The organism is Bacillus sp. 11C, from assembly GCF_055486375.1.
The window spans coordinates 1-208051 of sequence record NZ_JBUPVZ010000008.1 but is presented as its reverse complement, the minus strand read 5'-3'; the positions used below and the strand labels follow the sequence as shown (position 1 = coordinate 208051).

Below are 208051 nucleotides of genomic sequence, written 5' to 3'. Positions count from 1 at the left end.
AATTAGCTGAACAACTAAAGAAACAGCAGAAAACAAAAAAGCTTGTAGAAAAAACGTCGTTTTCTCTACAAGCTGAGGCTGGAGTCATCCAAGCCTCTTTTTCTATTCTATGCCGCTGTTTGAACGCGTTTCGCTCTGGTTCTTTTTTTCTTGACCGGACTTAATGCCCGCTCCAGCCAGGCCATTATCAAATCTGCTCCTACCGCCATCACCGCAGTCGGGATCGCGCCGGCGAGAATAATCGCAGTTCCGTTTGTCGCGTTTGATCCGCGGACGATCATATCCCCGAGACCCCCGGCGCCGACAAATGTGCCGATCGCTGTAATCCCGATGGCAATGACGAGAGCCGTGCGCAAGCCTGCCATAATAACAGAAAGCGCCAGCGGGAGCTCAACCATCCGGAGAACCTGAAATTTCGTCATGCCCATCGCTTTTCCCGATTCTAAGTAGGCGTGTTCAATGCTGACAATGCCTGTGTACGTGTTTCGGATAATCGGCAGGAGGGAATACAGAAATAATGATACAATCACGGTGTTTGCGCCGAGCCCCATAACAAGCATCAAGACGGCCAGCATGGCAAGCGCCGGGATTGTCTGAATAACATTTGTTACGGCAAACACCCAAGCTGACAAGCGGCGAAAATGCGCAATAAGGATTCCGGCCGGAACTCCGACGGCAGCGGCAAACAAGACGCCGTAAGCCGACATGAGAAAGTGTCGGCCGAATTCTTCCATGACGTAGCTGCCGTTTTGCGCATAGTACGTCATTAACTGTTCAAGCACGTTCATTGTCTTCGTCCCCCTTTCACGATTCGAAGTAGTGATGCTTTTCTAAATATTCCTTGGCAACAACAGACGGTTCTTTTAGATTGCCGTCGACTTCGTAGTTAAGCTCCTGCATCGTGGCTGTGCCGATTTCCCCGATCATTTTCTGGATGATGCCTTCCAGTTCAGGATGTTCTTTCAGGACATGTTCCGGAACAACCGGAGAGCAGTCGTACGGAGGGAAAAATTGTTTATCATCCTTTAGCATTTTGAGCCCATAGGACTTGATTCTTCCGTCCGTGGAATATGCAAGCACAATGTCCATTTTTCCGTTTTTCACCGCATCATACACAAGCCCGATCTGCATTGGATACGTGCCGCCGAATGCCATGCCGTAGGTTTTTGTAAAATCCTCATAGCCGTTCCCCTTCAGCTTCATCCAATAGTTATCGACGCCCAGCTTTAATTGCGGCGCCCATTTTTTAACGTCTGATACGGTTTCTAAGTGATATTGATCCGCAAGCTGTTGGCTGACCGTAAAGACGTACGTATTATCAAACCCGTAGGAATCATACCATTTTAAATCGTATCTTTTTTTAAACTCCCGCTGTGTCAGCGCCAGCGCTTTGTCCGGATCTTTTTCCGGTTCCATTCTCAGCGTGCCTGTCAGCGCGTCTCCGGTATATCTTGTGGCCGCGATGTCAATTTCCCCGTTCATTAAGGCCTGCTGCTGCACCGCGTTGGAACCGAGATTTTTAATGGTTGTTGTTTTCAGATCAGTATAGTGTTCGATCATCTGGCTAAGCATGCTGGCGATGATTTCTGATTCGCTCATGCTTTGCGCGCCGATCTTAATGGTCTGGTCTGAAGCGGCGCTGAGGCCCGGAAGCGAACAGCCGCTCAACGTCATCATTGCTGCGAGCGTTAAACCGATCATCCATTTAAGATATTTTCTTTTCATGAGCCGCCTCCTTATGAAACTTCCTTCAATCTCTGCATGCCGGCAGGTGTCAGTTTTCGTTCAGCCACCGCCAGCACATAATCTATCACAATCGCCAATATCGTGACGGGCACCGCGCCGCCAATGATATATTCCGGCTGATATAAATTCAGGCCGATAAAAATGTAATCACCCAATCCGCCGCCTCCGATAAAGGAAGCAAGCGTGGCCCAGCCGATTAAGTAAATCGTCGATGTTCTGATTCCCGCCATGATGACAGGCGCGGCAAGCGGCAGTTCCACCAAACGGACTTGTTCAGCCGGCGTCATTCCGATGCCTTTACCAGACTCGAGCAGATTTTTGTTGACACCACGAATGCCGGTATACGTGTTGCGCAGAATCGGCAGAACGGAATAGAAAAATAAGGCCACAATAGCCGGAACTTTTCCGACACCTAAGAGCGGAATAAAAAAAGCGAGAATCGCCAGACTCGGCAGCGTCTGAATAATATTGACAATACCGATAATCGCGCCGGCCCCCTTCTTCATTCTGGTAAGCACAACCCCGAGGGGTACGGCAACGATTACGCCTAAGATGACAGCAATGAGCGATATCGTGATATGCTCATATGTTTTATAAAGGAGCTCTCCCCCGTTGGTTTGCAAAAATTGAACTATATGATGCATGACTTATCGCCTCCCTATGACAATACCGCGAGCTGCTTTTCTTCTCCCCAAAGGGAGTCATACACAATGTCGACCAGACTCGCTCTCGTCACAATTCCGATTAAGCGCCGGTCTTCATCCACAACAGGGACATATTTGACACCCCGTTTTAAAATTTTGCGGACCGTGTCGCGCAGCAATGTGCCGCCCAATACTGTGTATAGGTCTTCATGTAACACCTCTCCTACGAGATTGGCTTTTTTCCGGCATTGATCAATAATTTCAACATCCACATAGCCTTGGAGAACGTGCTCATGATCAACGACAAGCAACGAATCGACACGTTCCTGCCTCATCAGCTGAATCGCTTCAGAAAGCGTTTTATCCGCGGTGATCATCACGGGCTGCGTGTTCATAATCTGGTCAACCCGTTCAACATCCGGGCTGGATGACTGGATCAGCCGCTCCTTGCCGATAAATTCCTCAACAAATTCGTCAGCCGGATTTCTCAAAATGTCATCGGGCGTTCCAACTTGAACAATTTCTCCCGCTTTTAAAATCACAATCCGGTCTGCCAATTTAATCGCTTCATCCATATCGTGGGTAACAAATACGATGGTTTTATGTAAGGTTTTTTGCAGTTTTTTAAATTCTTCCTGAAGGGAATCCCTCGTAATCGGGTCGAGCGCCCCAAACGGTTCATCCATTAAGATAAGCGGCGGTTCCGCGGCAAGTGCCCGTAATACACCAATTCGCTGCTGCTGTCCCCCGCTTAATTCATGAGGGTAACGGTCCAAATATTCTGGTCCCATATCGACCAATTTTAGAAGCTCACGCGCCCGATCTTTCCGCTTGTGCTCAGGCCATTTCAGCAGTTTAGGAACAAGTGAGATGTTCTGCTGAATGGTCATATGCGGAAACAGGCCGATCTGCTGAATGACATAGCCGATCTTACGCCTAAGCTCGACAGGGTCCTGTTCCATGATGTTTTCGCCGTCAATGAAAATCTTGCCGGCGGAAGGCTCAATTAATCGGTTAATCATTTTCATTGTTGTCGTTTTTCCGCAGCCGCTCGGGCCGATAAAACAGATAAATTCGCCTTTTGCAATCTTAAGATTCACGTTATTCACGGCTTTTTTGCCGCCCTTGTATGTTTTCGAGACATTTTCTAATGTCAGCAAACATCGCACCTCCAAAATTAAATTTATTCAATTCGTTCAGTTTATATTTAATTTTTCAGACAATTGAATGCTTCCCATTATAGAATAAAGTTTATAAAATAAAAAGTTTACAATTTGTTCATATTGTTTATAAAGTATGTATAAATGCTGATTTACCCCCATTGACCTGCGATGATCTCCTTATTGCTCCAATTTCCTGCCAAATTCTCTTGTTACAGCATTTCCGCCGTATCAAAAATGTGGTATATTGGCATCTGAATTGTTAGCTGAAAGGATTGAAACCGTTGGAGAAAGATCCGTTAACGATCATTGAACAAGCTGAAGACCATTTAGTAGAAAGAATCGCGGAAAACATGCATGCATTTGGAATGCCCTCTACCGTCGGACGTGTGCTGGGCATTATTTATATGAATCGAAAACCGATGACGCTGGCCGAATTGTCTGAAGCGACCGGCATGAGCAAAACTCGCATGAGCCAGGTTGTGCGGGAAATGCTTGATGCCAACATTGCCGAGAAGGTATTTGAAAAGGGCGTGCGAAAAGATTTATATGAGGTGGAGCAGGATTACTACCAAACGTTTATCACGCTGTTTACAGCCACTTGGAGTAAAGTCGTCAGCAAAAACAAAATGATGCATAAAAAACTCAATCGGGAGCTGCTCAGCGTCTTGGATGAAGAGCTTGCCCCTGAAGCGGAAGAAAAAGTGAATGAGCTGCTGAAGGAATTAAAGGAATGGCTCGATTATTATCATTGGCTCGGCCGTTTGATTGAGTTTTTTGAGAGCGAAGAGATTTTTAAATATGTGCCGAAGCCGTAAAAAACGCCCTGTTTTCCACAAGGCGTTTTTTCTTATGCGGCGCCGGCCAGGTTTTTCTTCTTTTTAATCGGGCTTAACGCGCGTTCAAGCCAGCCCATGACCAAATCGGCAATCACCGCCATCAGAGCCGTGGGGATCGCGCCCGCCAATATAATCGCGGTACCGTTTGTTGCGTTTGATCCCCTGACGATGATGTCCCCGAGTCCGCCTGCACCGACAAATGTCCCGATGGCCGTAATGCCGATGGCGATGACAAGCGCGGTGCGGAGGCCGGCCATAATGACAGAAAGCGCAAGCGGAAGCTCGACCATCCGCAGCACTTGAAATTTCGTCATTCCCATCGCTTTTCCGGATTCAAGATAGGCGTGTTCAATGCTGATAATCCCTGTGTACGTATTTCTGATAATCGGCAGAAGAGAATACAGAAATAATGACAAAATCACCGTATTAGCGCCCAGCCCCATGACAAGCATCAGTACGGCGAGCATGGCGAGAGCCGGGATGGTCTGTATGACGTTCGTCACCGCAAAAACCCATCCGCTTAAAGTTCTGTATCTGGCGATCAGGATGCCAAGCGGAATTCCAACAATGGCGGCAAACAAAACGCCGTACACCGACATCAGAAAATGGCGGTAAAACTCCTGCATCACGTAACCGCCGTTTTGCGAATAGTAAGTGCCAAGCTGCTGTAGTACTTCCATATGATCCGCCTCTTTTCTTAGTCAAAATAATGATGTTTCTCTAAAAATTCCTTTGCTACGACAGACGGCTCCTTCAGCTTGCCATCCACCTCATAGTTAAGCTCCTGCATCGTTTCCGTATCGATTTGCCCAATCAGCTTATTGATCACACCTTCAAGCTCCGGATGCTCCTTAAGCACCTTTTCCGGAAGCACTGGTGAACAGTCATACGGCGGGAAAAAACGCTTATCGTCTGTTAAGATTTTCAGATCATAGGCTTTAATCCGTCCGTCTGTTGAATAAGCAAGAACAGCATCCATTTTTCCGTTTTTCACTGCATCATAGACAAGCCCGATTTGCATTGGATAGGTTGTGCCAAACTCAAAGCCATACGTGCTGACAAAGCCTTTATAACCGTCGCCTTTCCGTTTCAGCCAGGCATTGTCGACGCCCAATTTAAATTGGGAAGCGTTTTTCTTCAGGTCAGACAAGGTGTTGAGATGCTCCTTTTCCGCAAACGTTTTTGTCACGGTGAAGGCATATGTGTTATCAAATCCGTAGGAATCAAACCATTTATAAGAAAAGCGTTTTTCAAATTCGTTCTGCACGATGTTCAGTGCTTTTTCCGGGTCTTTCTCCGCTTCCTTACCGAGGGTGCTAGTTAAATCCGTCCCGGAATAGCGTGTGGCAGAAATATCAACATCACCGCCAAGCATCGCTTGGTGCTGAACATAGTTGGACCCGAGGTTTTTCACTAAAGCGGTATTCAAATCGGTATCATGTTCAATAAGCTGCGCGATCATATTCGCTAAAATTTCTGATTCTGTCATGCTTTGCGCCCCGATTTTGATTGTATCGTCTGAATCGCCGCCGAGTCCCGGCAGAGAGCAGCCGCTCATCAGCAGGACAAAGACGAGGGCGAACGCGCCAAGCCATTTGATTTTTTTCGTTTTCAACAGAGCCAACTCCTTACGAAACTTCCTTCATCCCTTGCAGTCCTTTCGGCGTCACCTTTCGTTCTGTCACACCCAGCACATAATCAATGATAATCGCCAGAATCGTAACCGGTACGGCACCGCCAATGATATATTCAGGCTGATACAGGTTCAGGCCGATAAAAATGTAATCACCGAGACCGCCGCCGCCGATAAACGACGCAAGTGTCGCCCAGCCGATTAAATAAATCGTTGATGTCCGGATTCCCGCCATGATGATCGGAATCGCCAGCGGGATTTCGACGAGCCGAATCTGCTCCCAGCCGGTCATGCCAATCCCTTTGCCCGATTCCAGCAGATTTTTGTTTACACCTTTGATGCCGGTATACGTATTACGCAGGATCGGCAGCACCGAATAGAAAAATAAAGCGACAATCGCAGGCACTTTCCCTACGCCGAGAAGCGGAATAAAAAAGGCTAAAATCGCCAGACTCGGCAGGGTTTGCACTATGTTGACAACACCTATAATTGCGCCTGCGCCTTTTTTCATTCTAGTAAGTGCAACGCCGAGCGGCACCGCAACGATAATGCCCAATACAACAGCAATGAGTGAAATATATATATGCTCTCCTGTTTTATACAGCAGCTCTCCGCCGTTCGTTTGCAAAAAAGTCATCATTTGATTCATCTTAAAAGAGCTCCTTCCCTGGTCAGATCGTCATAAGCTGGTCTTCCTCGCCCCATATGGAATCGTATACGATATCAACAAGGCTCGCTCTTGTCACAATGCCAGCTAAATGGTTCTGTTCATCCACCACCGGAACATATTTAATTCCCTGCTTCAGGATCTTACGGACCGTATCGCGCAGAAGCGCTCCTTTTTGTACGGTATACATATCCGAGCGGTATACTTCGCCAACGACGCTCGCTTTTTTGCGGTTTTGATCAATCATTTCCACATCAACATAGCCCTTCAGCACATTTTGTTTGTCTACAACGAGCAGCGAATCGACACGTTTTTCTCTCATCAGCTGAATCGCCTGAGAAAGCGTTTTGTCCGCTGATACTGTCACAGGCGTTCTGTTCATCATTTGCTCAACCCGCTCGATATCCGGTCTTGACTGGATCAGCCGTTCTTTCCCGATAAATTCTTCTACAAATTCATTTGCCGGGTTCCGGAGAATCTCATCAGGTGTGCCGACTTGAACGATTTCGCCCGCTTTTAAAATGACGATCCTGTCAGCAAGCTTAATCGCTTCATCCATATCGTGTGTGACAAACACAATCGTTTTGTTTAAGGTTCTCTGCAGTTTTTTGAATTCTTCCTGAAGGGAATCACGCGTAATCGGATCAAGCGCTCCGAACGGTTCATCCATTAAAATGAGAGGAGGTTCCGCAGCCAGCGCGCGCAGCACGCCGATTCTTTGCTGCTGTCCGCCGCTGAGCTCATGGGGATAACGGTCTAAATATTCCGGGCCCATATCCACAAGCTTTAACAGCTCTCTCGCCCGTTCTTTCCGTTTTTCTTCAGGCCATTTCAGCAGTTTCGGCACGAGTGAGATATTCTGCTGGATGGTCATGTGAGGGAACAAACCAATCTGCTGAATCACATAGCCGATTTTTCTCCTCAGTTCTACCGGGTCCTGTTCCATCATATTTTCTCCGTCGATAAAGATCTTTCCTGACGATGGTTCTATCAATCTGTTGATCATTTTCATCGTCGTCGTTTTTCCGCAGCCGCTCGGGCCGATAAAACAGATAAACTCACCTTTGGCAATATCTAAATCAACGCAGTTCACAGCTTTTTTGCCGCCCTTATATACTTTTGACACTTGTTCCAATTTCAGCAATCCGTGCACCTCCGCAGGTTCCTTTTTAATTTTCTGAAAAGTATAACCTTTATTATAGTTTGAACTTTATAAAATAAAAAGTTTATAATGTGTTGAAATTATATGTTATTTACAGATTATTTATTGTTATGACCAAGGCGTAAAGGGAGTTCTTACAATTACGCCGGATACCTCCCTCTTTCTCTGCATTCAGCTATTTTCAACAACTGGCAGAAATATGATATATTGACTCCATCAATTGCCATTTGAAGGGATGATCAGCTGTGGAAAAAACTGCTCTCGACATCATTGAACATGCTGAAGAGCATCTCATTGAGAAGATTGCCGAAAATATACAGACGTTTGGCATGCCTTCCACTGTCGGACGTGTGCTTGGGATTATTTATATGAATCGAAAACCGATGACGTTAAGCGAGCTGTCAGAGGCAACAGGCATGAGCAAAACACGGATGAGCCAAGTGGTCCGTGAAATGATTGATGCCAATATTGCCGAAAAGGTGTTTGAAAAAGGGGTAAGAAAAGATCTTTACGACGTTGAGCAGGATTATTATCAAACCTTCATTTCTTTATTTGCGGCGAACTGGACTAAGGTCGTGAGTAAAAACAAAGTACTGTATAAAAAATTAAACCGGGAGCTGACTGATCTTTTGCAAAGGGACGGGCTTACTCCTGAGACTGAGGAGAAAGTCAACCAGCTATTACATGAATTAAGAGAATGGCTCAATTACTATGACTGGGTGAGCCGCTTAATTGATTTTTTTGAAAGTGAAGAAGTGTTTCAATACGTGCCGAAAACAATAGAAAGCAGCTCCCGCAAGTAAGGGAACTGCTTTTTGAATGTATCGAAAACATGTCTTTCAGCCCGGCACCGATCATCACCTCCGCTAAGATGAATCCCATCAGCTGGTAATGACATTCATCTCTATTTTCCCGAGTTTGCTATTCAATGAAAGAAGAATAGTGAAAAAAGAGGCTATGCCGACCATCACAACGAGATCAAGAATAACGTTGCTAAGCCCGACGCTATGGATCATGACGCGCACTCGTGCCGGCATCTGCGATAATCGGTATAGATAGAGGCACGACTGACCTATCCGCTTTTTCCTGGCTTTCCTTATGTTTATCATGAGAAGACATTCAATAGATAATTAATGAAATATGCCGCCCGTTACGTATAAAACGTTTGTAGCCTGCCAGAAACACTCCATGCTACAATGAAGTGACAAATTGACTAGGAAGGACGTATACAGATGTTCAAAAAAATTGCAGCAGATGCACTGGGCTTATCTGATATCGGAAAAATTATCGAACCTCAGGATTATGACAAAACAGATGCTGATGACTATGTCATGCATGAAGACAATGAAAAAATATATCTCTTGATTAAAACGAAAGCAGACGAATACTGCTTTACGAATCTAGCTCTGATCCATGTAGACGGCGAACGCGCCACTTCCTCAAAACGAACGTTAAAACGCTATCCTTACTCTCAATTCAAAATGTCTGATGTTTTTCTGGAAACCGCGGGAAAAGTCGATCTAGATGTTGAGATTAAATTTAAACTGGGCGCGGAAAAATTCGACATCGATGTGCACAAAGACCAAATTGAAAAGTTAAAAGATCTATATAAAGCACTGCTTCGGATTGCTGAAACAACTTATGAAAATGATATTTTAATCAATCAGGCGGAACAAAGCTTGGATAAAGCCGTGACAATTCTTCACCACACCCGCCCCGAACACGTCAATCTTGAAACGCAATATAAAGAGCTGACCGAATTCGGATTCACTTGGCTGACATCCGTTCGCTCGCAGTATCATATTAAGGATTTTGGAGATGTATTTGAGAAATATATTAATAACTAGCATAAAAAAGACACGGCTTCTATTAGGCTCGTGTCTTTTTTGTGGCATTTTTGTATGAATACTGGTTACTTTACTACATTTTTCTTTTATAATAAAACTATTAGTCTATTTTCCCTATATTACAGGTAAAGGAGTTATTTTATGTATTGTCCTCAATGCGGCCATCAAACAGATGGCGGAAAGTTTTGTGAGAAATGCGGATCACCGCTCCCCGGTCAGTCAGGCCAGCATCAAGCCGCGCAAACCGGAGCCGCTGCAAAGCAAGCAGCAAAACAGTTCGGTTCATTTGTTTTGGCCGTCCTGAAACGCCCTTATCAGGAATGTAAAACAACGGGCGGCGAACAGCTGATCAGCGCGATTATTACGATGGTTCTGTTCAGTTTGCTGACCCCTTTGATGTTTTATATTCTTTTTTCAGACGGTCCCGGCAGCGTAAGCTTTACAGCAATCTTTTTAGAGCCAACCATTTATTTTGCCCTGTTTCTTTTCTTTTTGCATGCATTGATCTTTTTCGCCTTGAAAATCGCGGGAAACCAAGTATCTTTCAAAGATTCATTTTCCAGATTTGGCGCGTTTCTCATTCCGTTTACAGCTATTTTGGTTCTTGCCCTTTTATTCTTTTTATTACATACAGACATTTGCTTCACCGTGTTAGCCGTTGGTTTAATCGGTGCATTCTTTGCCATTCCTCCTGCGATGCTGAGCAGTTATCAGCATTCATATAAAGGAAAGATTGATATCATTTACTCAACGATTGTGATTTATCTGATCACCTGCGTTACATTTCAGCTTATGATCGAACACTATATTAAAGAGATTTTCCGTTATATGCTCTTTTAAAAAACAACCCCCATCACCTGCTGGTGATGGGGGTTGTTTTTATTGAATAGACGTTAAGTAAATTCTTCCGTTCTTCACTGTGCCTGTGTAGGTCCAGTTATAGGTTCTCAGTTTGGGACTGCCGCCTGATTTTGTGATATAGAATTCTTCATATGTCTTAATCGTGATAGCTGATCCATTTTGACTCCAGCTTTTCACTTCATAGTTATTAAAGTCTTCTGTTGTCCCCTCTTTATTTAATTTCGCCACGAGATGCTGCTGGTCGGAATAAAGAGAACTGCCTTTTTCAAGGCTGTCTTCCATCAGCGAGAAATGATTTTGATTTACGGCATCTGCCTGGCTTTGCAAATAACTGCCCATAAATAATGTCACTTGTTCATCTGTCACATTACCGCTTGCAGAGCTTTCACTGTCTTTGTTTTTCGAGCCTTCCCAGGCGGACGTGTACGTCTCCGGCTTATCATTTTTGATTTTCTTTATATTTGTTCCGGCCGATTCGAATGTTGATTCTGCTTCTTCAAAAATCCACTTTTTCTGTTTTTTATCATATGAAAGGAGATATTCGTAACTCGGGCTGTCATCAGTCATTTCTGGTTTTGAATAGTCGCTATACGAAGAAGACTGGTGCAGTTCTTTCCCAGTTACCGATACCTGCCACGTCCCGTCGTTTTTCTGAGAGAGAGCGAATGTATCCAGATCAAAATCAGTTTCTACATATTTATCTTTCAAGTAAGAATTCGTATATTTCATAGAATCAACGGTATCCTTCACCTGTGCCTTCAATTTGGCGCTTGCCTCTGTCATCTGGGCTGTATTCCCATCTGATAGCGCTTTGGAATACTGTTTAGTTGTTTTGACAATCGTTTTCATAATCGTTTCCTGTGTGTCTTGATCAGGAATTAACGTGATCTCCATTTCTTTATGGTCGATTGGCACGCCTGCTGTTTTTGTTTTTCCCCACGGAAACTCCGCTTCGACCGCAGCCGTCATGGACCCGTCTGTCAGAAGAGGGCCATATGTGACGGATTTGAACGGGTCTTTATGAATCGACTTGCCGTTAATCAGCAAATCACCCTTCCCGCTCTTGATGTCATCCGCTAAGCTGAATGTCACATCGTCTGCTTCCAATGAGAGATCAACACGAAAGCTGTTATCGCCAACAGCCTGAATGTCTTCCTTTTTCACGAGATCGACGACATCGTTTTTCAGTTTGGCTGAGACGGTATATTCACCGGGAATGTATGGCCCGAGGGTTTGTGCTTGATCGGCTTTCTTTACCTGTCCGGCATCCTCTTTATTCACATATAGATCACTATTTTTATAATTGCTGGTCACTTCAAAATAAACAGGTGCTATCTTTAAATCATAATGGTCAAATACGAGCAAACTTTTCCCGTCTTTCTCCGCGTATACAATATCCTTTTGAGCTGCGTCCGCACGCAGCGATGCAAAAAGCTCATCTTTTTTGTCAGGATGGTCCTTCAAATACGCAAGAAACGGTTTTACATTCTTTTTAGTCAGTTTAAGCTTGTCATTTACCGGTGTAAGAAGAGAAGCGATTTGGTCTTGATCTTCATCCTTTACAGCCTGTTCAAACTTGTCGACTAATCTATCCTTTGAAGTAAAGTACGCTCCGGTTTTATAGGCGGCGAATAATATGACGCACGCAGCGGCAATGCTGCTCCATAAAACGATGGTTTTCTTAGGGATTGGTTTTCGCGGAGCCTGTCTCGTTTCAGCAGCGCTTGCTGTTTCTTTATGCGCCTGTCTGCTGCTCCCTCCGATCGGGGTGCCGCATTCTTTACAAAACTTGGCTCCTTCTTTATTTTTTTGACCGCATTCCTTACAAAACATGTGACGTTCCTCCTATTTATGATCCACTATTTTGTACATATTTCCTATGTTACATATTTTATAATAGAATGGTATGAAATTGGAGGAAATCATGAAAATATCTCTATAAACATGTGAAAAGGTGGAATGATGATGCAACAGCTCACCATTCAAAAAGCGAAAAACTATGATCATGCGCTGTACGAGCTTCTGCTGCTCGCCGATCCGTCAAAAGAAATTGTTGATGAATACCTAGCCAGAGGAGAATGCTACACCGCTTATATATCGGGTAAATTAGCTGGTGTATACGTGATGATCACAACTAGACCGCAAACCGTAGAAATCGTTAACATCGCAGTAAAACAATCAATGCAAAAACAGGGCATTGGCAAGCAGCTTATCCGCGATGCCATCGAAAAAGCAAAACATATGGGGGCAAAGGTGATTGAGATTGGCACGGGAAATTCCAGCATCCATCAGCTTTCTCTTTATCAAAAATGCGGATTTCGCCTGCAGGCGATCGACCATGATTTTTTTATCAGACATTATGATGAGGAGATCTTTGAAAACGGCATTCAATGCCGTGATATGGTGAGGCTTTATTTGGATCTCTAAAAGCACAAAAAAGCCGCCGAGAGATATCTCGGCGGTCATTTTATTACTTGTTCAAGTTGTAGAAAGTGTTAATACCGTGATATTGAGCAGTTTCAGCCAACTGATCTTCGATGCGAAGAAGCTGGTTGTATTTCGCAACACGGTCCGTACGAGACGGAGCACCTGTTTTGATTTGTCCTGCATTTGTTGCCACAGCGATGTCAGCGATTGTGCTGTCTTCTGTTTCACCAGAACGGTGAGAGATAACAGCTGTGTAGCCTGCGCGTTTCGCCATTTCGATCGCATCGAATGTTTCAGTCAATGTACCGATTTGGTTTACTTTGATCAGGATAGAGTTGCCTACGCCGTTTTTGATGCCTTCAGCCAATTTTTTCGTGTTTGTAACGAAGAGATCGTCACCAACAAGCTGAACTTTTTTGCCAAGACGCTCAGTAAGAAGCTTGTGGCCTTCCCAGTCGTTTTCGTCAAGTCCGTCTTCGATAGAGATGATTGGGTATTTAGAAACCATTTCTTCGTACCAGTCAACCATTTCAGCAGATGTTTTCACAACGCCTTCGCCAGACAGATGGTATTTGCCGTCTTCTTTGTTGTAGAACTCAGAAGATGCAGCATCCATTGCAAGTTTCACTTCTTCGCCAGGTTTGAAGCCGGCTTTTTCGATTGCTTCAACGATTGTTTGAAGCGCTTCTTCGTTAGAACCAAGGTTTGGAGCAAATCCGCCTTCATCACCTACAGCTGTGTTCATTCCTTTAGCAGAAAGAACTGATTTCAGGCTGTGGAAGATTTGAGCGCCCATGCGAAGTGCTTCACGGAAGTTAGGAGCACCTACAGGCATGATCATGAATTCTTGAATATCAACGTTGTTGTCAGCATGCTCTCCGCCGTTGACGATGTTCATCATCGGTACAGGAAGCGTTTTTGAGTTGAATCCTCCAAGGTATTGGTAAAGAGGAATCTGCAAGAAATCAGCAGCTGCGCGCGCACAAGCCATAGATACGCCAAGGATTGCGTTCGCACCAAGTTTGCCTTTGTTTTCAGTACCGTCAAGCTCGATTAAAAGCTGATCGATTGCGTTTTGTTCAGTTACATCAAAGCCAAGAAGCTCTGGAGAAATGATTTCGTTTACGTTGTTAACAGCTGTTAACACGCCTTTTCCAAGGTAACGGTCTTTGTCGCCGTCACGAAGCTCAACTGCTTCGTATTCACCTGTAGAAGCTCCGCTTGGCACTAATGCGCGGCCGAAAGCTCCTGTTTCTGTATATACTTCAACTTCAACTGTTGGGTTGCCGCGAGAGTCTAATACTTCGCGTGCATAAACATCAACAATGTATGGCATGAGTTTTGTCTCTCCTTTTGATTTCAAATTATTTTTGAATTAACGATGTTCCTGTCATTTCTGTCGGTTTTTCAACATTGAGAAGGTCTAATAACGTTGGTGCAAGGTCGCCTAGGATTCCGCCTTCACGCAGCGTGATGCCTTCTTTCGTCACAATGACAGGGACTGGGTTTGTCGTATGCGCAGTGTGCGGATCGCCTGATTCTGTAATCAGAATGTCAGCATTACCGTGATCAGCGGTAATGATCGCGTGTCCGCCTTTAGCGATAATCGCGTCAACGACTTCGCCTAAGCATTCGTCCACTGCTTCAATTGCTTTAATTGTTGGTTCAACCATTCCGGAGTGGCCGACCATATCAGGGTTTGCGAAGTTAAGGATAATCGCGTCATGCTTGTCATCTTCAATTTCTTTGACAAGCGCGTCCTTCACTTCATACGCACTCATTTCTGGCTTTAAGTCATATGTGGCAACTTTCGGCGAGTTGATGAGAATGCGCTCTTCACCCGGGAATTCAGCTTCACGGCCGCCGCTCATAAAGAACGTGACATGCGGATACTTTTCAGTCTCTGCAATTCGAAGCTGTTTTAATCCATGTTGAGATAATACTTCTCCGACTGTGTTATCAAGATTTATCGGTTTAAACGCTACATATCCGTCAACTGTTTCACTGAAGTGAGTCAGGCAGACGAAATGCAGGTTCTTCGGATAATTCTCGCCGCGATCGAAGTCACGGAAGTCTTTGTTTGTGAACGTGTTGGAAATCTGGATGGCGCGGTCCGGTCTGAAATTATAGAAAATCACAGAATCGCCGTCTTGGATTGTCGCAACAGGCTCACCGTTTTCTTTTGTGATAACGGATGGAATCACGAATTCATCATAGATTCCGTTCGCATATGAATCATCAACAACATCCATTGCACTGCGGTAGGTCGGGCCTTCGCCGTACGCCATTACGCGGTACGCTTTTTCTACACGGTCCCAGCGTTTGTCGCGGTCCATTGAGTAGTAGCGCCCGGAAATGCTGGCGATTTCTCCGACACCGATTTCCTCGATTTGTTCGTTCAGCTGCTTAATGTACGTCTTCGCTGTTTGCGGACCAACATCACGGCCGTCAAGGAAACCATGGATGTAAACCTTTGTCAGCCCTTCATTTTTCGCAAGCTTTAACAATGCGAACAAATGATTAATGTGGCTGTGCACGCCGCCGTCTGATAAAAGGCCGAACAGGTGCAGGGCTTTGTTGTTTTCTTTCGCGTTGTTAATCGCGTCAAGGAATGTTTGGTTGCGTTCGAACTCTCCCTCACGAATGGCAACATTTACGCGTGTTAAGCTTTGATACACAATACGGCCCGCGCCGATATTTAAGTGACCCACTTCGGAGTTCCCCATCTGTCCTTCAGGAAGGCCTACAGCCTCGCCTGAAGCAGTCAATGTTTGATGAGGATACTGATTCCAGTAGCGGTCAAAATTCGGTTTTTTCGCTAAAGCGACTGCGTTCCCTACTGTTTCGTTTCGTAATCCGAACCCATCAAGAATGATGAGTGCAGCTGGTTTTTTACTCATATTGACCTTCCTCCAATAATTGAACGAATGACTGTGGCTCAAGGCTCGCGCCGCCGACCAAAGCACCGTCAATATCGGACTCTGCCATATATTCTTTAATGTTTGCAGGCTTTACGCTTCCGCCATATTGGATGCGAAGCTGGTCTGCAATTTCTTGGCTGAAGCTTTCAGCGATGGTTTTACGGATGTGCGCACACACGTCGTTCGCATCTTTCGCTGTAGAAGATTTGCCTGTTCCGATTGCCCAGATTGGCTCATACGCAATAACAGAAGCAGCAACTTGTTCTTCAGAAAGACCAGCAAGGCCTTTTTTCACTTGGTCAGCAACAAGATCATTTGTTTTGCCGGCTTCGCGCTCTTCAAGCGTTTCACCCACACAGATGATCGGCACAATACCGTGTTTGAAAGCAGCGTGTGCTTTTTTGTTAACTGTTTCATCAGTTTCAGCGAACATTTCACGGCGCTCAGAGTGGCCGATGACGCAGTAGTCAACGCCAAGGTCTTTTAGAGCAACCGGGCTGATTTCGCCTGTGAACGCACCGCTTTCCTCGAAGTGCATGTTTTGAGCGCCGACTTTAAGGTCAGTGCCTTTAACAGCAGAAGTAAGCTTTTCTAAGAAAAGAGCTGGCGCGCAAACAACAGCTTCCGCTTTGTCTGCTGCTGGAATGGAAGATTTTACTTCTTCAACGAAGCTGACAGCTTCGCCGAGTGTTTTGTTCATTTTCCAGTTACCGGCGATAATTGGTTTTCTCATCTGTTCCACTTCCTTATAGCAGTTTTAAGATTATTTATCGTTCAGTGCAGCTACCCCTGGAAGCTCTTTGCCTTCCATAAACTCAAGGGACGCGCCGCCGCCTGTTGAGATGTGGCTCATTTTGTCAGCAAGGCCGAATTTTTCAACCGCTGCCGCTGAGTCTCCTCCGCCGATGACAGAGTATGTATCTTTCGCCTCTGCCAATGCTTCCGCAACCGCTTTTGTTCCTTGTGCGAACAAGTCGATTTCGAATACGCCCATCGGTCCGTTCCACACGACAAGTTTGCTGTTTTTAATGACGTCAGCATACGTTTCGCGTGTTTTCGTACCGATGTCGATTGCTTCTAAATCACTAGGGATTTCAGAGATCGGCACCATTTTCACGTTTGCATCGTTAGAGAAATCATCTGCAACGAGTACATCTTCAGGCATGTAGAAGTTCACGCCTTTTTCTTTCGCGCGGTCCATAAATGACTTCGCAAGCTCGATTTTATCCTCTTCAAGAAGAGAATTACCGACTTCATAGCCAAGCGCTTTTACGAATGTATAAGCAAGACCTCCGCCGATGATCAGGTTGTCCACTTTATCAAGAAGACTTTCGATCACTCCGATTTTGTCTTTTACTTTCGCTCCGCCGATGATCGCCGTGAACGGGCGGTCAGGGTTAGAAACCGCTTTTCCGAGGACATCAAGCTCTTTTTCCATTAAGAAACCTGCAACTGCTGGCAGATGCTCGGCAATTCCAGCTGTAGATGCGTGAGCACGGTGGGCAGCACCAAATGCGTCATTTACATATACATCTGCAAGCTCAGCAAATGCTTTTGCAAGCTCAGGATCATTTTTCTCTTCACCAGGGTAGAAGCGTACGTTTTCCAATACAAGAACGTCTCCGTCCGTCATGTCGGAAACTTGTGCTTTTACAGCATCGCCGTAAGCTTCATCCGCTTTTTTCACTTCTTTGCCAAGCAGTTCGCCGAGACGTGCAGCGACAGGAGTTAAACGAAGCTCCTCAACCACTTCGCCTTTCGGGCGGCCTAAGTGGCTCGCGAGAAGGACTTTCGCGCCTTGGTCTGCAAGGTGTTTGATTGTTGGAAGCGCAGCACGGATACGTGTATCGTCTGTTACTTCCCCGTCTTTCATTGGAACGTTAAAGTCAACGCGGCAGAATACAACTTTGCCTTTTACGTCGATGTCTTTGAGAGTTTTCTTATTCATGCCTAGGAGATCCTCCTTCAAAGTGGTTTGCATACAGCACGAAAAACGTGAAACCGTCTGGTCAAGCGATAACGCCGCTAGGGCAGATCACAGTCTTTTTCGGCACAGGGCAGTTCGTCTAAAAGCCAGGGCAGCGGCCTTAGGCGAAAGCGCCGGCAAAGCTGCAAAAAACGCGGCCGTTTCTCTGTCACAGAGCGTTTTCTGAAAGCCGGTCTTCATGGAAAAAGGGAAAGGGAGTCCGTCCCCTTCCCTTGTCCGCTTTCATTATAGCGCTTCTATTCAAAAGAACCAAGTCAGGTCCTTTTTTCAGCTATAAATTAAAGACCTTTTTTTGCGATGTAAGCTGCAAGGTCAACAACGCGGTTAGAGTAGCCGCTTTCGTTATCGTACCAAGAGATTACTTTTACCATGCTGCCTTCCATAACCATTGTAGAAAGGGCATCGATTGTAGAAGAGTTTTTGTTTCCGTTGTAGTCGCCAGAAACTAATGGCTCTTCGCTGTAGCCAAGGATTCCTTTAAGATCTCCTTCAGCCGCTTCTTTAAGAGCTGCGTTTACATCTTCAGCTGTTACTTCTTGGTTCAGTTCAGCAACCAAGTCAACTAGAGAAACGTTTGGAGTTGGAACACGCATTGCTCCACCGTTCAGTTTGCCTTTTAGTTCAGGAAGAACTAGAGAAACTGCTTTAGCAGCACCAGTTGATGTTGGGATGATGTTTTCAGCTGCTGCACGCGCACGACGGTAGTCTTTGTGCGGAAGATCAAGGATTTGCTGATCGTTCGTGTAAGAGTGAACAGTTGTCATCATACCGCGTTTGATGCCGAATTTATCGTTAAGTACTTTTGCAAACGGCGCTAGGCAGTTTGTTGTGCAAGATGCGTTAGAGATAACATCGTGGTTAGCCGCATCGTATTTATCTTCGTTAACACCCATAACGATTGTGATATCTTCTTCGTTAGCAGGAGCAGAGATGATTACTTTTTTCGCTCCAGCTTCTAAGTGTTTCGCAGCGTCTGCGCGTTTTGTGAAGAAACCAGTAGATTCAACTACGATTTCAACGCCTTGTTTGCCCCAGCTAAGTTTAGCAGGATCGCGTTCTGCAGAAACTTCAATTGTTTTGCCGTTAACAACAAGGTTGTTACCGTCAACTGAAACTTCAGCGTCTAATTTTCCGTGTACAGAATCATATTGTAAAAGGTGAGCCAGCATGTTAGCATCTGTTAAATCGTTAACCGCTACTACCTCAACTTCAGGATTTTTTAATGCTGCGCGGAATACGTTACGTCCAATACGACCAAAACCGTTAATACCGACTTTTACTGCCATGATTTGTTTCCTCCTTTAAATAAGTGAGAGATATTTATATTGAGGGATTATTCATCCCTTAATAACTTCTTTGCGGCCCCTTCGTCTGTGACGAGAACCGTGTCGCGGGGCTTTTTAAAGTAAGCCTCGATCGCCCCGGCTTTTGATGATCCGCCCGCTACCGCAATAATATCGGGGATGGCGTCTATGTCATCCAGCTGCATTCCGACAGAATGCACTTTGTGGACCACTTCTCCGTCCGCGTTAAAATAGTAGCCAAACGCTTCTGTGACAGCGTCATTATCATCTATTTTCTTTAAGTCTTCTAAAGGTGTGTTTCTCCGCTGAGCCATCGTTTTAGCTTCACCGATTCCGTGAACCAGCATACTCGCCGATTTGATCGTGTTCAGCACCTCTTTGACAGAAGGCTCTTCAATAATAGATGAATAGGCGCCTTGTGACAGCTGTCCCGGAACAAACAAAAGCCGGTAAGTGCCTGAAGCCTTTTCCGCCATATGCGCGCATATGGTGTTCGCCTGATTTTTCACGTCTTCGCCTAAACCGCCTCTTGCAGGCACAAACAAAAGCTCGCGGTTTTTAGAATCCGGCGTCATCATTTCAGCCACAGCTTCAATTGTCGTACCGCCAGTTACAGCGACGATATTTTTGCCTGAAAATCTTTTTTTCATACATGCGACAGCTGCTCTTCCCATTTCTTTTTTGACCCATGGGGATTGATCACTGTCTCCGGACACGATAATGGCATCCTTTAGATTTAAACGTTCTTTTAATGTCTTTTCCAAAAGAGTCAAACCTAAAACATCTTTCATCGTATCTTCCAAAACCGAAAGCAGTTCATAGCCCTCTTCTGTCAAGGTCATGCCGTTTGTTTTAATATCGACCAGGTTCTGTTCCTTTAAAAACTGAACCTCGCCCCTCAACACACGCTCGCTGATCTCGAGACTGGCAGACAGGCTTCTTCGCCCGATGGGTTCCGTCAGCCTGATATACTGCAAGATTTCAAACCTCTTTTGCATAACGAGCAGAAGATCAGGCAATAATTTTTTTTGAGCTTGTATTAACTGGTTCATGACTCAAACGTTCCTTCCTTTTTTTGCTGGACATTATATGTCCCGCTATGACAAAAAACGTCCCATCATAGCCAAAAAAAATTACTTCTGCTTTCTTTAATTATTTTAACAGGGTGAAATTGTTTATTCAACTGTTAAGAGCTAATTCATCGACAATATTCGCAGAGTTTTCATGCAGCGGTGTTTATCCAGCTATATTTTTTCCTATATATCTTTATCTTATACAGAAAACGCCAAAAGGTGCATCCCAACATAAACAGCCCTTCCAATCGAAAGGGCCTGATCCTTTAAAGCGTTTTCATTTTATCCAGAGCTTTTCAATTTCTTCGAGCGATTTGTTCTTCGTTTCCGGGCAGATCGTAACGACAAACAGGAAGCAAAGGATGTTAATCACCGCAAAAATCCAGAATGTATAGGCGAGTCCGAATGAGTCGATCATCATCGGTACAAACTGTCCGATCGCCCAGTTTGCTCCCCATAAAAAGATGGTCGCAATGCCTGCGGCCCGCGCACGCAGATGGTTCGGGAAGATTTCAGAAATCATAATCCATGTGATCGGCCCTACAGATACACAAAATGCCGCCACAAAACCTAAAATAAAGAAGATCAGCATAAGTCCGCTTGTTAACTGAAAGTAGAACGACGTTCCGATTAAGATCATAAAAATAGCCATAAAAGCAGATCCGATGGACATCAATTTTTTTCGTCCGACTTTATCAATCAACAACACCGCAATAACGGTAAAAATAACTTCTACAACACCGACGATACAGGTTGCCACAAATCCGGCGTTTTGACCGTATCCCATCATTTTAAAGATTTCCGGCCCGTAGTAAGTAATCGCGTTCATGCCGATGACTTGGTTAAACAACGCCAGCAGGATTCCAATGACAAGCGCCTTTCTGAGACCCGGCTTGAACAGCTGGGACAGCGACCCCATTTGTTCTATTTTTAAAGAGTTCTCAATGTTCTTTAATTCTTCTTTTGCGACTGTTTCTCCATTAATACGTGTCAGTATCTTTAACGCTTCTGTTGTTTTGCCCGCTTTCGCCAGCCATCTCGGGCTTTCCGGCACGACGAGCAATACGAGGAAAAAGATCACGGACGGCACCATTCCATAAGCGAGCATCCATCTCCAACCGGTGTGCACGCCCCATTCGTATGTTCCGGACCGCTGCACAGCGAGATTAATAAAGTACGTAGCGGATATACCCAATATCGTAAAGAGCTGATATAAGGAAGAAAGGCTTCCGCGTATGGCAGGCGGCGCCGCTTCTGTAATATACGTAACAGAGAGTGATGAGCCCATCCCTATTCCGAGGCCTCCGATAACCCTTGCAATGATTAAGGTCGATACGTCTTGTGATAACGCTGAAACGATGGCTGATATCGCAAATAACAAAGCAGCTGTCATTAAAATTTTTCTTCGGCCGAACCTGTCGCTTAAAAATCCGGATATCCCGACGCCCGCAACTCCTCCGATCATAATGCTGGAAATCACGAGTCCTTCCATAAACGGAGTGAGGCTGTATAAATCTTTCAGAAAACCGATGGCGCCTGAAATCACTGCCGTGTCATAGCCGTACAGTAAGCCGCCAAGTCCCGCCGCGCATGAGATTAAAATGACAAATCCCATTGAATGGCCTCTTGTTACAGGAGCATTTGGTTCTAATTGAGTTGGAGTATTCTTCATTTCCCTGCCCTCCCGAATGTTAAGTAAAGCGTTTACATTTACTTCTGTAATTGTACGTACTTATATTAAAATTTAACGAAAATTTCATTTAATTAGTACGTACAAATATAGAATAATCCTGTTTGTATTTTCTGTCAATGTTTTATTACAAAGAACGCTGTGATATACTAAAATTTGTCCGTATACATTTTGGAGGAATAGATATGTTACCAAAATACGCCCAAGTAAAAGAAGAAATCAGTTCATGGATTAATCAAGGCAAAATTCTGCCCGATGAAAAGATCCCTACCGAAAACGAATTAATGCAGCAATTCGGCGTCAGCCGGCACACCATTCGCAAAGCGATCGGAGACCTCGTATCACAAGGTCTGCTGTACAGCGTGCAAGGCGGAGGAACCTTTGTCGCTTCACGCTCTGCTAAGTCAGCGCTGCATTCCAATAAAACGATTGGCGTTCTGACAACCTACATATCAGACTATATTTTCCCGAGCATCATTAGAGGAATCGAGTCTTATTTAAGCGAGCAAGGATATTCTATGCTTTTGACAAGCACAAACAACAATCCGGACAATGAACGAAGAGGATTAGAAAATCTGCTGTCACAGCATATTGACGGACTTATTGTGGAACCGACAAAAAGCGCCCTGCAAACCCCCAATATCGGCTACTATCTGAATTTAGAGAAAAACGGCATTCCTTTTGCGATGATTAACGCATCATACGCCGAGCTTGCCGCACCGAGTTTTACCTTGGATGATGTGAAAGGCGGCATGATGGCGGCGGAGCACTTGCTTTCTCTCGGCCACACGCATATGATGGGTATTTTCAAAGCTGATGACACACAAGGTGTGAAGCGGATGAACGGGTTTATACAGGCGCACCGGGAGCGTGAGTTATTCCCTTCACCGGATATGATCGTGACATTTACGACCGAGGAAAAGGAATCGAAGCTGCTGGAGAAAGTAAAAGAGACGCTGGAGAAAAACAGCAAAAACATGCCGACTGCTATTCTTTGCTATAATGATGAAATTGCACTGAAAGTGATTGATATGCTTCGGGAAATGGATATCAAGGTGCCGGAGGACATGTCCATCGTCGGATATGATGATTCCCATTTCGCGCAAATCTCCGAGGTGAAATTAACCTCTGTGAAGCATCCAAAATCCGTGCTAGGAAAAGCGGCTGCGAAATATGTCATTGACTGCTTAGAGCATAAAAAGCCGAAGCAAGAGGATGTCATATTTAAGCCTGAGCTGGTCATTCGCCAGTCGGCCAGAAAACGGAATGAATAAAAAAGCAATGTACGGGTCTCCCCGCTGCATTGCTTTTTTTATGGCTGTTATCTGTTTTTCCAAACGTCTGCAATGATTTCAAACGAACGCATTCTGTCTGCGTGTTCATAGGTTTCTGAGTTGACCATTATTTCGTCCGCCTGTGTCGTTCTGACAAAGTCTTCAAGCTTCGCCTTCACTTCTTCCGGACCGCCGACAATCGTCGAGCTCAGCTGTTCATTGACCATCGCTTTTTCATACGGACTCCAGATTTGATCCATGTCTTCTACAGGCGGCTTCAACTGGTTCGGCGTGCCGCGGACGAGATCAAGAAATCTTTGATAATGTGAAGTCGCAAGGTGCTGCGCTTTCTCGTTTGTATCTGCCGCGATAATGGTGACGCCTACCATTGCATACGGTTCATCAAGCACTTCTGACGGCGTAAACGAATTGCGGTACAGCTCTAAAGCTGGAACTGTATTCGCCGGCGAAAAATGAGCGGCGAATGCAAATGGAAGGCCTAGTTCGCCTGCGAGACGGGCGCTGAAGCCGCTTGAGCCTAGCAGCCAAATCGGCACATCTATGCCCTCTCCCGGAATGGCGCGGACTTGATTCCGCACATTTCCTGATGGTTTAAAGTAATTGCGCAGTTCCTCTAATTGTTCTGGAAAATCTTCACCGCTGTTAATGTTTCTGCGAAGCGCTCTTGCTGTCAATTGGTCAGTTCCCGGAGCACGTCCGAGCCCCAGATCAATCCGCCCGGGATACAGCGTTTCCAGTGTGCCGAATTGCTCGGCAATCACTAGAGAAGAGTGGTTCGGCAGCATAATGCCGCCGGAACCGACACGGATTTTCTTTGTGCCGCCGGCAATATGGCCGATCAGAACCGCGGTGGCAGAGCTTGCGACACCTTCTATATTATGATGCTCAGCGAGCCAGTAGCGTTGATAGCCCCATTCCTCCGCACGGCGCGCCAAGTCCATGCTGTTTCGGAATGATTCAGCAACCGTTCCTCCCTGAACAACCGGAGATAAATTCAAGACAGAAAGCAAGGTATCTTTGCGTTGGTTGTTAGACATATTGTTCTCCTTTGCAAATGTGTTATCAGTAAACAGCCTCAAGCTGTCAAGTATGAATGAAAGGACTTCTCTCACACCATAACACAACTGCTTTCAGGAATAAAAGAATTTGATTCGATGAAATTCGAACAATTTAAAACGAACGGTTTGCCCCGTTATTCTGCCCCAAACAGGTTCTGGGCCATATCAATGAATAGTTTAGCCGCTAGAGAAGCGTCCTTTAGCGACGGAACAGCTAGCTGCACATCACGGTACACCTGCGGGTCCAGATCCCGCGTCACCACATGCTCCGGCAGCGGCATGCCCGACATGGACATTTCTGATAAAATCGCCAGGCCCAGTCCCTCTCTGACCATACTGATCGAGGTGTTCATGTTATAGACTGTGAAAGCGGCGTTCAGCGTAGCACCCGCCTGCCTGAACATATGGTTAAAAGGCGATTCATAGCCGCCGTCACAGACGATCATCGGTGCATGATCAAGATCTTTCAGCGTAATGGCTAGACGGCTGCAAAGCGGGTGATCATCCCTGAGCACGACGGCCATTTTGTCTTTTTTCAGATGAATGTACTCCATCTCCTCCGTTGGATACAGAAGAATGCCGACATCTATCATTCGCGTGTGAAGCCACTCCTTGACTTCATTTACAGTTCCTTCGTGCAGCACGAGTTCCAGTTTCGGGTATTTTTGTTTAAACTCACTGATCAGCTTCGGCATAAAATAAGCCGAGGCAGTTGAGAATGTGCCGATATGGACCGTTCCCAGTTCTAGCCCTTTTTCCGCGGCTGCGACTTGCTCAACTTTTTCAACGCCTTTCAAGACTTCTCTGATGTGGACTAAGATCTTTTTACCTGTCTCGGTCAGCATCAGGCCATTCCGGCGGTCACGGATGATCAGCTTTACGTCAAGTTCAGCTTCAATCGCAGAAATCGCATGGCTGACAGCCGGCTGTGTCATGTTCAGCGCCTGCCCCGCTTTTGTAAAGCTTCCCGTTTCAGCTATTTTCACGAAAACCCTTAATTGTGTAATAGTCATAACAATTTACTTATGCTCCTTATAAAAAAGATTCATTTTATTTATCTTATATTCTACAGTATCATAATGGAAAAGTTCTACAAGGAGTGATTGAAATAGTGAAACAGCTCTCAAAAACGCGGACAGCGCTCCTGCTCGCCTTTCTCGTCATCATGTGGGGCATCAATTGGCCGCTGTCCAAAGCAGCGCTCGCCTATTCGCCGCCGCTATTGTTCGCGGGCATCCGGACGCTGATTGGCGGGATTTTATTAGTCATTGTCGCACTGCCGCGTATTCATAAATTGCGTTTTAAAGAAACGTGGCCGATTTATCTTGTTTCTGCACTTTTAAATATTACGTTATTCTATGGGCTGCAAACGATCGGGCTGAATTACCTTCCGGCCGGCCTGTTTTCCGCAATCGTCTTCTTTCAGCCGGTGCTGATGGGCGTGTTTTCTTGGCTGTGGCTCGGTGAATCGATGTTTGCAATGAAAGTGATCGGGCTGATCCTCGGTTTTGCGGGAGTAGCTGTCATCAGCGCCGCGGGTTTTGGCGGGCATATTTCTGTCATTGGGGTTCTGCTGGCCCTCGGCTCCGCACTCAGCTGGGCGTTAGGAACAGTATTTATGAAAAAAACAGGCAGCCGCGTCGATTCCATCTGGATGGTCGCTTTGCAGCTGACGATCGGAAGCGTGTTTCTGCTTTTATCCGGATTTTCGACAGAAAGCTTTTCGGCGATACAATGGACAGTTCCGTTTATCACCAGCCTGCTGTTCATCTCTGTCTTCGTTATCGCACTCGGCTGGCTTGTCTTTTTTACGCTTGTCGGTTCAGGGGAAGCAAGCAAGGTCGCTTCCTACACTTTTTTGATTCCGCTCATTTCGATCGTGGCCAGCTCCATTTTCCTGCATGAACCGCTGACCTTAAGCCTCTTGGCAGGGCTGCTGCTGATTGTAACGAGTATCTGCCTCGTGAATTCAAAATCAAAAGCACAGAAAGCGGCGGCGATTGGTGTAAAAGAGAAGGCTGCACAATAGTAAAAACCTCTTGTCGGATGTGACAAGAGGTTTCTTATTTACTGATGCTTACGTCCTTTGATCAAATACACAATCGTAATCAAAAGATAGATCGCCGCAGTAATGCTGGTCATCACAATTGACGTTGTCATAATGACTCCAATCAGAATAGCGAGTAATGCCAGAATCGCAAACCATGTCGTGTATGGGAACAACTTTACATAATAAGCCGGTGTTTCTGTTTGGTATTTTCTTGATTTCAAATGGGCGAATCCGATGATCAGCCAGATGAATAATACGGTATATCCCAATGACCCCATTAAGTAATTAAACGTTTGGCTTCCCGCGAACAGAGAAATCAATACGCCAATATATAGGGAGGAAGTGCACATCAGAATCGCAAACATCGGTACGTTTTTCGATGAAAGTTTCGAAAAGATTTTCGGGAGCCTTCCGTCACTTGCCTGTGTATACAAAATGCGGGACGACCCGTATAAACCTGAATTCATTGAAGAAATGATCGCAAGCAGGATGACTGCGTTCATGATATGATCCGCACCCGGAATGCCTACCATTTTAAAGACCATGACGAAAGGACTTTCCGGAACGGAGTTGACTTGATTCCATGGAATCAGGCTGACAATGATAAAAAACGGCAGCAGATAGAACGTGACAATCCGTGTTAGAGTGCTGCGGACAGCTTTCGGGACAACCTTTTCAGGATTTTTTGTCTCAGCAAGCGTTACACCAATAATTTCTGTACCGCCGTAAGAGTAGATCACGACTAGCATCGCCGTAATCAGCCCTGTGCCTCCGTTCGGGAAAAATCCGCCGTGCTCTGTCAGGTTTGAGAACCCGGCAGCTGTATGATCACCGAATGATACAAATAAGAGCAACAATCCTAATATAATAAAAATAATAATAACGGTAATCTTGATCATCGCCAGCCAATATTCGGTTTCGGCGAAGATTTTAACAGAAAGCAAATTCACAACCGTGACAATAAGAGATATCCCTAATGCCAGGACCCAAATCGGGCAGCCCGGCAGCCAATATTGAATAAAGATCGCAGCGACAACAGCTTCAGCCGCAATGTTGAGCACCCACATTTTCCAGTATATCCAGTCCAAGAAATAAGCAGCGTAATTTCCTAATACCTGCTGGACAAGATCCCGGAAGGTTCTTGCGTTTCGGTTGCGCACAGCCATTTCCGCGAGCCCCTGCATAATAAACAGCAAAATAATACCGCCGAGCAGGTATGCGATAATGACAGATGGCCCCGCCACATCGATCGCCGAACTGCTCCCTTTAAATAAACCTGCGCCGATTGCTCCGCCCAGCGCCATCATCATAATATGGCGGGACGTCATCGTGCGCTTTAACGTCTGATTGTCCTTTTTCATCCTCTACTACCTCTCCTTCTCGTTTTCAAAAACAAAAAAGCCCGCCGCCTCTTATCCAATAGATAAAGAGACGACGAGCCTTAGGCTGACCGCGGTACCACTCTTGTTGATTCTTCATGAAGAATCCAGCTTTTGACCTGTAACGAAGGTTAGCCGTTAAAACATGAGGAATATTCAATCTATTCCGTTTCGTCTTACCACTCCCGGGCGAGTTCAAAGAAAAATCAGGCTGCGTCACACCGCCCCGCAGCTCTCTTTTCTGATTAATTCTTTTACTGCTCCCAATCTATGTGTTTTCGTTTTCTGAAAAACTGAAATTTTATGTTCTGAATATACTAACATAATATACGTGCTTCTTTTTTCCCTGTCAATAACCTCAGAGAAAAAAGAAATTGTTATTTTACCCCTTTTTGAATGGCTTTCCAAAAGGATTCTGACTCGTTTCCTAATGCATAGACTGAGACACCTGCTATTTTGTATTGCTTTGCCAGATGGCTTTTCGTTTGGACGGTTTTTTCATTTTCATACCACACGACATGTTTATGCTTCTTTTTGTCAATGTAAGAAAACGTCATCGAACCTGATTTTTTGTTGAATATCGGCTTTGCTTTCTGCTTTTTGATCAGGGGCTTGAGTTCATTCCATGCTCTCATTGTGCTGCCGCTTCCGTCTTTCACATCCCAGTCATAGCCGTACGCAGGGATTCCCATGATGACTTTATTGGCTTTGATCTTTTTGGCTGAAAACTGCAGAGAGCTTTTGATCCAGCCTGTGCTCGCCACCGATCCCGGCTCGCCCCAAATGCCGTGTTCGTCGTAAGTCATGACTTGCACATAATCGGCATATTGACCGATTTTCGCATAATCATACGGCCAGCTCCAGTCATCATTTTGATCATCGGCGCTTTTGGCCGGAACGGAAACCATTGTTTTGATCTGTTTCTTTTTCAGCGCCTGTGAGACATCTTGTATGAAGCGTGAATATGTGGACCGGTCTTCTGGATTCACCGCTTCAAAATCGATATTGATACCGTAGTATGAGTGCTTTTTAGCCAGTGCTATCAGCTGATCTGTGAATCGTTTTTTCGCTGTTTTATTACCCATGACCCGGCTCGCTAAGTCTCCGTCAAAATCGTAAATCGTGTCATTATAGTTTGAGATGACCGCCCATGTCTTGATTTTTTTCTTTTTCGCATATGTCAGCTGCTTGCTTGGGGCATCGCCAATGATGTGTCCGTTTTTTTCAAACGCAAACGTATCTGTGGCGATCGAATTCATGTATGTATGATATTTCACAAGAGAATTGTATGAGTCCGTATCCCCAGTTGTGTAGCCTAATGTCATGCCAGCGGCTTTCGCTTCTGCGTTTGAATACATAAACAGAATGATCGCAATCGCCAGTGAAACAGCTGCGATCAGCCATTTTTTCATCGCATTTCCTCCTTTTTCAATTCATACTCTTCTCATCGGCCAAACAATTGGAAGTTGAAGTTTTTTCAGCGTGATTGAAAACCTTTGAAGTCTAGGAAGGATGAGCATTGGAGCAGACTTCCGCAGGTTGCGGTGACAGGGGCGTTTGAGCAGGACGCTGCCTGACAACGAATGCGAGGGTTTGTCGACACGCTGAAAGCCCGGCATATGGCCGGGCTTTCTCAGGTTAGCGGTCAGAGACGAGAATGTATGCTGCTTTTACAGGTCCGTGCACCCCGACGACCAAATCCATTTCGATATCGGCTGAGTTGCTCGGTCCGGTAATGTAGTTGACGCAGGAGGGGACAGTGGCGCCGTCCGCAATGTTTTGGCGGATGATATCACTGGCTTGCGTCATTCTCGGCACAATGCTTGATTTTGGCACAATCGCAATGTAGGTCGTCGGCAGAAGGCTGACAGACCGGCCGATATCTTTTGAGGAGAAGAGGACAACCGTCCCCGACTCGGCCAGTGTGATTTCACTGAATGTAATTCCTACATTGGCTTGCTCCGCTTTTTTGATATTTTCTTCGCCTTTGTCAGCATCCCACTCCCAGACCGGCGTTCCATCGCTCGGCCAGTCTTTGGTGAGCAAGCCTTTTAGCCCGTATGCTTCAAAGCGGGGGTCCTTTGGAATGATAACAGGGCCTCCGGAAAACCGGCTGACTTGCTCGCGCAGGGCATCGCAGAGACCGGTTGAATCCGTTTCAATCAGCTCTGTATGGATTTTGACGCAATGGTTTTTGAGCACTGTGACCAAGTCATCCGCCGAGTATCCTTCAAGTGTTTGATATTGCGGCTGATGCGCCCACTCTGGGACTGCCACGCCTCCTGTTCTTCTTTCACGGCCAAGGCGTGATGCGATCCGGTTTAAAAAGCTCTCCTGATTCTGAACGGTCCCCTTCGTCATGACTCCTCCCCCTTCGCGCGTTCACTTGTTTCTCTATCTGTAAACCAGTCTCTGAATCTCGATTTATGCGGCGCCGGGAAATCGCGGATCTGTGTCCAGCTTTTGAGCGGGCCGGGCCCTTTCGACATTTTTTCACCCTCTGTAAAAGGCGTCATCGCGGCCGGTGCCCATTTTGAGCCCATTTTATAAAGCGGCAAAGAGGACGCGCCGAGTCCAAATGCTTTCATCGCAAGCTTTTCACTGATCGGCGCCCTGCCTTCTTTTTCGACGATGTTCTGGCGATGCTTGAGGAGCAGCTCATGTAGCGGAATTTTGACCGGGCAGGCTTCTGAACAAGCCGCGCACAGTGTAGATGCGTACGGCAGCTCCTTATAATCGTCATAACCGCCAAGCAGCGGCGATAAAACCGCTCCGATCGGCCCCGAATAGATTGAGCCGTAAGAGTGTCCGCCGACATGGCGGTACACTGGGCAGACATTGATACAGGCGGCACAGCGGATACATTGCAACACAGACTGGAATTCCGTTCCGAGAATGTTGGACCGCCCATTATCAACAATGACAAGGTGGAATTCCTCCGGCCCGTCCACTTCCCCTTCCAGCTTCGGGCCTGTCAGTGCTGTAATATAACTTGTCAGCCGCTGCCCGACAGCACTTCTTGTCAGCATGCTGACAAGCACTTCAAATTCAGAAAATGACGGGACAATCCGCTCCATTCCCATCACGGTGATTTGTGTTTTCGGCAAGGTGCTCACAAGCCGTCCATTTCCTTCATTGGTCACAAGGCTGACAGAACCCGTATCAGCGATGGCGAAGTTGCAGCCGGTAATGCCGATATCCGCTTCGAGAAACTTTTCCCGGAGGATGGCGCGCGCATGCATCACTAGCTCTTCCGGTTTTTCTGTATGTTGATAGTCCAGCCTTTCTTTAAAGACATCGCGTATCTGCTCTTTATTTTTATGAAGGGCGGGCGCTACGATATGTGACGGCGGATCGTGATCATCAATCTGCAAAATATATTCGCCGAGGTCGGTTTCAACGACTTCACAGCCTTCCTGTTCCAGCACCTCATTCAGATTGATTTCCTCTGTAACCATTGATTTTGATTTTACGATTTTCTTTCCATTCTTCTTTTGAATGACGTTGCGAATATAAGAAGACGCCTCTTCCGATGTTTCCGCGAAATAAACATGCCCGCCTCGTTTCGCCACATTTTCGGCAAGCTGGCCGAGATAGAAATCGAGATTTTCAAGGACATGCTGCCTGATTTCCTCTGATAAGGAGCGCCAGTCTTCCCAGTTTCCCAGCTCTTCGGCCGCTTCAAGGCGCCGTGTCCGCAGACGTTCCTGCGCACCAGAAACAGCGCCTCTCATAAATTCATTATCAATCCCCTGTGATACCCGCTCTTTAAAAGCGTCAGTACCGATTTTCATCGCCATGATCCTTCCCCCTCTGAATCCAGTTTTATCTGCTGTTTAGCACTTCGGCGATGTGCATCACTTTGACATTCTTGTCTTTTCGGTCAAGCCGGCCCCCGATATTCATCAAACAGCCGCAGTCAGCGCCGATCAGCACCTCCGCACCCGTATCCTCCACGCATGCGACTTTTTCATCGACCATCTGCTCAGAAATCTGTGCCATTTTGACGGAGAATGTTCCTCCGAATCCGCAGCAGTTATGTTTGCCCGGAAGCGCTGTGAACTCTAAGCCCTTCACTTGGCTCAAGAGCTTCATCGGCTCCTCCCGAACTCCGAGCAGTCGCGTCATATGGCACGACGTATGTAAGGTCGCTTTTGTATGAAGGGTCGCGCCGACATCCTCCACGCCAAGGACGTTCACGATAAAATCCGTCAGTTCATACGTTTTATCCGCGAGCTTTTGCGCTTTGTCCGCCCATTTCGGATCATTCTGAAACAGGTGCGGATACTCCCTGAACATCGTCGTGCAGGAACCGGAAGGGCTGACGACATATTCGGAATCCTGAAACGTTTCGATCATCCGTTTCATTGCTTTTTTGGCGTCATTCACATAGCCGCTGTTATAAGCCGGCTGCCCGCAGCAGATCTGCCCCTCCGGAAAATCCACCTCACATCCAAGGCGCTCTAGCAGTTCCACCGTTGCTTTTCCGACATTTGTTTGAAACATATCAACAAGACAAGTGACAAAAAGTGAGACTTTCATGATGAACCCCTCTTTCATCCCCAATATATGATCAGGTCATCTGATGACCTGAGTTAAAATAACTATATGAATATCGTACACTATTCTGACAAAGGAAGGAAAGGGTTTTCTAAACATCTCGGCAATAAAAAACGCCTGTTCCACTGGACAGACGTTCATAGCAATATACATTTTTTAATGACCATACAGGCACTTTCTGTATTTTTTATATGTTTTCACAAATAAATAAAAGAAGCTAAGAGCGCTAAGGAGAACAATCCAGCCCGCTCCCCCTCTCATCAGTGCAAAAGGTGTTTCAAACAAAAAGGCTCTGATAAAAGCTGCTCCCGTCTTATCCCACAGGCCCGGCGTATAATACAAACTCTGGGGACGGATAAATAAATCAGCAGTCAAACCATTGGTAGAAAAGAGGATCAGGATGAAGGATAAGAATATAAAAGAAAGTGCAAAGTACGATTGCAATAGGCGTTTATATCTTCCGGCTCTGGATTCTGTATCAGAAAAAATATCGTCTGATGCACTGGCTTTCTCTTTTCTAAAATAATGCAGGCCTTGTGAACTGAAAAGATGCTTCCATCCGCTGTCTTCAAAGAGAGTTCGATAATCAGTAAAATCTCCCGGATGTTTAAAGGTGCGATAGTCTATTTTGACGGTAGAGTTGTCAGACGATGCTTCATCTGAAAAACGATAGGATAAAAAACCTTTCCCTTTTAATTCGCACCCCTTATCTGCCATCTTATTCAGCCATTGTTCCTCACTGTCTATGTCCATAAAATATCTGTATTTCTTCATATGGTCTCCCCCTTTTTATTTACTTCCTGCCTCGTTATGTCAACCAGCCGCTCCATTCTCTCCATATCCTTCCACAACACATTTCTTCCGAGTTCAGTGATGATATATGTTTTTCTGCGGCGGTCTTCACTTGGATAAGGCTCGATCAATTGATGCTTCAATAAGTTTTCAATTGCTCCATAAAGAGTTCCAGGCGCCATTTTTACTCTTCCGCCGCTAAGATCTTCAATATTTTTCATAATGATGTAGCCGTGAGCAGGATGTAACAAAGATAAAAGAACATAGTAAACAGTCTCAGTCAGCGGCAAATGCTTATTTTCTTTCATATAACGGCCTCCAATATTCAGTGTAACTGTATAATTCCATCATATACAGTTATACTGAATATTGCAACCATAAATAACCAGATGAACACAAAAAAACCTGGCTATAAATAACCAGGTTTCCATTAAATCCAGCCTTTATCCTCAGCGATGCTGGCGGCTTCTGTCCGATTTTTCGCATTGAGCTTTTGGATGATTTCTGAAATATAGTTTCGGACTGTACCTTGAGATAAATAGAGTTCAAGCGTAATATCTTTTGTTGTCTTGCCTAAAGCCGCCAGTCGCAGAATTTCTTGTTCTCTTACGGTGAGCGGATTTTCGTCTCGCATCATATTAAACGTCAGCTCGGGGCTGAACACCCGTTTTCCCTTTACACACTTTCGGATGGCGTCGGCCAGATCGTCAATTTCGCCGTCTTTCAGCAGATAGCCATGTACGCCGGCTTTGACAGCGCGTTCAAAATATCCGGGACGGGCAAAAGTGGTTAAAATAATGACCTTGCTGCCGCAGCCTTTTAGCATTAATTCCTCTGCCACATCCAGCCCGCTTCGAACCGGCATTTCAATGTCCATGATGCATACATCCGGCTCCAGCTTCAGAATGGCTTTTAACGCTTCTTCCCCGTTGAGTGCTTGTCCGATGACTTCCATTTCCTCTTCTAAATCCAGCAGAGATCCCAGAGCGCCTAAAAGCATTCGCTGGTCCTCAGCAATAAACAGACGAATCATTCTTTTCGTCCTCCTATCAATCTGCTTTTTTAATAAGCGGAATCGTCAGTGTCAAAACCGTTCCGTTATGAGCTGAAAGCGTTAATCCTCCTTCAATGAGCATCAGCCGTTCTTCCATTCCCCGCAGGCCATTCCCAAACGTATTCTCCTTTGCCGCTCCCTTTCCGTCATCCCGTATCACAACTCTCATTTTGTCAGCAAACCGAGAAATGGTGATGGCGCAGTGGGTTGCTTTGCTGTGCTTGATGATATTGGTCACGGCTTCCCGCATACACATGCTGATAATATTTTGCGTGACGGGAGATATTGCTGAAAAGTCTTCGTCACCTATATATTGAAAGGTAATGTTCCCCGTTCTTAATATGTGCTGAATGTTGGCAAGCTCCTCCGCCATCGTAGCCGTTCTCATATCAGAAACAAGCTCACGAACCTGCTTGAGTGCGGCGCGTGAACTGATTTCCATTTCTTTTGCTTCCAGCCGGGTCCGTTCTGGATCAGATGTTGCCAGCCGCTGAATAAGCTGGCTTTTTAATGTAAGAAGGGACAGCGTATGTCCGAGCGTATCGTGGAGATCACGGGCGATTCGAACACGCTCCTCCCTTTTGGAGAGTTCTTTTATCTGTTCGTTGGCTTGGGCAAGTTGGGTTTCAAGTTCAATTCTCCGAAACATCGAACGGATGCCGAATGGAGAAATGAGCATGATGACGAGAAACGGGAGAACAGAAAAAAGCTCCCGGAGCGAAACCGAATTCGCGAGAAATTGATAAAAACACGGAAAAAGCAACATAAAGATTAAACCGCAGAACGCACGGTTAAACTTTGTTTTCTCTTTGTAATAACCAACAAAGTTTGCCGGAAAAAACCCTAAATAGATATAGGTGATATTGTAAAACACACTATAGATGAAAATAACCGCCATTTGCACGATAAGCCAATACGTAAACGAAGCTCTGCCCACATTGCAAAACAACTGGCGATAGGCTATGACAAAAAAGAGCAGCATGCCATATCCAATCACCTGTTTGACGCCTGTTTCTCTCAATAAAGAAAGAAACGGCATGATGGTATACACCAGAAAGATATAAGGGAAAAACCCGAATTGCTTAGGGAATATGGATCTTAAGATTTTCATGTATTACACCGCTTCTTGTTTTCTTCTTATATACTTAGATAGTAGCATGAAGAGCATCAAATAAGCGATTAGTATCAGAATATTTTCCCATGACGGACCCCCGCCCCGGACAAGTTCCCACGCTCCGTTCCCGAAATGATAAGACGGAAGCCACCGGCCAATGTTCTGCATCATGTCAGGCATAACCTCAAACGGCATCCACATGCCTCCGCCTAAAGCCAGCAGCATGTAAAGCACATTACTGATTCCAGCTGCTGTTTCTACTTTTCTCATAAGGCCGATTAGTGTGCCTAATGCTAAAAACGGCAATGCGCCAAACAAAATCCACAGTCCGCTCATGATCCATTCAAACGGGGACAAGTCGATGTCATTGATAATTGCGCCGCAAAGAAAAATGACGGTAATAGATAAGATGTGAATCACACTTTGACCGATCATCTGAGCTGATAAATAGATATGATCCGGAAGAGGCGTAATGCGGATAAAGGCAGTCCAGCCTTGCGACCGTTCTTGAACCATACGGATTCCAAGCGTCATGATAGAGGATCCCATTACGCTGAAGACTGTCATTGACATTAAGTAATGAGCGTCCCATGCACGTTGATCAGGGGCGTCCGTATTCACTACATTAGTAAAGAGATAATAAAAGGCAATCGGCATCATCAGAGACCAAAACACAAAATACTTATTCCGAAGCACCCTTTTCATTTCGGCTGCGCTTTGCTTTTGCAGCATATTCACTCACATCGCCCCCCTATTTCCGTCAGCCAGCTGGCGAAATGCCTCATCGAGCGTTCCTTGCTCAATTCGAATATCGCATGCTTGTATGTTTTCTTGAAAAATCAGTGCTAACACTTTGTCTGTATTTGATGTTTGGATGATGGTTCTCTGTTGCTTTTGGATCACTCGCTCTACGATCGGATGACGAGACAGCTTTTCCAATGATTCATCTGAATGCAGCGTAAAGGAAACAGACTGTTTTTGGATCCTTGAGCGGATTTGCATTGGCGAGTCGTCCGCCACAAGCCGTCCGTCAGCAAAAAATAAGATTCGCTGCGCGGCATCATCTGCTTCCTGTAAATAATGGGTTGAAAAAATAATTGTTTTTCCTTGGTCCGCGAGCCCATGTATGGTCTGCCAGAATCGATGTCTTGATGATGTGTCCATTCCGACTGTCGGTTCATCGAATATGAGCAGCTCCGGGTTCCCGACAAGTGCCAAAGCAAAGCTCAAACGGCGTTTTTGTCCGCCGGATAATTTTTCTGCCCTCGTTTTCAAGTCTTCTTTTGTGAGTGCTGTTAACGAAACGAGTTCTTTCATAGACAATGGATTTGGATAATAGCTTCGGAAGAGCTCGAGGATTTCATACACCTTCAGACCAGGCATGACGCTCACTTCCTGCAGCATCACCCCTATTTTTTCCCGCACCTGTTGATCATCGGGAACCCGGTTAAATAGCTTGATGTCTCCCTCGCTTGGTTTCAGCAATCCTAATATCATGGAGATAACGGTCGTCTTCCCTGCCCCATTCGGCCCGAGAATAGCTGCAATTTCTCCTTTTTTAATGCTGAAGCTGATGTTGTTTACAGCTGTTTTTTGCTGGAATTGTTTTGTCACATTGCTTACTGATACTGCCTCATTCATCACATGAACACCTCCTGATAGCTTATAATGATTGTAAAATGACGGAGAAGATGATGTTAGTATGAGGTGTCATGATGGTGGGTGACAAATGTCATATTCTTTCTCAAGTCTAGGCAATCCCTCCTCTACATCTTCCAATTCTTCCAGCTCGCCTATGCCGGATGTCCTCTTTCTTTTAAACTGCTATATACTTTCATAGAAAGACACACTCTTCAAACCGTGAGTGTTATGATATACATATTGAACTTTATTTTACTTTCCGGCTGAAAGGAGCCAATCATGAACGATGCGATTTTGTCTCGAAATGATGTGAAGGTGAAGGGAAGCGGCAAAACATCTATCATTTTCGCACCTGGTTTTGGATGTGATCAAAGTGTGTGGAATGCCGTGGCCCCGGCCTTCGAAGAAGATCATCGGGTCATTTTATTTGATTACGTCGGTTCGGGACATTCAGACTTGCACGCATATGACCCGGATCGTTACCGGACACTTGAAGGCTATGCCCAAGATGTTCTTGATGTTTGTGAAGCTTTAGATCTGGAAGACACCGTGTTTGTGGGGCACTCTGTCGGGGCTGTGATTGGGATGCTTGCTTCCATCCGCCGTCCGGCGCTTTTTTCCCATCTGGTGATGGTGGGGCCTTCTCCTTACTATTTGAATGATCCGCCTGAGTATTACGGAGGATTTGAGGAGGAACAGCTCCGTGGTTTGCTGGAGATGATGGAGAAAAATTACATAGGCTGGGCTACTGTATTCGCAGCAACCGTTCTGAATCAGTCAGATCGGCCTGAAATCAGGGAAGAGCTTGAAAACCGTTTTTGTTCTACTGACCCTGTAATTGCCCGCCAATTCGCGAAAGCCGCGTTTTTTTCTGATCACCGGGAGAATCTTTCGAAGGTAACGGTTCCCTCTCTGATTCTCCAATGCGCGGACGATATCATCGCACCGGCCGCAGTAGGCGAGTATATGCATAAGCATCTTCCTTATAGTACACTGAAACAAATGGAGGCTCGCGGGCATTGCCCCCACATGAGCCATCCTGAAGAGACGATCCAGCTGATCAGCGATTATTTGAAAGCGCTCTTGATATAGGAACGAAAGAGATAGAGGTGACCCTCTTAATGGACAAACAATTGAATGATGCACCATGCGGTTTCCTCACTTTGTCAGAAGAGGGTTCAATCATAGCTGTCAACCGCACCCTGCTCATGATTCTGAAATATGAGCCGAAAGAGATTGTCGGCCAGCATATGAATACGATCCTGACAATTCCCGCACAGCTTTTCTGCCAGCTCTATTTTGAGCCGCTTTTAAAACTGGAGCAGCACATTGAAGAAATGTACATTTCTCTGCAAACTAGAGATGGAGAAGAAATTCCCGTCCTTGTCAATGCTGTTGCAAGAGCTGATGGCGGATTATCTGTCACCGAGTGTGTTCTGATACCGATGCGAAAGCGAAACGAATATGAAAATGAGCTGCTGATGGCCAGAAACACGGCTCAGGAAGCTTTGCTTGCCAAACAGAAAGCCAATGCGGAGTTAGAAATGGCCTTGGAAGAGCTGAAGGCAAAACAAGAAGAACTTCTTGAGATCAACAAACAAAATCAACAATTTAAACTAAACACTAAAAGAGAGCTCGAGCTTGCCAGAAAAACACAGGAAAACTCGTTGACTGAACCGATTGTAAACGACCAGATCCAGATTGACGCTTATTACAAAGCATCCAGTGAATTATCGGGTGATCTATACGGATTTTATCAAATCGATGAACATCGATACGGCATTATTATTCTTGATGTGATGGGGCATGGGATTTCATCTGCATTGATTACGATGTCTCTGCATCCTTTGTTCCAGCGCCAGATCACGCAAGGTCTCAGTCCCGTCAAAGTCATGAAGGAATTAGACCGCCACCTTCACAGCTTGTTTCAAAATGATGAGGAAGCAAGACATTATTGCACGGCCATTTATCTCGAGATTGATACAGCCCGGCAAAAAATTGATTATGTCAACGCAGGGCATCCGCCGGCATTATGGCAGGGCGCCGGCGGAACCCAAAATCCGCTGCCCGCTACCGCGCCTCCGATCGGGATGTTTGAAGATACAGTGTTTCAGTCAAGCAGTCTTTCATACACGGAAGGCGGAAGGCTCCTGCTGTATACGGATGGCGTGATGGACCCTACGGCTTCATGTTATTTATTTGATTTGTTAAAGGACCATCCCGATTTGCCTATCGCTGACTTGAAAGAGCAAATTCTTACATCCCTGCATGATCATAAGGAAGCCCATCATAAAAGTGATGACGAATGTTTTATATTAGTTGATTTGAAATAAAATGATCCACGAGACGTAACAATGTTTGTTACATCTCATGGATTTTCTGTTTCAGCGATTCTTCAGGATATGTCCTGACTCCGCATATTGAAACACCTGCAGGGAAGGCAGCGGGTGTCCGTTAAAATCAAACAAAGCTTGGTTATCCACAGCACTTCCCCCATACCACTTTCCGGCATCTTCTGGGTCATATTCGGCGGCATAGCTGGAGGCCCAGCCTGAACCGTATGTATCCCACAACACTTTGTTTTTCTCTACCTGTGTTTTCGGCCCGACTGGAATCCACGCAGGCTCCCAATAGAACACACCAAGCCCCGCCGTTCCTGTATTCGCTACGGCCTGCATCACATCTCTTATCGCATTTGCCTGGCCTTGAACGGAAATAGGATATGGCAGCGTCTGTCCGCTTTTTGGCGCTGTATTTTCATGCCCATCGCCATCCTTCGCGGTATAGGTGTACGATGTCTCCGCCACCATGACTTTTTTGCCGTACTTCCCGGCAACTGCCTTCAGCATAGAGGTCAAATTCTGCAATGTGCCGTGCCAGAAAGGATAATAAGAACTGGCAAACACATCATAATCCACTTTGTTTTTGCGGAGTGTTTCTGCAATAAATGAATACCTTCCAGTTGTTTCAGGATTGGTAAAATGCAGCGCGACCAAGATGCCTGGGTCTGCTTCTCTGACCGCCCGGCTTCCTTCATTAAATAATTGGCTTATCTTCGCCCAATCGGTTTCGCCCGCAAATGCCCCTGTTGTTTCATTTCCGACCTGAACCATGCCGATGTCGACGCCTTCCTTGATCATTTTTTGCAGGCTTTGTTTCGTATACTCATAGAGCTCTGCTTTTTTAGCATCAAAGCTGAGATTCGCCCAAGCTTTGGGCACCTTCTGTTTCGCAGGATCAGCCCAGAAATCAGAATAATGAAAGTCGGCCAGCACCTTCATTCCGTTCGCTGTCGCTCTTTTTCCGATCTCAATGGCTTTTTGAACATCATTGTTTCCCCCTCCATATCCACTGCCATGTGAATCATACGGATCATTCCAAATGCGGACTCGAACATAGTTGACGCCGGCTTGTTTTAGGGTTGTAAAGATGTCCTGGCGTTTTCCGCTTGTATTGTAAAAGGTGACTCCGCTGTTTTCTAAAGCAATAACACTGGACACATCTGCCCCTTTGATAAAGTCCTTGTTCATGCCCTCTACTTTTTTAACGAAAAGATCCTCTGTCCGAGGGTTCTGCACATGTTTCTCCTCCCCAATGGCAGCGGCATATCCCGTAGAACTGAATACACTCCACACGATGGCAGCTGCAAAGAACATTTTCACTCTGCATTTCATGACACTTCTCACTCCTCGGTAAACACTTTCGAAATACAAGAAAAAAGAATCCGCCCATATCGAGCGGAGGCATCAGCCTAATGTGTGTTTACGACGATTCTCACTTCATATTTTTCCATCATCAGGTCGCCAGATACTATCTCTCCGGTCATCATATCTTTCACACTCTGATTAAACGTGACCAGCTGTTTTTCTTCCGTGAAATTCATGACAAAAATGTAATCATTGCCCTGATCCTGCCTCGCTTGTACGGAGACGCCTTTTCCGTGCCGAACCGGAAAAACAGGAGAAAGAGACAGGTCTGTGATCAGCCCTTCATAGAAATCCCGATGAAATTGATCCTCCAAACGCGCACCGATAAAATACGCCTTGCCCCGCTGATATTGATGGCTTGTCACCGCTGGCGTACGCGCATAAAAATCTTCTTGATACAAAGCTTCTGCAGACGCCGTCTTTACATTAATCACCGTTGCATAATCCTTCATTTCATATGATTGGCTGCGATAACTGACAGCATTTCGATCCTTCGGATACAGCGTATCGGTTTCAAGAGGCTCCATTCCGAAAATGGCTTGCAAATCCGGATGCCATCCGCCTGTGTACGTTAAGTCATGTTCATTTACAATTCCGCTGATATATGTCATGACTAAGGTGCCGCCGTTAGCCGTAAACGCTTTTAAACGGGAAATGGTGTCTTCGCTGATTAAATAAAGCATCGGGACGATCAGCAGTTTATATGATAGAAAATCTTGTTCTTTTGTGATGACGTCGACAGGGATATCGTGTTCCCAGAACGTGCGGTAATGCTGCTGAAGTGTTTGCGCATAACGTTTAGTCGCCTTTGCAAAACCCTGAGCATCCTCGAGCGCCCAATGATTTTCCCAGTCATATAAAATAGCAGTTTCAGCGGGCCGGTTCGTTCCGACAACTGCGGACAACTGTTCTAATGTCTCGCCGACTTTGGCCACTTCTTGAAAGACCCGATTTTTCGGGCTATTGTCATGATCCACTATTGCCCCGTGCAATTTTTCTGATGACCCGCGCGATTTACGGTATTGGAAATAGAGTACACTGTCCGAACCGTGGGCAATCATTTGCATAGACGACAGCAGATTCATGCCCGGGCGCTTCGCCTTGTTGACGTTATGCCAATTGACCGCGCTTGGCGTACACTCCATTAATAAGAAAGGCTGCTGCTTTAGGCTGCGGTACATGTCATTGATAAAGCCCGCCTTCATCGCCAAATCAGCTGTGCTTTCCCAGTCATTGTGCCAGACCGGATAAGCGTCCCAGCTGATGACATCGACATGCTTCGCAAATTTGCTGTAGTCGAGGCCCTGATACGGAATCAAATCCGGTGTGTCAGCCATAAAGTTCGTTGTGATAGGGATATCAGGCGTCAGTTCTTTAAGCGGGATGATTTCATTTTCATAAAACGAAATCGTTTGATCAGTGACGAACCGGCGCCAGTCTAAGTTCAAACCGTGCAAGCCATTTTCACCGATCGGCGAAGGGCTTTCAATTTGTGACCAGTCATTAAATGTATGGCTCCAAAAAGGAGTCCACCACGCATGGTTCAATGCCTTGAGGCTGTTGTCATATTTCGATTTCAGCCACACCCTGAAAGCATGCTGGCATTGGTCGCAGTGGCACTCTCCTCCGTATTCGTTGGAAATATGCCACATTAACAGCGCCGGATGATTGCCGTATCGTTCTGCTAATAACCGGTTGATGTGACGTGTTTTTTCACGGTAGACTTTAGATGTAAGGCAGTGGTTGTGCCTTCCGCCGTGCAGCTGTTTGACGCGGGAGGCATTGACCCGCAGCACTTCAGGATAGGTTTGTGACAGCCAGGCAGGACGGGCTCCGCTTGGCGTTGCTAATATGACCCGGCCGCCTATGCTGTGAATCCGTTCAAAAATATCATCAAGCCATTCAAATTGATATACGCCCTCTTCCGGCTCAAGCGCGCTCCATGCAAAAATGCCGACAGAAAACGTATTCGTATGAGAAAGCTTCATCAGCTTAATATCATCGGCTAAAATATCAGGCCGATCCAGCCACTGATCAGGATTGTAGTCTCCTCCGTGGAGCATGAACTTCGCTTTTGTAACGTACGTTTTTTCAAGCTTTGCCATTATTTTCTCCCCCTTATTCTCTTACCCTTTTGTTCCCCCAGCGGTTAATCCGGACACAAAATGCTTTTGCAGCATGATAAAGATGACGGCAACCGGTATGCTGATAAGCAGGGCTCCGGCAGCAAATGTCGTATAGCTGGCTCCCATGACATCATTCACTAAATTGAATAGACCTACGGGCAATGTATATGATTCAGGCGTTCTCAATATCGTTGAGGACAGCACAAAATCTCCGAGCGGGCCGGTAAAGCCGTTCATGGCGACTACTGCCGCCATCGGTTTTGATAATGGCAGAATGATCTGGAAGAAGATTCTTGTGCTGCCGGCCCCGTCAATCTTGGCGCTTTCGTCTAAATCCATCGGAATTGAATCCATGTATCCTTTCATCAAATACGTATTCATCGGGATCAGGCCGCCGATATAAAGCAAGATTAACAGCCAGTGGCTATTGATCATCCCCATGATTTGCGCCAGCACAAACAAGGCGATTAAAGCCGAAAACTGAGGAATCATTTGCAGCAATAAAAAGAGGGTTAAAGCGTATTTCCTTCCTTTAAATCGAAAGCGCGAAAACGCATAGGCGGTAAACGTCACACAGATCAAAGATCCGGCCATCGTAAACAGGCTGATCTTCATGGAGTTGTGATACCACTGCACATATTGAAGGCTTTCTTCGCCCGCAAATAACTCCTTGTAATGATCGAATGTCGGATGCTTAGGAATGATGGATGTACTGATTAAGCTGTTGCCGGGGTTAAAGCTTGCGCCTGCCGTCCAAAGGAGAGGATAAACAATGATGGCCGCCATACAGGCTAACAACAAGTAAGAAAAAAGGAGACGAATACATTTTCTGACCTTCATATCTGCCAGCATGCCTCATGCCTCCTCTTTAAAAGACTTCGTCCGTCTGAACTGCCACAATGCGATAGAGATGACAAACACAGATAATAAAATCGTTAAAGCCGCGGCGAGTGAATATTGACTGGACTGCATTGTCAATTTGTAAATCCACGACACAAGGATATCTGTCCCGCCGGCTGTTGATCCGGTTACCGCCGGACCGCCGCCGTTGAATAGATAGATAATATTAAAGTTATTAAAGTTAAACGTAAACTGGGTAATGATAATCGGAGCCATAGCAATGAACACCATCGGAAGCGTGATGTATCTCAGCTTCGAGAAAACAGAAGCGCCATCAATCGTGGCTGCTTCATACAGATCGTCCGGGATGGACTGCAAGACGCCTGTTGAGACGAGAAAGATGTACGGAAATCCGAGCCAGCCCTGCATAAGAATCAGTGCAAGCCTCGACCAATTGGCATCTGTCATCCATGGAAGAGGCTCTATGCCGAAAAAAGCCAAGATGTCGTGATTCATCGCACCGAAGCTATCATTAAACAGCCCTGCAAAAATTAAAATCGTCACAAAACCGGGAACAGCCCATGGCAAAATCAAAATCGTCCGGAAAAAACGTTTAAAACGAATGTCTTTCTGATTGACAATAATCGCGAGAAAAATCCCCAAACTGACTTGCAGTGTGGATGCTGCAAGTGTCCAAACCACTGTCCAAGCCAGTACATCAAAAAAAGTCGACCTCCAAATATCAACTGTGAAAATGTTTGAGAAGGTTTGAAAACCGACCCAATCAATTAATTTAGCAGGAGGCGAATGATATAAATCATAGTTTGTAAAGGCTAGTGCAAAGCTGAATAAGATGGGGAAGATGACGGCGAAAATTAAAATAAACAAAGATGGGCCGCTGACGACATAAGGGTAGCCATGAGAAATGATATGTTGGTATTGTTCCTTGAGGGAGCTCAATGGCTTGTTTTCATCGCGCTGTTTTCCGCTTTGAAACGCATCGCGAAGATTCACATAATACACCGCAAGGCCAAAGCAGGTCACGATTACAGCGATAATCCCTTCCGCCAGCAGAAACACGGAATGATCCCGCGGCACCTCTGTTCCCAACGTGAAAATTCCCCAAAACCCCATATTGAGCAGATCTCCAAAGACTGCAAAAAACGATGCGCCTAGGAAAAGAAAGACCAAACCTTTTATCCATTGCTTGTTATAAAATTGCCCCAGCCCCGGAATGATTGACAGGAATAAAGCGATTTGACGATTCTGCACCGTTTTCACCTCTCTTACAATACAAATCTAGCTTTCTTTTTATTTTCCGCTGTGCTTTGCCTTGATTTGTCCTTTAGCCGTTTCAGCGGCTTGATCCAATGCTTGTTTCGGATCTGCTTTTCCTGTTGCAATCGTCTGTAATGCTGAATCAGCCGGTGTCCATATTTCATTCATTTCCGGAATATTTGGTGTCAGCTCTGCGAAGCGGGTTTGTTCCGTAACAGCCCGTGCCGCCTCGCTTTTCATAATAGCCGGATCATTGGCTAAGGATTTCACAGCAGGAACTTCTTTCGTTTTTTCATAGCGTGTTTTAGCATTTTTTTCGTTTGCAAGAAAAACGGCTAATTCCTGCGCCAGCTCCGCATTCTTTGAAAACGCACTGACGTTGTAGCTTTTGACGCCGATAAAGGAGCTCATGTTTTTCCCCTTTTCCAGTTCCGGCAGTTTCGTTATGCCATAATTGATTCCTGCTTTCGAAAAGGCGTCTACATTCCATGGGCCCGAGATAATCGCTGCGGCTTTTCCTTCTGTGAACAGTGATTCCAGCACGTTTATCCCTTGTTCTCCAATAATGCCTGCCGGGAATAAACCATCCTTGTAAAACTTTTGAATCTGCGCCGCACCTTTGACAGCGCCTTTATTATTGATCCCGATGTCTGACGGGTTATAGCTGCCGTCTTTGTCCTTTCCGAAAATATATCCGCCGTAACCGCTCATCACACTTTCCGCGTAATAAATTTGATCAAATAACGCTAAAAAGCCAAATTTGCTGCCGTGAGCAGTCTTTTTGGAATAGTCGTACCACTCCCCCAGCGTTTGCGGCAATTCCTTCTCTGAAATAAGATCTTTGTTGTAAAAAAGCACTGTCGTTTCGACCGCTTTAGGCAGCCCATAAAGCTTTTGATCTACCATTTGAGATTGGATGGAAGTGTCAGTGTAAAGCGATTGCACGTCCTTTTCAACATGTAATTCCTTGAGTAATCCCTCCGTGACAGCCGTTCCGATTTGGTCACCGGGCATTGTTAACACGTCAGGCCCTGTGCCGGCCGGACCGTCCATCCGCAAATCTTCAATCTGCTGGGCATACGGTTTTTCAACGACTTTGACCTTCACTTCATACTCTTTTTCAAAGGCGGCAACGGCACCTTTCATGCCGATGCTCTTTTCTTTATCCTCCCACACGACAAGCTTTGACCCTTTTGAGCTTGGTTTGGTGCTGCCGCTTTCCTTTGGGCCGCAAGCCGCCAAGGATAAACTGACAGCCGCGCAGAGCATGAGTGCGGAACACTTTTTCGCCATTTTCATTGTTTGTCACCCTTTCGCTAGTAATGAAAGCGCTTCAAAAAATAATATAGCGCGACTGAGAAAATATGTAAACAAACTATTTACTTCTATCAGTAAATCTTTTTACCAAATAAAAAAACAGCTTAGTGTCCTAAGCCATTCTTAATTCATACTCTTTCTGACGATTAATTCCGCGCCCACATATAATGTTTTTACCGTTCTTCTCTTGTCCTGCACTTGTTCAAGCAGCATCTCAACAGCATTTTTGCATAATTCATGTATATCAATATGAAACGTCGTCAGAGGGGGTGAGACATACTTTGCAAAGCTGATGTTGTTGATGCTCACAATGCTTACCCTGTTCGGTATGGCAATTCCTTTTTCGTTCAGGGCTTGCAGACAGCCAACTGCAATCGGGTCCGCCGCGATCAAAAAAGCCGTTGGAAGCTGATCGCCTAATGTGTCGATCGCTGCTGTCATCAGGCGATAGCCATTTTCTACAGAGAACCCGCGATGACAGAAGATATAGCACTCGTCCAGCAAGCCTTTTTCCCTCATATAAGATCTAAAGGTTTGTTCACGGATGTCCATTTCATCCTGATTGGTGTTCGGATTTTTGTATGTGCCGCCGATAAAACCGATGCTCTGATGCCCTTTCCCGCTCAGGATATTTACCGTCTTCCTTGTCATTTGAGCTAAATCGGGCCTTACCGAGTCAAAATGATCGGGATCAGGAGTTGAATCGATAAACACGCCGTTTTCAGTGAGATTTCTGAGAAAAGCCAGCTCTTCATCAGAAAATGTTCCGACGGCAATAAATCCTTCTGTATGTGCAGGAATGCTTTCGATTCCATCCGATATTTTATAAGTGGTCATGTCGACATTGAATGCTCTCGCCAGTTTCTCTACTTCTAATCTCATCGTTTTAAAATAGACATCTTCTAATTCTTCTTTATCTGTCAGCCAATATAAAAACGCAATATGTTTCACTAGCGGCCTTACTGTTTTCTTGCGGTAATTGAGTTTTTCCGCCGCTTCATAGATTTTCTCCCGTGTTTCATCAGGAACAGAAAGGCTTTCATCGTTATTTAAAACGCGGGAAACAGTTGAAATCGAAAATCCCGCTTCCTGTGCGATATCTTTAATTGTCGCCATTGCATCTGCCTCCATTATTCAGCTCGTATTCGTTTTAGTAAAATATTTTACTTTGTTTTTCACAAATGTCAAGTGCTGCTGCAAGCAAAAAGACTGAGCCATTTGTGGCTCAGTCTCGGTTTTTCATTCGGCACCGGCAGAATTGCCCGGGAAATGAGTTGGTTATTGCACATTTTCCTCGAAATATCCCGAAAGCACATCTTCCACATTCGTTAAATGCGCCAGCATAGCAGCCTCCGCCTGCCCTCCATCCTGTGCAGCCACGGCATTGTAAATCCGTTCATGCTCCTCATAAAGCCGCTGAACTGAGGTCTTCTTGGAAAACAGCCAGATTTTCCGTGTTTCTCTCATCGTTTCCAGCAGCAATGATGAAACGTGGTTCATCAGATGTTTGAGAAGATCGTTTTGGGAAGCGTCAGCCAGCGCCAGATGAAACGCGAAGTCTGCTTTCTCTCCAAGCTCTCCGTCGGCTTCAATGCTGCCCATTTCCTTTAACGCGGCATGAATTCTTTCGAGATCCTCTTCTGTTCTTTTTTCAGCAGCTAATGAAGCCACGCCGATTTCAAGCAGTTTTCTGACCTCGAGCAGCTGCTTGACGTCCTCTTTTTTCATAAGAAGGGCGGCTGAGAGCGGCTGAGAAATTTGATTGAGCTCAAATTCCTTTAGGTATGTGCCTTCTCCCTGTTTCATTTCGACAAGCCCCATCGCTTTTAGCGCGGAAAGTGCTTCGCGAACCGCTGAGCGGCTGACTTGAAAGCTTTCGGAAAGCGCTTGAACGGAGTCCAGTTTATCTCCCGGCTTCAATTCGCCATTTTTGATCATGTCTAATAGTGCGTCCGCCACTTCTTCATATATTTTCTTTGTTTTAATTTGTTTGTATTTCAATGCAATTCACCCCGTAACTTGTAGGTCTGGCTGTTTACGATCTATTATACTCTGTTTTTGGGGGAGCCAAAAGATTTTGACAATTTTGTCAAAAAGTCTTGTACTTTGATTTTTTTCAAAATATAATGCTAGGTAACTGGTCTTATTACCCAGTCATCAGATGATCATACCACCATCTATAGAAAACGCTTACACACAACGCCAGTTTATGTTTCAAGGAGGGGTTTGGGATGCAATGGACACAGGCATATACGCCTATAGGGGGAAATTTGCTTTTATCAGCGCTTGCGGCACTTGTACCGATTATTTTCTTTTTTTGGGCACTCGCGATTAAACGGATGAAGGGGTATACAGCGGGCTTGTCCACATTGGGGATCGCACTTTTCATCGCTGTATTGGTTTATCGGATGCCGGCGGAAAAAGCGCTGATGTCCGCGACACAAGGAGCCGTATACGGGATTTTGCCGATCGGCTGGATCATTGTGACGTCTGTTTTTTTGTATAAAATCACTGTGAAAACGGGACAATTTGATATCATTCGCAGTTCTGTTCTCTCGATTACGGATGATCGCCGGCTTCAGGCGCTCCTGATCGCTTTCTCATTCGGGGCTTTTTTAGAAGGAGCGGCGGGCTTCGGAGCGCCGGTCGCCATTTCAGCCGCGCTGCTGGTCGGCCTCGGCTTTAACCCTCTTTATGCGGCGGGAATCTGTTTGATCGCCAATACGGCACCGGTCGCCTTTGGCGCGATTGGGATTCCGATTACAGCCGTAGAAGGGCCGACAGGAATTCCGGCGATGGAGATTTCGCAAATGGTCGGGCGGCAGCTACCGTTTTTATCCGTATTTATTCCTCTTTATTTACTCATCATCATGAGCGGGTTCAGAAAAGCCTTTGAGGTCTGGCCGGCCATTCTCGTTTCCGGTGTTTCCTTTGCTGTCGTTCAATATCTTAGCTCCAATTTTTTAGGGCCTGAGCTGCCGGATGTTTTGTCAGCGCTTGTTTCGATGGCAGCGCTTGCTGTGTTTTTGAAATGGTGGAAACCGAAAACAACATTCCGGTTTGCCGGTGAACAGGAATCGGCCGCCGCGATTGAAACGGTGAAAACGAGTCAGGCAGCGCCTGTATACAGCGGGGGACAGATTTTTAAGGCCTGGTCGCCATTTTTGCTGCTGACGGTGATGATTTCTGTATGGGGCATTCCCTCTGTCAAATCCGCGCTGACCGGGCATTATGAAGGCGCTTCTGTTTTCTTGAAGTGGCTGAATGGTATTGGAGAAAAACTGACTTTCGCCCCTGGTGTGCCTTTTTTGAACAATCAAATTGTCAATGCTGACGGTACGCCGATTGAAGCACTTTACAAGCTTGAGGTGCTTGGTTCGGCCGGCACAGCGATATTGATTGCGGCCGTGCTGTCAAAGTTCATCACGGCGATTGCGTGGAAAGACTGGGGAGCTGTTTTTAAAGAAACGATCCAAGAGTTGAAGTTTCCGATTTTGACCATTGCTTCTGTCGTTGGTTTTGCTTATGTCACCAACTCTTCGGGGATGAGCACGACCCTCGGGATGACACTCGCGCTGACAGGTTCGATGTTCACCTTCTTTTCGCCTGTTCTCGGCTGGCTCGGCGTCTTCATTACCGGCTCGGATACGTCTGCCAACCTGCTGTTCGGCAACCTGCAGAAAGTCACCGCGTTATCAGTCGGCATGGACCCTGTTCTGTCTGTCGCCGCCAATTCATCAGGCGGTGTCACAGGAAAAATGATCTCGCCGCAGTCGATCGCGGTTGCGTGCGCCGCGGTAGGGCTCGCCGGGAAGGAGTCGGATCTTTTCCGCTTTACGATTAAGCACAGCTTGTTTTTACTGCTACTTGTTTGTATCATCACTTTTTTACAGCATCACGTTTTCAGCTGGATGATTCCAGCAGGATGATGCAGTATGAACAGTCAAGATTATCAAGAAATAAAAACAAAACTGGCAGATTGATGTTCTGCCAGTTTTATTTCTTAATATTTTTTTGATAATATCACCCACGAAGTGAAGGTCGTAATGATTGTTAAGGATATTAAAATCCTCATGATTTCAACTGCCGATAACGCCACTGCGCTGAACTGAATACTGAACAAGATCATTACGCAATAAATCAATACAGAATAAAGTGCGTACTGCATTCCTTTTTGCTTAATCAAGTTTGCTCTTTCATCTTTTTCTTTGAAATGCGGATAAATATAGCCCGCAGCAAAACTTAAATAAGACAGAGCTCCCCACATTAATAATTCAGTAAAGGAAACAGAATAAGTCACAATTTGAAAAAAAGCTTTCGTCAGTAAAATCATTGTGAATAAAGCGCCAATTATGAAGTAAACTTTTCGTAATGCCATGATTTTCACCTCTCGTTCTCATCTTCATAAAACATGTTTTCGACAGTTGTATGAAACGTTTTCGCGATTGCTAATGCCAGCGGCAAAGAAGGATTATATTTTCCTTTCTCAATTGATATAACCGTTTGTCTGCTGACGTTTAGCAGCTCAGCTAATGTATCTTGGGAATATCCATATTTCTTTCTGTATTCTATTAACCTATTTTTCAAAAGGATTACCTCTTTTTCCATTAATTGTACAATGAATTTATTATAACGTAAAGCTTGCTTTACAATTTGTGAATGCAGCACCGCAATTACGTAATAAAAATCCTCCCTTTTCGGGAGGATTTTATTTATACCGTTTTCTCGCTGCCGATGACGGAATGCTCATTTGATCGCGGTACTTTGCCACGGTGCGTCTGGAAATTTGAATGCCGTGCTGTTCATATAGCAAATCGGCAATCTTTTGATCTGAGAGCGGTTTTGTTTTGTCCTCTTGATTGATCAGGTCTTCAAGATGTGTTTTGACTGCATAGTTAGACGCATCTCCATCTCCTGAAGACTCGGCCTTTGCTGAGAAAAAGAGTTTCATCTCAAATAGTCCGTACGGCGTTTGCAGCGTTTTTCCTTTGATTGCCCGGCTTACAGTTGATTCATGAAGACTTAGGCAGTCTGCTACCTCTCTGAGAGTCAGCGGCTTCATTGCGCTTCTCCCTTTCAGAAAGAACTCCCTTTGCCGTGTGATCAGCTCATTGACAATTCTCGTGATCGTCTGTTTACGCTGTCGCAGCGCGCGGCTCAGCCAGCGCCATTCCTGATATTTCGCAGATAAATAAGAGGCGGTATCCTGACAGGAGCCCGACGATAAAAGCGGTCTGTACTGCGAATGCAGTTCTATTTCCGGAAACGAGCGGGTATTCAGCTCCGCTGCGATGTGCCCGTTTTTCACAGAGATAAAAATGTCAGGCTCGATATACATATCTTGCTCTGGCCGGGCAAACAGAAGGCCTGGTCTCGGATGAAGAGCCGCGATGTCATCAGAGATATCTTGAATGGTATGAAGCGGAATCCCGGTCTCTTTTGAAAGCGCTTTCCAGTTTTTTTGCGCAAAAGCATCAAAATGAGCTGAAACAAGCATTTCCGCTTGCTCATTTCTGTCCGGCAGCCGCTGTAATTGAAGAAGGATACATTCCTGCAGAGATCTTGCGCCGATTCCAGCTGGCTCTAACGACTGGAGTTTTGCCAAAACAGCTTCCGCTTCCTTGGCCGAAACAGATAGGCGCCGGGCTGCCTCCTCCACCTCTTCTTCCAAGTACCCGTTCGAATCAAGCGAATGAATCAGATAATTGAAAATCTTTTTTTCGGAGTTTGTCAGATTCATATCGAGTGACTGCTGTTTTAACACATCCTGCAATGTTTTTTGCGGATCACTTAATTGAAGGCCGGCTTCCTGTGGATTCATCCTGTTTTTATTTGTTTTATGGTAAGATAGTGGCGGTGTGTCTGTTTCCTTTCGTTCAATAAGAGGGTTTTCCAGTGAGAGCTCATCAATGTATTCGGCGAGTTCTGCCGAATGATAGCCAAGCAGCGTGATGGCCTGCCTGAGCTCCTGTGTCAGTTGAGGCTTTAATACTTGTACTTGCTGAAGTTTCATATCCATCTTGCTCACTCCCCTTTCTTCATTGTACATGATTGAGATCACACCGTATACATTTATGAAAAAGGAGCTGCCAAAAGAATGTCTGAACTTTTTTCCGTCCCTTATTTTATTGAGAATTTAAAACAGCATATTGAAATGAATCCGTCTGAGGATAAAATCCATGCGATGAACAGCTACTACCGTTCCGTCGTCTCAACGCTTGTTCAGGACCAGCTGACGAAAAACGCGGTTGTCTTGAAACGGATTCAGCATTTAGATGAAGCGTACAATAAAGTCAAACGGGGAGAATCAAAATAAACCTTCCGCTCACATGTGAGCAGGAAGGTTTTCCTTCTTTGAGGCGTTCTGGATGAGTCGGGTGTTCGGTACTTCTTCCATCCAGGTGTGATAGTAATTGGCGTTTTTCCCGTAGGAATTATCAATAACCGTGTTTTCTTTTTGAAGAAGAGACGACAAGATGTGGCCGTGCAGCCTTGACGTTTCCACCGATTCGTAACGGCTGAAAAACCGAATCGCTTTTTTGACGATATAATCCGAGTATTTTTCCCATATATACGCGATGGGCAGAAGATCGCCCGCTTTATTATTCAGGACGTTCAGCGTTTGCAGAAAAGCGATTGTCCGGCGGTCTGAAGCTGACAGCACCGTACGCCAGTCGTAGCTTTCCGCTTTTGCGTGTCCCTGAAGCTCCTTATCCGCTTCGTGATCTGTTCTGATAAATCTCAGCTTTTGATTGAACGGCTGCTGCGTGGGAACGACGGGAAACAGCTGATGGGCCATATCAGGCAGAAGCTTAATGTGATTGCTTGTAAAATAAGCCTGCGCCGTAGCATAGGAGGCTTTTTCCCTTGTGATGATATGGAGATTCGCATGTGCAGAAAATATCTCCGCCGTCCGTTTAAGATTGTCTTCGTTTTGAAAATAAATCGACTGCGGCAGAATCACGATTTTATGATTCGGATAGGTTTGGACGATTTTCTCTCTAAAGCCTTGATAATACGGATACAAATCCCCGAAGTTGCCGCCTCCCTGGCAGACGATGATGAGATTCGGATCCAGCTTTCGACCGACTGGAAAGTTGTCGGGATTCCAGCGTTTTCTGACCTGAATCCCATGTTCTTTAAAGAAGGCTTCTGTTCCCTTCATAATAAATAAATCCCCTACATTTCCGTATAGAGGATAATCGGCATAGATGATCTCGGATTGTTTCGGAATGACGTCGAGCAGCCCGGACAGTTTCTGTTTCAGGCTGATCATCGAATGCTTGCTGTCCATTTCTTCACCTCGCCAGTTTGGAATAAGTGTACGAGTACATCAATAACCCGGTCTTGCTCTTCTTCCGTCAGATTTGACCCTGATGGGAGACAGATTCCCCGCTTGAAAAGATCTTCGCATATGCTTCCTGTATCTTCATGAGCATAAAATAAAGACGGCTCAAACAGCGGCTGGGTATGGAGCGGCTTCCACAGCGGGCGCGCTTCAATGTTCTCTTCCGCAAGACGCTGAACCGCGTCATATGGGCTCAGCCCGTTATCAAGTGTAAGTGTGGTGAGCCAGCGATTGGATACACCTGCTGCATGTTCTGGCATAAAGCAGACTCCGTTTATGTCACCGAGTGCATTCTTGTATCTCGTGAAAATGGCCCTTCTTTTCTCCACCCGTTCATCCAGCACCTCAAGCTGGGCAATGCCCACGCCGGCCAAGATATTGCTCAGCCTGTAATTGTGCCCGATTTCGCTGTGCTGATAATGAACAGCCGGCTCACGTGCCTGTGAAGCGAGAAATCTTGCTTTTTCAATAGCTGCTTCATCATCTGAAACGAGCATCCCGCCACCTGATGTCGTGATGATTTTGTTCCCGTTAAACGAAAAAATGCCGAAGCGCCCAAATGTCCCGCTCTGCTTCCCTTTATAGACTGTGCCGAGAGATTCGGCTGCGTCCTCAATGACAGGAACTCCATATGCATCACACAGACTTACGATTTCATCCATTTTCGCGCTTTGCCCATATAGATTGACGGCAATGACCGCTTTTGGCAGCTTTCCGTTTCTTTTCGCTTCCTCCAGCGCTCTTTCTAGGGCTTGCGGCGACATGTTCCACGTATCAGGCTCAGAATCAATAAAGACGGGCACCGCTTTTTCATATAAAATCGGATTGGCGGTCGCCACAAATGTGAAGGACTGGCAAAACACGCTGTCCCCTTCTTTTATCTCAAGCAAACGCAGCGCCAGATGAATCGCCGCTGTTCCTGAGCTGACCGCCGCTGCCCCTTTTACGCCGACACGATCAGCCAATTGCTCTTCAAATGAATTCACGAGAGGCCCAAGCGGCGCAATCCAATTTGAGCGAAAGGCTTCTGAAATATAGTGCTGCTCTCTGCCGCTCATGTGAGGGGGAGATAAATAGATTCTTTTATGCATATAATCATCCTTTGTTTTATGTTTGAATGGGAGAAATAATGCGCGCCGGGGCACCGGCCGCCGTTACCCTGTCCGGTACGGAACGGATCACCGCCGAGCCGGCGCCGACAATGCTCCAAGATCCGATTGTGAGCTGCGGTATGACATTTGCGCCGGTTCCGATGTGAGCGCCTTCCTGAACGGCAACCGCTCCTGACAGCGTGACACGCGGGGAAAGATGAACATAATCGCTGAGTTGATTGTCGTGCTCTGCCACTGCGCCCGTATTGATGATGCAGTGGGCGCCGATCCGCGCATCCGCCTGAATGATCGCGCCCGCCATAATGACCGTCCCTTCCCCGATGACAGCGGACTTGCTGACGATGGCTGACGGGTGAATCAATGTAATAAAATCTTCTTTTTTCAGTCCCAGCCGCTCCGCCAGGTGTTTTCTGACACTGTTGTTTCCAATGGCGATCAGAAACATCACGTCGGGAACCAGCCTGCGCACGTCAGTAATGGCTTCCGGCGGGCCTGTGTACCACTCTTTTCCGGCTTCAAATGTTGGGAATTTATCATCCAGCAACGCGGCTAAGCGCGTATCTGACCGGGCGTTTATCAGCTCTCTGATCACCTTTCCGTGCCCGCCGTCACCCACAATGGCAACGTTTCTCATGAGGACACATCTCCTCTTCCTGTAAACCGTTCAGCGGTCACATGATTGGTTTGCTGAACCCCTTCTGAAACAAGCACTTTTCGCACCGTCAAACATAAAATTTTCAAATCGAGAAAAAATGACCGGTTGTCAACGTACCAAACATCTAATTCAAATTTCTTTTCCCAGGAAATCGCGTTCCTGCCGTTGATTTGCGCCCAGCCTGTGATGCCCGGCTTCACCTCATGGCGCCGGGCCTGCTTTTCTGTATAAAGAGGCAGATAGTCCATCAAAAGCGGGCGCGGGCCGACAAGGCTCAGATCGCCTTTTAAGACATTCAGCAGCTGTGGAAGCTCATCGATGCTCAGCTTTCTGATCAGCCTGCCCGTTTTCGTCAGCCGAACTTCATCAGGCAGCAGATTTCCTTCACTGTCCCGTTGATCGGTCATCGTCCGGAATTTATAAAGGGTGAACGGCTTGCCGTGCAGGCCCGGCCTTACTTGCTTAAAGAAGACAGGTGATCCTATTTTCAGCCTGACCACGGCGATGGTGAATAGAATGATGACACTTGTACAGCACAATAAAAAAATGGCGGCCGTCAGATCAAAAAGTCGTTTCAGGATCAAAGATTCACAGCCCCTTTCGTTTTTCGAAATCGTTTCAGTACCAACTGTCTTTCCTCTTTCGTACAAACAAGCGCAAACGCGAATATGGCGTAGCAGCAGCTGACTGTGATTCCCGCCGCAATCAGTGATGTCCAGCCGTCAATCTTCACAGCGAACCTGATTGCCTCACAGACCGCCCAGGCAAACACAGCCGCTGAAAGAGGCCCGATTATGCCTTTAAAAAACATGTGCTTTTTGTAGCCGGTCATGCGGGATACGTAAAGCGGCGTAAAAATGGCGTTTTTCAAAATAAGGGAAATCGCTCCGGCCAATGTAATGCCGTACAGGCCGAGATGAGCCGGCCCGCTCAGTGTGACGGCCAGCACCACATTTAACACGCCTAACAGCAGGGTAATGATCGCCGGGGTTTTTTGTTTATTAAAGGCGGTCCAGATATAAAACAGCGGCATAAAGGCGAGACTGACCACCAAGTATCCGGCATGAATATATAAAATCGGCGCGATAGACGAAAAGGACGGTCCGAGCCAGATCGTCAGAAAAGGCCCCGCCAGCCCGCCCAATAAGGCAGCAGGAAGCGCAAGCAGAAGACCGTTCAGCCTCACTGCCTTGTTGGCGTAATTCACCAATCCGTCCATATCGCCTTTTGAATAATACGACGTCATGAGAGGCGCAAACAGAGATGCGACCGTTCCAGCCAAGCTGCGCAGCAGCAGCGGAAACTGGATAATCGCCGCGTATTTTCCGGCTTCAGACGCTCCCAGCACCAAATTGGCGGTTAATAGATCAATCTGCAAAAAAAGCAGGACGCCGATTTGATTGACTGAGCTCCATGTGCCCGCCTGAAACAGCTCTTTGCTTATGCGGAATGAAAGATCCTTCACCCGAAACGTAAACCACGGAATCAGCTTTTTAAAGAAATAGAAAGACAGCACAGCCGCGATGACAGCACCAGCTAAAGCGGCAAGCTGGATCTGCCAGATTTTCGGTGTGAAGCATACAAACAAGAGCAGTACAGACAGCACGCGTACAAGCATTTGCACCGCCTGAATGGAGCTGGTGATGTAAAGACGGTTGGCATAAAATGGGGCAGCACCGAAACCCGCCATCAGAAACGTTAAAATAAACAGCAGACTGCCGATCAAAATCGACAAACGCACATCAGCCAAAAGCGCCTGCGGCACGTTCATGACCCGGTCAATAAAAAAAGCTGAACCCGCAAGAGGCAGCAAAAGAAGCAATGATATCAGAACAGACGCCGCCAAATAATTGCTGATATACGCATTTGCTTTATCCCGCTCCCCCCGATGTGCGGCGACAGAAAAAAACCGCACGACAACCGAGCTGAGCGCGACGGTGATGATCGAAAAGTAATTAATCACGTTTTGGGTCAAATGAACAAAACCGAACGCTTCCACACCAAGCGTTTTGACAATAAAAGGCGTCATCCAGACCGACAAGAAAACGGACAAGAGAAAAGCCGTGAGATTTGCGCTGAAATTGATCGTGAATTTCATGCCTGCTTCGCACTGCCTTTCATCGTTCCCCGCTGCTCGAAAAACAGCTTGATGAGAAAAATGAGCCGCAATTTGCACAATCCTAATACCAAACGCTCGCCTCTTAGTAATTTCTCATGCTGAAACGGTGTATGTCTGACAGCTTGCCGCACCATATCATAGGATAAGATGTGTTTGATCTGCTTTTTAATGTCTTTCGGCGAATTTGGAGAAGCACAGGCGTTTGCCAGAAGCATCGGAAGCTGGTGCTTGCAAATGTACACATTCAAATCTTCTTTGCATGCTCCTGCTATACCGTAATGATTGTAGAATGCGATTTTCGCCTGATATTGCTTTTGTATATGTTCATCCATCGCCGGCTTATAAGGGATTTCTGTCAGGCTGTTCGGGTTTTCACGATAGATGTACAAGCCTTCATCCAGCATTTTCACCCGCTCCGCTTCGCAAAAAGCGGACAAATTGAAGGGAGAGTCTTCAGCAAAACGGATGTCTTCATCGAACATCAGATGGGCTCTCTCCAAAAGCTCACGGCGATAAACATAACGCCATACATACCAGATAAATCTCGTTTCGTGAGCATATTTGAGCCATTCAGCCATTTCAGGTTTTGTCAGCACGCGGTTTGTGACAAGCTGCGGCGGCACATAAGTCCGCCTGTCCGCTGACTGCTTGTAAAAACCGCATCCAGCGATGTCGAGCCGGTGCTGTTCCGCTTCTTCAATCAACCTTTGGAACATGGCGGAAGATACATAATCGTCACCGTCCACAAAGCCGATGTACGTCCCCCGGGCGGCCTTTATTCCCGTATTACGCGCTGAACTCAACCCGCCGTTTTTCTGATGAATGACCCGGATTCTCGCATCCCGTTTTGCATAATCCTCTGCAATCTCGCCTGAACGATCCGGCGAGCCGTCATTCACGAGGATGATTTCAATATCAGAGATCGTTTGACGAAGGAGAGAGTCAATGCACTCTTCTATAAATGGTTCAACGTTATACATCGGGACAATAATGCTGACGAGCGGGGTCATTGCGCTTCACCGCTGATTTTGTCACGCAGCCCTTTAAAATACACGTCTCTCGGAAAGCCGGAACGGATTGTTTCTTTTGTTAACAGCTCTTTTACTGCGACTGTCACACGCTCCGGGTCCGGATGTTCAATCAGCTTCATGTATGGGATGTCTTTGAGCCATTGATAGCCTTCCATCACCTTGTGGTCAAAGGAGCGGATGACGACACACGGCGTTCCTGTCAGCGCGCAAAAAATCATGCCATGAAGCCTGTCAGTGACAACAGCTTCTGCACTTTGCAGCTTAGACCACAGCGCTTCAAGCTCCCGCTCCCGGGAATCACGGCTGACCCGGCGCCCGATTGTTGTCGTAAAGGCTTTAATGTCGCCGAATTCTTCAAATAGCGCAACCTTCACATTGTTTCTCTCATCTTCTTGAAGCACGCTTTCCTGATCCTCGCGCAAACACATATAAACCCCTTCGCGCTCTGCGGGGGTCTTGCTTCTGTCTAAGTACAGCACCATATCCGGCTGCTTCAAAATCATTTTTTCTTGAAAATGCTGTTTCATAAATTGATACGTTGTTTCATCCCTGGCCATCAGCAATAGGCCGGGGTGCGCATTATAAATTTTTTGCGCCCGTTTCAGCTCTTTGCGTCCCTTTTTCGTGTCAGAAAAATGAGCCGTTGCGGGAAGCTGGACAACTGGATAGTCATGAAATGTTTTAATGATGAAGCGGCGCGTCCACTCCTCATAGCGGTATAAGTCCCCCATGTTTCCGCCGCCGATGATAAAGACCATGTCCGCCGGATGGCGCGAGCGGAGCAGCGCTTTTGCTGATTTATAAATGTCCTTCATATCAACCTCGACGATGTTAAAATCGGGGTATTCCTGCTCAAGAAATGCCTTGCTGGCATAAGCAATCGCGTGATCCCCCAAATTGTCATGGGACGGCAGCAGGGTCAGTATGATTTTTTTCTGATGTGCTGCGGCCTTGACCGACTGATCGGCCGCACCCAGCCAATATTGGGACGGGTATTTGACCTTAAGCAGCAGCCATTCTGCAAGATTGATTTTCAACGATTGTAACGACATGTCCTCACCCTCTGTTTCTCATTTTGTACTCAATTACCCGCTGATACACGGCCGACGCCATAGCGACGAACGGGATCATTCTGTATTTCGCCATCAGAAGCAGGCATGACCGTTTTGCGTCAAAAGGTGCGGTACCCGTTTTTGAGAGGCTCTCTTGAAATACGGGATCCCCGCAAATCACGCCGACATTTCTAAACTTGTCAAACAGCCGGCCGCTGCCGCTTGTTTTCCATTCATTCAGCATACAGATGCTGCTGTGAAGCACGATAAAGGTATCAAGTTCCTTACCGTACTCCTCCAGTTTGTTGTTCTCCTGTAAAAACGCCGCATTCGCCTCATACAGCGCAAGCCCCGATTCAAACAGTTTTTTCTGATAGCGCTGGACGATGGATGATAGGTGAATACGGTAATGATAGAGCGGTGCCTTGACATAGGATACTGTACAGGCGAAAAAATGAGCCCTGAAGCTGAAAAACTGATCCTCGACATGTTCCAGCTCGCCTCGGAGCGGAAACGACAGCCGGTGTGCTTTAATCATGCTTCTTCTGTACAGTTTGTTCCATGAAAACCCTCTGACCTTCCCTTCGAATAACGCCTTAATATAGTGCTCCTTCGGCTGATCCCGGTAGTTTTCGGCAATGTCAGAGATCATGGTTTTTCCAGTGTCCTCAAACTCCGCGGCGTAATTGCAAATGATCAGATCAGTTTCATCGCCCGCTGCTTGGAGCATCCGCTCGCAATAATCAGGCTCAATCCAATCGTCTGAATCAATAAACGCGATAAACTCGCCGCGGGCCGCCTCGATCCCTTTATTCCGAACCGCGCCGAGGCCCTTGTTCTCCTGATGAATCACCCTGAACCTGTGATCCTTTTTGGCGTATTCCTCCGCGATATCCGGGCTGGCGTCTGCCGAACCGTCATTGACGATGATGATTTCAATATTGTCCACCGTCTGGTTCCGCAGTGACTCGAGACACATTTTGATATATGTTTCTGTGTTATAAACAGCGACTAGCAGACTAACCGCAGGTATTTCCATAATGACCGGCTCCTCTTGCGTAAATTACCGGGAAAAAATCGTTCTGTAAGGCAGAACGGACGAATCAACCGGCATAAGCAAATAACTGTAAAGAAAATAACAAACAACGATCGCGATATAGATAAGGGCATTCGATTTTTCATCAAATATCCTGACGAAATAAGGGACTAGGATCAATTGATACAGGCCGAAATAAATATTGAATCTGGCAAAGATCACGTCTTTTGTGGCCAAAAGCCCGAATAAAAAACCGAGCAGGCACAAATTGACGACGATGTCGATTTGCGGCCACAGCTTCCGCAGACGCGCCCTGTAGCAAAAGGCGAGAAACAGCGGCAGAACCAAGACAGCGATTTTGATCACATTCATTCCATTTGTGTTCGTCATAAGCCATTTTTCATAATGGCTGTATGAGCTGTTTTCAAGCACAACAACAAACACAGAAATGAATTTTTGATATAAAAACGTCATGCCGAGAAATAAAGCGGATAGCCCGAATATCGCCGGTGACCAGGCTTTTCTTCTGACAATAAAGTATACTGGAATCATAATCAGCGCCGAGGAATGAAAGAGCGAGCTGATCAGCACGATCAGAAAATATCGCTTCCAGTTCCCGCTAATGATGTAACGAATCGCCCAAAACAAACCGGCTGCCACCATGTATTGCCTGATGCCGTTAAAAGACGCGTAATAATGAAAGGTTCCTAAAAATAAAAAGACACTCAGCTCAAACGGCCTTCCGTAATCAGCGAGTGTCTTCATAACCAAACTGTAGGTCACGGCCGCAACCGTTATATACATGATTTGCGGATCTGCCGTGATGACATTCATCAGCCAAAGGAGTGCGGTAAAGCCCGGATCCGTCGCCATTTTCGCTGTGCCGAAACCGAATATCTGCCACACATTTTGATAATCGCCCGCCAATTCATAAAGCAGCGTGTACGTCTGAAAATCCGTGCCGACTCTGTAACGGAGACCCGACACAAGCACAAGTGACACTAGCGGAATCCAGATTAACAGCTTATTCGGCCGATATCCCGTAGCGAGCGAATCATCACGGCCGCCGCACATTTTGGCAAACCAAGACCAAATATATACAATTCCCATATTGACGGCATATACAATCATCGTTTATTGTCCTTTTCCGCTGCTAATGTTATATACATTCAGCAGCGCTCCTACATTTTGCTGTGCATCGTAGCCAAGTTCGGCGAGTGTTTCTTTGATAAGCTCCCGCTTCGGCCTGCCTGCGGCGGCCGCCCTTGCAATGGTTTCAGCCCAGATGCCGATCGGCTCAGAAAGATTCAATCTTGTCACAAGTCCTAGACCGACATCGACTTTTTCTGTGATGGTGTCTGAAATGATGCATGGAAGCCCCGATGCCTGCGCTTCCACCAGCACAACCGGCAAGCCTTCATACAGAGACGGCATGACAAACACATCAAATGTGCGCATCAATTCATGAATGTTGTTTTCAGTGCCTAAAAAGAGGACATCTGAAAGCAAGTTCTGCCGCCGCGCCTCCTCTTCCATTTTCTCGCGCAGCGGCCCGTCTCCTGCGAGCACGAGCTGAAAGCGAACCCCGCGGTCTTTAAGGTGTGCGGCAAGCTTCAGCAGAAACGCGTGGTTTTTCACTTCATGAAACCGGGCCACATGGCCAATAATGAGACGGTCAACTGCAATGCCGCGTGCTGTTTTTTCTTCATCATCCCACTGCACATTTGGGGCGAACAAATCAAGATCAATCCCGTTTGGAAGGAGATGAACACGCTCCATGTTGGAGTGCCCGAATAAAAACTTGCCCGCATCCTCTCCGCAGGCACACAGTGCTGTTGCGTTCGCCAAAATCAGCCGCCTGAACACCATCAGCTGCAGGCGATCCTTCCAATTGAAGCCGGTCTTCCACGACGTATTATGGGAATGACATACCCTGACCGGCACTCCGGCTAGCCTTGCCGCAAGGGCGATAAAGCCCGTTTGAAAATCCGTGTGCGCATGAACCGCGCTGAACGGTCCGTTTTCTGTTATCGTATGTCTTACATTCCTCACAAATGTAAGAGGATTGCTTTGCCCGATGCTCGGGACATAAAAAAGCCGCCCGCCTAAAGATAAAATTTCTTCATCAAAAGCGCACGGATCATTTCGATACGTTAAAAAATCAAATTGTACTTTGCTTCTGTCCATTTTCCGATATAAATTCATCACCATGGTCTCCGCGCCGCCCCTGTTCATGCCGCTGAGAACATGGAGCACGCGTTTTTGGCTGCTATTCATGTTTGACAAGCCCTTCCTTTTGATTCATCACTCTTTTTTTGTGGTAGCGATTCATCACGGCTGGAGGCATAAGCGCGCGGATTAACGGTTTTGCGATATATAGGTAATCAGATAATGGAAGCTTCAAGCGTCTGCATGCCTGATAGACAAGGATGGCATTGTCAATGGAATACGTAAATGACCGCCGTTTGAAAGCATCGCTGTCTTCCCTTACTTTATACAAGGCTTCCTGGAGATTGTAGCCCCTGAAGCCCTCTTCAAAAAAGCGAAGCCATAAATCAATATCCTCCATCCGTCTCGTCCGCCGCACCGAACGGTAGCCTTTCAGCGTGCGGTAGGCGCTGGCTCTCATCATAATCGTTCCGTGGCAAAACGGGGTCCCTTTTGCCATGATGCCCGGCTCCGGAACAGAAGGCAGGATGCGTGTGCCCCTTACGCCACATTCATCAAATACAAGCATGCCGGTGCCAACCACCTGATAGTGGCGGTGCTTTTCTAAAAATGCGACCTGCTTTTCCAGACGGCGCGGAAACGAAAGATCGTCTCCGTCCTGGCGGGCAATATACTCGCCTGTGGCATGTGAAAGACAATGATTTAATGAAGCGGCAAGCCGCTTGTTTGTTTTGTTCTGAATCACCTTGATGCGGTCGCTGTAATGAGCGGCATACTGCTTCGCGATGCGGAGCGTGCCGTCTGTTGACGCATCATCGCACATAATCAGCTCCCAATTTTTATAAGATTGGCTGAGTATGGATTCAATACTCTCCGCCAAAGTGCGTTCACAATTATAAATGCCCATAATGACAGAAACTTTCGGTCCTGAGTTCATACGCTTTTCTCCTTTGTATCCAAATCCATGTACGCGGAATAAATATCTGCCATTTCTTCTACCGTGCGCGCCTCCGAAAAGCGCAAGGCTGTTTTTCGGCCTTCCTGCCCCAAATTTCCGCAGAGTTCCGGTTTACTGTAAAGCTGTTCAATCCGGCGGGCAAACGCGGCACTATCACCGATTTTGATCAGAAAACCATTTTCTCCGTCCCGGATGATTTCCCGGTGCCCGCGGTTATCCGTGGCAATCGCCGGTTTTTCCGCGGCCATCCCCTCAAGAACGTTCATGCCGAGGCCTTCTCTCATGCTGGATGCGACAGATACATCTGCAAGCTGAATCAGCTCGTGAATGTCCCGGCAAAAGCCGTAAAAGCGGACGTTGCCGGAAGCGCCAAGCTTTTCAGCTAACGTTCGATACGTTTGTTCCATCGCCCCTTCTCCGGCAAAAACAAGGCGAAGCGACGGTATTTTTTCTTTCAGCAAGGCTGCGGCTTCAATTAACAGCTTCTGATTTTTGTTGAAATTAAGCTCAGCCGGATAAACCAATATAAAATCGTCTTCGCTGAATCCGTGTTTTTCTCTGAGGCTTCGCTTCTCTTGCAGGCTGACAGGCCGAAACCGCTCTGTATTCACCCCGATGCCGTGAATTTTCCGCGTCATGCCGCCCGGCCTTTGAATTCCTTTCCCCCGTATGTAATCCTCTTCATTGATCGTAATCAGACAGTCTGTATAAGCCGAGAGCCATTTCTCAACCGGATAGTAAAGAAGCCAATTTTTGATCGGCGCTCCGCTGCAGAAGTGAAATCCGTGCGCGGTGTACAGCACCTTTGTTCCATGCCGCCTCGCTTGCCTCGCCGCTAGTCTGGCAAGCACGCCGCCAACCGGCGTATGGCAATGGACAATGTCGTATTGATTGGTGTCAATCACTTCCTTCAGCTGTCTGTAAACGGCCAGATTCTGAGGATGAAAGGGTGACCTGCGAATCGCAATGGAGAATTTCACGTCTACATACGGCAGTTTGGTTTGTCCGCTCGCCGCGACATGAACCTCCCAGCCCATTCGTTTAAACCATTTAAAGTAAGGAAGATGAAAGGCCTTAAAATGATAATCAACAGTCGCACAAAACAAGATCTTTTTCGTCATCTTCACTCCCCCTATTGAACACTGGCAGCCGTCATTTTGTCTGATGTATCAATCGCCGCAAACAGCCTCGCTCTCAGATCGTCTTCCGGCATCTCATGAAAATCCTCGATAAAGCGCATCAGCAATGGCCAATCGCCGTCAACCGCTTTGCCGATATGAATTTTCGGAAAGATTTGTTCAGCGTGTACTTCATTTTGGTTCAGCAATTCCTCATACATTTTTTCACCGGGACGAATGCCTGTGAATTCGATTGGAATCTGCTCAGTCGTATAGCCGGACAGATGAATGAGATTTTTGGCAAGGTCCACAATCTTTACGGGCTCTCCCATGTCGAGAACGAAAATCTGGCGCCCTTTCGCAAGTGCCCCGGCCTGAATGACAAGCCTTGAGGCCTCGGGAATCGTCATGAAATAGCGGGTCATTGCCGGGTGTGTGACCGTCACCGGTCCGCCTTTTTCAATCTGCTTTTTAAAAATCGGAATGACGCTGCCGCGGCTCCCGAGCACATTGCCGAAGCGGACAGCGACAAATTTGGTTCTGCTCATTTTTCCAAGATTCATAATAATCATCTCGGCGAATCGTTTTGTCGCCCCCATTATATTGGCTGGGTTCACCGCTTTGTCCGATGAAATCAGCACAAACGTCTCTGTCCCCGACATATCGGCTGCTTCCGCGACATTTTTTGTTCCGATGATGTTATTTTTGACAGCCTCTTCGGGATTGTGCTCCATTAAAGGAACATGTTTATGGGCAGCTGCATGGTAGACCACGTGCGGCTCGTACTTTTTCATCAAGGTAAATATTTTATCGCGATCCTGCACATCCGCAATTTCCGTATGGAACACCATGTGTTTGCCGAATCGCCCGTTCAGCTCTGTATAAATCGAATGAATGCTGTTTTCTCCATGGCCGAGCAGAATGATTTCTTTAGGCTGAAACGCGCTGATCTGCCGGCAGATTTCCGAGCCGATTGATCCGCCCGCTCCCGTGACGAGAACTGTTTTTCCTTTGATGCGGTTCGAAATTTCGCTTGTGTCGAGGGTTACCGGCTTTCTGCCAAGCAAATCCTCAGCTTTTACATCTCTGATTTGCCCGGCAGTTCGTGTGCCGAGCAGCATTTCATCAAAGTGAGGCATAATTTTGATGTTGACTCCAGTCCGCACACATTCTTTATATAAAACCTGAAGCTCATGGGTGTGGAGTGAAGGAATCGCAATAATAATATAGTTAATTTTGAGCTTTTGCACCGCAGGCATGATACTTTCTTTTCCGCCGATCACGGGGAGCCCCATCATTTCTAATTTATGTTTTGTCTGGTCATCATCAATAAAAGCGACAGGCGTGATGTCAGGATCATCTTTTGAAAGCAGCTGCCTGACCATCAGAGTCCCTCCTGAGCCCGCCCCGATAATCAGCGCGCGGGACGAGGCACTGCGGTTTTTTCTGATGCTTTCTTTTAACACTCTCGACAAAACACGGGTTCCTCCGATGGACAAAAGTTGCAGCACCCAGCACGCGATTAACAGACGGAAGAACATCGTATGATACACAGCATACTGAATGAAGCCGGTCACAGCGGCCGAAAGCGTGATGCCCTTAAGCAGGACGATCAGCTCGCCGATTCCAGTGTATGTCCACACCTGTTTATACTGATGGAACAGGAAAGCACATACATGATAGCTGAGGAGCAAGCTGACAGCGGTAAGCAATAATGCTCCGGAGTCATAAAATTGATAGGAATCTTTTAAAAATTGATATCCTGCAATAACTGAATTTAAAACGAGATAAGTGTCCAGCGCAATAATCATTGACAGTCTTCTCCGGTAACTCAACCTTTTCCCCCCTAATTCTTTTATCGGTTTAGCTGCGGCGGCTTTCGTCCTCCAAAACATCGGCAGCAGCTAAACCGACAACACGACCTATGTATATATCAAATAAGTGGGCATTTAACCCATCCTCACGCCCCGCCAGTGACGACCAGCATCTAAGGCAGCAACACCAGCTGCCCACAGCAGAGCCGAGTGCCTCCATTGATACAGGTCAGGAGACATCACCTTTACCATCTATTTAGTAGGAATAGTGTTCCGATTTTTTCATTTTCTTTTTGTTTAAAAGAGCGCCTAACAGCTTCGCGTTGGATTGTTCCAGTGCATCCTTCGCTTTTAGGATGGTATCGGTTTTTGTTTTTCCGCTTAAAACGACGAGTACGCTGCCGTCTGTCTGGTTTGCTAAAATCTGAGCATCCGCAACAGCCAAAAGCGGAGGGGAATCAAAGATGACAAGGCTGTATTGTTTATAGATGTCAGATATTAAATCTCCCATCGCTTTTGAAGACAGCAGTTCAGCCGGATTCGGCGGGGTCGGTCCGCTTGTCAGCACATATAAGTTATCGATCGGCGTCTTTTGCACCGTCTCACTGAGTGAAGCATTACCGACCAGCACATTTGTCAGCCCGGTTACATTCCCAACCTGAAACGTCTGATTGATCGTCGGCTTTCTTAAATCGGCATCCACCAGCAGCACTTTCTTTTCCTGCTGCTGCGCAAAGACAGCCGCAAGATTCGCCGCACTGAACGATTTACCTTCTCCAGGCACAGAGGAGGTGACGAGGATAGACCGCAAGTTGGTCTGGACGGATGAAAACTCAATGTTTGTCCGAATGGTGCGATATTGTTCCGCAACAATTGATTTATTGTGTAAAACGGATATTTGAGCCAAACCACGCCTTGCTTTCTTTTTTCTAAAGATCACTCGCTTCACTCCCCGAAGTGTTTTATCCCGCGATTCCGCCCTTTTTGGACATCAGGGACGGAACCTAAGCATGGCAATCCGGTTCTCTCGCTGAGCTGCCGTGCGCTTTTGCACGTATCATCGAGAAAATGCAGAAAAAATGCCAGTGTAATGCCGCCCATGACAGCAGCGCCAAAAGCCATGACCATATTTCGCAGCCGGGCCGGCTTGATCATTGGGCTTTCAGAAGCATTCGCCTCTGATAAAATATGTACGCCTTGTATGTTCAATCTTTTATCTACTTCTTTTTCAAACTTGTTCACTAACGTGTTCGCAATCTCAGCCGCTTCCGCCGGATCGTGGTCCCGGACTGCAACGGTGATAATTTCTGATTCATTTTCACTGCTGGTCATTACTTTTCCTTTCAGCGAGGAAGCCGATTCAGAAAGATGCAATTCCTCCTTGACTTCTTCCATCAAGGCCGTGCTTTTCATGATCGCTTGGAACGTGCTGCTGTACTGAAGATTTCGCTGGATGTCACTGAGATTCGAGTTTTTTTCACCGTCTGATTCATGAATCAGCACTTGCGTCGTCGCCTGATAGGTCGGTGAAACGACCTTAAATTGCATAAAACCCGTCATAAGGGTGACGCCGAATGTGATGAGCAGAATCAGCACGAATCTGTGTCTGACAATCGCATATAATTCTTTAAAACTCATATTCTCATTCATGTATTCATAGCCTTCGGCCTTCCTGCGGCTGGCTTCCCGCGCCCCTTTCTGTTAATGATTGGATTATAAAAGAAAAAGATATTATTTAAAAATTGCAAAATAAGCCAATAAGTTCTCTTTAGAGAACAAATTCATGATTTTCCTCTTATTTACTGCACTTCCCTTATTATTTTAAATTTTATAAAGAACGAATAATTCCTTATAATGAACGAAATAACGACAGGAATAGAGGAGAATTTTAATTATGATTGGAAGAATTATCCGTTTATACCGTAAAAGAAAAGGCTATTCTATAAATCAGCTGGCCGTTGAGTCAGGTGTATCTAAATCCTATTTAAGCAAGATTGAAAGAGGCGTTCATACGAATCCGTCCGTTCAATTTTTAAAGAAAATTTCCGTTACACTGGAGGTAGAATTAACAGAATTGTTCGACGCGGAAACGATGATGTATGAGAAAATCAGCGGCGGTGAAGAAGAATGGCGCGTGCATCTTGTGCAAGCCGTACAAGCCGGAATGGAAAAGGAAGAGCTGTTCACTTTTACGAACATACTAAAGAAAGAACAGCCTGAAACCGCTTCCTACAGAAATCGTAAACTGACGGAATCCAATATAGAGGAATGGAAAACGCTGATGGAAGAAGCAAGAGAAATCGGCTTGACCGTGCAGGAAGTCAAATCCTTTTTCAAAACGATGGGAAGATGAATATCGGCTAAGGGCTGACGTTCGCATGATCAGGGGAAATCTGTTTATAATGGGGGAAAAAGGGAGAGAGAGCGATGTCACATACAACAGTAACAACTCCATACGGGAAAGTAAAAGGCACAACAGAAAACAGCGTACATATATGGAGAGGCATCCCCTATGCCAAGCCGCCTGTCGGACAGTTGCGTTTTAAAGCACCGGAGCCCCCGGAAGCGTGGAAGGACGAATTGGACACAACAGCGTACGGCCCGATTTGCCCGCAGCCGCCGGATTTAATGTCACTTTCGTATGCTGAGCCTCCCCGCCAGTCTGAGGATTGTCTGTATCTCAATGTTTTCGCGCCTGACACTGGGAATCAAAACCTGCCTGTCATGGTGTGGATTCACGGCGGCGCTTTTTATCTCGGAGCGGGCAGTGAGCCATTATACGATGGATCAAGCCTTGCGGCGCAGGGAGACGTCATTGTCGTTACATTGAATTACCGGCTGGGGCCGTTTGGATTTTTACATTTGTCTTCGTTTGATGAGGCGTATTCAGATAACCTTGGGCTTTTGGACCAAGCCGCCGCGCTGAAATGGGTGCGAGACAATATCTCAGCGTTTGGCGGTGATCCGGAGAACGTAACGGTATTTGGAGAATCCGCAGGCGGCATGAGCATTGCCGCGCTGCTCGCTATGCCTGCGGCAAAAGGCCTGTTCCAGAAAGCGATCATGGAAAGCGGCGCTTCCCGAACGATGACGAAAGAGAAAGCGGCAAGCACCGCGGCAGCCTTTTTACAGGTCCTTGGGATTGATGAGAGTCAATTGGACAGATTGCATACGATATCGGCGGAAGATTTGCTTAAAGCGGCCGATCAGCTTCGGAAAGCAGAAAATGAAAATATCTTTCAGCTGTTCTTCCAGCCCGCCCTTGATCCGAAAACGCTGCCTGCTGAACCAGAAAAAGCGATCGCAGAAGGTGCTGCGGCCGGCATTCCGCTGTTAATCGGAACAAATCGCGATGAAGGATATTTATTTTTCACCCCGGATTCAGACGTACATTCTCAGGAAACGCTTGATGCTGCGCTCGAGTACTTATTAGGACAGCCGCTGGCTGAGAAAGCCGCCGATCTGTATCCGCGTTCGCTTGAAAGCCAAATCCATATGATGACTGATTTATTATTTTGGCGCCCGGCCGTCGCCTATGCCGCCGCCCAGTCCCCTTACGCGCCTGTCTGGATGTACCGATTCGACTGGCACTCGAATAAGCCGCCGTACAATAAAGCGTTTCACGCATTAGAGCTTCCTTTTGTTTTCGGAAATCTGGGCGGCTTAGAACAAATGGCAAAAGCGGAGATTACGGATGAGGTGAAACAGCTTTCTCACACCATACAATCAGCATGGATCACGTTCGCCAAAACAGGAAACCCAAGCACTGAGGATGTAAAATGGCCGGCGTATCATGAAGAAACAAGAAAGACGCTGATTTTAGATTCAGAGATTACGATTGAAAACGATCCTGAATCTGATAAAAGGCAAAAACTATCCCTTCCTAAAGGAGAATAAACATGGGGAAAACAGGGTACATTGGTGCTGTCATCGTTGTGGCAGCTTGTATCATCATTTCGTCGGCAGTCGTATTATTGCGGGACACAGCCTATTACGATCCCATCCGCTGGACTGGAATCATACTGTTTTTTACGGGAATTGTGATGGTTCCGGCAGACGCAGCAAAAAGAAAACCCGGAAAAGAGAAGTAATTTCTCTCTTTCCCGGGTTTTTGTTTTTTACAATTTTCCCGCGCGAATATCGTCTGTCATTCCTTCATAAGGAGCTTTCGAAATCACTTCTTCATTGTCGGCTCCCTCATTTTTCAGAAATGTAATCTCCGCAAATTCAGGTACAACGTATTTCGGATACGTTTCATATTTTTCGCGGGATTCTTTCATGAGATCAATGTGGTCATTTTGATAGCAGACCGTAATTTCAGGGTGTTCATGCACCCATTTCGGGAAGAAAATAATGCCGTGCATGCGTTTTTCATTCGGCATAAAGTTTAATGAAACATCTGTGCCTGTCGGTTCTGTCCAAGACACTTTATATACGCCTTCTGTCAGTTTAACAATATTGACTTCCTGATCCCGAACCCAGCGTCCGGCAACCATTCCGCTATGAATTCTATAATCGATGGTATGATCGTTTTTTATATAGATCTCGTATTCCCATCCGTTTTCATAAGTATAAATCATATGGCTTCCGATAAAGTTTTCCATCTTTCACACTCTCCTTAGTCTTTACTGTACTTCATAAATGTCTAGTCGAACGCAATCAGGGGTTCTTTCTGCGGAACCGATAAACAAGCGGTCATGCAGCCATCGATAAGCTTCACTGCCTGTTTCAAATGTCGGCACCGTACGGAAATAAACATGTGCCGGATCAATGATGTCCCCGGCTGCGGCTTGTTTTCGAGACGGCTCGCTGACTTGCCGTATTCCATTGTTTTCAATGTAAATCAGTTCATGATCGGCTGTTTCGATGACATACCTGGCAGATAAATCTGTTCTGCCGTCAGCGCGAATGATTTGTGAATCGGCACCGCCCGGCAAATACGCCTTTTACTTTCCCGGTTATTGTTCCTGAACGAATCGGAATCCATCGTCTCATTCCCAGGCCTGTCTCACCAATGGTGATAGGCGGATCTACCTTGATTTCTAAAGAGGCGAATAATGTTAAAACCGGCTTCTTCAAAAGCGCCACCTCACATCCATAAAAATCATGTAACTATTTACATGTTAAATTTAACACCATTTCGTACAGCTGTCAAACAATAGGAACATAAAAAAAGGACTGGTGGAAGACAGTCCTTGTTTGAAGCTAGCTTTGATTGGCAAGATATGTGCTGACAGTGCTTTTCGCCAGACAGTCAGAGGAATCTATAATCGGAATCTCGCTTTGAAAATGATCTAACACCGCATTTAAATCCGTGCAGGCTGAAATGATGATGTCTGCATGCTGGCTGATTTCGGTATATAGCTTCTGCCACAATGCATGTGTATGCTGCATATGGTGCGGCTGTTTGATAGCGGCGATGAGCTGATTCACAGCCTGCTGCCAATGATCCTTGTGAACAACTTCTTGCCCGTTTGCCTTCAGCCCTTTTTGATAGATGCCAGATTGGATGGTTGAATCTGTTCCTAAAACAGCCGCTTTTTTTGCAGCATGCGGAATTTCTTTTTCCGTTTCCTTTATGATATGTAACAAAGGAACTGCCAACGCCTGCTGAATCTCTTTATAATACACATGTGCCGTATTACAAGGAAGAGCAATAAAATCAACGCCTGCCTTTTCAAGCTTTACCGCGCCATCAATAATCGCTCTTTTCATCTCGTCATGATCGATGGGACGATCTGCATAGAATGGGGTCGGGCACGAATAAATCATCATGTGTGGAAAGTCGATATCATTTGAAGCCCCATACAGCTTCTGACAGTAATCAATCACTTTATCAATAAACGGCGAGGTTGATTTCGGCCCCATTCCGGCTAATATTCCGATCATCACGTTCATTCCTTTCTCTTTCTAATACGTACGGACTACTACTTCTTCTGTGCCATCTTCATAGAGGATAAAGCTTTTCGCAACATCATCGCCTAACAAAAATTCGATTTCAACAGACAATGATCGCAAAAAGAAACGGGTTTCCGAGGAAGGAAATAATTCAAGCCTCATCTGTCCTGTGATCTGCAAATAAAGCTTTTCATTCTCGGCTGTCACCCGTGCAGCCGTCCCATCCTGAAACGAGTAGCTGCCAACATAGCGGCTGTATATCGCTGAATCAACTTCTTTTTTCTTTTTATCAGCAGGACGTTCCGGGATCTCATATGGCTGGCCAAATAAAATATGTTCCGCCGCCTTCAGAATCGCTTGTTCATATTCCGCATCCTCTTCCTTGTTACTCAAATAGATCAGCGTTTTACGCAGATCTATATACCGGATCATCATCGTCGAATAACCTGGCCACCCACCGCTGTGGCTGACAATCTTCCCTTTTTCAGGACTGTGTTGCAGCACCCAGCCAAAGCCGTAATCGAACGTTTCACCATTGTTCAGCCGCACCGGAGAAAATGCGGCCTCCTTAGAAGTGTTACTAATTAAATCGTCCTGATATAGAGCCTGATCAAATCGAAACAAATCGCTTGTGACAGAGTTCACCGTACCGTCTCCCTGTATGCCATCGAGATACACAACATAGTTCGTTTCCTCCAGATCATCAGGAAGGACGTACGTTTCGGAATGTACATCATACACGTATCCATATGCATATTGATCCATCTGCTCAGGCCGAAGCCTCCTATTATGCACTTTCGTTTCATTCATGCCGACCGGTGAAAAAATATGAGTTTTCATAAAATCCGAATAGCTCATGTCGGAGGCTTTTTCCATGATAACCGCCAATAGCACATACCCCGTATTGCTGTACTGCCAGCCTTCGTTCGGCTCAAAATAACCAGGCAGCCCCTCATTCATCAGCATATCCACAATATCCTGATTCACCGCAATCTTGTGTTTGTCCCAATTGGCAAGAAACCATTCAAAATAATCAGGCAGCCCTGACGTATGGTTCAATAAATGTCGAATCGTGACGCCCTGATATGGAAAACCCGGTAGCCAGCGCTCGACTTTGTCTTCATATCCAAGAATTCCTTTCTCCTCGAGCAATATGATCCCTAAAGCTGTAAAAGGCTTTGAGAGAGACGCTAACTCAAACAAAGAGCTGGTTTGCAAAGGGCGTTTTTCCGCCAGTTCTGCATAACCGAAAGAGTGATGATATAAAATATCGCCATCCTCCGCAGCTAGAACCGTCCCGTTGAACTGTTGTTTTTCCGCCAACACAGAGAATAATGTGCCAAGATGTTTCCTTTTTTCTTGCTTCATTTTTACACCTCCCATAATGTCTACGATATTTACCCTTCCATGTTTCAAAAATTTGAAAAATATGAGAGAAAGAGTGATAATGACCTGTATCCTGAATCCGTTTCACAATCGCTTCCGCAAATCCTGAAGCCGAAGCCCCCGAATTCAACCGTTGCGAAAAGACCCGTTGACATCTGACCCGTGCGACCAGTCTCTAAAACAGCCGATTTCTCAGAAAAGAAAAGAGCTTTCACCACATTGTTATAGAGAATCCCCCTGACTTTCCGTAACACCTATTAGTCTATTTGACTCATATCAGCGAAGGTCTTTTTTCATTTTCTATCAAACAAAAGAGGAAAATAGACCCGTTGTAATCTAAACGAGAGTTTAATAGAATGATGTCGAAAAGTAAATCACGCAGGTTTGTTACTGATAAAGCAGGCAAGACCTAAAATGTGTAAAGGGCAAAGTATATTCTTTGGCGTCACCCCTTACATATTTTAGGTCTTTTTTTATTGTGCGTAACTGACTTGCCATCTTCAAACAGGAGGGCCGGGAGAAGCAAACCGCTAACACAGTACATAAAAAAGGAGACATGAACGATGAACATCAAAAAGTTTGCAAAACAAGCGACAGCATTAACCTTTACAACCGCACTGCTGGCAGGAGGCGCGACTCAAGCGTTTGCGAAAGAAACGAACCATAAACCGCATAAGGAAACGTACGGCATTACCCATATTACACGCCATGATATGCTGAAAATCCCTGAACAGCAAAAAAATGAAAAATATCAAGTGCCTGAATTCGACCCATCCACAATTAAAAATATCTCTTCTGCAAAAGGCCTGGACGTTTGGGACAGCTGGCCATTGCAAAACGCTGACGGCACAGTCGCAAACTATCACGGCTACAACATCGTCTTTGCATTAGCCGGAGACCCTAAAAATGCGGATGACACATCCATTTACATGTTCTATCAAAAAGTCGGCGAAACGTCTATCGACAGCTGGAAAAACGCGGGCCGTGTCTTTAAAGACAGCGACAAATTCGATGCAAATGATTCTATCCTGAAAGACCAAACACAAGAATGGTCAGGTTCAGCGACATTCACATCTGACGGTCACATTCGTTTGTTCTACACTGATTTCTCCGGTAAACATTACGGCAAACAAACCCTGACAACGGCACAGGTTAACGTATCAACGTCAGACAGCTCTCTGAACATCGATGGTGTAGAGGATTATAAATCAATCTTTGACGGTGACGGCAAAACGTATCAAAATGTACAGCAGTTCATCGATGAAGGCAACTACAGCTCCGGCGATAACCACACGCTGAGAGATCCTCACTACGTAGAAGATAAAGGCCGCAAATACTTAGTATTTGAAGCGAACACTGGAACTGACAACGGTTACCAAGGCGAAGAATCTTTATTTAACAAAGCTTACTACGGCAAAAGCACATCATTCTTCCGTAAAGAAAGCAAAAAACTTCTGCAAAGCGATAAAAAACGCACGGCAGAATTAGCGAACGGCGCACTCGGCATGATCGAGCTAAACGATGACTACACACTGAAAAAAGTGATGAAACCACTGCTTGCATCTAACACAGTTACAGATGAAATTGAACGCGCGAATGTCTTTAAAATGAATGGCAAATGGTACCTGTTCACTGACTCCCGCGGATCAAAAATGACAATCGACGGCATTACATCTAATGACATTTACATGCTTGGTTATGTTTCTAATTCCTTAACCGGCCCATACAAGCCGCTGAACAAAACAGGCCTTGTGTTAAAAATGGATCTTGATCCTAACGATGTGACCTTTACTTACTCACACTTCGCTGTGCCTCAAGCTAAAGGAAACAATGTCGTCATTACAAGCTACATGACAAACAGAGGCTTCTTTGCAGACAAAAAAGCAACGTTTGCGCCAAGCTTCCTATTAAACATCAAAGGCAAGAAAACATCTGTTGTAAAAGACAGCATCCTTGAACAAGGGCAATTAACAGTTAACAAATAAAGACGCAAAAGAAAATGCCGATATTTTATTGGCATTTTCTTTTATTTCTTATCAACATCATAAAGGTGAATCCCAGATGAACTATAAAAAAACAGGCAAATGGCTAACAGTAATCCTGAGCTTTTTAGGAATATTGCTGTTTATCAACTTATTGCCAAACGAAGAACCTGTCAACAAAACAAAATCAACACAGAAGCCGGACTACCGGGCGGCCTATCATTTTACGACGCCGGATAAATGGAAAAATGATCCCCAAAAACCGGTCTATTTTGAGGGCAAGTATCATTATTTCTATCTTTATAACCGGGATTACCCAAACGGGAACGGTACAGAATGGCGCCATGCCGTATCAGAGGACTTGGTGCACTGGACCGATGAAGGCGTGGCGATCCCGAAATACACAAACCCAGACGGGGACATTTGGACCGGTTCTGTCGTGCTCGATAAAGAAAACACAGCCGGATTCGGGAAAAACGCGCTCGTCGCAATCGTGACACAGCCTTCAGCCAAAGATAAAAAGCAGGAGCAACATTTGTGGTACAGCACAGACAAAGGAAAATCATTTAAGTCCTATAGTGATAATCCCGTTATGCCTAATCCCGGCACAGACGATTTCAGAGACCCGAAAGTCATATGGGATGACCAGAATAACAAATGGGTCATAGCCATGGCTGAAGGAACAAAAATCGGCTTTTATGAATCCGATAATCTAAAGGACTGGCATTACACAAGCGGATTCTTAACGGAGCAGGCGGGAATTGTGGAATGTCCTGACCTCTACATGATGCGGGCAAGCGATGGAACGACTAAATGGGTTCTCGGCGCGAGCGCGAACGGCAAACCATGGGGCAAACCAAATACGTACGCATACTGGACCGGGAGCTTTGACGGAAAAGAATTTTCTGCGGATCAGCCCGAACCGCGATGGCTTGACCACGGCTTTGACTGGTACGGCGGCGTGACGTTCGAAGACGGCAAAAGCACAGATCCATTAGAAAAGCGGTATGCGCTTGCCTGGATGAACAATTGGGATTACGCCAACAACACACCGACAATGAAGAACGGCTTTAACGGCACAGATTCTGTCATACGCGAACTCCGGCTGCAGGAGCAGGACGGCACATACAGCCTCCTCTCACAGCCGATCGAAGCTTTGGAGCAGCTGACCGTTTCAACTGACGAAATAGAGGATCAGGATGTGAGCGGATCAAAAACACTGTCGATCACTGGTGATACGTACCAGCTTGATATGGATCTTTCTTGGTCAGAGCTAAAGAACGCAGGCGTCAGACTGAGAGAATCGAAAGACCAAAAACGCCATATTGATGTCGGCATTTTCGCCGAAGACGGCTATGCATATGTCAACAGAGCGGCTACAAATCAGCCTGACAAAAGCAACACCTATGTCGAAAGCAAGGCTCCCTATGATGTAAGCAAACAGAAGGCCCATTTGAAAATTCTCGCCGATAAAACAACGATAGAAGTATTTGTCGGCGACGGGAAAACCGTTTTTTCAAATCAAGTGTTTCCAAAACCCGAAGATAAAGGCATTACCCTTTATTCTGAAGGCGGCACAGCCTCATTTAAAAATATAACGGTGAAACACTTCGATACGATTCATGAATAAAAAACAGATGCAGCGCAGGCTGCATCTGTTTTTTTATTAGAGCGGTATTCTCTGTTGCATATTGGGCATTGTAAGGAATATAAGGCTGGTTGCTAAGGAGGAAGCGGATGTCTAAACAAGGAAATTTTCAAAAATCAATGTCGCTGTTTGATCTGATTTTGATTGGGATGGGAGCCATCTTTGGATCAGCGTGGCTGTTCGCTGTCAGTAATGTCGCATCTAAAGCGGGACCCTCCGGCGCTTTTTCCTGGATCATCGGCGGAGCCATCATTCTGTTAATCGGGCTCGTGTACGCGGAGCTTGGAGCCGCCCTGCCCCGTACCGGAGGCATCATTCGATACCCCGTTTATTCACATGGCCACCTTGTCGGCTATTTAATTTCATTTGTCACAATCGTCGCTTACACAAGCCTGATTTCGATTGAAGTCACGGCAGTCCGGCAATACGTGGCCTATTGGTTTCCCGGCCTGACCAAAGAAGGCTCTGATTCACCGACCATTGCCGGCTGGCTCTTACAGTTTGCCTTGCTATGCTTGTTTTTCCTGCTGAATTATTGGAGCGTCAAAACATTCGCTAAGGCAAATTTCATCATATCGATTTTTAAATATATTGTACCGATTACCATCATTATCGTGCTGATCTTTCATTTTAACCCACAGAATTTATCTGTTGAAGGATTTGCACCGTTCGGTTTTACAGGTATTCAGGCGGCGATATCGACAGGCGGCGTAATGTTTGCGTATCTTGGCCTGCACCCGATTGTGGCTGTTGCAGGCGAAGTGCGAAATCCAAAACGCAACATCCCGATCGCTTTAATCGTTTGCATCATTGTTTCCACCATCATTTACACTGTTTTGCAAGTCACCTTTATTGGTGCAATTCCGACAGAAACGCTTAAAAATGGCTGGCCCGCAATCGGACGGGAGTTCTCATTGCCGTTTAAAGATATTGCGGTCATGCTCGGTTTAGGCTGGCTTGCAACGCTTGTCATTTTAGACGCCATTCTGTCTCCGGGAGGAAACGGGAATATTTTTATGAATACGACATCTCGCCTCGTCTACGCCTGGGCGCGAAACGGCACATTATTTGGCGTATTTTCAAAGGTCAATAAAGAAACGGGAACCCCCCGTGCTTCACTCTGGCTTTCATTTGCCTTGTCCATTTTCTGGACGCTTCCCTTCCCTTCGTGGAACGCACTCGTCAATGTCTGTTCTGTAGCTCTCATCCTTTCTTATGCGATTGCACCCATCTGTTCAGCAGCGCTGAGGGTCAATGCGAAGGATTTAAACAGGCCGTTTTATTTAAAAGGGATGGGTATTATCGGGCCGCTTTCCTTTATTTTCACGGCGTTTATCGTATACTGGTCAGGATGGACGACCGTTTCCTGGCTGCTCGGTTCACAGCTCATCATGTTTTTGGTCTATCTCTGTTTCAGCAAATATGCGCCTCAAGAAGATGTCAGTCTGGCCCAGCAGCTGAAATCAGCGTGGTGGCTTATCGGGTTTTATATCATGATGCTGGTCTTTTCCTACATCGGTTCTTTCGGACATGGTTTAGGCATCATCAGCAATCCCGTCGATCTTATTTTGGTCGCCATCGGCTCACTTGCGATTTACTACTGGGCAAAGTATACCGGGCTCCCGAAAGCCGCTATTGATTATGATAAATAAAGAAGCAAGAGGTTTTCTTGCTTCTTTATCTTTACAAACGCACATACCCGAGATAAAATGAATGATAGTCAGTCATTACAGGAGGTGTTCCTTATGCCAAAACAAACTTCGGGCAAATATGAAAAAATTCTGCACGCTGCCATTGACGTTATATCTGAAAAAGGTCTCGACAAAGCCTCTATTTCTGATATTGTCAAAAAGGCCGGCACTGCACAAGGAACGTTCTATTTGTACTTCTCATCTAAAAACGCCCTCATTCCGGCAATTGCAGAAAATCTTCTCACCCTTACGCTGGATCAAATCAAAGGAAGACTGCATGGAGACGAGGATTTTTGGACCGTTTTAGACATATTAATTGATGAGACATTTCTCATTACAGAACGCCATAAGGATATTATCATCCTCTGTTACTCCGGGCTTGCGATCGACCACTCCATGGAAAAATGGGAGACGATCTATCAGCCTTATTATTCCTGGCTCGAAAACATCATTCATAAGGCGATTGAAAGCCGCGAGGTAACTGAAGAAATCAAAGCAAAATGGACGGCCAGAACGATTATTAACTTGGTCGAGAACACAGCAGAACGATTCTATATCGGGTTTGAACAAGATGAAAATGTTGAAGTGTATAAAAAAGAAATCTTTACTTTCTTAAAACGAAGCTTAGCTACAGCGTAAAAAATGACTGGGTAAAACCGCTCATTTTTTAATGCCTCAAAAATGACTGACGTTCATTCATAAAAATAGAGAGGTGTTTCATTTGAATTGGGTGCTTGTTTTCATTGCAGGGCTTTTAGAAGTTGTTTGGGCCTCTTCCCTCAAACATGCCGATTCGCTTTTGGATTGGATCATTATTTTTATTTTGATCGCGGTCAGCTTTATCCTGTTAATCCGCTCTTATCAAAAAATCCCGATGGCCGCGGCGTACACTGTATTTGTCGGAATCGGAACTGTCGGAACATATATCACCGGAATTGTTTTGGGCGAATCCTTCTCAGCAGCCCAAATGTTCTTTTTAGCTTTATTGCTGGCCGGCATTTTAGGAATGAAGCTATTCACGAAAGAAAGCAAAACGCAGTCGGAAGGTGACTCGTAATGGCATGGTTTTTATTAGTGATTGCCGGCATAGAAGAAATTATAGCTGCCGTTGCCATGAAATATGTAGACGGAACAAGAAAAAAATGGCCGATTATTGTGATGACTGTTGGATTTGGCTTATCCTTTTACTGCCTTTCACAAGCGATGCTGACCCTGCCTGCCGGAGTCGCTTATGCCGTCTGGACCGGCATTGGCAGCATTGGCGTTTCGGCGGTCGGCTTTGTCTGGTTTAAGGAGCGGTTTCAGCTTTCACAAGTGATTTCTCTTTGCCTTATCCTCGCTGGCGTCATCGGCCTGCGTCTTACGGCTTCATCATAAGATAAGGGCACATACAGCTGTATATGCCCTTGCCATTAAGCTTCGTCTTGATGGTTGTGAAGATGAAGCGGCGGCGGGATGAGCCAGCCTTTGTTTTTTAGCAGCCTTAAGTATTTTGCTCCCATTGCCGCTTTCGATAAATGGAATTGCCCAAACATCATGGCAATATCCTCACGAATTGACTCACCCATAATTTTGCTGCATGCCACAAGGCCTGCAGCATTTTGCGCTGCCGCAGAGACCGCCACATCCGGATCGAGAAACCGCGCACCCGTCGGAATATCTTTAAGATCCGCTGCCGGCGGTTCAGGAGAAGCCGGCGGGAGCGCCACACCGTTTTCCTTCAGGATGTTGCTGACTTGTTTCATTTCATCTTGGCACTTCTCAATGGCCTCATGAAGCAGCTTTTTCAAATCGTCATCACCGACATGATGCAATAACATCTGGTAATTGCCGACCATTTTATTGCCTGCCATTACATAACTCCACAAGCTGAAAACCTCACCGTAATGCATCGGTTCCTCTTGCGGATTTCCGCTTAAAATACCCATATTCATCCTCCTTGTAAATTCAATATCGCACATTTCATAACGTGCCCAACAGGAGGAAAATTTATGTTCCGATGAGAAAAGATTTTTAACATAAAACAAAAAAGACAAGAGCGGCAAAGTGCCAAACCCTTGTCTTTCCTGTTGTTCTATTGGACGCGCTCGGAGGGATTCGAACCCCCGACAGACGTGGTACCGGAAACCACCGCTCTATCCAACTGAGCTACGAGCGCATATTCACTGCGTGATGAGAACGTCAGCACAACTCATTATACGATAATTCCCTTCAAATAACAACCCTCTATTTCAAGAGGCCGTTTTTCACATCTAACACATCATCTTATTTGGCAATCTGACATACGATGGTTTGAACCCATATAAATTTGGGGAAAATGGGAAAAAGAGAAGACTTTGCGTGTCAAGCCAGCTTTTTGTTTGACCTTTATTGACCAAAAATGTATCATGTAACTACATACTTACCTAAAAGGTGAAGGAGGAGCATTATGAATTTAATACCTACAGTCATTGAACAAACGAACCGCGGGGAAAGAGCGTATGACATTTATTCTCGTCTATTAAAGGATCGTATCATCATGCTTGGATCTGCGATTGATGACAACGTTGCGAACTCCATCGTGTCACAGCTTTTATTCTTAGAAGCGGAAGACCCTGAAAAAGATATTTCTATTTACATCAACAGCCCGGGCGGCTCTATCACAGCCGGTATGGCGATCTATGATACCATGCAGTTTATTAAGCCGAAAGTATCTACCATTTGTATCGGTATGGCTGCATCAATGGGCGCGTTCCTGCTTGCTGCCGGCGAAAAAGGCAAACGCTATGCGCTTCCAAACAGTGAAGTCATGATTCACCAGCCGCTTGGAGGTGCGCAAGGTCAGGCGACAGAAATTGAAATTGCCGCGAAACGCATTCTCTTGCTTCGTGACAAATTAAACAAAGTTCTTGCTGAACGTACTGGCCAGCCGCTTGAAGTAATCGAACGCGACACAGACCGCGATAACTTCAAGTCTGCTGAAGAAGCGCTTGAATACGGCCTGATTGATAAAATTCTGACTCGCAACACAGATGAGCAAAAGTAATACTGTAACCTGCAAGAGCTATGTCTCTTGCAGGTTTTTTTATTTATGAATTCACTCTCTAATCTTCCTTATTCCATACTGCACCCATTCTTCGTTCAACAGCTCAAGCGTCAAATCACTGGTTTGTCTCACAATCAGATCAGCATCAAGCATTGACTGTTCATGACCGACTCCCACCGCAAACATCCCGGCAGATTTAATTGCGGAAATCCCTGCTTCAGCGTCTTCTATTGCCGCACAATCAGCAGGGGAAACGCCGAGCAGCGCTGCGGCTGTTAGAAAGATTTCGGGATCGGGTTTTCCCTTCGCGAGAGCTGTCGGGTCAACAATGGCATGAAAATCATCCATAATCTCCAAACGTTTTAAAATCGCGGGAGCATTACGGCTTGAAGACGCTAACCCGATTTTTATATTTTCACCTTTTAATTCACAAAGAAACCTGCCGATTCCCGGCAAAAGATCTTCCGGCGTCAATTTGCTGATCAACATTTGATAGTATTGGTTTTTTTGATCCATAAGTGCTTGTTTCTCCGCATTTGTATACTTTGTTTGCGCACCGCCAATGATAAGCATGCTTTCAAGTGACTCTGCTCTGCTGATTCCTTTTAGGCTTTCATTCACACTTCTGTTAAAGGGAATATCGATTTGTTCTGCGATATGCTTCCAAGCGAGATAATGATATTCAGCGGTATCTGTTATCACACCGTCTAAATCAAAAATGGCCGCTTTCATATGCGAACGCCCATCACAGCTTCATAAGGTTCGAGGCACATGCGTTTTAAGTCAGCCGGCTCCTGCGGATAGTTGGAAATCAGCACTTTCCAATGCTCACGGGCCAGTTCAGGAGGCGCTTCGAACAGAGCCTTGTCTTCCGACAAATTCACAACGACGAGAAGCTTTTCCCCTTGGTATTCACGGAGATAAGAAAAGACTTGCGGATCATTCTCCTTCAGCAGCTGATAATCTCCATATATGATGGTCTTGTATTGCTTTCGTAATTGAATGAGCTTCTGATAGTGATAGAAAATCGAATCTTGGTCTTCCAAGGACTCCTTCACATTTATCTCTTGATAGCGGGAATTTACTGCTATCCAAGGGTCTCCGGCTGTGAATCCCGCATGTTTTTCGGCATCCCATTGCATCGGTGTTCTGGCATGATCCCTTCCTTTTTTCGTCACGGCTTTTAGAAACTCTTTTTCTGACATCGTTTTGTTTTCGACGACTAGTTCACGATATGCATTTTTTATTTCAAGATCGTCATACATCTCCAGCGGCATATCACTGTTAACCATGCCGATTTCTTCTCCCTGGTAAATAAACGGTGTTCCTTTCATACCGTGGAGTACCGTTGCAAATGCTTTTGCACACTGCTTTCGCAGCTTACCGTCATTGCCCCAGCGGGACATAACCCTCGGCTGATCATGGTTCTCAAAATACAAGGTATTCCAGCCGACATTCATTAATCCGGTCTGCCACCTTGTCATCGTCTTTTTTAAAGCAATCAAATCGAACGGCTTGATTTGCCATTTCCCATTTGGCGAGTTTTGTTCTGTATCAATATCCATATGTTCAAATGTAAAGATCATATTCAGCTCTTGCCTGCTTGCGTCTGTGTACTTTTTCGCCTCTTCAATATCAGAGCCGTTTGCCTCTCCGACCGTCATGCAGTCGTAATGAGAAAGCACTTCCTTGTTCATCTCCTGAATAAATTCATGAAGGCGGGGGCCATTCGAATGATAACGGCCGACGATATAGCTGCGGATGTTATCTGTTTCGTAGTTCGGAAAATCGGTATACTTGGAAATAGAGCCGATCACATCCATCCGCCAGCCGTCAACGCCTTTATCCATCCAAAATCTCATCACATCATAAACTTCCCGGCGCACCGCTTCATTTTCCCAATTTAAATCAGGCTGCTTTTTTGAAAAGTAGTGCAAATAATACTGTCCTGTCCCTTCATCAATTGTCCACGCCGGGCCTGAGAAGATCGATCCCCAATTATTCGGCTCTGAGCCGTCGGGTTTCGGATCTTTCCAAAAATAGTAATCCCGGTATGGATTGTCCTTCGACTTGCGGCTTTCAGCAAACCAGGCATGCTCATTTGACGTGTGGTTCACAACCAAATCCATGATGATTTTCATTCCGCGTTGGTGCACTTCATCAATCAGCTGAAACATATCTTCATTTGTCCCAAATTTTTCGTACATGTTTCTGTAGTCGCTGATATCATAGCCGTTGTCATCCTGCGGGGAATCAAACACCGGGGAGAGCCAGATCACATCCGCTCCGAGATGTTTGATGTAATCCAGCTTTTGAATCACACCTTGCAAATCCCCGAATCCATCTCCATTGGCATCATAAAAACTGCGCGGGTAAATTTGATAAACGACAGCTTCTTTCCACCATTCATTCATCAGGCGTGCTCCTTTCACATCGTCCATTTAGGACAACTGGTTCCTCATACACTTTCATGTGCAGCGGCTCGCCTTTTACAAGCTCAAAGACGGCGCTCATTTCATCAACCGTAATATTGATTAACCTGTTTCGATAATTGATTTTGAACGAATATCTGTCCCATTCTTTCGGCAAAAACGGGGCAAATGACAGCGTCTCATTCGCGATGCGCATGCCTGCAAAGCCCTGAACGATCGCGAGCCAGCTTCCCGTCATTGATGTGATGTGCAGACCTTCCTCCGTGTCATGATTATAATTGTCAAGATCAAGCCTTGCTGTACGCTTATATAATTCAAGCGCTTTCTTTTCCATCTTAAGTTCGGCTGCGAGAACGGCATGGACAGAGGGTGACAGGCTTGATTCATGAACAGTCATCGGTTCATAAAATTCAAAATTTCGCCGTTTTTCTTCCATCGTAAAACGGTCATGAAACAGATAAATGCCTTGAAGCACATCTGCCTGTTTAATAAAATTGGAGCGGAGAATCTTGTCCCAGGACCAATTCTGATAAAGAGGCCGCTCAGCTGGATCTAATTCATCCGCTGATCGCAGGTCTTTGTCCAAGAATGTGTCATGCTGAATGAAAATTTGCAGTTCTTCACTATACGGATAGTACATGTGCTGGATGATTTTTCTCCAGACGTTCAGTTCTTCTTCCTGCACATCAAGCAGGCGGCGTTTTTCCGCTGAAACCCTTTCGAGATTTTCCAATGTATATTCCAACGTCCAAGCCGCAATGACATTTGTATACCAATTGTTGTTGACATTGTTTTCGTATTCATTCGGCCCTGTGACGCCGTGGATCATATACTTGTTTTTTCGTTTCGAGAAGTGAACGCGGTCTGCCCAAAACCTGCTGACTTCCACAAGAACGTCTATCCCGTATTCCTTTATATAGTCATGGTCACCTGTATATTGGACGTAATTGCAGATCGCATAGCAAATCGCGCCATTGCGGTGAATTTCTTCAAAGGTGATCTCCCATTCATTGTGACATTCATCGCCTGTAAAGGTCACCATCGGGTAAAGTGCCCCTTTCATCCCCAGTTTGGTAGCATTCCGTTTCGCTGCCTCCAAATGATGATAGCGGTACAAAAGCAGGTTTTTCGTGACCTCTGGTTCGGCTGTCGCCAAATACATCGGAACCGCGTACGCCTCCGTATCCCAGTAGGCGGCGCCTCCGTATTTTTCGCCAGTAAATCCTTTCGGCCCGATATTCAAACGGGCATCGCCTCCATAATATGTCGAGAATAACTGAAAGATATTGTAGCGGATTCCTTGCTGAAGTTCCTCATCCCCTTTAATCTCTATGTCCGCTTTTGCCCACCTTTCCTTCCATTGATCAATGTGCCTTCGTTTTGCTTCTTCATATCCGTCTTCAAGTACACCCGCCAAAAGCTCCTTGGCATTCGATAAAAGCTCTGCCTCCCGAAAATCACGGGAAGTCGTGACAATAATAAACTTTTTCAAAGAAGCCTTCGTTTGGTAACTGTAGCGGTTCTCGACATACATTTCAGCTGTTTGATAGCTTTCATTGATAAAATCCTCTGTCACGTTTGCCATTGCGGCTGAAACGGTAAAACGAGGTGCTCCAAACGGATTTTCAATCGTTTTTGCCGCTAAATGACCGCTGTGAGAATCAGCCCCTTTCGCTTCTTCCTGCCAAAATTGTTCTTGGTAGTTCGAATCTTCATTTGCGACATTTCCGTCCAAGTAAGGAACAAGTGTAATGACAGCATCTTCTGTCAGGCACTCCGCTTCATAATGAATCGCGCAAAGCTCTTTTACGGCAAGGCTAATAAATCGCTCCGCTCTGATTCTAACGGTTTTATCCTGAATACGGACAACAGCGCTTCTCCGCAGAATCCCCTCTTTCATATTAAGTTCTACCTCAAATGATTCGATTGGGTTTTGGTAAAGGTCAACTTTTTCACCATCAATATATAAACCTATGCCAATAAAATTCATCGCATTGATCACTTTTCCGAAATACTCCGGATACCCGTTTTTCCACCAGCCTACTCGCGTTTTGTCAGGGAACCACACGCCTGCAATATATGTGCCTTGGTGACTGTCGCCTGAATAGCCTTCTTCAAAATTCCCTCTGACTCCCATATAGCCGTTGGCAAGAGAAGTCAGGCTCTCCTGCAGCCGTATATGTTCCTTTTGAAATGTATTTGTTTTGACTTTCCATTCATCAATCTCGAATAACCGCTGATTTATCATAATTTCCTCCCGAATGTAAGTTTCCATGATCACGGCGGGTTTTCGTCAAATATCTAAACGCAAAAGTGATCATCAAAGTAACGCCGCACGAATGGATCATCAATACAGTGATCAAGTTAAAATGAATCATACCGATAACAGCTGCGGCAAATGCCGGCAGTGCGGATGCGCAAACCGCCGCAGATGCCGCTTCCTTGAATGACGCAATAGAGATCATGTTTGATATTTTTGTGATCCAGAGGCCCCCCGCAAGAACAGCCGTTACAAATAGCTGAATCACAAAAATCACCGCATATGCCAGCATCATGATCATCGGCTTATATTGTGACAGCCACAATGTATCGATCAAAGCCTCTATATCATGGACGTTCGGTTTCTTAAACTCAGCATCCATTTTCGCATAGCCAACAGAAAACCCCGTTCCGTTCTGATCGGTGATCACCAGTTGATCGGATTGAAAGACGATGGCGTTATCAAATCCAGTTACATTCAATCGCCCATTTTCACCGTTTACCTGATATTCATGCTTCATATCAATCGCCAGCAAACTCTCTCCCTCTTCAATTCGATCAGAGCTCTTCCCGCCCGTCAGTTTTCCGTTTCTGATTTGATAACCTTGTAATTGATCAGCAAATTGATTATTAAGCTTTTGAATCGCTGACGGCATGAAAGATGTAACACTGAAGCGATCCATTTTCATAAACGAAACCGTAATCGGCGCCATCAAGCAGGCCGTTAAAAACATAAAGAGAAAACAGAGCTGCAGCCAGCTGAATGTATTCCCGTAACGGCAAACACCTGATGGAGACGCAGCCCCTTTTAGGCAGCGGATCATAAACCTTTCTTTTTGCAGATTCTTCATCGAATTACCCCTTTGTTCCGCCGGCTGTCAGCCCGGACACAAAGTTCTTTTGGAGAAAAAAGAATAAGACGCATATCGGCAATGCGGCCAGTATAGCTCCGGCTGCAAACAGGGCGACTTTTTGCTGCTGCGGATTTGAAATAAAGGACTGCAATCCTACAGCGATGGTCAGCCTTTCCGGTGAGCGGAGCAAAAACTTCGCCAGCAAATAGTCGCCGAACGGCGCCATGAACGCCCAAAGCGCTTGTACTGCAAGCATCGGCTTAACAAGCGGGAGAACAATTGATGCGAAAATCCTCAGATGTCCCGCTCCATCAATTCGCGCCGCTTCATCAATTTCTCTCGGCACAGTATCAAAATAACCTTTCATCAGCCACGTGTTCATCGGAATTCCGCCGCCGATATAGATCGCTGTCAAAAACCAGTACTGATCGAGTGCGCCTATCAGCATCGCTAGGACATAAAAAGCAGTAAGCGCTGCCATCGTCGGCACCATTTGAATGATGAGAAAGAAGACCAGGCTCTTTTTTCGGCCTGCAAACCGATAGCGGCTGTACGTATATCCGGCAAGCGTCACGATCGTAACCTGCAAGACCATGACCGATAACGCGATGATAAGTGTATTACTGTACCAATGAAGGTAAAGCGTCTCGTCAAATAGCCGCCTAAAATGATCTAAAGTCCACGAACCCGAAAAATCAAGCTGAAAAGCCGCCGCATTTCCCACATGGAAAGCGGATGATGCCGTAATCAGCAATGGATATATAATGACTATACTTAACAGCGTCAAAAATAAATAAGTACAGATTCTATTCAGCATTCTGGCCGTTCCCGCGTTCACTTACATAACCTCCTCATTGCCAAAAGCATTCGATTTTTTGAAAGCAATCAGGGAAATTCCAATGACAATGAAAGAAATTAACAGTGTAACAGCCGCCGCAACGGAATATTGCGGTGATGTGCCTGTTGTCAGTTTATAAATCCACGAAATTAAGATATCGGTAGACCCGGCCCCGGCTCCCGCGCTGCCCGGTCCTCCCTCATTAAATAAGTAGATAATCGAGAAATTATTAAAATTAAACGTATACTGGGTAATCATCACGGGTGCTGTCGCAAATAAAATCATTGGCAATGTAATATGTTGAAAACGCTGGATAAAAGTGGACCCGTCAATCTTTGCCGCTTCATACAGTTCACCTGGAATCGCCTGAAGCACTCCCGTTACCATGACATAAATATAGGGAAAGCCAAGCCAGGTCTGAATCATAATGAGGGCTGTCTTTGTCCAGAAAGGATCAGTCTTCCACGCGATCGCAGGCAGCTCTACAAACGGCAGGTGATTTAATAAAGGAATCACCTGTGCATTCACCGCCCCTATGCTGTCGTTAAATATGTTGGAAAAACTCATGATTGTAATAAAAGCCGGAACAGCCCATGGCAATAAGAAAATCATTCGAAATATCCGCTTGCCTTTTATAAAATCCTGATTAACGAAAAGTGCCGTCACGATCCCCAAAATGATTTGCAGCGTTGTCGCACAGATTGTCCAGATGATCGTCCAGCCAAGTACATTCAGAAATGTTTCACGATAGGAGCCGAGGAAAAAAATATTCAAGAAATTTTTAAAACCGACCCAGTCAATCAGACTGTTAGGCGGGATATGATAAAAATCATAGTTTGTACATGCAATAAACAGAGTCACCAAAACCGGAAAAATAATCACAAACACCATCATGATATACGCCGGCAGTGTAAATAAATATGGAAACCCTTTATCACCCGCATGACAGATCATATCCTTGGCCGTTGTATTGACTTCCAAACCCGCCGCTTTCATAGCGGCGATCTTACGCGAATCATAAATAGTAAAGATATAGAATACGAGGAAAATCACTGTCACGATCAATTGCAGCGTGCCTTCAATCAGCATAAACAGTGAGTGGTCAACACCGGGAACACTTCCCAATGTAATCAATCCGGTGAGCGCCTGAATACCGAAAACGTGTAATTCAAAAGCAAACAAGCCTGTGACGGCAAGAAACAAGATCCCCTTTAAAAACTGCTGATTCGCAATCTGCCCAAGTCCAGGAATGATTGATAAAAGCCCTGCCTTTCGTTTTTGCTTTGCAAGTGTGTGGTGTTTATTCATTTTTTCGCCCTCTATTCTTCCGGACGCTGTCCCGCCGTTTATTTCAGATATTTTTCTTTGATATTTTCCTTTATGACGTTTACAGCATCATTCGCTGACGTTTGCGCCGCTTTTTTTCCTGAAGCTGCGTCAAAAATCAAACTTTCCGCTCCTGTCCATACCTCAGCCATTTCCGGAATATTCGGAGTCGGTGTCGCTGTTTCATATTGTTTAATCACAGCTGACGCCAGCTCATTTTTTTGCTCATCCGCCTTCTTTCTCGCAGCTGTGTTGGCCGGAACTTCGTTTGTATTCTCATAAAAAGCGTAAGCATTGGCATCATTTGCAGCATACTCAAGCCATTTTTCAGCCAGTTCGGGTTCTTTTGTATATTTTGACGCAACCCATCCCTTCCCGCCGGCAAAAGGGGCATATTCTTCTCCATTTGGCAATGTCGGAATGGGAGCCGCTCCGTAGTTTAATTCAGCCTCTTTATAGTTGGCAGCTGACCAAGGTCCGCCGATGATCGCAGCCGCTTTGCCATCTAAAAACATCTGCTGAATAAAATCGTCTGCGCTTGAATTGTCCTGCATGCCTTTTGGCCAATAGGTTTTAAACCATTTCTCCGCATATTTCACCGCTTCTACAGCCCCTTTATTGTTTAGGCCGATGTCCCCGGAATCTGTGCCGTTTTTTCCAAATACATATCCGCCGTAACCGGCCAACAAACCGTACGACATATAAAAGTCAGTCCATTTTGCCAAAAATCCGGTTGATCTCCCTTTTTCCGAAGCAAACGCAAACCGGGAATCCTCTGTTAATGTTTCAAGATCTTTAAATGTTTTTGGTGCTGTTTGTAAGAGATCTTTGTTGTAATACAAAACAAGGGTCTCAATGACTAACGGCATTCCATACACCTTGCCGTCAACCGTTACTTGCTGCATCTCTTTATCTCCAAAACTTTTTGTGTGAGATGGCTTAATATCAAGCAAATGTCCTTGCTGGCCCAAACCGCCTATCCGGTCGTAGGCAGCGAGCATCACATCAGGTGCATTCCCCGCCGGGCCATCAAGAGGAAGCGCTTCCAACTGCTCAAACATTTGCTTTTCAACCATTTTTATTGTGACATCATTCTCCTTTTCGAATGTTGCTTTGATGCTTTCAATGTACTCTTTATAAGTTTCTTCAACAGATACAGTCAGTACCTTTTTGCCGTCAGAGCTTGCCGGATCTTTTGAACTTGAGCAGGCGGCAAGGCCGAATGTCAGGACTGATGCCGCCAATAAGACGAACCCCTTTTTAACAAGTATCATCCCTTTTCCCCCTTTATTTATGAATCTACAACAATTGTATGGTTCTCCAGAAAGCGGTTACAACATATTTTAACTTGTTACCGATAACAGAATTTAAACAGGGACGGCAACACCCAAAATAAAAAATTCTCCCGGCTGAACGGCAAAGACATCGTGATGATGAAGCGGCTGATCTGTCCATACATCGTAGATTTTCTTATTCCTTTCAATATTCAAATCTCGCAAACTGACATGTCGAGCCGCGTCCCCCTGGTTAAAGAAATAAATCAGTGTTTTTTCCTCAAGAGTCCGCGAAAAACGAATAAAATGGTTTTGGTCATCCAGCAGATTCCACTCAAGATGTCCCTCAGTCAATAAAGTGTTTTCCTGTTTGCGCAAAGCAATTAACCGTTTCATAAATCGCAGCATGTCTTGGTTCTGCTTCTCTTTTTCCCAAACCATACATTTCCGGCATAATGGATCATTTTCGCCGTCCAGCCCGATTTCCGTTCCGTAATAGATGCATGGTGAACCTATCTGGGCAAACATAAAGGCCAGCAAAGCGCGTGCTTTTTTCTCGTCATTGCGGCATCTGGTCAAAAGGCGTTTTGTATCATGGCTATCCAGTACATTAAACATCACCTCATTGACCTGCTTCATTCCATTCATCAAATGGGCATTTACACGGTGGGCCATACGCGAGGCTGGAATCGTCCCGTCAGCAAAATATTCAATCATAGGCTCTGTAAAGGGATAGTTCATCACCGCATGAAATTCATCTCCTCTAAGCCAAGGTTCGGCGGAATGCCAAATCTCTCCTACAATATAAACATCCGGCTTTTCCGCTGATACAGCTTGCCTGAATGTCTTCCAAAAAACGTGATCCACTTCATTTGCCACATCCAAACGCCAGCCGTCAATGTCAAATTCGCGAATCCAGTACAATGCAATATCTAGCAAGTATCTCTGTACTTCGGAATTAGCCGTATTTAGCTTCGGCATATCGGGTGTAAACGCAAACCTATCATAATTGTCTTTTTTGACAGGAAAAGAGTGAATATGAAACCAGTCTTTATAGCGTGATTGAGCTCCGTTTTTCACGACATCCTGCCACTGCGGAGAAGCGCTTCCTATATGGTTAAAAACAGCATCAAGCATAATTCTCATCCCCCGCTGATGAAGCTGGCTGACCAATGTGCGAAAAAGCTCCGGATCTCCAAAATGCGGATCAATAGAATAGTAATCCAGCGTGTCGTATTTGTGATTAGAAGGCGCGGAAAAGATCGGCGTTAAATAAATCCCGTTCACCCCTAAATCCTCTAAATAATCAAGCTTGTCAATAATCCCCTGCAAATCTCCTCCAAAAAAATCATTGACGTCCGGATCCTTGCTTCCCCACGGCAATGCATTCTCCGGTGACAAGTCTTCTCTTCCATTCGCAAAACGCTCCGGAAAAATTTGATACCAAACCGTTGATTTTGCCCACTGAGGCGCTTGGAATGTATCAGTCTCGTGAACAAATGGAAATTTAAAATAATAATGGATCGTCTCCAGCGTTTTTTCGTTATAAGGGCATACACCTGAACTTCCGAAAAAGATGTCTTCATGACGGTCTGTAACAACAAACGCATATTGCAGACGCCTAAATGGCGGCACCACTTCAGCAAACCAATAATCATGCATGTCTGTTGCGGCAATTTTCCTCATCGGCTGCTCGTTTGCCGACCACCTGCCGCCGTTGTACTCATAAGGATCACCCCAAATGAATCGAATGTGATCTGCATCACCTTTTTTTGTCCGAATCTTGATATGCACCGTCCGCCCGTCATAACAATAAGCATCAGAACTGAACGGCTGATGATGAATCGCTGCATATTCCATCATGTCTCCCCCTTTGAATTCCGTTTTCATTAGGCCGGCTCTTAGCTTGAAAGTATCATGATGAAATATCAGGAACAATCCTTTTCACCTTGTTACCGATAACAGAATAATTCGCTTACAGTGTTGATTCCCGTACAATCAACTCCGGTTCAAAAAATAGATTTCCTTGAGCGGCCCCGCCTTCATTCATTTTTTTCAGTAACATTCTCGCACAGGCTTCCCCCATTTCAACAACAGGCTGTCTGACCGTAGTCAACCGGGGCGAGGAGATGCGATCAAGAAAAATACCGTCATTCCCGGTCACCGCGACGTCTTCCGGTATTCGTTTTCCAAGCGATTGCACGGCACGAATGACGCCGAGCGCGATCCGATCGGATGCACAGACAAACGCGGCCTGATGATCCAGAGATTTCAGCACTTCTCTTGCAAGGCATTCACTTTTCTTAGAACTGTTGTCGATCCGAAATATTTTCGTTTTTCTAAAGCTTTCATTCATTGCCCGAATGTATCCCTGTTCTCTTGAACGTTCAAAAGGCTCATCTAAATCAATACCAATAAAGACAATTTCCCGCTCCCCCAGCCCCATCACATGGCGGGTTGCCATAAAAGTGCCTTTCTCGTTATTTACATCGATAAAATCATAGCCCATTTCATTTTGTCCAAATACGACCAGCGGCTTCTCAAAAGCTTTGATCACACCTTCAAAATCGGTCTTCCTCAAGCCGGTGGCAATAATGCCGTCGCATTGGCCAATATTGAGAGAGTTTCTTGTCACAAGCTGCAGAGCATAATGATTGCGATCCAGCTCCCGGCTGATTCCGGTCAGCAGGTTCATGTAATATGGTTCTGTCGTATCCATTTCCTCAAGAATCAACAGTTTGACAACCTGTGTTCTGTTTTGCACGAGCGCTCTTGCCGCATAATTAGGGATGTAATTCAGCTCTTTCATCGCAGAATGAACAAGCTTTTTCAATTCATCTGTCACCGTCTCAGGATGATTTATCACTCGTGATACCGTCATTTTCGAAACATTTGCTTTTTTTGCCACATCTGACAATGTTGCCATTTTCATCCCCTCCTTACCTGTGCATATTATCCAAACTAGTGAAAAAGTCCTTTATTTACAACTGAATAGACTAGCAGCAAAAAGAATAGAAAAAAGGAGATTTCCTTCAGGAAACCTCCTTTGTTGAAAAAACTCGATTTTTAGTTCATTTTCCACCTGAAATACTCCCATAGAATAGAGGATCAAGGCCGTGGATGCACGGCCGGACTCATAACAAATACGGCAGGTGGCTCACTTGAAGGCTCTTTTTTTAAATTTCCGTCCACTTTTTCTCTAAAATCGGATACGAGTAGTTTTGCATTTGCTCAATTAACTCATCCGGCCGTGAAGAGCTGTGGATCAGTTTAAGGTGCGAGTCGTTAGAAAACCCTTCCTGAATGCTGTATTTGATCATTTTCATCATCGGTTCAAAATATCCATTCACATTGTACAGTCCGATCGGCTTTTGGTGAATGCCGATCTGCGCCCAGCAAAGCACTTCAAATAATTCTTCATATGTACCGAAGCCGCCCGGCATGGCGATAAAGCCGTCCGCCAGCTCGCTCATTTTAGCTTTTCGTTCATGCATGCCGTTTACTTCAATCAGCTCAGTCAGGTTTTGATGGACAACCTCCCCGCTGAACAAACCGCTCGGCATGACCCCGATCGCAGTTCCGCCGTTTTCCATTATCGCGTCGGCGATTGCGCCCATCAAACCTACGCGGGAGCCCCCATAGACAAGGCCGATTCCCTGCTCAGCCATGTACGCACCTAGCTCTTCCGCTTTTCTTTTATACGCTTCATTTCCCCCCGGGTTTGAGCCCGCAAATACACAAATTGTTTTCATTTTGTCATCTCCGCATCTATATATCGTATCAAATGTTCAAAAAACACACTATATATTGTCCCACCTTCATGTGATAATATCAATATGAAATACATAAAGAATGCAGGAGTGATAATGTTGCAGCTGACTGATGCAGAGAAATGGATGAAAGATTTTTACGAAAAAAGAGGCTGGACAGAGTACGGACCGTTTATTCGAGTGAGCTTTTTAATGGAGGAAGCAGGAGAGCTGGCCCGGGCTGTCAGAGCATATGAAATCGGCAGAGACCGGCCGGATGAGAAAGAATCGTCACGAGCTGAGCAAAAACAAGAATTGATTGAGGAAATGGGAGATGTCATCGGAAATATCGCCATTCTTGCTGACATGTACGGTGTATCCTTAGAAGAGGTGATGAAGGCACACCAAGAAAAGCTGACAAAACGATTTGAGCATGCATAAAAAAGCGGCCGCAACGGCCGCTTTTTTTAACCTCTGATTTCATCATGGTGATCAAAGAAATGCTGTTTCCCTATTTTGTGAAATAGGCCTGTTTTATGCAGCAGTTCCTTCGGCTGCGATTGCAGTCCTACAATCATCAGCTTTCCGTTGTGGCGTTTAATTCGGTTCATAATGTTCCCTAGCACTGCTTCGGCCGACGTATCCATGTAGTGCACCTTATTCATGAGCAGAATAAGGGTCTTTGGCTTTTTCTGTACATGCTCCAGCAGTGAAGATTCAAGCGAATCAATTGACCCGAAAAACAGCGGTCCTTCTATGGCATACATGCTGACAGATGAGTCTTCTCTCTTTGTTGTCTTCGCCAAAAAAGGATGCGATTCCTGATTGTGGATGCGGGTTGCTTCACTCATCCTTCTGATGAAGAACACAAATGCGAGCAGCAAGCCAATACCCACACCGACGATTAAGTCAAACAGAACGGTTAGCGCAAAGGTTGCTGCCAAAATAAAGGAATCAGCGGTTTTCAGTCTCAGCATGTTTGCGACTTCCTTGCGCTCACTCATATTCCATGCAACAACCATGAGGATCGGCGCCATACTGGCAAGCGGCACATGGGATGCATAAGGCGCGAATACGAGCAGGACAAGAAGAACGACTACACCGTGAACAACGCCTGAAACAGGCGACACCGCTCCGTTTTTAATATTGGTCGCCGTTCTGGCGATCGCTCCTGTTGCCGGGATTCCGCCGAACAGCGGCGCAGCCATATTCGCAATTCCCTGGCCGACAAGCTCCTTGTTGCTGTCATGCTTTGAGCCCTTCATATTATCAGCGACCATCGCGGACAAAATCGACTCAAGGCCGCCAAGAAGCGCGATGACAAGGGCTGCCGGAAACAGCATGACCATTTTATCGAATGTAAGCTCAGGAAACTGAAATTCAGGCAAATGGCGGGGAATTTCTCCATATGTTGACCCGATCGTTGCCATGCGGTCAGGGAAAAAGACAACCGCGACCAATGTCGAAATAAGAAGCGCCAATAAAGCGCCAGGTACTTTAGGCATCACCTTGGCGAATACAAGCAAAATGACGAGCCCGATCACCGCTGTCAAAATGGCATACACGTTGAATGTGCCGAGATTCTGTGCAATTTCAAACATGTTGTGATGAAAATTCTCATGTTTCTCAATATTACTCAAACCAAGAAAATTAGCGATTTGCTCTGTAAAGATCAGCACGGCAATCCCGGCTGTAAAACCGACGATAACAGGTTTCGGCACGAATTTCATGATCTTTCCGAGCTTAAACAGCCCGAACAGCACCAGCATTACTCCTGCCATAAACCCTGCAATCAACAGGTTCTCAAAGCCGTACTGCATCACAATGCCAAATAGAATCGGGACAAAGGCGCCTGTCGGACCGCCAATTTGATATTTGGAGCCCCCAAACAAAGAAATACAAATCCCCGCCACAACAACAGTGTACAGCCCGTATTCAGGCTGAACTCCCGAAGCAATGGCAAACGCCATCCCTAAAGGAATTGCCACGACACCTACTACGATACCTGCAATCAAGTCTTTCTGAAATTTCTGTAAATTATAGGACTTGAATCTCCCTGAGAATCGCATATTTTGCTATAACCTCCCTTATGATTGAGTGTTTATGAGCTCAGTTTCAAAACCGTTAATGACGACATCAAGTTTTCCTGTTTCAGGGTGAATGACAAGTCCGTGAACCGGCACCTTTTTCGGCAGCAGCGGATGATGCTTGATCAAATTCACACTATGGGAAACGCTTTCTTCTACGCTGTGAAAACCAGTCAGCCATGTTTTCAAATCAAGTCCGGCGCTAGCCAGCAAGTTCAGGCAGCTTTCTTCCACTCCGCGTTCCTTTGCTTTCTCGAGAATCGAGGACGCATTCAGTCCCGACATCCCGCATTCATGGTGGCCGACAATGCACACCTCTTCAGCCTGCAATTCATAAATCGCGACCAGTATGCTGCGCATCACGCTTCCAAATGGGTGGGAAACGATGGCTCCCGCGTTTTTAACAATTTTAGCATCGCCGTTTTTAAGCCCCATTGCTTGCGGAAGAAGTTCGGTGAGCCTTGTATCCATACAGGTGACAATGACGAGCTTTTTTGAAGGAAATTTTGTCGTTTTGTACGGTTCGTACTTCTTCTCTCTGACAAACCGCTGATTGTGTTCCAAAATTGATGTTAAAGAAACCATTTGATTCATCTCCCATCCATATGATTTCGCAAGCCTTCTTACCCAGCTTACAGTAAGGAATTATAGCATAGGAATACGCCTCGAAAAGGCTTTCACAAAAAGACACTATAATTGAACTGTAGAATAAAAACAGAAACATTTATATCTTTCAAAGATAATAAAATTTATATTTATTGATCCCTATAATCTGGCTTCAACTCGATATGGATGATTTGTCTGACAAAAAATATAGGTGAATTCAGATAATTAAAAAACTTATTTAAGCCAATTTAGCTGTTCAGCCGGTCTTCATATCCATTTTAAGTTCAAAAGAACCAGAAATCAAAATGAACATAGCTATATTTTTAACATCTATTTATTTCCGATATAATAAAAAAGACAACAGCCATAAAGGGGGAGCCTTGTTGAAACCATTTGTATTCATCACAAAACCGATTCCTGAAGAGATTGAATCATTCATCGATGAACATTGCCGTTATGAAATATGGCAGGAAGATACGCTTCCGAGTGACGTGCTATTTGAGAAATTAAAAGATGCTGAAGGGCTTTTAACTACAGGAACGTCCGGACCGTCCATCAATCGTGAACTGCTTGAACATGCGCCAAAGCTCAAAGTGGTCAGCAACCAATCCGTAGGCTATGATAACTTCGATATAGAAGCGATGAAAAAAAGTGGAGTCGCCGGCACTCATACACCTTATACACTGGATGATACGGTCGCGGATCTGGCCTTTTCTCTCATTCTATCTTCCGCCAGACGTGTTGCCGAACTGGACCGTTTCGTCAGAGCCGGAAAATGGGGAACCGTTGATGAAGAAGCGCTTTTCGGCATTGACGTTCATCATCAAACGTTAGGCATTATCGGCATGGGCAGAATTGGCGAACAAGCCGCAAGACGCGCCAAATTCGGTTTCGATATGGAAGTGCTTTATCATAACCGCCATCGCAAACTAGAAACTGAAAACAGCATCGGCGTCGAGTACGCTGAGCTCGATACATTGCTCAAACAATCTGACTTTATTCTGCTCATTACGCCGCTGACTGATGAAACGTATCACATGATAGGGGAACGCGAATTTAAGATGATGAAGGATTCAGCAATTTTCGTCAATATTTCCCGGGGAAAGACAGTTGATGAAAAAGCGCTGATTCGCGCCCTGCAAGAAGGCTGGATCAGAGGAGCCGGCTTAGATGTATACGAAAAAGAACCTGTCACACAGGATAACCCGCTCTTACAGCTGGATAACGTGACACTGCTCCCGCACATCGGTTCAGCAACAGCAAAAGTGCGCTTCAACATGTGCAAACAGGCTGCCGAAAACATGATCGCAGCCATCCAAGGACAAACGCCGAAAAATCTCACAAGAGAATTTCAATAATAGAAAACATCCGGTCTGAAACAGACCGGATGTTAAAATGTGATATGTTGCAGAACAGCACGCTTATAGATGTAGCGGGTGACAAGATAGTATACTGCCTGAAACACAAAATAAATGAAGATGACCAATACAGCCTCCAGAAATAAGTTTGAATGCAGCATATTGCTTAACGCTGCATACGCAAAGCCTGCATGAATGGTACCCGCGATAAACGGGATGAAGAATAAAAATCCAATTTGTTTTCCAAGGATGGAGTGAATTTCTTTGTCCGTAATCCCTATCCTCTTTAACGCTAACACCTGCAATCTCGTATCCTCTATTTCCGTAAACATTCGCAAATACAGCATGCTTCCTTGCACGATAAAAAACAGCACGCTGACAAACATTCCTATAAACAGCGTTAATGCCACGGCCTGCTTTACAATCTGATAACTTGGAGCACGTGTTTGAAAATCAGATGTATGTTCTTTCGGCACCATGTTTTCAAGTTTTTCAGAGACATCCACCGTCTCCTGCCAATGCTCAAGCTCGTAACCTACCACTCTCATCTGTTCCTTCAGCGGCACATCCCGTGTCAGGCTGTCAAAGCTATTTTCGCTGACGACCAATAAACGGCTGACTCCTCCGACTGACATCAATATCCCTTTGTTTTCCTGCTTTTTCATGACATAGGAAAGTGTTTTTTCTGACTTCATATGAAATGCTGCTGTTTCCCCTTCTCCAAATGTATCTTTCACCATCATCTGAAAAGGAACATTGATAAACGCTTCATTTTCTTGTAAATGAATAACTGGGTAACCTTTTTCCTTTGCGACTTGATTATAGATTTTCTCTGAAATCAGCAAGGCTTCCGCTTCCATTTTCTTGTTTCCATACGGCAGGTCTGATTGAAAAGTGACAGGAATCCCTGTGGCATTCACCTTATACTTAATCTCAGCATCTGCTTTTCTCAGTGTGCTCTCCGCTCTCGCAGGCTCCATCACCTGAAAACGGGAAGCGTCTTTTTCCACCCATGCAACAGACTGAGGAATGCTTTGCTCCTGCTGCCTTTGCAAATCGGCATAAAACATATAGATGACACCTGTCGCTGTGAGTATAACCGCTGTAATGATAGAGGTTAAAAACAGCATGCTGGCGTGATCCTTCAGCCGGAAGATCATGTTGGAACGCACAATGATATTGGTGCCTTTATAGAAGCTGTGTTTCTTTCTGTACAGCATCCGGAAAAACGCCACACTGCTTTGGGTAAAAAAGAAATACGTGCCAATTAACACTAAAATCAGAATCGGAAAGACCCGAAACACCATGTCGATCACATTTGCAGTCGCAGCGAGATAATAACCTCCGCCGAGGCACAGCAATGACAGCGCAGTGAGCCATTTCGAATAGGCCGGCAAGCTTTTCGGCTTTTGAGCCGATTTCATCAACTCAATGATTTCCAGCTTGCGAATCCGCCCCAGCGATAAAATGAGCAGCGTCTGAAACAGGATGAGAAAGCCCGCAGCCGTCAGCACAAACGCTTTCGGCACAATGACAAACGAAATCGGCACCTTCACGCTGAGCATCCATGTCATGATCATAAAAAACAGCTTTGAAAATAACAGCCCTGCTCCAATACCTGCCGCAATCGCCGCAAGAGAGATCAGAGACTGCTCATAATAAATCATCTTGCGGAGCTGCTGTTTTGATGTTCCGAAAAGTGTCAGCAGCCCAAACTCTTTCTTTCTCGCCTGCAAAAACGCCGAATTCGAATATGAGATAAAAAATAGACAAAACACAATGATGACGACAAGGGCTGCGCTTAAGCACGTTTTGACAAGGCTTCCGCCATATATATTGTCTTCATTGACATCCGGATGAAAAATGAAAGATGTGAAGACAAAAAACACGGAAACGGCAAACACACAGCTTAAAAAGTAGGCGACATACCGTTGCAGATTCCCAAGAATGTTTTTACGGGCGATGGTTCTCAAATTCATGAAAATCGCCTCCCAACACACTCAAGGTATCCAATATACTTTGATAAAACACCTGTTGATTTGTCCCTCTGTGAATCTCTGAAAAGAAACGGCCATCCTTAATAAAAACAATCCGTTTACAGAAGCTCGCCGCTGTCGCATCATGCGTGACCAATAATATCGTCGCTTCTTTTTCTTCATTCAGCTGAGCCAGCGTGTTCATCACTTGCTTTGCCGATTTTGAATCAAGATTTCCTGTCGGTTCATCAGCTAGAATGAGCGCCGGATTGTGAATAATAGCTCTGGCGCAAGCGGCCCGCTGCTGCTGCCCGCCCGACACCTCGTATGTCCGGTGGTCGAGAATATGCTTAATTTGCAATGCATTGGCCAATTCATCCAGACGGGCTTCCATTTCTTTTAGCTTTACCTTATCCAGTGCGAGCGGCAGCAGAATATTTTCCCGAACCGTCAGCGTATCAAGCAGATTAAAATCCTGAAAGACGAAGCCGAGTTCTCTTCTGCGAAACAGAGCCAGCTCCTGATCCTTTAACGCTTTCGGCTGAATGCCGTTAATCATCATCTCACCCTGGGTCGGCTTATCAATGGTGGCCAGCAAATTCAGAAGCGTGGTTTTTCCGCTTCCCGACGGCCCCATAATGCCGACAAATTCTCCTTTTTCCACACTGAGGTCAAAGTCGCTGAGCGCTTGATATGATATCGTTCCTTTATTTGAATAGTACGTTTTCGACAGGTTCGTTGTTTGTAACACGTTCATGTTCTGCTCCTCCTTTTTCTTTATTATAAAAAGGAAGTCAGCAGCCTCCCATCGAACTTTCTTGCAATTCCGCGCTCCAACCTTACAATGCTGTCACATTCACTAGGGTGTCACTTGAAAACACGATGGTCATCACCGTGCCAGCCCCTTCTTTTGATTCCGCATACAGCTGGTGGCCAAGCCGGCTGCATACCTGTTTTGCTAAATAAAGACCCATTCCCGTTGCCTCTTTCATGCTTCGTCCGTTTTCCCCGGTAAAAAACGCGTCAAAAATCCGCGGCAGATCCTGCGGCGGTATGCCGATGCCTTCATCAGCAACCGACAAACGCGTCTCACGCCCCTGCGTTTCTATCCGGATTGTAATATGGTCTCCCACCCCTTGCTTTGAGTATTTCAAGGCATTGAAAAGGATTTGCTCGACGACAAAGGAAAGCCATTTTTGATCACTGGAAATCTGAACGGCGTTTGGCGGAACATGTAATGTTGGAAAAAGGCGCCGTTTGATAAACTGCCGTTTTTCCTGATTAATAAGTGAACGGACCAGCTCGGCCACATCAAAGGTTTGCGGCTTTACATCAAATGCAAATTCCTCCAGCCGGGCTGTTTGCAGCATCATATCAAGACCGTGGCGAAATCTCTCATTTTCATCCTCAAGCTCCTCTAAAAACGTCGGAAAAGAAGAAGAGGCTCCGTTTTTTCCTTCTTGAATCATTAAGGAAATAACAGAAACCGGTGTTTTCATATGGTGGACCCACTGATTGGTGAAAGTATAATGCTGTTTTTGCTGATTCATATATTGTAAGAGCCTGCCTTCGTATTGCTGCCCGAGTGTGTTGATCATTTTCGTCCAAAGCGCCTGCTCTCGAGTTCTTGGGTTTCGGGCTTTCAAAGCCTGTCCGATGTCATTCGAAGAAGGCGCTCGTTCTGCAAGCTTTTTGACATAAGTCAGAAAGGAAAATTGCCGAACATAATCAGCAGCAAAACCGGCGGCTAAAAGAACACCCGGCAAAACCCATATGTACATCATATTTTCTGCGGGAGGTTCTGCGCCGCTCTCTATGATGCTTAAATACGCAATCAACATGGCGGCCCCTATCCCTAATAATGAAAATAAAATAATAGCTAAGCGGTCGATGAGATACGTCTTTAACACTCCGGTTCATCCTTCCGATTGACTTGAAATTGATAGCCTTGTCCCCTTATCGTTGAAATGCAATCTTTCAGTCCTGCATTCTCCAGTTTTCTCCGCAGCCGATTGACATTGACCGTTAACGTATTATCATCCACAAAATCAACGTCATCCCATAAAGCCTCCAATAATTCATCACGAGAGACAATTTTTTTATGCTTTTTCACGAAAATAGATAAGAGCTGAAATTCTTTTTGTGAAAACAAGATGCGGGTGCTGTTCCACTCCGCCTCATTCTGATCCGGATAAATCGTGAGCCCGCCCAGCTCCATTATTCTTGATTCCTGTGACAAAGAGGGCGAGTATTCACCATATGTGCGGCGCAGGACGCTTTTGATTTTGGCCACCACTACCTCTAAATGGAATGGTTTCGTGATATAATCATCGCCGCCATTTTCAATCGCCATCACCTGATTCATTTCATCGGTTCGTGCCGATATAAAGATAATCGGCGCATTGGAAATGGTACGGATTTGCCTGCACCAATAAAACCCGTCAAAAAAAGGCAGATTAATATCAAGCAGGACAAGATCCGGCTTCATTTCTATAAATTCATATTTTATATCATTCAGCTGTTCAGCCATTTTTACTTCATATCCGTATTTTTGAAGATGACCGCCCAGCAAAGAAGCAATGCGTTCATCATCTTCCACAAGCAAAATCCGATACACGTTTATCCCCCTTATATTCTGGACGAAGATTTTTCTAGAAGATTCCAAAATTATTATAGCATGTGACGGGATCGTAAATCGGTCTTTTTCTACTCGTTATGGTAGAATAAAAAAGGAAAAAACTTCTTGATAAGCAGGTGTCATTATGAAGAAAATCATGCTCTTTGTCACCATTACGTCAATTCTTTCAGCATGTCAGCCGAACTATACCGGAGAATACATAGAAATTGGAGATTCACTAACTGAATACACCAAACAGTGCTTTAAAGAGCATCAAATTCCTTATCAATATGAAAAAGGGAAATTGTATATCCCGGAAGATGCATTTGATGTAGTAATCAATACTTGTTCATAAGAAAAAGCTTGCAGACATGCTGCAAGCTTTTTACGTTACAAAAAATGAGTATTTAATTTCTCTTCAAACTCTGAAGAGACAATATCACTTTTTTGGCTCTCTCCGCCGTTTTCCTGAATCGTCAAATGGCGCTCAGACATGACCATCCGTCCGCTCGGCGTCAGCTTTGAGGCGAGCGGTGATTTGTTAAAAGGAGATTTTTCATGAGAGTGTATCATGTCCTTCATGTCATCTAAATCACCCGGATCGCTCTCATCAAGGGTAAAGGCGTAACCGATTTGCCAGCCTTCCCCTTTATCCATCAACAGAACATGGCTGCCCATTTCTGTCTTTTCTTCTTTCACTCGAAATGACCCGACAGGTGACTGTACCGTTTCGCCGGAAAGCGGTATCGGCTGGAGCGCCAGGTTGATGCCGAAGCCGATATCTAAGATATAATCACCTTTTTCCGCAGACAGCAATACAGCGGCATGCGTTCCGTCTAACGCCCACTCTTCTTGATGCCCTGCATAAACCGTCCCCCGAATGAGCTTCACATGAAACCCGGCCTCCCGCAGGACAAAATAAAGGAAACCATTTAAATCGTAGCACAGACCGCCGCGCTGTTCTTTGACCAGACGGCGCCATAGCTCTTCTTTTGTTACCTTATAATCCTCATTTGCGAGTACGGCACGATTTTCAAATGGGAAACGGTATGCCATTGCTTCGAGAAAAAGGGGGAGATCGCCGAAGCTGACATGGTCTTTCTCCCAGCCGATTTTCTGAAAGCAGTCATTTAGAAAGTCACTCATCTTTATCACCTAAACTTCTTCTTGAACATAAGCAGCCAGCTTTTCCAGCGCCTCTTGTTCGTCTTCTCCCTGGGCAATCAAGGTCACCTCAGTGCCTGTGCTTACGGCAAGGCTCATCAGTCCCATGATGCTTTTTGCGTTTACTTTTTTCCCATCCTTCTCAAGAAACACATCTGACGTAAACCGGTTTGCTTCTTGCACAAACAAAGCAGCAGGACGCGCCTGCAGTCCTGTCTTTAATCGAACTTCCACTTTCTGTTGAACCATAAGATCTCCCCTTTTCTTTACGGTTATTTTAAAGTGATGGTTTGCCCTGTCCGCAGCTGTTCCGCGATTTCATCAAGTTTTCTCAGCCTGTGATTGATCCCTGATTTGCTGATTTTTCCGCTTGTTACCATTTCCCCTAGTTCTTTCAGCGTCACTTCCTGATAATCAATCCGCAGCTGCGCGATTTCCCGAAGTTTTTCAGGAAGTGCATCCAGGCCGATCCGTTCATCGATGTATTTAATATTTTCCACCTGTCTGAGCGAAGCGCCAATCGTTTTGTTTAAGTTGGCTGTTTCACAATTAACGAGGCGATTGACCGAATTTCTCATATCCCTGACGATTCTGACATCCTCAAATCGCAGAAGAGAATTGTGGGCGCCGATGACGTTGAGAAATTCGGTAATCTTTTCAGCCTCTTTTAAATAGGTAATATAGCCTTTTTTACGTTCGAGCGTTTTGCTGTTTAACTGAAACTCATTTAACAGGTCGCATAATGAATCGTTATGCTCCTTATAAAGAGAGAAGATTTCTAAATGATACGAGGAGGTTTCCGGGTTATTGACCGAACCTCCCGCCAAAAATGCCCCTCTCATATAAGAGCGTTTGCAGCATCTCTTTTTGACCAGCTCTTCCGAAATACTTCGTTCAAACACAAAATTCTTCTCAAGTATTTTTAAATCCTCTAAAATCGCTTTTGCATTTTCGGAAAAACGCACAATATAGACGTTATTCTTTTTCAGCCGCATTTTCTTTCTGACCAGAAGCTCGACCGACACATCATATTGTTTTTTCAGCAATGTATAGATGCGGCGGGCAATCGCCGCATTTTCGGTTTGAACATCAAGTACGAGATGGCGGTTTGTAAATGATAATGCTCCATTCATCCGGATAAGAGCAGACAGCTCTGCGTTAATGCAGCAGTCTTTCACTTCCAGATTCGTTAATTCTTTTTTTGTTTCCGATGCAAATGACATATAGCCACCTCATTTCAAGGCTTCATTCTTTCAGTAAATCGACAAGAAGAGAAGCCACTTTATGTGTATCGTGACGAATTACGTCATTTTTATACGTTACGATTTGATCTCTGATGACTTCCAGCTCCATCGCTTTCAGCTCTTCGATATCAAAATCAACAGGGCGCGCCGATTCCATTTCGTACTTACGTTTGATTTCGTCAGGAATGTCTTCGCTGTTCACTAATATCGTATCAATAAAACCGCAGCCCATATGCTGATTGAGCGCTTTCACGTGATCAGCAGCGGTGTAATGAAGCGTTTCGCCGGGCTGAGTCATCACGTTGCAAATGTATACCTTTTTCGCCTGCGCCTTTATCACTTCTTCCCCGATTTTTGGGACGAGCAAATTGGGAAGAATGCTTGTATAGAGGCTTCCCGGGCCGATGATAATCAAATCCGCTTCCCTGATTACGTCTATCGTTTCCGGCAGCGGGTCAATATGTTCAGGCGTGAGAAAAACACGCTTAATGCGCTGTCCGTAAGCCGGAATCGTGGACTCGCCTGAAACCACGCGGCCGTCTTCCATCTGAGCATGCAGAACGACACTGGCATTGGCAGCCGGCAAAACTTTTCCTCTTACATTCAGCACCTTGCTCATTTCTGTGACAGCGTGAAAAAAATCACCGGTTATATTTGTCATCGCTGCCAAAATCAAATTCCCGAGAGAATGGCCTGTTAAGTCATTCCCCTTATTGAAGCGGTGCTGAAAGAGATCTTCAACAAGCGGCTCCACATCGGATAAAGCGGCAAGCACATTTCTGATGTCTCCGGGAGGCGGAATTTTCAGTTCATTCCGCAGACGGCCAGAGCTCCCCCCATCATCGGCAACTGTCACAATGGCCGTAATGTCAACTGGTTTATGCTTTAAGCCTCGAAGCAATACAGAAAGACCCGTACCCCCGCCAAAGATTGCGATTTTCGGTTTTTGTCCCATCTTATTTCCGGCTTCTCTTTTCAATGTCCCGGTGAGTAACATGAGTATAGTAATCCTTCTTGAAATAATCAGCTAAATGTTCGGCAAGTGTCACAGAGCGGTGCTGGCCCCCTGTGCAGCCGATCGCAATGACGACCTGGCTTTTTCCTTCTCTTTTGTAAGATGGAAGCATAAAGCTCAGCAGATCGATCAATTTTTCATTGAACTTCTGCGTTTCATTCCACTTCATGACGTAAGAGGAAACCTCTTCATCCTTGCCAGTCAGCGGCCGCATGCTTTCGATATAATAAGGATTCGGCAAAAATCTGACATCAAAGACGAGGTCTGCGTCAATCGGGATACCGTATTTAAAACCAAATGACATGACATTCACAGTAAATGTTTCTCCTTGGTTTGACGCAAAGTGATTTACGATTTTTTCACGCAAATCACGCGGCTTCATGTCTGACGTATCATAAATCATTTGAGAGCGGCCTTTTAATTCCTCAAGCAGTTCACGTTCCAGGCCGATGCCTTCAAGCGGAAGGCCAGTCGATGCCAGCGGATGTGAACGTCTCGTTTCTTTATATCTCGTGACGAGAATGGAATCCTTCGCGTCCAAGAATAAAATTCGCGGTGTAATCCACGGATTTTCCGCCATTTCATCCAGCGCTTCAATCATTCGGTCAAAAAATTCACGTCCTCGCAAATCCATCACAAGCGCAACCTTGCTCATTTTCGAATTTGATTCCTTCATCAGCTCTAAAAATTTCGGAAGTAATGAAGGCGGAAGATTATCGACGCAGAAATAGCCGAGATCTTCAAAGCTTTGAATGGCGACAGTTTTTCCCGCTCCCGACATTCCGGTTATAATGACAAGCTGAATATCATGTGATTCACTAACACTCATCTAACTCCCCCCTGACTTGTACTTTCTATTTAATATGCTGCGGGTCTAAACGATAACTGAGCAGCTTAAAGTCCGGTGTATACGTAAATGTACCGTGCAGCAGCCCTTGTCCCTTCATCATAAAATCAAGAATATGGCCATCTCCCGGGGCCATTGGGAGGTTTTGAATCTCCTCGACATTGTGCCACTGCAATTTGCCTTCCTCTGATTCAGATACATTTTGTCCGGTATAAGAATCAGCGACAAACGTAAACATCATCCACTCAGAAACTATCTGGTCACCTTCTTTAATGATAAAGGTAAAAACGCCTTTTAACTGAGGGTTTATGATATAGATACCAGTCTCTTCTCTGTACTCTCTGATGACGGAGTCTCTGACTGATTCCCCGCTCTCCATTTTGCCTCCCGGCGCGACCCACCAGCCGCGTCTCGGCTTTTGAAGCAGAAGGACTTTGTCATCCGTCTGAAGCACACAATTTGTCACTCTTTGCAAGTACGTTCACCTAACCTTCTCGTCCTGTCATCGTCTCTTTATTATACCGCTTCAAGATGCCTCCCACAATGAAGAGACATTGACAATCTTTCCTTCTATTTTACAGCATATTCATTTCTGAGCTCAGGTGATTTTGCTGTAACAGGCATCCGCCTTTATTTTCACACAAAAAAAGGACACGGATAACTGGAGAATCCGTGCCAAAAAAGTGTATTCATTATAAAAAGGGGGTCAATTACGTTATTAATCATAACCGAAAAGCATTACACATGTGTTACAGCGGAATTAAAACCCAGTAACGTAATATGAAACTCGTATGACAGCCTTTTTATTTTAAGGTTTTCAGCGTTTCTTGGAGCTCTTCGACATAATGCTGGACGCTTTGTGCCGCAATACTTCCGTCTCCTGTAGCTGTTACGATTTGGCGCAGTGATTTTTCGCGAATGTCTCCGGCAGCGAAAATCCCTTCAACCTTTGTTTCCATCCGGTCGTTTGTTTCGATGTAGCCCTCTTCATTCGTAATGCCCAGATTTTCAAACGGTTTAGACAGAGGAAGCATGCCGATGTAAATGAATACGCCGTCTGTTTTGAATTCACTTTCTTCACCGGTTACCGTATCGACAAGCGTTACGTTACCGACTTTGCCGTTTTCTTCATGAATTTCCTTCACAGTTTTGTTCCATAGGAAATCAATTTTTTCATTATCAAATGCTCTCGCTTGGAGAATGCTTTGCGCACGGAGTTTATCACGTCTGTGAACAATCGTTACTTTTGAAGCGAAACGTGTCAGATACACGCCTTCCTCCACCGCGGAATCTCCCCCGCCGACAACGACAAGCTCTTTGCCTTTAAAGAAAGCGCCGTCACATACTGCACAATAAGAAACACCGCGGCCGCCTAATTCTTTTTCGCCAGGCACGCCTATTTTCTTATACTCCGCACCCGCGGAAATGATGACTGCACGTGCTTTATATTCTTTTGAACCGGCTTTCACCACTTTGTACTCTTTGCCGTCAACGACTTCTTTAATATCGCCATAAGCGTATTCAGCACCAAATTTTTTCGCGTGTTCAAACATTTTGTTGGAAAGCTCAGGTCCGAGAATGCTTTCAAACCCAGGATAGTTTTCTACATCTTCCGTATTTGCCATTTGCCCGCCAGGAATTCCTCTTTCAATCATTAATGTCGATAAATTTGCTCTTGATGTGTATACAGCGGCCGTCATCCCAGCAGGACCCGCGCCGATAATAATCACGTCATATACTTTTTCTTCTGACACACTATTCACTCCTTAACACGTCTTTTTCAAGTTGGGGCGCTTCTTTATATGATAAGAGTCCCCATCTAACGTATTCCTTACCCATATCCTATAAAATCTCAGGGTGATACGCTATTTTTTTGCTCATTTTTTTCTGATCATGATTAAATGTTTTTTTAAGGGGTATATGTATTAATAAAGAAAGAGCCTTCTGTTCAAGAAGGCCCTTGTCTTATTTATTATTGAACAACACGTCTTACAACGCCTTTGAATGCATCTTTCCAATAACTATTGCTCATAGAGTCAACTGATACACCATGAGATGAATTGTCATTAAGGAAAGTACCGTTTCCTAAGTAGATTCCTACGTGACCGTTCGTTTTGTATGTGTCAAAGAAAACTAAGTCTCCGCGCTTCATTTCTGACGCGCTGACAGCTTTTCCTCTTCCAACTAAAGTGTCAGTTGTTGTTCCGCCGACAGGTCCAAGGTTGACACCTGCAGAAGCGTATGCCCAGCGTACAAATGATGAGCAGTCAAAAATACGGTTGTTGATATCAGACTGAGAGCGTCCGCCGCCAAATTTGTACGGAGATCTTCCGACAATGCTTGACCCAACGCTGATCGCGCCTTCAATTCCGCCTGAGTTACTGATGACAGTGCCGCCTGAATTGCTGTTTGAGCTGCTTCTCTTCTTAGAAGATGAGCCGTTAGACGAACTGTTTGATGAACCCTTAGAAGAATTGTTTGAAGAATCATCATGGGATGAGCTTGCTGTTGCTGTTTCAGTTGTAGCTGTTTGTGTCTCATCAGATGCTTTTTGCGCTTCTTCCTGCTTTTTGATCAAAGCAGCCGCAGCTTCTTGTTCTTTTTTAATGCGTGCTTGCTCTGCTTCGGTATCTGCTTTTTGGTTAGCAAGTTCAGATGCTTCTGATTTTAATTCAGAAATCGCGTCAGCCGTTTTCTTCTGGCTTGCTTTCGCTTCTTCGAAAAGCTTGTCTTTATCATCAAGCTGTTTATCAAGGTCTTTTTGCATGGTTTCTAATTTAGCCAATGCAGCTTGAACTTCTTTCAGCTTGTTATTCAAATCCGCTTCAGAATCTTCAAGCTTCGCTTTATCCTGCTCTTGCTGCTTGATTAAATCTTTGTCTGCATCCACAATAGATGAAACCGCAGTCGCGCGAGAGATAAAGTCACCAAAGCTAGTTGATCCTAAAAGGACATCTATGTACCCTTGAGATCCGCCGCTTTCCTGTAAAGAACGAACGCGTTTTTTCAAGATTTCGTTGCGCTTTTCAATGCGGGCTTCTGTCTCTTTAATCTCTTTTTTCAGTTTTTTGATTTCTTCTTTTGTTTTATCGTTTTCTTCTTTTTTATCTTCGATCTGGTTGCTTGTATCAAGCGCCTTGTCGTTAATGTCTTTCAGTTCTTTTTCAATCTTTGATTGATTTTGCTGAAGCTCAGTTAATTCTTTTTCCTTCGCTTCGATGCTGGAAGCAACCTCAGATTGCTTGCTTTCGATATTTTCTTTCTTTTCATCTAATGTTTCCGCCGATGCAGTTTTACTTGTAAATGGGATCAAAAAACTGCTTGTACCGATGACGGAAGCCAAACCAAGTGTCAATAAACTCTTTCTCACTTTTTATATCCTCCCTTTACTGTGAACCTGTTCTCATGTGGAATCGTATTTTAAACATCAAGTTTCGTTCCTCATACTCTACGAGGAATGATGGTTGTTTATGGTTAATTATTCTGTGCATCTCTTATTCTGGCTGTATAGCGTTTATTTCACATCATATGTAAAAAACACTAATTCCTTATGTACGAGAATCATTATACCATCAAGTTTCGACAAATTAGCGATAAATTTTATTACATTTGTGTTTCAAACAGATGTCAAGTCGTTCATCATTTGTCATTTTTCTTAAACGAGTAAAAAAACTGTCGATATTATTTTCTTAATATAATCTATCAAACCAAAAAAAGAGTCGATTCTAAGAATCAACTCTTTAAAATATTCTATTCTAGAATATCATCAATATATTTCATATATTTCGTCAACGTTGCCGGAGAGATGCCGAATCGAGCTGCTGTATCTTTTTTCGTATCGTGTTTGCCGTGCGCTTCTTTCCAAATATAGCAAATCGCGGCCGCCCAGCCTTTCTCATTTTTCAACGGAGCGGCTGCACGGATTTGCTGGATGACATGGAACACCCAGCAGCTCATGACTTCTGTTTTCATCTCTTCTTTTTCAGCTTGCTCTAATAATTTCACGGTTTGATAGGCAAAAAGCGCATCCTTTGATACGTCAGCAGCCGCGGAATCTCCATTCAAGAGCAGCTGCACAAAATGATTTTCGAAAGGAGCGGTCATTCTCTTCGAGTGTATCACCGCTTCTAGATGCTCCGTTTCACCCTTTGTGCTGCTGATATAATAGGCTGCGAGACGTTGTTCTACGGATGAAGGAAGTGCTTCCCTCCGCTCAACCCAGGGAGCCGGGCGGTCCTCTCCGGGATATTGCGACTCGGCTTTTCTCCAGATCGTCTCGGCAAATTCAGTATGCCCTGTAAAATAAGCGGAGCACGAGAGCCAGTAAAAGAATGTATCGTCACCTTCAAAGCCGCTTTTATATAATGATTTGAGCCATTTATATCCGATCTCATAACGGCCGACAAGCGCCAAAGTAGCTCCCAGTTTGTAGCGCTGTTCCAATAGCATCGGATACACGTTGGAAAGCCGGTCACTCAATTCCGCCACATTTTCGTCTTCTCTTTCATAATAGTAGAAAACGAGAAGATTGCATAAGGCATGAAGATTTCCTTCATTATGACTGAGCACTTGATAAGCGGTTTCCTTTGCTTTTACGATATTGCCTGAATAGAAGTAAGCAAGCGCCAGATTGTTGTATGCTGACCAAAGCTCCGGATATTCAGCTGTGATTTCCTCAAGCGCCGCCACCGCTTCAGCAAGCTGGCCGCTTTCCAGCAGGGACTTTGCCCGATCCTGTTTCACCAGCAATTCATCCTGATCATACAAAGAATCCTCAGGCCCGCCGTCTCCTAAATCTAGCAATTCAAGCAGACTATCGTTTTCTTCAGCGAATTCACCGTCCGGATCCGCATCTGAATAAGCGGCCGCTTCTTTATAAGCTTCTTGAAAGAGCCCCAAGTGGGCAAAGTTATTCGCTTTAAAGTAATGGCACTCCGGCATTTCGATCTCCAGATTTGCCATAATATAATCAAGAAGATCGTTCGACTCTTGATATTGGCCCATTTCTGAATAAATGACCGCAAGCTGCGAAAGCATCTCTGAATCCTCCGGCTCCAAATGAACCGCGCGCTGAATCAGTTTGCTTGCCCGTTTCAGATTGCGCTCTTTATACGCTTTCAAGCCTTTATGAAAAAAATATTGTCCATCTTGAAGCAGCTGGACAATTTGTGCGTGATTTTTATGTTCAGAAGTGTGTTTTCCCACAACTACCCTCCGTTTTATACAATGTTACCGTCAGTAGTATACCATAAATCATCAGCTCCTCAATAGTTCAAAAGGAAGGATCGGGAAAATCCCTCCGTTTTTTACTGGCTGATTCGACCAAAATTTACCCGGCTTTGTTTTCTAAATCTGAATTCATTTTCAGCTGCTGTTCAGCAAAATCTTTATATAGATCATGCGAAGCCATTAATTCATGATGTGTGCCCCGGCCGGTAATTTCTCCTTTTTCAACAAACAAAAGCTGGTCCGCGTCTACAACGGTAGATAGGCGGTGAGCGATGACAATCGTTGTGCGGCCCTCCATCAGCACCTCGAGCGCCTGCTGGACTGATTTTTCAGATTGGCTGTCAAGACTAGAGGTCGCTTCATCAAGCATGAGAATGCTCGGATCTCGGAGAAGTGCTCTCGCAATCGCGATTCTTTGCCTTTGTCCGCCTGACAGCATAATGCCGCGTTCGCCCACCTCTGTATCAAACTGATTCGGAAGCTCCTTTATAAAATTGAGCGCGTATGCCATCTCCGCGGCTTTTTCGATCTCAGCGTCCGTTACATCACGTTCTAACCCGTAACAAATATTTTCTCTGATCGTTCCTGACATTAACGGGCTTTCCTGTGATACATACCCGATGTGCTCCCGCCAAGATTCAAGCGAGTAAGTATCAACCGGCTCTTCCCCCAGCCGAATGGTCCCTGCAGTCGGTGAATAAAAACGTTCAAGCAGCTTAAACAGTGTTGTTTTCCCTCCTCCGCTCGGACCGACAATCGCTGTTACTTTCCCTGCTTCAATGACGGCGCTGATCTCTTTCAAAATCAGCTGATCGGGCTTATATCCAAAAGACACGCGATCAAGCTGAATAGGCAAATGCGCGTCTTCGATTTGTTTTCCTGTGACTGTATCTTCCTCTTCCTCTGCCAAAATATCAATCATCCGTTCTGTTGCGCCGATTGATTTTTGCAGCTGTGTAAAAAACGTTGTAATCTGGCCCATCGGCATAATAATTTGAAACAAATACAAAATAAAAGCCACGAGCGCTCCGGCGGTGAGCTCGCCTGATGAGACCTGCATGCCCCCGTATCCGATAACTGCCACAAGTGCTGCCATTAATACAAGTGAGATAAGCGGACTGACAAGCGACTGAACCTTGGCTTCACGAACTCCCAGTTTAAATAATGAAGAAATCCCCAGTTTCCCGCGCCCATATTCGACAACCTCCGCATTTGAAGCCTTGACGAGTCTGATTTCCGGAAGAATTTGATTCAGCAGACCGGTAAAACGGGCTGTTTCATCTTGTGTTTCCCGAGAAATCGAGAACATCTTCCGGCCAATCGGGATTAGGATAAGAGCGGCCAGCGGAACGACAACTAATACAAGCAGTGTCAGCTTCCAATTCATAATAAACAAGATTGTCAGTGATCCAATGACGGAAATGATGCCTGTAATAAACCCGCTGATATGGGTGGTGATCAGTTCTTTGACCACCATCGTATCATTTGTCACACGGCTGACGGTTTCTCCTGAAGCGTTTGTATCGAAATAAGGGACAGGGAGCTTAATTAATTTCTTCCATAATAAATCCCGCAGCCCTGAAATGATTTTTTGTCCATTATAATTAAGCGCGTAGGTGGCATAAGCGCTCAAAGCGGCCTGAACGAAAAAAACAAGCGCGATGAGCCCGATTTGTGTCCCTGAAAGAGCTGACATGGAAAAGCCATCGACTAACTGTTTCGTTAATAATGGAATGAGCAGGCTGACCAGTGTCGTTACAATACTGAGAACCAGCGCAAAAGCAAGCTTTCCATAAGAAGGATTGGTCTGCTTCACTAATGCAAAAAAGGGTTTTAATTTACTTTTCGATTTTTGTTGCTGGGTTGGCATATACTTTTTCCTCCTGTTTCAGCGTTCAGAAAGGTGAAATGTCGTATCAAAAGATGATTTTTACTCTTTCTCAATCATATCAATGGAGAGAGACTTTTTCAGTATATTTTTGCCATGATGAAAATAAAAATCTCCCACTCATGATTTGAATAGGAGAGGTATGACCTTATACATCCTTAACAGGCTTCTTTTTCCTGTAAGTCAATGTCACATCCTGCTTTCGCAGGTCTTCAATCATCATTTTGTACCGGTCAACTTTTGCGGTATGTTCTTCTTTTATCATTTGAAGTGCGGCTTTTTGTTTTTCACTTTTTGATTCAAGCTCTTCTTTTATTTTTTTGACAATCAACCCTTTTTGTCCTTTGATTTCTTCTTTTAGTGAAGACTCAAATTTCTTTGTCAAACTGAGAATGTCGTTGATCGGTTGATTGAGGCTGCCTGCTTTCCCCTTCATTTCATCTTGGGTAAGAAACATATAGGTGGTTGATACAATTTCTGTTTCACTTTCTGAAAATAAGGAAGTCACTCTTCATATTCCTCCTAAAGCTGAAAATCAAATAACTGAGAAATCATTTCTTCTTTTTCAAACAGCTTTTCAATACTTTCACGGATGTTTTTGATAAAATCTCTTTTTTCTGTTGCCTGTTTTTTTAATTCAGCAACGATTCCATCATTAGCAGGGAGCGCACCTGTGTGGAACGATTCATGAACTGAAATTTTCTCCAATTTATCAAATGTGTGGCTGAAACCGGCCGCAAGCCGGAATTGAAGATCGAAGGCATAATGCGAAGGATTTTCTTCCATATGATGAATAGCCGTGATGATCGCCTGTTTTTTGTCTATAAAGTCTTCATTGATTTCCTGACTGTAAACCTTCTGGTACTTAGAAATCGCATCTTCCATATCTTCAACGATCCTCATACCGTTTTGATAGATTCTGACAGCGGATGAGATATTAACTTTAATCGTTTCTCCCGAGCCGCTTTTCCCTGTAAAGTAAATATCAGAGCCTTTATAGCTGAAGCCTTTTTCCTTTGATAGTGCGTTTAGCATTTGAACGATGCTGTGGCCGTCGACGATGAGTTTTAACGCGTCTTTTGTTTCTGCGTCGAGGGTTTCTATAGAAGACAAAATAGATTTCACGTACTCTACTATTTCACCAACGTCTTTTAAAGCATGTGTAAATTGACCATGCTTTAGATGGTCAATGAAAAGTTCATACTGAGATTCTATGCCTCGCATACTCGCATTAATATTCGTTAATTCTTTTTTGATTACTTTCTTTTGCGTTTCATCGATATACCCATTTTCAGCTAGCTGATCTACGACCGGTCCGCTGTTTCCCAATAAGGTATGAAGAAAACCTAAAAACGCTGGCAAATTCTCTTTAATTCGGCCATACATTTGCTTAACGTCATCAAAGTTTTCATAAATGACACTCGCTTTCGCTAAAGCACCATCTGTGTACTTCACTTTATCTATCAGCTCTATGTCAATCCCGCTTGCAGCCTTTACAAAACCGTTCAAGCCATCTTTTTCATAGTCATCCTTATATTTTTGAAGGAATTCTTGAATCGCTCTCACGTCTTCATCAGGAATCCCATCCATAATGTTTCTGATGCCTTCTACACTTGTGTTTGTATCTGTCATTTTCACATCGCCGAATGTAATGAAGTCTGCCTTGCCGCTCGCACCGTACAGCGGGTCATCTTTTGAGATGCGCTGGGTGATGTTTGCTGTTACGCCTTTGTCTTTGTAGTATTTGGTGATCGCTTTTTTAAGATCTTCTTTAGGGACATTTTCAAGGTTTTTAGTGTTCAGAACATCGAATTTATTGATCATGGCATCGAGTAAATCTTTATCAGCTTGTAACAAATGATTTACACTAACCTGAGCACCGTTTATCCCATAAACTTCATCAAACTCTCTCCATCTATTAACTGAACCATTACCTGGTTGTTATTTGCAAGTGAATGCCCAAGAGCATAAGTATGTAACTCATCAGAATTTCCAGCTCTTTTCTTTGCTTCCTTAGTAAACTCTCTCGTTGCTCTGTATTGGCTACTGTCGATCCCTAAGAAGAGGCCAAAAAAATTATAAGCCCAATCCCTCGTTATCAGCACTACCTTCTGAAATAATATGAAGTTGGTCTATTTGATTTTGACTATCTTTTATATATATTGCCGTACCATCATAACCCGATTCTTTGATTGACTTATCTTTTTGATTATTTTTCTTAATCAGTTCTTTAGATGTATAAATCTCAATGTCCTCAGGAAGAGTTTGATTAGTTTCTTCTTTATAGATTCTGCGGACTTCCGTTTCAAATTCTGCTTTCGCTTCCTTTATTTCTTTAGAATTGTTTGATGCAAACTTTTTTTTATAATCATACTCTAGATTTATTAACCGCAGTTTTACATTTTCATTTTCAAATATATTATTGTTACCCATCTTACCCCTCCTGATTTAAAAAGGTGACGGATTTTACGAGCTTTTTAACCTGCTCTCCTAAGTTATCTTTATCTAACGTACAAGGCTTATCTTTATTTGGGCATCTAAACATAAACGAAAATACAATACCAATTTGGTCTTTCTCAGAAGATTTAATATAACCGAAGTATCTGTATGAAAAATTATATTTATTTTTATCATTTTCAAAAGTATTTTTCTTGTAAGCAATATAAATATCTTTACCTTCGTTCTCTAGTTTTTCAAAATTACCATTAAAGCCATTTTCACTACTAATTTGGTCTAGCATTGTCTCAGGATTGTTAATAAAAGTTACTCCTTGATAATACTCTATTTGTGCATTTAGCATTTTATTTTTTGTTTTTTCATAACTATCAAATGCTATGATTTCTTCATTTTCATCACGACTAGACAAATAGCTTGAATACTCCCCATCCTCCGGAAACAACATCCTAAATCCTTTCAACTTAGACTCCAGCAAATAATACCCTGGCTCCTCTTCTTTCGTTGACACCATGTACTCTCTCGTTTTCTCGTCCTGAAACGCTGGAACTTGCGGCAGGTCTTTTGGATCCATGTCTTTTGGTTTTACGACTTCTGTTTTATTGTCATTTGTGGTGTTTTTATCATTGTCGTTCATACTGCATCCTCCTGTCATGGCTAGTAATAAGCTGAAGCAAATAAATATGATCTTTTTCATGAAGAACCTCCACGGGTTTTATGAGAATGAAATTTATTTTTATCCCAAAAATAATTCTATTGACCTGGTTAACAAGTGATTATTTTATCCTTTTCCATGTTACATCATGGCGGAATTTGGATAAATAGGAAATCTGACTTGGTTTTGATCTCCTTTTATTAACAAATCAAGCAAAACACCTCATGAACTCCCAAATACCTATTACTTTTTTCACAAAATAAAAAGAGCCGTTTATCATACGGCTCTTACCTTAGTTTTCAGAATGGCTTCTATATAATTGTACTATAATTTATTTTAACGCTTTTCAAATATATTCTTCTTATTTCCACTCTCTATTTCTCCTTTTTAACCTTTAAAAAGGTAATAGAGCCAATTATTTTTTGAACTTTTTTTCTTGCTTTATCTTTATTTAATGAACAAGCCCCTTCATCACTATAGCAGGCAAATCGAAACGAATACTCTATCCCCAGATCATCCTCTTTTGTAGATTTGACATAACCAAAAAATCTATAAGAAAAATGATTCTTTCCATCTCCATCATCAAAAACACTTTTCTTTTGAGCAGAATATACAATTTTGTCAGATAGCTCTCTTTCTTCGAATTTGCCTTTATAGCTATTTCTACCGCTTACAATATCCAGCATTGTATCCTTGTCATTCGCAAAACTTTTTTCTCGATGATAATCCAATTGCCCATCATATTGAATGTTAGTTTTTTTATTTAAACTATCAAATACTATTGTTTCTTCATTTTCTCCTGTACTCGATAGATCAGGTACGTACTCCCCGTCCCCCGGAAACAACATCCTAAACCCTTTCAACTTAGACTCCAGCAAATAATACCCCGGCTCTTCTTCTTTCGTTGACACCATATACTCTCTCGTTTTCTCGTCCTGAAACGCAGGAACTTGCGGCAGGTCTTTTGGGTCCATGTCTTTTGGTTTTACGGCTTCTGTCTTATTGTCATTGGTAGTGTTTTTATCATTGTCGTTCATACTGCATCCACTTGTCAGGGCAAGTAATAAGCTGAAGCAAATAAAGATGATCTTTTTCATTATGAACCTCCGTGGTTTTTTGAGCTGATTTATCAAAATTCATACTAATGACCCTGTTAAAAAGTAATTATTTTATCCTTATTCATGTTATGAAATGGAATAAATTCGTTAAATAGGGAATTAGGTTCAGTTTACACCAATAAACAGAAAGGAGGACTTAAGATACAGGTTAAATTTCTCTTACTCGAAAAACGCTGTTTCCCTTGGCAGTCTTTGAGCGATTACTACTTCTGTTTCGAATAAAACCTCTTCGAGATAAAAAACCTTCGACATCAATGTTTGTATTTTTCTCTTACACAGCGCCAAAGGTAACAGAGTTTATTATTCTTTTAACCTGTTCTTCATTTGCTTTTGGATCTGGTTTGCATGTCTTTGCATTGGCTGAGCAGTTAAACATAAAAGAATATTCCATCCCTAAATCATCTTGTTTTTTTGACTTTATATATCCAAGAAAGATGTAAGATGGGTTTTCTTCGTTGTCAAAGTTTTCTTGTTTTGAAGCAAAATAAATATCCTTATCTTTTGCTTCAAATTTTTCAAAATTACCTTTGTATTCATTTTTACCGCTAACGATATCCAACATAGTCTCCGGATCGTTTATAAATGATTCATTTTGATAAAACTTTACTGAAGCATTCATTACTATATTCGTTTTTTTGTTCACACTGTCAAAAAATAGTGATTCGTTTTTCTTTGAAGTTTCAGAGTCTGAGTACTCCCCACCCTCCGGAAACAACATCCTAAATCCTTTCAGCTTAGACTCCAGCAAATAATACCCCGACTCCTCTTTTTTCGTTGACACCATGTACTCTCTCATTTTCTCGTCCTGAAACGCCGGAACTTGCGGCAGTTCTTTTGGGTCTATGTCTTTAGGTTTTATGGCTTCTGTTTTATTGTTATTTGTGCTGTTTTTTTCATTGTCGTTCATACTGCATCCGCCTGTCAGGCAAAGTAATAAAATGATGTAAATATAGGTGTTCTTTTTCAAAGTGAACCTCCAATGGGGTTAACTAATTGATATTAATAACCCGGTTGCAAAGTGCTTATTTTGTTCTTATTCATGTTACAGTTGCGAAGATGCGAAGACATTTTTATTCGCCATCTCTACTCTTCTTTTTATTTTTAAAGAAGGTTATAGAATGAATTAGAGTATCCGTTTTTTCTTTTGCTTGGTCTTCATCCAAAGTACAAGGTTTATCATCTTTTTTACACCGGGCGATAAAGGAATATACTATCCCTAGACACTCTTCATCACTGGATGCTATATATCCAAAATAACCAAAGGAATAATTGTGTTTACGATCACTGTTTTTAAAAGTGCTTTTTTTTAATGCAGTATAAACTGTTTTTTCATCAGTTTTTTCTTTCTTAAAATCACCTTCGTAACCATTCTCATTACTAATTTGGTGCAGCATTGTTTCTGGATTATTAATAAAAGAAGATTTGTTATAGTAGCTAATTTGCGCATCTAAGAGTATATTTGATTTTTCATTATAGCTTTGAAACCCTATCGATTCGCTATTCTTTCCATTTGACGTAGAATAGTCTGGAAGATACTCGCCATCTGCCGGAAACAACATTCTAAACCCTTTCAGCTTAGACTCAAGCAAATAATACCCCGGCTTTTCTTCTTGCGTTGACACCATGTACTCTCTCGTTTTCTCGTCCTGAAACGCCGGAACTTTCGGCAGTTCTTTTGGGTCCATGTCTTTTGGTTTTATGGCTTCTGTTTTATTGTTATTTGTGCTGTTTTTTTCATTGTCGTTCATACTGCATCCGCCTGTCAGGGCAAGTAATAAGCTGAAACAAATAAATATGATCTTTTTCATGAAGAACCTCCGCAGGTTTTCGTTGTTTACACGAATAATGGTTTTCTATCATTTCAGTTGCATTCATTAAGGCAAGCTGTTGTTAGTAGCCATATTCTAATCAATTAGCCGTAACTTTATTTGTCCTTTTTATCTATTAAAAAGCTGATAGAATGTATTAATTTCTCAACTTTATTTTTAGCCTTTTCTTCTTCTAGGGAGCATGGTCGATTTTCATTTTTGCATCCGAAAGTAAAGGCGTATTCAACTCCTAGGTTATCTTCTTCTAGAGATTTCACATATCCAAAGTAACTGTATGAATCATTATATTTTCTATCAATATTTTCAAAGATGTCTTTTTTCTTACCAAAATAGATATCCGTGTTCTTGTTACTACTTTTTTTGTATTCACCTTTATAATCATTTTTTCCACTTACAATATCTAGCATTGTTTTAGGTTCATTCACAAAACTTTCTTCTTTGTAATATGTTACATGACCATCAAACATTACATTGGTGTCTTTCTCATAACTATTAAATCCAATACTTTCTTTATTTTTCCCAGTCAACAAGGATCTTCTTGATAGAGTTTTCGCATCGTCCGGAAACAACATCCTAAACCCTTTCAGCTTAGACTCAAGCAAATAATACCCCGGCTCCTCTTCTTTCGTTGACACCATATACTCTCTCGTTTTCTCGTCCTGAAACGCAGGAACTTGCGGCAGGTCTTTTGGGTCCATGTCTTTTGGTTTTACGGCTTCTGTCTTATTGTCATTGGTGGTGTTTTTATCATTGTCGTTCATACTGCATCCGCCTGTTAGGGCTAGTAATAAGCTGAAGCTGATCAAGATGATTTTTTTCATGACGAACCTCCATATCGTTAACTGATAGAATCAATCGAACAAAAAACCGCCGAGTTCTCTCGGCAGTCTTGGCCAGGCATTATGGCTTCTCTTTTTTCGAATAAAATATTCTGGATATAAACAGTCCAATGACCCCTAACAAGATGAATAAGACCGCTCTCCAAACAATATCAATCGAAGCAGAATCTATTAAAATCATTTTGGCCAGTGTAATGAATAAAAATATCAGCCCGATTCGGTTCCATGTCTTGTCTCTGGTTGCGTAATAAATAGCGTACATCACGATGACAAATATAAACCAAGACAGGGATACTCCCACATTATTGGATACGCCTCCAATCTTATCCGACATCCATATGGATAATTTGCTGAAGAATACAAGCATCAGGAATGAAACGGTGTATGAAACAACAATCTTGACTTGTTTATATTGTATTTTTTTCGAATACAGATAGGCGGCAAATAGTGAGCTGATCAGCAGCAGCCAAGAGACAATGCTGAGAATGTGTAATGAGCGTGCCGGGTATTGCATGAGGCCGCACGATGCCTGTAATACTACAATCGCCCCGGCAATGCCGATCAGCCAGCTTTTTTTGCGGTATGACACGTAACACATCATGATTCCTTGTAACGTGAATATGATGTACAGCAAAATCTCATTTTCATCTAATACATCCGCTGCTAATACATTGAAATAAATCATAGAAATGAGAAAAAACGTATGTTTGATTTCGGCAAATTCTTTTCTTTTCCATAAGCTTAACAACAGGTAAAACACAAAAGCAGCAGTATAAAAGGCGTATAACGCCGTATCGTTTTTTATATACAGGACTAACCCTGTGATGAAAACGACAAAAGCTCCGATTGAAACGGCTGTGAGATAGACAGCTTTTTTAAATGGGCTATGCGATAGTAAAGCCGAGAAGATCATGATCGCCTGCTGCATCGTAAATACAGCAAGTGTCCAAACCGATACTTGTGCATCGGTAAATGATAAGAAAGCAAAAATCGCTAATATGAATGCATAGTTTGCTATATTCCATGCCACGCTGTACTTTTGTTTGACTGTCTCATACATTAAGCCTGCGAAAACCAATGACTCATATACATAAAAGATGTATTCGTTTCCTTGTTCCCCGCCAAATAAAAAAGGATACAAGTAAACACCTGCGCCGATAATCGCAATGAGCGTTTGTGATTGATATTTTCTTGATATGTACACACCGCCCGCAACCCCTGCAGCAAGAAGGATCACTGTAAGCGGGGTCGGTATCATCTGGTACAGCATGTTCCCCGCAAATAAGGAAACGATGTAGACAATATTACTGCCCGCCAATAATGAAACGCCCAGCACACTGGCATTTTTCTTATATTGCCTGCTACCGAGAACATATAGCATAATGGAGACCATGAGTCCTGCCGCCACCCTCATATATGTGTTGATCCAACCTTTTTCAGCAGCCGCTGTAAACGCCCAAATCATACCAAGAAGAAAAACAAAAATAAAGATTTTCGGAAGCCAATTTCCTGCCATGTTTTCTAAAGTTCGTTTCTCTTCCTTTGGCGGAGCCGGTGCCTGTTTTGGCACTTCGGTTTCTTTGCTGATTTTTGAAAGTTCTTCCGTTTTGACTATAGCTTGTTTCTGCTTGCCTGCCGTGAGATATGCGATCTCTTTTTTGACATTGGCCAGTTCTTGTTCCAAACGTCCAACTCTTTTGTTCAGTTCATCAAATTTTTCGTTCACCATTCTCTCCCCATTTTCGAATTTACTTGCTTTTTCATGATATGCCTTTTTTTTACTCCCCTTACCGGTTTCCATAAAATAATTCTAAAGACCTGTTGCCCAACAAGGATTTTCATCCTTAGTTATGTTACATCATGGAAAATTTTCGATGAATAGGGAATTCGATTGGTTTTTTTGTGTGATTTTTTTGTGAGCATTGCTTTTTTTCATTTCATTTACTGGAACAAGACAAATGGATCAGGCGCAAAGATGCATAAAAAAGGAGCTGCCATATGCACAGCTCCAATCCTCTTACTTGTCAGAATGGCGTTTTTTCAAAACGTCAAGCACATCATCCAGCGGCAGAGCTTGTTCTCTGAGCAGGACAAGCAGGTGATACAGCAGGTCTGCCGCTTCCCATTTGAGTTCCTCGCGGTCTCGGTTTTTCGCGGCAATGATCACTTCGGATGCTTCTTCACCGACTTTTTTCAAAATCTTATCGACACCTTCACGGAAAAGATAAGTGGTGTAAGCTCCTTCAGGCATTTCCGCTTGGCGTTCCGCGATCACGTGCTCCAGCTCGTTCATGATGTCAAATCGGTCCGCAGCCTGCTCTTCTGTTTGTTCCTTTGTAAAACAGCTGTAGCTGCCAGTGTGGCATGCCGGACCAGACGGCTCTACGAGTACGATCAACGCGTCTTGGTCACAGTCATACCGGATGCCCTTAACGGCTTGCGTGTTGCCTGAGGTTTCTCCTTTATGCCATAACTCTTGGCGCGAGCGGCTGTAGAACCATGTTTCTTTCGTTTCCAATGTTTTTTCGTACGATTCCTTGTTCATATAGGCAAGTGTTAGCACTTCTTTGCTTGCCGCATCCTGCACGATGGCGGGAATTAATCCATCCTCGTTAAAACGCAGTTCATCTGCCTGTTTCATCTCACATTCACCCCGTGCTCTTTCAAGTATGATTTCACTTCTTTAATCGACGTTTCTTTATAATGAAAAATAGAAGCGGCCAGCGCGGCGTCGGCTTCTCCTTTTGTAAAAGCCTCAAGCATATGCTGCGCGTTTCCCGCTCCTCCCGAGGCGATAACAGGTACGGAAACAGCTTCAGAAACTAGCTTTGTCAGCCTGTGCTCAAAACCTTTTTTCTCACCGTCAGAGTCCATGCTTGTCAGCAATATTTCTCCTGCTCCGCGTTTGACGCCTTCTTTTGCCCATGCGGTGACTTCCCAGTCTGTTTTCTTTCTGCCGCCGTGCGTGTAGACCTTATATGTGCCAGATTCCTGGTCATACTTGGCATCAATGGCAAGTACGATGCATTGAGAACCAAAAAACTCGGCTCCTTCTGTAATCAGCTCAGGGCGGAGAACAGCTGCCGTGTTCACCGAAACTTTGTCCGCGCCGGCACGCAGAATCGTTTTCATATCGCTGAGCTGATTGATGCCGCCGCCGACTGTAAACGGAATCGCAAGCTTCGCGGCAACCTGCTCCACAACGTCAACCATCGTTTTTCGGCCTTCGTGCGAGGCGGAGATATCAAGAAAAACGAGTTCATCCGCGCCTTCCTGGTCGTACACTTCCGCCAGTTCAACAGGGTCACCGGCATCCTTTAATTCGAGAAATTGAATTCCTTTGACAACGCGTCCTTCTTTGACATCAAGACATGGAATAATCCGTTTTGTGATCATTTGCGTTTCACCCTTTCAAGCGCCTCGCTCAGCGTAAACTGATTGGTATATAGCGCTTTTCCGATGATCGCTCCAGAAACGCCATCCGCCTGATAGCGGGCGAGGGCACCGAGATCCTCGACCGAGCTGACGCCGCCGGAAGCAATCACAGATTTCCCCGTTTCCTTTGCAAGCTCGACCGTGCTTTCAATATTTGGGCCTGACAGCATTCCGTCTGTCGAGATGTCAGTAAAAATAAAGACCTTCGCTCCTTCATTGGCAAGCTCTTTGCCGAGTTCAGTTGCTCTAAGGCTTGATGTTTCCAGCCATCCTTCAGTTGAAACAAAACCGTTTCTCGCGTCCAGGCCAATTGCAATTTTTCCGCCATATTGTTTCAGCATTTTTTTGACAAACGGGGGGTTAGAAACAGCTGAGCTTCCGAGGATCACCCGATCGACTCCTGCCGATAAGTATTCATAGACATCACTTTCGGAACGGATCCCGCCGCCGATTTCCACCTTCAGCTCCAGCTTTTGCGCAATTTCGATCACGTGGCGGTGATTTACTCTTTTTCCTTCTTTGGCACCATCAAGATCAACAAGATGGATCCATTCGGCACCCTCACGCGCAAATAACGCGGCCATGTCGTAAGGTGAATCGCCGTATATCGTTTCCTGATTATAATCTCCTTGAACAAGACGGACACATTTGCCGTTTCTCATATCAATTGCCGGATATAATGTAAAAGCACTCATTTTTTCACCTTCTGTTCTGCTGCCATTTTCGTGAATTGGGTTAAGATAGACATTCCGACCGTGCTGCTTTTTTCCGGATGAAATTGGGCGCCGAAGACATTTCCTTTTCCGACGACAGCAGGCACTCGCACACCATAATCAGCGCTTGCCAGAAGCGCATCCTCCTCCATCCCGTCAATGTAATACGAATGCACAAAATAAGCGTAGCCTTCTTCTGTTTCAGCCAGCAGCGGAGATTCGTTATGAAAGGAAAGGCGATTCCAGCCCATATGCGGAACCTTCAGCTTGTTTCCTTCCTCATCTTCTGCTTTCAGCCTGACTGCTTTTCCTTTTAACAGCCCAAGGCCTGACGCGGTGCCGTTTTCTTCGCTTTCATCAAATAAAAGCTGCATGCCGAGGCAGATCCCGAGCAGCAATCGCCCCTCTGAGACCATATCGTGAATCAATTGATCAAGCTTCGCGTTGCGCAAATTGTCCATCGCGTCTCCAAATGAACCCACGCCCGGCAAAATAAAGGCATCAGCTTCTTTCAGCTCCTCCGGCTTTTCAGAAACAAAGTACGGGACGCCGACGCGCTCAAGCGCCTTGGAGACACTGTATAAATTGCCCATTCCGTAATCTATTACGCCGATCATTTACAGCATCCCTTTCGTTGATGGGATCCCTTTAACACGCGGATCAATCATTGTCGCTTCATCAATCGCACGTCCAAGCGCTTTAAAAACAGCTTCAATCATGTGATGGGTGTTTGTGCCGTAATGAACGATGACGTGCAGGTTCATCCGCGCTTCAAGCGCCAGCTTCCACAAAAATTCATGTACAAGCTCCGTATCGAATGTTCCGACTTTAGACGCAGGGAAGTCCGCGCGCATTTCCAAGTGCGGCCGGTTGCTTAAATCGATGACAACTTGAGCAAGCACCTCATCCATCGGCACAAACGCCGATCCGTAGCGTTTGATTCCTTTTTTATCGCCCAAGGCTTCGAGCAGCGCCTGCCCTAAACAGATGCCGATATCTTCAGTCGTGTGGTGATCATCTATATCAACATCGCCTTTGGCGTTAATGGAGAGATCGAATTGTCCGTGTTTCGTGAATAAATCCAGCATGTGCGTCATAAACGGCACGTCTGTTTTGATATCAGCTTTTCCCTCGCCGTCTATTGCGAATGCCAGTTCAATATCTGTTTCGTTTGTTTTTCTGGCGCGTTCCGCTTTTCTCATTTTGAATTCCTCCGTTCTCTCGCTTCAATTGATCTGGCATGGGCGTCTAACCCTTCAAGTCTGGCAAAAGCCGCGATGCTTTCGGCATGTTCTTCAAAGGCTGTTTGACTGTAAGAAATAATACTCGATTTCTTTTGGAAATCCGTTACGTTTAATGGACTTGAAAATCTGGCTGTTCCGTTTGTCGGAAGCACATGGTTCGGTCCGGCAAAATAATCTCCGACAGGCTCAGGGCTGTATCTGCCTAAGAAGATCGCACCCGCATGTTTGATGCTGCCAAGCAAAGCTTCGGGAGACTGTGTGATAATTTCTAAATGCTCCGGTGCGAGCGTATTGACAGTATCAATCGCTTCATCCATTGTTTCCGCCACATAGATACAACCGTAATCGTTCACTGAAGCTTCCGCTATTTCTCTTCGCGGCAAGGTTTTCAGCTGCTCGTTCACCTCTGCTGAAACCGCCTCGGCCAGCGCCACGGAATCTGTGACACACACACATGAGCTGAGTTTATCGTGTTCCGCCTGTGACAGAAGATCGGCTGCAATTTCGCTCGGAATCGCAGTTTCATCAGCCAGCACGACGATTTCACTCGGTCCGGCAATCATGTCAATATCGACATCACCGAACACCTCTCGTTTGGCAAGCGCGACATAAATATTTCCCGGACCTGTGATTTTATCCACCGGCTCAATGGTCTCTGTTCCGTACGCCAGCGCCGCAATCGCCTGAGCGCCGCCCATTTTGTAAATGTCTTTTATCCCTAGCTCGGCAGCAGCGACTAAAACCCCTGGAGACAGCCGCCCGTCTTTCCCCGGGGGCGTCACAAGAACGATTCTTTCCACACCGGCTGTCAGCGCCGGGATGACATTCATCAAAACAGATGAAGGATATGCGGCAGTCCCCCCCGGCACATATACGCCCGCGGAATCTAACGCCGTCACTTTCTGTCCCAGCATTGTGCCATCCTTTCTGTGATAAAACCAGGAGGATTGCAGCTGTCTTTCGTGATATTCCTTTATATTTTCAATTGCCTGCTTCATCACCTGAAGCAGCTGTGAATCCAGCGAGGTGTATGCTTCCTCAATTTCTTCTTTTGTGACCAGCGGGCTGTCTATTTCGATGCCGTCAAATCTCGCCGTGTAGCTGCGGACCGCCTGATCACCGTTTGCTTTGACATCTTCAATAATGGATCGGACCGCTTTTCTTTGCTCTTCGGTTCCAGCATCTATGGACCGTTTGAGAGAAAGCCGTTCTGCGCCGCTGATGGTTTTGATCTTCATTTTGCCGTTACTCCTTCCACAACAAGAGATAAGCGGGATGCCATTTCGTCTATCACATCGTCTTTCATGCGATAGCTTACCGGGTTTACGATAAAGCGGGAAGTAATGTCACAAATGTGCTCCGTTTCAACAAGCCCGTTTTCTTTCAGCGTCTGCCCTGTTGAAACGATATCCACAATCCGGTCTGCGAGCCCAATGAGCGGGGCCAGCTCAATTGAACCGTTGAGCTTGATGATCTCGACTTGTTCTCCCTGCTCTCTAAAATAGCTGGAAGCCACATTCGGATACTTTGTCGCGATTCTCGGGGCTACGCCGCTCCAGTCTGTATTCGGAAGTCCGGCGACCGCTAAGTGGCACTTGCTGATCTTCAAATCCAGCACCTCATACACATCGCGTTCCTCCTCCAGCATGACATCCTTGCCCGCAATTCCGACATCGGCCACGCCATGCTCCACATATGTGGTCACGTCCATCGGCTTAGCTAATATAAAACGGAGATTTTCCTCCGGCACATCGATGATCAGTTTTCTTGAATCTTCAAACTCCTCAGGGAGCTTATAGCCCGCCTGCCGAAGCAGCCCTGCCGCTTCTTCAAATATCCGGCCCTTCGGCATCGCCATTGTGAGTAACTTACCCATTTTGCTCTTCCTTTCTGGCACCGATAAAATAGGTGACGTTTGCAAAAGATTTTGTCATCTGATCGATATTTTCGATTCCCGATAAATCTTGAAGAACCACTTTGTTCCCTTTCATACGTTCTTCATTCGCATAAGCGATGGCTTGTGCCCGCTGCTCTTTGCTGAAAATAACAGCGTCTATTTCACAAGCTTCGTCTTTCATATGGAGCGCTTCAATCAGCCGGTCGACCCGAAGCCCGAAGCCTGTCGCCGGCGCGGGTGAATCAAAATAGCCGAAGAGCTTGTTATAACGGCCCCCGCTTCCAATGACAAAGCCGACATTTTCGGCGTACACTTCAAATAAAATCCCCGTGTAATAGCTCATGTGGCTGACCATATTCAGATCCAGACGGACATTTTCCGTACATCCATAATCCTCAAGAATGTCCCACAGCGCCTTCAGCTCATCAACAACGCTTTTTCCTTGCGCAGAATCGACGATTTCCTCAGCACGTCCGCATACTTCTATGCCGCCCCGCAACTCAAGAAGCTCAAGCAGCCTGCTTTTATCAATGGAGGAAAGCGGGAGAGACTTGACATGTTCTCTGTAGCCGACGTAGTTCTTCTCGTACAAAAACCTCCGCAGCACATCGGCACGTTCAACGTTTCCGAGCACCTCAACAAACAAAGCATCCGCAATGCCGGCATGGCCGATGGCAATTTTAAAGGAAGCCAGCCCCGCGCTCTTTAAGGCGCCGACGACTAAGGCAATGACCTCCGCATCCGCGCTTGTCGTGCCGTCACCGATTAATTCCACTCCGACCTGCTCGAATTCGGCGGGACGTCCGCCTTCGCGTTCCTGAGCCCTGAAGACATTTGCCGCATAGCCGACTCTGAGCGGATGATCGTGTTTCAGAAGCTTGGATGCCGCCACCCTTGCAATTGGACCTGTCATATCCGGGCGAAGCACCAATGTTTTGCCGTCCTGATCAAGAAGCTTGAACAGCTGCTGCTCTTCAATCGCTGACTGCACGCCAACGGTATCGTAAAACTCCAGTGTCGGTGTTTCCATAAATCGGTATCCCCATTTATCGATCAAATCGGTTAACGATTGTCTCACCTTTTTTTTCGTTTCGTATAAACCGGGCAGTGTATCTCTCATGCCGTGCGGTTTTTCAAACATAAACATCAACCCGTGCACCTCCGTTGCCATCGTTTGAAGGAAAATTCCGAATCCTTTAGTTCGCTAATATGATAATATGTTAGCAGATGAAAGATTGAAAATCAATGCTTAACTTTAGTCAGGATATGTTATCTCAGTTGTCCTCCTCCTAATTATGAAAAAATCATGAACAAATCATTAAAGATGCGTCATATCTCAAATTCTTATGATTGGCATGCTATAATACAAATCAAATAGAGAACAAGGAGATAAAGATGAAAACACTGCGAACTCTATGTGTCCTGATTATTCTTTCAGGCGTCGTTTTTTTCGGACTTAAAATATATGCAAAAGATATAGATATCCCTTTTTTCAATAGCAATAAAAGAGAGGCTGAAAAAGAATCAACAGCCGCAAACAGCACAAACGAGCTGAAAGGAAGCGCGGAACCGCTGGATGTCGTCCTTTACAATCAGATGGACGCACCTCGGCTCTATAACGGCTGTGAAGTAACAAGTCTTGCGATGGTGCTGAATTACGCGGGATACAACGTGACAAAAAACACACTGGCAAACCAGATTGCCACAGTGCCTTTGACATACAGCAGCGGATTAAAAGGGGATCCGAATGATGGATTTGTCGGGGATATGGCGAATGGCCCGGGTCTCGGTGTCTATCACGGACCGATCTATCAATTGGCGAAAACCTATGCCGGAGACAAAGTGTCTGACCTGACTGGAAAACACATTTCTTCTGTTTATGAACAGCTTGAGAAAGGCAATCCTGTTTGGGTCATTACAACTGCCAACTTTACGCCAGTTGACAACATGCAGACGTGGAAAACGCCAAACGGAACGATCGATATCACGTACAGTGTACACAGTGTCGCCGTTACGGGATATGATGAAAAATACGTGTATCTCAATGATCCTTATGGCTATAAAAACAGAAAAACCGAAAGAACCAGTTTCGAAAAAGCGTGGGAACAAATGGGCAACCAGGCCATCGTTATTCAATAGTAAACAGCTGGTAACCTCCCGCCTTCCCAGTGCCTATGTTCTATCTTGAGCAAATACGACAATATTCATGGTTTTTGTATCATTCGGTAATATCGATTCATTTTCCATTTATCATCCAAAATTATCTTTACTTTCAGGCTGTCTGTTTTTATGATTAAAGCAGATTCAGCCTTGCCCCGATCTATGTGAGAGAAGCCGGAGCAAGACGCTGAGGCTTCTCTTACAAAAATCATAGATATCCGGGGAGGATTTTATCTTTGAAAAAAATCGTGTCTATCCTATTTATGTTCAGTTTGGTTATAGGTTTCAGCCAGTTTCAAACATCAACTGCTTTCGCAGCTGACAAAGTGGTTCACGAAACAATTATCGTACCAAAAAATACAACATATGACGGGAAGGGACAGCGGTTTGTAGCGGGGAAAGAATTAGGTGACGGAAGCCAGTCCGAAAACCAAAAACCTGTTTTTCGTGTAGAGGATGGTGCAACTCTGAAAAACGTGGTGCTCGGCGCACCTGCTGCTGATGGCGTGCACACTTATGGAAACGTTAACATTCAGAATGTGAAGTGGGAAGATGTTGGGGAGGATGCGTTAACGGTAAAGAAGGAAGGAAAAGTGACCATCGATGGCGGCTCTGCCCAAAAAGCGTCTGATAAAATTTTTCAGATCAATAAAGCCAGCACCTTCACAGTAAAAAATTTCACGGCCGACAATGGCGGAAAGTTCATTAGACAGCTTGGCGGTTCAACCTTCCACGTTGATGTGATTATCGACAAGTGCACCATCACGAACATGAAAGAAGCGATATTCCGGACCGACAGCAAAACAAGCACGGTCAGAATGACAAATACACGCTACTCCAATGTCGGCCAGAAATGGATTGGCGTTCAGCATATTTATGAAAATAACAATGCTCCATTTTAATAAAAAAAAGTCCGCTGATGTTTATTCAGCGGGCCTTTTCAATCTTTCTTTCATTTCTTCCTTCGTATAGATGATCCGCATCGGGTTTCCGCCTACAAACGCGCCGGCAGGCACATCTTTATGGACAAGCGTTCCGGCGGACACAACTGCGCCATCGCCTATTTCCACCCCGGGCAAAATGGTCGTGTTGGCACCGATCATCACTTCGTCTCCGATAAAGACTTTGCCAATCCGGTATTCTTGAATCAAATACTCATGGGCCAAAATGGTCGTATTGTATCCGATGATTGAATTTGTTCCGACTGTGATCTTTTCCGGAAACATAATATCCGGCATCACCATCAAGGCAAACGATGTTTGCTTCCCAATCTCCATCCGCAGAAACGTACGGTACAGCCAGTTTTTCATCCCTATAAACGGTGTATATCTCGCTATTTGAATGACAATGAAATTTTTGACAACCTTTAAAAAAGGGACCGTTTGATAGACATGCCATAGTGAGTTAGCTCCTGAGACCGGATGACGATCTGTTTTTCTCACAGATTACTTCACTCCAACGATTTGTAATAGATCACTCATTTTCTCAAGCATATAATCAGGCTCATGTTTCACCAACATTTCCGGCCCTTTAATCGTCCATGCGACTCCGGCCGTTTTTGTTCCGGCGTTTTTTCCTGCCAACACATCGTGGTAATTATCTCCTACCATAATGGCTTCCGCAGGCTCGCTTCCAAGCTGTTTCAGCGCTAACAGAACTGGCTCGGGATCAGGCTTTGCCATCGACACATCATCGAGGGTGACGACCGTTTCAAAGAACTCGCCGATTCCCGTCAGCTTGAGGCCCATATTGACAGTATCTCTTAATTTCGTTGTTACAATCCCTAATCTAAACCCGGCTTTTTTCAATGCATCCAAGGTTTCATACACGGTTTCATATTCAGTCACAAGTGAATCATGCATGTCGTGATTGTACGCTCTGTACACGGCGATCATATCATCGCATTTATCAGCGTCCATCGAAGAGAATGTGTCAAAAAGAGACGGCCCGATAAACGCGAGCACATCTTCTCTTTTATACTTGCTCGGGTAATAATGCTCCAGTGTATGTAAAAAGGACGCGATAATTAATTCATTCGTATTAATTAGAGTTCCGTCTAAATCAAATAGAATCGTCGTTACTTGTTTGTCACTCATATTGCTTCCTTTCCAACCGCTGAGGGTTTCCATTTTTTCCATGTGCGCGCAATGACAATTGTCAGCAGCACTGCTGTGGTGACACGTATCAGAAGAAGAGGCCAGACCGGTATGCCGAGCGGAATAAAGACGAGCGTATCTTCCACGACCGCGTGGCAGGCGACGAGAAAAATAAATGCCAATGTCATATCCCGTCTGCTCACGCCGTCATCCTCGACTGCTTTGATCATGACACCCGCTCCGTAGGCCAGACCGATCGTCAGTCCCGCCACCATCGTCATGGACGTATTTTTATTCATGCCAAGCAGCTGCGTAAACGGAGACAGCCACCTCGAAAACCGATGCAGCCAGCCTAAATCTCTTAAAAACTGAATGATGATCATCAGCGGGATCACAATGGCCGCCAACTGCAAAACACCAAGTCCGGCTTTCATTAAAGCCTCGGCCAACATTGCCAGCCAGCCGTCAGGCGCCGTGCTCTTCGCGGCGATAAAACCGTACTGCGCCGTTTCCTGTCCGCCATGCCAAATGAGATTGATGACAATTGCTGACACAGCGGCCAAACCGATGCGCACCGCCAAAATGACGCCAATTCTGATGCCCACCTTTGCGGCGACTGTCGATTCGATAATCAAGTTATGACAGAATGAAAGCATCACAGCTAAAATAAAGACTTCCTTCACAGATAAATCCAATGTTAAAATCCCGGCAATTCCAGCATACAGATTCAGTATATTCCCCAGCACAAGCGGAATGGCCGCTTCACCAGAAAGCCCGAACAGGCCCATAACCGGTGTGATCAGCCGTACCAACCAATCCATGACAGGCGTATGCTGAAGTAATGTAACCAGTAGTGTTACCGGGAAAATGACTTTACCGAGTGTCCATGTTGTTTGAAGACCTGCCGCTAGACCGGCCAGAAAGATCTTCTTCATCCCTCATCCCCCTTTGTTGGCGTCTACTCCGCGTACCGCTCCTTCGAGTATCCTTTGACCCGTCTGAAAATGATGGCTGCCACAGCCAAAACAATCAATAAGATTGAAATCACCTGAGCGATGCGAAGTGCATCAGTCAGCATTAAGCTGTCCGTCCGCATTCCTTCAATAAAGTATCTTCCGATTGAATACCAGATGATATAAATCAAGAACATCTCGCCTCTCCGCAAGTTGGCTTTGCGCAGGAACAGCAAAACAATGACGCCGACAAAGCTCCATAGTGATTCATATAAAAAAGTAGGGTGATAATATTGTCCGTTGATGTACATTTGATTGATGATAAAGTCAGGCAGATGCAGGCTTTCCAAAAAGGCTCTGCTGACTGCCTCGCCGTGTGCTTCCTGATTCATGAAGTTTCCCCAGCGGCCGATCGCCTGTCCGAGTAAAATGCTTGGCGCGGCAATATCCGCAAGCTTCCAGAACGAAAGGTTTTTTACTCTTGAAAACACATAACCTGTTAAAATGGCCCCGATTAACCCGCCGTGAATGGCAATGCCGCCCTTCCAAATCTTAATGATTTCTCCCGGATGCGCCGCATAATAATCCCATTCAAATGCAACGTAATAAATTCGGGCGCAAATAATCGCAATCGGAATGGCAAACAGGACAAGATCGATAAACGTATCTTTCTGCAGCCCCAGTCTCTCACTTTCCCTCATCGCAATCCAAAGTCCAAGCAAAGCACCGAGACCGATAATGATTCCGTACCAATGGACGGCTAACGGTCCCAGCTGAAAAGCTATCGGATTGAGTGGTTCTATCGCTTCATTCATTTAACGCCAACTCCTATTCGTCTTGTTCACCGTCTTCAATGACGTCCGCCAGCTTAGTGGTAAATTGCTCGGCGGCATTCAGACCCATCCGTTTCAATCTGAAGTTCATTGCTGCCACTTCAATAATGACTGCGAGATTTCGGCCCGGACGGACGGGAATCGTCAGTTTTGTCACTTCCGTATCAATGATTTTCATGGTTTCTTCCTCAAGTCCGAGACGGTCGTATTGCTTGCCCTGCTCCCAGAGTTCAAGATTCATGACAATCGTGATTCGTTTATTGCTTCTGACAGCGCCGGCACCAAACAGCGTCATCACGTTGATAATGCCGAGCCCCCTGATTTCCAGAAGATGCTCAATTAATTCCGGAGCGTTTCCGACAAGTGTATCCTGATCCTCCTGCCGAATTTCAACGCAATCATCGGCAACGAGGCGATGTCCCCTTTTCACAAGCTCCAGCGCGGTTTCACTTTTCCCGACACCGCTTTTTCCTGTGATCAGCACGCCGACACCGTATATATCAACAAGAACGCCATGAATCGCCGTGGTAGGCGCCAGCCGGCTCTCTAGAAAGTTGGTTAAACGGCTTGACAGCCTAGTCGTTTTCAGAGGCGATCTGAGGACAGGCACACCGTTTTTCTCGGAAGCGTCAATCAGCTCCTGCGGGATAGGCATATCTCTAGAAAGAATAATAGCTGGTGTTACATCCGTGCACAGAGATTCCATTCGCTGCTTTTTATCCTCTTCCGGCAGCTGCTCAAAGAAAGAAAGCTCTGTTTTTCCGAGAAGCTGCACGCGTTCTCTCGGGTAATATGTAAAATATCCGGCAATTTCAATGCCTGGTCTTGATAAGTCACTCATGGTAATCGGGCGGTTAACCCCTTCTTCTCCGCTGATTAGTTCCAAATTGAACTGTTCCATTACGTCTTTTGTGCGAACTTTTGCCACGATCTGTTCCTCCTGTTCCGGGCTGCCCCGAGCTTGCTCACAATACTTTCATTTTATCACTTTCGGGCTTGAACCCAAAACAGATTTTATAAAAGACAGGAAAACACCTCAGCTGGTCTAGATCACTAGTCTGAAAAGGAGTAAAATAAGTGTATTCATATTCCAGAAAGGCGGATGACCTATGGCAGAAAGTCTTCTTATCAGAGACGTCGCGATCGTGACAGAAAATGAAGGAATCAAAAAAGGCTATGTCGGAATCAATGACGGAAAGATCAGCACAGTCACAACAGAACGGCCTAAAGAGTCTTTTTCAAAAGAGATTCAAGCACCGGCAGATTCCGTTTTGCTTCCCGGCATGATTGACATTCATATTCACGGCGGCTATGGCGCAGATACGATGGATGCAAACTTATCCGCCCTCGACACCATGTCGTCAAGACTGCCCGAAGAAGGAACGACGAGCTTTTTAGCAACAACGATTACTCAGGAACATGGGCACATTTCTCAAGCTTTGGTGAATGCTAGAGATTGGAAAGCAGCTGAGGAATCCTCTTTATTAGGTGCGGAACTGCTCGGCATTCATTTAGAGGGACCCTTTGTTTCACCTAAAAGAGCCGGAGCGCAGCCAAAGGAATGGATCAGGCCTACGGATTTTGCCCTTTTCAAAAAGTGGCAGCAGGAGGCGGGCGGACTGATCAAAATTGTCACACTTGCGCCTGAAGAGGATCGGCATTTTGAACTGATCCGCTATTTGAAAGACGAATCGATTATCGCTTCAATGGGGCACACAGATGCCGACTCCGCATTACTGTCGGAGGCTGCGAAAGCAGGCGCGAGCCATATGACTCATCTTTACAACGCGATGAGTCCGTTTCATCACCGAGAGCCCGGAGTGATCGGAACGGCGCTTGCCCATGATGGATTTGTGACAGAGCTTATTGCCGACGGCATCCACTCCCATCCTTTAGCGGCAAAGCTGGCTTTTTTGGCAAAAGGCAGCAGCAAGCTCATTTTAATTACTGATTCAATGAGGGCGAAAGGCCTGAAAGACGGTGTATACGAGTTCGGCGGCCAAAGTGTGACGGTAAGAGGAAAAACAGCTCTTCTTTCAGATGGAACACTTGCCGGTTCAATCCTCAAAATGAACGAAGGCGCACGGCATATGCGTGAGTTTACAAATTGTTCTTGGACGGATATAGCTAATATAACTTCTGCAAACGCGGCCAAACAGCTGGGCATCTTTGACCGTAAAGGCAGTGTGACAGAGGGAAAAGATGCGGATCTTGTGGTTGTCAGCAGCGATTGCGAGGTCATTCTCACCATCTGCCGCGGAAACATTGCATTTATATCCAAGGAGGCTGACCAGATATGAAACTAATGGAATGTCAAACATATGAAGAGCTAAGCCAAAAAGCAGCCAAAATAACGGCAGACACGATCACGGAAAAACCTGGCGCCGTTCTCGGTTTAGCGACAGGCGGCACACCCGAAGGCACGTATCGCGAGCTGATCCGCCTGCACCAAACTGAGAACCTCTCATTTCAAAACGTCACTACGGTTAATTTGGATGAATACGCCGGACTTTCAAGTGATGACCCGAACAGCTATCACTTCTATATGAATCATCGTTTTTTTCAGCATATTGACAGTCAGCCAAGCCGGCATTTTATTCCCGATGGAAATGCAGACGATCTGGAAGCCGAATGCGGGCGGTACGAACAATTAATTGAATCTCTCGGCGGCACTGACATTCAGCTTCTCGGCATCGGCCGGAACGGACATATCGGCTTTAACGAACCGGGAACGCCTTTCAAGTCGCGAACACACATTGTGACATTAAATGAACAAACCCGTCAGGCGAATGCCAGATATTTTTCTTCAATAGACAGTGTCCCGAAAAAAGCGCTCACAATGGGCATACAGACGATTCTCTCAAGCAAACGCATTCTGCTGCTTATTTCCGGCGAAAGCAAGGCAGCAGCTGTGAAAAAGCTGTTAGAAGGAGACATAAGCGAAGATTTCCCCGCGTCTGCTTTGCACCTGCATTCCGATGTTACGGTTTTAATAGATCGTGAAGCAGCGGCATTAAGGCCTTGAAAGGAACATGCTGACTTATGAATATCGATAAACAATCGCCCATTCCGATTTATTATCAAATTATGGAGCAATTAAAAGCCCAAATGAAGAGCGGAGAGCTACAGCCGGATATGCCTCTTCCCTCCGAGCGTGAATATGCCGAACAATTCGGAATCAGCCGGATGACGGTTCGACAGGCGCTTTCTAATTTAGTCAATGAAGGCTTTCTCTATCGCCTCAAAGGCCGGGGCACCTTTGTCAGCAAGCCAAAAATGGAACAAGCACTACAAGGGCTGACAAGCTTTACCGAGGATATGAAAAGCCGCGGGATGACACCCGGCAGCAGGCTCCTTCATTATCAGCTTATTGATTCAACGGAGGAGCTCGCCGCTATATTAGGCTGCCCGCATCCCTCCCTTATCCATAAAATCACTCGGGTGCGGCTGGCAAATGATATTCCGATGGCGATTGAATCCTCGCATATTCCGTTTGAGCTTGCGGGTGAGTTAAACGAATCGGATTTTCAGTCGTCAATTTACGAGCATATTGAAAAGTACAACCGCATACCGATTTCCCGCGCAAAACAGGAGCTTGAACCAAGCGCTGCAACATCGGATGAAGCAAGCATTCTCGGCATTCAAAAGGGGGCGCCTGTCCTCTTAATCAAACGAACAACGTATTTACAGAACGGAACTGCTTTTGAACATGCAAAATCTGTATACAGGGGCGACCGTTATACATTTGTCCATTACATGGATCGGCTTTCATAAAAAAATCTCCAACCCTTTTTAAGGATTGGAGACATGGCGTAAATCAAACTGGTCTGGCGCGGGACGATAGGTCTCTTTCTTCGTCTTGAACTTCCAGATCGGTGATTTCGTTTTGCCGTTAAAACTGTCTTCCACAATGGTGTACCAATAATAAACAGAGTGCGGCTCAAGATGATCCCAGCGGAACTCAGCAGTATCCCCGCTCTTCACTTGCTCCCGTTTTCCAAGCTCTTCATTGGTATATACATTACATTCAAAATAATCGGTTTCCACCTTTTTGATCCTCGGCTTCAAATCAAGCGAAAGAGAAAACTCATCCTTGTTTCCGTAGGTATCCGTATCATAGTAGTTCTTATCATGTAAATACGGAGAGTACGTCGACACATGCACCATATCATTCGCCTGGTCAAATTGCAGCAAACGTAAATATCCTTGTCCGCCTTCCGGTCCGCCCTGATAATCGGCCAGCATTTGATGCACGAGGCGATCCGTCTTTCCATCACCATCATCATCAAGCTCATCAGTTTTTCTCATCGCACTATGATAATGCCCGCTCAACACCATCACGACATTCGGATTCGGCTTAACCACTTTTTTGAATATTTTCTCTCCGATCGGGCTTCTGTTTCCGCTGACCAGCAAATACTCATGAAAAGCTAAAACAGCCATCCGGTCAGGGTGCTTCTTCAGTACCTGATTCATCCACGCGATGTCTTCATCGGTAATGCCCCACCCCATGTACAGCATGATATAATCATTGCCGTTGCTCGAAATCAAGTCATAATGTCCGCGGTTATTTTTATAGGAACCGCCATAATGCAATTTCTTATCAAAACGGTGGCTGCCAAAGTATTTGCCAAACGCCCTGTAGGAGCCGTCCTTATGCCCGACATCGTGGTTGCCAGCGAGCACGCCGTATGGAATTCCGTTCTTATCCAGAACAGACATTGACCGATCAGCGTTTTTCCACTGTCTGATATCGGCAGAATCATCTACAATATCACCCGTGTGAAACACATATTTGACATTGAGCCGCTTTTGATTATTTTTGATCCATGCGGTCTGTTTATCAAAAATATGCGGATAGCTTTCGGCGTAATACTGTGTATCAGACATCCAGACAAATGTATACATATCCTTCGCTGGAGGAATTTCATCCTGGACAATCACATTCATCTTCGACTGCCGTACAAAATCTGAGACGATCACAGACGCCTTCAGCGTAAACGGTTTGTCATCCTTGGCAACGCAGCTGTCAACCGTCTGCCACTCGTTTGTCCGATAATTCCAAGCATACATCGTCACCTTTCTCCCCGATAAAGAACTCCCCTGCCAGACCGCTTCCGCCAAGTCATTCTCATCAACTGACGGATCAATCGTCACTTCAAAGCGATGATAAGGGAAAAGCTCCTTCTTTTCTGTCGATACTGTTTTTCCGTCAGCGGCTGATACCCGCTCCAATTCTTGATTCGTAAACGGAGTCTCACTTTCCGGCACAAAGCTTTTCGGCGGTTCAGTCAGTGACGCGTGCTTGAATATTTTCACATTGTTTCGCGCTGTATATTGAAATCCTCTATAAAAAGCGACATTCATGGCGTCATTCGTCGGGTCCTTCACCCGTACAGAAAGCTTTGCCCTATGTGTATCGGCTTCGCTGTCTATGACCTCCGGCTGATCCGGATGCTCCCGTTCTGTTTTAAACGTCCGCTCTATGACCGTTTTATTGCCCGCGAGGTCCGTTGCTGTCACTTTTAGAGAATGTTTTCCCGGCGATAGTTCAGAAGATGACGTATGGTATGGGAGTGTAATGCTTTCACCATCTAAAGACGCCTCCGCTTCCTCAATTTTGCTCCATTTATCATACATATCCGCCTGCAAGATAAGATTTCCTTTATACGTTTGTCCCTCGGTGACATTCGGCTCAATGTGAGGCCCTGAATTATCCACCCGTACAACCAAGCTTAAATTTTCCTTGCCGTCGCTTGCTTGAATATGGTGAGCACCTTCAGAAAGTTTTGATGTATCCCACTCCAGCAGCTGTGACGTAAACAGGCCGTCAGGCAGATTGAATTGAAATTGCCAGCTTTTTTTCGAGCGCTGATTATCCCCAATAAAGAGTTCCTTCTCAGGAGAAACCCTCGGATCCCTGATAACCGTCCCATCCGATAACACCAATCGGGCGTTTTTGACTAAGAAATCATCACGGTTTTCAGCCGTATCAAATGGAGACACCTTCGAACCTGAACGTATGGTAATACGCTGCAGCTGCTTTCCTTTCCGAAGCAGCGTTTCTGGCAATGGAACAGAATAGGTGCGGTATTTATTTGTCGTATCATCAAACACCTTTAGCACTTTGCCTTCCATTGTGACTGCGTTTTTAAAGTAGAGATTTGTTTTTCTCGTATCGAACGCAAAATACACTTCTTTTTCCATAGCAGGCTCTGGCACTTGTTTTTTTCCGTCAATCCATAGCTTAATGCTGCCAGTGTGCCCGTCTGTTGTCGCTTTGAGGAACTGGGTTCCCGACAGCGTGTCTCTGTTTTCAATGTTCATACGCAAACCGTGCGATTTGCTTGTTTGTTTAATATCAATCATTTTGACCGGCGTTTTCGCTTCATTGCTCCCGTCCCCAGCCGCCACGTAATACTCAAGCTGATCCTTCCCGATCAGTTCAGGCGAATACACAATATAATGGTAGAGATTGTCGTTGCGGTCTTTTTCAGCGAGAATGCGCTTAAACGGTTTATTTTCATCTGTCCGATAGTAAAAGGCCGCGGTTTTCACAAGATTGCGGTCCCGAATGTCAGCCCGCAGCTCAATGCTTTCAGCAGGACGGACAGGCTTACGGTCAGTCAAATCCTCAATAACCGGCTTTTCTTTATCAAGCTTGATTTTTCGTTTCTGCTCAGGCACCTGCGCCTGTAATACGGTTCCCGGAGACGGATTCTTTTCTCCGATTGAAATATTGAGAAGTTCTGCGGTTCCGTCAAGCGGATATTTGTAAAGCACAGACGAGAGCCGGCGAAGCGCATGTTTCCGATAATGCGCAACCGAGATATCTTTTCCTGTATTCGTTGATATCACAACTGCCCGCGGCCTGGTATTAGCCATGCCCTCTGTCTCTTCTATCACCGCCAGATTTTTCCCTTCCGTTAATTGTGTCTGGTAATATCGATTGAAATCTCCCGCCGTCAATTCTGGATGACCGGCAGGCTTCAGCCAAACCACAAACGTTTCGCCGGATGGAATCGTGATCTTTTCTTCAGGTCTCCAAATCAGATCCGAATCAGGCCCTTCTTTCGGATAGCGGTAACGAATGTGATAGTCTTTAAAATCAATCGTTCTGTCAGTCGTATTGTAAATCTCAATAAATTCATAACCATCTGCACGTCCCGTATTCTTCGTATCAACCGCCAGCTCTGTGATCAGAAGCTCCGGAATATGGGCAAGATCCGCTTGATAGCCTTCAAGCTTCAGTTTTTTTGTCCCCGACTCGGCCCGCTGCTTCCCATTCGAAATCACAATGTAATACTCAAGCTCGCTGTTCCAAATCAATCGTTTTGGAATTTGCGCCAAAAACTTGTGAATCGCTCCGGGTGTCGGGTCCATCGGCACCATTTTGTAGCCCAGCTCATTACTTTGTTTATAAAAAAGAAAGGCAGAAAATGCTTGATACTCATTGTCACGCACTTGAGCCTCAATCATCAGATTGCTTTTCATTTCAGCTTTCACATCAATTTGAGGAGGATTTTCAAGCAAGGGTATGTAATGAGGCGTTTGGAATGGTTCCTGTTTTGCAACAGGGAAAACTTTCGGTTCATGATGGCCGCCAGACAAAACTGAAAGAAAAGACAAAAATAAAGAAGCGATAACTGTGTATTTCCTCATCAAAGCACCTCCCTTTTCATGTATTTTGCGTCTGAACAGGGAAGCTTATGAGTTCATTTTTGTGCAAAAGAACAAAAAAGCGTCTGTCTCTTGAAAATCCCACTATTAACCAGTAAAATAGGAATAGTTAACCAGTTAACAATTAAATCAGAGAGGCAGATTGATGAACAACAGCATACATGATGAATTATTTCAAGCAATACAACAATTCGCATTTAAAAGGGATAAACGCGTCTTGCAAAAGGTGCAAATACCGTCCAGCGATATGTCCTCAGAACATCTTAGTCACCTCAAAAAAGACTGGACATTGACCCAGCTTCATATTGTTTCCTGCATACACACCAGTCAAAATGTGAATAACAGCTTTCTGGCATCCCGCTTACATATCTCAAAAGCAGCTGTTTCAAAAGCAGTTCAAGCTTTGTTGAAACACAATATCGTCACCGTGAAAAAAAAGCCCGGCAATAAAAAAGAAACTTTTTATACGTTAACTGAAAGCGGCAGAGAACTGGCGGCATTCCATGAACAGCTTCATGAAAAAGCTAAGGAGCAGTACAAGCGGCTCTTCAATGAATTTTCGATTGATGATTTAAAAACAGTGACTGCATTTTTCAACTTATGGGTAAAACATATGTAAAAAAGCCTCGCCCGCATGGGAGAGACCTTTGAATCTTATTAAACTCTGTCAAACGTAATATGAAGTGAAACGGGTCCGCGTGTATACAAACCGGACTCAGCATAACGAAAACCTTCCTCTAATCGGATATTCCGCATGTTATCCAGTACAATATTGGCTACAATCTCGATTTCGGTTTTGGCAAAAGCTGCTCCTACACAGTTATGGATGCCGGATCCGAAAGCGAGATGCCGGGCGGCGCCGCTAAAAGCGCTCTTGATACCGAGGTCTTCCCGATGAATATTAAATACGTCAGGATGTTCAAACGCTTCAGGGTCCCGGTTAGCTGCTCCGATCATACAAAAAACAATCGTATCTTTTTTGATTTCTATACCGCCGACCGCCGTATCTTGGGACAGCTGCCGCGGAATCAGCTGAACCGGCGGTTTATAACGCAACGTCTCCGCAATGGCTCTTGACACTAACGAACGGTCAGCCAAAACATCATTCATCTGCTCAGGATTGTTGAGCAAATGATAGATCATTAGCGCCAGCGTCTTATCCGCCGGTTCCGTTGCCGCTAACAGCACATTGAGAATCAGGGCCAGTATATCCTTGTCCGACATCGCCATGCCTTCATATTCAGAAGTACATAGGATAGAAATTAAATCTGATCCCGGATTGAGGCGGCGTTCTTCGATGACAGGCATCAAGTATTGGGAAAGCTGTTCGCTGCACCATAAAGAATGCGCTCGCGCTTCAGGAGTCTGAGAGATACTCGTAATAAAATCGGCAACTCCGCTGTGCCACTCGGCGATTTTTTCATGATCTCTTTTATCCAGCCCGAGCATGTCCATCGTGACACACACGGCAAACGTCTTTCCAAAATCATTGACGAGATCGATTCTCCCTTTTTCAAGATAAGGAGCTAACAAGTTTTCTGCATTTTGTTTAATCAATGGAGACAGATGATCCAATGCGTCCCCGACAAAGCTTCTCACTACAATTCTTCTTTTTGCGGAGTGTTCTTTTCCATGCATTTGGGCGAGCACAGGGCCGCGCATGACCGGTTCAGCACGCTCAACAAGTGATTTTGTCGTAAAGATATCCGGATGCTGAAGGATATAGCGGACATCGTGATAGCGGCTGATAAAATAGCTGTCTATCGACTCTTCATAATGAACAGGATCTTCCTCCCGCAGCTGTGAAAAATAAGCATATGGATTTTCTTGAAATTGATCAGAAAGCACACTAAACAATTTAATGGATTGACTCATGTTTACTCCCCCTATCATCCTTCAGATGTAATCCGTGATTCAGAAAGCATCTGCTCCATTTCCTGCACAATGAGATATCCTTGGTTCGGCCGCATACGAATAGAAAATTCATGATTACTGATCTGCTCACCCAGCTTCCACGGACGATGATAAGCAAGGAGCGTCTCTTCCACCTCTAAAATATCCGGTGCTCCAATAAAAAACGGCATCTCTGCTATGACATATTCCACAGCAAGATTCAGCATATCCTCACTGACTTCTTCCATCATCAAGCTGATGCCGCGCGCACGCCCAATCATCGCCTCACGAGACATGTCCAAACAAGCCTGCCGAAAATGAGGCTGTTCAAAAAACGCATGTTCAACTTCTTGTCTCATCAGCTGGTAGGCTTTGTTTTCCGTGAAATCAGAAAATGTATGAATCGCCTTCGGGTCCCCGCCATGAGCTGCAAGAGCCCTTTCTGCAAACCTTCTGTTTCGCGATACCTCTTTCCTTACTTTTCGTTCCGCCTTGCCTCTGGGAGTTCCGAGCGCTTCAAGAAGATTAGCCGCCTCATGCCCCGCAAGCAAAACAGAAACACTCTTAAATTCAGCGGTTGCCCAACCGATCAATCTGTAAATATAATCCTCAGAAAATCTGCTGTTAAACGGGCTGATACCCACTAAAACATGCCGGCGCCGTTCAAATATTTCTCTGCAGTTTTGTGTCAGAGACTCAGCAGTAAAATCTGCCGGCTTTTTTTCCGTCACCATTTCAGTCATCTCATTCACCCCTAAAAAACTTATCCCGCTTTAAGTCTTCACCCTCAAACATGGGATGGAACAACTGGTACAACTGAACAAGACGAATGGCAGGCAGCACTTAAAGTTTCCAAGTGAATTTTGTTCAGATTTCAACTTCTTTTTGGATTCATTACAATGTACACCTAATAAATGTTTACTAGTAAACATTAGTTATTTTATCCCTTATTTTTCCTTTCGTCAATACGATCAGTACCCAAATAATTGAAAATAAATGTTAATGTCACATTTTTCACACACTTTTTACACTTATATTTAGCATGACTAACAGCAAATAAAGTTTAAACACCAGCAATTGACAACGAAAACAAGAAAAGATAAAATTGAATCGTTCACCAGTAAACAATATTATTATTGTTTCTTTGTAAACTATAATTTCTAAGAAAGAAGGTTGCCTATGTCTAATTTGACAAAGCAGATGATATACGACATATACGTGAGACTGCTGCACCTTAATGAACAAAAAGCGAACACTTCACTTCAGCAGTTTTTTAAGGAGGCCGCAGAAAAGGATGTGATGGATGTTCCTAAAAACATGACAAGCATCCATGTCATTGACTGTATCGGCCGGCATGAACCCATTAACAACGCGGGAATCGCCAGAAAAATGAATTTATCGAAGGCGAATGTAACGAAAATCAGCACAAAACTGATTAAGGAAGAATTCATTAACAGCTATCAGCTGACAGATAACAAGAAAGAAGTGTATTTCAAGTTAACTCGTAAAGGCAGACGGATTTTCGACTTGCATGAGAAACTGCATAAAAAAAAGGAACTGGCTTTTTACCAATTCCTCGATTCATTCTCACAAGATGAGCAAAATGCTGTATTGAAATTTTTAGAGAACCTGACGTCTTCACTTGAAGCAGAACAAACCAACGAGACTCCGGATAAACCTGTAAAGTAAACAAAAAGGCGGTGTACACAATGGCTCAAACGACATCAAAGGCGGTATTGATCTTATATATTGTTTGCTTCAGCGCATTTTTTGCGTCTTTAAGCCAAAACATTTATTCACCTATTATCCCGATTATTAAAGAATCGTTCCACGTTTCCGCAGCAATGGTCAATCTGTCAGTCTCAGTCTTTATGATTGTGACAGCGATTATGCAAATTATATTAGGGACCATCATCGATTTTAAAGGCGCGCGGTTTGTATTGATTGCCGGTATTCTGGCAACGGCAGCCGCCAGCATTGGCTGTGCGGTGACCACTGACTTTACTTTGTTTCTGATATTCAGAATGATACAGGCAGCCGGGTCCGCAGCACTGCCTCTTATTGCTGCCACAACGATCGGACAGCTTTTTACAGGCAGGGAACGCGGAAGTGCCATGGGAACGTATCAAATGCTCCTTTCCGCCGCGCCGGCTATCGCACCTGTCCTCGGGGGATTGATCGGCGGAGCAGCCGGGTACGAAGGGATCTTCTGGATGCTTACGGCCATCTCTGTCATTATGCTGGCGGCAAACAGCATGATCTTTCCCAAAGATTCTCCCGCTGGTTCTAAGCAGCAAACTAAGGGCAATGTTTTTACCCATTACAAATCAATATTTACAAACCGAACAGGAAACGTCATTTTAACCTTAAGCTTTGTCCTCTTTTTCATTTATTTTGCGGTGATCGTCTACCTCCCGATATTACTGACGGAGCATTATCATATTGATGTGAGCATTGCAGGGCTGTTGTATTTGCCACTGGCGCTAAGTACAATCGCAGGTACGTTTCTATTTAAAAGAATACAGGCAAAAGTCACGCTGAACACCTTGTTTATCGGCAGCAATGTGACAGCGGCCTGCAGTATCATTTTGTTCGCCGTTACACATTCCGTTTCTCTCATTCTCATGGCACTCACACTGGCATTGTTTGGCATCTCAATGGGGGTCATCCCTCCCTTGTACTCCACAATGATCACCAATGAATTTGAACACAACAGAGGGAGCGCCATCGGAATGTTTAACTTTATCAGATACACAGGCATGGCGGCAGGTCCGATGATATCTGCCTATCTGCTCACAATGATGCCGTCTGCCATGTCGTTTGGCCTCTTAGGCCTTATATTTGCCGCATTGAGCTTTTGCCTTCTGCCGCAACTGTATCCGCCGCAAAAGCGCATGAAGCAAAAAAAGCACCACATGTAAAAAGCTGCCCTTTGATGGCAGCTTTTTTTATTTCTTTTGCAGAGGTTCTAAAATGCCTTTTTGAATCAGCAAATGGAACACCGATAGGATAACGGATGCCCATATCGCTGTGCCGAAGCCGCCAATTTGAAAACTGTCACCCATAATGGACGCGGTCATCATAAGCGTGATGGCGTTAATCACAAACAAGAAGAGACCAAACGTCACCATGGTGACTGGCAGTGTGAAGATAATCAACAGCGGTTTAATCAGCACGTTTAAGATCGATAATATGAGGCTGGCGATAACCGCTGCTCCGATGCTGCTGACATGGATGGAGTCAATGTATCCATCAATGACGATTAATAACAATGCATTGACTAAAATGCTGACTGCCCATTTTACCATGTCATTTCATTTCCCTTTCTGACGGGACGACAAAAATCCAAATGATATATATCAGCAAAACAGGGAAAACACTGGTCATAACAGCTAAAATGACAGTTATGACTCTGAGGAGTGATGCGTCCCAATTGAAATATTCCGCGAGACCGCCGATGACACCGGCCATTTTTTTGTTTTTCTCTGAACGATAAAGCCTATTCATTCGATCACCTCTGTGAGTACTTTAGTTTGATGGCGCCTGTTAATGATTCTGAGAAGACGGTGATGTTTTGATCATGTGCCTGATTTGAAGTGAACATCATTTCTTTTTGAATGGTATCATTTTTTTCTTTCAGCATCTCAACATCCATTAATTCATGAGACAGCGAACCAAGATTGCTTTTCAGCTCTGCCTTCACGGCAAGATCGTCTGGAATCGCAAGCTCCACATTTCCAGTCGTCGTTTTTGCATAAATGGAGCGGCAATCCGATTCTGTTACGTTCATCGCAATATTTCCGTTAAAGCTTTGAACGTCAATCGATTCGCTTCTCCCGCGGAGATCGATCAATCCGTTAATGGTTTCCGCTTCTATCGTGCCGCAGTTGTGGCTTGCAAGCTTAATTTGCCCGTTGGCCGTTTCCGCTGTGGCTTTTTCAGCTGTTAAATGCGAGAACGACAGCACGCCGTTTGTCGTTTTCGCCGAGAACTCTTTTACATGTAAATGTTCCCCTCTGACAGGACCATTAAACAGCTTCACCCGAATCTTATCATACTCCTTCTGAGGAATATATAAAGTCACATTGGTTTTCATCGTTTTCTTCTCAGTACGGATAAAAAATTTATTTCCTTTGATTTCACATTCAATATGCTGAAGAAATGCATGTCTCGCCGCATCCTGGCTGTCAGCGCGATATACCTTCGCTTGACATTCCGCTCTGATATCCTCATCATCCCAAGGAACGATATTCACACTGCCGTTGGCGATTTGCAGGTCAACACTGGAAAGGGCAGTATCTTTAAATTGAAAAATGTGCTGAACATCATACCCATGGCCAAAGTTCAAATCAAGGTCAACTTCCTTGACCTTTTTCACCGCAGAATCAATCCAGTCAAACAGCTTGGCTCCTAAAGACGGCTTGCCGCTTTCTTTTTTTGCTGCTGTAAACGGCTCTTCCCCATCATGTACATAAACTGAGAGCGCTGTGATTTTTTCTTCTTTTTCCTTGTAGTCGCTGTCAAGCTTTTCAATCAGTGTCAAAGCCTCTTGTGCTGTCAGTTTCCCTTCTTCCACAAGCTTAAGGATTCGTTCCTTTTCTTGCTTCATTACGATCTCCTCCCCATTGTCTACTTATGCTGCGCGCAGCACCTTAATACCCTGAATCACATTCCAAATCATAATGCCAATGACAACTAAGAAGTAAATAACCGCTCCCCCAATGATCACAAATACAGGCAGCAGGCTGTCTCCATCAATTGCAATGGCTCCGCCCAGAAAAGCGATAAAAAGGACCAGCCAGCCGGCAAAAGGAACGATGTGAGAAATAAGAGAACGTATCGCATGACGTTTTGTTTCTCTCTCATCTACAACAAAATAAGCGACAATCGGCACAATGATCGGCGCGATGAACACACTGAAATAACAAAGTGATGCAATAATAGCTTGATTACGGTTCAATTCATTCCACACTCCTATAGTGAATTACCCATGACAAAAGGTCAGGGACGTTTTACTTATTCATACGTTTAAAACCTCTTCAGGTTTCACATTCATTCTTTAGACATGCTCCGATTTACGGAAATTGGATTTTAAAAAGTTTTAGAAGTAGAATCTTAGAGCTGTACCGATTACAATATGTAAAAAGCTTACGGCAATCAAGGAGGCTGGACAAGCAATGGATAAAGATCCCAGTGACTATACAGTAACACAAGAATCGGTGTTAAAGCTGATTCATGAACAAAAACGAATGAATCGTGAAATGATCGCTGAGCTTGAACAGATTCACGGACCTCTTCCGATCTCTCACGATATTCAATATATAAAAGTGCTGCTCGACAGCAGCAATACGCATATTGTTCAAGATTTAATGAGTGTAAGCAGGCAGTTGTATAAGAAGACGTTGTAATGGCAGAAAAAGCTGCAAATGATTATAACTGAAACAAAGAAAGGTTAGATGGCAATATCTTGCCTTTTTTATTTTGAAGAAACAAGTGATTTCCCTGATCGTCACACAATGATTATAACAAAAAAAGCCTGCCGGCATATCCAAAGAATGGACACTGCCGGCAAGCTGTGACTACCCAGAAAGAACGATAGCCGTTCAGAAATTAACGTAATAATTGAAGTACGTTTTGCGGCTGTTGGTTCGCTTGAGCAAGCATCGCTTGAGAAGCTTGAGAAAGAATGTTGCTCTTTGTGAACTCGCTCATCTCTTCCGCCATGTCAACGTCACGGATACGAGACTCAGCAGCTGTCAGGTTTTCACCAGAAGCGCCTAAGTTGTTGATTGTGTGCTCTAGACGGTTTTGTACCGCACCTAATTCAGAACGTTGTTTTGAAACTGTGTTGATTGCTCCATCAACGATAGCCAATTGGTCATTAAAACCGCCATCTTCACTAGCCTTAATAGTTTCAAAATTTTTCACATTGATATCTTGTACAGATTTTCCAGAAACAAGAGCACCGCTTGTTTCATCAACTTTTCCGATTGCTTTAGCACTCATATCTTCAATGTGTACAGATAGCTGCTGACCGCCATTTGCACCAATTTGGAATGTGAGCTCTTTTCCATCAGTAGAATTGAAATCTCCATTAAGAAGTTTCTTACCGTTAAACTCGGTACGGTCAGAGATACCGTTAGCGTTAGTTCCGCCACCAATTTCCTCAACTAAGGAATCTACCTCGTCTTGAATAGCGCCAAGATCTGTAGTATCTTGAGTACCTGTGTTTCCTGCTTGAACAACTAGTTCACGGACACGCTGAAGGATTGAGTGAGTTTCAGTCAATGCACCCTCTGCTGTTTGGATAAGAGAGATTCCATCTTGAGAGTTTTTAGAAGCCATTTCTAAACCTCTGATTTGTCCTCTCATTTTTTCAGAGATCGCAAGACCTGCTGCGTCGTCTCCCGCACGGTTGATACGAAGACCTGAAGAAAGCTTCTCCATGTTTTTTGAGCTTGCATTGTTGTTTGAAGACAAACGGTTCAGTGTGTTAAGCGCTGCGATATTGTGGTTAATTCTCATGTGTAAAATACCTCCATGTGTATATGTTTTTGAAATCAAAGACTTCCTTTTCTTCGATTTCTGGCGCGTGATTCCAGTAAAGCGTCTGGCTGTTATGTAGACCCTCCATAAAGGATACCTTCAAATCCCTTCATATAAAGGACTTTTTTGCTTAATATGGAATACATTGTACGCCCTTCAATCCATAAATCGTCAGTATTATGTAAATGTTTAGGCGTTTTCCCAAAGAAATTTTACCCATTTGAAAAAATGCTTCTAAATGATCGCAAAACTTTTTTCTTTTCTCGTTAAACTATAAAGGAAGCTTGCCTGCTAAGCCCAATCATGGACTTGCTGGCAAGCTCCCTCTGAAAAGAATATTGTTAAGATGTAGCCGTTTCTTTCGCTTCCAAGAGCGTTTTCATGCGTTTTTTGTCTCGCTCTATAACAGGCTTCAAATAGCGGCCTGTATATGATTCTTCGACTTCCGTGATTTCCTCAGGCGTTCCCGACGCAACAATGGTTCCGCCTCCGGCTCCGCCCTCCGGTCCCAGATCCACAATATAATCCGCCGTCTTAATGATATCAAGATTATGCTCGATGACGAGTACTGTATCTCCGTTGTCCACCAAACGCTGAAGCACGACAAGGAGTCTGGCGATATCGTCGACGTGCAGACCTGTCGTCGGCTCATCTAAAATGTAAAGCGTTCGCCCTGTTGACCGTTTGTGCAGCTCAGATGCAAGCTTCACGCGCTGCGCTTCTCCGCCCGACAAGGTTGTCGCTGGCTGGCCGAGCGTGATATAACCTAAGCCGACATCATAAAGGGTTTGGAGCTTACGCTTGATTTTCGGGATATTTTCAAAGAAAGCAAGAGCGTCTTCAACCGTCATATCAAGCACATCGGAGATGCTTTTTCCTTTGTACGTCACTTCTAGCGTTTCCCGGTTGTAGCGTTTGCCGTGGCACACCTCGCATGGAACGTACACGTCAGGAAGGAAGTGCATTTCAATTTTAATAATTCCGTCGCCGCGGCACGCTTCACATCTCCCGCCCTTCACGTTAAAGCTGAAACGGCCTTTTTTATAGCCGCGGACCTTCGCTTCATTTGTCTGCGCGAATACATCGCGAATGTCGTCAAACACACCGGTGTATGTCGCGGGATTGGATCTCGGCGTTCTTCCGATTGGCGCCTGGTCAATGTCTATGACTTTGTCTAGGTGATCCAAGCCTTTAATCTCTTTATGGCTGCCAGGCTTCGCTTTTGCCTTATGGAGCTTTTGCGCCAGCGCCTTGTGTAAAATTTCATTGACGAGTGTGCTCTTTCCTGAGCCGGAAACCCCTGTAACCGCTGTGAACGTTCCTAGCGGAAACTTGGCATTCGCCTTTTTCAGGTTGTTTTCTGTAGCGCCTTTAATCTCAATAAAACGTCCGTCCGGCTTTCTTCTTTGAGAAGGCAATGGGATGAACTTTTTCCCAGATAAATAGCTGCCCGTTAATGAGTTTGGATCTTCCATCACTTCATCCGGCGTACCCGCAGCTGTCACCTGTCCGCCGTGGATGCCGGCGCCGGGTCCAATATCAATTAAATAATCGGCTGCCATCATCGTGTCCTCATCGTGTTCGACAACAATCAGCGTGTTCCCAAGGTCTCTCATATTTTTCAAGGCGCTGATCAAGCGGTCGTTATCACGCTGATGCAGGCCGATAGACGGCTCATCTAAAATATAAAGCACACCGGATAAGCGCGAACCGATTTGCGTTGCCAGCCTGATGCGCTGCGCCTCTCCCCCGGACAATGTTCCCGCCGCCCTGCTCAGTGTCAGGTAATCAAGGCCGACTTTGTCCAGAAAGCTTAAGCGCTCCCCAATTTCACGCAAGATCAAATTGGCAATCTGCATATCCTTCTCAGAAAGGGTAAGGCCTTTGAAGAAAGTAAGTGCGTCTCCGACAGACAGCTCGGTAATTTTTCCGATATGGCGTCCGTCAATCAGCACGGCAAGCGCTTCTTTCTTTAACCGATAGCCTTTGCACGTCGGACAAGACTTCTGAGACATATACTGCTCCATTTGTTCACGAATGTAATCGGAGCTTGTCTCCTTATAGCGTCTTTCAATATTTCGCAATACGCCTTCAAATTGAATGTCACCTTCACGTATTTGCCCAAAATCATTTTCATAACGGAAATAAATCAGGTCGTCTCCGCTGCCGTACAGCACTTTATCCAGCTGCTGCTTCGGCAGATCTTTTACAGGCACGTCCATATCAATGCCGTAGTGGGTGCAGACCGCCTCAAGCAGCTGCGGATAATATTGTGAGCTGATCGGTGTCCAAGGGGCGACCGCATTCTCCTTCAAAGACAAATCTTGATTGGGGATGACGAGATCCACATCCACTTCAAGCTTCATTCCGAGACCGTCACACGTCGGACAAGCTCCGAACGGGCTGTTGAATGAAAACAGCCGCGGCTCAAGCTCGCCGATTGAAAATCCGCAGTGCGGGCAGGCGTGATGCTCACTAAACATCAGCTCTTCCTCACCGATGACATCAATCATAACCCGTCCTTCACCTAAACGGAGCGCCGTTTCCAATGAATCTGACAGACGGGCCGCCACGCCTTCTTTCACCACAATCCGGTCAATGACAACCTCAATCGAATGCTTTTTATTCTTTTCTAATTCAATATCATCAGAAAGCTCAGCCATTTCGCCGTCAATTCTGACTCTGACATAGCCTTGTTTTCTAATCTGGTCAAGCACTTTGACATGAGCGCCTTTCCGGCCAGAGACAATCGGGGCCAGCACCTGAAGCTTAGTCCGTTCCGGGTATTCCAGAATTCTGTCGACCATTTGCTCGATGGTTTGCGATGTAATCTCAATTCCGTGTTCCGGACAATGAGGCTTCCCTACTCTCGCATACAAAAGACGCAGATAATCATAAATCTCAGTTACCGTACCGACAGTTGACCTCGGGTTGCGGCTCGTTGTTTTCTGATCGATGCTGATGGCGGGAGACAGCCCCTCAATTGCATCAACATCCGGCTTATCCATTTGCCCTAAAAACTGGCGGGCATAGGCAGACAGCGACTCAACATACCTTCTCTGTCCTTCTGCATATATGGTGTCAAAGGCCAGGGAGGATTTCCCTGATCCGGACAAACCCGTTACAACGACAAGCTGATCTCTTGGAATCGTTACATCGATATTTTTCAGGTTATGCGCCCTGGCTCCCTTCACCTCTATCCGATCCATAGCCATGTGTTCATCATCCTTCCGCTTTTAGCTCTAAAAGTAAATCGCGAAGCTCCGCGGCTCTTTCAAAGTCAAGCGCCTTGGCGGCTTCTTTCATTTCGTGCTCCATTTGTTCAACGACTTTCTGGCGTTCTTTCTTCGTCATTTTCGACAGCTTCGGCGCGGCTTTTGTTTTGTATTCGGCTTTATCCTCAGCTGCTGCTGTGGCACGAATGACATCGCGAATTTCTTTATTTATTGTTTTCGGCGTAATGCCGTGCTCTTCGTTATACCGCTCCTGCTGCTCACGGCGGCGTTTTGTTTCATTCATCGCAATTTCCATGGACTTCGTCATTTTATCTGCGTACATAATGACGCGGCCTTCCGAGTTCCTCGCTGCCCGCCCGATGGTCTGAATCAGCGAACGCTCCGAACGAAGAAAGCCTTCCTTATCCGCATCCAAAATGGTAACGAGAGATACTTCGGGAATATCGAGGCCTTCCCTCAGCAGGTTGATGCCTATAAGCACATCATGCTTGCCGAGTCGCAGGTCGCGGATAATTTCAATCCGTTCAAGCGTCTTAATCTCTGAATGCAGGTAGTTTACTTTAATGCCAATTTCCTTCAGATAATCCGTCAGGTCCTCTGACATTTTCTTCGTCAAGGTTGTCACGAGCACCCGTTCATCCCGTTTGACTCTTGCTTGAATTTCACCGATCAAGTCATCAATCTGGCCTTCAATCGGACGCACATCAATAAGCGGGTCAAGAAGCCCCGTCGGACGGATGATCTGCTCGATCATTTCATCCGTATGCTCAATCTCATACGGTCCTGGCGTTGCTGATACATACACGATGTTGTGCATGTGCTTTTCAAACTCTTCAAAACGGAGCGGACGGTTATCAAGTGCTGACGGAAGACGGAAGCCGTGATCCACGAGCACCTGTTTCCGCGCCTGGTCCCCATTAAACATGCCGCGCACCTGAGGAATCGTCACATGCGACTCATCTACCACGATCATAAAATCGTCAGGGAAATAATCAAGAAGCGTATACGGCGTTGAACCCGGAGGCCGAAGCGTCAAATGTCTTGAATAGTTCTCAATGCCGGAGCAGAAACCCATTTCCCGCATCATCTCAAGATCATATCTTGTCCGCTGCTCTAAACGCTGCGCTTCAAGCAACTTGCCATTTTCGTGCATGACCTTCAGCTGCTCCTCAAGCTCCTTCTCGATATTTTGAATCGCTTTCTCCATTTTCTCGGCCCGCGTTACGAAGTGGGACGCCGGGAAAATCGCAACATGATCACGGTCACCGAGAATTTCTCCTGTCAGGGCGTCCACTTCCCTGATCCGTTCGATTTCATCACCGAAAAATTCAACCCTGATACAATGTTCATCACGAGAGGCAGGGAAGATTTCCACTACATCTCCGCGCACACGAAATGTCCCGCGCTGAAAGTCGATATCATTGCGGGCATATTGGATGTCTACAAGTTTTCTGAGCAGCTCATTTCTCTCAATTTCCATTTCAGGCCGCAGTGACACGACCATTTCCCGGTATTCTTCAGGCGAACCGAGACCGTATATACAAGACACACTTGCGATAATAATGACATCTCTCCGCTCAAACAGAGACGATGTGGCAGAGTGTCTCAATTTATCAATTTCATCATTAATACTTGCGTCTTTCTCTATAAACGTATCCGTTTGAGGCACATACGCCTCCGGCTGATAATAATCATAATAGCTGACAAAATACTCGACAGCGTTGTTCGGAAAAAATTCCTTGAACTCACTGTAAAGCTGTCCGGCGAGGGTTTTGTTATGGGCAATCACGAGAGTCGGCTTGTTGACTTCTTTAATCAAATTGGACACTGTAAATGTTTTACCCGTTCCTGTCGCACCCAGCAGAGTCTGATGCTTCTTGCCCTCCTGAATTCCTTTTACAAGTTTTTCAATGGCTTTCGGCTGATCTCCCTGGGGCTGGTATTTCGAGACTAACTCAAAGCGATCTTTCACAAAATAAGCCTCCGTTTCTTTAACGAAATCTTCCTATAGATATAGTAACACAATGGAATGTAAAATCACTAAAAATACGAACTAAAGTTCGGTGGTTTTTTATTTCCAGCTGTTTTCATGTATAAAAAACCTGCTTTTAAAACGTAAAAGCAGGAATTCGTCGTTATATTCATTATGTCCGTTTTACTCTTCTTTTTTCTCGGCAGTTTTTTTGGCCATGTACAGTCCGCCAGCCACAAGAGACACAACATCCAATCCTACAATAAAATACGTTTCTGTATAGCCTTTTAAATAAGAGGCAAACAGCAATGCAGCTGTCAGAGCGATCGCCACATAATGATTAAAAGTGACTCTTGAAAAAAGGACAACAAGCATAAAAGGGAAAAACAATGCAAAAACGGCTTTTGTAATCAACAAAAACCCTCCTCAGGGATTCTTCATCTGATCTGATTATAGTAAAAAATGAAGAATCGGACAATCGTGCAATCGTTCCCTCTTTCTACACCATACCCTTTTTCAGGCGACATCAATCACCATCTTTGCACTTTGCCCCGGCCGACAGAAGCATTTGCGGCACTTTTGTATGAAGGGCATTAAGCCTCAGCTTGATTTGCAGCCCGCCGCCAGAGACAGAACAATTCCGAGAATAAATAGGCGGACAGCACTAGTTAAGCTAAATTTTTCATGATATTTTATTTAGGACTTTCTGCTTTTGACATCATTTTCCTGAAAATCTACAATTGAGCGATAGTGTTCACTATCATTTTTGAGCACAGGCTCCGTCATAAAAGACTAGAGAGAAAAAAACGAAGGAAAGAGGGGTTTTAAATATGTATTCTGTTTTATTTCAGCAGGCAGAAGCGTCCAGCCAGCTGGCTGGCGCAAAAGGCATGAATTTAATTAAACTGACCAAACATGGACTTCCGGTTCCGGACGGATTTATTATTCAGACGAATGCGCTTGCCCGTTTTATGGAGGATAACCAGCTTCGTGAGACTAGCGAAAGCATCGAAAACGAAATCACCGCCGGAACATTTTCAGATGAACTGAACCATGAGCTGACAAGTTCCTTTTACAAGTTAAGAGAATCATATCGCTCCGTTGCCGTTCGCTCTTCATCTGCCGCGGAAGATTTAGAAGGCGCTTCATTCGCGGGGCAATATGAAACCTACTTAAATATCAAAACTGAGGAAGAGTTTCTAGCTAAAGTGAAAGAATGCTGGGCCTCATTTTTCTCAGGCCGGGTCTGCAGTTATAAGAAAAAAATGAACAACCAGATCGCAGAGCCGTTAATGGGGGTTGTCGTTCAGGGCTTAATTGATTCAGACGTATCAGGTGTTATTTTCAGCCGCAATCCCGTTACCCATGATGATAAAGAGCTATTAATCAGTGCCAGCTATGGTTTGGGGGAAGCTGTTGTATCAGGAAGTGTCACCCCAGACACCTTTATAGTCAATAAATCTTCATTTGAGATTCAGAAAGAAATAGGTGCCAAGGAAATCTACATGGAGTCCGCGGCAAAAGGAATTGCTGAAAGAGAAACGAGCGAAGACATGCGCAGCCGTTTTTGCCTTACAGATGAACAAGTGTTTGAACTGACTGAAATCACAAAAAAAACCGAAGACCTGTACGGATATCCGGTCGATATAGAATTCGGAATCGCAGATCATCAAGTATACCTTCTGCAGGCTCGCCCGATTACAACAATTGAACAGGACGAAAAAGCGGCAGAGGAAAAACGCAGCTTTATGATTACAGACACTGATATGGATGATTTCTGGATCAATATGGAGTCAAATATTGAAGGTCCGGTAAGTCCGTTATTTTCATCATTCATTGTACCGGCCATGGAATACGGCTTGAAGAAAAACATGCAAAAGTTTCCGCTCGGCGCAGTTGCAGAAGAAGTGAAGCTTTATCGCGGGCACATTTACTCCAAAAACCAAGGCGGGCAGCAGCCTGATGAGGACTGCGGCAAAGAGATTTTTCCGATATTAACAGAGCGTATGTATGACATCATCAACCACACATACCTTCCATTTTACGAGACGCTGGATCAGCTCGCACAAACTGACCATACTGCTGAAAGCGCACTTGATGCTTTTCGGAAACTAAAAGCCTTTTATCTCACGGCTTATGATGAGCATTTCAATATTGTTTTCCCGCAAATGCTTCTGACAAACAAATTGCAAGCAATGTACCAGCACATTCAAGGCGAATCCGAAAACGCTCATTTTTACGAAATGCTGACAGGTAAAATGAACAAATCATTGGAAACAGACCGCCTCCTATGGCTATTTTCCGTTGAAGTGCAGGAAAACCCGAATCTGCTGTCTATTTTTAAAAACACCAAGCCGGAACACCTGCAGGAAAAATTGAAACAAACTAATGAGGGCAAACAATTTCTGAGGAACATTCATGAATTTTTACAGGAATACGGGTGGAGATCTGTAAAGAGTCATGATCTGATTGAACAGACCTGGGCTGAAAATCCTTATTATGCCCTGGCCAATATTCAAAATTACGTCCGCAATGGCTATCATTTTGACAATGAATTTCAGAAAACGAAAGAAAAACGAGAGGCATTATACAATGAATTCTTGGAAAACATAGAAGACCCCAATTTACGTAAAGAATTTGACCGTTATTATCAGTGGACGCTGAACGCTGCAAATATAATGGATGACCACCACTTTTATATTGACGCCATGCTGGATGCCAAGGCCAGAGCCTTTCTGCTCAAGGTAGGTGAATTGTTGGCGGAAAACGGGGTCATTCAAGATCGGGAAGACCTTTGGTTCTTGTATGATGATGAAGTGGAAAACGCGCTTCTTCACCCTGTATCCCTGCAAGAAAAAGCTAAAAAACGAAGACAGGCCTTTCACGAGTATGAGCTTGCCAAAGCCCCTGCCTATCTCGGTAATCCGACAAAAGAACAGCTCAAAATCGCTGAAGAAATTGTCGGCGCTGTGATTGAGGATGAAAAAAATACAGAAAACCATATTTTCGGTATTGCGGCATCAAGCGGCATTGCAACAGGCCCGGTCAAAGTGATTCGAGACGCCAGTGAATTTTCTCGATTCGCGTCTGGGAACATCCTCGTTTGCAAAATGACCACACCGCTATGGACCAGCCTGTTTCAAGATGCCAAAGCGATTATTACAGATACAGGCGGCATTTTATCCCACGCTGCGATTATTGCCCGCGAATACGGCATTCCCGCCGTTCTCGGCACACGCACTGCGACAGAAAGACTTCGAGACGGAGACATCATCACTGTTGACGGGAGCAGCGGTAAAATCACAGTTGTCAGCCGGGCCTGACGCCTTCTCCCCTCTTTCTTATACAAGCGGGGCAGGTGTATACTTGTCCTGCCAGTATATTCGTGAGGTGAAACGTATTGAGACCGACAAACAAGAGAATCCTTGACGCTGCCATGCAGCTGCTCGTCAAAAAAGGATATCGCGCAACGACTACAAAAGAAATCGCAGAAAAAGCAAATGTCAGTGAAGCGACGATTTTCAGGAATTTTAAAAACAAACAGAGGCTAGTCGAGGCTTTGCTTTCTCAGCCTTCTCCAAACAGGAGCCGCATTTTGGAGCAAACAGAAGGCGATTTGCACAAAGACCTGCTGCATATCGGTACCTGTCTCTTGGAGGAGCTCGAACATAGAAAAGATTTGATTAAAATCAGCTTTCGTGAACCGGCCATGTTTCAGGATGTCATCAACCACGTAACTGAATATCCCCAATCTATGAAACAGCTATTGGTTGATTATCTCAAAGTAATGGGTGAAAAAGGGGTTATTCAGACAGGAAATGAAGCGGAGCATGCGGACGTGTTCATGTCGCTCATTTTCGGTTATTTTATTCACCGCCTCCATTTAGGAGATCGGGTGATTTCAATGCCTCAGGAAAAAATGCTGGAGCATAGCACTGCTTTATTTGTCAAAGGAATCTCTCGATGAACTCCTTGGCATAACAAAAAGGAGGATCCCAATGAGTTCAAGAAAAGAATGGGCGCTGATCGTCTCGTTATTATTGGGGGCCATCCTGGTTCCCATTAACTCAACGATGATCGCGGTCGCGCTTTCATCTATATCCCATACGTATAACGAGTCCATCACAAGCATCACCTGGGTGGTTACCGTTTATTTAATCATAATGGCAGTCACACAGCCGATCGCTGGAAAACTCGGTGACATGTACGGCAACAAAACAATGTATTTATGGGGCGTCGGTCTATTTCTTATCGCATCTCTAGGCTGCGCCCTCTCACCGAGCCTGCTGCTGCTGATTGTCTTTCGGGCATTGCAGGCTGTCGGCGGCGCACTGCTTACGCCAAACAGCATTGCTATTATCCGTCACGTTGTTTCTGAAAAACGCCTTCCGAAAGTATTTGGATTTTTCGGGCTTGGAGCGGGACTTGGAGCAGCACTCGGGCCTTTCATCGGCTCTATGCTGATTGACAGCTTCAGCTGGCATTCGATTTTTTGGGTCAACATCCCGATTCTCGCCATTGCTTTATTTACGGCATTAATCATGTTCCCTCAATATAAGGAAAATAAATCTGAAGCGCCGCTGGATATTATCGGGTCTGTCTTGCTTGCAGGCAGTATCGTTTCAATTATCCTGCTGACGAAAAATGAGGCTTCATGGGGCTATGCGGTATACAGTGTATTGATACTTCTTTTTGTGCCGCTTTTTTTCAGAAGAGAAAAACGCACACAGCACCCAATTATCGATTTTACACTGTTTAAAAGCTCAACCTTTACAAATGCCAATCTATCAGTCTTGTTGAGCAATCTAATGATGTATGCCATCTTATTGATTATGCCATTATTCATGACGAACCAATTTGGGCTTAATACGTCTAACAGCGGCATGGCGCTTTCTGTATTTTCGATCTTTATGTCGGCGAGCAACTGGGCGGGCGCACAGCTCCATCACAAATGGGGAGCAAAGAAAATCATTTTTCTTTCATTTGCCATGATGGCTGGAGCCAATTTATTATTTATACTGTTAAGCAGCTCGCATTCCGTCTTGTTCCTCATGCTCTCTCTTATCCTGGGCGGGCTGGCGTCCGGAGTCGGACTGACCAGCATGCAGGTGTCATCGCTTGCCACAGTAGATCCTGGCATGTCAGGAGCGGCGTCCGGAATTTTCTCGACCTTCCGTTATTTCGGAAGCATCATTTCATCAGCCTTAATCGGTCTGATATCGGGATATCACACCCTATTTATCATTCTCTTTGCTGTGTCCATCATTGGCGTTTTTGTTTCATTAGGCATCAAATCTGATGAAACGGCACGGTTGGAGAAAAACTCAGCGTAATTCAAAACAGCCCGGCACCGCATCTTCTTGCGGTGCCAGGCTGTTTTTTACGACCCAGACAAAGCGGCTGCTTCGTCTTCACGTTCATCCTTTACGAAAAGGATACCTAATTCATGATGTTCTCCCTCATAAGAAGCTCGCTGATCAAAACGAATTTCCCCGTTCAAACCGATAATTTCAAGCTTCACATACGCACGGTTATGCTGGAGCGCTTCATAAAAATCGGATACGTTCTTAACGGGTATGCCATTCACTTTCGTAATGATTTCCCCAATTTTCAATTCCAGATCCTCAGCCGGCGTATTTGGTATAATACCAAGCACCATTAAGCCTTGATCACGTTTTGAGAAATAAAACGGAGCCGCATTATCGTTCACTCTTTGTTTAATGGACAGAAAAACACGCCCTAACAAAGCTGTGATGACGGCGGCACCTGCAAGCGGCGCCCACAGTAAGCTCGCTGCACCGAGAGCTGTGACGGCAAGACCGAGAATGCAAATGCGTTTCGCTGTGATCCTTATGCTCGTTTCAGGCAGCGACCCCTGCACCCGTTGCCCGAATCCGACAAAGTAAGGAATCCACAGAAAATGGAATGACCCGCCGGGAACAGTAAACACTGGCCACCAGCTAAGGTGCGATTCTAACCCGTTCCCGGGCACGAGAAGGAACAGCGGCAAAAGCCATATCCGGTTTGCCAGCTGCTGGCCGATCGGCAAACCGCGGCTGCTCACGACAAGTGCCGGTGATGTTCTCACATGTGCAGAGCGATAAGCTACTACTCCTTCAATGATAACCAACAAGCCCAAAAACACAGCCATAGCCGGCCAAACGACCGCAAACCCTTGCGGAAATCTCTCTAGAAAAGGTTCCGCTTGATTCATTTGCAGTCCAAAACCTATCAGCATACTCACACTGACGATATATGCAGCAGACATCCAGTTGGCGCGAAGAGTGAGCGCTGCCGCCGCAGTGATAACGGCAATAATTGCAAGTACACCGAGAGGAATCGAGATGCCGAGTACGCCTAAAACAACTGACAAAAGGAGTCCGGGAATCAATCCCTTTGTATAAGTGAATTTTAGATCATCATAAATATCCGCTATTTTTGTATGAAAGGTTCTTCGTTCCCGTTTGATTCTTACATAACCGAAAGCAAGGCTTATGATGATAAAAAACCAGAAAAGCGGGTGTAAGAAGAACAGGCCCGCACTTTTTAACAGTTCAAATCCCCATTGAACAGACACTATCTTTCACCGCCTCAAGCCAATCATATTACTCATATTCTATCAAATATTAAATGACTTGGATATCCTCAGGATGGTTTATCCCTCCTGCGTCATCCACAGCGTGACATTCGATAGTGAAAAATCCTTTAAATAATGGTTCACATCCACATCCAATAAACCGCTGATCAGGTGCATCGACCTTTTGATATCTGTCAGATTGATTCCTAATCGCTTATGATTTTTCATTAAATAATTAAAATAATGTTTGGCACACTCTTCATCGATTTCATTTACTGTTTCGACATTGGTGTAATTGACCAAATACCTGCTGAACAGCATAAGAAGACTTAGTGCTTTTGTAGCCGAAAATGTTACATCTTGTGTTCTGTCTTTTAATTGTTCCACTAATTCATAATATTTTTTTTCACGCACAATACTTGCCCTCTTCAATTGTGAACCCCCATTTTCTTTATACAGATAAGCACGGGCCAGTATAAGCAGCAGTACTGGAGTGCTAACAAGCATTCTCGCTAACGTTACTCTTTAAATACCTGTCGTTCAGCTGCCTTAAACCTGATTACTGTTCTTTTTAGAACCTTCTTATATTGTATGAAGTAAACAAAGACTAGGCAACTTGCAAAAGTTTCATTTTAAATACATATTATCTCGTTAGAAAGTCTCTCTCTTCTATTGATATCGGGTAATACAAGTCCTTTATAAATGTTTATTTGTGAAAATTTTTTTAATTTCTTGTTAAAAACTCATTTTTTATGTGACTTATGATTCACTTTCTCGTTAAGTATAAAGAAATAGGAGATGGAACACCATCTCCTTTAATTGACAAATAATGATTTCAGCGCTGTTTGGAGCTGCAAATCATTTTTTTCATCGGATTTTTTCTTTTCTATCTGCTGATTTAATGACTCTGCAGTGCGCGTGTCGATTACGCCCGTTTTATTCAGCTTGTTTTGTTCCTGAAAGGCCATAACCGCTTTTTTCATATCTTTGCTGAAATAGCCATCTTCACGTCCCGGATCAAAGCTGAGACCTTTTAATAAAACCTGAGCATGCTTGACGTCCTCATTGTTCATATCCGCTTTAAGCGGCTCCTTCAGCTGCAAGGGGCCTGCGGAAAAATAATCAGGCTGCTTAATGGCAATGGTCGGCTCAATTCCTTTCTTATGAATCCAATTTCCCTTTGGCGTCAGCCACTTGTAAAGGGTTAATTTAATGTTGCTGCCGTCTCCCATCGGAACAGCCTGCTGAACCGTTCCCTTACCAAAAGACGTATCGCCTACAACATCATAATGGGACGCTTCTTTTAATGCGCCGGCAAGAATTTCCGAGGCGGAGGCGCTCCCTTTATCCGTGATCACATTGACAGGATACGCTTTTTTACGGGTCAATGTTGAAAAATAACGTTTTTTATCTCCATTACGTTCAGCAATCTGAATATACGGCTGATCCTTTGTGACGAAGTGTTTAAGAATTTCTTCTACACTTTGCAGATAACCGCCCGGGTTGCCGCGTACATCAATGACAAGGCCTTCAATTCCTTTTTTCTCAAGGTCGCCCAGCGCTTTTGCGAAGTCCTCCGCGGTATGCTCTGAAAAAGTAGAGATGGCGATATGGCCGACAGAATGCCCTTGCACTTTTTTCTCTGAAGCAAAAACCGTTTCGAGCGGAATTTCAGCTCTCTTGATCCGGAATGACAACTGCTTCTTCGTCCCCGGCCGCTGAATCTTCATTGAAACGCTGGAGCCTTTCTTTCCTCTTATTTTTAGGACAGCTTGGTTTAAATCCTTACCGGCCATTGATTCTCCATTGATGCTGATAATTTCATCATTGGGCTTGAGTCCGGCTTTCTCCGCCGGCGATTGCTTAAATGGAGAAACAATAATAATTTTGCCGTCTTCCATACCAACCTCAGCTCCGATGCCTTCAAACGAGGAATCAAGAGAATCAGAAAATTGCTTAGCCGTCTGCTTGTCCATGTAGACAGAATAAGGATCATTTAGCGTTGACAGCATTCCTTGGATGGCTCCCTCGAGCAGCTTTTCTCTATCAACTTTTTCTACGTACTCATTCGAAATTAACTCATACGCTTTTTCGATTTTGTCCATGGCCTTATCCCGTTCAGAGTCAGCTTGTGCGGTCGCAGGAACAGCTGCAGTCTGGGGTTTATCCATTTCAAGCAGGTTCATTCCCGCATATACACCGGCGCCTCCGAAGAGCATGCTCCCCGCTGCTATTACAGCCACTATTTTTTGATTCATCCTATACTCCTCCTGTATGCCAGACTGTCTTTATCAAAACCTAGAGATAGTATATGTAAAGGATGGAGATTTCATGTAATCATAGAAGAAAAAGAAGGCAAAAGAAAAGCCGCCCCGGAAGCGGGACAGCTTTTTTTCTTTATACTCGCAGAAACTTGCGGATGGAAGTCAGACTTCCCCATACTCCAATCACTGCGCCGATTGCAACCAGCACTAAGGAAACTTGGAATACAAATGGGTTATAAGGAAGAAGAGAGACAAATGACCCTTGAACTTTCGGAACAACCCATCCGATGACGTATTGATAAGTGCTCAGCACCAATGCGATCGGAATCACTGAGCCGAATACACCAAGCAGCAATCCTTCAAGGAAAAACGGCCAGCGGATAAACCAGTTCGTCGCGCCGACAAGCTTCATGATTTCAATTTCTTTTCTTCTTGCGAAAATTGTAATTTTAATGGTATTTGAAATTAAGAACATCGCCGTAAATACCAAGCCGATAATTAACGCGATTCCGATGTTGCGGGAAACGCCAACCACTTTAAACAAACGACTGACCTCTTCTTTTCCGTAAGTGACTTTATAGACATGATCCATTTTTTCAATCTTTTTAGCCACGTTCGGCGTATCATGCGGATCTGTCGTTTTGATGACAAACGCATCATTAAGCGGGTTTTCCTGATCCTGCATTGTGAGGGATTCTCCGCTGTCACCAAAGCTGTCAACCAGCTGGTCAAGCTCTTTTTCTTTTGATGAAAAGGTGACGCTCTGAATGCCCTTCAGTTCTTTAATATCGTTCTGCAGCTTGTCCTGCGCCTTCTGATCTGCAGTCAGATCAACCAAAACTTTGATTTCGACTTGTTTTTCAGCATTCGAAGCCATGTTATTCAAATTCAGCATAATCACTAAAAACACGCCGACTAAAATCAGCGTAACGGTTACAGCACTAATGGATGCAAACGTCATCCATGTGTTTCTCCCGAGAGATTTAAAACTCTCACGCAAGTGGCGCCCGAGAATTTTAATCATATGAACCATACTCCCCTCTTGACTCATCACGCACAATGATACCATCTTCGATTGCAATGACACGTTTCTTAATGGTGTTTACGATTTCTTTATTATGTGTCGCCATCACGACTGTTGTCCCGCGGTTATTAATTTCCTCGAGCGTCTTCATGACTTCCCAGGACGTATCCGGATCAAGGTTTCCTGTAGGTTCATCAGCAATGACAACATCAGGGTTGTTCACAATTGATCTGGCAATAGATACACGCTGCTGTTCCCCGCCTGAAAGCGTGTCAGGAAATTGTCTCGCTTTATGTTTCAGCTGCACGAGATCAAGCACTTCAAGCACCCGTTTCTTAATGACAGACGGCTGTTCTCCAATCACTTCAAGGGCAAACGCCACATTTTCAAAAACAGTAAGTTTCGGCAGAAGCTTAAAATCCTGAAAGACAACACCTATTTTACGGCGCACGAATGGAATCTCTTTTTCTTTAATGGTAGCGAGATCTTTATGATTAATTAAAATTTGTCCTTTTGTCGGTTTTTCTTCTCTGTATATCATTTTAATAAAAGTAGATTTACCCGCTCCGCTCGGACCGACAACATAAACAAACTCGCCGGGATGAATGGCAACAGAAACCCCATTGAGCGCTTTTACGCCGTTCGGATAGGCTTTATATACTTCTTTCATCTCTATCATGAAATCACCTAATCTTTAATATCATTTTTATCTATCACACGGTCATACTCTTCGAATGCATTCGACAATTTATGACTCATTCATTTGTAAAAAGACGAAAAATCTGAAAGTTTCATTTTTCAATACACTTCATTATACGTCAAATTTAGACATAATACTATTACAGTTTCTTTTCATTCAGTTTTGTCATGGCATAAAAAAATCCTTGCCTGCACTGAGGCAAAGATTTTCTCAACTTACTTTTTTTCTGACAGCCATTTGGCAATAACAGCGGCTTCGTTATCATCTACAAGCCCCTTCGGCATATTGCCGCGTCCGTTTTTAATAATGCTTTCAATTTTGTCTTCGTCGTATTTGCCTCCGACCTCTTGGAGATTAGGCCCTGACATACCTTCTAAATCCTTGCCGTGGCAGCCTACGCAACTTTGCTGATATAATTCTTCCCCTTCAGATGCAGAGGCTTCAGTCTTGCTGCCGGTGTCTGTCTTCTCTTCTTTTGCATCATTTGAACCGCAGGCAGCCAACAGAACAGAAAGCGCAAATACAAGCATTAGTATCGTTAACTTTGATTTCATGTTGAGAAGCACAACTCCTTTACGATCTCTTCCATATTATAACCTCGTTTAAGCGCGTTTGAAACCCTCGCCCAGTACCTCACTTGCATCCGCCACAATCACAAAAGCTGACTCATCAATCTGTTTGACGATTTGTTTCAATTTGGTGAATTCAGTTTGCCCAACTACGCACATTAAAATCGGACGGTCATCGTCAGTATATCCGCCGACCGCGGAAATTCTCGTCACGCCTCTGTCAATCTTCTGTAAAACGGCTTCCTTGACTGCCTGCTCCTGCTTTGTAATAATGAGCGCCATTTTCGAACGATTAAAGCCGACTTGAACGACATCAATTGTTTTGCTGGACACAAAGACGCCAAGCATAGCATATAAGCCTTGCTCAATATTAAATACGATCATAGCCGTAACGACAATCAATCCGTCAATGATGGCAAGGCACGTTCCCAATGACAGACCGGAGTACTTATGAATGATCTGCGCAGCCAAGGCCGTTCCTCCCGTCGACCCTTTCCCTAAATACACAATGCCAATTCCGACACCGATACCGACGCCGCCAAAAATCGCCGCTAAGAGCTCATGATGGGTGGCGGGCTGAATATCTCTTGTCAAAAACACAACAAGCGGCAAAAAAACAGAACCCGCAAGCGTCTTAAGCCCAAATTTTCCGCCGAGTAAAATGACACCGGCAATAAATAAAGGAATATTAATAATCCACTGTACATACGCTGCTTCAAAACCATACGACTGCAAAATCGTGCTGATTCCGCTGACACCGCCGGCAGCAATCTTGTTTGGAAGCAAAAATACATTAAAGGACACACCTGTAATCGCTGCTCCTATCAGTATGTATACATAATCCCGTAAAACCCGAAGTGTTTGATTCCGATCCATTGTATATCCTCCGTTTCTTCCAATGCTCTCCGATAGCATTTTAATCCTTCCCTGACCAGATGTAAATAACACCCAAATAAAGTGGTAATATGCTAAAGCATCAGTGGAATCAAGGATATGAAAGAATGAAAAAACACACCTGCGTACATCAGGTGTGTTTTTCTGCTTATGAAAGCTTAGAACGCAGGTAGGCATCAATAAATGTATCAATGTCTCCGTCCATTACCGCTTGAACGTTCCCCATTTCTGTATTGGTGCGATGGTCTTTTACCATAGAATACGGATGGAATACGTAAGAGCGGATTTGGCTGCCCCAGCCGATTTCTTTTTGTTCACCGCGAATTTCATCCAGCTCTGCCTGCTGTTCTTCAATTCTGCGCTGATACAGCTTGGCCTTCAGCATTTTCATGGCTCTTTCACGGTTTTTAATTTGTGAGCGCTCCGTTTGGCACGTCACAACCACATTCGTCGGCAAGTGAGTAATCCGAACGGCTGAATCGGTCGTATTGACGTGCTGTCCGCCCGCTCCGCTTGCGCGATACGTATCAACTTTAATATCCTCCGTACGGATATCAATATCGATCTCATCGTTAAATTCAGGCATGATTTCACATGAAACGAAAGACGTGTGGCGGCGGCCTGATGAATCAAACGGCGAAATCCGCACGAGACGATGGACGCCTTTTTCTGCTTTGAGATAACCGTAAGCGTTGTGTCCTTTAATCAGTAATGTGACTGATTTAATTCCCGCCTCATCACCTGGAAGGTAATCGAGCGTTTCCACCTTAAAGCCGCGGCGTTCTCCCCATCTGGTATACATTCTAAGAAGCATAGAGCCCCAGTCCTGTGACTCTGTACCGCCAGCACCAGGGTGCAATTCTAAAATCGCGTTATTTTTATCATACGGCTCACTGAGAAGAAGCTGAAGCTCAAACTCATTGAACTCTTTTGTTAATGATTTTAGTTCTTTTTCAAGCTCAAGCTGCAGGTCTGGATCCGGCTCTTCTTTCAATAGATCATGAGTCATTTGCAATTCCTCATGGGAGTCACTCAATTTTTTATATGAATTGACATAATCCTTTAAACCGTTTGCTTCATTTATGACAGTTTGGGCTTTCTGCTGATCATTCCAGAATTCCGGATCAGACATCTGTTCATCTAGCTCAGCAATGCGGTCCTCCTTTGATTCGAGGTCAAAGAGACCCCCTAAAGTCCGCTAAACGAGAAGCCATATTTTCGAGCTCTGCTCTGATTTCTGATAATTCCATTCCATTCACCTCATTAAAAGATCCGCAGGCGCCTGCTGGCGCCGCGGTCAGTAACCTTGCCCGAACGAACTATTCAGCCCGGCCGCAGCAATTTTTATATTTTTTTCCGCTTCCGCAGTGGCATGGGGCATTTCGGCCGATATCAACCACTTTGCGAACCGGTGCTTTTTTTGCTTTTTTGTTATCGTCGCCTTCTTGCTGCTGATGAGCCGTTGTCTGGCCCTGTACAACCTCTTCACGCTCCAGATTGTTTTCAATCTCAGCTTTCATCACAAATTTTGCGACCTCGTCCTCGATCGATTCAATCATATGCTCAAACATCGCAAAGCCTTCCATTTGATACTCACGAAGCGGATTTGTCTGCGCGTAAGCTCGAAGGTGAATCCCTTGGCGAAGCTGATCCATTGCGTCGATGTGATCCATCCATTTTGAATCAACGGCGCGAAGGACGATGACTTTTTCGAATTCACGCATTTGCTCTTCGCCGAATTTCTCTTCTTTTTCATTATATTTGGTCATGATGCGATCCATAATGAGCTCATGCATTTCATCCGGCTCTTTCCCGAAGATATCGCTCTTCTCGAGCTTGCCTTCATCAAGATAAGTCGTGTTGACAAGCTCAACAAGACCGTCAAGCTTCCACTCCTCAGGAAGCTCTTCTCTTGGCGTATAGGCTGCAATTGCACGTTCGAGAGAAGACTTGATCATATTCTCAACGATTTCACGCAGGTTTTCAGAGTCAATGACTTCAAAGCGTTGCTTATAAATGACCTCACGCTGCTGGCGGAGAACGTCATCATATTGCAGGAGCTGTTTACGTGAATCGAAGTTATTGCCTTCGACGCGTTTTTGTGACGATTCAACCGCGCGGGATACCATTTTACTTTGAATTGGAGTAGAGTCGTCCATGCCGAAACGGTCAAGCATCGCCATTGTCCGCTCAGCTCCGAATCTGCGCATCAATTCATCTTCCATAGAAAGATAAAATTGGGTAATCCCCGGGTCTCCCTGACGTCCAGAGCGCCCTCGCAGCTGATTGTCAATCCGGCGTGATTCATGTCGTTCCGTTCCGACAACAGCAAGGCCGCCAAGCTCTTTTACGCCTTCGCCAAGCTTAATGTCCGTTCCGCGCCCCGCCATGTTTGTCGCAATTGTAATGGCTCCTTTTTGACCGGCCTCTTCAATAATCTGAGCTTCACGTTCATGGTTTTTGGCGTTTAACACTTGATGCGGAATTCCTTTGTTTTTGAGCAGCTTAGAAATCAGTTCAGACGTTTCAACCGCAACCGTACCGACAAGAACAGGCTGTCCCGTCATGTAACGCTGTGCGACATCCTCCGCAACCGCCTTAAACTTTCCTTCCATCGAACGGTAAATTAAATCCGGACGGTCGTCACGGACAACAGGCTTGTTAGTAGGGATCGTGACAACCTGCATGTTATAGATGTTGCGGAATTCTTCTTCCTCTGTCTTAGCCGTACCTGTCATACCGGCAAGTTTCTCATACATCCGGAAGTAGTTTTGGAACGTAATTGTCGCCAAGGTCATGCTTTCGTTCTGAATTTCAAGCCCTTCCTTCGCTTCAATCGCTTGGTGAAGACCTTCGCTGTAGCGGCGGCCTTTCATCAGGCGCCCCGTAAACGAATCAACAATAACAACCTGATCGTCTTCCACAACGTAGTCAACGTCCTTCTGCATCGCAGCGTGTGCTTTTAGGGACTGGTTGATATGGTGGTTGAGCGCGACATGTTTCACATCAAACAAGTTATCAATGCCGAACGCTTTTTCCGCCTTCGTCATTCCTTCCTCAGTCAGCTGTACACCTTTTGTTTTGATATCATACGTATAATCCTTCTCTGCTTTTAACGTGCGGACAAAAGCATTTGCCTGTACGTACAGCTTAGTGGATTTTGCAGCTTGTCCAGAAATGATAAGCGGCGTTCTCGCTTCATCAATTAAAATAGAGTCAACTTCATCTATTACCGCAAAATGAAGCGGGCGCTGAACCATCTGCTCTTTATAAAGAACCATATTGTCACGCAAATAGTCGAAGCCAAGTTCGTTGTTTGTGGAGTAAGTAATGTCTGCGGCATAAGCTTCCCGCTTTTCGTCTTTTGACAATGAGTTTAAATTCAATCCGACGGTCAAACCGAGAAACTCGAAAATTTCCCCCATTTGCTCAGCATCACGGCTCGCCAAGTATTCGTTGACAGTCACGATGTGCACGCCTTTACCTGTTAACGCATTTAAATAAACAGGCAGAGTAGACGTTAACGTTTTCCCTTCCCCTGTTTTCATTTCCGCGATATTTCCGTCATGAAGCGCCACGCCCCCCATGAGCTGGACTTTGAACGGAAACATGCCGGTTACGCGGCGCGAAGCTTCCCGAACAACGGCGAATGCTTCAACAAGAAGATCATCGGTTGTCGCCCCTTTTTCAAGGCGCTCTTTAAATTCAATCGTTTTATGTTTCAGATCATCGTCAGAGAGATTTTCATAGTCTCCGCGAATCGCATCAATATCGTTAGCTACTTTTTCGTATCTATTCAGCGTACGTTTTGTTGGATCAAACATTTTATTTAAAATTCCAAGCATTTATAACGCTCCTCTATCTTCACATGCCTGATTTGCAGGCATGTATAAATAATTTACTAGCCCATGTATACCTCTCATTATCATATCATACCTTGTGTTATTTCCAAAGAATTTGCAAATAAGAAAAAACAAAAACCTTCCGTGTAGATCACGGAAGGCTGCGCTTCATTATTCAGTCGGTTCAATCAAGCCATATTTCCCATCATTTCTGCGGTATACAACATTTGTAAGGTTTGTTTCTGCATTGGTGAAAACAAAGAAATTATGGCCGAGCATATTCATTTGCAAGATCGCTTCTTCACTATCCATCGGCTTTAAATTAAAGCGTTTCTGACGGACAATGTCCAAGCTATCCTCATCTTCTATTTCATCCTGAACCGCAATATCTGTATCAGAGCCGAGACCATTCGCTAATAGATATTTCGGAGGGCCCTGCTCACGGAATTTGCGGTTTACTTTCGTTTTATGCTTACGGATTTGACGTTCCAGTTTGTTTGTTGCGAGATCAATTGCGTTGTACATATCCTCGTTATGCACCTCGGACCGAAGCGCCAGATCTGTCATCGGAATTGTAACCTCAACTTTAGACTCCTTGTCATTGTAAAACTTCAAGTTGACGTTCACATCGGCATTCACGTTATGGTCAAAATAACGCTCCAGCTTGCCGATCTTCTTCTCGACATGATCCTTCAACGCGGGTGTCACTTCAATATTTTCTCCTCTGATGTTATAGTTCATCAAAGAACGCCTCCCTTTTATTAAGGATATGTATCTATTTCTCCTTTACCCTTCACAATTCCTGCTGAAACGTAAACATTTTGTGAAAATTCAGTGAACTTTGTCGAATTGTGTTTTATATGCTGTTGTTATTGGCGGTTCGGAGGTATATGTATATGTTGATTGTAAGAAACAAATACCTCACGCTCGCCTAATTGATTACAAAGGGCTCCATACATTGATGAATGGACAGCATCCATTGTCTATAGTGACTCAGAAAATGTTCTTTTAAATACTCGCAAAACTCTTGAGAGGGAAAAGAGAAAGAAACCAATTGGTCAAACTCCGCAAAAATTTCGTCAAATGCTTTAATACATAATTCAGCACACCCGGTATTCATAATAAAAAGAAGTGTTGAATGTGTTGAATCCAAATAAAAAAAGGCTTGGATCAGATCTTGGTAGATCCGATCCCCTTCTGTTTTTGATAAATTTTGTTCAGCCTCTATCAAATAACACAGCCCTTCCTCAATGGTAAAAAGAAGATGATAATAAGCTGATAAAAGCGTATAATCTTCAATGCTCTTCACGGCACTCACCTATTTACGCTTGTCATAATATCTGCCGTCAATCGTAATGTTGTTATAAGGGTTTAAATACGTCGTATGCATCGCGCGTTTTCTTTTTACCTGCTGAAGCTCGCCTGCAATTGACTGCTTCAGTCTTTCCATTTCCTTTACAATAAGCTGATCCCATGTCAGGACAAGCCTCATCTGCTTTTGTTCCTCTTCTGAAAGCGGCAGAGATATCTTCTGAATAAGTTCAGACCGTTCAGCCACAAAGTCTTCAATCTGCGCTAAAAGTTCATCGCTTTCGGGCGTATCTTGTATGTGTGACAGCATACTCTTCGTCTCAGTGTATAGTCGATCTATGTTATTCATGCCATCCCGCCTGATCCGTGCCGATCCTTCCGTTCACTTTGAATGGCTTGCTTCCATGCATCTCGAAAATCTGTTACATAGCCTTCAACCTCAGCCAGCATGCTCGTATCACTTTTGATATTTGCCTCTACCAGTCTTCGATACATGTAATCGTACATCGCACCCATGGAATCGGAAAGCTCTATGTTACGGTTCAGTGTATAATTTAATTCCTGAATGATATTTTGCGCTTTAATCAGATTTTCATTTTTACGTTCCATATCATCGTTCTCAATGGCCTGGGATGCAAGTCTTATAAATTTCAAACAGCCATTATACAGCATAAGCGTCAGTTCACCGGGTGTAGCGGTATTCACTGAATTTTGCTGATAAGCTGTATAAGGATTTTGGATCGCCATGTGTCATCCTCCAAATTACTTTTATTGTACAAGAAGCTGTGATAAATAGGACGATTGTTCGTTCATTTTTTGAATCGCAGACTCCATTGCACTGAATTTTGTATAATAACGGTTTTCAACGGTATTCAATCGGTCCTGCATTTTAGTGATATCAGTGCTGATCGTGTTTAAATTTTTACCGATTGTGTAGTCACTGGTTCCCATTGTCGAGTTTCCGGCTTTTGCTTCAATGCTTTTCACTGTGCTTTTCAGTGTGTCACCGATGCGTTTCATAATTCCTTTTTCACTATAGGCACTGCTGTTGGTCCCGTTTGTAAATAAAGCGGCAACACTTTGCGGATCTTCTTGTATTTTTGCCTTTAGTTTTGTTTCATCAATCTCTAAATGTCCCCGCAATTGATAAGCACTTGAGGTTGTGATGCCAAATTCAGTCAATTGATGCGTTTTTCCATCCACTGTTACTTGAGAGTAAAAATCAGTTCTCATTTGGTTCGTACCCGTGCTTATACTAGTATCATTTCTCAGTAAACCGCTTTTTGCCTTCTCTTCCCAGAGTTCTACCTCTTTATCGGACATTGCTTCTTTTTGTTCACTCGTCAGCGGAGTATAGTCTCTGTATTTTTCTTCGTGCAGCTTTTCATTCAGGCTGTCAACCAATTCATTGTATTTATCTACAAACTCTTTAATTTGGTTATAAATTCCGTCAACATCAGTAGAAACAGATGTAGTAACAGGGCCTGTGGTTGCTGTTGTATTTTTGAGCGAGTAGGTAACACCGTTAACCGTAAAGTTGTTTGTCAGCTTCTCCATTTCAAAGCCATCGATTGTGACTTTTGCATTTGTTCCTTCTTTGTAAGCAGTGAGCTTATTATCTGCGTCTAAAGAAAAACCAAGCTGGCCGGACATAAAGTCGGCAGTAGCAGAATCTGCAGCCTGTATGCTGCCTCCTGCGCCTGTTGCTTTTGAAGAAAACGCAATCGTTTCTACATACTCGGTACCATTCCAAATTTTATCTTTAAAGGCTGATACTCCGAGATCGGAGGTGTTAATTTTAGAAATCACATTATCAATCGTATCAGCGCTCGTCACACTGATGTTGACGGTTTTTGCCGTTGTCTCGCCAGGCGCAACAACGTTAAACGCCAAATTATAGTCGCCTTGTGTGTATCCCGCATAATTATCGGCCTTATACGTTGCCGCCGTTGCCAAGCTTGCCACTTCAACCGTAGAAGAAGAGTTTGGCGCGGTTGCGCTTCCTGTAGCAGTTAACACAGACTCATTGGAGCTTGTCACTGTTTTGCTCTGATACGTACTCGGATATGTCAGCGTATTTTTAGACATATAATCTTGCAATTCTTTTATTTTTGTATTTACTTCACGATAGCTGTCACGCTGCCATTCAAGCGTCTGCTTTTTTTGCGTCAGCCTGTCAAGCGGCGCTCTTTCTGTCTGCATTAGCTTTGAGACGATATCATCTATATCCATTCCTGACGCCAAACCTGTTATTCTCATGACCATTTCAAACACTCCTCATCTACTTTTTTTCATCTACAAATAACCCAAGAAATTCAGTCATAGCCGCATAAAAATCAAGCCACTGTTTCGGCGGAATTTCGCGGATGACTTCATTTGTAGAGTCCTCTATTACCTTTACGTAGTATTCATTTAACTTTTCGTGGAGCTCAAACTTCAGGTGAACTTGCGAAGGTTCCAAACGCTTGTTCATTTCCCCTACCATTTCAGCGAGATGGGTATATGAAACTTGCTGAACAGGAACCTCACCCTCATGATCTTTTTGATTATGTATTTGAGTATCATAACGATCCCAAACAGGTTGTAACGTAGTGAGCCTTTCAATGTTCAATTGATCATCCCCTATGCCCCAATCTACCGTTTATATCGACTGAGTAGAGAGAAGATTACACATATTTTTGGAAAAAAACTCATCCGTTTTAGATTTCTTGTTTGGATATATCTTTATCAAGTTAGCGGAGAATCCGATTATTATATCATGAGTTGACGATATATAGCAGGGGAACCATTCGGGGGTCAAACATATAAAAAAGGACCCGGCAACGCCAAGGTCCTTTTTAAAATTAACGTAACAATTGAAGTACGTTTTGCGGCTGTTGGTTCGCTTGAGCAAGCATCGCTTGAGAAGCTTGAGAAAGAATGTTGTTCTTTGTGAACTCGCTCATCTCTTTCGCCATGTCAACGTCACGGATACGAGACTCAGCAGCTGTTAAGTTTTCACCAGAAGCGCCTAAGTTGTTGATTGTGTGCTCTAGACGGTTTTGTACCGCACCAAGTTTTGCACGTTGGTTCGATACACTTTTAATAGCATCGTCAACTGATTGTAATGCAGGGTCAAATGTTGCTGCAGTCCCATCAAATGCAGTTACATCCAATCCGTTCACTCCAAGATCCGAAGCTTTCATACTTTCAATATTTACACTTAATTGCTGACCGCCGTTAGCTCCAATTTGGAATGTAAGATTAGCAGTACCATTAGCAAAAGAACCGTCTAATAGGTTTTTACCGTTAAATTGTGTACGGTCTGCAATCCCTTTACTTCCAGCTTCTCCACCGATCTCTTCAATCAGAGAGTCAATCTCATCTTGAATTGCTTGAAGATCTTCAGTTTGTTGTGTACCTGTGTTTCCTGCTTGAACAGTAAGTTCACGCATACGTTGAAGGATGGCATGAGTTTCAGTCAATGCACCTTCAGCTGTTTGGATAAGAGAGATTCCGTCTTGAGAGTTTTTAGAAGCCATTTCTAAACCTCTGATTTGTCCTCTCATTTTTTCAGAGATCGCAAGACCTGCTGCGTCATCTCCCGCACGGTTAATACGAAGACCTGAAGAAAGCTTTTCCATGTTCTTCTGGCTCGCACTGTTGTTTGAAGACAAACGGTTCAGTGTGTTAAGTGCTGCGATATTGTGGTTAATTCTCATTGTTATGTTCCTCCCTGAATATGTTGTTAAGGCACGTCCTTGTGCCTCATTTTTTATAACTGGCGGAGTCTTTTGCGTCTCCTCCCGGCTACATCATTAATATCGGATTGTCTCTGATATTGTTAATAGAAAAATAAAAAATCCTCACTTTTTTTGTGAGGATAATGCGGAGATCATATCGCTCGATAACGCTGCCGCACGGTTGTTTTCTTCCTGGATGGTCAAGTATATTTCTTTCCTGTGAATATCAATATGCTTTGGGGCGTCAATTCCCAGCTTCACTTGATCACCTTCAACCGAAATGACTTTCACTTCAATATCAGCACCTATTTGAATCGCTTCGTTTATTTTCCGCGATAAAACTAGCATGATTGCCCTCCAATCGGATGCTTTGTCGTATATGAGGAGTCGTGTAAAACGACTTGCTTAGCCTTCATGTTCTTGCGATTCACAATAATGGGAGCCAATAAATTGGCAGTCGATTTTTCGAACGGCTCAGCCATGGTCAATATGGTCATGACTTCCACGTCTTCAATGTTATCAATAGCCAAAAGTTCGGCGGTTGATGCATCAAGGTCAAATTCATAGTTCTTAAAAAAGATGAACGGACTGACAACGATGAACGCAAGATTTTCTGAAATGACGGACTGCAGCGCCACGAATGGAGAGTCTTCTGACAGCGGAAGAATAACGAACTGTTTTTCTTCTAAAAAGCCTGGAATCCCGCTTTCAAAAAGAATAATTTGTTCTTCTTTTACGTTCATTTGGCCATGGTACTTCGTTTGAATGATCATTGTTCACGATCCTTTTCTGTTTACTTTTCGGATGATTCTTTCGGGTATTCTACATCTATTTTTAAATCAGGGTATTGCAGCATGTCAACCTTAACGTTCCCCGGCGTATAATCCACAATTGGCTTATTCGGTTCAGCCTGAATGACAGGCTTTTGCGGCGTAATCTGAATATCAAGCTGTGACGGGGTATATTGTATTTTCACTCTTGAAAGAGACGGGGCATAATGTTCGCCTAATTGAATTTGTTGCATTTCAGAGTTCCTCTTTGCTTGTAAAGCAATTGGGTTCCCTTTGTTTTCAATCCTCATAAGCTCGTCTCCTTCTTTTACAGTTCGGGCTATTCCCGCCATTACATCCTCATGCCCTTGTTGGGCGGCTTCTTCAATTCTTTTGAAAATATGTTTTCTGTCTAATTCTTCCCATGCTTGCGTTTGGTCAATCGTGAGTTTTCCTGGCGTCACCGATATTTCCATTTCCGCGCTTGGCTGTTCGATCTCAAGATCGGCTTGCGGCTGCTCCATTTTTAAGGTGGCAGGCGTTGTTGTTAAACCAATTTTTCCGTGAACATTTTGCATAATCAATCTGGGAATTTGCATCACTCTACCTCCTGAACTATAAAAAAAGCGAACTCCAGAGAGCCGCTTACTTTAAAAAGTCAATCAATGTAGGCTGAACAATTTGCGCATTTACAGCAAGGGTAGCCCTATGCACGCTTTGCTGCGCAATAAATTCTGTTATTACTTTTTCCAGTTCTACATCTTCATTATCAGACAACACTTTTGTAGATGTTTCTTCTTGAGCTGAAAGCCTAGTATTAATCAGTTCAAGACGATTGTATCTTGCTCCAAGATCAGAACGTTCAGCGCTCATGCCATTAGAAAATTGATCAATATCATCTAAAACGCTGTCCATGCCATCGAGTGAACCTGAACTAAGTGCTTGCTCAAATGAGTCAAGCATTTCAAATACATTTTGTCCGCTTTCAGAAGTGCCCCCAAAAGCTGACTTTGGATCTGAATTCACTTTTAAATTCATATTATTTGATATATTGACAACAACATCAGCAGTATCGGAAATGGTATAAGTTCCGTCTCCATTATCAGTAACCGGTGGCTTGTCTGAATTTGTTCCGTTAAAGATATATCTGCCGTTAACTTGTGTATTCGCAATTTTTAAAAGCTGTTCCTTTAACTGCTTTACTTCTACACCAATCGCTTGCCGCTCATCTTCACCATTTGTGTCATTTTTAGCCTGAATAGCTAAATCTTTGACTTTCGATAAAATGTCAATTCCTTCAGTAATGTTTGTTTCTGTGTTTTCAAGCCAGGTAAAAGCTTGAGAAGCATTACTTTGATATTGCTGAACCTGAGATAATTGCGTATGGTATTTTAAGCTCTTCATAGCTACGACAGGATCGTCAGAAGCTTTTGAGATTTTTTTCCCTGAAGAAATCTGTGATTGAAGTTTATCCAGCTTCGAGTAGCTTGAACCGATATATCTCAATGAGTTTTGCTGAATCATGCCTTGTGTTACTCTCATTTGATCTACCTACCTTCCTCCGACACCCATGCCGTTAATCACTTTATCAAGGATTTCGTCTTGTAAAGTCACCATTCTCGCGGCAGCATTGTATGCGTGTTGGAATTGAATCATATTCGTCATTTCTTCGTCTAAAGAAACTGCGCTCATTTGCTGACGGTTGATGTCGGCGTCGTTAAGCTGTGTTTCAGTATTAGACGCGAGCCGATTAGCTTCTTGCGCTTTAATTCCAAGCTCGCCAATCAGTCCTGCATAATAATCCAGCACACTTGTTTTTGTGCCATTAATAGTAATATCGCCAGTTAAAACATTCGCTAACTTTGTTGCATTTGCATTGTCATTGGCTGATCCAGTTAGTGAGAAAGCAATGTTCGCGCCTTTTGAATCTAATATGCTGTCAGCAATTTTAATCTTGCCTGCTGCTCCTTTTGCCGGCTCAGACTCACCTCCGGTAAAATCAAAAAAGTCCCCGCCTTGCTCGCCGCTTTTGGTTAAACCATTTCTGTGCACTTCATTGAAAGCTTTTGCGAATTCAAGCACCATATGATCAAGGTCAGAAAGCATATCCGGATATACGCCCTTTTCTTCGCCGCCTGCTGTTACATATCCGTAAGACTCTATAAATCCTAAAAGGGATCCCTTACTGCTGAATGACTCAGCCTGTACAGCAGCGCCTCCGATTGAAATACTTGATACTAAACCCGTTTCATTATCATAATTGGCTGCAAGTTCTGAAACCTCATAATTCTTACCGTCCAAAACAGTTCCCAGCGACTGTTTATTTTTATCGAGGATTTCAATTGATACAGTTCCTTCAGCAGAAGCAAGTGCATTCCCGCCTGATTTGTTATAGCTGAATTTGATATCAACCATTGAGGATAATTTATCGATCAGCAAATCCCGCTGGTCATATAAACCATTCGGAAGAAGCCCGACCGGCTCCACTTGCGCAATTTGCTTATTTAAACTGTTTAATTGAGAAAGCAGAGAATTGACATCTAATACAGTAGTATCTAGCTCCGCTTTTAAGTTTGATTGGACATTTGTAAGTGATTCAGAAAGATAATTAAACGTTTCTGCTAAAGCTTTTCCTTTTTCAGCAACAACAGAACGCGCGCTGTCTTCGTTTGTATTGTTTGATAACTCCTGAAGGGAATTCCAAAACGAATTGAGCACACTGTTTAAGCCGCTTTCATCCGTCTCATTTAAGATGCCTTCCATTTGGGACAAAGCTTTGGCCTTGGTGTCGTAGTAACCGGCACTGTTGTTTTGAAGACGGTATTGGTAGTCAAGAAAGATATCTCTTATTCTCTCAACTGACTTGCCTTGAACACCCGTTCCCATTTGTCCCGCGGTTTTTTCTGCGTTTTTTGATACAGCAGGAAAATAGTCAGTTGCTTCCAATGAGACCCGCTGTCTTGTATAACCGTCTGTATTGGCATTTGCCACGTTATTTGCAGTAGTGCTTAACGCTGCCTGCTGAGCGCTTAACGCCCGCCTTGCAGTTTCAAGCCCCATAAAGGTAGATGTCATGTTCTGAATTCCTTTCTGCTAAGCTTTTGAATCAAATAGTTTCATTCGGCTGCTTTTCGGAAGCTCAGCTTTAATTGATTTGCTGTAATTGAAGTTATTTTCCTTAGGAACCAGCATATCGTACGAAATTGAAATGAATTGCAGCGCGTCTCTCGTCAGCTGCCTATTCATCTCATTCACTTCCTTCAGACGTCCGATAGCGTTAGAAAGAGACTCATATAGTTGTTCCAGCTCTTCCTTTTCACTGCCTGAAGTTTTGGCGATACATGCGGAAATGGTGTTGTTTTCACTGTATCCGAGAAAGGCGGAAGTTGCTTTGATCCGGTCATCTTCTGTCTGTCCGATTGCTTGTATATATTTTTGCTCTTTTGTCAAAATGTTAGAAAGCTCTTTTGTTTTGCCGGCCTTGAGCGCTTCCGTCTTTTCCTGAGACAGCGTGAGCAGGTGCTCATGCAGAACGCAAAGTCGCTTCAATTGGTCAATAATTGGCTTTGCTGACATGGGCTTTCTCCTTTTTATTGCTTTTTATAAAAATTAACAATATTTTTCGCTATATGATTTGCGTCCACTTTGTATGACCCGTTTTCAATTTGCGCTTTAAGCTGCGCAATTTTTTCCTGGCGGGAACCAGTGACTGCATCAGATGCATTTTGCATTTCTTTAGCCTGTGATGAAATTTCAATTTTATCTTTAGGCTGTGCAGCAGTTTTTTGCACCGCTTGCTTTTCATAATTTTTTTGGTATGGATTAACGGATTGTGTTCCAAATTGATTGATTTTCATAGGATTCCTCTCGCTTTCCGTTGCAGTCTTTAAACAATCTAACCCTTTTATCGACTGCGGTTTCAGTTAGTTTAGGGAATCAGCTGTTTTTGGTATTATAGGCATAGTACGTGTCTTTTTTACTATTTTCCCTCTCGGTTTTCAGGGTATCCTCATGGTCCAAATGATCCATCTGAGCCTTTATATCTGACTGACAAGCCTTGCAGAATTTGCCTTCCCGAATCGATGTCCCGCACCTCTCACATGGGTATGCCAAATTAGGAAGATGAGTGATTTGAATCCGTTTCTGACTGATGAATTTTAATATCAGCTCTTCTTCTACACCTGTTTCCTCTGTTATGTGGTTCAAAGTTGATTGCCGGTTTTCCTGTTTCCTTAAAAACTTATATACAATCTCAAATGACTTTTCTTCTTCTTTAATACACGCCTGACATATGGTTTGCAGCTTTGTTTTTAAAAATAAAGCATTGCATTTTGGACAATTCGCCAGTTCTCCCATCTTTTTTTCTCCTTATCGATAATATATCTGTTAATTTCTAGTGATTATATCGGCATAAAAACAGAATCATTTAGCTTCTGATCAAGGTAAAAGATGCCACTGAACCGGCTTTTCCTTTCTCTAATAAACAGCGGGCTGCAAAATGCAAGGTAGCGCCTGTTGTATAAAGATCGTCTATTAAAATGATATTCATACCTTCAACTGAGTTATTTTTTGTATCAAAAATACGTTCTGAAAGAAGGCGTTCTTTTTTCTTTTTCTTAGACTGTTTCTCATTATTCAAGCGGATGAGGGCATGGCGGATAGGCTGGTCTAAGCATTCTGCGAGGAGCTGTGCCTGGTTAAATCCACGCTCTTTTTCCCGTTCCTTGCTCAACGGAATAGGAACGAGAACAACATGCTTATCGGGGTAAACCTCTGAGAAAGTTGAAGAGAAATCACATTTAAACGCATTTATGATTGCTGCATCTCCTCGAAATTTAAAACGGGAGAGTGTTTCTTTCATCATATCATTATATGTGTAAACTGAACGGTTTTGGCGCAGCAGCAAGCTGTCACTGACCCTTGATTTCCACGCCTCGCAATCCCTGCATAGCGCACGAATGGATTGAGGCCTGCCGCACAGTGAGCAGATATGCCCTGTGATTTTCTTTAATTTGCTTGTGCAGGAATGACAGACCTTTTCGTCAGGCTTTAATAAAAAAAGAGCTCTCCATGTAACAGCTTGAGAAAATTGCGAATCGCATAATAGACAGATCAGTTTATGAATTCCTCCTCCTGCTTCGTTTGGCATAAATCGTTTGGACTTTCTGATACCACAGCAGCAGATTCAGCCAAAATCACAAGCATAGCCGTGTTTTTTTGTTTATCTACCAGCTCAGCTTTCGTATATGCGATCTTTTTAAGATCAGTGACATAGGATGGTCTTACTTTATTTAAAGAAAGTGCCAACACATCGTTTTTGCATACTTGGCAAGTACAGGTCATATGAAGCTGGTCCATATATCGGTCGAGCAGTTCTTTCATTACGATTTCTTTGGAATTGACAAGCATTTTTACAGCTCCTCATCATCGGTTATATGAGTATACTGTACCATGTTTTCAAATAATAACTAGTCTGTTCTTTCATTTTTTGCCGCCAAAGCATTCATTTCTTTTATATGCTTTTTTGCATCCAGCATGCTCTTTGTTTTTCCGTAGTGAAAGAAAATAACGTCGCCGTTCGCGTGTTCTTTATGCCGGCCGGTTCTTCCTGCGATTTGCACAAGTGCGCTTTCCGTAAAGATAGGCGATTCGGCCCCTAATATCCCTGTTTGTACCTTGGGGACAGTGACACCTCTTTCTAATATTGTTGTTGTGATTAAAAGATCAAACTGACCGTCTCTAAATTGCTTTACTTTTTCTTTTCTGTCCTTATCTTCCGCATGAACAGACGCTGTTCGGCAATGAACATCTTTAAAGCAGGCAGCTGCCTTTTCCAAAACAGAAACGGAGGGAACAAATAAAAACACAGACCTCCCTTCTTTCACATGAAACGCTATCCATCTTTTTACCGCTGGCGGAATTTTGTTTTGGTTTAATTTCTTTTTCCAATTTCCGCACCATAGAAAGCGCGGTTCTGGCAAAGGTTTCTGGTGGTGTCTTGCTGGAATGCGAACTGAATGCAGCTGTCCGTTCAGTGTTTTTCTTTTTAATTCTTTAGAGGGTGTTGCACTTAAATAAACAAGGGTGCTGTTTTTCTTTTTAGCTTTTTGAACAGCGAATTGAAGAGTTTGATCAGCGGAATACGGAAAAGCATCAACTTCATCAACGATGATAACATCAAACGCGTCTTTATATCGCAAAAGCTGATGTGTGGTGGAAATCATAAGCGGAGATAAACACCCTTTGTCCTCGCCGCCTCCGTAAAGTGCCGCAATGTCAGCGCCCTGAAAGGCGGCCTTGAGTCTCGGAGCAAGCTCTAATACAACATCGGTTCGGGGTGTTGCAATACATACTCGCAATCCTTCATTTAACGCTGATTCTATACCGGGGAATAACATCTCTGTTTTGCCAGCGCCGCAAACCGCCCAGATGAGAAGCTCTTCTTTTTTTGATATTGCTTCAATTAAGACATTGGCAGCTTTTTGCTGTCCGCTTGAGAGCTTGCCATTCCAAGTCAGCTTGATAGGCTTCCAATGGGATTCATCTTCCTCTTTCCATGAATATAAAAGCACATCCTCGCTCACTCTGCCCATCATGACACAGGAACGGCAATACAGCTGCTTCTTTCCAGATGAGTAATAAAAAGAAAAATACCGCTGATCATTTTGGCCGCACCTATTACACCTATACTCCCGTTTATTTTTGGATATAGAGTATTGAGCGCCGATATAGCCGTTCTTGATATGCCATTCAATCTTCTCATCGGAAAAGGGGAGTTCAGTTCTGAGCAAATGACGGCCTTGGAGCGTCTGCTGTAATTCTTTTGAGAAAGTAATGTTCTTTTCATCTGGCACAACCAGCATAGCACCGCCTCCTTTCGAGACAGTATGCCTGAATGGAAATTTTCTGTCAAGCTGTGAAAATAAGAATATAAAAAAATCTCCGCTGCTAAAACGGAGATTTTACGTTATTGAAAACACCAGCAAATTCCCAGCGCGCCCTCACCCAAATGAGTGCCGATTACCGCGCCAAAATAACTATTATAAAATTCAACATGAGGGTATTTCGCAGAAAGCTCTTCAATGATTTTCGCTGCTTCTTCTTCTCGATTAGCGTGAATAACCGCAGCACGCATAGGCAATCCTTTACTCGCATCTTCGTCTAAAAGCTCATAAATTCGTGAAATTGCTTTTTTACGTGTGCGAATCTTCTCAAAAGGCACAATTACCTCATTGTCAAAGTGAAGAATAGGCTTTACCTTTAGAAGACTCCCAATAAAGGCTTGGGCGCTGCTTAATCGTCCGCCCCGCTGAAGATGCGCTAAATCATCTACCATAAAATACGCCCGAACTGTCTTTTTCATTTCTTCCAGTTCTTTTATGATATCTTCCGGTGATGAGGCTCCATTTTTGATCAATTCAGCAGCTTTAAGAGCATAAAAGCCTTGAGCCAAACAGCTGATCTCTGAGTCAAATGGATACACTATAACATTGTCAACCATTGCGTCTGCCGCTGCCGCACTGCTGAATGTTCCGCTGATCCCGCTGGAAAGATGGATACTGATGACCGCATCATAAGACTTGCCAAGCTCTTCATACAAAGCAGCCAGTTCGCCGATTGGCGGCTGAGAAGTCGTCGGAAGCTCAGTATGTTTCTTTACTTCCTCGTAAAAGCTTTTCCAGTCCAATTCGATTTCTTCACGATAAGTTTCCTCCCCAAACACAACCTGGAGTGGGATCATATGTATTTGATGTTGTTCACGTATTTCTTTCGGGATATATGCTGTGCTGTCTGTTACGACTGCAATATTCATAGCTTCGATACCTGCCTTATTGCTTTATAACTCTATTGTAAGCGAAACGGCAGCCTAAAAAAAGACCTGCCTAATAAAAGGCAAGTCTCGTATTATACTATCTCATTTCTACCCAGCCATTTTTAATGGCGACCACAACGGCTTGCGTCCGGTCGTTTACATTCATTTTTTGCAAAATATTGCTCACATGGTTTTTGACGGTTTTCTCACTGATAAACAATGATTCGCCGATACCACGGTTGCTTTTTCCGTCTGCAAGCATCTGCAGCACTTCACATTCCCGTCTAGTTAAGATATGTAATGGTCTGCGGATTTCAGGGTAGACCTCATGCTGAGGGTGTGCAGAAACTCCGCTTGTTGCAAGACGGCGGAATTCGTTAACGAGATTGTGAGTAACCTTCGGATGAAGGTAAGAACCTCCCTCGGCAACTACTTTAACCGCTTCAATTAATGTATCAGCATCCATCTCTTTCAGCAGATAACCTCTCGCGCCGGTTTTCAGGGCATGTGTTACATAATTTTCATCATCGTGAATTGATAGAATAATTACTTTAGATTCAGGATACAGCTCTACAAGCTGTTTTGTAGCTTCCACACCATTTACGTTTGGCATATTGATATCCATGATCACAACATCAGGATGATAGTGCTCGACAATACGAGCCGCTTCATCTCCGTCGTCCCCTTCGGCTACCACTTCAAAGGTAGGTTCAAAATCCAATATTCGTTTAACACCTTCACGAAATAACTGATGGTCGTCGATAATAACAATGTTTACTTTAGTCACAAGCCACGCCTCCTTGTATTATTGTTCTATATACTCTAGCATTCGGTCAATATGCCTTTTGGCTCTATTTTACAAATCATAGTCAAAGAGATAACGGAACCTTGATCATAATAAATGTCCCAAGACCTATTTTCGAATCTATTGTTATGGTTCCTTCCAATAAATCTACTCTTTCTTTCATGCCCAACAAGCCGAATGATTTATTTTTCTTCTCTTTCGCTTCCTTCAGGTCAAACCCTTTGCCGTTATCTTTTATCATTAAAATCACAAAATCCTTTGTGACCTCAACTTTGACAGTAATTTCTTCAGACTCGGAATGCTTTAGCGCATTAGACACAGCTTCCTGTGCGAGCCTGAAGAGCGCCACTTCAAACTGGGGCGCAAGCCGCCTATCCTCTGTGTCACCGATACACTGAAAATGTATTTTGACATTACCGTTATATTCCTCTGTTGTATATAGATATTTTCTCAAAGTTGGAATCAGGCCTAGGTCATCAAGGGCCATCGGTCTTAAATCATATATAATCCTTCTCACTTCGTAAAGGGCATTCCGCACATTTTGACGGAGATTTTTAATTTCTTGGAAACCGTCCTCAGTGCCGCGGTCACGGAAAATCCGCTCGATTAATTCCGATCTCATCATCACATTTGCCAGCATTTGAGCGGGTCCGTCATGAATTTCTCTGGAGACCCTTTTTCTTTCTTCTTCCTGCGCCTCAATAATTCTTAAGCCAAAATCCTGTTTTGCCTGAGCATCAGCAAGAAGCATTCCGACTTCGCGCAAATCCTGATTCAGGTAATTAAGAACAACTGTAATTTGGCTTACTAATGATTCAGACCGTTCAATGATTTCCTGAAGGCCTAACAATCTGCGCTCTAAATCATCCCGGCGTTCGCGCAGCTGCTTCTCACGCTGCTGGATCATCGTCAATTCTACCTGCAGCTTGTGGGCTTTTTCGTAAGCATTGCGAATTTCTTCTTCACTGAATCTATGAAAATTGCGGCTGACCTCGGATAAACGGTTTCTCGCATGACGGGTTTGCACTTCAAGTTTATCGCCAAGCTCGATGACTTCATAAACCTGCTGTTTAATTTGTTTCAGTTCTTCAACCAGCTGTTCATACTGCTGGCGTGACTGCTCCCCGATTTGAAAAACCTCATCCTTGCTCCCGTCAACGGTTTTCAGCATCTTCATCAAAATAGAATCCAGAACTTTGGAATCCATCTTTGTTTTATTCATAATTTCCCTCCGTCACGGCGTTGTTATATATTTTTATTATAAATGTAATTGATCTGCAATTTATGTCGAATTATAATGAAAGAATGCGTATATTCTAGAAAAAAACAATTTTATATACCTTCTATTCTTTATGATACCAAATTACGCACAAAAATTCTAAAGACTGTACGAATTTGTATAGGCAGTCTTTTATGCTTAGCAGGAGGGTCAGCAAGCATGCTGCACAGCTATTTTACTGTGAAAGAAACAGGAGAACACGAGATTGTTATAGAAAAATCGCGTTTTATCTGTCATTTAAGCCGTGTTTCTACCGAACAAGAGGCACAGGAATTTATACAGAAAATAAAGAAACAGCACTGGAATGCGACTCATAATTGCTCGGCTTACGTCATTGGCGAGAACGATCATATCCAAAAAGCCAATGATGATGGAGAACCAAGCGGTACAGCGGGAGTGCCGATGCTTGAGGTATTAAAAAAACGCGGCCTTAAGGATACTTGCGCCGTCGTTACACGATATTTCGGAGGCATTAAACTTGGGGCCGGCGGATTAATTCGCGCTTATGGAAAATCAGTGTCTGAAGGATTAAATCATATAGGTGTTGTAGAACGAAAGCTTATGCGCGTCATGCACACTTCCGCGGATTACACGTGGCTTGGCAAGATTGAAAATGAACTAAGAGAATCACAATTTCTGTTAAAGGAAATCCATTATGCCGAAAATGTTGAATTCGAAACATACGTCGAAAAAAAAGAAACAAACACATTTTCTGAGTGGATGACAGAACTGACAAATGGAAAGAGTGATATTAAAGAGGGAGAGTTGACGTATCTTGAAAAAGCCGTCAATCACATAAAGGAGACTTAATAATGGCTGAACGCGTTAGAGTGCGTGTGCGAAAAAAGAAAAAGAGCAAACGCAGGAAAATTTTAAAAAGAATGATGTTATTGTTCGCCCTTGCATTATTGGTAGTCGTAGGGCTTGGAGGATATAAACTTTATAAAACCATTAGCGCTGCGGATGATTCATATGATGCTCTTTCCCGCGGAAATAAATCAAATCTTCGCAGCGAAGTTGTAGATATGAAGAAAAAACCGTTTTCTATTTTATTTATGGGAATAGAGGATTACGCGACCAAAGGACAAAAAGGGAGATCAGACTCTCTTATTGTCGTTACCCTGGATCCCAAAAATAAAACCATGAAAATGCTGAGTATTCCGCGTGATACACGAGTGCAATTAGCCAGTAACACAACCGGAAGCAAAACAAAGATTAATGCCGCTTACAGCAAAGGCGGAAAAGATGAGACAGTTGAAACTGTTGAAAACTTCTTGCAAATCCCGATCGATAAATATGTCACAGTCGATTTTGACGGCTTTAAAGATGTGATTAATGAAGTTGGCGGTATTGATGTAGATGTGCCTTTCGATTTTGATGAAAAAAGTGATGTAAACGAAAGCAAACGGATCTACTTCAAAAAAGGCGAGATGCATTTAAACGGCGAAGAAGCCTTGGCGTATGCCCGTATGAGAAAACAGGATAAACGCGGAGACTTTGGCCGTAATGACAGACAGAAACAAATCTTAAATGCGCTGATTGACCAAATGTCAAGTGCAAGCAACATTGCTAAGATTGATAAAATCGCAGAAAAAGCAAGCGAAAACGTTGAAACCAATATTCGCATTACTGAAGGTTTAGCGCTGCAGCAGATTTACAGCGGCTTCACCAGCAAGAAAATCGACACGTTGAGCATTACAGGATCTGATTTATATTTAGGGCCGAACAACACGTATTATTTTGAACCAGATGCCACAAATCTGGAGACTGTCCGAAAAACGCTCCAAGAGCACTTAGATTATTCTTCAGATACAAGCAGCACTGGCACAGATGAAAGCACAACAACTGATGATACAACGTATTCGAATGACAGCAGCACAAACTCAAACAGTACAACGAATTCAACAACTGATTCATCATATTAAAAAAAATGCCCGATCCTTTAGAGGTCGGGCATTTTTGCGCAGAAAAAAACTCCGGCGTCTTCAGCCGGAGATTTTAATTTCTTTTCACCAGCCGTTTATAAAATTTCGTAAACGGCTTAAATTTTTCATTCACGAGCCCTGTCACTTCTGCTATGATTTGCATAAAAATAATTAAAACGAAGATAATAAACAAAGAGAGCCAAATTGTGGCACTTTTAAGCACGATTGCACTGATGCTGAAAATGAATCCAATGAGATAAATCACAATGACCGACATCCGGTGTGATAGGCCAAAGGCCATCAGTCTGTGATGGATATGGGACTTATCGGGTGCCGAAATCGGCTGTTTGTTTAAAATTCTTCTGACGATAGCAAATGTTGTGTCAAAAATCGGCACACCTAATATAATAACCGGGATAACGATACTGAACAATGTTACGCTTTTATACAGGCCTAATAATGAAAGAATCGAAATACAATACCCTAAAAAAAGTGATCCTGTATCACCCATAAAGATTTTGGCCGGATGAAAGTTATGGAACAAAAATCCAAGCGTACTGGCGATAACCACCAGTGATAGTGACAGAATGAGTACTTTTCCGCCGGATAGCGCCATAACGGCGATCGTTGACAGGCCGATAACAGAGAGACCGGCAGCAAGGCCATCCAATCCGTCAATCAGGTTAATCGCGTTTGTGATGCCGACAATCCATAATACTGTCAGCGGATAAGCCAGCCACCCTAACTCAAATCGTTCTGCTAAAAAAGGCACTGAGAAAAAGTCCATTTTTAAGCCGGTGCTTACAATCATAATGGCTACACCTAATTGAATCAAAAACTTAACTTTTGCACTTAATTGATATTTATCGTCAAGAATACCTAACACAATAATGATGAATGCTCCGACTGTAATAGCCGTCATTTTTGTTTCTGTGTAAATACCGGATGCAAGCACGCCTGCAACCACTCCGATAAATATGGCCAGCCCGCCCATCCGGGGCATGATTTTGTCATGTACTTTTCGATTGCTGGGCTGGTCAACTGCACCTATTTTAATCGCAATCCTTTTTACGATTGGGGTTATGATTAAAACTGTCAGCAGCGAGACAATAAACGCAACAACAATGCGAATCATGCGTTCGTCAAGCATAAAGAAGTCTCCTTTGGGATTAAATAAAGTCTTTATTTATATAGAGAACCGTTCCTTCCATTATACCTTCTCCCTAGTTATTATAACAAGCTTCATCAAAAAGAAACACGTATAATCAAAAAACGCGCATCCCAATTTATAGGACTACGCATGTTTTTGAATCCCTGTATATTTCATGATTTGTTTAAATAAGCAATTCCAATCTTTTTCGCGGGCGATGTTTCGGCGCATTTCTTTATACGTTTCGTTCCCGTGTTGGCCAAGCACTTTTTCGCATGCGGCGATAAAATCAAGCGGATGATCGCCTTCTACATATTCGTATACATACGGCTTCTGCATTTTTGAAGTCGATGGAAGATTACAGCCGACGACAGGCTTTCCAGCGGCTAAAAATTCAAATAGTTTTAACGGAAAAACGGCTTGATTATACGATGAGTTTTTATATGGCATGATGCCGATATCGATAAGCTCCATATATTGAGGAACTTCTTTTGGCTCCGCCGGACCGGTCCATATCACATTGGGAAGCCTCAGCAGCTCTTGAAACGAGACATCGCCATTAGTGGCATCAGGACCAACCCATAAAAATGTCCAATCAGGCTTTTGGAGCGCTGCTTCTTCAATCATTTTAAAATCGAGTTTAGGCTTAATTCCGCCGATAAAACCTAATACGATTCCTTCTCTTCCCTGCAATATGCTGCGATCGGGAGCCGATTTATTTGCAGAAAACAGCTCATATTCCACACCGTTTTCGACAGTATGCACCTTTTCTCTTCCCGCAGTCAGTTTTTTGTCTACTTCTTGGTGGAGATAATCCGATGAACAGGTTATGGAATCTGCACGATGTATAATTCTCAGCTCTGCCGATTTAATGACTTTTCGCCGGAGTTCAGACAGCAGATTTGAACGTCCGCTGATCGGCGCCGCCCATAAGTCACTGCAATCATAAATCACTTGATCCCAAGAATATAGCGAAGACAGCAGCGGGAAACCGGGAAACGTGTACCATAAACAGCAGCGTTCACCGTTTGCAGAAGCAGAAGTCAGCTTATCAAGTAATGGTGATAGCTTATGTCTGTAAAAAACATCTGTATATCGTCCGAAACGAAACATTTTTTTCTGGAGCAAGTCTTTAACAGCGAATTGCCTGATGCCTGAATGAACTTGCTGACATTCATTCCCTTGGGTTCGCAGAGCCGGACAAACCCAAATGACTTCCTTCGTTTCCTCCTGAGCAGCTAAAAATTCCGCCAGCCGGTGCCGCCTGTATCTCAATTGGTCTTTTCCCCATTCAGCAGTGGCAACGATGACATGAATGATTGCTTCTTTTGTTTCCACCTTCATCACCTTTTCTCTCTTTTTGCGGTTATAATCTTTTTTTCACCGCGTTTTTTGCATATTGAACAAAACACCATGTTGCTTTGATGAAATGAAGCCGTTCGATCTCTCTATAGACAAACCACGTTTTTTTCGCAGCCTTCCATTTGTTGCTGGATATCGAGTTATTTACAAGCCGATATTCAGCCAGGCATTCATTCATCCCATAAGCGGTAAACCCTTTTTTTAAAAGAGACAGCCATGTGGCCAAGTCCTGCCGCGTTCTGATATTCGGCATTTGGATCTGTCCCGTTTGTTCCCTGTCAATCATTACCGTCAAGCAGCCGATAATCGTATTTTTCAAGGCGTCATCGTACGTCAGGCTTTCCGGGGCATCAATATATTTATCGAGCGGGGTTCCGTCCTGCGCCATTAAGCTGTAGCCTGTGAAAGAAAACGCACAGGAGCGCTCCATCATAAAATCAAGCTGCTTTTCGAGTTTGTCTTTTTTCCATGTGTCATCACTGTCCAAAAATGCTACAAATCGTCCTTGAGCACGCTCCAATGCTTTGTTGCGGGCAACCGCAGCTCCGCTGTTCTCTTCCAGATACACCACATGAATTCTTTCATCTCTTTCTTCATACTGCTTCAAAATGCCGCGTGTCCCATCCGTTGAGCAATCATCCACGATAATCAATTCCCAATGGGAGTGGCTCTGATCTAACACTGAATGAATCGTGTCTTCAATATAGTCACGCGCATTATAAGAAGGTGTAATGACAGATACAAGAGGTTTCCAATTGGTCATGATCACATCTCCATCGGTATGATTTTAAAAGGACTCTCTAAAAAATTCAGGAATGACAACGAACATAAAGGCAATTGTGAGGCCGATCATAACGCCAAGAACCGCTTTCTTTTTCGGGGACATTCCGCCGCCAGCCGCCTCACTTACGGTTTCAGAATCAGTGATACTGGCTGCTTTCAGATTAAGCTTTGTGTTTTGCAGCTCATACAAAAATCTTTCTTTATCCACTTTGGAATCCTCACTCACCGTCTCGCCTTCGAGCGCGTCTATACTGCGGCGGATGACGGCTTCTCTTTCTGCGTACAGTTTCTGATCGTTTTTGAGAAAGGTGGAGGAAATGGCGTTTAAGACAGATTCCGTTTTACCCTTATCCTCGTCGCTATAGCCCAAGGTCAGTAAAGATTTGGATTCCGCTTTGATGGTAAGCTTCTCCTTAATCTCAGCCAAATCTTCAGCCTTTTCATCAGGAAGGGCCTCCTTCAAAAAAGAGTCGCTCTTGAGCAAAAGGGGAATCTCCTCTATGTTGTTATAAACCGGATGATCATATCTCCCCACAGCTAAAGTGTCTTCAGCTGTATAGCGCTTTTGGTCGGCGATCTGGGACGGCAGGATATACCCCGCCGCACCTAATATAATTGGCACCGCTATGATCCAAATGATATTTTTTTTCATGCGACGGGCTATTTTTATCAATATATGGTTCATATAAGTCTCCCTGCTTTTTGTAGTCTGTTTATCTGTACACCGGTTCAGGCATCTGTCTGGATCGCCTTAACACATTCACAGCGGCGATGACGAGGGCCAGAAACACCCAATGAAAAAATAAATTTGAAACAGAGCTTGGGCTGATACTTGATGCCAAGAAACTGACCAGAGCAGTAATAAGCCCTTCTGTGATCAGTTTTGACTGCTTTTCTAATTTTCTTTCATAAAATTTATAAAGCACCCATATAAGGTAGGCATAAACGGCGAGATATCCCAGCATAATGAACAAGCCAAAGTTAGCAAGGATTTCAACAAGCCAGTTGTGCACCTCTGTCACATCGTCAGTATCATATAAAGCATAGTGCTCAAGATAATAGGATACATTCCCTGCTCCGACTCCGAATCCGTATGAATCAAGGAAAAAATGCCACGCGTTTTTCAGCAGATTGGCCCGGCCCACATTGGATGGAAGCCTGTCATGAAATGAATGCAGCGTCTGCGGAGCCATAAACAGCTCCCAAAACTTTGAATAAATCCGGCTGGCGAATAGAACTGCAAAAATGGCAACCCCTGCCGCTGACACCCATATGGCCATTTTCTTGAGAACAGGCGGCAAAACAATGAAAATGTAGACAGCAATGCCTGCAAAAATGCCGAGAAGGCTGGCCCTTGAACCGGTAGCAAAAATTAAATACAGCGCACAGAGCGAGAGCACAAGGCCAATCGCCTTGAGGTATCCATTCTTTATGTTTTTCATCATCGTGATGTAAAAAAAGAAACTGATCGATAAAAAGGTCGCAAAGTCATTTTGATTAAAAAAGACAGATGTCGGATAATGCTGCTTATATTCCGGTCCGCTGTACAGTGTTGAACTCGGGAGATGGTGATGGGTCATGTGATTGTAAAAACCGATGATCATCAGAAACACTGTCATGACAAGCCAAATCGAATAAACCATCATCAGCTGCTCCATTTTTTGCACGTACATGACAATGATGTAAATGAAGAAGATACCCATAGCCAACAAAGCCAAATATTTGATACCGGCTGTCACCGACTTGGCCCACAGCAGGGAAACAAGGCCGTATATAAACCAAAAGGCGAAAAAGAGCAAGATCCCTTTCACTTGCAGTCCGTTCCATCTTTCAATATGTGTTCGATTCCGAATCATACCGATCACATGGAGACATCCCGCTGCAAGGAGCAGAAGCCTGTAAAGGAACAAACTGAAAAAACCAAGATGAATCGCGAAAAATGCATTATTTAAAAAAGTGCAGGCGATCAATATATAGATAACAGCCATAAAAAGCCGTTCTTTTGTTGTAAATGCGGTTGCAAGCGCTAGCGCAAACAGCCCGATTACCAATACCGCGAGCACGGCAGCCATCTGCATGAAACCTGTATGTGTGCGATTGGCTCCCAGCAATAGGATGATCCCAAATATAACAGCGGCCAATAATGCAAGCGTATGGACCGCTGAACGTTTGATACTCACATGTTTAACCCCTTTCCTGATGTTTCAGGAGCCGGCGGCCGAGCCTAAGCAGCCGACAGTTTCAACCCAAGTAACACTTTTTCTTTTTATAAATTGACACTCCCAAAGTCTTTAGCCAATTCCACGAGCGGCAAGCCCGGAAAATACCTGTCAGAAGGTTCCTTTCCCCGAACAGCGGGACGGCCGATAGAGTGGTAAATGTATCCGGCTGCCTGCATCTCCTCAAGTGAGAATAAATTTCTCCCATCGATGATGATTGGCTGTTTTAAGATAGTTTTCACTTTTACAAGCTCCATTTCTTTTACTTCCGGCCAATCCGTTAAAACCAGGCATGCATCTGTGTCCTCAATCGCATCATACACATCTGTGTAATACTCGACCTGTTCGCCAAGGATTGCTGAAGCTTCAGGAATCGCAATCGGATCGTATGCTTTTACATGTGCGCCCAGCTGCTGCAGCATCGGGATAATATCTAGAGCAGGAGCGGATCTCACATCGTTTGTATTCGGCTTGAAGGCCAATCCGAGGACGGAAATGGTTCTTCCTTTGATGCTTCCCATAACAGTTAAGAGTTTATCTACAATATGAACGCGCTGCTTTTCGTTCGTTTCAATGACAGCTTCAATGAGCTTGAATGGATAGCCGGCCGATTTTGCGATTTGAAGCAGTGCGGTTGTATCCTTTGGAAAACACGAGCCGCCAAATCCAATACCTGCTTTTAGGAACTTCTTGCCGATACGGCTGTCAAGCCCTACGCCATCAGCAACTTTCGAAACATCTGCGCCGACTCGCTCACAAATGTTTGCGATATCGTTGATAAAGGAAATCTTTGTCGCCAGAAACGCATTTGCGGCGTATTTAATCATTTCTGCACTTTCTAAGTTTGTTTTAATGACAGGAGTGTAGAAAGGCTTGTGCAGATCCTCAATGATGGCAGCGGCTTTATGGCTTGTTGAGCCAATCACGGCACGCTCCATATTCATCGTGTCATGAATCGCTGAGCCCTCCCGAAGGAATTCAGGGTTAGATACAACATCAAAGGAGTATCTTCCTTTTGAAGCTTTTTGAACGATAGATTGAACCAGTTTTCCTGTTCCAACCGGGACTGTGCTTTTATTTACGATAACTTTATAGCCGTTCAGGTGCTCACCGATCGTTTTCGCCGCCGCTTTGACGTACGTTAGATCAGCTTCACCTGTTTTGGACATCGGGGTTCCGACTGCAATATAAATAATGTCAGATGCCCGAATGGCGGACGGGATATCGTTAGTAAAGGACAGACGCTGATCCAGCACATTTTTTTCAACTAAGTCTGCAAGCCCTGGCTCATAGATTGGGATTACCCCATTTTTCAGACTTCTAATTTTTGATTCATCGATATCACAGCAAGCAACTTTATTGCCGATCTCCGCAAAGCAAGTGCCTGATACGAGTCCTACATAACCTGTTCCAATGACAGCTATTCTTTTCACAGCGATCATCCCTCTCCTGTAAAATGATTGTCCTCTTTATATTGGTCGCAGTTTCTTACGATTAAACGGACGTTTTCACGACCGTCTGATACTGATGATACAAGGCCTTGGCATTTTTTCCGGCGTCAAATTGTGCCTGCACGATTTCATACAAATCATCGGCTATTTCCGGTTTCCACATTTGCTCATGTTCATACAGAGCAATCGCTTCCGCCAAGGCTTGAGCAGACCTCGGTTTAATCAGCAGATGCCGATGCTTACCGAATAACGATGCCACTCCGCCAACATCCGTACAGATGACAGGAACCCTTAGCGCGAGCGCCTCAATCACGACAGTCGGCATCCCCTCACTGTAAGAAGGAAGCACGAACATGTCTGCCGCAAGCAAATAGTCTCTCACCTTATGATTCGGCACTTGGCCTGTGACGATATGCCCTTTTTGCATCAACATGGACTTTGCAGGACCGTCCCCGACAAAGACTGCCTTAGGAGGTTGCTTCAATGACTCGATGGCGTCAGACAGTTCAAAAATGCCTTTCTCCCTGACGAGCCGGCCCACATAGACGGCCAGACGCTGATCGAGCGGGAGCCCGAGTTTTTTTCTGGTTTCTTCTTTTGTCTGGTCATTCTCCTGAAAGCGGCTGAGCTGTATGCCGATCGGCAGAACCGAGCTGTCCAAGCCGGAAAGCTTTTTGGTTTCTTCCTGAAGCTTGTGGCTGACTGCTAAAACAGCTGACGCGGAACCTATCGCACGATTGAAGGCTTTAAACGCCCCTTTGCTGTAATGCGGATAGACATTCACATCACTGCCGTGCAAGGTCAGGACATATGGAATTCGCTTTGACTCCGACACGACTGCCGCAGCCCCGCCCGATGGCATGGCAAAGTGCGCATGAATCAGATCCGGATGTAAGTCGCACTGTTTCATCATTTTTAAAACGGCTGTTGCGATCCTCCGATGAGGCTGCGCCCACTTCAGCTGGCCGGGAACCGCTCGATAGAAAGGCCGGTAAACCGGTATCCCCTTCCTAATCTCATACTCCGGTCTGGCATCCTTTTTTCGATATGTCTTTTTCAACATGCGGACAGGCGCGGAATGAAAAGGCCGCGGGCATATCACGGTGATATCAAGCCCAAGTTTTTGCAGCTCTTGGACCTGTGTCTCATGAAACACACCCTCACCGGGTTTCAGACTGCTCGGATATACGCTTGTGATCCACAAAATCTTCATGACAAACGTCCTTTTCTTAGTAGTTTACTTTTCATTTGAGGGTACGCTTTTACCAAAAGAAAAAGATAGCACAGCGCCCCGGCCGCCACTGAAATGGCCAGCCGCATTTCTGCCTGCAGACTGAAGTGTTCCGTACCTAGGCTTACACCAAACGCGATGATAGCCATCACGACTGTGATCAGAAACGGCTTTATAATCGACTGGAAGTAGGCCGAAAGATTAAGCTTGATGACATATGCCAGCAGCCAGCGGCCGATCAGGAAATTGAAAACACTGATGATGGCATATACCCATGCGACAGTCAGCAGACTTCCCGTCTGAACGGCTGCAAACAGTGACAATCCGTACAGCAGCAGCACACCGGAATCCCAATAAAATGCTAAGTCCGCTCTTCCTTTAGCAAGCAGCACAGATCCATTTGGATTCATGAGCACTCTTAGTATCCCGACAATGGCCAGAACATTGAGAACCGGTACAGCAGCGAGCCATTTTTCTCCGAAAACCGCTGCGATAAAGGCGTCTGACACAGACACGAGCCCGATTAACAGCGGAAACGAAACAATCGCCAGCATCTTTGTCATATTCAGAAAGCCTTCTCTGATCACGCTGTTTTCATATTTGTTTTTTGCGAAAACAGGGAATGCCACCCGTGTCACAATCGGATTGATTTTCAATACCGGAATGGTGACAATCTGGTAAGCAAGGTTATAAATCCCCAACGCTTCAGCACCGATAAACCGTCCGATCAAAATCATATCGATATTCGCTCCCAGCCTGTTCACAAGACGGGATGAAAGCTGAAAAGCTCCAAAGGAAAAGAACGCCTTCATTCCCCTTAAGTCAAAAACAAAAGCGGGGTGCCATTTTTTTCGGTATACGGCCCAATACAAAATCCCTTTACTGGACTGCAGCAGCACTTGAGAAATGACGTACGCTAAAATCGCGTCCATCATAAAAACCGCAATCGCTAAATATCCGAAGGACAATGCGTTTGAAAAAATCTCAATTTTGCTTAACGTATTAAAATGCAGCTGCTTTTGCAGCATATACTGGTACTGCTGTCCGATTGGCGCAATCAAAAACATAATCGCTAAAATCCGAATCAGAAACACCAGCTCTTCTCTTTGATAAAATCCCGCAATGGCGGGACTGCTCACATATAAAAGAACAAACAGCAAAACGCCGGTCATAATGTTAAGCCAATACAAGGTTGACAGCTGGCGCTCCGTTGCGTCATCCCTCTGAATTAACGCCGCGCCAAATCCCATATCAAGCACAATCTGGGCGAACACTGTAACCGTTGTGATCATGCCGACGAGTCCAAATTCCGTTAAGGTCATCATATTTCCTAGCAGGGCAAACTGAACAATTTGTATGACTGTAATGCACATCGTCGAAATACTTGTCCACTTTGCGCCGCTTATGATCTGTTTTGTAATACTTGGCATCATATTCCCTACTTCGTTTTAAGCTCAGACTGATGGCAAATGCAGATGTTCAGTTTTATCTTGCACCATCACCTGTCCACACTACTTTACAAGTTTTTAACATAATTTTTAATTCTAAAGTGAAAGTCAGATTTCGAATGTAATATAAATCAAATATCAGTTTTTCCTTCGGCGTCATATCATAACCGCCGTTCACCTGAGCCCAGCCGCTCAATCCCGGTTTAACAGCCAAACGCTGTGTAAAGTCTGGAATCTCATTCTGGAATTTTTCTGTAAACACTGGACGTTCCGGACGAGGGCCTATCATACTCATATCGCCTTTCAGCACATTAAATAGCTGAGGAAGCTCGTCAATTCTCGTTCTTCTGATAAAAGCTCCGATCCTTGTCACCCGCGGATCTTGCTTCTGCGCCCAAACAGCCCCAGACTTCTCGGCATCTATTTTCATGGAACGAAGCTTATAAAGCTTAAATCGTTTCCCGCCTTTCCCTACGCGTTCCTGCGTATAAATGGCAGGCCCCGGCGTCTCCAAACAAATCAGTATTGAAAATACCGCAATCATTGGCAGCGCAATCGTCAATCCAATGAGCGCAAACCAAATATCCATTACGCGCTTTACTGCTAAATAACGAGCCGCCTTTTCAGACAATGTAAAAGAATGTATTTGCTGAACTGAGAATTCACGACTCACATTCATGCTTTTCTCTGCACTCACTGACACACACCTCACGATTTGTTTGGGATGTTATGATGACCTATGCCAGTCAGTTTAGCAGACGGATGTTAATTGGATGTAAATGGTATGTTAAGAAGTGTGAATTTGTTATTTTTTCTGACATTTAACTGTAAACTTTTTATTGTTTTAGACACTTTTTTTAAAAATTAAGCATATTGTATAAAAAAGAGACAAACCATTTTTCAGATTTGTCTCTTTTCTCTGTGAAGCATTTAATATTGAAAATAAAATTTTGATTTAGAGGTTAACAGCTTATATTGAACCTCAACTGTTTTACGAAAGACTAACATTGATTTTCGTTCCACGTTCTTTGAGTCGAGGATAATTTCTTGGTTATCCACTTTTGCACTGATTTTATTTTGAGAAGTGTTTATCGCAAAATCAATTAATCGATGTTCTTTCTGGACATGAGCTAGCTGCTCAAGCATACTCTGCACGTTAACCGTCAATTTCGTACAATTAGGCTCTAAATCAATACGTTTTACCGGCAAGGAAATTTCAGCCTGACCGGTATTGACAATGATTTTTGAATGATTTGGCAACCAGATTTGCTTATCTTTCAAAAGGAATGATAAATCTTTGGATTCTGTTTCGTAAGAAAGTTCAGCTTCTGTATAAGCATGTTTCTTGATATCAATCGAAAGATTATCATAGTTCATGGTGAAGTATGGTCTGGCGCTGTAGACAAATAAAGAATTATGCCCTAAATACATTGTTTTGGTTGAATATTTGTACGGCGCCCGTTTGTTTCCGATTCTTCCCCTTAGTTTGTAGCCGTCTATAGATGATTCAATAAAGAAATCCCAAACGCCTAAGTCTTCTTCAGCAGAGGCTAATTCATCAAACTTACACTCAAATGTAAACGTTGAGTTTTCAAATGAAACTGGAGAAAAATATTTTTCTGCTTTTGTACTGCGATGAACAAACACTCCTGTTAGTGATTGGTTATTATTTGTTTCTTCATCTACCAATGTGTGTCTCATCGTTCCCTCAATGCTGAGGCTGCGATCGCTGAATTCAATATTTTCCAGATAATGTTCAAGCTTGTTTTTATCATTTACCTTTAACAGTTCTTCAGAAATGGAATAACCCTCTAAGCTCGGATAACGCGCAATTAAATTCCCGTTATGCACAGTACAGTACTTTTTAATATCCTGTTCCTCTCGTTCGTACTGGGTTAACCCTTGCAAGTCATTATTCCGAATAAACAGCAGCCTTAATTTGATATGCGAAAGCACTAATTGATCCACCACTTCAGGCACTGTTCGTATAAATGACGCCAGATAGTGAAACCATTCTGCTCTTTCTTCGTCTTTTTTCAATTTAATCGTGACATTTCTGGTCCGTGAAAAATCAAAATGCCTATTTAAAAATACCGCCATCAGCTTCATTTTTCTGTCTTCTTCAAGGTCACTCGCTCTGACTGCATGAATAATATCTTCCATTGCTTCATAAAAATTATCTGGAGAGACATAAGCGCCGCTCATATGATCTCCGTCTCGTTTGACCGCATAGTAATAATCATAGTCAGCTAAAACAGATATTTTCTTTGCTTTCAAATATGCCTTCATCGTGAAGACCTGATCCTCTGCCGCCTTTATATGAGTAGGAAACGTTAACTGATTCTCTTTCAAAAGTGAATTCCTATATAATTTTGTAGGTCCCAGACTAAAAATAATTCTGGAGTCTACAAGATCCACATCAGCGTTTGTTTCGTTAAACATTGATTTTGGAACGCCTCTGCCGTTTACCCCTTTTAATTTTCCTAAAGTAATATCTGATTGATTTTCTTTTGAGAAATTATACCACCTCAACAATGCTTCATTTCCCAGATAATCATCGGAATCCACAAAAAGAATGTATTCACCCTTGGCGATTTTTATCCCATCATTGCGGGGTGCACCCGGACCGCCTGAATTTTCCGTTCTTTCAATAACAACAATATTCTCATACTTCTTTTTATATTGCTTCAAAATGTCTAAAGATGAATCCGCAGATTTATCATCGACACAAATAATCTCATAATCGTCTGTTGGCATCGTTTGATTAACTAAGCTGTCAAGACATTCGGAAATAAGATCTTCTGAATTATATACAGGGATAACAATGCTTATCTTCATCGATTACCTCACTACCGTAATGGTTCGGTTATATTTTTTGCCTGATCATTATACCAAAAAACATCTGTCAATAAAAATAGGGCTTAGCTTAAATTTTGTTAAACTTTTACATAGCATGTATACTTTAAAATTTTTATCATTTTATCGTATAAAAAAATTGCCGGCAACTCCTGATGGGTTCTGCCGGCAAGCCGTATGAATGTATAAAGCTGTTAACGTTTCTTCCTAATAATAGCCGATAATTCCTTCATAAATCGCTTGAGCTGCTTTTTCTTGGTACAAAGCACTTTTCAACTTACTTGCATCGTTTACATTTGAAATAAATGCCAGTTCAACTAAACTGCTCGGCATTGTTGATTCTCTGATCACATGGAAATTACCGATTTTCACGCCGCGGTTTTGAGTATTGAGCGCTTTGTAGAGCCTGTTTTGGATTTCTGTCGCGAGACGTTTGCTGTTTGCTGACTCATACTTTGTATAATAGTATGTTTCGGTACCGGTTGCAGAAGAGGTTGCTGAGTTGGCATGAATACTTACAAACAGATTTGCACGATTGCTTTTGGCTTTTGCAACCCGCTCAGAAAGCTCTAAGAAGAAATCTGTAGATCTAGCCATAACCGGAACAGCCCCGCCCTTAGACAGTTTGCTGTTTACAAGCTTTGCTACGGCAAGGTTCACGTCTTTCTCCTTTAAACCATTACCGACCGCTCCGCTGTCGTATCCCCCGTGTCCGGCGTCCACAAATATCTTTTTGCCTACAATGACATTTTTCAGCTGGTTCGTGACATTGCCTGTAACTGAAATGGTTCCTCCAAGTACAGTGAATGTGTTCTTGCTATTTGATCCGATGACTGTTCTTGTGGCAGTCGGCAGTGAACCGGCATCTGTAAACAGCATTGGGCGATTTTGCTTTGCCGCCAGCACAGAACCCGATAAGGCATCGGCATATTTATAGCCATTGCTGACAAATGCAGCCTTTGATGAAGAATAGTACTTCTTCGCTATGTTCGCAGCCACTTCAAAACGGCTGTTTCCGCCGATTCTTGTTGGTGAAGGAAGCTGGCTGTAAACACTTTTAGAAACACTGATTTCTCCTCCGACCACGATCGTCGATGTTGTTCTTTTTCCGCTCATCGCATTTTTTGTCGGTGTGGGAACTGAGCTTGCCGTTGTTAACAGAATCGGAATACCGTTGCGAGCGGCATAAGAACCGATCGCCAGACTGTCAGCATATGCCGTTCCATTTGCGATGACCGCTCTTGAATTTGAAGACAATTTTTTTGAAATATTTTGGGCAACTTCGTAGCGGCTTCTTCCGCCGATCCGTTCCACAGTGGAAACACCCAATTTTTTAATGTCACTTACAACGTTGTTGGAAACACTGATCGTTCCGCCAATGACGATGACCTTGCTCGGTTTGAGCTGGCTGATTCTGTCTTTGGTCGGTGTTGTCAGCTTAGATGATTCCGTCAATAGAATTGGAGCATTGTATTTATAAGCCAGAGGAGCAGCGGTTAAAACATCGGCATATGCTGTTCCGTTCGCCACAATAACTGTGCTCGCACTGCTCCAGCCTTGTTTTGAAACATTCACAGCAACCTCATATCTGCTTGCTCCATCCAGCCTTGTGACAGAGTTGGCTGCAAAAGCATTTGGTACAAACAACACGACTCCCAATATCAGAATTGGTAAGCTTTTAAGAAAGATCCGCAAAGATAGTCCCTCCAAAGATTGATAATGATTCATAAATCAAATAACGAACGAAGGAGACAGAACTGCGCCTCCCTGAACTTCTACCAATCTTTTAATAGCTTGATAGAGTCGTTCCCGGATAGTAAAAACTTAAAATTGTTGTATATGACTGCCCGGCAGCCGCTCTGGCATTCGCTCCATATTGGCTCATGCCTATGCCGTGCCCATATCCCTTACCGCTAATGATAAAGGCGTTTGTATTACTTGAGACAGAAGCGTATGTACTCTTCATATTTGAAGCGCCAAGCATCGTTCTCAGCTGTGTCGCAGGTACAGAAATTGTTGCTGTTTTTTCACTCAGGCTGCCATTTGAAAGAATGTAGCCATTTGATTTTTCCTTCACGAAATATGAGAATGTCACACTTGCTGTTTCCGGCCGCTGACCGGCAGTTTTTGCCGTGCTGAATTTCACACTGGATATTTTCGTGATTTTGATAGACTCGGCAGTGCTGTATTTATTTTTGATAAACCAGCTTTTCAAACCGTTCAAATATGCGGAGTTGATTTCATTTTTAGTGCTCCACCAAGATCCCGGACTTTTGAGATTCAAGCTGCTTTTATCGAGCTGGGTTTTATTTAATGACAGAGACCAGCTTCTCTGCGGGTCATAGGAGTCTTTTTTTGCGATTAAATAAGGAAGCTGGCTGCTCCATACCTCACCGCTCGCTTCCGTGTAGCCGCCGTTACTTGAGGAATATGTAGCCGAAATCAAATTGCCGTTGTATTTCAATACTTTTCCTTTTGTGGCTTCTACAACCTCTGACGTTCTCGAATTCCAGTCATATCCGCCATATACCTGAAAGGCGGTGGTGTCTTGTACTTCTTTTCCGGCCGATCTGATGGAATAGGTACGGGCAGCGACAGCTTGAGCTTTAAGTGCTTCTTTTTGCCAGCTAGCCGGCATCTCATGAGGTACAACACCCTTTAAATAATCTTCGAAAGGGATATTCACATTAATCGGACGAACATATTTGCCTGACTCAATCGTGAATTTCATATTTCCAAGATACGGCTTTCCATTCAGACTGATAGAATTTGTCGTTGCATATTTTTTAGGATTTGCTGTGAAAGAAGTTCCAAGCGTCTTAATAGCAGTGCTGTTTTTATAAAGCACCAGGTTTCCGCCGGATAACTTAACTGAATAGCCAGATCCTGAAAAAGTATCTGCAAGTTTGTTCTTTAGCGTATCACTCACGGAGATGCTTCCTCCAAGCAGTGCAAATGACTGAGTTCCTTTTGACGCCACCACATCGGCGACTGGTGACGGGAGACTGCCGGATTCAACCAACAGTAAAGGACTTCCCTGCTTCGCTGCAAGTACAGATCCTGTCAAAGCATCCGCAAAGGTTTTGCCGTTTGACATGAAGACCTTTGTCGCTTTCATATTTAATTGTTTGACGATGTTGGCAGATACCTCATACCGGGAAACACCGCCAATCCGTTTTACAGCTGCCTGCTTTTTTAAAGTGGCTTCTACACCAGTGCTGACACTCAACGGGCCTCCGACAATTGTAACGTTGCTCGGAATTCTGTAATCGCTGCGGATGTTATTGTCTCCCGCAAGTAAAATCGGATAACCGTTCATTGCAGCATATGGCGCGATTGACAGGGCATCTGTAAAGACCATGCCTGTAGCCACTACTGCCTGGCTGTAATTCCCCATTCGATCGGCTATGTTTTTGGAAACCTCGTAACGGGTTGCTCCGCCAATTCGATCGATAGAACCATATTTTTTCAATGTATTTTCTACATTTTTAGAAACACTGATCGTTCCGCCAATGATGAGAATATTGTCAGGATTTAGTTTTGCTATTTCACTTTCTGTTTTTGGTGTTAGCGAACCTGCGTCTGTTAATAAAATCGGTGCGTCGTATTTTTTGGCAAGCGGTGTTGCTGAGAGCGCATCTGCAAAAGCGTCTCGATTCACAATGACCACAGTCGTTGGATTTGTCCAGCCGGCTGAAGCTACATGATTGGCAACATCAAAACGGGTTGCCCCTCCGTATCGCTCTGTATCCGCAATTCTTGAGCCCGGAATTTCATAGCCGCCTGTAATATCGACATTCAAGCTTGATTTGTTGCCTACATAATTGCTCAGCTTCACCGAAATGGTTTTATCAGCGGCTTTCGCAGACTGCATAAACGCCGGGCATGCAAGAGCCGCCGCAGTGACTGACGTAAGAAGCAAGAGCTTCATTTTTTTCAAAACATAGAACCCCCCTAAGAAGTTTTTATTACTTCGTCTCAAGATTCTTTAGCGTTAAGACGCCATTTGAATCTTTTGTGTATTCAACAACAACTTTTTGTCCTTCTGAAATGCTGTTCATTTTGTCCTGAAGGTCTGAACCAACCTGAATCATAGTCTCGTCACCATCAATATCGACTGCAATCGTATGGCTGTCCGCCAAACCGGCAAACGTGCCGTCCTTCGTTACAGTCTCTTCAGCAGCCGCATCCTGGCTGTCTGTATTTGTTTCTGAACCTGATGAGTTCTCAGCTGTGCCGCATGCAGATAAAAGTAGCAGCATTGAGAACATTAGAATAGCAAGTTTTTTCATTCCTATATCACCTCTCCTGTTTTTATCGACAATTTTAAGCTTATTTTAAGATTTCTATCAAAACAACGAAAAGTTTTTGCGGATTTTCTTAAAACACCGAAACATTTGTTACAAGCAGCCGTCTATTGTAAAGAATCAGACAAATTTTAGTTGTTTTCAAATATTAAGAAACTTATAATCGTACTAGATTACAAAAAAGCGAGGACTTTATTATGAGAGCTGAAAAAAGAAAGAAAAAGAGAAAGGCATTACTTGTCATTTTAGCCATTGTGGCCGTTTTAGTGCTCGGTACAGGCGGCTATGCCTACTACTTATGGCATAAAGCTGCTTCAACTGTGGCAAGTATTCATGAGAGTATTGATAAATCTAAAAAAAGGGATAAAGAGGTCAACATCAATAAAAAAGATCCGTTTTCCGTCTTAATTATGGGTGTGGATGAACGAGACGGAGATGTAGGCCGTGCCGATACGCTCATTTATATGACCGTTAACCCAAAAACGAATACAACTGACATGGTCAGCATTCCGCGAGACACATATACAAAAATTATCGGAAAAGGCACAATGGATAAAATCAACCATTCATACGCATACGGCGGTACGCAGATGACAGTTGATACGGTTGAAAACTTCCTCGATGTTCCGGTTGATTATTTCATAAAAGTGAACATGGAAAGCTTTAGAGACGTTGTTGACACACTTGGCGGCATAACAGTTAACAGCACATTCGCGTTCAGCTATGACGGTTATTCATTCGGAAAAGGTGAAATCACGCTGAACGGCAAAGAGGCGCTCGCCTATAGCCGGATGAGAAAAGAAGATCCAAGAGGCGATTTTGGCCGTCAGGACCGCCAGCGCCAAGTCATCCAAGGAATCATTAATAAAGGCGCGAATATTTCTTCCATTACGAAATTTGGAGATATGTTCAAAGTGGTTGAAGATAATGTGAAGACAAACTTGACCTTTGATGACATGTGGGATATCCAGTCCGACTACAAGGGCGCGCGTAAAAAAATTGAGCAGCACGAACTGAAAGGTCAAGGCACAAAAATCAACGGAATCTACTACTACCAAGCTGATGAAACTGCCCTTTCCAATATCACAAAAGAGCTGAAGGAAAACCTGGATAGCTAAAACAAAAAGAAGCTTCGCACAGTGGGGACTGACCCCCGTTTTTGAGACAGGGATCAAAACACCTTTCAAACAGCCAATTGCCGATAGTTTATCGGTGATTG

General features: G+C 44.4%; 197 protein-coding genes, 1 tRNA gene, 4 pseudogenes and 1 other annotated feature. Of the genes and pseudogenes, 39 read left to right on the top strand and 163 right to left on the bottom strand.

The genetic code is table 11. The features are described from left to right. Window positions 1-107 precede the first annotated feature (107 nt). Genes opuBD through opuBA form a run of 4 tightly spaced genes read right to left on the bottom strand, consistent with a single transcriptional unit; the run spans window position 108 to window position 3550 of the window. A complete protein-coding gene (gene opuBD / locus ACY3LV_RS13625) occupies window positions 108-788 on the bottom strand; it encodes a choline ABC transporter permease OpuBD (RefSeq protein WP_087991155.1) in 681 nt (226 codons plus the stop codon). Window positions 789-804: 16 nt separating this feature from the next. Further along, window positions 805-1725, bottom strand: a complete 921-nt coding sequence (gene opuBC / locus ACY3LV_RS13620; RefSeq protein ID WP_464863972.1) for a choline ABC transporter substrate-binding lipoprotein OpuBC — start codon at window positions 1723-1725, stop codon at window positions 805-807. An 11-nt stretch (window positions 1726-1736) separates the two neighbouring features. Then, window positions 1737-2390, bottom strand: coding sequence for a choline ABC transporter permease OpuBB (gene opuBB, locus ACY3LV_RS13615; protein ID WP_148962770.1), 654 nt, complete (start codon window positions 2388-2390; stop codon window positions 1737-1739). Between the two features lie 14 nt (window positions 2391-2404). After that, on the bottom strand, window positions 2405-3550 hold the full coding sequence (opuBA, locus tag ACY3LV_RS13610) for a choline ABC transporter ATP-binding protein OpuBA (protein ID WP_333560897.1): 1146 nt from the start codon (window positions 3548-3550) through the stop codon (window positions 2405-2407). Between the two features lie 284 nt (window positions 3551-3834). On the opposite strand from opuBA, the gene ACY3LV_RS13605 reads away from it, so the two are divergent. Then, the gene (locus ACY3LV_RS13605; protein ID WP_148962768.1) at window positions 3835-4368 is read left to right on the top strand and encodes a GbsR/MarR family transcriptional regulator; all 534 of its coding nucleotides are present in this window, start codon (window positions 3835-3837) and stop codon (window positions 4366-4368) included. A gap of 32 nt (window positions 4369-4400) precedes the next feature. Here the strand turns inward: ACY3LV_RS13605 and opuCD are convergent, their stop codons facing one another. From opuCD to opuCA, 4 genes are all read right to left on the bottom strand, one after another. Further along, window positions 4401-5069: a glycine betaine/carnitine/choline/choline sulfate ABC transporter permease OpuCD gene (gene opuCD / locus ACY3LV_RS13600; RefSeq protein WP_148962767.1), complete on the bottom strand. Its 669-nt coding sequence runs from the start codon at window positions 5067-5069 to the stop codon at window positions 4401-4403. A 17-nt stretch (window positions 5070-5086) separates the two neighbouring features. Then, window positions 5087-5947: an osmoprotectant ABC transporter substrate-binding lipoprotein OpuCC gene (gene opuCC / locus ACY3LV_RS13595; protein ID WP_333561107.1), complete on the bottom strand. Its 861-nt coding sequence runs from the start codon at window positions 5945-5947 to the stop codon at window positions 5087-5089. A gap of 70 nt (window positions 5948-6017) precedes the next feature. Then, the gene (gene opuCB, locus ACY3LV_RS13590; RefSeq protein WP_333560898.1) at window positions 6018-6671 is read right to left on the bottom strand and encodes a glycine betaine/carnitine/choline/choline sulfate ABC transporter permease OpuCB; all 654 of its coding nucleotides are present in this window, start codon (window positions 6669-6671) and stop codon (window positions 6018-6020) included. Between the two features lie 22 nt (window positions 6672-6693). Then, window positions 6694-7833, bottom strand: coding sequence for an osmoprotectant ABC transporter ATP-binding protein OpuCA (gene opuCA, locus ACY3LV_RS13585; RefSeq protein ID WP_148962765.1), 1140 nt, complete (start codon window positions 7831-7833; stop codon window positions 6694-6696). A 263-nt stretch (window positions 7834-8096) separates the two neighbouring features. Between opuCA and ACY3LV_RS13580 the strand changes: the two genes are divergently transcribed. Beyond that, entirely contained in the window at window positions 8097-8654 is a 558-nt protein-coding gene (locus tag ACY3LV_RS13580) for a GbsR/MarR family transcriptional regulator (protein WP_464863971.1), read from the top strand. A gap of 19 nt (window positions 8655-8673) precedes the next feature. Here ACY3LV_RS13580 and ACY3LV_RS13575 read toward each other — a convergent pair. Beyond that, window positions 8674-8961, bottom strand: a pseudogene (locus tag ACY3LV_RS13575) (MarC family protein); the annotation flags it as partial. Window positions 8962-9083: 122 nt separating this feature from the next. On the opposite strand from ACY3LV_RS13575, the gene ACY3LV_RS13570 reads away from it, so the two are divergent. Together ACY3LV_RS13570 and ACY3LV_RS13565 are read left to right on the top strand one after the other, a co-directional pair. Next, on the top strand, window positions 9084-9698 hold the full coding sequence (locus tag ACY3LV_RS13570) for a PH domain-containing protein (RefSeq protein ID WP_464863970.1): 615 nt from the start codon (window positions 9084-9086) through the stop codon (window positions 9696-9698). Window positions 9699-9839: 141 nt separating this feature from the next. Beyond that, window positions 9840-10538 (top strand): zinc ribbon domain-containing protein, encoded by a 699-nt coding sequence (locus ACY3LV_RS13565; RefSeq protein ID WP_333560899.1) that lies wholly within the window; start codon window positions 9840-9842, stop codon window positions 10536-10538. A 39-nt stretch (window positions 10539-10577) separates the two neighbouring features. On the opposite strand, the gene ACY3LV_RS13560 is transcribed toward ACY3LV_RS13565, so the two are convergent. After that, entirely contained in the window at window positions 10578-12392 is a 1815-nt protein-coding gene (locus ACY3LV_RS13560; RefSeq protein ID WP_464863969.1) for a zinc ribbon domain-containing protein, read from the bottom strand. Between the two features lie 126 nt (window positions 12393-12518). On the opposite strand from ACY3LV_RS13560, the gene ACY3LV_RS13555 reads away from it, so the two are divergent. Further along, a complete protein-coding gene (locus ACY3LV_RS13555) occupies window positions 12519-12986 on the top strand; it encodes a GNAT family N-acetyltransferase (RefSeq protein WP_202328015.1) in 468 nt (155 codons plus the stop codon). 43 nt (window positions 12987-13029) lie between these two features. On the opposite strand, the gene eno is transcribed toward ACY3LV_RS13555, so the two are convergent. The 7 genes from eno to araE all read right to left on the bottom strand — a co-directional run bounded on the left by eno (window position 13030) and on the right by araE (window position 21943). Next, complete coding sequence (gene eno, locus ACY3LV_RS13550; protein WP_010328641.1) at window positions 13030-14322, bottom strand: phosphopyruvate hydratase; 1293 nt, start codon at window positions 14320-14322, stop codon at window positions 13030-13032. A gap of 28 nt (window positions 14323-14350) precedes the next feature. Continuing rightward, window positions 14351-15886: a 2,3-bisphosphoglycerate-independent phosphoglycerate mutase gene (gene gpmI / locus ACY3LV_RS13545; RefSeq protein ID WP_202328014.1), complete on the bottom strand. Its 1536-nt coding sequence runs from the start codon at window positions 15884-15886 to the stop codon at window positions 14351-14353. Then, window positions 15879-16640, bottom strand: coding sequence for a triose-phosphate isomerase (tpiA, locus tag ACY3LV_RS13540; RefSeq protein ID WP_202328013.1), 762 nt, complete (start codon window positions 16638-16640; stop codon window positions 15879-15881). The genes gpmI and tpiA overlap by 8 nt, the downstream gene beginning before the upstream one ends. 30 nt (window positions 16641-16670) lie before the next feature. Next, window positions 16671-17855, bottom strand: a complete 1185-nt coding sequence (locus ACY3LV_RS13535) for a phosphoglycerate kinase (protein ID WP_148962756.1) — start codon at window positions 17853-17855, stop codon at window positions 16671-16673. 317 nt (window positions 17856-18172) lie between these two features. Beyond that, window positions 18173-19180, bottom strand: coding sequence for a type I glyceraldehyde-3-phosphate dehydrogenase (gene gap / locus ACY3LV_RS13530; RefSeq protein WP_087993478.1), 1008 nt, complete (start codon window positions 19178-19180; stop codon window positions 18173-18175). A gap of 47 nt (window positions 19181-19227) precedes the next feature. Continuing rightward, window positions 19228-20250 (bottom strand): gapA transcriptional regulator CggR, encoded by a 1023-nt coding sequence (gene cggR / locus ACY3LV_RS13525; protein ID WP_202328012.1) that lies wholly within the window; start codon window positions 20248-20250, stop codon window positions 19228-19230. Between the two features lie 298 nt (window positions 20251-20548). Continuing rightward, window positions 20549-21943 (bottom strand): arabinose-proton symporter AraE, encoded by a 1395-nt coding sequence (araE, locus tag ACY3LV_RS13520; RefSeq protein ID WP_087993480.1) that lies wholly within the window; start codon window positions 21941-21943, stop codon window positions 20549-20551. A gap of 203 nt (window positions 21944-22146) precedes the next feature. Here araE and araR point away from each other — a divergent pair, with 203 nt between their 5' ends. Then, window positions 22147-23235 carry an arabinose utilization transcriptional regulator AraR gene (gene araR, locus ACY3LV_RS13515; protein ID WP_464863968.1) on the top strand — a complete coding sequence of 363 codons (1089 nt, stop codon included), beginning with the start codon at window positions 22147-22149 and terminating at the stop codon, window positions 23233-23235. Window positions 23236-23282: 47 nt separating this feature from the next. On the opposite strand, the gene ACY3LV_RS13510 is transcribed toward araR, so the two are convergent. Further along, the gene (locus ACY3LV_RS13510) at window positions 23283-24293 is read right to left on the bottom strand and encodes an LLM class flavin-dependent oxidoreductase (protein WP_202328011.1); all 1011 of its coding nucleotides are present in this window, start codon (window positions 24291-24293) and stop codon (window positions 23283-23285) included. Window positions 24294-24448: 155 nt separating this feature from the next. Beyond that, window positions 24449-25327, bottom strand: a complete 879-nt coding sequence (locus ACY3LV_RS13505) for a LysR family transcriptional regulator (RefSeq protein WP_202328010.1) — start codon at window positions 25325-25327, stop codon at window positions 24449-24451. 98 nt (window positions 25328-25425) lie between these two features. Between ACY3LV_RS13505 and ACY3LV_RS13500 the strand changes: the two genes are divergently transcribed. After that, the gene (locus ACY3LV_RS13500) at window positions 25426-26343 is read left to right on the top strand and encodes a DMT family transporter (RefSeq protein WP_087993483.1); all 918 of its coding nucleotides are present in this window, start codon (window positions 25426-25428) and stop codon (window positions 26341-26343) included. Between the two features lie 38 nt (window positions 26344-26381). On the opposite strand, the gene ACY3LV_RS13495 is transcribed toward ACY3LV_RS13500, so the two are convergent. The 11 genes from ACY3LV_RS13495 to ACY3LV_RS13445 form a co-directional block, all read right to left on the bottom strand. Beyond that, window positions 26382-27725: an amino acid permease gene (locus ACY3LV_RS13495; RefSeq protein WP_087993484.1), complete on the bottom strand. Its 1344-nt coding sequence runs from the start codon at window positions 27723-27725 to the stop codon at window positions 26382-26384. Window positions 27726-27788: 63 nt separating this feature from the next. Further along, window positions 27789-28023: a binding site (T-box leader), on the bottom strand. A gap of 97 nt (window positions 28024-28120) precedes the next feature. Beyond that, complete coding sequence (locus ACY3LV_RS13490; protein ID WP_333518148.1) at window positions 28121-29155, bottom strand: glycosyl hydrolase family 18 protein; 1035 nt, start codon at window positions 29153-29155, stop codon at window positions 28121-28123. Between the two features lie 226 nt (window positions 29156-29381). Then, window positions 29382-30104, bottom strand: coding sequence for a lactate utilization protein LutC (gene lutC / locus ACY3LV_RS13485; protein ID WP_464863967.1), 723 nt, complete (start codon window positions 30102-30104; stop codon window positions 29382-29384). Continuing rightward, window positions 30101-31543, bottom strand: a complete 1443-nt coding sequence (gene lutB, locus ACY3LV_RS13480) for a lactate utilization iron-sulfur protein LutB (RefSeq protein WP_148962745.1) — start codon at window positions 31541-31543, stop codon at window positions 30101-30103. The genes lutC and lutB overlap by 4 nt, the downstream gene beginning before the upstream one ends. A 25-nt stretch (window positions 31544-31568) precedes the next feature. Continuing rightward, window positions 31569-32285 (bottom strand): lactate utilization iron-sulfur protein LutA, encoded by a 717-nt coding sequence (gene lutA / locus ACY3LV_RS13475; protein WP_148962744.1) that lies wholly within the window; start codon window positions 32283-32285, stop codon window positions 31569-31571. Between the two features lie 174 nt (window positions 32286-32459). Beyond that, window positions 32460-33077 carry a DUF2812 domain-containing protein gene (locus ACY3LV_RS13470; RefSeq protein WP_333560907.1) on the bottom strand — a complete coding sequence of 206 codons (618 nt, stop codon included), beginning with the start codon at window positions 33075-33077 and terminating at the stop codon, window positions 32460-32462. Beyond that, window positions 33074-33403, bottom strand: a complete 330-nt coding sequence (locus ACY3LV_RS13465; protein ID WP_106295524.1) for a PadR family transcriptional regulator — start codon at window positions 33401-33403, stop codon at window positions 33074-33076. Before ACY3LV_RS13465 ends, ACY3LV_RS13470 begins: the two co-directional genes overlap by 4 nt. A 122-nt stretch (window positions 33404-33525) precedes the next feature. Then, entirely contained in the window at window positions 33526-34128 is a 603-nt protein-coding gene (gene yvfU / locus ACY3LV_RS13460) for a two-component system response regulator YvfU (protein ID WP_464863966.1), read from the bottom strand. A 16-nt stretch (window positions 34129-34144) separates the two neighbouring features. After that, entirely contained in the window at window positions 34145-35260 is a 1116-nt protein-coding gene (locus ACY3LV_RS13455; RefSeq protein ID WP_464863964.1) for a sensor histidine kinase, read from the bottom strand. A 3-nt stretch (window positions 35261-35263) separates the two neighbouring features. Continuing rightward, complete coding sequence (locus tag ACY3LV_RS13450) at window positions 35264-36001, bottom strand: ABC transporter permease (protein ID WP_148962740.1); 738 nt, start codon at window positions 35999-36001, stop codon at window positions 35264-35266. Beyond that, window positions 36002-36907, bottom strand: a complete 906-nt coding sequence (locus ACY3LV_RS13445) for an ABC transporter ATP-binding protein (RefSeq protein WP_464863962.1) — start codon at window positions 36905-36907, stop codon at window positions 36002-36004. It abuts the gene before it with no gap. 276 nt (window positions 36908-37183) lie between these two features. Between ACY3LV_RS13445 and ACY3LV_RS13440 the strand changes: the two genes are divergently transcribed. Together ACY3LV_RS13440 and ACY3LV_RS13435 are read left to right on the top strand one after the other, a co-directional pair. Further along, complete coding sequence (locus tag ACY3LV_RS13440; protein WP_464863961.1) at window positions 37184-37996, top strand: alpha/beta fold hydrolase; 813 nt, start codon at window positions 37184-37186, stop codon at window positions 37994-37996. Between the two features lie 29 nt (window positions 37997-38025). Further along, window positions 38026-39237 (top strand): PP2C family protein-serine/threonine phosphatase, encoded by a 1212-nt coding sequence (locus ACY3LV_RS13435; RefSeq protein ID WP_464863959.1) that lies wholly within the window; start codon window positions 38026-38028, stop codon window positions 39235-39237. 51 nt (window positions 39238-39288) lie between these two features. On the opposite strand, the gene ACY3LV_RS13430 is transcribed toward ACY3LV_RS13435, so the two are convergent. The 7 genes from ACY3LV_RS13430 to lutR all read right to left on the bottom strand — a co-directional run bounded on the left by ACY3LV_RS13430 (window position 39289) and on the right by lutR (window position 48173). Further along, window positions 39289-40578 carry an arabinogalactan endo-1,4-beta-galactosidase gene (locus tag ACY3LV_RS13430; RefSeq protein ID WP_464863958.1) on the bottom strand — a complete coding sequence of 430 codons (1290 nt, stop codon included), beginning with the start codon at window positions 40576-40578 and terminating at the stop codon, window positions 39289-39291. Window positions 40579-40655: 77 nt separating this feature from the next. Continuing rightward, window positions 40656-42719 (bottom strand): beta-galactosidase GanA, encoded by a 2064-nt coding sequence (gene ganA, locus ACY3LV_RS13425; protein ID WP_464863976.1) that lies wholly within the window; start codon window positions 42717-42719, stop codon window positions 40656-40658. Between the two features lie 18 nt (window positions 42720-42737). After that, window positions 42738-43589, bottom strand: a complete 852-nt coding sequence (ganQ, locus tag ACY3LV_RS13420; RefSeq protein WP_464863957.1) for an arabinogalactan oligomer ABC transporter permease GanQ — start codon at window positions 43587-43589, stop codon at window positions 42738-42740. A 3-nt stretch (window positions 43590-43592) separates the two neighbouring features. Next, window positions 43593-44849, bottom strand: a complete 1257-nt coding sequence (gene ganP, locus ACY3LV_RS13415; RefSeq protein WP_464863956.1) for an arabinogalactan oligomer ABC transporter permease GanP — start codon at window positions 44847-44849, stop codon at window positions 43593-43595. A 39-nt stretch (window positions 44850-44888) separates the two neighbouring features. After that, entirely contained in the window at window positions 44889-46154 is a 1266-nt protein-coding gene (locus ACY3LV_RS13410) for a sugar ABC transporter substrate-binding protein (RefSeq protein WP_464863955.1), read from the bottom strand. 141 nt (window positions 46155-46295) lie between these two features. After that, entirely contained in the window at window positions 46296-47288 is a 993-nt protein-coding gene (gene ganR, locus ACY3LV_RS13405) for a galactan degradation operon transcriptional regulator GanR (RefSeq protein WP_333560918.1), read from the bottom strand. 162 nt (window positions 47289-47450) lie between these two features. Further along, window positions 47451-48173, bottom strand: a complete 723-nt coding sequence (gene lutR / locus ACY3LV_RS13400; protein ID WP_148962733.1) for an L-lactate utilization/bacilysin biosynthesis transcriptional regulator LutR — start codon at window positions 48171-48173, stop codon at window positions 47451-47453. A gap of 230 nt (window positions 48174-48403) precedes the next feature. Here lutR and lutP point away from each other — a divergent pair, with 230 nt between their 5' ends. Next, complete coding sequence (gene lutP / locus ACY3LV_RS13395; protein ID WP_464863954.1) at window positions 48404-50101, top strand: L-lactate permease LutP; 1698 nt, start codon at window positions 48404-48406, stop codon at window positions 50099-50101. Window positions 50102-50175: 74 nt separating this feature from the next. Here lutP and ACY3LV_RS13390 read toward each other — a convergent pair whose 3' ends face one another. The 3 genes from ACY3LV_RS13390 to rpoN form a co-directional block, all read right to left on the bottom strand. Then, complete coding sequence (locus ACY3LV_RS13390) at window positions 50176-50550, bottom strand: hypothetical protein (RefSeq protein ID WP_333518134.1); 375 nt, start codon at window positions 50548-50550, stop codon at window positions 50176-50178. Window positions 50551-50555: 5 nt separating this feature from the next. Further along, the gene (locus ACY3LV_RS13385) at window positions 50556-50759 is read right to left on the bottom strand and encodes a helix-turn-helix transcriptional regulator (protein WP_087993534.1); all 204 of its coding nucleotides are present in this window, start codon (window positions 50757-50759) and stop codon (window positions 50556-50558) included. A 121-nt stretch (window positions 50760-50880) separates the two neighbouring features. Further along, window positions 50881-52191, bottom strand: a complete 1311-nt coding sequence (gene rpoN, locus ACY3LV_RS13380; protein ID WP_464863953.1) for an RNA polymerase factor sigma-54 — start codon at window positions 52189-52191, stop codon at window positions 50881-50883. A 78-nt stretch (window positions 52192-52269) separates the two neighbouring features. On the opposite strand from rpoN, the gene yvfG reads away from it, so the two are divergent. Beyond that, complete coding sequence (yvfG, locus tag ACY3LV_RS13375) at window positions 52270-52488, top strand: protein YvfG (RefSeq protein WP_105953948.1); 219 nt, start codon at window positions 52270-52272, stop codon at window positions 52486-52488. Between the two features lie 9 nt (window positions 52489-52497). Here yvfG and ACY3LV_RS13370 read toward each other — a convergent pair whose 3' ends face one another. The 15 genes and pseudogenes from ACY3LV_RS13370 to ACY3LV_RS13300 form a co-directional block, all read right to left on the bottom strand. Next, the gene (locus ACY3LV_RS13370; RefSeq protein WP_464863952.1) at window positions 52498-53466 is read right to left on the bottom strand and encodes a polysaccharide pyruvyl transferase family protein; all 969 of its coding nucleotides are present in this window, start codon (window positions 53464-53466) and stop codon (window positions 52498-52500) included. Then, on the bottom strand, window positions 53445-54611 hold the full coding sequence (locus ACY3LV_RS13365; RefSeq protein WP_464863951.1) for a DegT/DnrJ/EryC1/StrS family aminotransferase: 1167 nt from the start codon (window positions 54609-54611) through the stop codon (window positions 53445-53447). Before ACY3LV_RS13365 ends, ACY3LV_RS13370 begins: the two co-directional genes overlap by 22 nt. A gap of 16 nt (window positions 54612-54627) precedes the next feature. Further along, entirely contained in the window at window positions 54628-55266 is a 639-nt protein-coding gene (locus ACY3LV_RS13360; RefSeq protein WP_464863949.1) for an acetyltransferase, read from the bottom strand. Next, window positions 55263-55871, bottom strand: a complete 609-nt coding sequence (locus ACY3LV_RS13355) for a sugar transferase (RefSeq protein ID WP_148962725.1) — start codon at window positions 55869-55871, stop codon at window positions 55263-55265. The genes ACY3LV_RS13360 and ACY3LV_RS13355 overlap by 4 nt, the downstream gene beginning before the upstream one ends. Then, a complete protein-coding gene (locus tag ACY3LV_RS13350) occupies window positions 55868-57385 on the bottom strand; it encodes an MATE family efflux transporter (protein WP_333560923.1) in 1518 nt (505 codons plus the stop codon). Before ACY3LV_RS13350 ends, ACY3LV_RS13355 begins: the two co-directional genes overlap by 4 nt. Next, the gene (locus ACY3LV_RS13345) at window positions 57382-58416 is read right to left on the bottom strand and encodes a glycosyltransferase (RefSeq protein WP_464863948.1); all 1035 of its coding nucleotides are present in this window, start codon (window positions 58414-58416) and stop codon (window positions 57382-57384) included. Before ACY3LV_RS13345 ends, ACY3LV_RS13350 begins: the two co-directional genes overlap by 4 nt. Further along, the gene (locus tag ACY3LV_RS13340; protein ID WP_464863947.1) at window positions 58413-59489 is read right to left on the bottom strand and encodes a polysaccharide pyruvyl transferase family protein; all 1077 of its coding nucleotides are present in this window, start codon (window positions 59487-59489) and stop codon (window positions 58413-58415) included. Before ACY3LV_RS13340 ends, ACY3LV_RS13345 begins: the two co-directional genes overlap by 4 nt. 4 nt (window positions 59490-59493) lie before the next feature. Then, on the bottom strand, window positions 59494-60528 hold the full coding sequence (locus ACY3LV_RS13335) for a glycosyltransferase family 2 protein (RefSeq protein WP_464863946.1): 1035 nt from the start codon (window positions 60526-60528) through the stop codon (window positions 59494-59496). Window positions 60529-60552: 24 nt separating this feature from the next. Then, window positions 60553-61656 carry a biofilm exopolysaccharide biosynthesis protein EpsG gene (gene epsG, locus ACY3LV_RS13330; protein WP_464863945.1) on the bottom strand — a complete coding sequence of 368 codons (1104 nt, stop codon included), beginning with the start codon at window positions 61654-61656 and terminating at the stop codon, window positions 60553-60555. Further along, window positions 61653-62802, bottom strand: a pseudogene (locus ACY3LV_RS13325) (glycosyltransferase family 1 protein). The gene epsG and the pseudogene ACY3LV_RS13325 overlap by 4 nt, the downstream one beginning before the upstream one ends. Next, window positions 62795-63631, bottom strand: coding sequence for a glycosyltransferase EpsE (epsE, locus tag ACY3LV_RS13320; RefSeq protein ID WP_148962718.1), 837 nt, complete (start codon window positions 63629-63631; stop codon window positions 62795-62797). Before epsE ends, ACY3LV_RS13325 begins: the two are co-directional and overlap by 8 nt. Beyond that, entirely contained in the window at window positions 63628-64773 is a 1146-nt protein-coding gene (locus ACY3LV_RS13315; RefSeq protein ID WP_464863944.1) for a glycosyltransferase family 4 protein, read from the bottom strand. Before ACY3LV_RS13315 ends, epsE begins: the two co-directional genes overlap by 4 nt. An 11-nt stretch (window positions 64774-64784) precedes the next feature. Beyond that, window positions 64785-66605 (bottom strand): polysaccharide biosynthesis protein, encoded by a 1821-nt coding sequence (locus ACY3LV_RS13310; protein WP_464863943.1) that lies wholly within the window; start codon window positions 66603-66605, stop codon window positions 64785-64787. A gap of 235 nt (window positions 66606-66840) precedes the next feature. Beyond that, complete coding sequence (gene epsB, locus ACY3LV_RS13305; RefSeq protein ID WP_148962716.1) at window positions 66841-67524, bottom strand: protein tyrosine kinase EpsB; 684 nt, start codon at window positions 67522-67524, stop codon at window positions 66841-66843. Window positions 67525-67529: 5 nt separating this feature from the next. After that, on the bottom strand, window positions 67530-68234 hold the full coding sequence (locus ACY3LV_RS13300) for a YveK family protein (protein WP_464863942.1): 705 nt from the start codon (window positions 68232-68234) through the stop codon (window positions 67530-67532). Window positions 68235-68478: 244 nt separating this feature from the next. On the opposite strand from ACY3LV_RS13300, the gene slrR reads away from it, so the two are divergent. The 3 genes from slrR to ACY3LV_RS13285 all read left to right on the top strand — a co-directional run bounded on the left by slrR (window position 68479) and on the right by ACY3LV_RS13285 (window position 70675). Beyond that, the gene (gene slrR / locus ACY3LV_RS13295; protein WP_087993518.1) at window positions 68479-68937 is read left to right on the top strand and encodes an HTH-type transcriptional regulator SlrR; all 459 of its coding nucleotides are present in this window, start codon (window positions 68479-68481) and stop codon (window positions 68935-68937) included. Window positions 68938-69011: 74 nt separating this feature from the next. Next, window positions 69012-70481: a para-nitrobenzyl esterase gene (pnbA, locus tag ACY3LV_RS13290; RefSeq protein WP_464863941.1), complete on the top strand. Its 1470-nt coding sequence runs from the start codon at window positions 69012-69014 to the stop codon at window positions 70479-70481. A gap of 2 nt (window positions 70482-70483) precedes the next feature. Further along, complete coding sequence (locus ACY3LV_RS13285; protein ID WP_148962713.1) at window positions 70484-70675, top strand: hypothetical protein; 192 nt, start codon at window positions 70484-70486, stop codon at window positions 70673-70675. A gap of 27 nt (window positions 70676-70702) precedes the next feature. Here ACY3LV_RS13285 and padC read toward each other — a convergent pair whose 3' ends face one another. The 4 genes and pseudogenes from padC to ACY3LV_RS13265 all read right to left on the bottom strand — a co-directional run bounded on the left by padC (window position 70703) and on the right by ACY3LV_RS13265 (window position 73850). Beyond that, a complete protein-coding gene (gene padC, locus ACY3LV_RS13280) occupies window positions 70703-71188 on the bottom strand; it encodes a phenolic acid decarboxylase (protein ID WP_003235304.1) in 486 nt (161 codons plus the stop codon). A 21-nt stretch (window positions 71189-71209) separates the two neighbouring features. Continuing rightward, a pseudogene (locus ACY3LV_RS13275) lies at window positions 71210-71663 on the bottom strand (DUF3237 domain-containing protein). A gap of 126 nt (window positions 71664-71789) precedes the next feature. Continuing rightward, entirely contained in the window at window positions 71790-72473 is a 684-nt protein-coding gene (locus tag ACY3LV_RS13270; protein ID WP_148962711.1) for an aspartate/glutamate racemase family protein, read from the bottom strand. A 21-nt stretch (window positions 72474-72494) separates the two neighbouring features. After that, on the bottom strand, window positions 72495-73850 hold the full coding sequence (locus ACY3LV_RS13265; RefSeq protein WP_464863940.1) for a serine hydrolase: 1356 nt from the start codon (window positions 73848-73850) through the stop codon (window positions 72495-72497). Between the two features lie 581 nt (window positions 73851-74431). On the opposite strand from ACY3LV_RS13265, the gene sacB reads away from it, so the two are divergent. From sacB to ACY3LV_RS13235, 6 genes are all read left to right on the top strand, one after another. Then, window positions 74432-75853 carry a levansucrase gene (gene sacB / locus ACY3LV_RS13260; RefSeq protein WP_333560934.1) on the top strand — a complete coding sequence of 474 codons (1422 nt, stop codon included), beginning with the start codon at window positions 74432-74434 and terminating at the stop codon, window positions 75851-75853. 76 nt (window positions 75854-75929) lie between these two features. After that, window positions 75930-77480 (top strand): glycoside hydrolase family 32 protein, encoded by a 1551-nt coding sequence (locus ACY3LV_RS13255; protein WP_464863938.1) that lies wholly within the window; start codon window positions 75930-75932, stop codon window positions 77478-77480. A 107-nt stretch (window positions 77481-77587) separates the two neighbouring features. Beyond that, window positions 77588-79150, top strand: coding sequence for an aspartate/proton symporter AspP (gene aspP / locus ACY3LV_RS13250; RefSeq protein ID WP_148962707.1), 1563 nt, complete (start codon window positions 77588-77590; stop codon window positions 79148-79150). A gap of 93 nt (window positions 79151-79243) precedes the next feature. Next, on the top strand, window positions 79244-79828 hold the full coding sequence (locus tag ACY3LV_RS13245; protein WP_148962706.1) for a TetR/AcrR family transcriptional regulator: 585 nt from the start codon (window positions 79244-79246) through the stop codon (window positions 79826-79828). Between the two features lie 82 nt (window positions 79829-79910). Beyond that, window positions 79911-80246, top strand: a complete 336-nt coding sequence (locus ACY3LV_RS13240; protein ID WP_148962705.1) for a DMT family transporter — start codon at window positions 79911-79913, stop codon at window positions 80244-80246. After that, on the top strand, window positions 80246-80566 hold the full coding sequence (locus ACY3LV_RS13235; protein WP_464863937.1) for a DMT family transporter: 321 nt from the start codon (window positions 80246-80248) through the stop codon (window positions 80564-80566). The genes ACY3LV_RS13240 and ACY3LV_RS13235 overlap by 1 nt, the downstream gene beginning before the upstream one ends. 35 nt (window positions 80567-80601) lie before the next feature. Here ACY3LV_RS13235 and ACY3LV_RS13230 read toward each other — a convergent pair whose 3' ends face one another. Both ACY3LV_RS13230 and ACY3LV_RS13225 read right to left on the bottom strand, forming a co-directional pair. Continuing rightward, entirely contained in the window at window positions 80602-81117 is a 516-nt protein-coding gene (locus ACY3LV_RS13230) for a DUF3231 family protein (RefSeq protein ID WP_333518111.1), read from the bottom strand. A 154-nt stretch (window positions 81118-81271) separates the two neighbouring features. After that, window positions 81272-81347, bottom strand: a tRNA-Arg gene (locus ACY3LV_RS13225). A 270-nt stretch (window positions 81348-81617) separates the two neighbouring features. Here ACY3LV_RS13225 and clpP point away from each other — a divergent pair. Continuing rightward, window positions 81618-82214 (top strand): ATP-dependent Clp endopeptidase proteolytic subunit ClpP, encoded by a 597-nt coding sequence (clpP, locus tag ACY3LV_RS13220; RefSeq protein ID WP_014115260.1) that lies wholly within the window; start codon window positions 81618-81620, stop codon window positions 82212-82214. Between the two features lie 51 nt (window positions 82215-82265). On the opposite strand, the gene pgmB is transcribed toward clpP, so the two are convergent. The 10 genes from pgmB to ACY3LV_RS13170 all read right to left on the bottom strand — a co-directional run bounded on the left by pgmB (window position 82266) and on the right by ACY3LV_RS13170 (window position 94949). Continuing rightward, window positions 82266-82946 (bottom strand): beta-phosphoglucomutase, encoded by a 681-nt coding sequence (pgmB, locus tag ACY3LV_RS13215; RefSeq protein WP_148962702.1) that lies wholly within the window; start codon window positions 82944-82946, stop codon window positions 82266-82268. Further along, window positions 82943-84628 carry a glycoside hydrolase family 13 protein gene (locus tag ACY3LV_RS13210; protein ID WP_464863935.1) on the bottom strand — a complete coding sequence of 562 codons (1686 nt, stop codon included), beginning with the start codon at window positions 84626-84628 and terminating at the stop codon, window positions 82943-82945. Before ACY3LV_RS13210 ends, pgmB begins: the two co-directional genes overlap by 4 nt. Next, complete coding sequence (locus tag ACY3LV_RS13205; protein WP_333560939.1) at window positions 84621-86894, bottom strand: glycoside hydrolase family 65 protein; 2274 nt, start codon at window positions 86892-86894, stop codon at window positions 84621-84623. Before ACY3LV_RS13205 ends, ACY3LV_RS13210 begins: the two co-directional genes overlap by 8 nt. Then, entirely contained in the window at window positions 86866-87756 is an 891-nt protein-coding gene (locus ACY3LV_RS13200) for a DUF1189 family protein (RefSeq protein ID WP_333560940.1), read from the bottom strand. The genes ACY3LV_RS13205 and ACY3LV_RS13200 overlap by 29 nt, the downstream gene beginning before the upstream one ends. Before the next feature lie 4 nt (window positions 87757-87760). Further along, window positions 87761-88597 carry a maltodextrin ABC transporter permease MdxG gene (mdxG, locus tag ACY3LV_RS13195; protein ID WP_333560941.1) on the bottom strand — a complete coding sequence of 279 codons (837 nt, stop codon included), beginning with the start codon at window positions 88595-88597 and terminating at the stop codon, window positions 87761-87763. After that, entirely contained in the window at window positions 88598-89905 is a 1308-nt protein-coding gene (mdxF, locus tag ACY3LV_RS13190; RefSeq protein ID WP_333560942.1) for a maltodextrin ABC transporter permease MdxF, read from the bottom strand. A 38-nt stretch (window positions 89906-89943) separates the two neighbouring features. Further along, entirely contained in the window at window positions 89944-91197 is a 1254-nt protein-coding gene (locus tag ACY3LV_RS13185; protein WP_464863934.1) for an extracellular solute-binding protein, read from the bottom strand. Window positions 91198-91290: 93 nt separating this feature from the next. Then, entirely contained in the window at window positions 91291-93060 is a 1770-nt protein-coding gene (locus ACY3LV_RS13180) for a glycoside hydrolase family 13 protein (RefSeq protein ID WP_464863933.1), read from the bottom strand. Window positions 93061-93172: 112 nt separating this feature from the next. Further along, entirely contained in the window at window positions 93173-94123 is a 951-nt protein-coding gene (locus tag ACY3LV_RS13175; RefSeq protein WP_148962696.1) for a LacI family DNA-binding transcriptional regulator, read from the bottom strand. A gap of 250 nt (window positions 94124-94373) precedes the next feature. After that, window positions 94374-94949 carry an LOG family protein gene (locus ACY3LV_RS13170; protein ID WP_333518104.1) on the bottom strand — a complete coding sequence of 192 codons (576 nt, stop codon included), beginning with the start codon at window positions 94947-94949 and terminating at the stop codon, window positions 94374-94376. 117 nt (window positions 94950-95066) lie between these two features. On the opposite strand from ACY3LV_RS13170, the gene ACY3LV_RS13165 reads away from it, so the two are divergent. Further along, entirely contained in the window at window positions 95067-95387 is a 321-nt protein-coding gene (locus ACY3LV_RS13165) for a MazG nucleotide pyrophosphohydrolase domain-containing protein (RefSeq protein ID WP_087993786.1), read from the top strand. A 26-nt stretch (window positions 95388-95413) separates the two neighbouring features. Here the strand turns inward: ACY3LV_RS13165 and ACY3LV_RS13160 are convergent, their stop codons facing one another. Continuing rightward, complete coding sequence (locus tag ACY3LV_RS13160; RefSeq protein WP_464863932.1) at window positions 95414-97015, bottom strand: SulP family inorganic anion transporter; 1602 nt, start codon at window positions 97013-97015, stop codon at window positions 95414-95416. Between the two features lie 18 nt (window positions 97016-97033). Further along, window positions 97034-97627, bottom strand: coding sequence for a carbonic anhydrase (locus tag ACY3LV_RS13155; protein WP_333560944.1), 594 nt, complete (start codon window positions 97625-97627; stop codon window positions 97034-97036). 392 nt (window positions 97628-98019) lie between these two features. Here ACY3LV_RS13155 and ACY3LV_RS13150 point away from each other — a divergent pair, with 392 nt between their 5' ends. Further along, window positions 98020-98997 (top strand): D-glycerate dehydrogenase, encoded by a 978-nt coding sequence (locus ACY3LV_RS13150; RefSeq protein WP_333560945.1) that lies wholly within the window; start codon window positions 98020-98022, stop codon window positions 98995-98997. Between the two features lie 32 nt (window positions 98998-99029). Here the strand turns inward: ACY3LV_RS13150 and ACY3LV_RS13145 are convergent, their stop codons facing one another. The 4 genes from ACY3LV_RS13145 to psdR form a co-directional block, all read right to left on the bottom strand. Beyond that, complete coding sequence (locus ACY3LV_RS13145; protein WP_333560946.1) at window positions 99030-100976, bottom strand: FtsX-like permease family protein; 1947 nt, start codon at window positions 100974-100976, stop codon at window positions 99030-99032. Beyond that, window positions 100951-101730, bottom strand: a complete 780-nt coding sequence (gene psdA, locus ACY3LV_RS13140; RefSeq protein WP_148962690.1) for a lantibiotic ABC transporter ATP-binding protein PsdA — start codon at window positions 101728-101730, stop codon at window positions 100951-100953. The genes ACY3LV_RS13145 and psdA overlap by 26 nt, the downstream gene beginning before the upstream one ends. 82 nt (window positions 101731-101812) lie before the next feature. Then, on the bottom strand, window positions 101813-102883 hold the full coding sequence (locus tag ACY3LV_RS13135) for a HAMP domain-containing histidine kinase (protein WP_333560947.1): 1071 nt from the start codon (window positions 102881-102883) through the stop codon (window positions 101813-101815). Beyond that, on the bottom strand, window positions 102877-103590 hold the full coding sequence (gene psdR / locus ACY3LV_RS13130; protein WP_333560948.1) for a two-component system response regulator PsdR: 714 nt from the start codon (window positions 103588-103590) through the stop codon (window positions 102877-102879). The genes ACY3LV_RS13135 and psdR overlap by 7 nt, the downstream gene beginning before the upstream one ends. Before the next feature lie 145 nt (window positions 103591-103735). Here psdR and ACY3LV_RS13125 point away from each other — a divergent pair, with 145 nt between their 5' ends. After that, on the top strand, window positions 103736-103945 hold the full coding sequence (locus ACY3LV_RS13125) for a hypothetical protein (protein WP_148962687.1): 210 nt from the start codon (window positions 103736-103738) through the stop codon (window positions 103943-103945). A gap of 35 nt (window positions 103946-103980) precedes the next feature. Here ACY3LV_RS13125 and ACY3LV_RS13120 read toward each other — a convergent pair whose 3' ends face one another. The 27 genes and pseudogenes from ACY3LV_RS13120 to ACY3LV_RS12990 form a co-directional block, all read right to left on the bottom strand. Further along, window positions 103981-104745 (bottom strand): arylamine N-acetyltransferase, encoded by a 765-nt coding sequence (locus ACY3LV_RS13120; protein WP_333560949.1) that lies wholly within the window; start codon window positions 104743-104745, stop codon window positions 103981-103983. Then, a complete protein-coding gene (locus ACY3LV_RS13115; protein WP_003219835.1) occupies window positions 104746-105003 on the bottom strand; it encodes an HPr family phosphocarrier protein in 258 nt (85 codons plus the stop codon). It lies immediately after the preceding gene. A gap of 23 nt (window positions 105004-105026) precedes the next feature. Further along, on the bottom strand, window positions 105027-105977 hold the full coding sequence (gene whiA, locus ACY3LV_RS13110; protein WP_464863931.1) for a DNA-binding protein WhiA: 951 nt from the start codon (window positions 105975-105977) through the stop codon (window positions 105027-105029). A gap of 22 nt (window positions 105978-105999) precedes the next feature. Next, entirely contained in the window at window positions 106000-106953 is a 954-nt protein-coding gene (gene mgfK, locus ACY3LV_RS13105) for a gluconeogenesis morphogenetic factor (RefSeq protein WP_087993798.1), read from the bottom strand. Window position 106954: 1 nt separating this feature from the next. Further along, window positions 106955-107842, bottom strand: coding sequence for an RNase adapter RapZ (gene rapZ, locus ACY3LV_RS13100; RefSeq protein WP_087993775.1), 888 nt, complete (start codon window positions 107840-107842; stop codon window positions 106955-106957). Between the two features lie 25 nt (window positions 107843-107867). After that, on the bottom strand, window positions 107868-108335 hold the full coding sequence (locus ACY3LV_RS13095; protein WP_087993774.1) for an 8-oxo-dGTP diphosphatase: 468 nt from the start codon (window positions 108333-108335) through the stop codon (window positions 107868-107870). Window positions 108336-108663: 328 nt separating this feature from the next. After that, the gene (gene trxB, locus ACY3LV_RS13090) at window positions 108664-109614 is read right to left on the bottom strand and encodes a thioredoxin-disulfide reductase (protein ID WP_087993773.1); all 951 of its coding nucleotides are present in this window, start codon (window positions 109612-109614) and stop codon (window positions 108664-108666) included. A 218-nt stretch (window positions 109615-109832) separates the two neighbouring features. Next, a complete protein-coding gene (locus tag ACY3LV_RS13085) occupies window positions 109833-111230 on the bottom strand; it encodes a PcsB-like coiled-coil domain-containing protein (protein ID WP_464863930.1) in 1398 nt (465 codons plus the stop codon). A gap of 380 nt (window positions 111231-111610) precedes the next feature. After that, window positions 111611-113065 (bottom strand): tetratricopeptide repeat protein, encoded by a 1455-nt coding sequence (locus tag ACY3LV_RS13080; RefSeq protein ID WP_148962684.1) that lies wholly within the window; start codon window positions 113063-113065, stop codon window positions 111611-111613. Between the two features lie 124 nt (window positions 113066-113189). After that, on the bottom strand, window positions 113190-114959 hold the full coding sequence (bmrA, locus tag ACY3LV_RS13075; RefSeq protein ID WP_148962683.1) for a multidrug resistance ABC transporter ATP-binding protein/permease BmrA: 1770 nt from the start codon (window positions 114957-114959) through the stop codon (window positions 113190-113192). Between the two features lie 166 nt (window positions 114960-115125). Further along, window positions 115126-115485 (bottom strand): hypothetical protein, encoded by a 360-nt coding sequence (locus ACY3LV_RS13070; RefSeq protein ID WP_333560952.1) that lies wholly within the window; start codon window positions 115483-115485, stop codon window positions 115126-115128. A 14-nt stretch (window positions 115486-115499) separates the two neighbouring features. Beyond that, complete coding sequence (locus ACY3LV_RS13065; RefSeq protein WP_464863929.1) at window positions 115500-116834, bottom strand: DUF6792 domain-containing protein; 1335 nt, start codon at window positions 116832-116834, stop codon at window positions 115500-115502. A gap of 26 nt (window positions 116835-116860) precedes the next feature. Beyond that, window positions 116861-117410: pseudogene (locus ACY3LV_RS13060) on the bottom strand (DUF6792 domain-containing protein). Window position 117411: 1 nt separating this feature from the next. Continuing rightward, a complete protein-coding gene (locus tag ACY3LV_RS13055) occupies window positions 117412-118128 on the bottom strand; it encodes a lipoprotein YvcA (protein ID WP_464863928.1) in 717 nt (238 codons plus the stop codon). A gap of 332 nt (window positions 118129-118460) precedes the next feature. Next, a complete protein-coding gene (locus ACY3LV_RS13050) occupies window positions 118461-119183 on the bottom strand; it encodes a lipoprotein YvcA (protein WP_464863927.1) in 723 nt (240 codons plus the stop codon). A gap of 292 nt (window positions 119184-119475) precedes the next feature. Further along, window positions 119476-120111 (bottom strand): lipoprotein YvcA, encoded by a 636-nt coding sequence (locus tag ACY3LV_RS13045; RefSeq protein ID WP_464863926.1) that lies wholly within the window; start codon window positions 120109-120111, stop codon window positions 119476-119478. 163 nt (window positions 120112-120274) lie between these two features. Then, on the bottom strand, window positions 120275-121012 hold the full coding sequence (locus ACY3LV_RS13040; protein ID WP_464863925.1) for a lipoprotein YvcA: 738 nt from the start codon (window positions 121010-121012) through the stop codon (window positions 120275-120277). Between the two features lie 116 nt (window positions 121013-121128). Continuing rightward, window positions 121129-121854 (bottom strand): lipoprotein YvcA, encoded by a 726-nt coding sequence (locus ACY3LV_RS13035; protein WP_464863924.1) that lies wholly within the window; start codon window positions 121852-121854, stop codon window positions 121129-121131. A gap of 79 nt (window positions 121855-121933) precedes the next feature. After that, window positions 121934-123601: a DUF2339 domain-containing protein gene (locus tag ACY3LV_RS13030; RefSeq protein WP_464863923.1), complete on the bottom strand. Its 1668-nt coding sequence runs from the start codon at window positions 123599-123601 to the stop codon at window positions 121934-121936. A 288-nt stretch (window positions 123602-123889) separates the two neighbouring features. Continuing rightward, complete coding sequence (gene hisIE / locus ACY3LV_RS13025; protein ID WP_464863922.1) at window positions 123890-124513, bottom strand: bifunctional phosphoribosyl-AMP cyclohydrolase/phosphoribosyl-ATP diphosphatase HisIE; 624 nt, start codon at window positions 124511-124513, stop codon at window positions 123890-123892. Further along, the gene (gene hisF / locus ACY3LV_RS13020; protein WP_464863920.1) at window positions 124510-125268 is read right to left on the bottom strand and encodes an imidazole glycerol phosphate synthase subunit HisF; all 759 of its coding nucleotides are present in this window, start codon (window positions 125266-125268) and stop codon (window positions 124510-124512) included. Before hisF ends, hisIE begins: the two co-directional genes overlap by 4 nt. Further along, window positions 125265-126002: a 1-(5-phosphoribosyl)-5-[(5-phosphoribosylamino)methylideneamino]imidazole-4-carboxamide isomerase gene (gene hisA / locus ACY3LV_RS13015; protein WP_464863919.1), complete on the bottom strand. Its 738-nt coding sequence runs from the start codon at window positions 126000-126002 to the stop codon at window positions 125265-125267. Before hisA ends, hisF begins: the two co-directional genes overlap by 4 nt. Further along, on the bottom strand, window positions 125999-126637 hold the full coding sequence (gene hisH, locus ACY3LV_RS13010; protein ID WP_458866685.1) for an imidazole glycerol phosphate synthase subunit HisH: 639 nt from the start codon (window positions 126635-126637) through the stop codon (window positions 125999-126001). The genes hisA and hisH overlap by 4 nt, the downstream gene beginning before the upstream one ends. Next, on the bottom strand, window positions 126638-127222 hold the full coding sequence (hisB, locus tag ACY3LV_RS13005) for an imidazoleglycerol-phosphate dehydratase HisB (RefSeq protein ID WP_464863918.1): 585 nt from the start codon (window positions 127220-127222) through the stop codon (window positions 126638-126640). It lies immediately after the preceding gene. Next, window positions 127219-128502 (bottom strand): histidinol dehydrogenase, encoded by a 1284-nt coding sequence (gene hisD, locus ACY3LV_RS13000; RefSeq protein WP_333560959.1) that lies wholly within the window; start codon window positions 128500-128502, stop codon window positions 127219-127221. The genes hisB and hisD overlap by 4 nt, the downstream gene beginning before the upstream one ends. Then, window positions 128499-129140, bottom strand: coding sequence for an ATP phosphoribosyltransferase (hisG, locus tag ACY3LV_RS12995; RefSeq protein ID WP_333560960.1), 642 nt, complete (start codon window positions 129138-129140; stop codon window positions 128499-128501). The genes hisD and hisG overlap by 4 nt, the downstream gene beginning before the upstream one ends. Beyond that, window positions 129133-130308: an ATP phosphoribosyltransferase regulatory subunit gene (locus tag ACY3LV_RS12990; protein ID WP_148962673.1), complete on the bottom strand. Its 1176-nt coding sequence runs from the start codon at window positions 130306-130308 to the stop codon at window positions 129133-129135. Before ACY3LV_RS12990 ends, hisG begins: the two co-directional genes overlap by 8 nt. 248 nt (window positions 130309-130556) lie before the next feature. Here ACY3LV_RS12990 and ACY3LV_RS12985 point away from each other — a divergent pair, with 248 nt between their 5' ends. Together ACY3LV_RS12985 and pelC are read left to right on the top strand one after the other, a co-directional pair. After that, window positions 130557-131300, top strand: coding sequence for a C39 family peptidase (locus ACY3LV_RS12985; protein ID WP_464863917.1), 744 nt, complete (start codon window positions 130557-130559; stop codon window positions 131298-131300). Window positions 131301-131557: 257 nt separating this feature from the next. After that, a complete protein-coding gene (pelC, locus tag ACY3LV_RS12980) occupies window positions 131558-132223 on the top strand; it encodes a pectate/pectin lyase PelC (RefSeq protein ID WP_333560962.1) in 666 nt (221 codons plus the stop codon). A 21-nt stretch (window positions 132224-132244) separates the two neighbouring features. Here pelC and ACY3LV_RS12975 read toward each other — a convergent pair whose 3' ends face one another. Genes ACY3LV_RS12975 through hprK form a run of 5 tightly spaced genes read right to left on the bottom strand, consistent with a single transcriptional unit; the run spans window position 132245 to window position 136131 of the window. Beyond that, window positions 132245-132763, bottom strand: coding sequence for an acyltransferase (locus tag ACY3LV_RS12975; protein ID WP_148962670.1), 519 nt, complete (start codon window positions 132761-132763; stop codon window positions 132245-132247). Window positions 132764-132766: 3 nt separating this feature from the next. Then, complete coding sequence (gene ppaX / locus ACY3LV_RS12970; RefSeq protein WP_333560963.1) at window positions 132767-133417, bottom strand: pyrophosphatase PpaX; 651 nt, start codon at window positions 133415-133417, stop codon at window positions 132767-132769. Continuing rightward, window positions 133414-134352, bottom strand: a complete 939-nt coding sequence (locus ACY3LV_RS12965; RefSeq protein ID WP_148962668.1) for a nucleoside recognition domain-containing protein — start codon at window positions 134350-134352, stop codon at window positions 133414-133416. The genes ppaX and ACY3LV_RS12965 overlap by 4 nt, the downstream gene beginning before the upstream one ends. Before the next feature lie 23 nt (window positions 134353-134375). Next, window positions 134376-135185: a prolipoprotein diacylglyceryl transferase gene (gene lgt / locus ACY3LV_RS12960; protein ID WP_464863916.1), complete on the bottom strand. Its 810-nt coding sequence runs from the start codon at window positions 135183-135185 to the stop codon at window positions 134376-134378. Between the two features lie 13 nt (window positions 135186-135198). Continuing rightward, the gene (gene hprK / locus ACY3LV_RS12955) at window positions 135199-136131 is read right to left on the bottom strand and encodes an HPr(Ser) kinase/phosphatase (RefSeq protein WP_010328731.1); all 933 of its coding nucleotides are present in this window, start codon (window positions 136129-136131) and stop codon (window positions 135199-135201) included. 181 nt (window positions 136132-136312) lie between these two features. Between hprK and nagA the strand changes: the two genes are divergently transcribed. Genes nagA through ACY3LV_RS12940 form a run of 3 tightly spaced genes read left to right on the top strand, consistent with a single transcriptional unit; the run spans window position 136313 to window position 138977 of the window. After that, window positions 136313-137503 (top strand): N-acetylglucosamine-6-phosphate deacetylase, encoded by a 1191-nt coding sequence (gene nagA, locus ACY3LV_RS12950; RefSeq protein WP_464863915.1) that lies wholly within the window; start codon window positions 136313-136315, stop codon window positions 137501-137503. Continuing rightward, on the top strand, window positions 137500-138228 hold the full coding sequence (nagB, locus tag ACY3LV_RS12945; protein ID WP_333560966.1) for a glucosamine-6-phosphate deaminase: 729 nt from the start codon (window positions 137500-137502) through the stop codon (window positions 138226-138228). The genes nagA and nagB overlap by 4 nt, the downstream gene beginning before the upstream one ends. 17 nt (window positions 138229-138245) lie before the next feature. Continuing rightward, window positions 138246-138977 carry a GntR family transcriptional regulator gene (locus ACY3LV_RS12940; protein WP_333560967.1) on the top strand — a complete coding sequence of 244 codons (732 nt, stop codon included), beginning with the start codon at window positions 138246-138248 and terminating at the stop codon, window positions 138975-138977. An 18-nt stretch (window positions 138978-138995) separates the two neighbouring features. On the opposite strand, the gene ACY3LV_RS12935 is transcribed toward ACY3LV_RS12940, so the two are convergent. Then, window positions 138996-142865, bottom strand: a complete 3870-nt coding sequence (locus ACY3LV_RS12935) for a lamin tail domain-containing metallophosphoesterase family protein (protein ID WP_464863914.1) — start codon at window positions 142863-142865, stop codon at window positions 138996-138998. A 163-nt stretch (window positions 142866-143028) separates the two neighbouring features. Here ACY3LV_RS12935 and ACY3LV_RS12930 point away from each other — a divergent pair, with 163 nt between their 5' ends. Next, window positions 143029-143502, top strand: a complete 474-nt coding sequence (locus ACY3LV_RS12930) for a MarR family transcriptional regulator (protein ID WP_148962662.1) — start codon at window positions 143029-143031, stop codon at window positions 143500-143502. A gap of 38 nt (window positions 143503-143540) precedes the next feature. On the opposite strand, the gene cypX is transcribed toward ACY3LV_RS12930, so the two are convergent. Together cypX and pchC are read right to left on the bottom strand one after the other, a co-directional pair. Then, the gene (gene cypX / locus ACY3LV_RS12925) at window positions 143541-144758 is read right to left on the bottom strand and encodes a pulcherriminic acid synthase (RefSeq protein ID WP_333560969.1); all 1218 of its coding nucleotides are present in this window, start codon (window positions 144756-144758) and stop codon (window positions 143541-143543) included. 14 nt (window positions 144759-144772) lie between these two features. Continuing rightward, the gene (pchC, locus tag ACY3LV_RS12920; protein WP_148962660.1) at window positions 144773-145519 is read right to left on the bottom strand and encodes a cyclo(L-leucyl-L-leucyl) synthase; all 747 of its coding nucleotides are present in this window, start codon (window positions 145517-145519) and stop codon (window positions 144773-144775) included. A gap of 436 nt (window positions 145520-145955) precedes the next feature. Here pchC and ACY3LV_RS12915 point away from each other — a divergent pair, with 436 nt between their 5' ends. Both ACY3LV_RS12915 and ACY3LV_RS12910 read left to right on the top strand, forming a co-directional pair. Further along, window positions 145956-146465, top strand: a complete 510-nt coding sequence (locus ACY3LV_RS12915; protein ID WP_148962659.1) for a MarR family transcriptional regulator — start codon at window positions 145956-145958, stop codon at window positions 146463-146465. A gap of 20 nt (window positions 146466-146485) precedes the next feature. Beyond that, window positions 146486-147697, top strand: a complete 1212-nt coding sequence (locus ACY3LV_RS12910) for an MFS transporter (RefSeq protein ID WP_148962658.1) — start codon at window positions 146486-146488, stop codon at window positions 147695-147697. A 27-nt stretch (window positions 147698-147724) separates the two neighbouring features. Here ACY3LV_RS12910 and ACY3LV_RS12905 read toward each other — a convergent pair whose 3' ends face one another. From ACY3LV_RS12905 to ACY3LV_RS12890, 4 genes are read right to left on the bottom strand one after another with little or no spacing between them, the layout of a single operon-like run. Next, on the bottom strand, window positions 147725-148084 hold the full coding sequence (locus ACY3LV_RS12905; RefSeq protein WP_148962657.1) for a phage holin family protein: 360 nt from the start codon (window positions 148082-148084) through the stop codon (window positions 147725-147727). A 1-nt stretch (window position 148085) separates the two neighbouring features. Beyond that, window positions 148086-148283 carry a PspC domain-containing protein gene (locus tag ACY3LV_RS12900; RefSeq protein ID WP_148962656.1) on the bottom strand — a complete coding sequence of 66 codons (198 nt, stop codon included), beginning with the start codon at window positions 148281-148283 and terminating at the stop codon, window positions 148086-148088. 4 nt (window positions 148284-148287) lie between these two features. After that, window positions 148288-149385, bottom strand: coding sequence for a DUF4097 family beta strand repeat-containing protein (locus tag ACY3LV_RS12895; RefSeq protein ID WP_148962655.1), 1098 nt, complete (start codon window positions 149383-149385; stop codon window positions 148288-148290). A gap of 24 nt (window positions 149386-149409) precedes the next feature. After that, window positions 149410-149736: a hypothetical protein gene (locus tag ACY3LV_RS12890; protein WP_148962654.1), complete on the bottom strand. Its 327-nt coding sequence runs from the start codon at window positions 149734-149736 to the stop codon at window positions 149410-149412. Window positions 149737-149953: 217 nt separating this feature from the next. Here ACY3LV_RS12890 and ACY3LV_RS12885 point away from each other — a divergent pair, with 217 nt between their 5' ends. Then, the gene (locus ACY3LV_RS12885) at window positions 149954-150184 is read left to right on the top strand and encodes a hypothetical protein (protein WP_333518066.1); all 231 of its coding nucleotides are present in this window, start codon (window positions 149954-149956) and stop codon (window positions 150182-150184) included. Window positions 150185-150386: 202 nt separating this feature from the next. Here ACY3LV_RS12885 and hag (ACY3LV_RS12880) read toward each other — a convergent pair whose 3' ends face one another. The 4 genes from hag (ACY3LV_RS12880) to ACY3LV_RS12865 form a co-directional block, all read right to left on the bottom strand. Beyond that, entirely contained in the window at window positions 150387-151301 is a 915-nt protein-coding gene (hag, locus tag ACY3LV_RS12880; protein ID WP_464863913.1) for a flagellin Hag, read from the bottom strand. Window positions 151302-151663: 362 nt separating this feature from the next. Beyond that, entirely contained in the window at window positions 151664-154537 is a 2874-nt protein-coding gene (gene uvrA, locus ACY3LV_RS12875) for an excinuclease ABC subunit UvrA (protein ID WP_464863912.1), read from the bottom strand. A 7-nt stretch (window positions 154538-154544) separates the two neighbouring features. Next, window positions 154545-156530 carry an excinuclease ABC subunit UvrB gene (gene uvrB, locus ACY3LV_RS12870; protein ID WP_333560972.1) on the bottom strand — a complete coding sequence of 662 codons (1986 nt, stop codon included), beginning with the start codon at window positions 156528-156530 and terminating at the stop codon, window positions 154545-154547. A gap of 183 nt (window positions 156531-156713) precedes the next feature. Next, window positions 156714-156944, bottom strand: coding sequence for a CsbA family protein (locus ACY3LV_RS12865; RefSeq protein ID WP_087991534.1), 231 nt, complete (start codon window positions 156942-156944; stop codon window positions 156714-156716). A 416-nt stretch (window positions 156945-157360) separates the two neighbouring features. On the opposite strand from ACY3LV_RS12865, the gene ACY3LV_RS12860 reads away from it, so the two are divergent. From ACY3LV_RS12860 to ACY3LV_RS12850, 3 genes are all read left to right on the top strand, one after another. Further along, window positions 157361-159853: a PEP/pyruvate-binding domain-containing protein gene (locus tag ACY3LV_RS12860; RefSeq protein ID WP_333560973.1), complete on the top strand. Its 2493-nt coding sequence runs from the start codon at window positions 157361-157363 to the stop codon at window positions 159851-159853. A gap of 77 nt (window positions 159854-159930) precedes the next feature. Beyond that, window positions 159931-160497, top strand: coding sequence for a TetR/AcrR family transcriptional regulator (locus ACY3LV_RS12855; RefSeq protein ID WP_333560974.1), 567 nt, complete (start codon window positions 159931-159933; stop codon window positions 160495-160497). Window positions 160498-160528: 31 nt separating this feature from the next. Then, window positions 160529-161863 carry an MFS transporter gene (locus ACY3LV_RS12850; RefSeq protein ID WP_333560975.1) on the top strand — a complete coding sequence of 445 codons (1335 nt, stop codon included), beginning with the start codon at window positions 160529-160531 and terminating at the stop codon, window positions 161861-161863. Between the two features lie 47 nt (window positions 161864-161910). Here the strand turns inward: ACY3LV_RS12850 and ACY3LV_RS12845 are convergent, their stop codons facing one another. The 30 genes from ACY3LV_RS12845 to degS form a co-directional block, all read right to left on the bottom strand. Continuing rightward, the gene (locus ACY3LV_RS12845) at window positions 161911-163107 is read right to left on the bottom strand and encodes a PDZ domain-containing protein (protein WP_464863910.1); all 1197 of its coding nucleotides are present in this window, start codon (window positions 163105-163107) and stop codon (window positions 161911-161913) included. A gap of 78 nt (window positions 163108-163185) precedes the next feature. Beyond that, window positions 163186-163539: a swarming motility protein SwrAA gene (swrA, locus tag ACY3LV_RS12840; protein ID WP_052331638.1), complete on the bottom strand. Its 354-nt coding sequence runs from the start codon at window positions 163537-163539 to the stop codon at window positions 163186-163188. Between the two features lie 383 nt (window positions 163540-163922). Then, window positions 163923-165365, bottom strand: coding sequence for a carboxy-terminal processing protease CtpB (ctpB, locus tag ACY3LV_RS12835; protein WP_148962645.1), 1443 nt, complete (start codon window positions 165363-165365; stop codon window positions 163923-163925). A 139-nt stretch (window positions 165366-165504) separates the two neighbouring features. Beyond that, complete coding sequence (ftsX, locus tag ACY3LV_RS12830) at window positions 165505-166395, bottom strand: permease-like cell division protein FtsX (protein WP_333560977.1); 891 nt, start codon at window positions 166393-166395, stop codon at window positions 165505-165507. Continuing rightward, a complete protein-coding gene (gene ftsE, locus ACY3LV_RS12825) occupies window positions 166388-167074 on the bottom strand; it encodes a cell division ATP-binding protein FtsE (protein WP_148962643.1) in 687 nt (228 codons plus the stop codon). The genes ftsX and ftsE overlap by 8 nt, the downstream gene beginning before the upstream one ends. A gap of 236 nt (window positions 167075-167310) precedes the next feature. Beyond that, window positions 167311-167649, bottom strand: a complete 339-nt coding sequence (cccB, locus tag ACY3LV_RS12820) for a cytochrome c551 (protein ID WP_333560978.1) — start codon at window positions 167647-167649, stop codon at window positions 167311-167313. A gap of 48 nt (window positions 167650-167697) precedes the next feature. After that, window positions 167698-168540 (bottom strand): YitT family protein, encoded by an 843-nt coding sequence (locus tag ACY3LV_RS12815; RefSeq protein WP_394715200.1) that lies wholly within the window; start codon window positions 168538-168540, stop codon window positions 167698-167700. Window positions 168541-168706: 166 nt separating this feature from the next. Beyond that, window positions 168707-169808 (bottom strand): peptide chain release factor 2 gene (prfB, locus tag ACY3LV_RS12810; RefSeq protein ID WP_333560980.1). Its coding sequence is split into 2 segments (ribosomal slippage): window positions 168707-169735 and window positions 169737-169808, totalling 1101 coding nucleotides; the frame shifts between segments, so codons are not numbered across the junction. A 69-nt stretch (window positions 169809-169877) separates the two neighbouring features. After that, window positions 169878-172403, bottom strand: coding sequence for a preprotein translocase subunit SecA (gene secA, locus ACY3LV_RS12805; protein WP_087991543.1), 2526 nt, complete (start codon window positions 172401-172403; stop codon window positions 169878-169880). 168 nt (window positions 172404-172571) lie between these two features. After that, the gene (gene hpf / locus ACY3LV_RS12800) at window positions 172572-173141 is read right to left on the bottom strand and encodes a ribosome hibernation promotion factor (RefSeq protein ID WP_148962640.1); all 570 of its coding nucleotides are present in this window, start codon (window positions 173139-173141) and stop codon (window positions 172572-172574) included. Window positions 173142-173331: 190 nt separating this feature from the next. Next, window positions 173332-173709, bottom strand: coding sequence for a DUF8042 domain-containing protein (locus tag ACY3LV_RS12795; protein WP_464863909.1), 378 nt, complete (start codon window positions 173707-173709; stop codon window positions 173332-173334). Window positions 173710-173718: 9 nt separating this feature from the next. Continuing rightward, window positions 173719-174060 carry a flagellar protein FliT gene (gene fliT, locus ACY3LV_RS12790; RefSeq protein WP_333560982.1) on the bottom strand — a complete coding sequence of 114 codons (342 nt, stop codon included), beginning with the start codon at window positions 174058-174060 and terminating at the stop codon, window positions 173719-173721. Then, a complete protein-coding gene (gene fliS / locus ACY3LV_RS12785; protein WP_148962637.1) occupies window positions 174057-174458 on the bottom strand; it encodes a flagellar export chaperone FliS in 402 nt (133 codons plus the stop codon). The genes fliT and fliS overlap by 4 nt, the downstream gene beginning before the upstream one ends. A 21-nt stretch (window positions 174459-174479) precedes the next feature. Further along, window positions 174480-175976 (bottom strand): flagellar hook-associated protein 2, encoded by a 1497-nt coding sequence (locus tag ACY3LV_RS12780; protein WP_464863908.1) that lies wholly within the window; start codon window positions 175974-175976, stop codon window positions 174480-174482. A 16-nt stretch (window positions 175977-175992) separates the two neighbouring features. Beyond that, window positions 175993-176322, bottom strand: a complete 330-nt coding sequence (gene flaG / locus ACY3LV_RS12775) for a flagellar protein FlaG (protein WP_148962635.1) — start codon at window positions 176320-176322, stop codon at window positions 175993-175995. Between the two features lie 232 nt (window positions 176323-176554). Next, the gene (hag, locus tag ACY3LV_RS12770; RefSeq protein WP_148962634.1) at window positions 176555-177412 is read right to left on the bottom strand and encodes a flagellin Hag; all 858 of its coding nucleotides are present in this window, start codon (window positions 177410-177412) and stop codon (window positions 176555-176557) included. Window positions 177413-177556: 144 nt separating this feature from the next. Beyond that, the gene (csrA, locus tag ACY3LV_RS12765) at window positions 177557-177781 is read right to left on the bottom strand and encodes a carbon storage regulator CsrA (RefSeq protein ID WP_148962633.1); all 225 of its coding nucleotides are present in this window, start codon (window positions 177779-177781) and stop codon (window positions 177557-177559) included. Continuing rightward, window positions 177775-178206: a flagellar assembly protein FliW gene (gene fliW / locus ACY3LV_RS12760; protein ID WP_148962632.1), complete on the bottom strand. Its 432-nt coding sequence runs from the start codon at window positions 178204-178206 to the stop codon at window positions 177775-177777. The genes csrA and fliW overlap by 7 nt, the downstream gene beginning before the upstream one ends. Window positions 178207-178226: 20 nt before the next feature. Beyond that, window positions 178227-178802, bottom strand: a complete 576-nt coding sequence (locus ACY3LV_RS12755) for a DUF6470 family protein (protein ID WP_333560985.1) — start codon at window positions 178800-178802, stop codon at window positions 178227-178229. 46 nt (window positions 178803-178848) lie between these two features. Next, entirely contained in the window at window positions 178849-179745 is an 897-nt protein-coding gene (gene flgL / locus ACY3LV_RS12750) for a flagellar hook-associated protein FlgL (RefSeq protein ID WP_148962630.1), read from the bottom strand. 9 nt (window positions 179746-179754) lie between these two features. Continuing rightward, complete coding sequence (gene flgK, locus ACY3LV_RS12745) at window positions 179755-181278, bottom strand: flagellar hook-associated protein FlgK (RefSeq protein WP_464863907.1); 1524 nt, start codon at window positions 181276-181278, stop codon at window positions 179755-179757. A gap of 18 nt (window positions 181279-181296) precedes the next feature. Then, window positions 181297-181779: a flagellar protein FlgN gene (gene flgN, locus ACY3LV_RS12740; protein WP_010328773.1), complete on the bottom strand. Its 483-nt coding sequence runs from the start codon at window positions 181777-181779 to the stop codon at window positions 181297-181299. Window positions 181780-181793: 14 nt separating this feature from the next. Beyond that, a complete protein-coding gene (gene flgM, locus ACY3LV_RS12735; protein WP_087991557.1) occupies window positions 181794-182060 on the bottom strand; it encodes a flagellar biosynthesis anti-sigma factor FlgM in 267 nt (88 codons plus the stop codon). A 79-nt stretch (window positions 182061-182139) separates the two neighbouring features. Next, window positions 182140-182559 (bottom strand): TIGR03826 family flagellar region protein, encoded by a 420-nt coding sequence (locus ACY3LV_RS12730; RefSeq protein WP_148962628.1) that lies wholly within the window; start codon window positions 182557-182559, stop codon window positions 182140-182142. A 70-nt stretch (window positions 182560-182629) separates the two neighbouring features. Then, window positions 182630-183352: a phosphoribosyltransferase family protein gene (locus ACY3LV_RS12725; RefSeq protein WP_464863906.1), complete on the bottom strand. Its 723-nt coding sequence runs from the start codon at window positions 183350-183352 to the stop codon at window positions 182630-182632. Beyond that, a complete protein-coding gene (gene comFB, locus ACY3LV_RS12720) occupies window positions 183316-183612 on the bottom strand; it encodes a late competence protein ComFB (RefSeq protein ID WP_087991559.1) in 297 nt (98 codons plus the stop codon). The genes ACY3LV_RS12725 and comFB overlap by 37 nt, the downstream gene beginning before the upstream one ends. A gap of 59 nt (window positions 183613-183671) precedes the next feature. Then, complete coding sequence (gene comFA / locus ACY3LV_RS12715; protein WP_464863975.1) at window positions 183672-185063, bottom strand: ATP-dependent helicase ComFA; 1392 nt, start codon at window positions 185061-185063, stop codon at window positions 183672-183674. A gap of 107 nt (window positions 185064-185170) precedes the next feature. Further along, on the bottom strand, window positions 185171-186016 hold the full coding sequence (locus tag ACY3LV_RS12710; RefSeq protein ID WP_148962625.1) for a DegV family protein: 846 nt from the start codon (window positions 186014-186016) through the stop codon (window positions 185171-185173). 97 nt (window positions 186017-186113) lie between these two features. Further along, on the bottom strand, window positions 186114-186803 hold the full coding sequence (gene degU, locus ACY3LV_RS12705; RefSeq protein ID WP_003219701.1) for a two-component system response regulator DegU: 690 nt from the start codon (window positions 186801-186803) through the stop codon (window positions 186114-186116). Between the two features lie 82 nt (window positions 186804-186885). Next, entirely contained in the window at window positions 186886-188043 is a 1158-nt protein-coding gene (gene degS / locus ACY3LV_RS12700) for a two-component sensor histidine kinase DegS (RefSeq protein ID WP_148962624.1), read from the bottom strand. A 216-nt stretch (window positions 188044-188259) separates the two neighbouring features. Between degS and ACY3LV_RS12695 the strand changes: the two genes are divergently transcribed. Together ACY3LV_RS12695 and ACY3LV_RS12690 are read left to right on the top strand one after the other, a co-directional pair. After that, window positions 188260-188910, top strand: a complete 651-nt coding sequence (locus tag ACY3LV_RS12695; protein ID WP_148962623.1) for a YigZ family protein — start codon at window positions 188260-188262, stop codon at window positions 188908-188910. Window positions 188911-188912: 2 nt separating this feature from the next. After that, a complete protein-coding gene (locus ACY3LV_RS12690) occupies window positions 188913-190025 on the top strand; it encodes an LCP family protein (RefSeq protein ID WP_148962622.1) in 1113 nt (370 codons plus the stop codon). Between the two features lie 73 nt (window positions 190026-190098). On the opposite strand, the gene ACY3LV_RS12685 is transcribed toward ACY3LV_RS12690, so the two are convergent. The 13 genes from ACY3LV_RS12685 to ACY3LV_RS12625 form a co-directional block, all read right to left on the bottom strand. Then, entirely contained in the window at window positions 190099-191175 is a 1077-nt protein-coding gene (locus ACY3LV_RS12685) for an MraY family glycosyltransferase (RefSeq protein ID WP_087991564.1), read from the bottom strand. Between the two features lie 144 nt (window positions 191176-191319). After that, the gene (tuaH, locus tag ACY3LV_RS12680) at window positions 191320-192513 is read right to left on the bottom strand and encodes a teichuronic acid biosynthesis protein TuaH (RefSeq protein ID WP_464863974.1); all 1194 of its coding nucleotides are present in this window, start codon (window positions 192511-192513) and stop codon (window positions 191320-191322) included. A gap of 28 nt (window positions 192514-192541) precedes the next feature. Next, a complete protein-coding gene (gene tuaG / locus ACY3LV_RS12675) occupies window positions 192542-193300 on the bottom strand; it encodes a teichuronic acid biosynthesis protein TuaG (RefSeq protein ID WP_333560988.1) in 759 nt (252 codons plus the stop codon). Window positions 193301-193324: 24 nt separating this feature from the next. Next, window positions 193325-194005: a teichuronic acid biosynthesis protein TuaF gene (gene tuaF / locus ACY3LV_RS12670; protein WP_333560989.1), complete on the bottom strand. Its 681-nt coding sequence runs from the start codon at window positions 194003-194005 to the stop codon at window positions 193325-193327. 28 nt (window positions 194006-194033) lie between these two features. Continuing rightward, window positions 194034-195500 carry a teichuronic acid biosynthesis protein TuaE gene (gene tuaE, locus ACY3LV_RS12665; protein ID WP_464863905.1) on the bottom strand — a complete coding sequence of 489 codons (1467 nt, stop codon included), beginning with the start codon at window positions 195498-195500 and terminating at the stop codon, window positions 194034-194036. Between the two features lie 86 nt (window positions 195501-195586). Beyond that, window positions 195587-196972: a UDP-glucose 6-dehydrogenase TuaD gene (tuaD, locus tag ACY3LV_RS12660; RefSeq protein ID WP_464863973.1), complete on the bottom strand. Its 1386-nt coding sequence runs from the start codon at window positions 196970-196972 to the stop codon at window positions 195587-195589. A 61-nt stretch (window positions 196973-197033) separates the two neighbouring features. Then, window positions 197034-198203, bottom strand: coding sequence for a teichuronic acid biosynthesis protein TuaC (tuaC, locus tag ACY3LV_RS12655; RefSeq protein ID WP_464863904.1), 1170 nt, complete (start codon window positions 198201-198203; stop codon window positions 197034-197036). Further along, window positions 198200-199651: a teichuronic acid biosynthesis protein TuaB gene (gene tuaB / locus ACY3LV_RS12650; RefSeq protein ID WP_148962616.1), complete on the bottom strand. Its 1452-nt coding sequence runs from the start codon at window positions 199649-199651 to the stop codon at window positions 198200-198202. Before tuaB ends, tuaC begins: the two co-directional genes overlap by 4 nt. Before the next feature lie 55 nt (window positions 199652-199706). Continuing rightward, the gene (locus ACY3LV_RS12645) at window positions 199707-200366 is read right to left on the bottom strand and encodes an exopolysaccharide biosynthesis polyprenyl glycosylphosphotransferase (protein ID WP_333560993.1); all 660 of its coding nucleotides are present in this window, start codon (window positions 200364-200366) and stop codon (window positions 199707-199709) included. Between the two features lie 233 nt (window positions 200367-200599). After that, on the bottom strand, window positions 200600-202507 hold the full coding sequence (locus ACY3LV_RS12640) for a glycosyltransferase (RefSeq protein ID WP_333560994.1): 1908 nt from the start codon (window positions 202505-202507) through the stop codon (window positions 200600-200602). A gap of 225 nt (window positions 202508-202732) precedes the next feature. Beyond that, window positions 202733-204220 carry an N-acetylmuramoyl-L-alanine amidase gene (locus tag ACY3LV_RS12635; RefSeq protein ID WP_333560995.1) on the bottom strand — a complete coding sequence of 496 codons (1488 nt, stop codon included), beginning with the start codon at window positions 204218-204220 and terminating at the stop codon, window positions 202733-202735. 91 nt (window positions 204221-204311) lie between these two features. Then, complete coding sequence (locus ACY3LV_RS12630) at window positions 204312-206465, bottom strand: SpoIID/LytB domain-containing protein (RefSeq protein WP_333560996.1); 2154 nt, start codon at window positions 206463-206465, stop codon at window positions 204312-204314. Window positions 206466-206493: 28 nt separating this feature from the next. After that, a complete protein-coding gene (locus ACY3LV_RS12625) occupies window positions 206494-206817 on the bottom strand; it encodes a hypothetical protein (protein WP_333560997.1) in 324 nt (107 codons plus the stop codon). 212 nt (window positions 206818-207029) lie between these two features. Between ACY3LV_RS12625 and tagU the strand changes: the two genes are divergently transcribed. After that, a complete protein-coding gene (gene tagU, locus ACY3LV_RS12620; protein ID WP_087991574.1) occupies window positions 207030-207950 on the top strand; it encodes a polyisoprenyl-teichoic acid--peptidoglycan teichoic acid transferase TagU in 921 nt (306 codons plus the stop codon). Window positions 207951-208051 lie beyond the last annotated feature (101 nt).

What these genes read in the sequence shown, in the direction of transcription:
- opuBD (WP_087991155.1), bottom strand. Translation starts at nt 788, where the DNA reads ATGAACGTGCTTGAACAGTTAATGACGTACTATGCGCAAAACGGCAGC.
- opuBC (WP_464863972.1), bottom strand. Translation starts at nt 1,725, where the DNA reads ATGAAAAGAAAATATCTTAAATGGATGATCGGTTTAACGCTCGCAGCA.
- opuBB (WP_148962770.1), bottom strand. Translation starts at nt 2,390, where the DNA reads ATGCATCATATAGTTCAATTTTTGCAAACCAACGGGGGAGAGCTCCTT.
- opuCD (WP_148962767.1), bottom strand. Translation starts at nt 5,069, where the DNA reads ATGGAAGTACTACAGCAGCTTGGCACTTACTATTCGCAAAACGGCGGT.
- opuCC (WP_333561107.1), bottom strand. Translation starts at nt 5,947, where the DNA reads ATGAGCGGCTGCTCTCTGCCGGGACTCGGCGGCGATTCAGACGATACA.
- opuCB (WP_333560898.1), bottom strand. Translation starts at nt 6,671, where the DNA reads ATGAATCAAATGATGACTTTTTTGCAAACGAACGGCGGAGAGCTGCTG.
- ACY3LV_RS13570 (WP_464863970.1), top strand. Translation starts at nt 9,084, where the DNA reads ATGTTCAAAAAAATTGCAGCAGATGCACTGGGCTTATCTGATATCGGA.
- ACY3LV_RS13565 (WP_333560899.1), top strand. Translation starts at nt 9,840, where the DNA reads ATGTATTGTCCTCAATGCGGCCATCAAACAGATGGCGGAAAGTTTTGT.
- ACY3LV_RS13560 (WP_464863969.1), bottom strand. Translation starts at nt 12,392, where the DNA reads ATGTTTTGTAAGGAATGCGGTCAAAAAAATAAAGAAGGAGCCAAGTTT.
- ACY3LV_RS13555 (WP_202328015.1), top strand. Translation starts at nt 12,519, where the DNA reads ATGATGATGCAACAGCTCACCATTCAAAAAGCGAAAAACTATGATCAT.
- eno (WP_010328641.1), bottom strand. Translation starts at nt 14,322, where the DNA reads ATGCCATACATTGTTGATGTTTATGCACGCGAAGTATTAGACTCTCGC.
- gpmI (WP_202328014.1), bottom strand. Translation starts at nt 15,886, where the DNA reads ATGAGTAAAAAACCAGCTGCACTCATCATTCTTGATGGGTTCGGATTA.
- tpiA (WP_202328013.1), bottom strand. Translation starts at nt 16,640, where the DNA reads ATGAGAAAACCAATTATCGCCGGTAACTGGAAAATGAACAAAACACTC.
- ACY3LV_RS13535 (WP_148962756.1), bottom strand. Translation starts at nt 17,855, where the DNA reads ATGAATAAGAAAACTCTCAAAGACATCGACGTAAAAGGCAAAGTTGTA.
- gap (WP_087993478.1), bottom strand. Translation starts at nt 19,180, where the DNA reads ATGGCAGTAAAAGTCGGTATTAACGGTTTTGGTCGTATTGGACGTAAC.
- cggR (WP_202328012.1), bottom strand. Translation starts at nt 20,250, where the DNA reads ATGAACCAGTTAATACAAGCTCAAAAAAAATTATTGCCTGATCTTCTG.
- araE (WP_087993480.1), bottom strand. Translation starts at nt 21,943, where the DNA reads ATGAAGAATACTCCAACTCAATTAGAACCAAATGCTCCTGTAACAAGA.
- araR (WP_464863968.1), top strand. Translation starts at nt 22,147, where the DNA reads ATGTTACCAAAATACGCCCAAGTAAAAGAAGAAATCAGTTCATGGATT.
- ACY3LV_RS13510 (WP_202328011.1), bottom strand. Translation starts at nt 24,293, where the DNA reads ATGTCTAACAACCAACGCAAAGATACCTTGCTTTCTGTCTTGAATTTA.
- ACY3LV_RS13505 (WP_202328010.1), bottom strand. Translation starts at nt 25,327, where the DNA reads ATGACTATTACACAATTAAGGGTTTTCGTGAAAATAGCTGAAACGGGA.
- ACY3LV_RS13495 (WP_087993484.1), bottom strand. Translation starts at nt 27,725, where the DNA reads ATGAAAAAGGACAATCAGACGTTAAAGCGCACGATGACGTCCCGCCAT.
- ACY3LV_RS13490 (WP_333518148.1), bottom strand. Translation starts at nt 29,155, where the DNA reads ATGAAAAAATGGCTGATCGCAGCTGTTTCACTGGCGATTGCGATCATT.
- lutC (WP_464863967.1), bottom strand. Translation starts at nt 30,104, where the DNA reads ATGACGAAGGGGACCGTTCAGAATCAGGAGAGCTTTTTAAACCGGATC.
- lutB (WP_148962745.1), bottom strand. Translation starts at nt 31,543, where the DNA reads ATGGCGATGAAAATCGGTACTGACGCTTTTAAAGAGCGGGTATCACAG.
- lutA (WP_148962744.1), bottom strand. Translation starts at nt 32,285, where the DNA reads ATGAAAGTCTCACTTTTTGTCACTTGTCTTGTTGATATGTTTCAAACA.
- ACY3LV_RS13470 (WP_333560907.1), bottom strand. Translation starts at nt 33,077, where the DNA reads ATGAAGAAATACAGATATTTTATGGACATAGACAGTGAGGAACAATGG.
- ACY3LV_RS13465 (WP_106295524.1), bottom strand. Translation starts at nt 33,403, where the DNA reads ATGAAAGAAAATAAGCATTTGCCGCTGACTGAGACTGTTTACTATGTT.
- yvfU (WP_464863966.1), bottom strand. Translation starts at nt 34,128, where the DNA reads ATGATTCGTCTGTTTATTGCTGAGGACCAGCGAATGCTTTTAGGCGCT.
- ACY3LV_RS13455 (WP_464863964.1), bottom strand. Translation starts at nt 35,260, where the DNA reads ATGAAAATCTTAAGATCCATATTCCCTAAGCAATTCGGGTTTTTCCCT.
- ACY3LV_RS13440 (WP_464863961.1), top strand. Translation starts at nt 37,184, where the DNA reads ATGAACGATGCGATTTTGTCTCGAAATGATGTGAAGGTGAAGGGAAGC.
- ACY3LV_RS13435 (WP_464863959.1), top strand. Translation starts at nt 38,026, where the DNA reads ATGGACAAACAATTGAATGATGCACCATGCGGTTTCCTCACTTTGTCA.
- ACY3LV_RS13430 (WP_464863958.1), bottom strand. Translation starts at nt 40,578, where the DNA reads ATGAAATGCAGAGTGAAAATGTTCTTTGCAGCTGCCATCGTGTGGAGT.
- ganQ (WP_464863957.1), bottom strand. Translation starts at nt 43,589, where the DNA reads ATGCTGGCAGATATGAAGGTCAGAAAATGTATTCGTCTCCTTTTTTCT.
- ACY3LV_RS13410 (WP_464863955.1), bottom strand. Translation starts at nt 46,154, where the DNA reads ATGAAAATGGCGAAAAAGTGTTCCGCACTCATGCTCTGCGCGGCTGTC.
- ganR (WP_333560918.1), bottom strand. Translation starts at nt 47,288, where the DNA reads ATGGCGACAATTAAAGATATCGCACAGGAAGCGGGATTTTCGATTTCA.
- lutP (WP_464863954.1), top strand. Translation starts at nt 48,404, where the DNA reads ATGCAATGGACACAGGCATATACGCCTATAGGGGGAAATTTGCTTTTA.
- ACY3LV_RS13390 (WP_333518134.1), bottom strand. Translation starts at nt 50,550, where the DNA reads ATGGCATTACGAAAAGTTTACTTCATAATTGGCGCTTTATTCACAATG.
- rpoN (WP_464863953.1), bottom strand. Translation starts at nt 52,191, where the DNA reads ATGGATATGAAACTTCAGCAAGTACAAGTATTAAAGCCTCAACTGACA.
- yvfG (WP_105953948.1), top strand. Translation starts at nt 52,270, where the DNA reads ATGTCTGAACTTTTTTCCGTCCCTTATTTTATTGAGAATTTAAAACAG.
- ACY3LV_RS13370 (WP_464863952.1), bottom strand. Translation starts at nt 53,466, where the DNA reads ATGGACAGCAAGCATTCGATGATCAGCCTGAAACAGAAACTGTCCGGG.
- ACY3LV_RS13365 (WP_464863951.1), bottom strand. Translation starts at nt 54,611, where the DNA reads ATGCATAAAAGAATCTATTTATCTCCCCCTCACATGAGCGGCAGAGAG.
- ACY3LV_RS13360 (WP_464863949.1), bottom strand. Translation starts at nt 55,266, where the DNA reads ATGAGAAACGTTGCCATTGTGGGTGACGGCGGGCACGGAAAGGTGATC.
- ACY3LV_RS13350 (WP_333560923.1), bottom strand. Translation starts at nt 57,385, where the DNA reads ATGAAATTCACGATCAATTTCAGCGCAAATCTCACGGCTTTTCTCTTG.
- ACY3LV_RS13345 (WP_464863948.1), bottom strand. Translation starts at nt 58,416, where the DNA reads ATGACCCCGCTCGTCAGCATTATTGTCCCGATGTATAACGTTGAACCA.
- ACY3LV_RS13340 (WP_464863947.1), bottom strand. Translation starts at nt 59,489, where the DNA reads ATGTCGTTACAATCGTTGAAAATCAATCTTGCAGAATGGCTGCTGCTT.
- ACY3LV_RS13335 (WP_464863946.1), bottom strand. Translation starts at nt 60,528, where the DNA reads ATGGAAATACCTGCGGTTAGTCTGCTAGTCGCTGTTTATAACACAGAA.
- epsG (WP_464863945.1), bottom strand. Translation starts at nt 61,656, where the DNA reads ATGATTGTATATGCCGTCAATATGGGAATTGTATATATTTGGTCTTGG.
- epsE (WP_148962718.1), bottom strand. Translation starts at nt 63,631, where the DNA reads ATGAACTCAGGACCGAAAGTTTCTGTCATTATGGGCATTTATAATTGT.
- ACY3LV_RS13315 (WP_464863944.1), bottom strand. Translation starts at nt 64,773, where the DNA reads ATGACGAAAAAGATCTTGTTTTGTGCGACTGTTGATTATCATTTTAAG.
- ACY3LV_RS13300 (WP_464863942.1), bottom strand. Translation starts at nt 68,234, where the DNA reads ATGAATGAGAATATGAGTTTTAAAGAATTATATGCGATTGTCAGACAC.
- slrR (WP_087993518.1), top strand. Translation starts at nt 68,479, where the DNA reads ATGATTGGAAGAATTATCCGTTTATACCGTAAAAGAAAAGGCTATTCT.
- pnbA (WP_464863941.1), top strand. Translation starts at nt 69,012, where the DNA reads ATGTCACATACAACAGTAACAACTCCATACGGGAAAGTAAAAGGCACA.
- ACY3LV_RS13285 (WP_148962713.1), top strand. Translation starts at nt 70,484, where the DNA reads ATGGGGAAAACAGGGTACATTGGTGCTGTCATCGTTGTGGCAGCTTGT.
- padC (WP_003235304.1), bottom strand. Translation starts at nt 71,188, where the DNA reads ATGGAAAACTTTATCGGAAGCCATATGATTTATACTTATGAAAACGGA.
- ACY3LV_RS13270 (WP_148962711.1), bottom strand. Translation starts at nt 72,473, where the DNA reads ATGATCGGAATATTAGCCGGAATGGGGCCGAAATCAACCTCGCCGTTT.
- ACY3LV_RS13265 (WP_464863940.1), bottom strand. Translation starts at nt 73,850, where the DNA reads ATGAAGCAAGAAAAAAGGAAACATCTTGGCACATTATTCTCTGTGTTG.
- sacB (WP_333560934.1), top strand. Translation starts at nt 74,432, where the DNA reads ATGAACATCAAAAAGTTTGCAAAACAAGCGACAGCATTAACCTTTACA.
- ACY3LV_RS13255 (WP_464863938.1), top strand. Translation starts at nt 75,930, where the DNA reads ATGAACTATAAAAAAACAGGCAAATGGCTAACAGTAATCCTGAGCTTT.
- aspP (WP_148962707.1), top strand. Translation starts at nt 77,588, where the DNA reads ATGTCTAAACAAGGAAATTTTCAAAAATCAATGTCGCTGTTTGATCTG.
- ACY3LV_RS13245 (WP_148962706.1), top strand. Translation starts at nt 79,244, where the DNA reads ATGCCAAAACAAACTTCGGGCAAATATGAAAAAATTCTGCACGCTGCC.
- ACY3LV_RS13235 (WP_464863937.1), top strand. Translation starts at nt 80,246, where the DNA reads ATGGCATGGTTTTTATTAGTGATTGCCGGCATAGAAGAAATTATAGCT.
- ACY3LV_RS13230 (WP_333518111.1), bottom strand. Translation starts at nt 81,117, where the DNA reads ATGGGTATTTTAAGCGGAAATCCGCAAGAGGAACCGATGCATTACGGT.
- clpP (WP_014115260.1), top strand. Translation starts at nt 81,618, where the DNA reads ATGAATTTAATACCTACAGTCATTGAACAAACGAACCGCGGGGAAAGA.
- pgmB (WP_148962702.1), bottom strand. Translation starts at nt 82,946, where the DNA reads ATGAAAGCGGCCATTTTTGATTTAGACGGTGTGATAACAGATACCGCT.
- ACY3LV_RS13210 (WP_464863935.1), bottom strand. Translation starts at nt 84,628, where the DNA reads ATGAATGAATGGTGGAAAGAAGCTGTCGTTTATCAAATTTACCCGCGC.
- ACY3LV_RS13205 (WP_333560939.1), bottom strand. Translation starts at nt 86,894, where the DNA reads ATGATAAATCAGCGGTTATTCGAGATTGATGAATGGAAAGTCAAAACA.
- ACY3LV_RS13200 (WP_333560940.1), bottom strand. Translation starts at nt 87,756, where the DNA reads ATGAAGAATCTGCAAAAAGAAAGGTTTATGATCCGCTGCCTAAAAGGG.
- mdxF (WP_333560942.1), bottom strand. Translation starts at nt 89,905, where the DNA reads ATGAATAAACACCACACACTTGCAAAGCAAAAACGAAAGGCAGGGCTT.
- ACY3LV_RS13185 (WP_464863934.1), bottom strand. Translation starts at nt 91,197, where the DNA reads ATGATACTTGTTAAAAAGGGGTTCGTCTTATTGGCGGCATCAGTCCTG.
- ACY3LV_RS13180 (WP_464863933.1), bottom strand. Translation starts at nt 93,060, where the DNA reads ATGATGGAATATGCAGCGATTCATCATCAGCCGTTCAGTTCTGATGCT.
- ACY3LV_RS13175 (WP_148962696.1), bottom strand. Translation starts at nt 94,123, where the DNA reads ATGGCAACATTGTCAGATGTGGCAAAAAAAGCAAATGTTTCGAAAATG.
- ACY3LV_RS13170 (WP_333518104.1), bottom strand. Translation starts at nt 94,949, where the DNA reads ATGAAAACAATTTGTGTATTTGCGGGCTCAAACCCGGGGGGAAATGAA.
- ACY3LV_RS13160 (WP_464863932.1), bottom strand. Translation starts at nt 97,015, where the DNA reads ATGCGATTCTCAGGGAGATTCAAGTCCTATAATTTACAGAAATTTCAG.
- ACY3LV_RS13155 (WP_333560944.1), bottom strand. Translation starts at nt 97,627, where the DNA reads ATGAATCAAATGGTTTCTTTAACATCAATTTTGGAACACAATCAGCGG.
- ACY3LV_RS13145 (WP_333560946.1), bottom strand. Translation starts at nt 100,976, where the DNA reads ATGAATTTGAGAACCATCGCCCGTAAAAACATTCTTGGGAATCTGCAA.
- psdA (WP_148962690.1), bottom strand. Translation starts at nt 101,730, where the DNA reads ATGAACGTGTTACAAACAACGAACCTGTCGAAAACGTACTATTCAAAT.
- ACY3LV_RS13125 (WP_148962687.1), top strand. Translation starts at nt 103,736, where the DNA reads ATGAAGAAAATCATGCTCTTTGTCACCATTACGTCAATTCTTTCAGCA.
- ACY3LV_RS13115 (WP_003219835.1), bottom strand. Translation starts at nt 105,003, where the DNA reads ATGGTTCAACAGAAAGTGGAAGTTCGATTAAAGACAGGACTGCAGGCG.
- whiA (WP_464863931.1), bottom strand. Translation starts at nt 105,977, where the DNA reads ATGTCATTTGCATCGGAAACAAAAAAAGAATTAACGAATCTGGAAGTG.
- mgfK (WP_087993798.1), bottom strand. Translation starts at nt 106,953, where the DNA reads ATGGGACAAAAACCGAAAATCGCAATCTTTGGCGGGGGTACGGGTCTT.
- rapZ (WP_087993775.1), bottom strand. Translation starts at nt 107,842, where the DNA reads ATGAGTGTTAGTGAATCACATGATATTCAGCTTGTCATTATAACCGGA.
- bmrA (WP_148962683.1), bottom strand. Translation starts at nt 114,959, where the DNA reads ATGCCAACCCAGCAACAAAAATCGAAAAGTAAATTAAAACCCTTTTTT.
- ACY3LV_RS13055 (WP_464863928.1), bottom strand. Translation starts at nt 118,128, where the DNA reads ATGAAAAAGATCATATTTATTTGCTTCAGCTTATTACTAGCCATGACA.
- ACY3LV_RS13050 (WP_464863927.1), bottom strand. Translation starts at nt 119,183, where the DNA reads ATGAAAAAGATCATCTTTATTTGCTTCAGCTTATTACTTGCCCTGACA.
- ACY3LV_RS13045 (WP_464863926.1), bottom strand. Translation starts at nt 120,111, where the DNA reads ATGAACGACAATGAAAAAAACAGCACAAATAACAATAAAACAGAAGCC.
- ACY3LV_RS13040 (WP_464863925.1), bottom strand. Translation starts at nt 121,012, where the DNA reads ATGAAAAAGATCATATTTATTTGTTTCAGCTTATTACTTGCCCTGACA.
- ACY3LV_RS13035 (WP_464863924.1), bottom strand. Translation starts at nt 121,854, where the DNA reads ATGAAAAAAATCATCTTGATCAGCTTCAGCTTATTACTAGCCCTAACA.
- ACY3LV_RS13030 (WP_464863923.1), bottom strand. Translation starts at nt 123,601, where the DNA reads ATGGTGAACGAAAAATTTGATGAACTGAACAAAAGAGTTGGACGTTTG.
- hisIE (WP_464863922.1), bottom strand. Translation starts at nt 124,513, where the DNA reads ATGAAACAGGCAGATGAACTGCGTTTTAACGAGGATGGATTAATTCCC.
- hisF (WP_464863920.1), bottom strand. Translation starts at nt 125,268, where the DNA reads ATGATCACAAAACGGATTATTCCATGTCTTGATGTCAAAGAAGGACGC.
- hisA (WP_464863919.1), bottom strand. Translation starts at nt 126,002, where the DNA reads ATGAGTGCTTTTACATTATATCCGGCAATTGATATGAGAAACGGCAAA.
- hisH (WP_458866685.1), bottom strand. Translation starts at nt 126,637, where the DNA reads ATGATCGGCGTAATAGATTACGGAATGGGCAATTTATACAGTGTCTCC.
- hisB (WP_464863918.1), bottom strand. Translation starts at nt 127,222, where the DNA reads ATGAGAAAAGCGGAACGCGCCAGAAAAACAAACGAAACAGATATTGAA.
- hisD (WP_333560959.1), bottom strand. Translation starts at nt 128,502, where the DNA reads ATGAAGATCAAAACCATCAGCGGCGCAGAACGGCTTTCTCTCAAACGG.
- hisG (WP_333560960.1), bottom strand. Translation starts at nt 129,140, where the DNA reads ATGGGTAAGTTACTCACAATGGCGATGCCGAAGGGCCGGATATTTGAA.
- ACY3LV_RS12990 (WP_148962673.1), bottom strand. Translation starts at nt 130,308, where the DNA reads ATGTTTATGTTTGAAAAACCGCACGGCATGAGAGATACACTGCCCGGT.
- ACY3LV_RS12985 (WP_464863917.1), top strand. Translation starts at nt 130,557, where the DNA reads ATGAAAACACTGCGAACTCTATGTGTCCTGATTATTCTTTCAGGCGTC.
- ppaX (WP_333560963.1), bottom strand. Translation starts at nt 133,417, where the DNA reads ATGAGTGACAAACAAGTAACGACGATTCTATTTGATTTAGACGGAACT.
- ACY3LV_RS12965 (WP_148962668.1), bottom strand. Translation starts at nt 134,352, where the DNA reads ATGAAGAAGATCTTTCTGGCCGGTCTAGCGGCAGGTCTTCAAACAACA.
- lgt (WP_464863916.1), bottom strand. Translation starts at nt 135,185, where the DNA reads ATGAATGAAGCGATAGAACCACTCAATCCGATAGCTTTTCAGCTGGGA.
- nagA (WP_464863915.1), top strand. Translation starts at nt 136,313, where the DNA reads ATGGCAGAAAGTCTTCTTATCAGAGACGTCGCGATCGTGACAGAAAAT.
- nagB (WP_333560966.1), top strand. Translation starts at nt 137,500, where the DNA reads ATGAAACTAATGGAATGTCAAACATATGAAGAGCTAAGCCAAAAAGCA.
- ACY3LV_RS12940 (WP_333560967.1), top strand. Translation starts at nt 138,246, where the DNA reads ATGAATATCGATAAACAATCGCCCATTCCGATTTATTATCAAATTATG.
- ACY3LV_RS12935 (WP_464863914.1), bottom strand. Translation starts at nt 142,865, where the DNA reads ATGAGGAAATACACAGTTATCGCTTCTTTATTTTTGTCTTTTCTTTCA.
- ACY3LV_RS12930 (WP_148962662.1), top strand. Translation starts at nt 143,029, where the DNA reads ATGAACAACAGCATACATGATGAATTATTTCAAGCAATACAACAATTC.
- cypX (WP_333560969.1), bottom strand. Translation starts at nt 144,758, where the DNA reads ATGAGTCAATCCATTAAATTGTTTAGTGTGCTTTCTGATCAATTTCAA.
- pchC (WP_148962660.1), bottom strand. Translation starts at nt 145,519, where the DNA reads ATGACTGAAATGGTGACGGAAAAAAAGCCGGCAGATTTTACTGCTGAG.
- ACY3LV_RS12915 (WP_148962659.1), top strand. Translation starts at nt 145,956, where the DNA reads ATGTCTAATTTGACAAAGCAGATGATATACGACATATACGTGAGACTG.
- ACY3LV_RS12910 (WP_148962658.1), top strand. Translation starts at nt 146,486, where the DNA reads ATGGCTCAAACGACATCAAAGGCGGTATTGATCTTATATATTGTTTGC.
- ACY3LV_RS12905 (WP_148962657.1), bottom strand. Translation starts at nt 148,084, where the DNA reads ATGGTAAAATGGGCAGTCAGCATTTTAGTCAATGCATTGTTATTAATC.
- ACY3LV_RS12900 (WP_148962656.1), bottom strand. Translation starts at nt 148,283, where the DNA reads ATGAATAGGCTTTATCGTTCAGAGAAAAACAAAAAAATGGCCGGTGTC.
- ACY3LV_RS12895 (WP_148962655.1), bottom strand. Translation starts at nt 149,385, where the DNA reads ATGAAGCAAGAAAAGGAACGAATCCTTAAGCTTGTGGAAGAAGGGAAA.
- ACY3LV_RS12885 (WP_333518066.1), top strand. Translation starts at nt 149,954, where the DNA reads ATGGATAAAGATCCCAGTGACTATACAGTAACACAAGAATCGGTGTTA.
- hag (WP_464863913.1), bottom strand. Translation starts at nt 151,301, where the DNA reads ATGAGAATTAACCACAATATCGCAGCGCTTAACACACTGAACCGTTTG.
- uvrA (WP_464863912.1), bottom strand. Translation starts at nt 154,537, where the DNA reads ATGGCTATGGATCGGATAGAGGTGAAGGGAGCCAGGGCGCATAACCTG.
- ACY3LV_RS12860 (WP_333560973.1), top strand. Translation starts at nt 157,361, where the DNA reads ATGTATTCTGTTTTATTTCAGCAGGCAGAAGCGTCCAGCCAGCTGGCT.
- ACY3LV_RS12850 (WP_333560975.1), top strand. Translation starts at nt 160,529, where the DNA reads ATGAGTTCAAGAAAAGAATGGGCGCTGATCGTCTCGTTATTATTGGGG.
- ctpB (WP_148962645.1), bottom strand. Translation starts at nt 165,365, where the DNA reads ATGAATCAAAAAATAGTGGCTGTAATAGCAGCGGGGAGCATGCTCTTC.
- ftsX (WP_333560977.1), bottom strand. Translation starts at nt 166,395, where the DNA reads ATGATTAAAATTCTCGGGCGCCACTTGCGTGAGAGTTTTAAATCTCTC.
- ftsE (WP_148962643.1), bottom strand. Translation starts at nt 167,074, where the DNA reads ATGATAGAGATGAAAGAAGTATATAAAGCCTATCCGAACGGCGTAAAA.
- cccB (WP_333560978.1), bottom strand. Translation starts at nt 167,649, where the DNA reads ATGAAATCAAAGTTAACGATACTAATGCTTGTATTTGCGCTTTCTGTT.
- ACY3LV_RS12815 (WP_394715200.1), bottom strand. Translation starts at nt 168,540, where the DNA reads ATGGATCGGAATCAAACACTTCGGGTTTTACGGGATTATGTATACATA.
- secA (WP_087991543.1), bottom strand. Translation starts at nt 172,403, where the DNA reads ATGCTTGGAATTTTAAATAAAATGTTTGATCCAACAAAACGTACGCTG.
- hpf (WP_148962640.1), bottom strand. Translation starts at nt 173,141, where the DNA reads ATGAACTATAACATCAGAGGAGAAAATATTGAAGTGACACCCGCGTTG.
- fliT (WP_333560982.1), bottom strand. Translation starts at nt 174,060, where the DNA reads ATGAATAACATAGATCGACTATACACTGAGACGAAGAGTATGCTGTCA.
- fliS (WP_148962637.1), bottom strand. Translation starts at nt 174,458, where the DNA reads ATGGCGATCCAAAATCCTTATACAGCTTATCAGCAAAATTCAGTGAAT.
- ACY3LV_RS12780 (WP_464863908.1), bottom strand. Translation starts at nt 175,976, where the DNA reads ATGGTCATGAGAATAACAGGTTTGGCGTCAGGAATGGATATAGATGAT.
- hag (WP_148962634.1), bottom strand. Translation starts at nt 177,412, where the DNA reads ATGAGAATTAACCACAATATCGCAGCACTTAACACACTGAACCGTTTG.
- csrA (WP_148962633.1), bottom strand. Translation starts at nt 177,781, where the DNA reads ATGCTAGTTTTATCGCGGAAAATAAACGAAGCGATTCAAATAGGTGCT.
- fliW (WP_148962632.1), bottom strand. Translation starts at nt 178,206, where the DNA reads ATGATCATTCAAACGAAGTACCATGGCCAAATGAACGTAAAAGAAGAA.
- ACY3LV_RS12755 (WP_333560985.1), bottom strand. Translation starts at nt 178,802, where the DNA reads ATGCAAATTCCCAGATTGATTATGCAAAATGTTCACGGAAAAATTGGT.
- flgL (WP_148962630.1), bottom strand. Translation starts at nt 179,745, where the DNA reads ATGAGAGTAACACAAGGCATGATTCAGCAAAACTCATTGAGATATATC.
- flgK (WP_464863907.1), bottom strand. Translation starts at nt 181,278, where the DNA reads ATGACATCTACCTTTATGGGGCTTGAAACTGCAAGGCGGGCGTTAAGC.
- flgN (WP_010328773.1), bottom strand. Translation starts at nt 181,779, where the DNA reads ATGTCAGCAAAGCCAATTATTGACCAATTGAAGCGACTTTGCGTTCTG.
- flgM (WP_087991557.1), bottom strand. Translation starts at nt 182,060, where the DNA reads ATGAAAATCAATCAATTTGGAACACAATCCGTTAATCCATACCAAAAA.
- ACY3LV_RS12730 (WP_148962628.1), bottom strand. Translation starts at nt 182,559, where the DNA reads ATGGGAGAACTGGCGAATTGTCCAAAATGCAATGCTTTATTTTTAAAA.
- ACY3LV_RS12725 (WP_464863906.1), bottom strand. Translation starts at nt 183,352, where the DNA reads ATGCCAAACGAAGCAGGAGGAGGAATTCATAAACTGATCTGTCTATTA.
- comFB (WP_087991559.1), bottom strand. Translation starts at nt 183,612, where the DNA reads ATGCTTGTCAATTCCAAAGAAATCGTAATGAAAGAACTGCTCGACCGA.
- ACY3LV_RS12710 (WP_148962625.1), bottom strand. Translation starts at nt 186,016, where the DNA reads ATGAATATTGCAGTCGTAACAGACAGCACAGCATATATCCCGAAAGAA.
- degS (WP_148962624.1), bottom strand. Translation starts at nt 188,043, where the DNA reads ATGAATAAAACAAAGATGGATTCCAAAGTTCTGGATTCTATTTTGATG.
- ACY3LV_RS12695 (WP_148962623.1), top strand. Translation starts at nt 188,260, where the DNA reads ATGCTGCACAGCTATTTTACTGTGAAAGAAACAGGAGAACACGAGATT.
- ACY3LV_RS12690 (WP_148962622.1), top strand. Translation starts at nt 188,913, where the DNA reads ATGGCTGAACGCGTTAGAGTGCGTGTGCGAAAAAAGAAAAAGAGCAAA.
- ACY3LV_RS12685 (WP_087991564.1), bottom strand. Translation starts at nt 191,175, where the DNA reads ATGCTTGACGAACGCATGATTCGCATTGTTGTTGCGTTTATTGTCTCG.
- tuaG (WP_333560988.1), bottom strand. Translation starts at nt 193,300, where the DNA reads ATGACCAATTGGAAACCTCTTGTATCTGTCATTACACCTTCTTATAAT.
- tuaF (WP_333560989.1), bottom strand. Translation starts at nt 194,005, where the DNA reads ATGAACCATATATTGATAAAAATAGCCCGTCGCATGAAAAAAAATATC.
- tuaC (WP_464863904.1), bottom strand. Translation starts at nt 198,203, where the DNA reads ATGAAGATTTTGTGGATCACAAGCGTATATCCGAGCAGTCTGAAACCC.
- tuaB (WP_148962616.1), bottom strand. Translation starts at nt 199,651, where the DNA reads ATGCCAAGTATTACAAAACAGATCATAAGCGGCGCAAAGTGGACAAGT.
- ACY3LV_RS12640 (WP_333560994.1), bottom strand. Translation starts at nt 202,507, where the DNA reads ATGAAGATAAGCATTGTTATCCCTGTATATAATTCAGAAGATCTTATT.
- ACY3LV_RS12625 (WP_333560997.1), bottom strand. Translation starts at nt 206,817, where the DNA reads ATGAAAAAACTTGCTATTCTAATGTTCTCAATGCTGCTACTTTTATCT.
- tagU (WP_087991574.1), top strand. Translation starts at nt 207,030, where the DNA reads ATGAGAGCTGAAAAAAGAAAGAAAAAGAGAAAGGCATTACTTGTCATT.